The sequence below is a fragment of the Afipia sp. GW823-FHT06G09 genome, from assembly GCF_058794875.1.
On sequence record NZ_JBXAHF010000003.1, the window covers coordinates 407,501 to 633,220 of the forward strand.

At 60.0% G+C, this 225,720-nt stretch carries 230 protein-coding genes, 1 tRNA gene, 1 rRNA gene and 1 riboswitch (2 of these 233 only partly in view); of the genes, 100 read left to right on the top strand and 132 right to left on the bottom strand.

Annotated elements, in window-relative coordinates; genetic code table 11:
* Together AC1Q67_RS14365 and AC1Q67_RS14370 are read right to left on the bottom strand one after the other, a co-directional pair.
* A 16S ribosomal RNA gene (locus tag AC1Q67_RS14365) occupies positions 1–1,362 on the bottom strand (it extends 125 nt beyond the left edge of the window).
* A gap of 53 nt (positions 1,363–1,415) precedes the next feature.
* Positions 1,416–1,571, bottom strand: a complete 156-nt coding sequence (locus tag AC1Q67_RS14370) for a hypothetical protein (RefSeq protein ID WP_155848252.1) — start codon at positions 1,569–1,571, stop codon at positions 1,416–1,418.
* Positions 1,572–2,290: 719 nt separating this feature from the next.
* Between AC1Q67_RS14370 and AC1Q67_RS14375 the strand changes: the two genes are divergently transcribed.
* Both AC1Q67_RS14375 and AC1Q67_RS14380 read left to right on the top strand, forming a co-directional pair.
* On the top strand, positions 2,291–4,321 hold the full coding sequence (locus AC1Q67_RS14375) for a peptidoglycan DD-metalloendopeptidase family protein (RefSeq protein ID WP_492236072.1): 2,031 nt from the start codon (positions 2,291–2,293) through the stop codon (positions 4,319–4,321).
* Between the two features lie 103 nt (positions 4,322–4,424).
* On the top strand, positions 4,425–5,933 hold the full coding sequence (locus AC1Q67_RS14380) for a glycosyltransferase family 39 protein (RefSeq protein WP_492236073.1): 1,509 nt from the start codon (positions 4,425–4,427) through the stop codon (positions 5,931–5,933).
* A gap of 40 nt (positions 5,934–5,973) precedes the next feature.
* Here the strand turns inward: AC1Q67_RS14380 and clpB are convergent, their stop codons facing one another.
* Positions 5,974–8,607 (bottom strand): ATP-dependent chaperone ClpB, encoded by a 2,634-nt coding sequence (gene clpB, locus AC1Q67_RS14385; protein ID WP_492236074.1) that lies wholly within the window; start codon positions 8,605–8,607, stop codon positions 5,974–5,976.
* Positions 8,608–8,828: 221 nt separating this feature from the next.
* Here clpB and AC1Q67_RS14390 point away from each other — a divergent pair, with 221 nt between their 5' ends.
* Positions 8,829–9,608 carry an MOSC domain-containing protein gene (locus tag AC1Q67_RS14390; protein ID WP_492236075.1) on the top strand — a complete coding sequence of 260 codons (780 nt, stop codon included), beginning with the start codon at positions 8,829–8,831 and terminating at the stop codon, positions 9,606–9,608.
* Here the strand turns inward: AC1Q67_RS14390 and AC1Q67_RS14395 are convergent.
* The 3 genes from AC1Q67_RS14395 to metX all read right to left on the bottom strand — a co-directional run bounded on the left by AC1Q67_RS14395 (position 9,592) and on the right by metX (position 12,313).
* Positions 9,592–10,194 carry an NlpC/P60 family protein gene (locus tag AC1Q67_RS14395; RefSeq protein WP_492236076.1) on the bottom strand — a complete coding sequence of 201 codons (603 nt, stop codon included), beginning with the start codon at positions 10,192–10,194 and terminating at the stop codon, positions 9,592–9,594. The genes AC1Q67_RS14390 and AC1Q67_RS14395 overlap by 17 nt on opposite strands.
* A 258-nt stretch (positions 10,195–10,452) precedes the next feature.
* The gene (gene metW, locus AC1Q67_RS14400; RefSeq protein ID WP_024574767.1) at positions 10,453–11,112 is read right to left on the bottom strand and encodes a methionine biosynthesis protein MetW; all 660 of its coding nucleotides are present in this window, start codon (positions 11,110–11,112) and stop codon (positions 10,453–10,455) included.
* A 1-nt stretch (position 11,113) separates the two neighbouring features.
* Positions 11,114–12,313, bottom strand: coding sequence for a homoserine O-acetyltransferase MetX (gene metX / locus AC1Q67_RS14405; RefSeq protein WP_024574768.1), 1,200 nt, complete (start codon positions 12,311–12,313; stop codon positions 11,114–11,116).
* Positions 12,314–12,400: 87 nt separating this feature from the next.
* Positions 12,401–12,480, bottom strand: a riboswitch (SAM riboswitch).
* A 196-nt stretch (positions 12,481–12,676) separates the two neighbouring features.
* Between metX and AC1Q67_RS14410 the strand changes: the two genes are divergently transcribed.
* Genes AC1Q67_RS14410 through AC1Q67_RS14420 form a run of 3 tightly spaced genes read left to right on the top strand, consistent with a single transcriptional unit; the run spans position 12,677 to position 15,573 of the window.
* Positions 12,677–13,516, top strand: coding sequence for a chorismate mutase (locus tag AC1Q67_RS14410; protein ID WP_492236077.1), 840 nt, complete (start codon positions 12,677–12,679; stop codon positions 13,514–13,516).
* A 21-nt stretch (positions 13,517–13,537) separates the two neighbouring features.
* Positions 13,538–14,632 (top strand): histidinol-phosphate transaminase, encoded by a 1,095-nt coding sequence (gene hisC / locus AC1Q67_RS14415; RefSeq protein ID WP_492236078.1) that lies wholly within the window; start codon positions 13,538–13,540, stop codon positions 14,630–14,632.
* Positions 14,629–15,573 (top strand): prephenate/arogenate dehydrogenase family protein, encoded by a 945-nt coding sequence (locus AC1Q67_RS14420; protein ID WP_492236079.1) that lies wholly within the window; start codon positions 14,629–14,631, stop codon positions 15,571–15,573. The genes hisC and AC1Q67_RS14420 overlap by 4 nt, the downstream gene beginning before the upstream one ends.
* Before the next feature lie 97 nt (positions 15,574–15,670).
* Here AC1Q67_RS14420 and AC1Q67_RS14425 read toward each other — a convergent pair whose 3' ends face one another.
* Positions 15,671–16,798 (bottom strand): DUF2125 domain-containing protein, encoded by a 1,128-nt coding sequence (locus AC1Q67_RS14425; protein WP_492236080.1) that lies wholly within the window; start codon positions 16,796–16,798, stop codon positions 15,671–15,673.
* A 192-nt stretch (positions 16,799–16,990) separates the two neighbouring features.
* Between AC1Q67_RS14425 and AC1Q67_RS14430 the strand changes: the two genes are divergently transcribed.
* A complete protein-coding gene (locus tag AC1Q67_RS14430; RefSeq protein ID WP_492236081.1) occupies positions 16,991–17,575 on the top strand; it encodes a gamma-glutamylcyclotransferase in 585 nt (194 codons plus the stop codon).
* A 4-nt stretch (positions 17,576–17,579) separates the two neighbouring features.
* Here the strand turns inward: AC1Q67_RS14430 and AC1Q67_RS14435 are convergent, their stop codons facing one another.
* The 4 genes from AC1Q67_RS14435 to ftsE form a co-directional block, all read right to left on the bottom strand.
* Positions 17,580–18,356 (bottom strand): lysophospholipid acyltransferase family protein, encoded by a 777-nt coding sequence (locus tag AC1Q67_RS14435; protein WP_492236082.1) that lies wholly within the window; start codon positions 18,354–18,356, stop codon positions 17,580–17,582.
* A 40-nt stretch (positions 18,357–18,396) separates the two neighbouring features.
* Complete coding sequence (locus tag AC1Q67_RS14440; RefSeq protein WP_492236461.1) at positions 18,397–19,032, bottom strand: YdcF family protein; 636 nt, start codon at positions 19,030–19,032, stop codon at positions 18,397–18,399.
* A 214-nt stretch (positions 19,033–19,246) separates the two neighbouring features.
* Positions 19,247–20,209: a cell division protein FtsX gene (locus tag AC1Q67_RS14445; RefSeq protein ID WP_492236083.1), complete on the bottom strand. Its 963-nt coding sequence runs from the start codon at positions 20,207–20,209 to the stop codon at positions 19,247–19,249.
* Positions 20,202–20,861 carry a cell division ATP-binding protein FtsE gene (ftsE, locus tag AC1Q67_RS14450; RefSeq protein ID WP_024574777.1) on the bottom strand — a complete coding sequence of 220 codons (660 nt, stop codon included), beginning with the start codon at positions 20,859–20,861 and terminating at the stop codon, positions 20,202–20,204. Before ftsE ends, AC1Q67_RS14445 begins: the two co-directional genes overlap by 8 nt.
* Positions 20,862–21,035: 174 nt before the next feature.
* Here ftsE and AC1Q67_RS14455 point away from each other — a divergent pair, with 174 nt between their 5' ends.
* Both AC1Q67_RS14455 and AC1Q67_RS14460 read left to right on the top strand, forming a co-directional pair.
* Complete coding sequence (locus AC1Q67_RS14455; protein ID WP_492236084.1) at positions 21,036–21,914, top strand: MJ0042-type zinc finger domain-containing protein; 879 nt, start codon at positions 21,036–21,038, stop codon at positions 21,912–21,914.
* Positions 21,915–22,289: a response regulator gene (locus AC1Q67_RS14460; protein WP_492236085.1), complete on the top strand. Its 375-nt coding sequence runs from the start codon at positions 21,915–21,917 to the stop codon at positions 22,287–22,289.
* Positions 22,290–22,305: 16 nt separating this feature from the next.
* Here AC1Q67_RS14460 and AC1Q67_RS14465 read toward each other — a convergent pair whose 3' ends face one another.
* Positions 22,306–23,508, bottom strand: coding sequence for a multidrug effflux MFS transporter (locus tag AC1Q67_RS14465; RefSeq protein ID WP_492236086.1), 1,203 nt, complete (start codon positions 23,506–23,508; stop codon positions 22,306–22,308).
* A gap of 152 nt (positions 23,509–23,660) precedes the next feature.
* On the opposite strand from AC1Q67_RS14465, the gene AC1Q67_RS14470 reads away from it, so the two are divergent.
* Positions 23,661–24,449, top strand: coding sequence for an SDR family NAD(P)-dependent oxidoreductase (locus tag AC1Q67_RS14470; protein ID WP_492236087.1), 789 nt, complete (start codon positions 23,661–23,663; stop codon positions 24,447–24,449).
* Between the two features lie 19 nt (positions 24,450–24,468).
* Here the strand turns inward: AC1Q67_RS14470 and AC1Q67_RS14475 are convergent, their stop codons facing one another.
* Positions 24,469–24,849, bottom strand: a complete 381-nt coding sequence (locus AC1Q67_RS14475) for an antibiotic biosynthesis monooxygenase family protein (RefSeq protein WP_492236088.1) — start codon at positions 24,847–24,849, stop codon at positions 24,469–24,471.
* A gap of 104 nt (positions 24,850–24,953) precedes the next feature.
* Here AC1Q67_RS14475 and soxR point away from each other — a divergent pair, with 104 nt between their 5' ends.
* Complete coding sequence (soxR, locus tag AC1Q67_RS14480) at positions 24,954–25,412, top strand: redox-sensitive transcriptional activator SoxR (protein WP_492236089.1); 459 nt, start codon at positions 24,954–24,956, stop codon at positions 25,410–25,412.
* Positions 25,413–25,433: 21 nt separating this feature from the next.
* Here soxR and AC1Q67_RS14485 read toward each other — a convergent pair whose 3' ends face one another.
* The 6 genes from AC1Q67_RS14485 to AC1Q67_RS14510 form a co-directional block, all read right to left on the bottom strand.
* Positions 25,434–25,967 carry an SRPBCC family protein gene (locus AC1Q67_RS14485; protein WP_024574784.1) on the bottom strand — a complete coding sequence of 178 codons (534 nt, stop codon included), beginning with the start codon at positions 25,965–25,967 and terminating at the stop codon, positions 25,434–25,436.
* Between the two features lie 35 nt (positions 25,968–26,002).
* Positions 26,003–26,401 carry a DoxX family protein gene (locus tag AC1Q67_RS14490; RefSeq protein ID WP_024574785.1) on the bottom strand — a complete coding sequence of 133 codons (399 nt, stop codon included), beginning with the start codon at positions 26,399–26,401 and terminating at the stop codon, positions 26,003–26,005.
* A 17-nt stretch (positions 26,402–26,418) separates the two neighbouring features.
* A complete protein-coding gene (locus tag AC1Q67_RS14495) occupies positions 26,419–26,949 on the bottom strand; it encodes an SRPBCC family protein (protein WP_492236090.1) in 531 nt (176 codons plus the stop codon).
* A gap of 44 nt (positions 26,950–26,993) precedes the next feature.
* The gene (locus tag AC1Q67_RS14500) at positions 26,994–27,434 is read right to left on the bottom strand and encodes a VOC family protein (protein ID WP_024574787.1); all 441 of its coding nucleotides are present in this window, start codon (positions 27,432–27,434) and stop codon (positions 26,994–26,996) included.
* 56 nt (positions 27,435–27,490) lie between these two features.
* Positions 27,491–27,889 carry an ArsR/SmtB family transcription factor gene (locus tag AC1Q67_RS14505; RefSeq protein WP_024574788.1) on the bottom strand — a complete coding sequence of 133 codons (399 nt, stop codon included), beginning with the start codon at positions 27,887–27,889 and terminating at the stop codon, positions 27,491–27,493.
* Positions 27,890–28,018: 129 nt separating this feature from the next.
* Complete coding sequence (locus tag AC1Q67_RS14510) at positions 28,019–30,592, bottom strand: TIGR02302 family protein (RefSeq protein WP_492236091.1); 2,574 nt, start codon at positions 30,590–30,592, stop codon at positions 28,019–28,021.
* Positions 30,593–30,873: 281 nt separating this feature from the next.
* Here AC1Q67_RS14510 and AC1Q67_RS14515 point away from each other — a divergent pair, with 281 nt between their 5' ends.
* On the top strand, positions 30,874–31,551 hold the full coding sequence (locus tag AC1Q67_RS14515; protein ID WP_492236092.1) for a methyltransferase family protein: 678 nt from the start codon (positions 30,874–30,876) through the stop codon (positions 31,549–31,551).
* 53 nt (positions 31,552–31,604) lie between these two features.
* On the opposite strand, the gene AC1Q67_RS14520 is transcribed toward AC1Q67_RS14515, so the two are convergent.
* The 4 genes from AC1Q67_RS14520 to argH all read right to left on the bottom strand — a co-directional run bounded on the left by AC1Q67_RS14520 (position 31,605) and on the right by argH (position 35,912).
* Entirely contained in the window at positions 31,605–32,594 is a 990-nt protein-coding gene (locus AC1Q67_RS14520) for a Bug family tripartite tricarboxylate transporter substrate binding protein (protein WP_492236093.1), read from the bottom strand.
* Positions 32,595–32,885: 291 nt separating this feature from the next.
* Positions 32,886–34,145 carry a diaminopimelate decarboxylase gene (lysA, locus tag AC1Q67_RS14525; RefSeq protein ID WP_492236094.1) on the bottom strand — a complete coding sequence of 420 codons (1,260 nt, stop codon included), beginning with the start codon at positions 34,143–34,145 and terminating at the stop codon, positions 32,886–32,888.
* Positions 34,146–34,149: 4 nt separating this feature from the next.
* Positions 34,150–34,431 (bottom strand): hypothetical protein, encoded by a 282-nt coding sequence (locus AC1Q67_RS14530; protein WP_492236095.1) that lies wholly within the window; start codon positions 34,429–34,431, stop codon positions 34,150–34,152.
* Between the two features lie 83 nt (positions 34,432–34,514).
* The gene (gene argH, locus AC1Q67_RS14535) at positions 34,515–35,912 is read right to left on the bottom strand and encodes an argininosuccinate lyase (protein WP_492236096.1); all 1,398 of its coding nucleotides are present in this window, start codon (positions 35,910–35,912) and stop codon (positions 34,515–34,517) included.
* A gap of 68 nt (positions 35,913–35,980) precedes the next feature.
* Between argH and tlpA the strand changes: the two genes are divergently transcribed.
* The 8 genes from tlpA (at position 35,981) to AC1Q67_RS14575 (ending at position 40,036) form a co-directional block, all read left to right on the top strand.
* Positions 35,981–36,655, top strand: a complete 675-nt coding sequence (tlpA, locus tag AC1Q67_RS14540; protein ID WP_492236097.1) for a thiol:disulfide interchange protein TlpA — start codon at positions 35,981–35,983, stop codon at positions 36,653–36,655.
* Positions 36,656–36,742: 87 nt separating this feature from the next.
* A complete protein-coding gene (locus AC1Q67_RS14545; protein ID WP_492236098.1) occupies positions 36,743–37,168 on the top strand; it encodes an ArsR/SmtB family transcription factor in 426 nt (141 codons plus the stop codon).
* A complete protein-coding gene (locus AC1Q67_RS14550; protein ID WP_492236462.1) occupies positions 37,135–37,482 on the top strand; it encodes an SRPBCC family protein in 348 nt (115 codons plus the stop codon). The genes AC1Q67_RS14545 and AC1Q67_RS14550 overlap by 34 nt, the downstream gene beginning before the upstream one ends.
* A 35-nt stretch (positions 37,483–37,517) precedes the next feature.
* Positions 37,518–38,144 (top strand): glutathione S-transferase family protein, encoded by a 627-nt coding sequence (locus tag AC1Q67_RS14555; RefSeq protein ID WP_492236099.1) that lies wholly within the window; start codon positions 37,518–37,520, stop codon positions 38,142–38,144.
* 72 nt (positions 38,145–38,216) lie between these two features.
* The gene (locus tag AC1Q67_RS14560; RefSeq protein ID WP_024574799.1) at positions 38,217–38,576 is read left to right on the top strand and encodes a DUF1428 domain-containing protein; all 360 of its coding nucleotides are present in this window, start codon (positions 38,217–38,219) and stop codon (positions 38,574–38,576) included.
* A gap of 90 nt (positions 38,577–38,666) precedes the next feature.
* The gene (locus AC1Q67_RS14565; RefSeq protein WP_024574800.1) at positions 38,667–39,110 is read left to right on the top strand and encodes a VOC family protein; all 444 of its coding nucleotides are present in this window, start codon (positions 38,667–38,669) and stop codon (positions 39,108–39,110) included.
* 142 nt (positions 39,111–39,252) lie between these two features.
* Positions 39,253–39,642, top strand: a complete 390-nt coding sequence (locus tag AC1Q67_RS14570; protein ID WP_024574801.1) for a VOC family protein — start codon at positions 39,253–39,255, stop codon at positions 39,640–39,642.
* A gap of 13 nt (positions 39,643–39,655) precedes the next feature.
* Positions 39,656–40,036 carry a VOC family protein gene (locus tag AC1Q67_RS14575; RefSeq protein ID WP_492236100.1) on the top strand — a complete coding sequence of 127 codons (381 nt, stop codon included), beginning with the start codon at positions 39,656–39,658 and terminating at the stop codon, positions 40,034–40,036.
* On the opposite strand, the gene AC1Q67_RS14580 is transcribed toward AC1Q67_RS14575, so the two are convergent.
* The 6 genes from AC1Q67_RS14580 to AC1Q67_RS14605 form a co-directional block, all read right to left on the bottom strand.
* The gene (locus tag AC1Q67_RS14580) at positions 40,033–40,212 is read right to left on the bottom strand and encodes a YjfB family protein (RefSeq protein ID WP_006018796.1); all 180 of its coding nucleotides are present in this window, start codon (positions 40,210–40,212) and stop codon (positions 40,033–40,035) included. The genes AC1Q67_RS14575 and AC1Q67_RS14580 overlap by 4 nt on opposite strands.
* 80 nt (positions 40,213–40,292) lie before the next feature.
* Complete coding sequence (locus tag AC1Q67_RS14585) at positions 40,293–41,171, bottom strand: 3-hydroxybutyryl-CoA dehydrogenase (RefSeq protein ID WP_024574803.1); 879 nt, start codon at positions 41,169–41,171, stop codon at positions 40,293–40,295.
* Between the two features lie 157 nt (positions 41,172–41,328).
* A complete protein-coding gene (locus AC1Q67_RS14590) occupies positions 41,329–42,258 on the bottom strand; it encodes an electron transfer flavoprotein subunit alpha/FixB family protein (protein ID WP_492236101.1) in 930 nt (309 codons plus the stop codon).
* Entirely contained in the window at positions 42,258–43,004 is a 747-nt protein-coding gene (locus AC1Q67_RS14595) for an electron transfer flavoprotein subunit beta/FixA family protein (protein WP_024574805.1), read from the bottom strand. The genes AC1Q67_RS14590 and AC1Q67_RS14595 overlap by 1 nt, the downstream gene beginning before the upstream one ends.
* A gap of 132 nt (positions 43,005–43,136) precedes the next feature.
* Complete coding sequence (locus AC1Q67_RS14600) at positions 43,137–43,709, bottom strand: cob(I)yrinic acid a,c-diamide adenosyltransferase (protein ID WP_492236102.1); 573 nt, start codon at positions 43,707–43,709, stop codon at positions 43,137–43,139.
* Positions 43,710–43,752: 43 nt separating this feature from the next.
* Positions 43,753–43,950: a twin transmembrane helix small protein gene (locus AC1Q67_RS14605; RefSeq protein WP_024574807.1), complete on the bottom strand. Its 198-nt coding sequence runs from the start codon at positions 43,948–43,950 to the stop codon at positions 43,753–43,755.
* Positions 43,951–44,077: 127 nt separating this feature from the next.
* On the opposite strand from AC1Q67_RS14605, the gene AC1Q67_RS14610 reads away from it, so the two are divergent.
* Entirely contained in the window at positions 44,078–44,956 is an 879-nt protein-coding gene (locus tag AC1Q67_RS14610) for a YihY/virulence factor BrkB family protein (protein WP_492236103.1), read from the top strand.
* On the opposite strand, the gene AC1Q67_RS14615 is transcribed toward AC1Q67_RS14610, so the two are convergent.
* Both AC1Q67_RS14615 and gluQRS read right to left on the bottom strand, forming a co-directional pair.
* Complete coding sequence (locus AC1Q67_RS14615) at positions 44,898–46,193, bottom strand: ATP-binding protein (RefSeq protein ID WP_492236104.1); 1,296 nt, start codon at positions 46,191–46,193, stop codon at positions 44,898–44,900. The genes AC1Q67_RS14610 and AC1Q67_RS14615 overlap by 59 nt on opposite strands.
* Positions 46,194–46,258: 65 nt before the next feature.
* Positions 46,259–47,137, bottom strand: a complete 879-nt coding sequence (gluQRS, locus tag AC1Q67_RS14620; RefSeq protein ID WP_492236105.1) for a tRNA glutamyl-Q(34) synthetase GluQRS — start codon at positions 47,135–47,137, stop codon at positions 46,259–46,261.
* Positions 47,138–47,206: 69 nt separating this feature from the next.
* Here gluQRS and AC1Q67_RS14625 point away from each other — a divergent pair, with 69 nt between their 5' ends.
* The 3 genes from AC1Q67_RS14625 (at position 47,207) to AC1Q67_RS14635 (ending at position 49,788) form a co-directional block, all read left to right on the top strand.
* Positions 47,207–48,022 (top strand): DNA-3-methyladenine glycosylase family protein, encoded by an 816-nt coding sequence (locus AC1Q67_RS14625; protein ID WP_492236106.1) that lies wholly within the window; start codon positions 47,207–47,209, stop codon positions 48,020–48,022.
* Positions 48,019–49,113 carry a DUF2855 family protein gene (locus tag AC1Q67_RS14630; protein WP_492236107.1) on the top strand — a complete coding sequence of 365 codons (1,095 nt, stop codon included), beginning with the start codon at positions 48,019–48,021 and terminating at the stop codon, positions 49,111–49,113. Before AC1Q67_RS14625 ends, AC1Q67_RS14630 begins: the two co-directional genes overlap by 4 nt.
* Before the next feature lie 117 nt (positions 49,114–49,230).
* Positions 49,231–49,788, top strand: coding sequence for an HNH endonuclease (locus AC1Q67_RS14635; RefSeq protein WP_492236108.1), 558 nt, complete (start codon positions 49,231–49,233; stop codon positions 49,786–49,788).
* A 10-nt stretch (positions 49,789–49,798) separates the two neighbouring features.
* On the opposite strand, the gene AC1Q67_RS14640 is transcribed toward AC1Q67_RS14635, so the two are convergent.
* From AC1Q67_RS14640 to AC1Q67_RS14650, 3 genes are all read right to left on the bottom strand, one after another.
* Positions 49,799–50,914, bottom strand: coding sequence for an alkene reductase (locus AC1Q67_RS14640; RefSeq protein ID WP_492236109.1), 1,116 nt, complete (start codon positions 50,912–50,914; stop codon positions 49,799–49,801).
* A gap of 150 nt (positions 50,915–51,064) precedes the next feature.
* Positions 51,065–51,313: a hypothetical protein gene (locus AC1Q67_RS14645; protein WP_492236110.1), complete on the bottom strand. Its 249-nt coding sequence runs from the start codon at positions 51,311–51,313 to the stop codon at positions 51,065–51,067.
* Positions 51,314–51,357: 44 nt separating this feature from the next.
* Positions 51,358–52,299 carry a GlxA family transcriptional regulator gene (locus AC1Q67_RS14650; protein ID WP_492236111.1) on the bottom strand — a complete coding sequence of 314 codons (942 nt, stop codon included), beginning with the start codon at positions 52,297–52,299 and terminating at the stop codon, positions 51,358–51,360.
* 124 nt (positions 52,300–52,423) lie between these two features.
* Between AC1Q67_RS14650 and AC1Q67_RS14655 the strand changes: the two genes are divergently transcribed.
* Complete coding sequence (locus tag AC1Q67_RS14655; RefSeq protein ID WP_492236112.1) at positions 52,424–53,233, top strand: SDR family NAD(P)-dependent oxidoreductase; 810 nt, start codon at positions 52,424–52,426, stop codon at positions 53,231–53,233.
* A 47-nt stretch (positions 53,234–53,280) separates the two neighbouring features.
* Here AC1Q67_RS14655 and AC1Q67_RS14660 read toward each other — a convergent pair whose 3' ends face one another.
* The 4 genes from AC1Q67_RS14660 to AC1Q67_RS14675 form a co-directional block, all read right to left on the bottom strand.
* Positions 53,281–54,003: an LrgB family protein gene (locus tag AC1Q67_RS14660; protein ID WP_492236113.1), complete on the bottom strand. Its 723-nt coding sequence runs from the start codon at positions 54,001–54,003 to the stop codon at positions 53,281–53,283.
* Entirely contained in the window at positions 54,000–54,386 is a 387-nt protein-coding gene (locus AC1Q67_RS14665) for a CidA/LrgA family protein (protein ID WP_024574817.1), read from the bottom strand. The genes AC1Q67_RS14660 and AC1Q67_RS14665 overlap by 4 nt, the downstream gene beginning before the upstream one ends.
* Before the next feature lie 81 nt (positions 54,387–54,467).
* Positions 54,468–55,319 (bottom strand): LssY C-terminal domain-containing protein, encoded by an 852-nt coding sequence (locus tag AC1Q67_RS14670; RefSeq protein ID WP_492236114.1) that lies wholly within the window; start codon positions 55,317–55,319, stop codon positions 54,468–54,470.
* Positions 55,320–55,335: 16 nt separating this feature from the next.
* A complete protein-coding gene (locus tag AC1Q67_RS14675) occupies positions 55,336–55,854 on the bottom strand; it encodes a hypothetical protein (RefSeq protein ID WP_492236115.1) in 519 nt (172 codons plus the stop codon).
* Positions 55,855–56,042: 188 nt separating this feature from the next.
* On the opposite strand from AC1Q67_RS14675, the gene AC1Q67_RS14680 reads away from it, so the two are divergent.
* Positions 56,043–56,327, top strand: a complete 285-nt coding sequence (locus AC1Q67_RS14680) for a PsiF family protein (RefSeq protein WP_029659368.1) — start codon at positions 56,043–56,045, stop codon at positions 56,325–56,327.
* Positions 56,328–56,483: 156 nt separating this feature from the next.
* A complete protein-coding gene (locus AC1Q67_RS14685; RefSeq protein WP_492236116.1) occupies positions 56,484–57,575 on the top strand; it encodes an AbrB family transcriptional regulator in 1,092 nt (363 codons plus the stop codon).
* Positions 57,576–57,590: 15 nt separating this feature from the next.
* Here the strand turns inward: AC1Q67_RS14685 and AC1Q67_RS14690 are convergent, their stop codons facing one another.
* A complete protein-coding gene (locus AC1Q67_RS14690; protein ID WP_029659367.1) occupies positions 57,591–58,091 on the bottom strand; it encodes a disulfide bond formation protein B in 501 nt (166 codons plus the stop codon).
* 169 nt (positions 58,092–58,260) lie between these two features.
* Between AC1Q67_RS14690 and AC1Q67_RS14695 the strand changes: the two genes are divergently transcribed.
* From AC1Q67_RS14695 to AC1Q67_RS14740, 10 genes are all read left to right on the top strand, one after another.
* Positions 58,261–58,345, top strand: a tRNA-Leu gene (locus AC1Q67_RS14695).
* A 183-nt stretch (positions 58,346–58,528) separates the two neighbouring features.
* Complete coding sequence (locus AC1Q67_RS14700) at positions 58,529–59,737, top strand: tyrosine-type recombinase/integrase (RefSeq protein ID WP_492236117.1); 1,209 nt, start codon at positions 58,529–58,531, stop codon at positions 59,735–59,737.
* A 25-nt stretch (positions 59,738–59,762) separates the two neighbouring features.
* Positions 59,763–60,521 (top strand): hypothetical protein, encoded by a 759-nt coding sequence (locus AC1Q67_RS14705; protein WP_492236118.1) that lies wholly within the window; start codon positions 59,763–59,765, stop codon positions 60,519–60,521.
* A gap of 92 nt (positions 60,522–60,613) precedes the next feature.
* Positions 60,614–60,823 carry a helix-turn-helix domain-containing protein gene (locus AC1Q67_RS14710; RefSeq protein WP_492236119.1) on the top strand — a complete coding sequence of 70 codons (210 nt, stop codon included), beginning with the start codon at positions 60,614–60,616 and terminating at the stop codon, positions 60,821–60,823.
* Positions 60,824–60,907: 84 nt separating this feature from the next.
* Positions 60,908–61,633, top strand: a complete 726-nt coding sequence (locus tag AC1Q67_RS14715; protein ID WP_492236120.1) for an AAA family ATPase — start codon at positions 60,908–60,910, stop codon at positions 61,631–61,633.
* A gap of 331 nt (positions 61,634–61,964) precedes the next feature.
* Positions 61,965–62,681: a hypothetical protein gene (locus AC1Q67_RS14720; protein WP_492236121.1), complete on the top strand. Its 717-nt coding sequence runs from the start codon at positions 61,965–61,967 to the stop codon at positions 62,679–62,681.
* A gap of 164 nt (positions 62,682–62,845) precedes the next feature.
* On the top strand, positions 62,846–63,541 hold the full coding sequence (locus tag AC1Q67_RS14725) for a hypothetical protein (RefSeq protein ID WP_492236122.1): 696 nt from the start codon (positions 62,846–62,848) through the stop codon (positions 63,539–63,541).
* Positions 63,542–64,194: 653 nt separating this feature from the next.
* Positions 64,195–65,310 carry a hypothetical protein gene (locus AC1Q67_RS14730; RefSeq protein ID WP_492236123.1) on the top strand — a complete coding sequence of 372 codons (1,116 nt, stop codon included), beginning with the start codon at positions 64,195–64,197 and terminating at the stop codon, positions 65,308–65,310.
* 66 nt (positions 65,311–65,376) lie between these two features.
* Positions 65,377–65,955: a hypothetical protein gene (locus AC1Q67_RS14735; protein WP_492236124.1), complete on the top strand. Its 579-nt coding sequence runs from the start codon at positions 65,377–65,379 to the stop codon at positions 65,953–65,955.
* Complete coding sequence (locus tag AC1Q67_RS14740) at positions 65,952–66,539, top strand: hypothetical protein (RefSeq protein ID WP_492236125.1); 588 nt, start codon at positions 65,952–65,954, stop codon at positions 66,537–66,539. Before AC1Q67_RS14735 ends, AC1Q67_RS14740 begins: the two co-directional genes overlap by 4 nt.
* A gap of 97 nt (positions 66,540–66,636) precedes the next feature.
* Here AC1Q67_RS14740 and AC1Q67_RS14745 read toward each other — a convergent pair whose 3' ends face one another.
* Together AC1Q67_RS14745 and AC1Q67_RS14750 are read right to left on the bottom strand one after the other, a co-directional pair.
* Positions 66,637–67,455: a hypothetical protein gene (locus AC1Q67_RS14745; protein ID WP_492238158.1), complete on the bottom strand. Its 819-nt coding sequence runs from the start codon at positions 67,453–67,455 to the stop codon at positions 66,637–66,639.
* Between the two features lie 18 nt (positions 67,456–67,473).
* Positions 67,474–67,938: a PH domain-containing protein gene (locus AC1Q67_RS14750; protein ID WP_492236127.1), complete on the bottom strand. Its 465-nt coding sequence runs from the start codon at positions 67,936–67,938 to the stop codon at positions 67,474–67,476.
* Positions 67,939–68,053: 115 nt separating this feature from the next.
* Between AC1Q67_RS14750 and AC1Q67_RS14755 the strand changes: the two genes are divergently transcribed.
* Both AC1Q67_RS14755 and AC1Q67_RS14760 read left to right on the top strand, forming a co-directional pair.
* Entirely contained in the window at positions 68,054–68,284 is a 231-nt protein-coding gene (locus AC1Q67_RS14755) for a helix-turn-helix domain-containing protein (RefSeq protein ID WP_492236128.1), read from the top strand.
* 397 nt (positions 68,285–68,681) lie between these two features.
* Complete coding sequence (locus AC1Q67_RS14760) at positions 68,682–69,419, top strand: transporter (RefSeq protein WP_492236129.1); 738 nt, start codon at positions 68,682–68,684, stop codon at positions 69,417–69,419.
* A gap of 18 nt (positions 69,420–69,437) precedes the next feature.
* On the opposite strand, the gene AC1Q67_RS14765 is transcribed toward AC1Q67_RS14760, so the two are convergent.
* The 15 genes from AC1Q67_RS14765 to AC1Q67_RS14835 all read right to left on the bottom strand — a co-directional run bounded on the left by AC1Q67_RS14765 (position 69,438) and on the right by AC1Q67_RS14835 (position 84,852).
* On the bottom strand, positions 69,438–70,565 hold the full coding sequence (locus tag AC1Q67_RS14765; RefSeq protein WP_492236130.1) for an acyltransferase family protein: 1,128 nt from the start codon (positions 70,563–70,565) through the stop codon (positions 69,438–69,440).
* Between the two features lie 72 nt (positions 70,566–70,637).
* A complete protein-coding gene (gene flgF, locus AC1Q67_RS14770; protein ID WP_492236131.1) occupies positions 70,638–71,366 on the bottom strand; it encodes a flagellar basal-body rod protein FlgF in 729 nt (242 codons plus the stop codon).
* 516 nt (positions 71,367–71,882) lie between these two features.
* Entirely contained in the window at positions 71,883–72,782 is a 900-nt protein-coding gene (locus AC1Q67_RS14775) for a cation diffusion facilitator family transporter (protein WP_492236132.1), read from the bottom strand.
* A gap of 3 nt (positions 72,783–72,785) precedes the next feature.
* A complete protein-coding gene (locus AC1Q67_RS14780) occupies positions 72,786–73,643 on the bottom strand; it encodes a hypothetical protein (protein ID WP_492236133.1) in 858 nt (285 codons plus the stop codon).
* Positions 73,644–74,132, bottom strand: a complete 489-nt coding sequence (locus AC1Q67_RS14785; protein WP_492236134.1) for a hypothetical protein — start codon at positions 74,130–74,132, stop codon at positions 73,644–73,646.
* Positions 74,129–74,413, bottom strand: coding sequence for a PilZ domain-containing protein (locus AC1Q67_RS14790; protein WP_492236135.1), 285 nt, complete (start codon positions 74,411–74,413; stop codon positions 74,129–74,131). The genes AC1Q67_RS14785 and AC1Q67_RS14790 overlap by 4 nt, the downstream gene beginning before the upstream one ends.
* A 27-nt stretch (positions 74,414–74,440) precedes the next feature.
* Positions 74,441–76,576 (bottom strand): heavy metal translocating P-type ATPase, encoded by a 2,136-nt coding sequence (locus AC1Q67_RS14795; protein ID WP_492236463.1) that lies wholly within the window; start codon positions 76,574–76,576, stop codon positions 74,441–74,443.
* A gap of 106 nt (positions 76,577–76,682) precedes the next feature.
* Positions 76,683–77,141, bottom strand: coding sequence for a hypothetical protein (locus tag AC1Q67_RS14800; protein ID WP_492236136.1), 459 nt, complete (start codon positions 77,139–77,141; stop codon positions 76,683–76,685).
* Positions 77,142–77,157: 16 nt separating this feature from the next.
* Positions 77,158–77,532, bottom strand: coding sequence for a hypothetical protein (locus AC1Q67_RS14805; RefSeq protein ID WP_492236137.1), 375 nt, complete (start codon positions 77,530–77,532; stop codon positions 77,158–77,160).
* 12 nt (positions 77,533–77,544) lie between these two features.
* Positions 77,545–80,736 (bottom strand): efflux RND transporter permease subunit, encoded by a 3,192-nt coding sequence (locus tag AC1Q67_RS14810; protein ID WP_492236138.1) that lies wholly within the window; start codon positions 80,734–80,736, stop codon positions 77,545–77,547.
* 117 nt (positions 80,737–80,853) lie between these two features.
* Positions 80,854–81,804, bottom strand: coding sequence for a divalent metal ion exporter adaptor subunit IhpB (gene ihpB, locus AC1Q67_RS14815; RefSeq protein WP_492236139.1), 951 nt, complete (start codon positions 81,802–81,804; stop codon positions 80,854–80,856).
* Positions 81,801–83,075 (bottom strand): divalent metal ion exporter subunit IhpA, encoded by a 1,275-nt coding sequence (gene ihpA, locus AC1Q67_RS14820; protein WP_492236464.1) that lies wholly within the window; start codon positions 83,073–83,075, stop codon positions 81,801–81,803. The genes ihpB and ihpA overlap by 4 nt, the downstream gene beginning before the upstream one ends.
* A gap of 58 nt (positions 83,076–83,133) precedes the next feature.
* Complete coding sequence (locus tag AC1Q67_RS14825; protein WP_492236140.1) at positions 83,134–83,496, bottom strand: hypothetical protein; 363 nt, start codon at positions 83,494–83,496, stop codon at positions 83,134–83,136.
* Between the two features lie 168 nt (positions 83,497–83,664).
* Complete coding sequence (locus AC1Q67_RS14830) at positions 83,665–84,303, bottom strand: MarR family winged helix-turn-helix transcriptional regulator (RefSeq protein WP_492236141.1); 639 nt, start codon at positions 84,301–84,303, stop codon at positions 83,665–83,667.
* Positions 84,304–84,498: 195 nt separating this feature from the next.
* Positions 84,499–84,852 (bottom strand): hypothetical protein, encoded by a 354-nt coding sequence (locus tag AC1Q67_RS14835; protein WP_492236142.1) that lies wholly within the window; start codon positions 84,850–84,852, stop codon positions 84,499–84,501.
* A gap of 139 nt (positions 84,853–84,991) precedes the next feature.
* Between AC1Q67_RS14835 and greA the strand changes: the two genes are divergently transcribed.
* A complete protein-coding gene (gene greA / locus AC1Q67_RS14840) occupies positions 84,992–85,474 on the top strand; it encodes a transcription elongation factor GreA (protein ID WP_492236143.1) in 483 nt (160 codons plus the stop codon).
* Here the strand turns inward: greA and AC1Q67_RS14845 are convergent.
* From AC1Q67_RS14845 to AC1Q67_RS14865, 5 genes are all read right to left on the bottom strand, one after another.
* Positions 85,471–85,959 (bottom strand): cupredoxin domain-containing protein, encoded by a 489-nt coding sequence (locus AC1Q67_RS14845; RefSeq protein ID WP_492236144.1) that lies wholly within the window; start codon positions 85,957–85,959, stop codon positions 85,471–85,473. The genes greA and AC1Q67_RS14845 overlap by 4 nt on opposite strands.
* A gap of 57 nt (positions 85,960–86,016) precedes the next feature.
* On the bottom strand, positions 86,017–87,342 hold the full coding sequence (locus tag AC1Q67_RS14850) for an MFS transporter (RefSeq protein WP_492236145.1): 1,326 nt from the start codon (positions 87,340–87,342) through the stop codon (positions 86,017–86,019).
* A gap of 288 nt (positions 87,343–87,630) precedes the next feature.
* Positions 87,631–87,906: a hypothetical protein gene (locus AC1Q67_RS14855; protein WP_492236146.1), complete on the bottom strand. Its 276-nt coding sequence runs from the start codon at positions 87,904–87,906 to the stop codon at positions 87,631–87,633.
* Positions 87,903–88,490 (bottom strand): recombinase family protein, encoded by a 588-nt coding sequence (locus tag AC1Q67_RS14860; protein WP_492236147.1) that lies wholly within the window; start codon positions 88,488–88,490, stop codon positions 87,903–87,905. Before AC1Q67_RS14860 ends, AC1Q67_RS14855 begins: the two co-directional genes overlap by 4 nt.
* A 291-nt stretch (positions 88,491–88,781) precedes the next feature.
* Positions 88,782–89,141 (bottom strand): toll/interleukin-1 receptor domain-containing protein, encoded by a 360-nt coding sequence (locus AC1Q67_RS14865; RefSeq protein ID WP_492236148.1) that lies wholly within the window; start codon positions 89,139–89,141, stop codon positions 88,782–88,784.
* A 132-nt stretch (positions 89,142–89,273) separates the two neighbouring features.
* On the opposite strand from AC1Q67_RS14865, the gene AC1Q67_RS14870 reads away from it, so the two are divergent.
* Genes AC1Q67_RS14870 through AC1Q67_RS14885 form a run of 4 tightly spaced genes read left to right on the top strand, consistent with a single transcriptional unit; the run spans position 89,274 to position 92,930 of the window.
* Positions 89,274–89,765 (top strand): TIR domain-containing protein, encoded by a 492-nt coding sequence (locus tag AC1Q67_RS14870; protein WP_492236149.1) that lies wholly within the window; start codon positions 89,274–89,276, stop codon positions 89,763–89,765.
* Positions 89,766–89,779: 14 nt separating this feature from the next.
* Complete coding sequence (thcB4, locus tag AC1Q67_RS14875) at positions 89,780–90,940, top strand: Thoeris type III anti-phage system protein ThcB4 (protein ID WP_492236150.1); 1,161 nt, start codon at positions 89,780–89,782, stop codon at positions 90,938–90,940.
* 1 nt (position 90,941) lies between these two features.
* Positions 90,942–91,604 (top strand): Thoeris type III anti-phage system protein ThcA, encoded by a 663-nt coding sequence (gene thcA, locus AC1Q67_RS14880; RefSeq protein ID WP_492236151.1) that lies wholly within the window; start codon positions 90,942–90,944, stop codon positions 91,602–91,604.
* A gap of 9 nt (positions 91,605–91,613) precedes the next feature.
* Positions 91,614–92,930, top strand: coding sequence for a T6SS phospholipase effector Tle1-like catalytic domain-containing protein (locus AC1Q67_RS14885; protein WP_492236152.1), 1,317 nt, complete (start codon positions 91,614–91,616; stop codon positions 92,928–92,930).
* 22 nt (positions 92,931–92,952) lie between these two features.
* On the opposite strand, the gene AC1Q67_RS14890 is transcribed toward AC1Q67_RS14885, so the two are convergent.
* On the bottom strand, positions 92,953–93,432 hold the full coding sequence (locus AC1Q67_RS14890) for a toll/interleukin-1 receptor domain-containing protein (protein ID WP_492236153.1): 480 nt from the start codon (positions 93,430–93,432) through the stop codon (positions 92,953–92,955).
* 479 nt (positions 93,433–93,911) lie between these two features.
* On the opposite strand from AC1Q67_RS14890, the gene AC1Q67_RS14895 reads away from it, so the two are divergent.
* On the top strand, positions 93,912–94,334 hold the full coding sequence (locus tag AC1Q67_RS14895; RefSeq protein WP_492236154.1) for a DUF6641 family protein: 423 nt from the start codon (positions 93,912–93,914) through the stop codon (positions 94,332–94,334).
* Positions 94,335–94,860: 526 nt separating this feature from the next.
* Here AC1Q67_RS14895 and AC1Q67_RS14900 read toward each other — a convergent pair.
* The 5 genes from AC1Q67_RS14900 to AC1Q67_RS14920 form a co-directional block, all read right to left on the bottom strand.
* Entirely contained in the window at positions 94,861–95,598 is a 738-nt protein-coding gene (locus AC1Q67_RS14900) for a hypothetical protein (protein ID WP_492236155.1), read from the bottom strand.
* A gap of 185 nt (positions 95,599–95,783) precedes the next feature.
* The gene (locus tag AC1Q67_RS14905; RefSeq protein WP_492236156.1) at positions 95,784–96,680 is read right to left on the bottom strand and encodes an SIR2 family protein; all 897 of its coding nucleotides are present in this window, start codon (positions 96,678–96,680) and stop codon (positions 95,784–95,786) included.
* Between the two features lie 4 nt (positions 96,681–96,684).
* The gene (locus AC1Q67_RS14910) at positions 96,685–97,383 is read right to left on the bottom strand and encodes a hypothetical protein (RefSeq protein ID WP_492236157.1); all 699 of its coding nucleotides are present in this window, start codon (positions 97,381–97,383) and stop codon (positions 96,685–96,687) included.
* 20 nt (positions 97,384–97,403) lie between these two features.
* On the bottom strand, positions 97,404–99,347 hold the full coding sequence (locus AC1Q67_RS14915) for a hypothetical protein (RefSeq protein WP_492236158.1): 1,944 nt from the start codon (positions 99,345–99,347) through the stop codon (positions 97,404–97,406).
* Positions 99,348–100,027: 680 nt separating this feature from the next.
* On the bottom strand, positions 100,028–100,450 hold the full coding sequence (locus AC1Q67_RS14920) for a hypothetical protein (protein ID WP_492236159.1): 423 nt from the start codon (positions 100,448–100,450) through the stop codon (positions 100,028–100,030).
* Between the two features lie 636 nt (positions 100,451–101,086).
* Between AC1Q67_RS14920 and AC1Q67_RS14925 the strand changes: the two genes are divergently transcribed.
* Both AC1Q67_RS14925 and AC1Q67_RS14930 read left to right on the top strand, forming a co-directional pair.
* Positions 101,087–101,665: a hypothetical protein gene (locus AC1Q67_RS14925; protein WP_492236160.1), complete on the top strand. Its 579-nt coding sequence runs from the start codon at positions 101,087–101,089 to the stop codon at positions 101,663–101,665.
* Between the two features lie 395 nt (positions 101,666–102,060).
* On the top strand, positions 102,061–102,387 hold the full coding sequence (locus AC1Q67_RS14930) for a GrlR family regulatory protein (RefSeq protein ID WP_492236161.1): 327 nt from the start codon (positions 102,061–102,063) through the stop codon (positions 102,385–102,387).
* Between the two features lie 60 nt (positions 102,388–102,447).
* Here AC1Q67_RS14930 and AC1Q67_RS14935 read toward each other — a convergent pair whose 3' ends face one another.
* From AC1Q67_RS14935 to AC1Q67_RS14970, 8 genes are all read right to left on the bottom strand, one after another.
* Positions 102,448–102,654: a hypothetical protein gene (locus AC1Q67_RS14935; protein ID WP_492236162.1), complete on the bottom strand. Its 207-nt coding sequence runs from the start codon at positions 102,652–102,654 to the stop codon at positions 102,448–102,450.
* Positions 102,651–102,884: a hypothetical protein gene (locus tag AC1Q67_RS14940; protein WP_492236163.1), complete on the bottom strand. Its 234-nt coding sequence runs from the start codon at positions 102,882–102,884 to the stop codon at positions 102,651–102,653. Before AC1Q67_RS14940 ends, AC1Q67_RS14935 begins: the two co-directional genes overlap by 4 nt.
* A gap of 16 nt (positions 102,885–102,900) precedes the next feature.
* Positions 102,901–103,668: a thioesterase family protein gene (locus AC1Q67_RS14945; RefSeq protein WP_492236164.1), complete on the bottom strand. Its 768-nt coding sequence runs from the start codon at positions 103,666–103,668 to the stop codon at positions 102,901–102,903.
* A gap of 36 nt (positions 103,669–103,704) precedes the next feature.
* Positions 103,705–104,673 (bottom strand): NAD(P)H-dependent flavin oxidoreductase, encoded by a 969-nt coding sequence (locus AC1Q67_RS14950; protein WP_492236165.1) that lies wholly within the window; start codon positions 104,671–104,673, stop codon positions 103,705–103,707.
* Between the two features lie 103 nt (positions 104,674–104,776).
* Positions 104,777–105,292, bottom strand: a complete 516-nt coding sequence (locus AC1Q67_RS14955; RefSeq protein ID WP_492236465.1) for a hypothetical protein — start codon at positions 105,290–105,292, stop codon at positions 104,777–104,779.
* 122 nt (positions 105,293–105,414) lie between these two features.
* Positions 105,415–105,996 (bottom strand): YqaA family protein, encoded by a 582-nt coding sequence (locus AC1Q67_RS14960; protein ID WP_492236166.1) that lies wholly within the window; start codon positions 105,994–105,996, stop codon positions 105,415–105,417.
* Between the two features lie 64 nt (positions 105,997–106,060).
* Positions 106,061–106,522 carry a phosphoribosyl-ATP diphosphatase gene (gene hisE / locus AC1Q67_RS14965; protein ID WP_492236167.1) on the bottom strand — a complete coding sequence of 154 codons (462 nt, stop codon included), beginning with the start codon at positions 106,520–106,522 and terminating at the stop codon, positions 106,061–106,063.
* A 133-nt stretch (positions 106,523–106,655) separates the two neighbouring features.
* A complete protein-coding gene (locus AC1Q67_RS14970) occupies positions 106,656–107,081 on the bottom strand; it encodes a hypothetical protein (protein ID WP_024576886.1) in 426 nt (141 codons plus the stop codon).
* A 231-nt stretch (positions 107,082–107,312) separates the two neighbouring features.
* Between AC1Q67_RS14970 and AC1Q67_RS14975 the strand changes: the two genes are divergently transcribed.
* A complete protein-coding gene (locus AC1Q67_RS14975; RefSeq protein ID WP_492236168.1) occupies positions 107,313–108,353 on the top strand; it encodes an ABC transporter substrate-binding protein in 1,041 nt (346 codons plus the stop codon).
* A 19-nt stretch (positions 108,354–108,372) separates the two neighbouring features.
* Here the strand turns inward: AC1Q67_RS14975 and AC1Q67_RS14980 are convergent, their stop codons facing one another.
* Positions 108,373–108,669 carry a copper-binding protein gene (locus AC1Q67_RS14980; RefSeq protein ID WP_492236169.1) on the bottom strand — a complete coding sequence of 99 codons (297 nt, stop codon included), beginning with the start codon at positions 108,667–108,669 and terminating at the stop codon, positions 108,373–108,375.
* Positions 108,670–108,958: 289 nt separating this feature from the next.
* On the opposite strand from AC1Q67_RS14980, the gene AC1Q67_RS14985 reads away from it, so the two are divergent.
* The 3 genes from AC1Q67_RS14985 to ppk2 are packed head-to-tail and all read left to right on the top strand — an operon-like array spanning position 108,959 to position 112,067.
* Entirely contained in the window at positions 108,959–110,674 is a 1,716-nt protein-coding gene (locus AC1Q67_RS14985) for a SulP family inorganic anion transporter (protein ID WP_492236170.1), read from the top strand.
* 56 nt (positions 110,675–110,730) lie between these two features.
* Entirely contained in the window at positions 110,731–111,237 is a 507-nt protein-coding gene (locus AC1Q67_RS14990; protein WP_492236171.1) for a hypothetical protein, read from the top strand.
* 20 nt (positions 111,238–111,257) lie between these two features.
* Positions 111,258–112,067 carry a polyphosphate kinase 2 gene (gene ppk2 / locus AC1Q67_RS14995; RefSeq protein ID WP_492236172.1) on the top strand — a complete coding sequence of 270 codons (810 nt, stop codon included), beginning with the start codon at positions 111,258–111,260 and terminating at the stop codon, positions 112,065–112,067.
* A gap of 165 nt (positions 112,068–112,232) precedes the next feature.
* Here ppk2 and AC1Q67_RS15000 read toward each other — a convergent pair whose 3' ends face one another.
* The 3 genes from AC1Q67_RS15000 to AC1Q67_RS15010 all read right to left on the bottom strand — a co-directional run bounded on the left by AC1Q67_RS15000 (position 112,233) and on the right by AC1Q67_RS15010 (position 115,101).
* Complete coding sequence (locus AC1Q67_RS15000; RefSeq protein WP_492236173.1) at positions 112,233–113,861, bottom strand: fatty-acid--CoA ligase; 1,629 nt, start codon at positions 113,859–113,861, stop codon at positions 112,233–112,235.
* Between the two features lie 168 nt (positions 113,862–114,029).
* Positions 114,030–114,470 (bottom strand): nuclear transport factor 2 family protein, encoded by a 441-nt coding sequence (locus tag AC1Q67_RS15005; RefSeq protein WP_492236174.1) that lies wholly within the window; start codon positions 114,468–114,470, stop codon positions 114,030–114,032.
* A gap of 106 nt (positions 114,471–114,576) precedes the next feature.
* A complete protein-coding gene (locus tag AC1Q67_RS15010) occupies positions 114,577–115,101 on the bottom strand; it encodes a TetR family transcriptional regulator (protein WP_492236175.1) in 525 nt (174 codons plus the stop codon).
* Between the two features lie 321 nt (positions 115,102–115,422).
* On the opposite strand from AC1Q67_RS15010, the gene AC1Q67_RS15015 reads away from it, so the two are divergent.
* The 5 genes from AC1Q67_RS15015 (at position 115,423) to AC1Q67_RS15035 (ending at position 122,988) form a co-directional block, all read left to right on the top strand.
* Positions 115,423–117,225, top strand: a complete 1,803-nt coding sequence (locus AC1Q67_RS15015) for a glucan ABC transporter ATP-binding protein/ permease (RefSeq protein ID WP_492236176.1) — start codon at positions 115,423–115,425, stop codon at positions 117,223–117,225.
* Positions 117,226–117,513: 288 nt separating this feature from the next.
* Positions 117,514–118,968, top strand: a complete 1,455-nt coding sequence (locus AC1Q67_RS15020; RefSeq protein ID WP_492236466.1) for a D-alanyl-D-alanine carboxypeptidase family protein — start codon at positions 117,514–117,516, stop codon at positions 118,966–118,968.
* Positions 118,969–119,179: 211 nt separating this feature from the next.
* Positions 119,180–120,877, top strand: a complete 1,698-nt coding sequence (locus tag AC1Q67_RS15025; protein WP_492236177.1) for a long-chain fatty acid--CoA ligase — start codon at positions 119,180–119,182, stop codon at positions 120,875–120,877.
* Between the two features lie 100 nt (positions 120,878–120,977).
* Positions 120,978–121,517 (top strand): DUF924 family protein, encoded by a 540-nt coding sequence (locus AC1Q67_RS15030; protein WP_492236178.1) that lies wholly within the window; start codon positions 120,978–120,980, stop codon positions 121,515–121,517.
* A gap of 97 nt (positions 121,518–121,614) precedes the next feature.
* A complete protein-coding gene (locus tag AC1Q67_RS15035; RefSeq protein WP_492236467.1) occupies positions 121,615–122,988 on the top strand; it encodes an oligosaccharide flippase family protein in 1,374 nt (457 codons plus the stop codon).
* 122 nt (positions 122,989–123,110) lie between these two features.
* On the opposite strand, the gene AC1Q67_RS15040 is transcribed toward AC1Q67_RS15035, so the two are convergent.
* From AC1Q67_RS15040 to cysG, 12 genes are all read right to left on the bottom strand, one after another.
* Positions 123,111–123,899, bottom strand: a complete 789-nt coding sequence (locus AC1Q67_RS15040; protein ID WP_024576900.1) for a 3-hydroxybutyrate dehydrogenase — start codon at positions 123,897–123,899, stop codon at positions 123,111–123,113.
* A gap of 14 nt (positions 123,900–123,913) precedes the next feature.
* Positions 123,914–125,095, bottom strand: coding sequence for a DUF3734 domain-containing protein (locus AC1Q67_RS15045; protein ID WP_492236179.1), 1,182 nt, complete (start codon positions 125,093–125,095; stop codon positions 123,914–123,916).
* A 116-nt stretch (positions 125,096–125,211) separates the two neighbouring features.
* Positions 125,212–125,721, bottom strand: coding sequence for a CAP domain-containing protein (locus AC1Q67_RS15050; RefSeq protein WP_492236180.1), 510 nt, complete (start codon positions 125,719–125,721; stop codon positions 125,212–125,214).
* An 80-nt stretch (positions 125,722–125,801) separates the two neighbouring features.
* Positions 125,802–126,851 carry a sulfate/molybdate ABC transporter ATP-binding protein gene (locus tag AC1Q67_RS15055; protein ID WP_492236181.1) on the bottom strand — a complete coding sequence of 350 codons (1,050 nt, stop codon included), beginning with the start codon at positions 126,849–126,851 and terminating at the stop codon, positions 125,802–125,804.
* On the bottom strand, positions 126,841–127,707 hold the full coding sequence (gene cysW, locus AC1Q67_RS15060; RefSeq protein ID WP_492236182.1) for a sulfate ABC transporter permease subunit CysW: 867 nt from the start codon (positions 127,705–127,707) through the stop codon (positions 126,841–126,843). The genes AC1Q67_RS15055 and cysW overlap by 11 nt, the downstream gene beginning before the upstream one ends.
* Positions 127,708–127,715: 8 nt before the next feature.
* The gene (cysT, locus tag AC1Q67_RS15065) at positions 127,716–128,558 is read right to left on the bottom strand and encodes a sulfate ABC transporter permease subunit CysT (RefSeq protein ID WP_492236183.1); all 843 of its coding nucleotides are present in this window, start codon (positions 128,556–128,558) and stop codon (positions 127,716–127,718) included.
* Between the two features lie 26 nt (positions 128,559–128,584).
* A complete protein-coding gene (locus AC1Q67_RS15070) occupies positions 128,585–129,589 on the bottom strand; it encodes a sulfate ABC transporter substrate-binding protein (RefSeq protein WP_492236184.1) in 1,005 nt (334 codons plus the stop codon).
* Between the two features lie 154 nt (positions 129,590–129,743).
* Positions 129,744–130,493, bottom strand: a complete 750-nt coding sequence (locus AC1Q67_RS15075; protein WP_492236185.1) for a phosphoadenylyl-sulfate reductase — start codon at positions 130,491–130,493, stop codon at positions 129,744–129,746.
* Positions 130,490–131,002 (bottom strand): DUF934 domain-containing protein, encoded by a 513-nt coding sequence (locus AC1Q67_RS15080; protein ID WP_492236186.1) that lies wholly within the window; start codon positions 131,000–131,002, stop codon positions 130,490–130,492. Before AC1Q67_RS15080 ends, AC1Q67_RS15075 begins: the two co-directional genes overlap by 4 nt.
* Positions 130,989–132,644: a nitrite/sulfite reductase gene (locus AC1Q67_RS15085; RefSeq protein WP_492236187.1), complete on the bottom strand. Its 1,656-nt coding sequence runs from the start codon at positions 132,642–132,644 to the stop codon at positions 130,989–130,991. Before AC1Q67_RS15085 ends, AC1Q67_RS15080 begins: the two co-directional genes overlap by 14 nt.
* 25 nt (positions 132,645–132,669) lie before the next feature.
* Complete coding sequence (locus AC1Q67_RS15090; RefSeq protein ID WP_006022695.1) at positions 132,670–132,981, bottom strand: DUF2849 domain-containing protein; 312 nt, start codon at positions 132,979–132,981, stop codon at positions 132,670–132,672.
* Positions 132,978–134,402: a siroheme synthase CysG gene (gene cysG / locus AC1Q67_RS15095; protein ID WP_492236188.1), complete on the bottom strand. Its 1,425-nt coding sequence runs from the start codon at positions 134,400–134,402 to the stop codon at positions 132,978–132,980. The genes AC1Q67_RS15090 and cysG overlap by 4 nt, the downstream gene beginning before the upstream one ends.
* A gap of 255 nt (positions 134,403–134,657) precedes the next feature.
* On the opposite strand from cysG, the gene cysD reads away from it, so the two are divergent.
* From cysD to AC1Q67_RS15115, 4 genes are all read left to right on the top strand, one after another.
* A complete protein-coding gene (gene cysD / locus AC1Q67_RS15100) occupies positions 134,658–135,494 on the top strand; it encodes a sulfate adenylyltransferase subunit CysD (protein ID WP_492236189.1) in 837 nt (278 codons plus the stop codon).
* An 18-nt stretch (positions 135,495–135,512) separates the two neighbouring features.
* Complete coding sequence (gene cysC / locus AC1Q67_RS15105) at positions 135,513–137,432, top strand: adenylyl-sulfate kinase (protein ID WP_492236190.1); 1,920 nt, start codon at positions 135,513–135,515, stop codon at positions 137,430–137,432.
* 287 nt (positions 137,433–137,719) lie between these two features.
* Entirely contained in the window at positions 137,720–139,882 is a 2,163-nt protein-coding gene (locus AC1Q67_RS15110; protein ID WP_492236191.1) for a malate synthase G, read from the top strand.
* Positions 139,883–140,061: 179 nt separating this feature from the next.
* Positions 140,062–140,262 (top strand): CsbD family protein, encoded by a 201-nt coding sequence (locus AC1Q67_RS15115; protein ID WP_019199909.1) that lies wholly within the window; start codon positions 140,062–140,064, stop codon positions 140,260–140,262.
* Positions 140,263–140,400: 138 nt separating this feature from the next.
* Here AC1Q67_RS15115 and AC1Q67_RS15120 read toward each other — a convergent pair whose 3' ends face one another.
* The 3 genes from AC1Q67_RS15120 to AC1Q67_RS15130 all read right to left on the bottom strand — a co-directional run bounded on the left by AC1Q67_RS15120 (position 140,401) and on the right by AC1Q67_RS15130 (position 142,223).
* A complete protein-coding gene (locus AC1Q67_RS15120; RefSeq protein WP_152527659.1) occupies positions 140,401–140,562 on the bottom strand; it encodes a Thivi_2564 family membrane protein in 162 nt (53 codons plus the stop codon).
* Between the two features lie 114 nt (positions 140,563–140,676).
* Positions 140,677–141,342, bottom strand: a complete 666-nt coding sequence (locus AC1Q67_RS15125) for a DUF2865 domain-containing protein (protein ID WP_492236468.1) — start codon at positions 141,340–141,342, stop codon at positions 140,677–140,679.
* Positions 141,343–141,395: 53 nt separating this feature from the next.
* Entirely contained in the window at positions 141,396–142,223 is an 828-nt protein-coding gene (locus tag AC1Q67_RS15130) for a L,D-transpeptidase (protein ID WP_492236192.1), read from the bottom strand.
* 223 nt (positions 142,224–142,446) lie between these two features.
* Between AC1Q67_RS15130 and AC1Q67_RS15135 the strand changes: the two genes are divergently transcribed.
* From AC1Q67_RS15135 to AC1Q67_RS15150, 4 genes are all read left to right on the top strand, one after another.
* Positions 142,447–142,605 (top strand): DUF3309 family protein, encoded by a 159-nt coding sequence (locus tag AC1Q67_RS15135; protein ID WP_006022707.1) that lies wholly within the window; start codon positions 142,447–142,449, stop codon positions 142,603–142,605.
* A 2-nt stretch (positions 142,606–142,607) separates the two neighbouring features.
* A complete protein-coding gene (locus AC1Q67_RS15140; protein WP_492236193.1) occupies positions 142,608–143,729 on the top strand; it encodes an AI-2E family transporter in 1,122 nt (373 codons plus the stop codon).
* A 66-nt stretch (positions 143,730–143,795) separates the two neighbouring features.
* Positions 143,796–144,167: an ElaB/YgaM/YqjD family protein gene (locus tag AC1Q67_RS15145; protein WP_024576922.1), complete on the top strand. Its 372-nt coding sequence runs from the start codon at positions 143,796–143,798 to the stop codon at positions 144,165–144,167.
* A gap of 86 nt (positions 144,168–144,253) precedes the next feature.
* Positions 144,254–144,694 carry a hypothetical protein gene (locus AC1Q67_RS15150; RefSeq protein WP_492236194.1) on the top strand — a complete coding sequence of 147 codons (441 nt, stop codon included), beginning with the start codon at positions 144,254–144,256 and terminating at the stop codon, positions 144,692–144,694.
* 74 nt (positions 144,695–144,768) lie between these two features.
* Here the strand turns inward: AC1Q67_RS15150 and AC1Q67_RS15155 are convergent, their stop codons facing one another.
* Both AC1Q67_RS15155 and AC1Q67_RS15160 read right to left on the bottom strand, forming a co-directional pair.
* Entirely contained in the window at positions 144,769–145,200 is a 432-nt protein-coding gene (locus tag AC1Q67_RS15155; protein ID WP_492236195.1) for a hypothetical protein, read from the bottom strand.
* A 317-nt stretch (positions 145,201–145,517) separates the two neighbouring features.
* Complete coding sequence (locus AC1Q67_RS15160) at positions 145,518–146,318, bottom strand: response regulator (RefSeq protein ID WP_024576925.1); 801 nt, start codon at positions 146,316–146,318, stop codon at positions 145,518–145,520.
* Between the two features lie 229 nt (positions 146,319–146,547).
* Between AC1Q67_RS15160 and AC1Q67_RS15165 the strand changes: the two genes are divergently transcribed.
* Both AC1Q67_RS15165 and AC1Q67_RS15170 read left to right on the top strand, forming a co-directional pair.
* Positions 146,548–146,766: a NepR family anti-sigma factor gene (locus AC1Q67_RS15165; RefSeq protein ID WP_081710749.1), complete on the top strand. Its 219-nt coding sequence runs from the start codon at positions 146,548–146,550 to the stop codon at positions 146,764–146,766.
* A complete protein-coding gene (locus AC1Q67_RS15170; RefSeq protein ID WP_024576926.1) occupies positions 146,766–147,314 on the top strand; it encodes a sigma-70 family RNA polymerase sigma factor in 549 nt (182 codons plus the stop codon). Before AC1Q67_RS15165 ends, AC1Q67_RS15170 begins: the two co-directional genes overlap by 1 nt.
* A 210-nt stretch (positions 147,315–147,524) precedes the next feature.
* Here the strand turns inward: AC1Q67_RS15170 and AC1Q67_RS15175 are convergent, their stop codons facing one another.
* From AC1Q67_RS15175 to urtA, 15 genes are all read right to left on the bottom strand, one after another.
* A complete protein-coding gene (locus AC1Q67_RS15175) occupies positions 147,525–149,177 on the bottom strand; it encodes a CHASE domain-containing protein (RefSeq protein WP_492236196.1) in 1,653 nt (550 codons plus the stop codon).
* 473 nt (positions 149,178–149,650) lie between these two features.
* Positions 149,651–150,292 carry an urease accessory protein UreG gene (gene ureG, locus AC1Q67_RS15180; RefSeq protein WP_024576928.1) on the bottom strand — a complete coding sequence of 214 codons (642 nt, stop codon included), beginning with the start codon at positions 150,290–150,292 and terminating at the stop codon, positions 149,651–149,653.
* A gap of 13 nt (positions 150,293–150,305) precedes the next feature.
* The gene (locus tag AC1Q67_RS15185) at positions 150,306–151,067 is read right to left on the bottom strand and encodes an urease accessory protein UreF (protein ID WP_492236469.1); all 762 of its coding nucleotides are present in this window, start codon (positions 151,065–151,067) and stop codon (positions 150,306–150,308) included.
* Complete coding sequence (locus AC1Q67_RS15190; RefSeq protein ID WP_492236197.1) at positions 151,018–151,608, bottom strand: urease accessory protein UreE; 591 nt, start codon at positions 151,606–151,608, stop codon at positions 151,018–151,020. Before AC1Q67_RS15190 ends, AC1Q67_RS15185 begins: the two co-directional genes overlap by 50 nt.
* Positions 151,609–151,618: 10 nt before the next feature.
* The gene (locus AC1Q67_RS15195) at positions 151,619–151,918 is read right to left on the bottom strand and encodes a putative quinol monooxygenase (protein WP_492236198.1); all 300 of its coding nucleotides are present in this window, start codon (positions 151,916–151,918) and stop codon (positions 151,619–151,621) included.
* Positions 151,915–152,214, bottom strand: a complete 300-nt coding sequence (locus AC1Q67_RS15200) for a putative quinol monooxygenase (protein WP_006022719.1) — start codon at positions 152,212–152,214, stop codon at positions 151,915–151,917. Before AC1Q67_RS15200 ends, AC1Q67_RS15195 begins: the two co-directional genes overlap by 4 nt.
* A gap of 37 nt (positions 152,215–152,251) precedes the next feature.
* Entirely contained in the window at positions 152,252–153,967 is a 1,716-nt protein-coding gene (gene ureC / locus AC1Q67_RS15205) for an urease subunit alpha (RefSeq protein WP_492236199.1), read from the bottom strand.
* A 31-nt stretch (positions 153,968–153,998) separates the two neighbouring features.
* Positions 153,999–154,304 carry an urease subunit beta gene (locus AC1Q67_RS15210; RefSeq protein WP_024576933.1) on the bottom strand — a complete coding sequence of 102 codons (306 nt, stop codon included), beginning with the start codon at positions 154,302–154,304 and terminating at the stop codon, positions 153,999–154,001.
* A 10-nt stretch (positions 154,305–154,314) separates the two neighbouring features.
* A complete protein-coding gene (locus AC1Q67_RS15215) occupies positions 154,315–154,617 on the bottom strand; it encodes an urease subunit gamma (RefSeq protein ID WP_002714442.1) in 303 nt (100 codons plus the stop codon).
* Between the two features lie 27 nt (positions 154,618–154,644).
* Positions 154,645–155,481 carry an urease accessory protein UreD gene (locus AC1Q67_RS15220; protein WP_492236200.1) on the bottom strand — a complete coding sequence of 279 codons (837 nt, stop codon included), beginning with the start codon at positions 155,479–155,481 and terminating at the stop codon, positions 154,645–154,647.
* Positions 155,482–155,512: 31 nt separating this feature from the next.
* Entirely contained in the window at positions 155,513–156,208 is a 696-nt protein-coding gene (gene urtE, locus AC1Q67_RS15225) for an urea ABC transporter ATP-binding subunit UrtE (protein WP_024576936.1), read from the bottom strand.
* Positions 156,209–156,269: 61 nt separating this feature from the next.
* On the bottom strand, positions 156,270–157,031 hold the full coding sequence (gene urtD, locus AC1Q67_RS15230; protein ID WP_492236201.1) for an urea ABC transporter ATP-binding protein UrtD: 762 nt from the start codon (positions 157,029–157,031) through the stop codon (positions 156,270–156,272).
* 5 nt (positions 157,032–157,036) lie between these two features.
* Positions 157,037–158,218: an urea ABC transporter permease subunit UrtC gene (urtC, locus tag AC1Q67_RS15235; RefSeq protein WP_492236202.1), complete on the bottom strand. Its 1,182-nt coding sequence runs from the start codon at positions 158,216–158,218 to the stop codon at positions 157,037–157,039.
* On the bottom strand, positions 158,215–159,771 hold the full coding sequence (urtB, locus tag AC1Q67_RS15240; RefSeq protein ID WP_492236470.1) for an urea ABC transporter permease subunit UrtB: 1,557 nt from the start codon (positions 159,769–159,771) through the stop codon (positions 158,215–158,217). The genes urtC and urtB overlap by 4 nt, the downstream gene beginning before the upstream one ends.
* Before the next feature lie 162 nt (positions 159,772–159,933).
* Positions 159,934–161,253 (bottom strand): urea ABC transporter substrate-binding protein, encoded by a 1,320-nt coding sequence (urtA, locus tag AC1Q67_RS15245; protein WP_492236203.1) that lies wholly within the window; start codon positions 161,251–161,253, stop codon positions 159,934–159,936.
* A gap of 528 nt (positions 161,254–161,781) precedes the next feature.
* On the opposite strand from urtA, the gene AC1Q67_RS15250 reads away from it, so the two are divergent.
* From AC1Q67_RS15250 to AC1Q67_RS15260, 3 genes are all read left to right on the top strand, one after another.
* Complete coding sequence (locus AC1Q67_RS15250) at positions 161,782–163,227, top strand: DEAD/DEAH box helicase (protein WP_492236204.1); 1,446 nt, start codon at positions 161,782–161,784, stop codon at positions 163,225–163,227.
* A gap of 54 nt (positions 163,228–163,281) precedes the next feature.
* On the top strand, positions 163,282–163,569 hold the full coding sequence (gene infA / locus AC1Q67_RS15255) for a translation initiation factor IF-1 (RefSeq protein ID WP_006022729.1): 288 nt from the start codon (positions 163,282–163,284) through the stop codon (positions 163,567–163,569).
* A 276-nt stretch (positions 163,570–163,845) separates the two neighbouring features.
* Positions 163,846–164,058, top strand: a complete 213-nt coding sequence (locus AC1Q67_RS15260; RefSeq protein ID WP_002714433.1) for a cold-shock protein — start codon at positions 163,846–163,848, stop codon at positions 164,056–164,058.
* 114 nt (positions 164,059–164,172) lie between these two features.
* On the opposite strand, the gene AC1Q67_RS15265 is transcribed toward AC1Q67_RS15260, so the two are convergent.
* From AC1Q67_RS15265 to AC1Q67_RS15275, 3 genes are all read right to left on the bottom strand, one after another.
* Positions 164,173–164,775, bottom strand: a complete 603-nt coding sequence (locus tag AC1Q67_RS15265; RefSeq protein WP_492236205.1) for a TadE/TadG family type IV pilus assembly protein — start codon at positions 164,773–164,775, stop codon at positions 164,173–164,175.
* Between the two features lie 12 nt (positions 164,776–164,787).
* The gene (locus AC1Q67_RS15270; protein ID WP_492236206.1) at positions 164,788–165,345 is read right to left on the bottom strand and encodes a TadE/TadG family type IV pilus assembly protein; all 558 of its coding nucleotides are present in this window, start codon (positions 165,343–165,345) and stop codon (positions 164,788–164,790) included.
* Positions 165,346–165,475: 130 nt separating this feature from the next.
* Positions 165,476–165,970, bottom strand: coding sequence for a pilus assembly protein N-terminal domain-containing protein (locus tag AC1Q67_RS15275; RefSeq protein ID WP_492236207.1), 495 nt, complete (start codon positions 165,968–165,970; stop codon positions 165,476–165,478).
* 307 nt (positions 165,971–166,277) lie between these two features.
* On the opposite strand from AC1Q67_RS15275, the gene AC1Q67_RS15280 reads away from it, so the two are divergent.
* The 10 genes from AC1Q67_RS15280 to AC1Q67_RS15325 all read left to right on the top strand — a co-directional run bounded on the left by AC1Q67_RS15280 (position 166,278) and on the right by AC1Q67_RS15325 (position 175,709).
* On the top strand, positions 166,278–166,439 hold the full coding sequence (locus tag AC1Q67_RS15280) for a Flp family type IVb pilin (RefSeq protein ID WP_024576945.1): 162 nt from the start codon (positions 166,278–166,280) through the stop codon (positions 166,437–166,439).
* A gap of 282 nt (positions 166,440–166,721) precedes the next feature.
* Positions 166,722–166,886 carry a Flp family type IVb pilin gene (locus AC1Q67_RS15285; RefSeq protein ID WP_024576946.1) on the top strand — a complete coding sequence of 55 codons (165 nt, stop codon included), beginning with the start codon at positions 166,722–166,724 and terminating at the stop codon, positions 166,884–166,886.
* Between the two features lie 328 nt (positions 166,887–167,214).
* Positions 167,215–167,739 carry an A24 family peptidase gene (locus tag AC1Q67_RS15290; RefSeq protein WP_006022734.1) on the top strand — a complete coding sequence of 175 codons (525 nt, stop codon included), beginning with the start codon at positions 167,215–167,217 and terminating at the stop codon, positions 167,737–167,739.
* Positions 167,740–167,952: 213 nt separating this feature from the next.
* Entirely contained in the window at positions 167,953–168,738 is a 786-nt protein-coding gene (gene cpaB, locus AC1Q67_RS15295) for a Flp pilus assembly protein CpaB (RefSeq protein ID WP_024576947.1), read from the top strand.
* 14 nt (positions 168,739–168,752) lie between these two features.
* Complete coding sequence (locus tag AC1Q67_RS15300) at positions 168,753–170,249, top strand: type II and III secretion system protein family protein (protein WP_492236208.1); 1,497 nt, start codon at positions 168,753–168,755, stop codon at positions 170,247–170,249.
* 21 nt (positions 170,250–170,270) lie between these two features.
* Positions 170,271–171,008, top strand: a complete 738-nt coding sequence (locus AC1Q67_RS15305; protein WP_024576949.1) for a CpaD family pilus assembly protein — start codon at positions 170,271–170,273, stop codon at positions 171,006–171,008.
* Positions 171,005–172,267, top strand: a complete 1,263-nt coding sequence (locus AC1Q67_RS15310; RefSeq protein WP_492236209.1) for a CpaE/TadZ family protein — start codon at positions 171,005–171,007, stop codon at positions 172,265–172,267. The genes AC1Q67_RS15305 and AC1Q67_RS15310 overlap by 4 nt, the downstream gene beginning before the upstream one ends.
* 21 nt (positions 172,268–172,288) lie before the next feature.
* Positions 172,289–173,740 carry a TadA family conjugal transfer-associated ATPase gene (locus tag AC1Q67_RS15315; RefSeq protein WP_024576951.1) on the top strand — a complete coding sequence of 484 codons (1,452 nt, stop codon included), beginning with the start codon at positions 172,289–172,291 and terminating at the stop codon, positions 173,738–173,740.
* Between the two features lie 10 nt (positions 173,741–173,750).
* Positions 173,751–174,722 carry a type II secretion system F family protein gene (locus AC1Q67_RS15320; RefSeq protein ID WP_024576952.1) on the top strand — a complete coding sequence of 324 codons (972 nt, stop codon included), beginning with the start codon at positions 173,751–173,753 and terminating at the stop codon, positions 174,720–174,722.
* 9 nt (positions 174,723–174,731) lie between these two features.
* Positions 174,732–175,709: a type II secretion system F family protein gene (locus tag AC1Q67_RS15325; protein WP_492236210.1), complete on the top strand. Its 978-nt coding sequence runs from the start codon at positions 174,732–174,734 to the stop codon at positions 175,707–175,709.
* 66 nt (positions 175,710–175,775) lie between these two features.
* Here AC1Q67_RS15325 and AC1Q67_RS15330 read toward each other — a convergent pair whose 3' ends face one another.
* Positions 175,776–176,579, bottom strand: a complete 804-nt coding sequence (locus tag AC1Q67_RS15330) for a tetratricopeptide repeat protein (RefSeq protein ID WP_492236211.1) — start codon at positions 176,577–176,579, stop codon at positions 175,776–175,778.
* 213 nt (positions 176,580–176,792) lie between these two features.
* Between AC1Q67_RS15330 and AC1Q67_RS15335 the strand changes: the two genes are divergently transcribed.
* Together AC1Q67_RS15335 and AC1Q67_RS15340 are read left to right on the top strand one after the other, a co-directional pair.
* Positions 176,793–178,169: a leucyl aminopeptidase family protein gene (locus tag AC1Q67_RS15335; RefSeq protein ID WP_492236212.1), complete on the top strand. Its 1,377-nt coding sequence runs from the start codon at positions 176,793–176,795 to the stop codon at positions 178,167–178,169.
* On the top strand, positions 178,162–179,025 hold the full coding sequence (locus tag AC1Q67_RS15340; RefSeq protein WP_492236213.1) for a C40 family peptidase: 864 nt from the start codon (positions 178,162–178,164) through the stop codon (positions 179,023–179,025). The genes AC1Q67_RS15335 and AC1Q67_RS15340 overlap by 8 nt, the downstream gene beginning before the upstream one ends.
* Positions 179,026–179,029: 4 nt before the next feature.
* Here AC1Q67_RS15340 and AC1Q67_RS15345 read toward each other — a convergent pair whose 3' ends face one another.
* The 6 genes from AC1Q67_RS15345 to AC1Q67_RS15370 all read right to left on the bottom strand — a co-directional run bounded on the left by AC1Q67_RS15345 (position 179,030) and on the right by AC1Q67_RS15370 (position 187,489).
* A complete protein-coding gene (locus tag AC1Q67_RS15345) occupies positions 179,030–180,667 on the bottom strand; it encodes an ABC transporter ATP-binding protein (protein ID WP_492236471.1) in 1,638 nt (545 codons plus the stop codon).
* A gap of 7 nt (positions 180,668–180,674) precedes the next feature.
* Entirely contained in the window at positions 180,675–181,853 is a 1,179-nt protein-coding gene (locus AC1Q67_RS15350) for an ABC transporter permease (protein WP_024576958.1), read from the bottom strand.
* Entirely contained in the window at positions 181,850–182,959 is a 1,110-nt protein-coding gene (locus tag AC1Q67_RS15355) for a microcin C ABC transporter permease YejB (protein WP_024576959.1), read from the bottom strand. Before AC1Q67_RS15355 ends, AC1Q67_RS15350 begins: the two co-directional genes overlap by 4 nt.
* A 3-nt stretch (positions 182,960–182,962) precedes the next feature.
* Positions 182,963–184,858 (bottom strand): extracellular solute-binding protein, encoded by a 1,896-nt coding sequence (locus AC1Q67_RS15360; protein WP_492236214.1) that lies wholly within the window; start codon positions 184,856–184,858, stop codon positions 182,963–182,965.
* Positions 184,855–186,738 (bottom strand): extracellular solute-binding protein, encoded by a 1,884-nt coding sequence (locus AC1Q67_RS15365; protein ID WP_024576961.1) that lies wholly within the window; start codon positions 186,736–186,738, stop codon positions 184,855–184,857. Before AC1Q67_RS15365 ends, AC1Q67_RS15360 begins: the two co-directional genes overlap by 4 nt.
* 202 nt (positions 186,739–186,940) lie before the next feature.
* Positions 186,941–187,489 (bottom strand): c-type cytochrome, encoded by a 549-nt coding sequence (locus AC1Q67_RS15370; RefSeq protein WP_006022750.1) that lies wholly within the window; start codon positions 187,487–187,489, stop codon positions 186,941–186,943.
* Between the two features lie 211 nt (positions 187,490–187,700).
* Between AC1Q67_RS15370 and AC1Q67_RS15375 the strand changes: the two genes are divergently transcribed.
* The gene (locus AC1Q67_RS15375) at positions 187,701–188,447 is read left to right on the top strand and encodes a 3-deoxy-manno-octulosonate cytidylyltransferase (protein ID WP_492236215.1); all 747 of its coding nucleotides are present in this window, start codon (positions 187,701–187,703) and stop codon (positions 188,445–188,447) included.
* Positions 188,444–189,307, top strand: coding sequence for a prephenate dehydratase (locus tag AC1Q67_RS15380; RefSeq protein ID WP_024576963.1), 864 nt, complete (start codon positions 188,444–188,446; stop codon positions 189,305–189,307). Before AC1Q67_RS15375 ends, AC1Q67_RS15380 begins: the two co-directional genes overlap by 4 nt.
* A 6-nt stretch (positions 189,308–189,313) precedes the next feature.
* On the opposite strand, the gene AC1Q67_RS15385 is transcribed toward AC1Q67_RS15380, so the two are convergent.
* A complete protein-coding gene (locus tag AC1Q67_RS15385) occupies positions 189,314–190,333 on the bottom strand; it encodes an LLM class flavin-dependent oxidoreductase (RefSeq protein WP_492236216.1) in 1,020 nt (339 codons plus the stop codon).
* Between the two features lie 426 nt (positions 190,334–190,759).
* On the opposite strand from AC1Q67_RS15385, the gene metF reads away from it, so the two are divergent.
* From metF to AC1Q67_RS15400, 3 genes are all read left to right on the top strand, one after another.
* A complete protein-coding gene (metF, locus tag AC1Q67_RS15390; protein WP_492236217.1) occupies positions 190,760–191,671 on the top strand; it encodes a methylenetetrahydrofolate reductase [NAD(P)H] in 912 nt (303 codons plus the stop codon).
* A 4-nt stretch (positions 191,672–191,675) separates the two neighbouring features.
* Positions 191,676–195,530: a methionine synthase gene (metH, locus tag AC1Q67_RS15395; RefSeq protein ID WP_492236218.1), complete on the top strand. Its 3,855-nt coding sequence runs from the start codon at positions 191,676–191,678 to the stop codon at positions 195,528–195,530.
* A 185-nt stretch (positions 195,531–195,715) separates the two neighbouring features.
* The gene (locus AC1Q67_RS15400) at positions 195,716–196,264 is read left to right on the top strand and encodes a hypothetical protein (RefSeq protein WP_492236219.1); all 549 of its coding nucleotides are present in this window, start codon (positions 195,716–195,718) and stop codon (positions 196,262–196,264) included.
* Positions 196,265–196,335: 71 nt separating this feature from the next.
* On the opposite strand, the gene AC1Q67_RS15405 is transcribed toward AC1Q67_RS15400, so the two are convergent.
* The 8 genes from AC1Q67_RS15405 to AC1Q67_RS15440 form a co-directional block, all read right to left on the bottom strand.
* Positions 196,336–196,962 (bottom strand): glutathione S-transferase family protein, encoded by a 627-nt coding sequence (locus AC1Q67_RS15405; protein ID WP_492236220.1) that lies wholly within the window; start codon positions 196,960–196,962, stop codon positions 196,336–196,338.
* Between the two features lie 268 nt (positions 196,963–197,230).
* Positions 197,231–198,739, bottom strand: a complete 1,509-nt coding sequence (gene glpK, locus AC1Q67_RS15410) for a glycerol kinase GlpK (RefSeq protein WP_492236221.1) — start codon at positions 198,737–198,739, stop codon at positions 197,231–197,233.
* A 256-nt stretch (positions 198,740–198,995) separates the two neighbouring features.
* On the bottom strand, positions 198,996–199,769 hold the full coding sequence (locus AC1Q67_RS15415; protein WP_492236222.1) for an SDR family NAD(P)-dependent oxidoreductase: 774 nt from the start codon (positions 199,767–199,769) through the stop codon (positions 198,996–198,998).
* Between the two features lie 117 nt (positions 199,770–199,886).
* Positions 199,887–201,026, bottom strand: a complete 1,140-nt coding sequence (pimD, locus tag AC1Q67_RS15420; protein ID WP_492236223.1) for a pimeloyl-CoA dehydrogenase small subunit — start codon at positions 201,024–201,026, stop codon at positions 199,887–199,889.
* A gap of 170 nt (positions 201,027–201,196) precedes the next feature.
* A complete protein-coding gene (pimC, locus tag AC1Q67_RS15425; RefSeq protein WP_024576973.1) occupies positions 201,197–202,384 on the bottom strand; it encodes a pimeloyl-CoA dehydrogenase large subunit in 1,188 nt (395 codons plus the stop codon).
* 190 nt (positions 202,385–202,574) lie between these two features.
* The gene (locus AC1Q67_RS15430) at positions 202,575–203,759 is read right to left on the bottom strand and encodes an acetyl-CoA C-acyltransferase (protein WP_024576974.1); all 1,185 of its coding nucleotides are present in this window, start codon (positions 203,757–203,759) and stop codon (positions 202,575–202,577) included.
* The gene (gene pimA, locus AC1Q67_RS15435) at positions 203,756–205,438 is read right to left on the bottom strand and encodes a dicarboxylate--CoA ligase PimA (RefSeq protein WP_492236224.1); all 1,683 of its coding nucleotides are present in this window, start codon (positions 205,436–205,438) and stop codon (positions 203,756–203,758) included. Before pimA ends, AC1Q67_RS15430 begins: the two co-directional genes overlap by 4 nt.
* A 181-nt stretch (positions 205,439–205,619) precedes the next feature.
* Positions 205,620–207,710: a 3-hydroxyacyl-CoA dehydrogenase NAD-binding domain-containing protein gene (locus tag AC1Q67_RS15440; RefSeq protein WP_024576976.1), complete on the bottom strand. Its 2,091-nt coding sequence runs from the start codon at positions 207,708–207,710 to the stop codon at positions 205,620–205,622.
* 126 nt (positions 207,711–207,836) lie between these two features.
* Here AC1Q67_RS15440 and AC1Q67_RS15445 point away from each other — a divergent pair, with 126 nt between their 5' ends.
* The 9 genes from AC1Q67_RS15445 to AC1Q67_RS15485 all read left to right on the top strand — a co-directional run bounded on the left by AC1Q67_RS15445 (position 207,837) and on the right by AC1Q67_RS15485 (position 218,254).
* Positions 207,837–208,718 (top strand): IclR family transcriptional regulator, encoded by an 882-nt coding sequence (locus AC1Q67_RS15445; protein WP_492236225.1) that lies wholly within the window; start codon positions 207,837–207,839, stop codon positions 208,716–208,718.
* A 308-nt stretch (positions 208,719–209,026) separates the two neighbouring features.
* Positions 209,027–209,824 carry an ABC transporter ATP-binding protein gene (locus AC1Q67_RS15450; protein ID WP_492236226.1) on the top strand — a complete coding sequence of 266 codons (798 nt, stop codon included), beginning with the start codon at positions 209,027–209,029 and terminating at the stop codon, positions 209,822–209,824.
* Positions 209,821–210,534, top strand: coding sequence for an ABC transporter ATP-binding protein (locus AC1Q67_RS15455; protein WP_024576979.1), 714 nt, complete (start codon positions 209,821–209,823; stop codon positions 210,532–210,534). Before AC1Q67_RS15450 ends, AC1Q67_RS15455 begins: the two co-directional genes overlap by 4 nt.
* A 10-nt stretch (positions 210,535–210,544) precedes the next feature.
* The gene (locus tag AC1Q67_RS15460) at positions 210,545–211,423 is read left to right on the top strand and encodes a branched-chain amino acid ABC transporter permease (RefSeq protein WP_024576980.1); all 879 of its coding nucleotides are present in this window, start codon (positions 210,545–210,547) and stop codon (positions 211,421–211,423) included.
* Between the two features lie 2 nt (positions 211,424–211,425).
* Positions 211,426–212,442 (top strand): branched-chain amino acid ABC transporter permease, encoded by a 1,017-nt coding sequence (locus AC1Q67_RS15465; protein WP_492236227.1) that lies wholly within the window; start codon positions 211,426–211,428, stop codon positions 212,440–212,442.
* A gap of 328 nt (positions 212,443–212,770) precedes the next feature.
* Entirely contained in the window at positions 212,771–214,000 is a 1,230-nt protein-coding gene (locus tag AC1Q67_RS15470; RefSeq protein WP_024576982.1) for an ABC transporter substrate-binding protein, read from the top strand.
* Between the two features lie 168 nt (positions 214,001–214,168).
* On the top strand, positions 214,169–215,398 hold the full coding sequence (locus AC1Q67_RS15475) for an ABC transporter substrate-binding protein (RefSeq protein WP_024576983.1): 1,230 nt from the start codon (positions 214,169–214,171) through the stop codon (positions 215,396–215,398).
* A 173-nt stretch (positions 215,399–215,571) separates the two neighbouring features.
* The gene (locus tag AC1Q67_RS15480; protein WP_492236228.1) at positions 215,572–216,801 is read left to right on the top strand and encodes an ABC transporter substrate-binding protein; all 1,230 of its coding nucleotides are present in this window, start codon (positions 215,572–215,574) and stop codon (positions 216,799–216,801) included.
* Positions 216,802–216,970: 169 nt separating this feature from the next.
* Positions 216,971–218,254: a glycerate kinase type-2 family protein gene (locus AC1Q67_RS15485; RefSeq protein WP_492236229.1), complete on the top strand. Its 1,284-nt coding sequence runs from the start codon at positions 216,971–216,973 to the stop codon at positions 218,252–218,254.
* A 95-nt stretch (positions 218,255–218,349) separates the two neighbouring features.
* On the opposite strand, the gene AC1Q67_RS15490 is transcribed toward AC1Q67_RS15485, so the two are convergent.
* A complete protein-coding gene (locus AC1Q67_RS15490) occupies positions 218,350–218,871 on the bottom strand; it encodes a MarR family winged helix-turn-helix transcriptional regulator (RefSeq protein ID WP_492236230.1) in 522 nt (173 codons plus the stop codon).
* A 186-nt stretch (positions 218,872–219,057) separates the two neighbouring features.
* Here AC1Q67_RS15490 and AC1Q67_RS15495 point away from each other — a divergent pair, with 186 nt between their 5' ends.
* The 4 genes from AC1Q67_RS15495 to AC1Q67_RS15510 all read left to right on the top strand — a co-directional run bounded on the left by AC1Q67_RS15495 (position 219,058) and on the right by AC1Q67_RS15510 (position 223,885).
* Positions 219,058–220,098 (top strand): branched-chain amino acid ABC transporter permease, encoded by a 1,041-nt coding sequence (locus AC1Q67_RS15495; RefSeq protein WP_024576987.1) that lies wholly within the window; start codon positions 219,058–219,060, stop codon positions 220,096–220,098.
* A 3-nt stretch (positions 220,099–220,101) separates the two neighbouring features.
* Positions 220,102–221,874 carry a branched-chain amino acid ABC transporter ATP-binding protein/permease gene (locus tag AC1Q67_RS15500; protein WP_492236231.1) on the top strand — a complete coding sequence of 591 codons (1,773 nt, stop codon included), beginning with the start codon at positions 220,102–220,104 and terminating at the stop codon, positions 221,872–221,874.
* Positions 221,871–222,602: an ABC transporter ATP-binding protein gene (locus AC1Q67_RS15505; protein ID WP_024576989.1), complete on the top strand. Its 732-nt coding sequence runs from the start codon at positions 221,871–221,873 to the stop codon at positions 222,600–222,602. Before AC1Q67_RS15500 ends, AC1Q67_RS15505 begins: the two co-directional genes overlap by 4 nt.
* A gap of 275 nt (positions 222,603–222,877) precedes the next feature.
* The gene (locus AC1Q67_RS15510; protein WP_492236232.1) at positions 222,878–223,885 is read left to right on the top strand and encodes an adenylate/guanylate cyclase domain-containing protein; all 1,008 of its coding nucleotides are present in this window, start codon (positions 222,878–222,880) and stop codon (positions 223,883–223,885) included.
* 75 nt (positions 223,886–223,960) lie between these two features.
* Here AC1Q67_RS15510 and AC1Q67_RS15515 read toward each other — a convergent pair whose 3' ends face one another.
* Positions 223,961–225,106: an ABC transporter substrate-binding protein gene (locus AC1Q67_RS15515; protein ID WP_024576991.1), complete on the bottom strand. Its 1,146-nt coding sequence runs from the start codon at positions 225,104–225,106 to the stop codon at positions 223,961–223,963.
* A 257-nt stretch (positions 225,107–225,363) separates the two neighbouring features.
* Here AC1Q67_RS15515 and pobA point away from each other — a divergent pair, with 257 nt between their 5' ends.
* Positions 225,364–225,720 carry the 5' end (the start) of a 4-hydroxybenzoate 3-monooxygenase gene (gene pobA / locus AC1Q67_RS15520; protein ID WP_492236233.1) on the top strand. 813 nt of this gene lie beyond the right edge of the window, so only the first 357 of its 1,170 coding nucleotides appear in the window; it begins with the start codon at positions 225,364–225,366; its stop codon lies off the right edge, out of view.

Genomic DNA, 225,720 nt, shown 5'->3' on the forward strand with positions numbered 1-225,720 from the left:
CCCATGGTGTGACGGGCGGTGTGTACAAGGCCCGGGAACGTATTCACCGTGGCATGCTGATCCACGATTACTAGCGATTCCAACTTCATGGGCTCGAGTTGCAGAGCCCAATCCGAACTGAGACGGCTTTTTGAGATTTGCGAAGGGTTGCCCCTTAGCGTCCCATTGTCACCGCCATTGTAGCACGTGTGTAGCCCAGCCCGTAAGGGCCATGAGGACTTGACGTCATCCCCACCTTCCTCGCGGCTTATCACCGGCAGTCTCCTTAGAGTGCTCAACTAAATGGTAGCAACTAAGGACGGGGGTTGCGCTCGTTGCGGGACTTAACCCAACATCTCACGACACGAGCTGACGACAGCCATGCAGCACCTGTGCTCTATGCCCCGAAGGGAAGGTTCCATCTCTGGTACCGGTCATAGACATGTCAAGGGCTGGTAAGGTTCTGCGCGTTGCGTCGAATTAAACCACATGCTCCACCGCTTGTGCGGGCCCCCGTCAATTCCTTTGAGTTTTAATCTTGCGACCGTACTCCCCAGGCGGAATGCTTAAAGCGTTAGCTGCGCCACTGAAAAGTAAACTTTCCAACGGCTGGCATTCATCGTTTACGGCGTGGACTACCAGGGTATCTAATCCTGTTTGCTCCCCACGCTTTCGTGCCTCAGCGTCAGTATCGGGCCAGTGAGCCGCCTTCGCCACTGGTGTTCTTGCGAATATCTACGAATTTCACCTCTACACTCGCAGTTCCACTCACCTCTCCCGAACTCAAGATCTTCAGTATCAAAGGCAGTTCTGGAGTTGAGCTCCAGGATTTCACCCCTGACTTAAAGACCCGCCTACGCACCCTTTACGCCCAGTGATTCCGAGCAACGCTAGCCCCCTTCGTATTACCGCGGCTGCTGGCACGAAGTTAGCCGGGGCTTATTCTTGCGGTACCGTCATTATCTTCCCGCACAAAAGAGCTTTACAACCCTAGGGCCTTCATCACTCACGCGGCATGGCTGGATCAGGCTTGCGCCCATTGTCCAATATTCCCCACTGCTGCCTCCCGTAGGAGTTTGGGCCGTGTCTCAGTCCCAATGTGGCTGATCATCCTCTCAGACCAGCTACTGATCGTCGCCTTGGTGAGCCGTTACCTCACCAACTAGCTAATCAGACGCGGGCCGATCTTTCGGCGATAAATCTTTCCCCGTAAGGGCTTATCCGGTATTAGCACAAGTTTCCCTGTGTTGTTCCGAACCAAAAGGTACGTTCCCACGCGTTACTCACCCGTCTGCCGCTGACGTATTGCTACGCCCGCTCGACTTGCATGTGTTAAGCCTGCCGCCAGCGTTCGCTCTGAGCCAGGATCAAACTCTCAAGTTGGACTTGAAACTTTAAACCGGCTGATCACAACGTTTGACGAGGTCCCACCATTGTTAGCCGAAGCCAACATGCTGTCTGCGATTCACATCGCGAACAACGATGGTGTAACCTTTAAAACGTGTACCGCCGAAGTCTTTCGTCCGGTCCCAACCAACTGAAAAACCGAAGTCTTTCAATCCGCCGAGACCCGCAAGGACTCCGCCGTCCACGTTTCTCTTTCTTCATCTTTACTTGTCAAACAGCCCGAAACCCGAGGGTTTCACTCGCCCATGGCTGGGCGAAAATCTCTGGTGTCTCTACTTAAAGAGACCTCGCAACCTATCCGACGCCGAATGACAACCGACAACTATCGGCTGTTTGTTCACTCGTCTAGGAGAGGAGCTTGACAGGCGCGGAAGCTTGCCTGGGCTGTGGGCCCCGGCGCCGCCGCGCTCAGTGGTCGGGTTATAGGCCCTGCTCTCAGAGCTTGTCAACGCCAATGTCAAAAAATCGTCGCAACGCACCCAAGAAAATCAAATCGCCAAGAAGTCCTGATTTATCAGGGCTTCGCGCCGTACTTGAGCCACATTCCTGCGACGTCCTGCACATGAAATGTGCCTCGGCCGGGCAAATACACGTATAGTTCGGCCCGTCCGGTTCGAAGATTCGGCGATGACTTCGGCGATGACTTGGGATCGTCGTCTGACTTGGGATGAAAAAACATCAGCGAGTGGCGCGGCATTGACGTCAGGCCTGTTTCGCCAGCACCTTGGCGCGCGACAAAACGAGGGTGACGGCAACATAACCAGACGCTATTGGCTCGAAGCTTCTCTCTAGAGGGATACGAGCCTGAGAAGAGCGCACTGGCAGCTCGTTGAGTGACGGCTGAAGAAGACGAAGATTTTCGGCGAAGGCTTGCTACGAGAAGACTTGCGGGGGGAAGGCAGTTTTGAACCACGGGACGTCACGCGGGGGCAATTACGGGCGTGCCGGGATCATTGATCTCGGTCACGAGCCGCCGCTGTCAGTTGATGGTTCGGAAGCCGCCGTTATCGACCGCCGCCGCGTCTCCGTGCAGTGGTTTAGCGGCACGATTCTCACCGGTCTGTGCGGCGCGGCTTTGATCGGCGGCGCCGTTTTCGCGTCGCTCGACGGCGAAATGACCTTCGCCAAGGTTCCCGAGCGCGTCGAAGGCGCGCTGCGCGGAGCATTCGGCGCCAGTGACAAGGGCGCCGTCGCCCGCAAGAGCGATCGCCTTCCGCCACCCAGCGATTCGGCCGCCGCCCGTCAGGTGATTCGCGTCTCGACGGTTGCCCGCGCCGGCACCCGCGACGTGATGCGGGTCCGGCCCTTCGTCCGTATCGCCGGCAACCTGTCGCTGACCACCAGCGATCTGTCCGCCAAGGTTCCAGCCTTTAACGCCCAGCGCATGCTGACCGATGTCGGCTCGGCATCGCCCGCCGACGGCGACGATTCGCAAAATCCCAATGCCGCTGAGCCGGACGCCGAAGTCTCGTTCGTGACGCGCGACCTCGCCCAGGTGCTGCCCCGCGCCAAGATCGCGGCCAGCGTCGCGATCGACGAGGTGCTGCTGCGGGTGCGCGACGCCTCAAGCTGGCGCGGCAACAGCGCCGTCAAATACGCCTCAAGCATGCCGACCGACCTGAAGATGGCCTACGCCGCGGAAGGCACACCGGATCCTTATGCCGGCTTCGAGACCCGGGTGGTTCCGGAAAACGTGACGCTGCTGCCGAAGACCAAGGATCAGATCACCGGCGGCAATCCTTCCAGCGAAAAAATCCACATCGTCAAGAAAGGCGACACCGTCCAGTCGATTTTGCGCGACCTGGGCGCGAGCCCCGGCGAAGCCCTCGCCATCGCCAACAATCTCGGCGCGCGCGGCCGCGACGGCGGGCTGAGGGAAGGCCAGAAGCTGCGCATCATGATGGCGGGCACTGGTCCCGGACTTCAGCGTCAGCAGCCGGTTCGGGTGATCGTCGCCAACGAAACCGCGATCGAAGCCGTGGCCGCCCTTTCGGATCTCGGCAAATACGTCGCCGTCGATCCGCAGAGTTTCAATACCGTCACCGAAACGGCGAACGCCAACGACGATGACGACGAGGATGATGGCACCGGCGTGCGGCTCTATCAGAGCATCTACGAGACAGCGCTGCGCAACAAGGTTCCGGCGACCGTCATCGAGGACATGATCCGCATTTACTCCTACGACGTCGACTTCCAGCGCAAGGTTCAGGCCGGAGATTCGTTCGAGGTGTTCTTCGCGGGCGAGGACGAGACGCCGGTCAACAACGAAAAGACGGAAGTTCTCTACGCCTCCCTCACCGTCGGCGGCGAAACCAAGAAATACTACCGCTTCCAGGCGCCGGACGATTCCATCGTCGACTACTACGACGAGACCGGAAAGAGCGCGAAGAAGTTCCTGGTCCGCAAACCTGTCAGCAACGCGGTCATGCGCTCCGGCTTCGGCGGCCGCCGCCATCCGATCCTCGGCTATACCAAGATGCACACCGGCGTGGACTGGGCCGCGCCCTACGGCACGCCGATCTTCGCATCGGGCAACGGCGTAATCGAAAAGGCCGGATGGGAAGGCGGCTACGGCAAATATATCCGCATCAAGCATCCGAACGGATACGAAACCGCCTACGGCCACATGACCGCTTTTGCCAAGGGCATGGAGCCCGGCAAGCGCGTGCGTCAGGGCCAGGTGATCGGCTTTGTCGGCTCGACCGGCCTGTCCACAGGCGCGCACGTCCATTACGAAATTCTTGTCAACGGCCGCTTCGTCGACCCGATGCGCATCAAGCTGCCGCGCGGACGTTCGCTCGAGGGCCCAATGCTTGCCAGTTTCGAGGCGGAACGCGACCGGCTCGACGGTCTGATCAGCAACCGGCCCGGCGGCAATCGGCCGCAGCCTCAAGCTGCGAAGGGCCAGAAAACCGCGCAGGCCAGCGACCGCTGACCTTTTCCCGTCTTCCGATCCTCGAAACCGGCAGCGCGCCTGAAGTAGATGAGGCGCGAAACTTGTGTATGTTGCCGCTTTCAACAGTGGCACCGGCATCAAATTGCGACCATCAATCTCCGTCTATGTCTTCGGCCTCATTTTCCTGACGGCTTGCGTGGTTTACTCGATCGGTATCGGCGTCCCGGTCTACTGGCACCCTGACGAAATCAGCAAGGCGTCCCAGCTTCAGAGCGGCAACTACAATTTCTATCACCCGCAGCTGATGCTGCGGCTCGCGACGCTGTTCAAGTCGCTGTTCCAGGCAGGTGATTCGACACGCGAGCTCGTCCTTTCCGGCAGGGTTGCCTCGGTCTTTGCGACTGCTGTGGCGGCGACCGCCCTTGGCGTCCTGATGGCGCGGCGCTTCGGATTGATTTTCGGCATCGTGACCGCAGTCCTGGTCGGGCTGACGCCCACCGTGTTCATTCATGCGCGCCATTTCAAGGAAGATGCCACGCTGCTGATGGGCACCGCGCTGACGATGCTCGCGTTGCAGTCCGTCGATATGAACGCCAGCCGGCGAAACATCATTCTCCTCGGTCTCGCTGCGGGGCTCGCAGCATCGTCCAAGTATGTCGGAATCATCATGCTCGCTCCGGCTATCGCCATGCTGATCGCAAAACGCGCGCGCTGGATCGATGCCGGATATTGTTTTGCGGCGGCCGTTCTCGTCTTTGCCGCGATCAACAGCCCCGGCCTGTTCGGCAGATCCAGCCTCAGCACCGGTCTCATGATGGAAATCAATCATGTCATGACCGGCCACAGCGGCATTCCGGGATCCCGGATCACGATGGACAATGTCACGAATTTCTGGCGCAGCATGACGCCGGTGCTCGTCCTGCTCTGGATTGCCGGCATGGCGCTGCAACTGTGGCCGCTGAAGTCTCGCCCCGATCATGGGCGGCCGGCCGTACAGACCATCGACCGCATCATCCTTTTCACGCCATTGCTGCTGCTTGCCATGCTGCAACTCGCGACGTTCTCGGTGTTCCGCTACGTCCTGCCGGCTGTGGCGCTGGCTGTCGTGGCAGCCATCTGGACGGCCGCGTGGGTCATTCACACGACCGGAAATCGCGCCGCACGAATAACTGTTATTGCCCTGCTCGTGCTGGCGGGCGGCGCCACATTGTGGACATTCAGGACGGCGGTTCTCCTCGTCGCTCATGACCCTCGTGCAAGGCTGAGCGCCTGGATTTCCAGCAACCTGCCGCCCGACGCAAAGATCGCGACCGAGTTCTACACCGGCCTGCCCACGGCGGAACGCGTCCGGATCGACCCGACGATTCCAACGATGCCGCAGGAGGTGGCGGCGTCATACGGCCATCTCGGCACGCACGGACTGCACAAGCTTTATGAGATGGGCATCACCCATATCGCTATTTCGAGCACGAATTACGGCCGCTTCTTTGAACAATCGCTTCCGGACGCCCTGATTCCGCCAAAGCAGTTTTATGAAGACGTTTTTGCCCGGTTCAAACCGATCTACGAAAGCCGGATAACCAGCGATGTGCATCACATCGCGACGTCCGATCTCGCCGTCTACGACATCCGGACGCAATCTTCACGCTGAGGCGGAAAAAATAGCCGGGCACATGGCCCGGCTATTTGCATTAGTTCAGCTTGCTCTTCGGCACCGGCGGCATCTCGCTATCGATCTTTGCAAGCTGACCGTTGAAGGTCAGACCTGCATCCGTCGCCGAGACCGCGACGTTTTCACCGTCATGGATGCGGCCGGACAGGATCATTTCCGCCAGCGGGTCCTGCAACGCGCGCTGGATCGCACGCTTCAGGGGACGCGCTCCGTAAGCCGGATCCCATCCCTTTGCCGCGAGCCAATCGCGCGCCTTGTCATCCAGCGTCAGCGTGATCTTGCGATCCGCCAGCAACTTTAACAGCCGCCGCATCTGGATATCGACAATGCGGCCCATCTCGGTCCGCTGCAGCCGGTGGAACAGAATGATCTCATCCACACGGTTGAGGAATTCCGGACGGAAGCTCGCCCGCACCACGGCCATCACCTGATCGCGCACCGCTGACGTATCCTCGCCCTCCGCCTGGCTGACGAGGAATTCAGAGCCGAGGTTCGAGGTCATGATGATCAGCGTGTTGCGGAAATCGACGGTGCGCCCCTGACCATCGGTCAGGCGGCCGTCGTCGAGCACCTGCAGCAGCACGTTGAAGACGTCGGGATGCGCCTTCTCGATCTCGTCGAAAAGGACAACCTGATAGGGCCTGCGCCGCACCGCTTCGGTGAGCGCGCCCCCCTCGTCATAACCGACATAGCCCGGAGGCGCGCCGATCAGCCGGGCAACCGAGTGCTTTTCCATGTATTCGGACATGTCCATGCGCACCAGCGCCGTCTCGTCGTCGAACAGATATTCGGCGAGCGCCTTGGTCAGCTCGGTCTTGCCGACGCCGGTCGGGCCGAGGAACATGAACGAGCCGATCGGCCGGTTCGGGTCCTGCAATCCGGCGCGCGAACGCCGCACCGCAGTCGATACCGCGCTGACAGCTTCGGCCTGGCCGATCACGCGCTCCGCAAGCTGCAACTCCATCTTGAGCAGCTTCTCGCGTTCGCCTTCCAGCATCTTGTCGACCGGAATGCCGGTCCAGCGCGACACCACCTGCGCAACGTGGCTTGCTGTGACCGCTTCCTCGAGCACGAGATTGCCGGCCTTCTCGCTTTCTTCAAGCGCCTTCAGCCGCTTTTCGAGTTCGGGGATCCGGCCATAGGCCAGCTCGCCCGCCTTCTGGAACTCGCCGCGCCGCTGCGCGTCGGCGAGCTCCTGGCGCGCCTGCTCCAGTTCGCTCTTCACCTTCTGGGCATTGGACAGCTTGTCACGCTCCGACTGCCACTTCGCAGTCAGCGCAGCGCCCTTCTCCTCAAGGTCGGCCAACTCCTTCTCGAGCCGCTGAAGACGATCCTTCGATGCCGAGTCGGTTTCCTTCTTCAGCGCCTCCTGCTCGATCTTCAGCCGCACGATCTCGCGATCGATGTTGTCGAGCTCTTCCGGCTTGGAATCGATCTGCATCTTCAGCCGCGCCGCGGCCTCGTCGATCAGGTCGATCGCCTTGTCCGGCAGAAAACGGTCGGTGATGTAGCGGTTCGACAGCGTTGCCGCAGCCACAATCGCGGAATCCGTGATGCGGACGCCGTGATGCAGCTCATACTTCTCCTTCAGGCCGCGCAGGATCGATACCGCGTCCTCGACGGTCGGCTCGGAGACGAACACCGGCTGGAACCGGCGAGCGAGTGCTGCGTCTTTCTCGACATGCTTGCGGTATTCGTCGAGCGTGGTCGCGCCAATACAATGCAGTTCGCCGCGCGCCAGCGCGGGCTTCAACAGGTTGGACGCATCCATCGCGCCATCGGCCTTGCCGGCGCCGACCAGCGTGTGCATCTCGTCGATGAACAGGATGATCTGGCCGTCCGAGCTGGTGACTTCCGAGAGCACAGCCTTCAGCCGCTCCTCGAACTCGCCGCGGTACTTCGCACCGGCGATCAGCGCGCCCATGTCGAGCGATAGCACCTTCTTGTCCTTGAGACCTTCCGGAACGTCACCGTTGACGATGCGCAGCGCGAGGCCTTCGACGATGGCGGTCTTGCCGACGCCGGGCTCGCCGATCAGCACCGGATTGTTCTTGGTGCGGCGGGACAACACTTGAATCGTGCGGCGGATTTCCTCGTCACGGCCGATCACAGGATCGAGCTTGCCGTCATGCGCGGCCTGGGTCAGGTCGCGGGCATATTTCTTCAGCGCGTCATAGGCGTTTTCCGCCGACGCGCTGTCGGCCGTGCGGCCCTTGCGTAGGGCGTTGATCGCAGCATTGAGATTCTGCGGCGTGACGCCGCCCTTGGCGAGCAGCGCGCCCGCGTCACTGTCCTTGTCCGCCGCGAGCGCCTGAAGCAGCCGCTCCACGGTGACGAAACTGTCACCGGCCTTCTCGGCGGCCTGTTCGGCAGCGTCGAAAGCGCGTGCGGTCGCCAGGGCCAGATAGACCTGCCCCGCTCCCGCGCCGGAGACTTTCGGCATCTTGTTCAGCGCATCCTCGGTCGCTTTCAGGATCGCGCGGGAATTGCCGCCGGAACGGTCGATCAGACCACCCGCCAGACCTTCACTGTCGTCGAGAAGCACCTTGAGGATATGCAGGGGCGTGAATTGCTGATGGCCCTCACGCATGGCCAGCGTCTGTGCCGACTGGATGAATCCCTTCACACGGTCGGTATATTTTTCAATATTCATTTCGGGTTTTCCCTCAGCCTGCTGTGTCCGCCCCGAAGGCACGGATCTTAGCATCTTCAATGGGGTTCCGCCGCCGGCATTGACGTTCCTCAATCCGTGGCGGGGACCGGCGTTGCACCGGCCCAGGCGTCATGTGGGAACTGCGGCGCGCCCGCGAAAGAGGCAGGACTGAAAATTCGGCGAAAGTGGCGGGAAATGCCGAATCCGCTTAAGAACCGGGAATGACAAACACCGCCGCGACCCTCCAGACCATCTATCGCTACCCTGTCAAAGGCCTGTCACCGGAACTGCTTGCGAAAACAGCCTTGCAGCCTGGCGAAACCTTGCCCGCCGACCGCCGTTACGCGATCGAGAACGGCCCGATCGGCTTCGACCCTGCCGATCCGAAATACTATCCGAAAATCCGGTTCCTGATGCTGATGCGGAACGAGCGCCTTGCCGGCCTTCAGACCCGGTTCGACGATGCGACCAATGTTCTGACGATCAGGCACAACGATGCTGAGGCCGCGCGCGGCGATCTGGAAACACCCGAGGGCCGCGCCACCATCGAGGCGTTTTTCGTGGAGAACTTCGCGCCCGAGTTGAAGGGGCCGCCGAAGGTTCTCGCGGCACCCGGCCACAGCTTCTCCGACGTCGCCGCCAAGGTGGTGTCCATCATCAATCTGGCCAGCGTGGCCGCCATTGAGACCATCGTCGGGCAGCCAGTCAATCCGCTGCGCTTTCGCGGCAATCTCTATGTCAGCGGCTGGCCCGCATGGCACGAATTCGATTTGCTGGGGAAGGAACTGACAATCGGCGGCGCGCGGCTGAAAGTGAACAAGCGGATCGTGCGCTGTGCCGCCGTCAATGTCGATCCGGTGACTGCCGAGCGCGACCTGAATATTCCGCAGGCATTGATGCAGATGTTCGATCACGCCGATTGCGGCGTTTACGCCGAAGTGATCACCGGCGGCACGATTGCCGCCGGTGATACAATCACAGAACTCAGCTCGACGGCATGACGTAGGCGTAGACCCGCCCGCGCGAATAGGTGGCCTCGGCGACGCGGTGGCCATGGTTGCCCGAGATCACGATCGGATTGCCCTTAGGGTCGATGCCGCTGACGATCCCGACATGACCGCCGCGGCGGCCACGCGACATCACCGCGATGGCGCCGACCTGCGGGCCGGAGATGCGCTGGCCGTAGCCCGCGAACGAACGCGCCATATCGGAGCCGGTGCCTTTGTGGCCGGAACGCTCAAGAACCATGTTCATGAAGCGCGCGCACCAGAGGCTGGAGCGGCCCGTCGGATTTCCGCTGCCAATATAACGCCGCGCTTCCGCGACAATGTTCGAGCCGCCGAAACCACCGAAGCCCTGCGACGTCGATGCTTCCGCAGTGGCCGCTGCTGCGGCGTAGCGGCCACGCCGTGCGTGATGACGATAATGCTTCTTGGCGTGATGCTTGGAAAGGTGAGCGTGGTAGTGACGGCTTGCGCCGTGATGAGGCCTTGCCGAAGCCGGAGTTGCCAGTGCGACGATTGCCACCGAACACAGCGCCAGCGCGGCGCCTCGAAGTGGCAGGCGAAGTTTACGCGATAGAGTCATCCATTAGTCCTCGTGACACCCCCTGTGCCCATCGTTCGCACGCGAACGACATACCGCAGCGCAAAAACCGGCTAGGTGTGACGAGAGCAAGACAGGAAAAGGCGCTCGCGGATTCATTTCGCGGCGATAACGGGATCATTTCACGGCGAGAATGCGAACATACACGGCCACATTGGAGCCGCGAATGTTAACGCGTGCCGGTCTCCTGAATCCGAAGTTCGCTACACTTTGCGGCATTCCCCGGAGCGAACTTTGGATCTAGTCGCGGCGTTTGAGCAGAAACACGCCCTGCTCACCGAACATGTTCCAGAACCACCATGGCGCGTTGAGCCGCAGCGGACGGCCATAAAGATCGAGCGCCACCGCGCGCTCCATCTTGACGTTGATCTCGTCGCACAACTGCACGAAGTCCTTGATGGTGCAGAAATGGATGTTCGGCGTGTCGTACCAGGTCGCCGGAAGGTTGTCGGTGCGCGGCATCTGGCCCTTCACCAGCAACTGGAGCCGCATCTTCCAGTGGCCGAAATTCGGAAACGACACGATGGCGCTGCGCCCAATGCGCAGCAGATTCTCCAGCACCACGCGCGGCTGGCGCGTCGCCTGCAAGGTCTGCGACAGGATTACGTAATCGAACGAATCGTCCGGATAATTGATCAGGTCGGTGTCGGCGTCGCCCTGCACCACGGCGAGTCCCTTGGCGACGCAGCGGTTGACGCCCTCGCGCGACAGTTCGATGCCGCGTCCGTCAACACCACGCGTCTCCAGCAAGCGCAGCAGATCGCCCTCGCCGCAGCCGACGTCGAGCACTTTCGAGCCGGGTTCGACCATCTCCGCGACCAGCAAATGATCGGCGCGATAGCCGTTCTCGGTGACGGGAAGAACAGCGGTCGGACGGAATGTTTGATCCTGGATTGTCATGTTAGCGGCTCGCCGAGGTCAGACCGTGCGCCGACGCAGCCGATTCCAGGAACGCGCGGGAGATTTCGATGAACTCGGGCACGTCGAGCAGGAACGCATCGTGTCCCCTGTCGGTCTCGATCTCCGCGAACGACACCCGGGCGCTGCCGGCATTGAGAGCGTGAACGACGGCCCGCGCCTCCGAGGTCGGAAACAGCCAGTCGCTGGTGAACGAGACCACGCAGAACCGCGTGCGCGTGCCGCGCCAGGCTTCCGCCAACACACCGTCGTGATCGGCGGCGATGTCGAAATAGTCCATCGCGCGCGTCAGGTAGAGATAGCTGTTGGCGTCGAAGCGCTCCACGAACGACGAGCCCTGATGGCGCAGATAACTTTCGACCTCGAAATCCGCATCGAACGAGAACGTCGGCACTTCGCGGTCCTGCAGGCGCCGGCCGAACTTGCGATGCAGCGCCGCGTCGGACAGGTACGTGATATGCGCGGCCATGCGTGCAACGCCGAGCCCGCGGTGCGGATGGGTGCCATCCTCGAAATAGCGTCCGCCGCGCCAGTCCGGATCGGCCATCACGGCCTGACGGCCGAGTTCGTGGAATGCGATGTTCTGCGCCGAATGCCGCGTGCTGCATGCCACCGCCAGCGCGGAGAACACGCGCTCGGGATAAGCCGTGGTCCACTGCAGCACCTGCATGCCGCCCATTGATCCGCCGACAACGGCGAACAGTTTCTCGATGCCGAGATGATCGAGCAGCATCGCCTGCGCGCGCACCATGTCCGGAATAGTGATGACCGGAAAATCCAGTCCCCACAGTTTGCCGGTCGCGGGATTGGTCGATGATGGCCCGGTGGAGCCCATGCAGCCGCCGACCACATTGGCGCACACGACGTAATAGCGGTCGGTATCGATCGGCTTGCCCGGGCCCACCAGTGTCTGCCACCACCCTTGCTTGCCTGTGACCGGATGCACATTCGCGACATGCTGATCCCCGGTGAGCGCATGGCAGATCAGGATCGCATTGGAGCGATCCGCGTTGAGCTGGCCGTAAGCCTGATAGGCGATCTGGAACGGCGTGAGATCGATGCCGCAGTCCAGCCGCAGCGGCTTGTCCGCGCCGAACTGCGCGAGGAGCGACGACGGATGATCCGCCTCGTGCGCGCGCTCGGTGGACGGTGTGTCGCTCTTCAACGGTTTGACATTAACCATTTTGCTACTGGCCTCCTCAGCAGGTCGCGAGACCAACGTCGGAAATCAGGCACAAAAAACCCGGCCTGAAACGAGGTTCGGCCGGGATCACTTACATCCCCGGCCTGTTTAGCGAGTTGTTTAACGTGGCTGCAAGCCGGCCGGCTCAAATGACCACGGAATAGCTAAGTTACTAGTCACGAACAGCCTTTTCGTCAAGCTGCACCGCGAAAACGCAGCCCCTCCCTGCGATCGTGTGAGGCTGGAATTGCCAATGTTTTCTTTGCTTTCGGGCGCTCTCCTGCCTATCAATGCGCCCGACAATCCCGTTTTCGATGAATTCCAGAAGGCCGCCGCACACCGCGTCCGGCCCATGTTGAAGAGATGACCAAGCAACCGCCATCCCTCCAGGACCTGCGCCGCGAAATCGATTCCATCGATGAGCAGGTGCATGAGCTGCTGATGAAGCGAGGCGACATCATCGACCGTCTGATCTCCGTAAAAAAAACGCAGGAAGTCGGCTCGGCCTTCCGCCCCGCGCGCGAGGCCGACATGATGCGCCGCCTTGTGCAGCGTCATCGCGGCATTCTCCCGCTCGACACCGTGGAGAGCATCTGGCGCGTCATCATCTCGACCTTCACTTATGTGCAGGCGCCGTTCTCGGTGCATGCCGATCTGTCCGTCGGCGAATCCGCGATGCGGGATTCGGCGCGATTCCATTTCGGCTTCACCGTTCCGTTCATCCCGCATTTCAACGCCGAAGCTGCGGTCGAGGCGGTGGCAAAATCCAAGGGCGACCTTGCGCTGATTTCCGCCGTCAGCAGCCGCACGCCCTGGTGGCTCGCGCTGGAGCCGGCCAATGCGCCGAAGATCATCGCGCGCCTGCCGTTCGTCGAGCGCGCCGATCACCCCGCCGCGCTGCCGGTGTTCGTGGTGTCGCGCGTCGCCGCAGATGCGATGGTCACCGAGGTCGAGATGTGGAGCGTGCGCGTCTCCGGCTGGAGCGCGGATGTCGCGCGTGCGCTGTCGCCGTTCTCCGAGATTATCGCCGTCCCGGACACGGCTTCCGACGGCGCGGCCCTGCTGATCTCGGTTCCGGGACCGGACGGCCTTGCGAGAATCACCGCCGCGCTGGTCGCGGCCGGAGCATCGGTGCGTTCATCGGCTCTCGTCGGGAGCCATGCAACGCGCTATACGGTGCCGCCTGCCACTACGTCCAAATAGTCTTCTTTCGGAGTTGAGTTGATGTCCCGTCCTGTGCCGAAGCCAGGCATTCTCGATATTGCGCCTTACACGCCGGGCAAAAGCGGCGCCGGGCTGACCGGCCGCGTCTTCAAGCTGTCCGCGAACGAGACCCCGCTCGGGCCGTCGCCGAAAGCCATTGCCGCCTACAAGGCCGCCGCCGATCATCTGGAGGACTACCCGGAAGGCACCTCGCGCGCGCTGCGCGAAACCATCGGACGCACCTACGGCCTCGATCCCGACCGCATCATCTGCGGCGCGGGTTCGGACGAACTGCTGAACTATCTCGCGCACACCTATCTCGGCCCCGGCGACGAGGCGATTCACACCACGCACGGCTTTCTGGTTTACCCGATCGCGACCATGGGCAACGGCGCCATCAATGTGATCGCGGCGGAGAAGAACTACACCGCCGACGTCGACGCGATTCTCGGTGCGGTGACGCCGCGCACCAAGATGGTGTGGCTGGCCAATCCGAACAACCCGACCGGCACCTATGTGCCGTTCGACGAGGTCAAGCGGCTGCGCGCCGGACTGCCTTCGCATGTGCTCCTGGTGATCGACGCGGCCTATTCTGAATACGTCTCGAAGAACGACTATGAGGCCGGCATCGAGATGGTCGCCACCACCGACAACACGGTGATGACGCGCACCTTCTCGAAGATTCACGGCCTCGCATCGCTGCGCGTCGGCTGGATGTACGGCCCTGCCAACATCATCGATGCGGTGAACCGCATTCGCGGCCCGTTCAATGTCTCGACGCCCGCCTCCGAAGCAGCCATCGCATCGCTGGAAGACACCGAGCATCAGAACAGGTCCCGCGCGCATAACGACACCTGGCGCACCTGGCTGACCGATGAAATCGGCAAGCTCGGGCTTGAGGTAACGCCGAGCGTGGCGAACTTCGTCCTGATCCACTTCCCGCAAACGAAGGGCAAGACGGCGGAAGATGCCGACGCGTTCCTCACCAAGCGCGGGCTGATCCTGCGCGCGCTGAAGAACTACAAGTTGCCGCATGCGCTGCGCATGACCGTCGGCACCGAGGAAGCCAACCGCCTCGTGGTCGCGGCGCTTGCCGAATTCATGGGGCAGAAGTGAACACTGAGCCGCTATTCAAGCGTATCGCACTGATCGGCTTCGGCCTGATCGGCGGCTCGATCGCGCGCGCGGCGCGCGCCCAGGGACTTGCCGGAGAGATCGTGGCCACCGCGCGCTCGCCCGCAACCCGTGCGCGCGTGCAGGAACTCGGCATCGTCGATCGCGTGGTCGAGACAAACAAGGACGCCGTGAAGGACGCGGACCTTGTGATCCTGTCCATCCCGGTCGGCGCCTGCGGGCCGGTCGCGGAGGAAATTGCGCCGCATCTCAAGCCGGGCGCGATTGTTTCCGATGTCGGCTCCGTCAAGGGCATGGTGCTGCGGGATATGTCCGCGCACCTGCCAAAGACCGTCCATTTCGTTCCGGCGCACCCTGTTGCGGGCACCGAACATTCCGGCCCCGATTCAGGCTTCGCCGAACTGTTCATCAACCGCTGGTGCATCCTGACGCCGCCGCCGGACGCCGATCCGGCCGCCGTCGAGAAACTCGCGGCATTCTGGCGCGCGCTCGGCGCCAATGTCGAGACCATGGCCGCCGATCATCATGACCTCGTGCTCGCCGTCACCAGTCACCTGCCGCATCTGATCGCCTACACCATCGTCGGCACCGCCGATGAACTGGAAGACGTGACACAGGCGGAAGTGCTGAAATTCTCGGCGGGCGGCTTCCGCGACTTCACCCGCATTGCCGCATCCGACCCGACCATGTGGCGCGACGTGTTCCTCGCCAACAAGGATGCCGTGCTGGAAATGCTCGGGGCGTTTCAGGAAGATTTGTCGAAGCTCACCCGCGCGATCCGGCGCGGCGACGGCGAGGCGCTGTTCGATCACTTCACGCGCACCCGCGCGATCCGCCGCGGCATCGTCAATCTCGGTCAGGAAACCGCCGATCCCGACTTCGGCCGCAAGCACGCGAACCTGCCGAAACCGGAAGGGAAGTAGCTTTCTTCCGACGCGTCATTGCCAGCGCAGCGAAGCAATCCATTCTTGAAGCAAGCTGGATTGCTTTGTCGCTCAGCTCCCCGCAATGACGAAAAACTCAAAACAGCGGCGCTGTCTGCGCGATCCGCAGCGGACCGATGGAGATCACACCCTCGGTGAATTTCAGCGGAAACGCCCGTGCCGGCTTGCCTTCCAGCGTTGAGGCCTGGCCGAGCATGTTGATGCCCGCCACTACGCCGGCATTGGCGTTCTTGCGCGCGACATTGCCGAGTCCGGGAATCATACGGTCGAGCGCACCGATCACCTTGTTGACGTCCTGTGCGCTGATGCCGGGCGCGATGCGATCGACGGTCGATTGCGGCACGCCGTCCATCAGCAGCTTGTCGATGCCGAGCTGCGAGACCACCCGCTCAAGCCCGGCGACTGTCATCGTCAGTTCGCCGTCGAGATAACCGGCCGGCGTCAGAGCGAGCGAACCGGCGGCAACCGCGATGGTCTCGCCCTGCTGCACGCGCGACTGGGTGAAATCGAGTCGGCCGCCCGCGGCCTGAATTTCACGAAACCGTTCCGGCCAGGGTTTCGGCGCAAAATCCTTCAGGCCGCGCAGCAACGCGCGGATGTCCGCATCAAACGGCTCGGCGAGAATGGGATGCAGGCCCTGCAGGCTTCCGGCGTTCACCTGAAACGCGGTTTCCACCACCGGATTGTTCGACAACGAGCCTTCCAGCAGGCGTGTATGCAGCTCGAGATGCTTTGCGCGCAACAGGGGTGTCTGGGCGGAGCCGTTCATGCGATCGAGCGCCGGATCGTCGAACACCAGCGAGACGCGCTGCGGCGTCGGCAGGCCAGAGGCGCTGGCACGGCCCGTGGTCCAGCCCGCCACAAATGACGGTGCCTCGTTGCGGCTTGCGACGGTCGCCGGCCCGGTGAATTCGGCGATGATCTTGGTCGGATCATAAACCTGCGCGACCACCAGAATATCCTTCAGCCGCGCTGTGAGCTGGGTCTGATCTGCGGTTTGCGACGTCAGCGTCACCACCGGATCGGTGCAGCGGACTTCCATGCGGAACGGAAAGCCCGCGACCGAGCGACTGGCGCACTCATAGGCGCGGCCGGATTTCGCTTCGCGCGTGCGCCATTCGTCGAACTTCTCGTCGACATGCGATGCTGCATAGAACCAGAACCCGCTCCACGCCGCAGCTGCGACGAGAACCAGAACGGGCATTACAAAAACGGGCCAGAGACGGCGGCGAGGTGCGATGGGAGATGTCGGCATCGGGCAAGCTAGACCAGAGGAATCGGGCAATTGAAAGATGCACCTTTCGCGCAAATCGCCTTGAAGTCCATACGCTTGAGGCCCGTCAAGTTGCGCACGGGGCGGTGGACTGATAGGCGTGATCCATCAGGTGACGTCGCCATGGCCGCAAAAATCCTTTCAGAATCCGAATTTCCCGAAGGCGATCTGTGGGTGTTCGCCTACGGATCGCTGATCTGGAAACCCGGCTTCGCCTTCCTTGAGCAAAAACCTGCGCGGCTGATCGGCGAGCATCGTTCGCTTTGCATTTACTCGATGGTCCATCGGGGCACCCCGGAAAAGCCGGGCCTGGTGCTCGGCCTCGATCGCGGAGGCGCCTGTCAGGGCGTTGCGTTCCGGGTGGCGGCGGCTGAGCGAAAGGCCACGGTCGCCTACTTACGGGCGCGCGAGCAGGTGACCGGCGTCTACCGCGAAGTCATGCGCTCGGTCTGGCTTGAAGGCGATGCACGCCAGAGGGTCAGCGCGCTCGCCTATGTCGCCGACCGCAGCCACGACCAGTATGCCGGTCGGCTCACAATGGATGAGCAATTACGGTTGGTGCGTCAGGGTCACGGCGCCTATGGGCCGAATGACGAGTACGTCATCGCAACCGTGACCGCGCTGGAAGCGCAGGGCGTTCGCGACGCGCCGCTGCATCGTCTTGCCGCGATGCTCCATGGCGAAGGCGCCCTTCACCGTCATCCGTAGTCAATCAGGATCTGACGGAGGCTGCGATCGGCGCCGAAAAGCCGATCAGGCGCACCTGTTCCTCGCGCCCCGCCCTCTCCAGCCGGTCGCTCGCTTCTTCGATCGCGGCTTGCAGGCGCGCATTGAAGTCGTGACGTTTGAGACCCGGCGGAATTGGATCAAGAAACTCGATCACAATGGTCCCGGGGTAACGCAGGAACGTCCGCCGCGGCCAGAACAGCCCGGAGTTGAGTGCAACGGGAATGCAGGGCACTCCGGCCTCGCCGTAGATCAGGCTAACGCCGTTCTTGTAATCCGGCGGTGCGCCGACGGCGCGGCGTGTGCCTTCGGGAAAAATCAGAAGCTGACGGCCGCGCCTGATTTCCTCGGCGGCGCGCCTCGTGATGTCGATCAATGTGCGGCCGCCCGCGCTTCGGTTGACGCCGATCATCCCGGCCTTGAGCAGATACCAGCCGAACAGCGGCAGCCACGTCAGTTCGCGCTTCAGGATGTAAAGCGGCTGATCGAAAAACTGCAGCAGCGCGAAGGTTTCCCAGGCCGACTGATGTTTCGAGGCGACGATCAGCGGACCTTTCGGGATTTTATCGAGGCCGCGATATTCGACCCTGGTGTTGCAGATGATCCGCATCCACCAGATGCTCGTCTTGCCCCAGTTGGTTGCGATCCAGATGATGCCCGCGCGCGGCAAGGCATAGGTCGGGAGGCCGAGGATCACCCAGAAAACAAGGTTCAGATAGAAAACGAGGTTGTAGAGCAGCGAACGCAAAAATACCGAAACCATCGACGAACCTGCCTGGAATGCGAATGTCAGAACCTGACGACTAGTTGGCGGACGCGGTGGCCGGCTTCGGATGCGGGACGGTCTGTGTTCCGATTTCCGGCATGCCGCCCTGCCCCACGCCGCCGAAAGCGACCCGCGTCTGCGCAAAAAGATACTTGGCGTATTCCGATAGCAGGAGCCGCAAGGCAGCGCCACTCGTCCACCACGGCTCCTCACGCCATTTGTCGCCGACCACGGCAAACGGAACCAGTTCGATATCCGGCATGGCGTGGGACAATTCAACGATCGCGCGCGGCATGTGATAGTTCGAGGTCACCACAATCAGGGAGCGGAAACCCCGCTCGACCGCCCATCGCCGCGTCTCCGTCGCGTTGCTGCGGGTGTTGACCGCCGACCGGTCGAGATCGACGCAGCAGGTGAGCAGGCGCTGGCTCTCGGGCAGCGTGCGCTGGATGTCGCTGTAGCCGTTGGTCGGGTGCACGCCCGATATCAGCAGCCGGCGGCCGTATCCCACCGACAGCAATTCCAGCGCATCCGAGACACGCGACGAACCGCCGGTGAGGACCACAATGCCGTCGGCATTGCGCGACGGCTTTTCCTCCGCGGGCGGCACCCGCGACAGGAAATCGACGAAGCCCAGTCCGACAAAAAGAAGGATTCCGGCAATGGCAAGCATCACGACACGACGGCGCAGGCGCCCGTGCTTCGGCGTGGCATCGCGGCGGTGTATGGTCTCGGACAATCTCTACTCGCTCAGGCGCACGTGATGATGTTGCGCGGCTCCTACCTTATCTCAAAATCCGGCGTGGCTGTGGCCTCAAAACCCAACCAACACCATGTTTTGACAGGTTCTCTCTGCCAAAGCGGCACCGGCCCGCCTGAAAACACACTCAGTCGATCTCTTCAAGGGTCGCAAACAGCGTCCGCCGCGAGGCCCACGCCGTAACCGCGGCGATCATCAGGGTCTGGGCGGCCAGCGCCAGATAGCCCGAGGCCGGCAGCGCGAATGTCCCCAGCAGCGCTGCGAACTGATCGCCCACCGGCGTCCCCGAAAACCAGCTTGCGATGGATTCCGAGAAGCCGAAGGTCAGCATCGCCGCCAGTCCGCCGATCAGACCGCCCTCAAGGCCGAGCCGCAGAAAATGGCGCAAGAAACGGTTGGCGATATAGCGATCCTGCGCGCCGACGAAATGCAGCACCTCGACAATCGGCCGGTTGGCCGCCATCGCACCGCGCGTGGCAAACGACACTGAGATCACTGTCGCAACGATCACGAGAATAAGAATCCCGGTGCCCGCCAGAACGATCGCGCCGGTCATCGAACGCATCCGCTCGATCCACGCGCGATGGTCATCAATGGTGGCGGATGCCGCGGCCTGCGCGATACTTCGGCGCAGAGTCACCAGATCCGGCGTCGACCCCGGCGCGACACGCACGACGATCACGCGCGGAACGGGAAGATCGTCGAGCGACAATCCGGTGCCCAGCCACGGCTCCAGAAGCCGCGCCGACTCGGCCTTGCTGAACGGCCGCACTTCCAGAATTCCGGGCTGTGCCCGCACCGCCTCCGTGACGCTGCGAACGTCGCGCTCGATGTCGCGGCCGGGCGAAGGCCGCAACTGGATGGTGAGTTCGCTCGAAACGTCGGACTGCCATTCGGCAGCCGATGCGCGCACCAGCAGCACCGCGCCCGTCGTCATCGACGCCAGATAGGTCATGATGGCAACAACTGCGATCAGCGCGCGCCCGGAAATCGATCCGCGCGGAACGATCGGCGACAGGTTGCGCGCATGCGCGGCGACTTCCGACGTGCTGTCGCCCAGATCCATCACCGGTTTGCGATCATCAATCATAGATGTGCAGCCGCGATTCATGCAGCACCATGCGCCGCGCCTCGTACTGATCCATCAATGCGATGTCGTGAGTGGCGATGATGACGGCGGTGCCGGACTTGTTCAACTGGATGAAAAGGCTGAGCAGCCGCCGCGCCAGCGACGGATCGACGTTGCCGGTCGGCTCGTCCGCCAGCAGGAGCTGCGGCCGGGCGATCACCGCGCGGGCAATCGCGGCGCGCTGCTTTTCGCCCCCGGAGAGGATCGGCGGCAATGCGTCCATCCGCTTGCCGAGGCCGACCCAGTTCAGCAGATCGATGACTTCCTTGCGGTAGCTGGATTCGCTGCGGCCCATGACGCGGAACGGCAGCGCGACGTTCTCATACGTCGTCATGTGATCGAGCAGCCGGAAGTCCTGCAACACAATGCCGATGCGCGAACGCAATTCGGCGCGCCCGTCCTTGTCGAGCAGCGACACATCCTTGCCGAACAGGTTGACCAGACCCCGCGTCGGCCGCAGCGACAGGAACAGCATCCGCAGCAGCGACGTCTTGCCGGCGCCGGACGGCCCGGTGAGAAACTGGAACGAGCGGGCGGGAATCTGGAAGGTCAGGTCGCGCAGGACCTCCGGGCCAAGCCCGTAGCGCAAACCGACATTTTCGAACCGGACCAATCTCAGCTCCGTTCGACATGACCGATGGAGATACCGTCCCGGGTGGCCCCGTTCGGCCGGCAACCACAGGGGCGGATACCGTAAAACGCTTTTGCGGCCGTTATGGTTTCCGATTCGTTAACGGACACCAGATAGCCTCATCCCACCAAGCGCGTTCATTCCAGCGATTCGTCCATGCACATCGTTTGCCCCCATTGTACGACATCCTACGAGGTCGATCCGGCCAATTTCGGTGCAGCGGGGCGGAAAGTCCGCTGCGCCCGCTGCCAGGAAGTCTGGCTCGCCGTGCCGCAGGAACTGACCTCGGCGGATGCCATGTCCGGGTACGAGGTGGAAGAAACTCACCCGCAGGACGATTTCGGCGCACGGGAAGACGTATCGGCCGATTGGCACAACAACGGCATGCCGCATGTCGAAAGCCCGCCCATCTCGGGCGAATGGTCGGAGCCATCGGCTCGGCAGACCGGGGAGACCGGCCAGAACTGGACCGCTCTGGCCCAACAGGAGGCGATGACCGAAACCGGTCCGGCCAAATCCTCCCGGTTCAGGAAACTCAGTTCATCGGTCGCACCGTTCCTGAAATCGGCGAACTGGGCGAAGGCTCTTCCTGGCGTTCTGACTCTTCCGACGGCCTGCGTGGCGCTCGGCGCAGTCGTGTTCGCCCTGATCGCCTGGCGCACCGATGTGGTCCGCGCGATGCCGCAAACCGCCGCCTTCTACAAGATGATCGGCATGGGCGTGAACCTGCGCGGACTCGCCTTCGAGGATCTCAGGATCAGCACCGAGACGGTGAACGACAAAACCGTCCTGCTGATCGAAGGTGCCCTGGTCGATGTCGCACGCAGGTCCGTGGAAATCCCGCGGCTGCGGTTTATCGTGCGCGACGCCAACGGCGCGGATATCTATGCGTGGAATGCCGTGCTGGAGCAGCCCGTGCTCAACCCCGGCGAGAAAGCCTGGTTCAAGACACGGCTGGCGTCGCCGCCCGCCGAAGGCCGCGAAATTGCCGTGAGGTTCTTCCACAAGCGGGATATCGCGACTGGAGGAACCTGAATGTCCCGCGTTTTGATCGCCGACGACGAGGAGTCGATGCGCCTGCTGGTGGCGCGTGCGATCGCCATGGACGGCCACGAGATCGTCACCGCCGAGGACGGCGCGGAAGCGCTTGAGATCCTCAACCGCGATGAGGTCGCATTCGATCTTCTGCTCACCGACATTAAGATGCCCGTGATGGACGGTATCGCCCTGGCGCTGGCCGCCGCGCGCGACTTTCCCCGGCTGACGATTCTCCTGATGACCGGCTTTGCCGATCAGCGCGAACGCGCCTCTGGCCTCGAAGCCATCATCCACGACGTCATCACCAAGCCATTTGCGGTGGCGGATATCCGCACCGCGGTTGCAGACGCGCTGGCATCGCGCAACGACTAAATCCTAAGCAGATTTGCTATTCCGCAAGCTGCGGCGCGGTGTCTCCAGAGCGCAGCGTCAGCCGCGTCAGGATGAAAGCCGCCACCGCGCAGATCGCGATGGTGGTCACCATCGGCAGCGCCGTCCCGTTGAAGAATGCACTGGCGACCACGATCATCACCGCGCCTGTGATCATCTGCAACGTGCCGCCCAGCGCCGACGCCATGCCCGCGATCGGGCCGTGATCTTCCAGCGAAAGCACCATGGTGGAAGGAATCACCAGCCCAAGCCAGGCGTTGGCGATGAACAGCATCACAACCAGCACGGCGAGGCTGTCGACACCGGCGGCGGTCACCGCAAACAGAGCCAGCGTCGCCACCGTGAAGCAGGTCACCGCCACCGAGACCACCCGCGCGATACCAAAACGCGCAGCCAGATATCCGCTGAACTGCGAAGCGCCGATGAAGCCGATGGCATTCAGCGAAAAGGTCAGGCCGTACTGGGTCGGCGTCAACCCGAAATGGCCGATATAAATGAAGGATGAACTGGCGAGGAAGGCGAAGAAACTCGCCATGCCGAAACCGCCGATCAAAGTCAGCCCGAGGAAACGCCAGTCGCGGAACAACTCGCCAAAACCATCCAGCACGCTGCGGACGCTGACCTCCACCCGTTCCTCGGGCGGGCGCGTTTCAGGAAGCATGAAGGCGACCAGCAGAAAAGAGAGAACCGAGGCAACGGTAACCGCGACGAACACCGCGCGCCAGCCGAACGGCACGATCAGGCCGCTGCCGACAAGCGGTGCGAGGATCGGCGAGACGCTGAACACCAGCATGACAAGTGACATCAAACGTGTCGCATCGACGCCGGTGTGCAGGTCGCGGATCACCGCACGCGGAATCACCATCACCGCGGCTGCGCCAAGACCCTGCACGAAGCGGAAGAAAATCAGCCACGCGATGCTCGGCGCGAGACCGCAGCCGATGCTGCCGAGCGCAAACACCACGATCCCGAAATAAAGCGGCGGCTTGCGGCCCACCATGTCCGAAACCGGTCCATAGACGATCTGGCACACCCCGAACGCCACGAAGAACGCCATCAGCGTCATCTGGGTGGCCGCGGTGGATGCCCGAAGATCCGACGCGATCGCCGGCAGCGCGGGCAAATACATGTCGATGGCGAAAGGCCCGATCGCGGAGAGAAGCCCCAGCACGATCGCGTTTTTTGCAAAGCTTGAAGACATGGCGTGACGTATCCTGAACGTTCTTGTCGATTGTATGAGCGGGCGCGCGATCAGGCCGCGCGGCCGGCTGGCGAAGCTGTTGTGGCGGCCCGTGAAAAATGGTCAATGCCATGGAGAGCGCTGTTGGCGTCAATCAGGAAACGGGACGGGACATGACCAAGGAACAACGGAAGGTGGCGCTGGTGACCGGCGCGGCGCGCGGTATCGGACTTGCCGCAGCGAAGCGGTTTCTGGCCGAAGGCTGGCAGGTCGCGTTGCTCGATATCGAAAAGGACCTGCTTGCCCAGACTTTCAAGACCCTCGCAGCACCCGACACCACGCTGGCGATCCACTGCGACGTATCGGATGCCGACGCGGTCGCCGCCGCATTCAGGCAGGCGGTTCAGCACTTCGGACGACTCGACGCGCTGGTCAACAATGCCGGCATCGCGATCTTCAAGCCGCTGCTGGAAACAACGCAGGCCGACTGGGACCGCGTGCTGGCGGTGAACCTGACCGGGCCGTTCCTCTGCACACAGGCGGCAGCTCCCCTGATGCGCGAGACCGGCGGCGGCGCGATCGTGAACATCACCTCGATTTCCGCGCTCCGCGCCTCGACCCTGCGCACCGCTTACGGCACCAGCAAGGCCGGCCTCGCCCACCTCACCAAACAGTTCGCCGTCGAACTCGCCACGCTCGGCATTCGCGTCAATGCCGTTGCGCCCGGCCCGGTCGACACCGCGATGGCGAAAGCAGTTCACACGCCTGCGATCCGCGCGGACTATCACGATACCATTCCGCTCAACCGTTACGGCCTCGAGGAAGAACTCGCCGAGGCGATCTTCTTCCTGTGCAGCGATCGCGCCAGCTACATCACCGGGCAGATGCTGTGCGTTGACGGCGGCTTCGAGGCCACCGGCATCGGCTTGCCGACACTGCGGGGCGAAGGCCGCAACGGCTGATAGCGGGCTGCTGGAAACCTCAGCATGCGCATGTAGCGGACGCGGTTGCGCGCTCGCGCCGCACGCTGTTCGCCTCGATCCGGGATTGCCCCATGCCTTCGGTGAGGTCCGAAATCCGGGCGTGATACTCGGCAAACATCGCTGTCTCAACCCAGCTTCGGTAATGGTCCTCCGTCTCGAAGACGCTGATGAGCAGCGCGGAGCCACCATCGATATCGCGATAGATCCGGCCACCATGGAAGCCCGGCACACGATCCGCAAAGCGATCGCGCGACGCCTCCAGCACAAGCTCCAGTTCGTCGAGCTTGCCCGGCTTGGGCGTGAAACTGTTGATGAGCACGAACGGCCGCGACGGGCTGTCCTGCGCTTGGGTTCGATCCTGATAGTTCGCTTCTGGCATGATTCCATCTCTGATTTTCGGCCGGTCGCATGCACTGCGTTGCGATGCTTGCGGCGACGATGAGGGCAGCCTAGAACCTCAAGCATAGTTGAGGTCAAGCAACGATGAAGCAGAACAAACTCGCGGCAATTGCACGGGAGCTGAGCGTCGGCGAAGTCGCCGAACGCTGCGGCGTCGCCGTCTCCACGCTCCATTTCTACGAATCGAAGGGACTGATTTCGAGTTCGCGGAATCGCGGCAACCAGCGCCGCTATCCGCGAGCGGTGCTGCGCCGTGTCGCCGTCATCAAGGTGGCGCAGAGCACCGGATTGCCGCTCGCGGCAATCCGGAATGCGTTGGCCTCGCTGCCCGATGGACGAGTGCCTACGGTCAAGGACTGGGCCAGGCTGTCGGCGGCGTGGCGTGCCGATCTCGATGAGCGGATCGCCACATTGACCCGCCTGCGCGACCAGTTGAGCGGCTGTATCGGATGCGGCTGCCTGTCGCTGAAGACATGCCCTTTGCGCAATCCGGGTGACAGGGCAAGTGAGCGGGGTCCGGGTGCACGATTGTTTGATCGATAGCATGGACACCGCATTGCTCCGTTACTTTTCCGCAACCGCCTTCATGCTGGTCAGGCCCTGCTGAAACTGGCCGCCGACCATGCGATCCATCTTGAAGACCATGTGCATGATCTTCGCCATGTAGGGCGCCGGACCATGCATGGCCCAGGTGACCGTCGTCGTGCTGCCCAGCGGACGCATGGTGAATTCGGCGATGTTGTGGGCCTCGAACGGACTGAAGAAATCCAGCTTGATGACGACTTTGGACGCAGGCGTTGCCTCAAGAATCTCCATCCGGCCATGGCCGATGTTCTTGTTGCCGCTCCACTCGTACACGGAGCCCTTGCCGGTCGGTGCACCGCTGTAGGTCCGCTGCATGGCCGGATCGACATGTTCGTAAGGCGACCATGATCCCCAGTTCTTATAATCGGTGATCAGCGGAAAGATCTTGTCCGCAGGCGCGTTGATGTCGATGGACCGCTCGATACGGAACGTGTTCGGCCGCAGCGCGGCGAGGATCAGAACGATCGCGATCGCAATCGCAAGAATGATGGCAATGTACATCAGGGTGGTCATGTCACTCTCCGTTACAAATGCGATGGGTTCAGGCGTCAGCGACGCCAAGGAAAGATCAGGCGCAGCCGCTCGTCGCGGAGATAAAGCCCGCCCCAGAGCAGGATGCCGAGATAAACGCCGAACAGCGTGTGGCTGAACAGCGGGCTGCCGGCGCGAACGTGCACATAGATGGCGCCGCCGAGATATCCGGTCAGCAGGATTGCGCCGAGCACCGAGGTCCGCGGATAGGCATAGAGCAGCGTACCGAGCAGCGTCAGCACGCCAAGAGTGACCGCGAGGTTCGTCGGGATGCCGAGCTGCCGCGAGGTTTCGATGACAACATCGAGCGGAATCAGCTTGATGACGGCATCGAACAGCAGGAACAGGATCACCAGGCCGCTGAGGACGCGTCCGGTCCACAGCGCCGTTGTCGAAATCGGAACCAGTTCGTTCATGATGCTTGCTCCGGATTTCAGGCTTGCAGCGACGCGAGATACGCAGCGAGCTGGTCCCACGTTCCGCCATAGCCCTGCGTCATGCTGGCGAAGTTGCCTTCGAACGTCGCACGCTCTTCGTCGGACCCGTTGAGGGCGACCACGCGATTGACCAGCAGCGTCTTCCCACCCTGATCGATAAAGGTCGCCGTGCCCAGCATTTCGATCGGCCATGTCGGCGCCATCGGATGACGGCTCAGCCCGGCATTCTTGTCGGAGAACGAGCTGACAAAGACCAGCCGCTCGGGCTTGACGATCTCGCGGAACACCCATTTGCCCCACATCTCGCTGCTGTCCGGCGCCTGCATGCCGTAGTGAAAGATGCCGCCGGGCCTGAGGTCGAGATCTCCGACAATCATCCTGAAGCCCTTCGGACCCCACCATTTCATCAAATGATCCCGCTGGGTGAAAACCTTCCAGACCAGATCGCGCGGAGCATCGAACAGACGCTCGATGACGAATTCCTTGCTGTAGGTTTCCGCAAAGGCGGCGGGCTGAGCTGAGGCCATTTCTTTTCTCCGAGCGATATTTGCTTTTTGATGCGTGCTTGCGATCACGCCGCCTTGACCGGCAATGGATGGGCGAAACTCCAGCCGTGGCCGAACGGGTCGACCACCTGTCCATAGCGCGCGCCCCAGAACGCATCCCACGGCGCCATGATGACTTTCGCGCCGGCGTCGGCAGCACGCTTCACGGCTTCATCGCAGTTGGGGACCTCAAGATGAATGACGAAGGATGTGCCCCCCAGAACGTTCGGCGGACGGATGCTGCTTTCAGGGTTCGCTTCGCAGTATTCCGAGAAGTGGTCATTCAGGAAGACCACCGCGCCATTCACCAGAAGCTGCGCATGCATCAGACGCTTGCCGTCCTCCGCCGGAAGACGCGTCACTTCGGTTGCGCCAAGCGCCTTCTTGTAGAACTCGATCGCATCGCTGGCGCCGTTGACGACGAGATGCGGAATGAGCGGAGGCAGCGTGGGATACTGGTCGGCCATGGGATAATTCTCCGGTTGGGTCTGATGTGATGTTTGAGTCTTGCCGAGAAGTGCTCTTACTTTTTTGAAGGTGCTCGCCGCGAAGAAGATTTCCGCTTCACGGTCCTGCGCTGCTTTGGAGAAGCTTCGAGCTTCTCCTTCGCCTGCAACTCGCCGAGATATTCTTCGAGGCGATCCAGCCCCGCCTCCCAGAAGCGGCGATAGTTCTCGAGCCAGTCGTCGACTTCCTTGAGCGCCGCCGGTTCGATCTTGCATGGACGCCACTGCGCTTCGCGGCCGCGCGTCACGAGACCCGCATGCTCAAGCACTTTCAGATGCTTCGAGACCGCAGGCATGCTCATCGCAAACGGCTCCGCCAGTTCCGTCACCGACGTTTCGCCGAGCACCAGCCGCGCAAGGATGGCGCGGCGGGTGGGGTCGGCGAGGGCTGCGAATTTGATGCTGAGCGGGTCCATGTTCGCTTTCATATAACCATTAGGTTAAATAACCTGATGGTTAAGTACAAGCGTTGCCCAAAACTGTCAAGCGGCTCCGATTGAAATTGCTGGATGGTGACGCGCGACGCCGCGGCGTCGCGATAAGGCTCAGTAATCCTTAAGCAAACGCTCGATGTAATCGAGTTCGATCTGCGGCCGCTGCGGGTCCGCGAGACGGCGGCGCAGTTCTTCCAGAATCCGCCGCACGCGCTGCACGTCGATCTCGCCGGGAATTTTCACCGTGAGATCGTCACTCCACTCACGGCCGTTGAGCGGCCGCCCCAGCGGGTCGGTGGTGTTGCCGCTGTTCTGCTGGCGGCCCATGCGATTGCCCGGTCCGCCATCCTGTCCATCGCCCGGCTGCATCGACTGCGCAAGATTCTGCGCACCTTTGCGCAGCGCTTCGAGCGCCCGGCCCTGTGAATCGACCGCGCTGTCGGCGTTGCCCTGGCCAAGCTGGTTGCCCGCATCGCCCATCGCAGAATCGGCATCGCCGAGCGAGTCGCCGTCGTCCTGCTGGCCGTCCTGTCCCTGACCCGGCTGCTGACCCTGGCCCGGCTGACCTTTCTCGCCGCGCCGGCCCGGCATCATGCCGTTCTTCTTCATGTCGTCGAGCAGCTTGCCCAGCCGGTCGCGCAGCGCCTGCTGGTCCTGACGCAGTCCGTCCATCGTGTTCTGGTCGCCCTGCTCGCCGCGGCTGCGGTCCCGGCGCGAATCCTGGCCCTGCTTAAATGTCTTGTCGCGCAACTGCTGCTGTTTGCGGATCATGTCGCCGAGTTCGTTGAGCGCCTGCTCCATGTCGCCGTCGCCCTGCCCGGGCTGCGCCATCTGCAGGTTTTCCAGCATCTGCTGCAATTGCTCGAGCAGCGCCCGCGCGGCATCCTTGTCGCCGGAGCGCGACAGCCGCTCCATGCGATCGATCATGTTCTTGAGATCCTGCTGGCGCATCACCTTGGTATTGGGATCGAGCGGCCGCGCCAGTTGCTGCGGATTGTTGCGCAGCTGTTCGGCGAGCTGGCGCATGAAGTTGTCCAGCGCCGCACGCAGGTTGTCGGTCAGCTTCTTGATTTCCTCGTCGCTGGCGCCGCGCTCCAGCGCTTCCTTCAAGGCATCCTGCGCGGCGCGCAGCGCCTTCTCGACATCGGTGATGTTGCCGTCCTCGATCGCGACCGCAAGCGCCCAAAGGTTGTCGACGGTCTCGCGCATGGCCTCGCGCGAACTGGCGTGACCGAGCTGGGATGCGATGCTGCGCAGACCGAGATAATGTCCGAGCTCGGGCATGAACGCTTCGGGCGCGATCATCAGCGCATCGAGCGCGATCAGCACCAGCGGCTTCTGGTTGGCGTCGAGCGCGAGATTGCGGCGCTGCTCGATCAGCGCGCGCGCCAGCGGTTTGACAAACAGCCGCTCCGGCAGCCGCATGTCGAACGGCTCGCTGCGTCCCTCGTTGCCGGCTTCGTCCTTCGCGGTAAGGGTCAAGGTGACGTCGGCGCCGGCATACGGATTTTCGCTGAGATCCTTGACGGTCTGACCCACGCCATTGCGGGTGCGCACGTTCGGCAGTCCGAGCGTGATCGATGGCGGATCGAACAGCGGCTGCGGCCTGGCGCTGTCTTCGCCGGCGCTGCTGTCTTTCCCGGTCGCGCGCGGCGCGAACTGCGCGCGCGCTTCTGCCACGCCATAATCGTCTTCAAGCTTGTAGGACAACAGCAGCGCACCCTTGGCCTGCCGTTCAGGATCCTTGGCCAGCGAGATGCTCGGCGCGTGATCGGGCATGGCCTTGAAGGTCCATTGCGGCTGCCCCGAGGGCGAACGGACATGCGCCGTGCCATCGCCTGTAATGGTGAAGTGCCGCTCGCTGGTGCCTTGCGGTGCATTCGCGGTCACCGGAACTTCCGCCACGCCACCGGCAGCGGCGACATCGAGCCTGCCACCGCTGGAACGAACGATCAGCGTGCTCCCCGCCGGGACAGAGACAGGCCCCGTATCCGACGCAGGCGCATCCTTGTTCAGGGAGTTCGACAGAATGATCGGCGGACGGCTGGTGTAAGGCGGCGGTGTCACCCATGCATCGACGCGGACATTCGCCGCGGAAAAGGCGCCGTCCCAGTCAAACGCCGCAACAACCCGCGCAAGACGATCGTTGCCCGCAGCGACGAAGGTCGCAACCATCAGCACGACCACCAGCGCGCGCAGCGCCCACGGATCGTGAAGCGCCAAACGCGGCGACGGCAGACCGGCGCGGATACGCTTGATCGAGGCCAGCGTGCGCGCACGCTGCTCTTGCCACAGCGCCTGCGTGATCGGGTCCTGCGACTTCAGGGTGTCCGTCAGCGCCGTCGCAGGGCGGTGGGGAATTCCGGTTCCGCGATCGAGCCGGCGCAGCGCATCCTCGCGCGTCGGCCAGCGAAACCGGATCGCCGGAATCAGGGCCACGGCGGCGAGCAGGGCAAAGACCGTAAATGCAACGATGCGCACGGCAAAGGGGAAAGCGACCCAAAGACCTGCCCATGATGCCGCAAGGAACAGACCGACGACAGTCAACAGCCGCGCGAGATGCGGCCAGCCGCGCTCCCATACGACCGCAAGCCGCGCCCGCCGCAAAGCCTGCGCCAACTGAAGACGCCGGGCCTCCTCGGCAGCGAGCGGATGCTCGGATGGGTCTGGGGTCGATCCGTTCAACAGGCTCTCCAGAGTCAGTTCAATGCAACCTAGTGATCCGGTTCTGACATTCGTACCATGGAGTAAAGCGAACGTCGGATACGGGACGTTAGCACAGCGGCGGCAATGAGGCATGGCTTCAACGCCCTACCCACATGCAAAGCTGCGGCCAAAGAGGTAGGCTGCCGCCGAAAAGCGGGGCTTCCGTTTCACAAAAGCGTGACGCCAAGCCACAGTTCCCGGCCTTGGAAGCACGTTGCGGCGAGTTACCTCACGCGCACAATGCAGGCCGGAGATGCCCGATGAGCCCCAACGCCAGCAAGGCATTCGCCGGATTGCTGCGATCGCTGCTTGTCATCGCAGCGCTGTTTTTCATCCCGGCCTGGTCGCTGAGATTCTGGCAGGGCTGGGTCTATCTCGCGATCATGGGCGCCGCCTCCGCCGCCATCATCCTGTATCTCGCGAAATACGACGACGCGCTGATCGGACGGCGGCTCAAGGCTGGGCCGGTCGCCGAGAAAGAGAAGAGCCAGAAGATCATTCAGACTCTGACCGCGGTCTCCGGCGTCGTCGCGTTTCTGGTGCCCGGTTTCGATTTTCGCTGGCACTGGTCGGATGTCCCGGCAGCGCTGATCGTCCTGGGCGACATCGGCGTCGTGATCGGATACGTCATCATCTTTCTGGTTTTTCGCGAAAACTCTTACGCCTCCAGCATCGTCGAAGTTGCCGAAAGCCAGAAGGTCGTCTCGACGGGGCCATATGCCGTCGTCCGCCATCCGATGTATTGCGGCGCGATCCTGATGTTTCTCGCAACGCCGCTGGCGCTCGGTTCATGGTGGGCCTTCATTCCCGTAGCCATCCTGAGTGCGATGGTCGCCGTGCGCCTGATCGATGAAGAGCGATTTCTCGTCATCCACCTGCCGGGCTACGATGCTTACCGTTTGCGCGTGCGTTACCGGCTGATTCCGGGAGTGTGGTAGATCGCAACCAGGGCAGCTGCGATCAAAGCCACGGAGCCTGTCTGCGCCGACCGTTAGTTAATCTTGGTTCCCGCGGTATCTACGACCCTGCCCCAACGCTCATAATCGACGCGGATCAACTGCGTGAACGCCTCAGGCGTCGAGGTGGTGACGCTCAGGCCTTGCGCTTCAAGACGCTCGCGCACGTCCGGGAGTTTTCCGATGCGGATCACTTCGGCGTTCAGACGCTCCACGATCGGGGCCGGCGTCGCCGCGGGCACGACGAGGCCGAACCAGGAGTCCACCACGAAGTCAGCCACGCCGGCTTCCGCGGCGGTGGGCACATTGGGAAGCAAGGAAGAACGTTCGCGGCTTGTCACCGCCAACCCCTTGACCTTGCCATCCCTGATCTGGGGTGCGAGCACAGTCAGGGTATCGAACGCGAGATTCACCTGATTGCCGAGCAAGGCGTTGACGGCAGGCGCGCTGCCCTTGAACGGAACATGGAGCAAGTCCGTGCCGGTCAGGCTCTTGAACAGTTCACCGCTCAGATGGCAGAGCGTTCCCGGACCGCACGACGAATAGGTGAACTTGCCCGGCTCCTTCTTTGCCGCGGCGACGAGATCCTTCACGCTCGATACCGGCGCGTCAGGGCTCGCTGCAAGCACGTAAGGCACCGACGCCAACGGCGATACCGGCGCGAAACTCTTGAACGGATCGAACTTAATGGCCGTGTTCACGTGCGGCAGAATGGTGAGCTGTCCCGCGGGCGCCAGCGACAGCGTGTATCCGTCAGGATCGGCCGCGGCCACGGTTTCAGCCGCGATGGCCGTGCCGGCGCCCGCCTTGTTTTCAACCACGACAGGCTGCTTCAGCGCCTCGCTGAGCTTCTCGCTGTAGATCCGCGCGATGGTGTCCGCCGCACCACCAGCCGGGAACGGCACGATCAGCTTGATCGTGCGGCTCGGCCACGCGTCTGCGAAAGCGCCCGTGCTGATGCCGACAAGAAGAGCCGATGCAGCAGCCGCTGCGACAAGAAAACGATGAAATCCAAAAGAGCGCATGACGAATTCCCCTGCCATTTCGATCAGGACTCGTCGTGCATCACTCCTGTCGCCGCATGATCGCGGCGGAGGCGCGCTGATGACCTGATCGGCTGCGCGGCCGCTTCATCAGTGGAGCGGAGCGCATCGATGAGCTCTAAAGATCATCTCGCAACGGCCTTTCAGCAATGAAATGCTATTGCGAAATGATATGGCGCACTGGCGGATTCATCTCGCGCCGGAACAGCGATGAGAAGATAATTTTTCTGTCTGGGAAATGCCGCTCAGCGCGGCGCTTTTGGCGTTACGCCGCTACAGCCACGGCGCGACGCGGTCCATGGCAATCAGGGCTTCGGCATCGATGCGAGGACGCACCACGGCATACTGGCCGTCCTTGACCAGCACTTCAGGCACCAGCGCACGCGTGTTGTAGCTGCCGGACTGCACCGCGCCATAAGCGCCGGCCGTCATGATCGCCACCAGATCGCCCGGCTTCGGTTCGGCCATCTTGCGGTCGAGCGCGAGATAGTCACCGGTCTCGCAGACAGGGCCGACCACATCCGCGACGAAATTGCGCGTCGTATCCTCGCGAACCGGCAGGACATCGTGATGCGCCTCATACAGCGTCGGACGAATGAGGTCGTTCATCGCGGCATCGATGATGACAAAGTTCTTCGCATCGCCATGCTTCACATAGATCACGCGGGCGACGAGAATCCCGGCATTGCCGACGATCATGCGTCCCGGCTCGAACATCAATGTCGCGTCGATCCCCTTCGTCACGCGCTTGACCATGGCCGCGTAGGCCACCGGATCCGGCGGATTAGGCAGATCGTGTTCATAGGGAATGCCGAGACCGCCGCCGAAATCGACATGCGAGATGGTGTGACCATCGGCGCGCAGCGTGTCGACGAATTCCACCAGCAGCTTGAACGCGTCTTCCATCGGCCCGAGATCGGTGATCTGGCTGCCGATATGCATGTCCACACCGGTCACCTTGATGCCCGGGAGCTTCGCGGCGCGGGCGTAAACCTCGCGCGCGCGGGTCAGCGGAATCCCGAACTTGTTCTCGGACTTGCCGGTGGAGATTTTCGCATGGGTCCTGGCATCGACGTCGGGATTGATGCGCACGGAAATTCGCGCAGTTCGGCCCGTCTCGCTCGCGAGCTTCGACAGCAAGTCGAGTTCCGGCTCGGACTCCACATTGATGCAGAGAATATCTTCCGCCAGCGCCTGACGCAGTTCGGCTTCGGTCTTGCCGATTCCCGAGAACAGAATCTTTTGCGGCGGAATACCCGCGGCACGGGCGCGCTTCAATTCGCCGCCGGACACGACATCCGCGCCCGCGCCGAGCTTTGCCAGCGTACGCAGCACGGACTGATTGGAATTCGCCTTCATCGCATAACAAACGAGCGTGGGCACGCCCGCAAAGGCGTCCGCAAAAACGCGATAATGACGCTCCAGCGTCGCGGTGGAATAGCAATAGAACGGCGTCCCGACCTCACCAGCGAGGCGGGTCAAGCTCACGTCCTCGGCGTGCAGCACGCCGTTGCGATACTGGAAGTGATTCATGGGATCAGTCCAGAATCGCGTCGAGCGGGATCCGCTTTTTCTCGCCGCGCGGCGCAAGCGGCACGTTGGCGCTGCCGGGCGGCCGATACACTTCGTTCTGCAGGTTTGCCGCCGAATTCCGATCGGCCGTGGCGAAGTCCGAGTTCTGCGGGTTGGTCTGGTCCACGGAGGCACCGGGAGGCGCGTCGAGATAGGCCTTGCGGCCGCAACCGGCCAGCACGCATGGCAGCGCGATCAGCCCGATGGCCATCAGCTTCGAGAAAGAGCGGTTCGAACGAGAAGTCACGCGCGAGTGTCCCCAAATTGCGCGCCACCATACAAAGAAGGTGCCGCTCTGGCGAGGCCCGGATTGAACGAAAATATCCGTGGTCAGCCCGAATTTTGCTCTTTTTCAAGCCGCTTGAGCCATTCCTTGGCCTGCTTGCGCACGTTGTCCGGCGCGGTACCGCCGTAGCTGGTCCGGCTCTCAACAGAAGCCTGCACCGACAGCACGTCGAACACCGAAGCGGTGATCCGGGGTTCAACCGCCTGCATCTCCGCAAGCGGCACCTTGTGCAGCGCCAGCCCCTGCTCCGACGCCTTCGCCACGATGCGGCCGGTTACATGATGCGCGTCGCGGAACGGCATTTTCAGCGTGCGCACCAGCCAGTCGGCAAGATCGGTCGCCGTCGCATAGCCTTCGCCGGCCGCAACCTTCATGCGCGCTTCCTCCGGCACGAGATCGAGCGTCATGCCGGTCATGGCGCGGATCGCCAGCGAGAGCGCCGCGAACGCTTCCATCGCGCCCTGCTTGTCTTCCTGCATGTCCTTTTGATAGGCGAGCGGCAGTCCCTTCATCACGATCAGCAGCGCCGTCAGCGAGCCGATGACGCGGCCGGTCTTGGCGCGGACCAGCTCTGCCGCATCCGGATTCCTCTTCTGCGGCATGATGGACGAGCCGGTCGTGAACTTGTCCGACAGCGACACCAGCCCGACCAGCGGCGAGGTCCAGATCACGATCTCCTCGGCGAAGCGCGACAGATGGACCGCCGCAATCGCGGATGCTGACAACGTCTCCAGCACGAAATCCCGATCAGAGACCGCATCAAGCGAATTCGCCATCGGGCGATCGAAGCCCAGCGTGCTCGCGGTGGCGTGGCGGTCAATCGGAAACGATGTCCCGGCCAGCGCGGCGGCTCCGAGCGGGCTTTCGTTCAGCCGCTTGCGGGCATCGGCAAAACGGCCGCGGTCGCGCGCCGCCATCTCGGTATAGGCCAGCAGGTGATGACCGAATGTCACAGGCTGCGCGGTCTGCAAATGGGTGAAGCCCGGCATCACGGTATCGGCATGTTCGATGGCGCGATCCACCAGCGCGCGCTGAAAGGCCGCCAGCGCCCTGTCGATGTCGTCGATGACATCGCGGACATAGAGCCGGAAATCGGTCGCGACCTGGTCGTTGCGCGAGCGAGCAGTGTGCAAACGTCCCGCCGCCGGCCCGATCAGTTCGCCGAGACGGCTTTCAACATTCATGTGAATGTCTTCCAGCGCCCGCTTGAACGAGAACGATCCCTTGCCGATTTCTGACAAAATCGTGTCTAGACCGCCTGCGATGTTTTTTGCATCGTTGGCCGTAATGATGCCTTGAGCAGCGAGCATGGCTGCATGGGCCTTGGACGCAGCAATGTCCTGGGCGTAAAGGTGCTGATCGACGTCGATCGAGACGTTGATTTCCTCCATGATCGCGTCGGGACTTTCACCGAAGCGGCCGCCCCACATCTTGTTGCTCATATCCTGGTACTCACGCGTTCCTGCTCAGAAATCCAACCGCCAACCGACACTTCCGTCAGACGAGACCCATGCCCGACATCGATCCATCGACACCCAATTTGGCCCGCAGGAATGCTTCTCGCATCCGAATGACCGTCGTTTCCGTCATTATAGCGGCCGCAGCGGGAATGGGTGGGGTATACGGGATCGGTGGGTTAATGCGCAATGCGCAAGCGCAGGCTCAATGTGCGCCCGCGGTCGATCTGGCCAAGAAAATAGCGCCTTTGGCCAGGGGCGAGGTCGCCGCATTAACCATGGCCACCTCTCCGCTTCAGTTGCCCGATCTCGCTTTCGAGGATTCCGAGGGCAAGACCAGAAGGCTGTCGGAGTGGAGGGGCCGCACTGTCCTTATCAATCTGTGGGCGACCTGGTGCGTGCCATGCCGCAAGGAAATGCCGGCGCTCGACAAATTGCAGGAGATGCTCGGCAGCAAGGACTTCGAAGTGGTCGCGATCAACATCGATACCCGCGATCCCGAGAAGCCTAAGAACTTCCTCAAGGAAGGCGGCCTCACTCAGCTGGCCTATTTCCATGACCAGAAGGCAAAGGTGTTTCAGGACCTCAAGAGCGCCGGCCGTGCACTGGGCATGCCAACCTCGGTGCTGGTCGACGGCGCGGGATGTGAGATCGCCACCATTGCAGGCCCCGCCGAATGGGCCAGCGACGACGCTGTAAAGCTCATCAAGGCCGCCACCGCGAAATAACGCCGCAGTTCCCTTTGACGTCGACCTCTTGACGTCATCGCACGCACCCCTATACTTAACTACATGGTTTACTATTCAGCAGACCGCTTGAACCGCGTTTTTGCCGCCGTCGCCGATCCGACACGGCGCGCGCTGCTGGCGGAACTTGAAGGGCGCGAGAGCGTCACGATCAGCGAACTCGCGAAACCGTTCGCGATGTCGCTGCCCGCGGTCATGAAGCATCTCGATGTGCTGTCGGACGCCGGGCTAATCACCAGGAGCAAGACAGGCCGCACAGTCACGTGCCGCCTGACCGCGGCGCCGATGGAGCAGGCAATGGAATGGCTCAGCCGCTACCAGCGCTTCTGGACCGCGCAACTCGATCGTCTCGCCGCTTTTGTGGAGAAGGATTTATGCTCACCCAGCCCAGCCTCACCCTCGCCCGACGGCTCAAAGCCCCAGCCTCGAAAGTCTTCGAAGCGTGGACGGACCCCACGAAGATCGTCCAGTGGTTCGGACCCGGACACACCATAGGCGACAGCGTGAAGGCCGACATGGATGTGCGTGTCGGGGGGCACTTCAAGATCAACTTCAGCACCGACGACGGTCAGTCGCATCAAGTCGGCGGCAAGTATCTCGAAGTCACGCCCTATCAGCGGCTGGTCTTCAGCTGGGCGTGGCAATCGACACCGGAGCGCGTCTCGCAGGTCACCGTGGTGCTGCGCGAAGAAGGTGACGTGACGCTGCTCACACTGACCCACGACAAATTCTTCGACGAAGCCGCCCGCGATGGCCACAAGCGCGGCTGGACCGGAACGCTCGACAAGCTTGAGAAATTCTTCACCTGAACGCGCAGCCCCCGAAAGCGTAACAGGAGTGCGACATGAAGCTTTTCTATTCCGAGACGCTCAATCCGCGAAAGGCATGCGCGGTCGCCAAGTATCTCAATTCGCCGGTCGAGTTCGTGCATGTCGATCTGGCGAAGTCGGAAAACAGAACGCCGCGGTTTCTCGGCATCAATCCGAACGGCAAGGTCCCCGTGCTTGAGGACGGCGACACAACGCTGTGGGAGGCAAACGCGATCATGTGTCACCTCGCGCGGGCGGCGGGATCGGATCTGTGGCCCGATGATGAGCGGCAGATCGAAGTGATGCGCTGGCTGAGCTGGAGCGCGGACCACTTCACCCGTCATGCAGGCACACTGTACTTCCAGCATCTCATCAAGCCGTTCCTCGGCATGGGCGAGCCGGATCCGGCGATCGTGGCGGAATCCCAGAAATGGGTGAGGCAGTACGGCAATGTGCTGAACAGTCACCTGCGCGGACGGGACTATCTGGTGGGCGGCAAACTCACCGTGGCCGACTTCGCCGTCGCCATCACCCTGCCCTACGCAAAAGACGCGCGTATTCCGATCGATGAATTTCCCGAAATCGTCCGCTGGCATGCGCAACTGAACGAACTGCCGGCCTGGCGCGATCCATTCCCCGCCAACCGGGCCAGAGCCGCCTGATCCCGAAATCAAATTCCGTTCACCGCCGGACAATTTACCGGCTCAAGCCTGGAAACCACCAAGGAGTCTGAAATGCAGTATGTCGATGGATTCGTGTTGCCGGTCCCGAAGAAGAACCTGAAAGCCTACAAGGCGCTGGCGAAGCTGGCCTGCAAGGTCTGGCTCGATCATGGCGCGCTCGATTATCGCGAATGTGTCGCCGAAGACGTCAAGCCCGGCAAGCTGACGTCGTTTCCGCAGAGCGTGAAGCTGAAGGCCGGCGAGACTGTGGTCTTCTCATGGATCACCTACAGGTCGCGCAAGCATCGCGACGCCGTGATGGCCAAGGTGATGAAGGATCCGCGCCTCGCGAAAATGATGGATCCGAAGAAGATGCCGTTCGACGCCAAGCGCATGTTCTTCGGCGGGTTCGACACCATCGTCACGGCGTAGAGCCGCAATCACGGCTCTGGTCCGCCAGACGATCGAGAACCCGTCTCAACGACATCTTGTTCCCCTCTGTCAAACCAACAGGATATTCCGATGACTTCGATCACGCCGTTCCTCTGGTTCGATAACAACGTCCCCGAGGCTGTGGCTTTTTACAAATCGGTGTTTCCCAACGCCAAAGTCGAAACCGTCAATGATTTCATGGCGACCTTTGAACTCGAAGGCCAGAAGTTCAACGCTCTCAATGGCGGCCCGAGATTCAAGTTCAACGAGGCAATCTCCTTCTTCGTCAGCGTCGAGAGCCAGGAGGAGGTGGATTACTTCTGGAACAAATTGACCGCCGACGGCGGGGAAGAATCGAAATGCGGATGGCTCAAGGATAAATTCGGCCTGTCATGGCAGATCGTCCCCACCGCGCTTGGAGAGTTGATGAAAGGCGGCACGCCGGCGCAGTCACAGAAAGTGATGGAAGCCATGATGAAAATGGTCAAGCTCGACATCAAAACCTTGAAGCAAGCGTATGAGCAGGCTGCCTGACGCGGCCTGGAACCGCGAAACTCCGGGCCGGAATGGGGTCAAAGCCGTTCCGGCCCGTGGAGGCGCAACCAATCTCTACGCCCGCGCGTTTCACACCGCGTGGGCGCAAGCCGAAGCCATCGTGATGCAAAGGAGCACAGCCATGTTGAAAGCAAGTCATGCATTCAGCGGCTTCTCGGCCAACGATATCGGAAAGGCGAAGGAGTTCTATGGCCGCACACTGGGACTTGAGGTCTCCGAAGACCACGGAATCCTGAACCTGCATCTCGGCGGCGGCGCCCATGTGCTGATCTATCCGAAAGCCAACCACGCGCCTGCGACCTTCACCGTTCTCAACTTTCCGGTCGATGACGTCGACAAGGCGGTCGACGAACTCGGGAAACGCGGCGTGCGTTTCGAAATCTACAACGAACCGGAATTCAAGACCGACGCAAAGGGCATTTCCCGTGGCAACGGCGGCCCGACCATCGCATGGTTCAAGGACCCCGCAGGCAACATCCTGTCCGTGCTCGATGCCAATGGCATAATGTAACGAGGAAATCACCATGACGTCCCACGGCCATTTCCACTGGAACGAATTGATGACGCCGGACCCGGAACGCGCCAAGCAGTTTTATCAGAAAACCATCGGCTGGACCTTCGAGAGCATGCCGATGGAGGATGGCGCGACCTACTGGGTGGCGTATGCCGACGGCGAAATGGCCGCCGGAATTTTTCCGACCAACAGGCCCGCCTTCGAAGGCGTCCCCGAGGGCTGGATGTCCTACCTGGCAGTCGATGATGTCGATGCGCGGGTAAAGGCGGCGGTTGCTGCGGGTGCGCAACTGATGCGGCCGATTTTCGATGTCCCGAATGTGGGACGCATCGCGATCCTGACCGAGCCCGGCGGTGCCGGTATCGGATGGATCACGCCAGTGGCCGATTAGACCGAAATATCGAGATTGCCGCCGACACCCGGCGGGTTGTTCGCAGCAGGCTGGAGCAGTTGCAGCACCGACTTCTCCGAATCGATGTTCTGCTTCATGACGCTGGTTGCAATCTGCTGCTGGGTGTTTGCAGCTTGCATGGCCATCATGCTGCTGACGATGCTCATCACGTCCATGGAAAACGCACTCTCCGACTCAAGTTGAGCGACCGTAGCCGGAGACGGTTAACAATTTTATCTGAAGGACGCGCGGCGAATTACCGCGTCGGGACCGGCTTGTCGCCGCGGTAGTCGTAGAAACCGCGCTGCGACTTGCGGCCGAGCCAGCCGGCTTCGACATACTTCACCAGCAGCGGGCACGGACGATACTTCGAATCCGCCAGCCCCTCATGCAGCACCTGCATGATCGACAGACAAGTATCGAGGCCGATGAAGTCCGCAAGTTCCAGCGGGCCCATCGGATGATGCGCGCCGAGCTTCATCGCCGCGTCGATGGCCTCGACGTTCCCGACGCCCTCATAGAGCGTGTAGATCGCCTCGTTGATCATCGGCAGCAGGATGCGGTTGACAATGAACGCCGGGAAATCCTCTGAGACGGCAATCTGCTTGCCCATCGCGGTGACGAATTCGCGCGCTGTGTCGAACGTCGCATCATCGGTGGCGATGCCGCGGATCAACTCGGCCAGTTCCATCACCGGAACCGGATTCATGAAATGGATGCCGATGAATTTCTCGGGCCGGTCGGTCGAAGCCGCAAGCCGGGTGATCGAGATCGACGACGAATTCGATGCGATAATCGCCTCGGGCTTCAGCACAGCGCAGAGATCGTGAAAAATCTTGCGCTTGATCTCTTCCTTCTCGACCGCGGTCTCGATCACAAGATCGCATGCGGCCAGCCCGTCGAGACTGTCGGCCGAACTGATCCTGGTGAGAGCCTTCTTGTGCGCGTCTTCGGTGATGGTCTTCTTGGCAACCTGACGCGACAGGTTGCCGTTGATGGTGGCCATCGCGGACTTCAGGCGATCGGCGGACACATCGTAAAGCACGACATTGAAACCAGCGAGGGCGGCAACGTGCGCAATGCCGTTGCCCATCTGCCCCGATCCAATCACACCAACCGTCTTGATCGTTGCCATTCGCTTCCGGTCTCTATGGCTCGCTATCGCAGGATGCGGCAATCACCTTGCCGCACCCTCTTTAACATTACGTCAAACACCAGCCGGGGTTTCGAAAGACCCGCCGGAACGCTCAACATAGCAGGTTCCGGGCGCGTTGCGCGCCCGGAAGTTCGTCTCAAAGGGCGGCGGTCAGTTCAGGAACCGCCTGATAGAGATCGGCAACCAGACCGAAGTCCGCGACCTGGAAGATCGGGGCGTCTTCGTCCTTGTTGATCGCAACGATCACCTTGGAGTCCTTCATGCCGGCCAAATGCTGGATCGCGCCGGAAATACCGATGGCGATGTACAGTTCGGGCGCGACCACCTTGCCGGTCTGGCCGACCTGCCAGTCGTTCGGCGCGTAGCCCGCGTCCACCGCAGCGCGCGAAGCGCCGACGCCGGCGCCGAGCTTGTCCGCCAGCGGCTCGATGTACTTGGTGAAGTTCTCGCGGCTCTGCATGGCGCGGCCACCGGAAACGATGATCTTCGCCGAGGTCAGTTCGGGACGATCGCTCTTGGCGACTTCCTCACCGACGAAGCTCGACAGCGCCGGGTCGGCCGCAGCCGCCGCGTTGTCGACCGTTGCGCTGCCGCCGTCGCCGGTCGCACCGAAGGTCGAGGTGCGGACGGTGATGACCTTCTTGGCGTCCTTCGACTTCACGGTCTGGATCGCGTTGCCGGCGTAGATCGGCCGCTCGAACGTGTCGGGCGAAACCACCTTGATGATCTCGGAGATCTGCGCCACGTCGAGCAGAGCCGCAACACGCGGCAGCGTGTTCTTGTAGCGGGTGGTCGCCGGCGCAACGATGGCGTCATACGAACCTGCGAGCGAGACGATCAGCGCGGCCAGCGGCTCGGCCAGGTCGTGCGCGTAAGCAGCGCCATCGGCCAGCAGCACCTTGCGGACGCCCTTGAGCTTCGCGGCGGCTTCAGCCGCGCCCTTGGCGCCTTCGCCAGCCACAAGCACGTCGACCTCGCCGCCGAGCGCGGCAGCGGCGGTCAGCGCCTTGTTGGTAGCGTCCTTGATCGATGCGTTATCGTGTTCAGCAATCAGCAACGTGGCCATCAGAGCGCCCCCGCTTCCTTGAGTTTCGACACCAGCTCAGCGACGTCCTTGACCTTGACGCCGGCCTTGCGGCCCGGAGGTTCGGTTGTCTTGAGAACTTCGAGACGCGGCGAGAGATCGACACCGAAGCTGTCGGCAGCCTTCTCGTCGATCGGCTTCTTCTTCGCCTTCATGATGTTGGGAAGGCTCGCGTAGCGCGGCTCGTTGAGACGCAGGTCGGTGGTGACGATCGCCGGTCCCTTGACCTTGACAGTCTGGAGGCCGCCGTCGACTTCGCGCGTGACCTTGAAGTCCGATCCATCAACTTCAAGTTTCGATGCGAAGGTCGCCTGCGCCCAGCCGAGCAATGCCGCCAGCATCTGGCCGGTCTGGTTGCTGTCGTCGTCGATCGCCTGCTTGCCGAGAATGATGAGGCCCGGCTTTTCCTCTTCCGCGACGGCCTTGAGGATCTTGGCGACGCCGAGCGGCTCGACGGTCGCATCGGTCTTCACAAGGATGCCGCGGTCGGCGCCCATGGCGAGGCCGGTGCGGATCGTCTCCGAGGCCTGCGCGGGCCCGATCGACACCACCACGACCTCGGTCGCCTTGCCGGCCTCTTTCAGGCGCAGGGCTTCCTCGACAGCGATTTCGTCGAACGGATTCATCGACATCTTGACGTTGGCGAGCTCAACGCCCGTCCCGTCGCTCTTGACGCGAATTTTGACGTTGTAGTCAACGACGCGCTTAACCGGCACCAGAACCTTCATCGGTTCCCTTTCGTCCTGAAATGGTTGATCACATCCACTTTAAAGCGGTTGGCGGCGGAACCTAATGGTCCCGCCAATCCGGGTCAACGCGCGAAAACTGGAAAACGAGGAAGGTATACCTAATATCTCGGCTTACCGGTTTTGCCCCGGAACCCAGAGCACGTCGCGGGCGCCGTTATTATTGACCGCGCGGCTCGCCACAAACAGGAAATCCGACAACCGGTTCAGATACTGCACGGCTGCATCGCTCACCGGCTCGTTAGGCTGGGATGCCAGTTCCACCACCATCCGTTCCGCCCGGCGGCAGACGGTGCGGGCCAGGTGCAGATGAGCAGCGGCGGGAGTTCCGCCAGGCAAAATAAACGAATTCAGCGGCGCCAGATCGGCATTGAGCGCGTCGATGTCCTGCTCCAGACGCTCGACCTGTGTGGCCAGCACGCGCAGCCGCTCGGCCTTGCCCTCCCGCTGCGGAACAGCCAGATCCGCGCCGAGATCGAACAGATCGTTCTGCACCCGGCCGAGCATGGCATCGATTACCGGGACCTGCGCCAGATGCAGGCGGGCCACACCGATCACCGCGTTGGTTTCGTCGACGGTTCCATAGGCGCTGACACGAAGATCATACTTCGGGCGCCGCTCGCCGCTGCCGAGCGCTGTCGTCCCGTCGTCGCCGGTGCGCGTGTAAATCCGGTTGAGAATGACCATCGCGTCGATCCGTTGTCGCGGTTGAAATCGTCCGCCTCGTCAATCAGCTCTTGCCCAGCGCCCAGACGGCAAGCATCGCGATGACGATGGCGATAAACTGAAACAGCACACGCAGCCGCATCAACCGTTGCGAGGTGTCGGGCGAGCCGCCGCGCATCATGTTGAACAGGCCAAGCAGCAGCACGATCGTAACTGCAGCCAATGCGATGGGAAGAGCTATGCTCGAGAGGAAAGTTACCATGAGGGGTACATAACACCGCCGACGGCCCCACGTCATCACCTGCCGGAGAACCTTTTACCCTCTCAACCGTACATGACTTTAGGAGCCCGGCGCGCTACATCTTAAAGGCGGTGAATCAGGGTGACACGTGAGGCTGATCCGAGACGCTTTCAATGTCGCACTCGATGCGTTCTACACGTTCCTGGCCGATGACGGCTGGGCGATCGCAAGTCACATCGCTTTGTCGGCGCTGATGGCGCTGTTTCCCTTCCTGATCGTGATTACCTCCCTTGCCGGTGTTTTCGGATCGAAGGAGCTGGCCGATCGGGCCGCCGAAATGATGCTGGAGACGTGGCCCACGCAGGTCGCCGATGCGCTGTCCGGCGAAATCCATAATGTCCTGACCCAATCGCATAGCGGTGTTTTCACCATCGGCGTCGTGCTCGCGCTGTACTTCGCATCGAACGGTGTCGAAAGCCTGCGCGTCGGGCTGAACCGCGCTTATGGTGTAGTCGAACAGCGGCGCTGGTACTGGCTACGGCTGGAATCGATCGGCTACACCATGGTCGCGGCCGTGACCTCACTGGCGATGGCGTTCCTGATCGTGCTGGGTCCGCTGATCCTGGCCGCCGCGCGGCGCCACATTCCGCTTCGGATCGAACCGAACGAAGATCTCTTTACGATCCTGCGCTTTGGTCTGACCATTATCGCGCTGATCGTGACGCTTGTGATCCTGCACAAGTGGCTGCCGGCCGGAACGCGCCGCATGCGCGAGATTCTGCCGGGCATTGTCTTCACGATGATCGGATCGCTCGTCTCCGGCGTGGTGTTCGGCCAGTACCTCGCGCGTTTCGCCAGCAACTATGTCACGACCTACGCCGGCCTTGCGTCGGTGATGATCGCGCTGGTGTTTCTGTATTTCATCGCGGCGATTTTCGTGTACGGCGGCGAACTGAACGCCTCGATCGTCAAGTGGCAGAACGCCGCGTCGCCTCAAGAAGCGCCGTCGCCAGCGCGCGCGGGCTGACGGGTTTTGTCAGGAAGGCATCAGCACCCGCGGCGCGCGAAGCCTGTTCGTCATCTGCCCGTCCCGAGATACCGATGATGGCGATACGCCCGTGGCGTCCTTCAAGCGCCCGGACACGCCGGATCGCTTCAACGCCATTGATGCCCGGAAGCACCATGTCCATCAGTACCGCATCGAAATCGCCTTGCGCGATCCGTTCCGGCGCCGCCTCACCGCGCCCGATGAATTCGGTCAGATGGCCGAGCTCGGTCAGAATGGCATTGAGCACGACGCGGCCGAACGGATTGTCTTCGATGCTCAGGATGCGCAGGCCCTGCGCCGCGCGCAGCGGCGCATCCGCGCCCAATGTGGACGGCTGCATTTCCCTGGCCCGTTTCAGCGCAACGGTCAGCACGAATGTCATGCCGCCGCCGGACCGCTGGCTTGCCGTGACGTCGCCGCCCATGGCGCGGGCAAGCTGCCTGACCGACGACAATCCGAGGCCTGCGCCGCCGAAGCGGGAGGCAATGCTGACATTCGCCTGCGAGAACGGCTTGAACAGCCGCCTGATCTCCGCAAGCGAAAGCCCGATGCCGCTGTCGGACACAGAGAACGTCACCTCGAGCCTGTCGCCGCGACCGGCGCGGGCCGCGACGTCGAGGGTCACCGTGCCCTTCTGTGTGAACTTGACGGCGTTATCGATCAGGTTTTCCAGCGCCGCCCGCAGGCGCACCGGATCGCCGATGACAAAGACCGGCAGTTTCGCGGCGATCCCGACTTGCGATTGCAGTCCCTTCGCCGCGGCGCGCCCGGCCAGCGAATCCCCCATCGCCCGCGACAGCGCCTGGAGGTCGAAAAAGTCCTGGCGCACCGCCAGTCCGGCGCTGTCGTGCCGCGCCGCATCGACAAACAATGTAGCCAGTGCCGCAAGATGCTCGGCGCCCACCCTGATCGTATCGATCCAGCGCCGCTCGCGCTCGCCAACTTCTGACGTCGCCAGCAGCGAACTGATTGCGAGAATCCCCGTCAACGGCGTGCGGACCTCGTGAGCGAACGCAGCCAGCGCAGCCTCGACTACACGCGAGTCCGGCTCCGGCCGTTTCACCCGCCGTTTGGCCGCCGGCTTCGCAGCAGCCTTCATTGCAGCAGCCTTTTTCGATGCCGCTGTTTTCGCCGCGCGCATCTTCTGCGCGGGCGTCTTGGCGCCACGCTTGACGCGCGTCTTCAGGCTACGCTTGACGCGCGATTTCGCCGCCATGATTCCCCACCCATTCAGCCTCCAACATGGCATGTCGGAGGCTGCCGAGTCACGCCACCGCGGGTTTAAGCGGGGTTAATACCAACAAGACGCCGCACCTCTGCCGGCGTCATCCCGCCGGCCCGCAAATCCCTGAGTGCGGTGGACCTTGTCGATTTCGACAGTTTCTGCCCGGCGTCGTCCAGCACCAGGGCATGGTGGCGGTAGACCGGCTGCGGCAACCCGAGCAGTTCCTGCAGCAGGCGGTGGACGCCGGTCGCCCAGAACAGATCCTGCCCCCGCACCACGTCGGTTACGCCTTGCAAGGCGTCGTCGATCACAACCGACAGGTGGTAGCTCGTGGGCGTGTCCTTGCGGGCGAGGATCACATTACCCCACTGCTCGGCCCTCGCGGGCACCTGACCGGTCTCACCGCCTGGACCTGCGCCTTGCTCCACCCAGAACAACGCGCCGGTACGCGCCACGGCCGCTTCCATATCCAGCCGCAAGGCGTAAGGCGCACCCGAGGATGTTTTCCGGCCACGCTCCTCGCTCGTCAGTTGCCTGCCGATGCCGGGATAGACCGGAGCGCCATCGGGATCGCGCGGCCATGGCCCCGCCCGCTCCTTTGCATCAACCAAGCGTGCGATTTCGGCGCGGCTTTCGAATGCCGGATAAAGCAGGCCGTCGCGCATCAGGCGATCAACCGCCTCGCGATAGAGCGTAAGGTGCTCCGACTGCCGGCGCACCGGTTCTTCCCACGTCAGGCCGAGCCACGCGAGATCCTCACAGATGGCCTGTTCGTATTCAGGGCGGCAGCGGGTGGCGTCGATATCCTCGATACGCAGCAACAAACGTCCGCCGCTCTGCCGGGCGAGATCGAAATTCAGCAGCGCCGAGCGCGCGTGTCCGAGATGGAGAAATCCATTCGGACTTGGCGCAAAACGGAAAACGGGTGGCGGCATGGTTCGGCCTTTATCCCGATGCGAAGAGACATTTGCACCCGCGCCGGATTCGCTTCATGTTCTAACCAAATGACAGTCCATCTCAACACCCAAGCGGACCTCGAGGACGCTGTTCACGCGCTAGTCCGTTTCGATCCCCGGCTCAGCCCCGTGCTCGAGGTTGCCGGGATGCCGAACCTGCGGCGGCGCGAACCCGGCTTCGCCGGTCTCGCGGCCATTGTCTGCGGCCAGCAGTTGTCGACAAAAGCCGCCGCCGCCATCTGGAGCCGCGTCAGCACGACGTTCGATCCCTTTCATCATGACAAGCTCAAGAGCGCGCGTGCGGACCGGCTCGGACGTCTCGGCCTGTCTGCGGCGAAAATCAAATCGCTGAAATTCATTGCGCGCGAATTAAGCGAGGAGCGGCTCAACCTCGAAGTGCTCGCAGAAGAGGACGCGGACGCCGCCCATGCGACCCTGACGAAGCTGCACGGCATCGGGCCATGGACCGCGGACATCTATCTGCTGTTCTGTCTTGGTCACGGCGATGCATGGCCGGCCGGCGATCTTGCCATTCAGGAGGCGATGCGCATCGGCCTCGCGCTGAAGTCGCGGCCGACGGTCAAGGAGATGCATCCGCTGGCGGAGCCGTGGCGGCCGCTTCGCGGCGCAGCCGCGCATCTGTGGTGGTCGTACTATCACGCTATCAAGAAGCGCGAAGGCGTGATCGCAGGAACAGCGACAGCGTCGCCAAAAACGACCACCAAGAAAAAAACTGCAAAAGCGAAACCCGTTTCAAACACCAAGGACGTTTTAAACAAATCCCGCGTCGCAAAAACGTCAGCGAAGCCGGCGAAGAATGCGCTACGAAAGAAAGCGGCAAAGACAACGGGAGCGCGGAAATGACTTCGTCCACTCAATTCATCGTGGAGCGTAATGATCTGGCGAAATGCCGAGTGATCGAGACGCCGCTGCCTGGCGTGATGCAATTGCCCGAGGATGGATTGCTGGTAAAGGTCGAGCGTTTCGCTCTCACCGCGAACAACATCACCTACGCGATGCTCGGCGAACAGTTGAAGTACTGGCATCTGTTTCCCTCCCCCGAGGGCTTCGGCAACATTCCGGTCTGGGGATTCGGCCGCGTCATCGAATCGCGTCATCCGGACATCGCCGTCGGCGAAGTGCTGTTCGGCTATCTGCCGATGGCGACGCATCTCGTGATCGAAGCCGCCGACGTCAAGAAAACAGGCTTTCGCGACGCCGCCGCGCACCGGCAGAGCGTCTCGCCGGTTTACAATGCCTATGCCCGCGTCACCGGCGATCCGGCGTTCGAAGGCCGCGAAGGCGACTATCAGGCGCTGCTGCGGCCGCTGTTCATGCTCTCGTTCCTGGTGGACGACTTCCTCGCCGACAAGGATTTCTTCGGCGCGAAGGCCGTGATCCTGTCCAGCGCGTCCAGCAAAACGGCATTCGGGCTGGCGTGGCTGCTGCACAGTCATCGCAAACCCGTGCGCGTGATCGGACTCACGGCGGCGGGGAATATGGACTTCGTCACATCGCTCGGCTGTTACGACGAGGTCGTGACATACGACAACATCGAGACCATTCCAGCGGATCAGCCGGTCGCCTTCGTCGATATGGCGGGCAATCCCGATCTGCGCACCAGGCTGCACAGGCACTTCGGCGGCCAGTTGGTTTATAGCGGACGGGTCGGCCTGACCCATCAGGATGCAGCGCCCGACGACGACGCCCTGCCCGGCGCCAAGCCGACATGGTTCTTTGCGCCGGACCAGATCCGCAAGCGCGCCAAGGAATGGGGCCCCGGAGGAATCGACCAGCGATTCGGCGCGGTCTGGTCCGGCTTCACCGCCGCGATGGGCCCCAAGCTCGATGTGATCGAAAGCCGGGGTTCCGATGCGGTCCAGCAGGTCTATCTGGATACGCTGAAAGGCCGCGTAAAACCGGCACAAGCGCACATGCTGTCGATGGCCGATTGAGGCGAAGCGCTCACCGGCAGGTGAGCGGAAACGCTCTTCACAATCCCGTCACGCTGCCTGTAGTATGTCATCCCAAGCTGCTTCGCAGCCAATTGGGGTTGGGGCCAGGAGCGTTACTTGAACGCACATGTGTCACAAGGCGGTTGGCCGGTCCTCGTGCTGAATGCGGACTTCCGGCCGCTGAGCTACTATCCACTCTCGCTCTGGTCCTGGCAGGACGCTGTCAAGGCCGTGTTCCTCGACCGCGTCAATATCGTTGCCAATTACGACCACGCGGTTCACAGCCCCACCTTCGAAATGCGGCTGCCGAGCGTGGTTTCGCTCAAGTCGTTCGTGAAGCCGACGACACATCCCGCCTTCACCAGGTTCAACGTCTTCCTGCGCGACCGTTTCACCTGCCAGTACTGCACCTCGCAGGAGGACCTGACCTTCGACCACATCATCCCGCGCTCCCGCGGCGGCCAGACCACGTGGGAAAACGTCGTCGCGGCATGCTCGCCGTGCAATCTGCGCAAGGGCAACATGACGATGGCGCAGGCGAAAATGCATCCGCGCCAGATGCCGTTCGCGCCGACGGTGCACCAGCTTCACCGCAACGGCCGGCTGTTCCCGCCGAACTACCTGCACGAAAGCTGGCTCGACTATCTCTACTGGGACACCGAACTCGATCCGTAAACGTCCGCGCTCAGGCCTCCTGATGGAACGGATAATCCGTGTAGCCCGCTTCCGCGCCGCCATAAAACGTCGCGCGATTATAAGGCGTGAGCGGCGCCTTCTCCCTGATGCGAAGCGGCAGATCCGGATTCGAAATAAAGTGACGGCCGAATGCGATCGCATCCGCCTTACCTGATGCGATGGCATTTTCTGCGGTCTCACCGGTGAAGCCACCCGCTGTGATCAGGACGCCCGGCCAGAGCGGCCTGAACAACTCCATCGCCGACGGCACGTTCTGATGATTGACCTCGGCACGGCCCGCGCCGCTGCTGCGCGGCTCGATGAAATGCAGATAGGCAAGACCCCGTGTGCCCAGCGCTTTCACAACATGACCATACAGCGGCATCGGGTCGGCTTCGCCGGTGTCGTTGGCAACGCCGTAAGGCGACAGGCGTACGGCCACACGGTCAGCGCCCCAGACGCCGGTGGCCGCGTCGGTCACCTCCAGCAGCAGACGCGCGCGGTTCTCGATCGATCCGCCGTACTGGTCTGTTCGCTGATTGATGCGCGACTGAAGAAACTGCTCGAGCAGATAGCCGTTGGCGCCATGAATCTCGACGCCGTCGAACCCGGCTTCCTGCGCGTTCCGTGCACCCTCCCGGAAGCTGTCGACGATTCCCGCGATCTCGCCGGTTTCCAGCGCCCGCGGTGTCTCGTAAGGCACCTGCTTTCCGTCCACCGTCATGGCGGTGAAATTGCCGGAGATCGGAACCGCTGACGGCGCGACCGGCAACGCCCCGCCGGGCTGGAACGAGGAGTGCGAGACACGCCCGACGTGCCAGAGCTGCAGGAAGATGATGCCGCCCTTGGCATGAACCGCATCGGTGATTTCGCGCCATCCAGCAATCTGCTCGCGCGAATAGATGCCCGGCGTTCTGGGATTGCCTCGCCCGGTTTGAACGACCGGCGATGCTTCGGCGATAATCAAGCCGCCCTGCGTGGCGCGCTGCTGGTAGTATTCGAGGTTCAACGGATGCGGCGCGTTGTCCTGCTGCGCGGCCCGCATCCGCGTCAGCGGAGCCATGACGACGCGGTGGCTGAGCTGATACGGTCCAACCTTCAGGGGAGAAAAAAGCGAGGGCGACATCACGCAAGCTCCGGGTTCGGCATCAGGGATTTGACGCGTTATCACAGCTTGCGTTTTTTCTCTTCATTTCGAGCGCGCATGGCAGACCTACGCTCCGATGACGCGGCCGCCGTCCAGTTGCGCATTCGATCGCCGGAGGCAAATTTCCTATTATCGCGCCGATGCGTCGTCTTCCACGCCAGATTTCACGGCGGGATCGCCAGCATTCTGTTTCAAGGTCATCGCCGACCAAAAATGGACAAGGCAATACTCGTCATTACACGCGGCATGAGGAACAACATCTGTAATCTCCACATAAACTTGTGGAGCAACCTTTGAAGGGAAGCAGTTGTTCCTGAAGGCGGCACGCAAAAAATAATAAAGGTCAGGAACTTCCTTGAGCCGAACGCGCGCAGACATCATTGCGCACCTGTTGAACCGGAGCCTCACAGATCTCCGTGGGCCTAGGCAGCCGCCATCCGCGCCGCGCGCTTGATCGCCTGAGGCGGCTGGCCGAATGCCCGCAGGAACGCGCGGCGCATCCGCTCGGGATCGGAAAACCCGGTCTCGCGCGCGATGACATCAACGGGATGCTGTGCCTCCTCCATCAAAATCCGCGCCGCTTCGACCCGCAGGTTCTCGACTGCTTTTGCGGGTGACTGTCCGGTTTCCGAGCGGAACGCACGGCTGAACTGGCGCGGACTGAGCCGCGCCGCTTCCGCCAGCACTTCAACCGACAGATCGTTTTTCAGATTCTTCTTGGCGAAAGCGAGGGCATCCTGAATGCGATCGGATTTTGGCTGGAGTTCGAGCAGCGCTGAGAACTGCGACTGCCCGCCGGTCCGCCGGTGATAGACCACCATCTTGCGGGCCACGCCGCGCGCGACATCCACGCCGAGATCGCTCTCGACCATCGCCAGACAAAGATCGATGCATGATGTCATGCCCGCCGAGGTCCACACCGACCCATCGACAATGAAAATCTTGTCTTCGTGAACTTTGACCTTCGGAAACTGGGCCTGCATGTTCCGCGCAAACGCCCAGTGTGTGGTGGCGCGTCGTCCGTCGAGAATGCCCGCCTCTGCGAGCACGAAGGCGCCCGTGCAGATGCTGGCGACCCGCCGCGACTCCTTGCTGGCCGAGTTGATGAAAGCAAGAAGACCCGCAGAAGACGGGACGGGCGACATCCAGCCGGTCACCATGACGGTGTCGAACTTCGCCTTGCTGAAGGGTCTTGTCTCAATCGGAACGCCCGACGAACTCGCAACCGGCCCGCCGTGCTCAGACAAAAGCTCGATTTCGTAGGCCGGCGCCGGGCCCGCCATGTTCGCCAGCTCGAACACCGAAATCGCAACAAGATCAAGGATCTGAAAGCCCGGAAAAATGACAAGACCAACGCGCTTCATGGTGGCGACTCTTTGTCCTGAAACGAGGTATATATGGCATTTAAGACGTATGGGTAGCGCCCTAGATTGATCCCGTCAACACCGGCCAGGCCGGTCCCATCGGATCAACACAGGACACACGACAATGTCTCAGCAACAGACCAAAGGCACGGCCCTGGTGACAGGCTCTTCCTCCGGCATCGGAGCCCTTTACGCGGACCGGCTGGCCCGGCGCGGGTATGACCTCATTCTGGTCGCACGTGACAAGGCAAAGCTCGACACGCTTGCAGCCAAGCTCGCCAAGGACACCGGCCGCAAGGTCGAGGTTTTGCCTGCTGACCTCAATGCGAAGGCCGACTTGCGCCGCGTCGAGGAGCGCCTGAAAACCGACCAGAGCATTACTGCACTGATCAACAATGCCGGCATCGGGTCCGCCGGACCGCTGCTGACCTCGGATGTCGATCAGATGGACGCGATGATCCAGCTCAACGTCGTGGCGCTGACCCGGCTGGCGCTCGCCGCCGCCCCGGCTTTCGTCGCGCGTAAGAACGGGCTCATCATCAACATCGCGTCGATCGTGGCGCTCGATACCGATGTGCTCAACGGCACCTACAGCGGCACCAAGGCCTACGTCGTCAATTTCACCCAGGCGCTGCACAAGGAATTCAAGGACAGCGGCGTTCGGGTTCAGGCTGTGTTGCCGGGCGCGACCGCAACGAATTTCTGGGATATTGCGGGCGTACCGGTCGCCCACCTGCCGCAGGGCATCGTGATGCAGGCGGACGAAATGGTCGATGCTTCGCTGGTTGGCCTCGACATCGGCGAACTCATCACCATCCCGTCGCTGCCTGATGTGAAGGAATGGGAAAACTACGATGCGGCCAGAAAGGCGCTCACGCCGAAGCTGTCACGGGCGCAGGCTGCCGACCGCTACAAGAGAAAAAGCGCAGCATAAGTTCCGCTCGAACGAACAAGGCCCTCGCCCATCGGCGGGGGCCTTTCTCAGCGCAGCAACAGCGTGGCTGCGACCGGCACCAGCAGCGACGTCACCAGCGCGTTCAGTCCCATCGCAATGCCGGCGAATGTGCCCGCCACTTCGTCGACCTGAAACGCCCGCGCCGTCCCGATTCCGTGCGAGGCGAGCCCCGCCGCAAAACCCCGCGCGCGGAAATCGGTAATTCCAAGCCGGTTCATCGTCGGGGTCACCACGATCGCGCCCATAATGCCGGTGAGAACGGTTGCGACCGCCGTGATCGCTGGATTGGCGCCCAGCGTTTCGCTGATGCCCATGGCGACGCCCGCGGTCACCGATTTCGGCGCCAGTGACAGCACGATCTCCCGCGGCAAGCCGGCCGCTTCCGCGAACAGCACCACCGACACGATGGCGGTGATGCAGCCCACCACGAGCGCCATCAGCATCGGGATAATCGCCGACATCACGGTCTTGCGGTTCTCATAAAGGGGTACCGCGAGCGCGACGGTCGCGGGGCCGAGCAGGAAATGCACGAACTGCGCGCCGCTGAAATAGGTCGTGTAGCTGGTCCCGGTCAGGTGAAGGAACAAGCCGACGATCCAGATCGAGTGCAGGACAGGATTCATCAGCGGGTTGCGATGGGTCGCGAGCGAGGCCGCGTCGGCGATCGCGTAGACCACAAGCGTCACGGTCAGCCACAGCAGCGGCGTCTGCGACAGATACACCCAGAGCGAAAACGGATTGCCGCTCATGACGCATTGCGTCCCCGGCGCATCAGGCGGCTGGTGATCAGAAAGGTCCCGACGGTGACAACCAGTGTCACCAGCACCGAAGCCGCCAGGATCACGAAGATTGCAAGACCGTGGTGCGCGAGCAGATCGAGCTGCTGCACCACGCCCACGCCCGCGGGGACGAACAGCAGCGACAGATGCGCCAGCATGCCTTTCGCGGTTCCTTCCACCGCGTTGTCGCGCAGCGGCCCTCGCGCCAGGACCGGAAAACGATCGCGCGTGATGAGCACGGCGAACAGAAGCGCGAGGCCTACCACCGGCCCCGGCACCGGCACCCGCAATCCGCGGACGATGACCTCGCCGATCAACTGACAGATCAGGATGACACTCAGGCTGGCGATCATGGGCGGCTCCGGCGCGGATACGCTGCATAACACGCAAGACAGGTCGCCGCTGTCAATCGCAGCACGCGGATGGAGGCATTGTTATTGCTGCGAGCGCCGATAAAGCTCGGAGATGTTTTTCCAGATCGTATCCTTGAGTTCGTTCGCAACGGGCCCCGTCAGAACCACCGGCGGTCTGTGACGCTTGATGCAGCCTTCAACCAGCCGCAGCACCCATACCTCGCCGTCGGTGTAGTAAGGGTCGCCTTCGCCGTTGCGGCCGCGCAATGTGGGACCGACCCCGCCGACCGTGTAGCGCGCCTCGATCATCCCGGCGGCCTGCAGATCGGTTTCGATCAACCGCCGCTCCGCATCGACATCCGGCGCGATGTGATGTGTGACCGCGCCGGTGTAATGGCTGAATCCAACGCTGCGATCGAATGTCACCGCACCGAGCCAGACCGGCCGCTTCTCCGCGCCGTCCTTCAGGACCATCCACAACCGGATGTGATGCCGCTGGTCGGCGCTCTTGCCGACGGGCTTTTCGAAGGCGAGATCCTCGCGGCGGCCGTCATAAAACAGCGGGCTGACCGGTGCGTCGGGATAGGGCTTATCCAGCAACACGCTGCCCGATATTTCCAGAGAGGAGCGCAATGTAATCGGATCGGCCGGAAACCATCCCGCCTCGCGCATGGCGCAAAGAACGTCGTTCGACGATCCAACCAGTCCGACATTGATTGGATCGGCGGGAATGCCCTGCGCGGTGACTGTCACCATCGGCAGGCCATCGAGTTTCTTCTGATGTTCGTAATGCCGCCAGAACGACGGCAGCAGCAGATAGGCGATCGCGCCATACGCAACGAGAACAACCGCGAGCGCCATGAGCGCCCGCTTCATGCGGCGCGATGGCGGTCGCGGCGTTGGACCGGCGGGACTCACAGCCGACCGGTCCATAGCCGTTCAACCAGTCTCAGCCTTTCAGCCGCTTGGTGCATTCGCTGTAATAGCCGCCGCCTTTCTGAATCCACTTCAGGCCGCCGTTCGCATTGGTGGCCTTGTTGGCGTTGTATTGATCGACGCAGGTGTGCATGCGTGCCTTGCCCGCGGCCTCGCTGGAATACTTTGGTGCGATGGCTGTCGGATACACGGCGGCACCTGCGGCTGCGGGAGCCGCGGCAGGCTTCGGCGCTTCAGCAGCCTTTGGTGCTTCCTTCGGAGCAGCAGCGGCTTTCGGTGTTTCCTTGGGCGTGGCGGCCGCCTTCGGAGTTTCCTTGGGAGCCGCCGTCGTTGCCGCGGCCGGCGTCGCGTCGGCGCCGCATTGCGCCTTGCGGAAATCATTCCACTTCTGGTCACCGAGTGTGCCCGCCGCCTTTGCAGCCTGATATTTGGCGCTGCATTCCTGGGCGGTCAGGGCCTGCGCCGGCATCGCAGCGAAGGTTGCCGCACCAGCCAGCAGCGCCGCACAAAACAGATTGGCTCGGATTGTCATCGAACTCTCCTGAGTGAGGGATCTCGAAAGCAGCACATCCTAGCTCACGCCGATTTGCATTCAACGCGCTGCCGCACGCGCCGATCAAAAAATAATGAACTACAAAAGGCATTCCGCGCTGCGGCGTTCACCGGCGGTTCATCCTCGCGGGCCAAGGCTCGCGCCCATCTGCAACGCGAGACTTCCCCATGATCACTCTCCCTTCACGCATCCTTGTCACCGCTGCCGCCTCGTTGATGCTTGCCGGTGCCGCCTTCGCACAAACCGCGACGCCAGCCGCTCCGGCTGCGCCAGCGGCTAAGACTGAGCCGGCCAAAACTGCGCCTGCCAAGACGGTCACACCCAAAGAGAAAGCCGAACGCACCGCGGCCTCGCTCGAATGTTCGAAGCAGGCCGACGCCAAGGGACTGCACGGCAAGGAGCGCCGGAAATTCCGCTCCGAATGCAAGAAGACCGCCGGGAAGGCGAATTGAGCCTGTGAAACAAGGCGAGCCAGTCACCGGCTGGCTCGCCTTCGTTCTCTTTCGTCACGCTGCGCATGGAGAATGTGCGAGCCATGCTCGCGCTCCGTTTGCGGTGCATGGCAGGATTTGTGATAACGACGTTGCCGTTCCTCGAATCCCGCCGCAATGACGCCTGTCCTTCAGAAGCTGTCGCGAGCTTTTCGCAACGTCCAGCCGCGCGACATCCTCCATACGTTTGAAACGCTCCTGATCGGTCTGGCCGGAGGAGCCCTGTTTCGATGGCTGGAATTGCCCGGCGGATTGATCTCGGGCGCGATGATCGCGGTCGGGGCAGGCGCTATCGCGGGGCGCCCGATGGGCCTGCCGCCGCTGATGGCGCATATCATCCTGATGACGCTCGGTCTGTCGCTGGGGTCGATGGTGTCGCCGCAGATGCTGACCAACATGGCGAGCTATCCGGTCAGCATCGCGATCCTCGCCGCGTCTACTTTCTGCGCTACGCTCGGCAGCAGCTTCTATCTCCAGCACATCCACAAGTGGGACCGCACATCCGCCCTGCTCGCCGGCAGCCCCGGCGCGCTGTCGCAGATCATCATGCTCGCCAACGAACGGCGCGCCGATGTCGCCGGCATCGCGGTGGTGCAGACCATGCGCGTGATCATTCTGACGGCGGCATTGCCGTTGATCCTCGCGGCGTCCGGACTGGCCCAGCACGGCGGCTCCCCGATGCACGCGGCGCCAGCGACACCGCTTGCGCTCACGGTTCTCGCCGCCGTGTGCGTGGCGACATCGCTGCTGCTGCGTGTCATGAAGTTTCCGGCGAGCTGGATGTTCGGCGCCATGCTCGGCTCCAGCATCCTGCACGGCACCGGATCGATCGAAGGGGGCCTGCCGGACTGGGCCTACGCTGCCGCCCTGATCGGGATCGGGGCGCTGATCGGCACACGCTTTGCGAAAATCTCAGCGCGCACGCTGTTGAGCTTCATGGCCGCAGCCATCGGATCGTTCACCGTAGCCATCGTCATTTCAGCGATTTTCATCGCGCTCGCGGCGCTGGCCACGCCGGCGCGGTTCGGCGACATCGTGGTCTCCTTCGCACCGGGGGCGATGGACGCCATGCTGGCGCTCGCGCTGACGCTGCACATCGATCCGATTTTCGTCGGCGCGCATCATCTGTCGCGGTTTGTATTTGTCTCGGTAGCGACGCCGGGCATCGTTCATCTGTTCGGCCGTCAGCAGATCGACGCGGATGATTAGGTATAAACCCGCAGCTTATCGCGCAGTGCGTAGGCCCCAAGCAGCCAGCAGGGCCATGCCAAGCGAGATCAACGCGTTGTAACCAGCCAGCGACAGCCCGAGGAAACGCCACTGCACCTCATCGCAGCGGATCACCTTCACCTTGTTGAGATTGTCCAGCAGGTTTCCGGTGCTGCCGAAATCGACGATCGGCCCGCTGCAATCGGTCGGTCCCTGCCAAAACCCCCATTCGACTCCGGCGTGATAGGCGCCGAGACCGGCATTGGCGAGCAATGCGAGCCCGAGAATGACAAGACCCGCACCGAGAAGGCGCCGCGAAGCGCCCTGCGAGGCGCCGATTGCAATCAGCGCCGCCAGCGGAATGGCGAGGTAGTAGGCATAACGCTGCTCCAGGCAGAGCGGACAGGGCCGGATATCGAGCACCAGTTCGAAGAACCACGCTCCGGCGATGGTCGCGCCGGCGATGACCGCAATTCCCGCACTGGCAATGAATATTGCATCGCGCGTGTGGTTAATGCGTCCCGATGCCGTCGTGGTGCCGTTTGACACGCCAAATCTCCTGTCCGGCATGGGTCCTAGCTTGCCCGCTGCCCGCTGTCGACGTTTGGCGCGATCACAGGCGGTTGACCGCAACGGCGCGCGAGCTATATTCCGCCCGCTTTACGACCCTGCCTTCGGGCAGCGGGCCCCTGTGGCGGAATTGGTAGACGCGCTCGACTCAAAATCGAGTTCCGCAAGGAGTGCTGGTTCGATTCCGGCCAGGGGCACCATCACACAGTTTCCACAGATCCACCGACATCCACGAACGTCGCATTAATCCATTAAATACAATGGATTATGGGAAAGTATCGTTCTTGGAGGATTGCGACTGTGCACCCACATCCAGAAAATTCGATGGTATTTTTGTTGGTAGTTTCGGAGAGTGTTGGTAGTTCCTGAAAGATGGAAGATGCATGCCAGCACGAAAAGAGCTCGAATTCCGAAACTTAAAACCGCGTTCAAAACCGTTTAAATTGTCAGACGGCGGCGGCTTATTCCTTCTTGTTCAGCCGAGTGGATCCAAGTTGTGGCGGTTAGCGTACAGATTTGCCGGCCGCCAGAAATTGCTGGCTCTCGGAAACTATCCGCTCGTTTCATTAGCGGACGCGCGGACCGCCCGGGACACTGCAAAGAAACTAATCGCCGTAGGCACTGATCCATCAGAACTGCGAAAATCCGAGAAGCAGGCTCGAAAGATTTCGCATGCGAATACCTTCATGACGGTGGCGAGCGAGTGCCTAGAAAAATGGAAGGCTGAGGGTTCATCACCTCGCACCCTGAAGAAGAAGTCATGGTTGTTGGAATTTGCAGTCAGAGATTTTGGAGGACGACCGATTGCTGAGATTAGGCCTGCCGAGCTCCTCGAAAGCCTTCGCAAGGTTGAAAGCCGGGGTCGCTACGAAACAGCGCTCAGAATCAGAAGTGTTGTCGGCGAAGTCCTTCGTTATGCCGTAGCGACAGGCCGAGCTGAGCGCGACATAACAGTCGACTTAAGGAAAGCCCTGGTAACCCCGCGAGTCAAACACCATGCTGCTGTAACCGAACCAAGCCAGATCGGCGCATTGCTCAGAGCGATCGACGGATTTGATGGTCACTACAGTACATGCGCAGCGCTGCGCATGGCTCCGCTTGTCTTCGTTCGACCCGGAGAGCTTCGACTAGCCGAGTGGTCAGAAATTGATTTCAAGTCCAAGATATGGAGGATCCCCGGCAAGCGAATGAAGATGGGACTAGATCACATAGTGCCACTTTCTAAGCAGGCCATTGCGATTCTCACTGACCTCAAAGCAATCACCGGATCCTCAAGACTAATTTTTCCCTCGACCCGATCCTGGCAACGACCGATCTCGGAAAACACACTGAACGCGGCCCTCCGTCGTTTAGGCTATTCAAAAAATGAGATGACCACTCACGGATTTCGCTCAATGGCATCAACACGCCTGAACGAAAGCGGAAAGTTCAGTGCTGACGCGATTGAGAGGCAACTCGCGCACCAAGAACGTAGTGAGGTTCGGCGCGCATACAACGCTGCACAATATCTTCCCGAGCGAACCGAGATGATGCAAGAATGGGCCAATTACCTCGACGAATTTCGAATGTTGTCACCACCGAAGAAAGCCTGAATTACATTTAACGCATGGGGCTGTCATGAGCGAATCTACCGATGACTCGCGGCACGTCAAACTAGCAGTCGAACAAGCCGGTCCATTTCTGGTCGACCTAATCGCGAGCCTGGCGATGATTTCAAGACTTCTCCCTCCCGACGACGAGCGAGATATTAATGCGTTTCGGCGCAATGTTGCGGCTGCGTCGCTAGAATCTGTGTCTGTATTCTTTGAACGATCAGGATTGGCGCCTTCCTATATTCCCGGCTCTTTGATGAGCCTTGCAATTGCACTCCTTGACCTCAACAGAGGGATTGAAAACAAAGTCTTCAAGAAGCCTAGCAACACTCGGAAAGCCCCCGACCCGACCCAATTTTGGCTGCTAAGAGCTGAGGCTGCGGCCCTCCTGAAAGTACTCATCGAGCAAGGGCACGAGCCACAAGAACAAGCTGCGGAGCACATTTATAGATCGCTTGAAACCTATTTGAATAAGATCACTGCGCGCGCCCGAGATTCACGTCAGCGCAAAGACAAGGTGGCAAAGAAAGCCCGCCCAGGAGCACTGATCATCGGGTGGCTCGCCAAATTCGAGCCAGCCGTTAATCCTGAATCGGCCAAGGAATCGAAGAAGGATGATGCGAAGGAATTTGCTGACCTGAACTTCATGTCCGTAAACCGCTTTCAGAGTCATTATCGGGGCTTAACCGCAGAATGGCAGCAGCTACCCGAACGTGAGCGCGGCGCATGGGTTAAGACGCGGCTAGATAAGCTGAAAATGAAGCTCAAGACCTTCTCAGTTTAAGTTCATTCCGGTCCTAGCATCTGGAATAGCAGGATCGGACAGAAAACTGTTCATACGCCAGCAATTCAGTTGGCGGTGAACGGAGCTTCATCGTGCTTAGTATTAAAGATTTTTGCGCTCGCAACGGCATCTGCCGTTCCAAGGTCTACCAGGAGATCAAGGCAGGTCGGCTTAAGGCGGTCAAGGTTGGTCGTCGGACGCTGATCCTACCCGAGGCAGAGAAGGAATGGCGCGATAGCCTTCCACTCTCGATTCCATCCCCGCCTCTCCAACCGGCATTCGCCGGGCTGATGGCAGCCTAAACCTCAAACCCACAACAGCAAGGTTCGCCGAGCAATCGGTGCGCGGCGAAGCCTTGCCTCTACTTTGCAGAAAGGACTTTTAAAATGCCAAACGCAACCAAAGTCGCAGCAGCATCCATTGGATTCGATTTAGTCACCACAGCACAAGCGGCACCCCCGCACGCCGACTGGACCGACAAGTATCAGCCTCGCGTAGTAAACGGGTTGATTTTGCCAGCTTCGCTAAAGCAACTGTTCGCAAGCATCGCGCAATCCGCTAATTCCAGCTCAATCCCGAACATTCTACTCTGCGGCTCAACCGGTTCAGGAAAAACCGCAACGATCGACGCGATCATCGCCGAGTCTCGCCTTGATCGGCATTACATTAATGGCGCCCTGGATAACGGCATTGACATGGTGCGAAAGTTGATCCGCACCGTCTCCTTGCAATCGCTCTACGGTCATCGAGCGGTATTCATCGACGAACTCGATGGTCTTAGCGCACAAGCTTTTTCGGCGCTACGCGGCGACACCTTAACAACGGCACGCGTAACAAGCGTATTCTTTGCCACCGCCAATGACATGAGCAAGATTCCGGATACGATACGTAGTCGCTTCAATACCATCGACCTTGGCTCAGCAATCAAGGCAACTCGCAAACAACTGTTACCACTTCACATCGATCGCGCTGTCGAAATACTCGACAATGAGGGCATCAGCTATGATCGCAAGGTGATCGCCAACATCGTGGAAAGTCGCTTCCCCGACATGCGCTCGTGGATATCAGACCTTCAGTTTCGCTCGGCGACAGGCCAGATCGACACTATGTGAGACTCCGCAAGCAACCGGTATCGCGAGATCGGGATGACCTGGTCTCGCGACCTCACCGCCATTGCTCACCGGTGAGCGTCGGGATACGTGCGTTGAACGCCGATCAATGCGATCCATCGCGAATGTCAGTCAAAATTATTTTCGCGTCCACCAACATCCACTCATGTCTTCACTTATCTGTCCGTGTTCGCGTCATCAAAGGGCGATGGAATCGCAGCCTTGAAGTTCACCTCGCCCCTCTCATGTCTTCGCCATGCACGTAACTTTCGTGCCTAACCAGCGACCGGCAGCGCCGTCGCACAAGCTCGCATAGCGAGAGAAGGAGACAGTTATGAAGAAGGCTAAAACGCTCACCGGTGAGCAAAACGCAAAGCCGAATCAGGACGACAAGCCAGATCGGGAAGGCTTGCCGACAATCTCGCTCGACCAAGCAGTTGCCAAAGTAAATGCCGGATGGCGTAAACAGGCAACAGAGATGATGAAGCTTGCGCAACTCTGCAAAGCCACACGCGATGCGCTGTCGAAAGATCAGCGGAAGTTCCTTATGGAACGCGTCGATATGGGCCGCGCGGTATTTAACAAGATCTGCGCAATCGCTGATACGCCATTTCTTCAACTTCCTGAGGTACAGAACAAGATTCCCTCGGGCTATTCGTTGGTGTGGGAATGCACCAAGATGAAGGAAGAGAATTTCCAAGCCGCCATCGAATCGGGAGCGATCCATCCCAAGATCACACGCAAGGAAATTCAAGCGTTGCTACCACCAAAGTCCAGCAACATCACCAAGGGCGCTAAGATCCCTCTACTCAAGATCAATGTCGACTGGTCGATGCCGGAGTATCGCAAGCGCTCCTTTGAGGATTGGCTTCGCGAAGGTCATGATAAGTTCCCGGGTATCAAGATCAACTGGGACGACCTCGACAAGCTGAAGAATGCTGAACGAACATCCGCAGAGCAGGAGATACCCAATGAGAAAATCTCAGTGGTGCCTGAGTTCGACCCAGAGACTGTCCTGGACCATGCGGACCCAAAGGAGGAACAAGTTTAACACTCTCGGAGGCACGTTACTTTCTTAAGGAGGCGGTCATCGTTGGCCGCCTTTTTTCTTTCGACCGTTGTGCGGCTGATGGGCTTCAATTGAGCGCCTGGAGGGGTGAAAAATTCTTTTGCCTCATCGGCCGATGCCGGGCTCACGACCACATAAATACGAGCGTGACACAGAAACCACGCCCTTACAGAGACAGCCTCTTCGCGCAGTTGAATCGACAGGAGATCGATGAACCTGACCGGAGTTCATCAGGTGCATTCGGCCAACGGAAAACAATATTTCTTTCCCGTTTGGCTCAGAGGATCAAGCAAGCGACAACCGAGGCGGAGCTAACTAACACCTTACGTGGCCGCGCTCCTTGTCCGGCGGAGCAAGATCTCGCCGTTCGACAACTGCAGATCATTCGCGCGAGCAATGTCCGCGCCAACTGCTCGATTGTCCTGAAATTCGATTGGACACCGAATAGGCCTGAGTCAGCAGTCGCCGCATCACTGTGCATCCTTGAATGGCGGACGCGTCTCCTCAAAGACTTCGCAAAGACGTTCCGATTGTCAGAGGATGATCTGGCAGATGACTTCGTTGCTGTTCCCGAAATCTGGAGCAAGGACGGAGACCCTGTTCCATTGCACTATCACATCATAATGCAGATTCCTGAGGCCGCTCTAACTTGGTTTCAAGAAACCGCACACAAGCGCTGGATGCAAGTCCTCGACCACTTCGAGCTCGGCGGTCGCGTCCATATCGAACCGATTACATCACAGCGAAAGTTGTCAAATTACATTATGAAACAAGCCGACATCGATTGGGTGGCACAACATATCCTGTTGCCAATCGATGTGGAGAAGTACCGGAACGGCTAGCTGGCCTGCCGTCTCCTTGATGATGACCATCTCGATTCTCGTTCGCCTGCGAGAATCACTACATCCAAAGGAATGACAAAAATTCAGAAGTGTCCAACGAAGGTCACAATCAAAGAACTAATCAACAACAACGATATCAGGATCAACCCGATACATGTCTAAGTACAATCACTTCAAGAAGCCATCGAAACGAAACAAGCCAAAGCGAATTGATGATTATCCTTCAACGCTAAGAGGTCCATCTCAGAACAAGTACGGCGGTCAAAAGATGATCCGCATGCGTGGATACCCCGGCAACACATACGGACCCGCATCCGAGGTAAGACGCTTCACGAAAGAACAATGTGCAGAATATGAAATCAAAATGCGCGAAGAAGATCGCTTGAAATAAACCCAATCAGAGCGGCGATGATTGGTTTGATGTTCGGATTGGTGGATAGGGTCCGATTATGAAATTGACGTCACGATCGCCGCTTGCTCGCCATTCAAACGGTTGCCGCATGCTGGAAATAATTCCTAGATAATAATTCGAGCTGCTAGTCCTTTGGCGTCCTCCGCTTTTGTCACATGCAAGAGGATACCTCAGCCCCCTCACTCTGCATCTTGCTCTCTACCTCAGGTTGCGCTTGGATAGTGATCTTGGGGAGCGAGATATGGTCAGGATCTTTTCGATCGTTGCTTTTCTTCTGGTCGTTTGGGCTGGTGCCGCTAATGCGCGTGGTCCGTACGGATCTATCAAAGTCGGCGCTTGGAGTGGCGGAGCATTCACCGACAACCAAACAGGCGCCTTCTCAAACTGCATTGCCAGCGCAACATATAACAGCGGCATCAACTTTGGGGTGGTCGTTTCGAAGGACTACAAGTGGTTCTTGGCTTTCACTCACAATAGTTGGACCCTTTCACAAGGACAGAAATTTCCGATCGTCCTCAATTTCGATAATCAAGCAACGTTCAATGTTGTTGGCATTGGAGTGGCCGCCACTACGGTCTTCGTTCCAATGCCAGACGACTCATCGTTGATTAGAAAATTTCGGGCTTCTCGAACAATGTCCGCCTTCGCCCAAGGCAATCTGTTTCAATTCAATCTCAACGGGACTTCTGTTCTTATTCCTGCGCTGGTAAACTGTGCGAAGACAATCAATGATCGCGGTCTTTCGGCTGCAGGAGACTTTGCAGCTCCTTTCGCCAATGCCGCGAACAGTACTCCCAAGCTTACCGCTCCTGCTGGAAAGCCATTAACAAACACATCAAGCTTGCAACCTGGAACTCCTCAAGAAGGCTCTCCGGAACTGCAAATTGAAGCGATGCAAATTGCTTCAAACTTCATTCTTAAGGCCAACCTGAGTCGCCCTTCTCTTTTGACTAGGTCTGAAACGCCAACGGCCGTTGCCTCGACTGGAGCCGCCTGGAAGGCGGACGGATCGACCGGTTTCGTTCGCATTATTCCGCCTCAACAAGGCACGTCGGGTCTGGATGTTGCGGCTGCGATCGTTGGAAATGATGCAAAGGAATGTAAGGGCAAATTTGCGTCCGCTCGGAATAGCGAGCTCATCGACAGCGAAGTTGTATTCAGAGGAATGTCATCCTGCGAGGATTCTGAACGGTCGGCAATTGCCGAGTATTTCATTTTTCCCCGAAAGGCCGGTGGGTTCATCATGTTTTCGGTGCTGACCCCGAGCGGATCGCTCAACGCAACACCTCAAGCACAACAACGCGAAGAAGTGAACGCGGGTTATCGCAATGCGGCGTTTAAAGCGATCGGTCCATAAGCGGCGCATCGCCGAGATAACCTTTTACATTTAATTCGCATGCGGCTGCCTCCATTGGTCGGGCAAATGAAGAACGTTCTTATCGTCATACTTCTAACATCGGTTATTGCTCTCGCTTCAGTGCTTGGACTGGTACTTCAGGATACCGAACAGCCAAATTCGGATCTCGATCGCGATATGACCAGGGTGCGCGCGGAAATCGTAGAAGCTCGTCGCGAGAGCGAGAAATATTCGAGCGGCCTCGTCAAATCTTTCATCGACCTTAGACTTTCGGTTCTCCAAGCAACCGACGCTATGCTCGACCAAAAGCGCCGATCACTATTCTGGCGCATCTCGCTAAGATATCCGAATATGGCCTCCGCTGCTCGCGTGGCGCCTGACCAAGAGCTTACTGAAATACTGGATGAATTACGGCAAGCAGAGGATCGAGCTAATCAAGCTCGCACTGAAGCAGCACGCTATTCCGGCGGGCTTGTACAATCGATGTCGTTAGCGCGCGTTGCAATCGACGACGTCGCAATCTCCCAGCTTCGCCTTAAGTTCTATTCGGCCAAACACGGATTTCCAATTCTAACTATCAGCGCTCCCAAAGCGAATGATTCAGCAACTAAAGGAAAAATCGTACAAGATCGGGACGGCTTATGAAATTAATTTTGACGCTTATCATTGTGGCGCTCTCTTCTTCAGCACTCGCGCAGTCAGATCAAGCTCCGTTGGGGCTAAAATGGGGGGTGTCTCAAACCGAAATCACAGCCCTCGGGGCTGAATTCCGTGAGGAAAAAGAAGACAGTTACGGTAAGGGAGTCGTCTTTACTAAGCTTCCGCAGGTAATAGCCGACGCTGAGATCGTTCTTGGCTCGTTCGGATACAATGATCGCTTGTACCGCATCGTGATAATCAGCAAGTCTTTCGCAAACGATCCGTTCGGATCGTCGGTGTTGTCGCGATACAATTCGTTGTCTTCGCTGCTTAGCGAGAAGTACGGAAAGCCAAGCGTAAACCATCGGCTCGGCGATTCAATCTATGCCGAGCCAAGATACTTTCTTTCCGGCGTAAACAACGGGCGAACCTCTTGGTACACTAACTTCAAAACACCAGAAATTTTTGTTCAGCTTGGTCTCTTAGCAGAAGATAGCTCCAGCGGCAGATGGAAGATCATCTATGAGAACGCGGCGATCAAAAAGGATTTTGATAAAGTAAAGCAATCCCGGGAGAAGAATGCGCTCTAAATTGAGATGCTTGGTTTGATTTTGTGTCTGGTGGTTAGAGTCCGATTACAGAATCGCCGCCATGATCACCGCTCGCTCCCCTTTTAGCGGTAACCCGTCAAGGACACCGATTGTACGTCACCAGATAACGTCCGAGCCGAACGAGTTTACCGTCTCGGAGTTCGAGATTTTCCTTCACAATTTCCGTCTCGCCCTCCGAACTGCATTTCATCGTGAGTGCGAAGCGATTTCCTTGGGGCACAACCTTCTTTATCTCGCACGTCGATTCGTATCCTTCGAATTTTCTCTGCGAGTAAGCTACGAGCCCGTTATCCTGCTCGCCCGGCTTTGACCGGCAAGCATCTGGTTTTTCGGCATACCATTTTCCGACAAACGATCTATTAGCGCTCGCCTCCGTCGCAAGCCGCTCGTCCTTTGACCGTATTACAGACATCGACGAACCGTCCGATTCAAATCGAAGTAAATACTCGATGCCTTGGTCGTTCTTAGCTGTGCATGAAACCGTTCGAACTTGACGCTCAGTGAAGTCTCCAGTCTGAATGCATTTACCTGTTGCTTGCTGTATTAAAGGAACCGGCAGGTCATTCCGTCTTGGCCGATCCTTGGAATTAACAAGCATACGATCGATCGGCAGCTCGTAGGATTTATCAAGCGCAATAGTGCCATCCGATCTAGAGCCCGAGAATGATATAGCGCGGCCATCATCCTCAGGATCATCAAGCACCATTGTGAATAGAGCGCGACTACCGGTTATGATGTAGGATACCGGGCTGCAGATATAACTCTTATTAGCCACGGCTGCCTGACATCGGCCCTTCATTAACGCGCTAATTTCTATGTCAGCAGATTGAGCACCAAGATCGGCACCAGTGCAAAATAGAATGGGAATTGCCAGGATCGCTCGACTCGCAACCATCACGATTTCCCCTTGGTTTCAGCCGACGCGATCAAGATCGAGTTCGCGTACTCCTCTGCTGCGACGAGCCTGCTCTACCAGGTTTCGTAGATTCTCGCGTATCGCTCGCGCATCTGCGACGTACCGAAGCTGAAGAGAGCCGCCTTTGCTGGTAAAATCGCTGGAGTGAATGGTGATAGTGCCAATATTGAAGAGCTGATTTAAGAGAGAGTAATTCACGCGAACGTCTTTGATGCGGTACAGCTCAATTTCGTCGACTGTGCGAAAGATGATTCCCTTTGCGATTTTGACCCGCTGGTTCGTAATCGTGAACTTCGTGCAGAGGTGGGCAATCCAGATGAGTGCCAGAATCGGCAATCCGACCAGTACAAAGCAAAATAGTAAGACAGACCACCCCTCCAGCGAACCAAATATCCACCGAATGGTCGATGGCCTGATCGTCGCAATTTCGTTCTCACCACCAGTAATTGATTGCTGATCCATTTCATGCTCCCAAACCAAATCGGGAACTTATAGGACATTATGTGGTTTTAAAGCCACATTGTTTTTTCGGCTTTAAAGCCGTGGGGAAGAATCTTACGTTGCGGTTGTCTAACCTATGGACATCCGCCAACTATTTGCCGCCAACCTTCGCCGAATTCGGGACGAGAAAAAACTCTCCCAAGAGAAGTTGGCATACGAGGCTGAGGTGGATCGTGCTCATGTTAGCAAGATCGAGCGCCGCGTGACGTATGTGGGGCTTGAGATCGTTGAAAAGTTTTCAAAGGTTTTGCGCGTTGAACCGGCTGAATTCTTTCAGCCAATCCAACGCAAGCGTCCAAAAAAGTAGCTTTTTGACCCTTGGGACTATGCTCAACGTTAGCGAGAGCCACGATTACCAATCATTTTGGCTCAGCGAAGTCGCCATGAGCATTCGGTTAAACAACAAAGTCGGAACACCGATCACCTTCAATCCCCTTTAACTGCGTGTAGATCGTCCGCAATCCAGATGAGAATAGATCGCAACAGCTGTTGACGCAGAAAGCGTTTATCGTCATTATTTGCTAATGATTGTCATTTGCAATAATTCCATAACCCTCCCATTCGGTAGAACCCCAAAATGTAGGGACTGGATCCTATCGACGCCACTACTTCTAGTTGGCGTTCATGCGACCTTCGGTGAGGAAGGTAGTGGCAAACGTTCCTACTCTCTCTCCAATCCAACCCCGGATTCTTTCCTGCGAGAGATGACCACAGATCGACCCGACATCACCGAAGTGCCCTTTACGGTTGATGCGGGTCGCGTCCAAATCGAGACGACCGGTGTCGGCTTCTCGCGTTCGCGTCCGGCTGCGAACGGAGCGGTGACTCAAGGTTATGAGTTTATAGGGAGCAACATTCGCGTTGGATTAACTAAAGACCTTGAAGCAACCATCATGGTCTTACCGTACGCTCGACAGAGAACTCGGAGTTCAGAATCCGAAACGACAGAATCGGGGACAGGAGCTGTCGTCCTTCGCGCTAAGTATAATCTATGGGGAAACGACACTTTCGGGAAAAGTGACTCAACTGCCCTTGCAGTTCTGCCCTACATTTCACTTCCCACTGATCGTCAGAACGGAATAAGCCCCCAATTCGTGGATGGCGGCCTCCAAACGTTTTTTGCAGCCGATCTGGGACATCAATTCTCTCTCGGAATCAATGTGGGATTGCACGCGGTAAAAAATGCTGATCCGAACGCACGTCACATTGAAGCGACCGGTTCAATGACACTTGGCTACCAATGGTCTGAAAAATTCACAACCTACGTCGAAGCAGCCGTGAGAGGCGGCACCCAAGACCCTCTTGGAGATATTGTGCTTTTCGGCGGAGGTCTCGCCTATAAGGTCAATTCAAATCTTCAACTTGATGCCGGTGTAAATTTTGGTGCCACGCCAGCATCGCCGAGTATAAATCCATTTGTTGGGCTTTCAGCTCGGTTTTAATATCGCAGGTCATTAGCTCTATTTGACCCGCATTCCTCGCCTGTATTTCCCCATGGCAGCAACCCGCCTTTTCAGCGTCAATGCAGGATTTTCAACGAGCTTCCAGGAAGCAAATCCAAAGAGCGGAACAATAACTATCGACACAACGGCCAACGTTGTGATGTCGATACCTGGAAATGCTTGCACGATAGACTGTTGAACTGGCCATCCATAAATGTAGGTTCCGTACGAGATGTCGTTCGCTCGGCAAAGGCGAGTGGGCCACCCGAAATCGATCGCTCCGGCCACAAGAACCCAATGAGCGACTAGAAGAATATAGATTTGATCTCGAACTAAGGAAGAAGAAAGTAGAATCGTTGCTGCCGTGCTCACGGACAAAAGTGCCGGAGACAAATCGATACTGTGTCGAAATCGATATGATATTACGCCGATTAAAAAACAAACACTGTAACGGCCGACTTGATATAGCCACGTCGAGCCAGGCTGTGCGGACATAGCATTAGCGTGAAACATAAGCGCGATCGCAGCACATAGCGCAAAAAATAGAAATGGAGCCCAATTGAACACTCCAATACGCATTAATATCGCGAGCCCGAAGTAATTCAGTATCTCGTACTTCAAAGTCCAGAGTGGGTTATTGATCGCCCCCGAGAAAACAACGTTTGTGAATATCTCTTGTGGAGGTATCGCCCGTGAAAATTGAAACGTAACAGAGAATGGATAAATCCAGGTACGAGAATCTCGAAAATACTCGGTGAGCGGCAGCCCTGTAAGAAGCGGGCCGGCTATAAAAGCGAAGACAACGCCAAAAGCGAAAAGTCCAGGCAGCAGTCTCAACGCCCTCGCCAAAATATAATTACTCAAACTTGGGTTACGTTCGAGACTGTGGGAAAGCGTAAGCCCCGATACAACAAAGAAGGCATTTACCGCGTGCCCGCCCAACGTAAAGGGAGTTGTTCCCTGAAGTGGCTCTGGTGCATCTATGGCGCTGTTAATCGCGAAAGCATGTGATACCAGAACGGCTAGAGCGGCGACTAATCGAATAAGATTGAAAGAATTCCGCTCAACTTCGAGTATATCGACCAGTCTCGGACCCTTCCAAAGCATAGTCCGCCACGTCACTGTTTCTTTCTCAGCGAACGACATGGCTAATTTCTTTTCTGCTTAACGCTTGAAGTGATCGAGCGCGGAGACTCAGAAAAGTCGAGATCGGGATAATCACATGTCTTCTCCCGCTAATCTTTTGAGTTCGTTTTTATCGTTTTCCTTGAGAATCACTTGCGCAACTAAGTCATAGGCTCGATTCGCTGCCATTAATTTGGTCATTTCTCCCACAGCGTTGACATTCGACATCTCTAGGACGCCCGTCGCCAACCTAACGGCACTCGGTGGCACATCGATGGGGGAGCTTTCCGTCGAAAATAGTCCACCGTCCTCAGCTCGTAGCTTACGAGTGTCTTCAAATCTCACGATGCGAAGTTGTCCGAGGCTACCCTGCTTTGTGGACACTGAACCATTTGGGCCAATCATAAGCTGACTACTTCCGTTCGGGACCGAGACTCGCCCGCCAACTCCAAGCACAGCCTTTCCTTCGAGCGTAGTTAGGTCACCCTTGGCATCGAGCGTAAAAGACCCCACGCGAGTATATCTTGGCCCGTTCGCCGTCTGGACGACGAAGAAAGACGATTGGTCTACGATTGCGACGTCCAAAGGATTTCCTGTCGGTTTGAGTTCGCCCTTTGAAAAGTCGATAAACTGCGTCGCCGCAACGAGTGATCGCCTGGGTGAGGGCACCTCTTCTTTCGCCTGTGTTAGATACTCTTGAAAGCCAAGGTGGCTCGCTTTGAACCCGGGTGTGGTTTGATTTGCCACATTGCGGGCCACGTTATCGAGCTGCTGCCGCAGCACAATTAAGCGAGAGAGGCCTATAATCTCTTTGTCGCTCACATCAGTCTCCGTGATTTCGCACACGCGCGTCCGTCGCAATCGCCGCACAAATGGCGACGCCGCAACAGCGCCCTACCGCGAGCGGGGCCTTAACGACTGAAATTCAAGTAAGGTGAAAAGTGACTGGACTCGAGGTCGTCCGCCTCGTCCTAAGCCACGCTTAGCAAGCTATTCCTCGGTGGCGGCGGTTCGACGCCCACCAAATATCCAGCATGCGCATCAACCAACAACGGCCAAACAGGCATGATTCCGGTTGATCTATGCGTCGTGATTTGCGGTGGCACGGGTATCGACGTGGAAAAGCAGCTGTGGCAATGCCAACCTATTAACTCTGGTCGCTGCGAATGTTGATCGGTGTCATGTCTCAATGACAGCCAATCTGACTGCGTCGACTTGGGAGTGAATGATTCAACATGATCATGGGTTACAATCGAGCAAACCGAGGTTATGACGGCAAGCGTTCCGATAAGAAGCCTAATAAGATTTCGCGTACGAGAACCGCGATACTTTAGGCTCTCAGACATGGAGCACTACCTCCGCTGCCCTGACTGCTTCATCATCCAGCTGAATTGTAACATGATCGATGCCGAAGTCGTCCTTCATCAGACGCCGCGCCTGCACTAAGAGTTCTCGGCTGTTCGCAAAATCTGCAACAACTAGATGGCAGCTCATAGCGTCGAAGCCAGACGTAACGGTCCATACATGTAAATCATGAACCGCAATTACGTCGGGAAGCTCCAGCAGCTTCCTTTCAAGAAGCCCTACGTCGACGTTAGGAGGAGTTCCCTCCATTAAGATATGTGTGACTTGCTTAATCAGTATCCACGTCCGTGGCACGATGAACAGGCCAATACCGGCACCCATGATCGGATCAGCCAAGCGCCATCCGGTCCACATGATGATAAGCGCCGCTACAATTACGCCCACTGACCCGAGCATGTCGCCTAGGACTTCTAGATAAGCGCCCTTGACATTTAGGCTTTCGGACGAACCGCCCGCCAATAGCCGCATGCTGATCAGGTTTACAATGAGACCAATTGCGGCAACGATCAACATTGGGCCGCTTAGAATCTCCGGAGGAGCAAGGAACCGCTGATAGGCCTCATACAGAATGTACACGGTTAGCAAAAGAAGAACGACAGCATTAGTGAGCGCCGATAGTACCTCGGTCCGCAGGTATCCGTAAGTCAGTTGTGGGGTCGCCTCTCGCGCAGCAAATCGAATGGCGAGCAAAGCCAGCGCGAGACCTCCAAAATCCGTCAGCATATGAGCTGCGTCTGCGAGCAACGCCAGGCTACCCGTTACCAAGCCACCAACAACCTCCGCGATCATGAAGGTGCCGGTGAGCACCAGCGCCCAACGGAGTCGGTTTGCATGCTTTGCTGCTGCTGTTCCTGTAGTGCCTCCACCGTGCATCCTTCAGGCCTCCATCTTCTGCTTACCACCGACGGTGGCGTCGTCGCCTATAAGACCACGCAGTTTCTCTTCAAGTTCGTCAAACAAGAAAAAGCTGACATCGTCTAGAGAGCCGTGTCCCTTAGCAAAGGGCTGCTCCAACAAGCGTATAAGATACAGCGCATATATGAACATGTAAGATATGAAGCCAAACATCATCGCTGATGCGGGATCACCCTCGGTTTTGAGGAACAGCATCATAATGACGATCGAAAACACCAACGTCTGAACTAAGACGTGGACAGACGGAACAAATTCTACGCGCTGAATTTGATAGACGCGCAGCATAGATCGACGAAGGATGTCTTGCGTTGCACGAAGCCGAACCACGAAATTTGCGGCCATTCCCATTCCTTCGAGACGTCCAAAAATCGGTGTTAACTTTGCCAACTCGTTCAGAGCTGGAGGAATATCCTTGTGATCTCGAGTATGACCTAAACCGACTCTCAGCTTATCAAGCGTTCCTAGAAGAATGTACCGACATTCGTTCAGATCAAACTCCTTATTGATTTCGGCAAATGCCTCGAGATCGCCATCAATCGCTTCAATTGAAGTCCTGATATCTGCTGGAATTCGCTCTGCCTCTTTATAGTCAGTCAGAATGCTGGACAGGAGAAACCCTATAATAAAGATTGCGCCACCGATTCCGCTTGTTAAGAGCGCATTGAGCTCTAGAAATTCGAAACCAAAGTAATGGACACCGATTTTCGCGCATCCCAACACCAAAACGACCGCAACTACGGTAAAAAATAGTCGAAACTTTTTGCGATAGCTAAGACTTGCGCCTCCGAGATGGAGATGCTGAATAATCGATGATGGCATCTATTGTCCACTAGGTTGGGTTGTGCGCAGCGAGAAGCCGCGACCATTCCAGCGATATGTTGCTGTCGAATTTTTCGAAATAACTTTTAGTCCAGCTACTCCGTCTGCATTAGTCATCTTCAGATCAATAGCTTTCCCCGAAAAAACCATGCGGTAGCCACCTCTCGTTTTCAAATAAACTTCATGAAGGCACCCGCTGCTATCGCAAATCACTGCGCGATTATCGCAAGCGTACTCTTCAAAATGCAGCGATACGAAACGCGCGCCATTCGCTTCAATCGAAGGCGCGAAGTAATGGGCAGCAGCGGCCGCGTTACCGCACAAGCGCTCAAGAGTGTAAAGTCTCTTCCGCAACTCAGAAGGTAAGCTGTCGATGTGCTCAGAAGCCCACGGCCTCTCGATAATCATGCCGCTGCGTGCGAAGGATTGACCGCATAGCAGCAATGGGAGCAGAAGTAATGCTAAAGGAAAGGCTCTATCCGATCTCATGAGACAGCTCCCTTCGCTTTCAACGCTGGCCCGCCACCTACTTGATCGAAAACAATCCCGACTCGGTGTTCGGCTGTCCAAACACGGCGGCACGAACGCGAGAAATGATCTGTAGGAATTAGCAAAACAAAGCGGTAGGGAATCCCAAGAGGGCTTTCCACCTCGAGCAATGCTCCTGTGGTACTTATGTTGCGAACGATGCAACTGATCGCGCCTCCCTCGAATGAGATTGTGCCGGATTTGAGCACCCGAGTACGACGCTCCACTCGTTTCTCGTCCATGACTTCTCTCCAATACGAGATCAAGTGTCATACGGCTGGTTTCAGCAACCGAAGCGCATTTAAAGTCACGAGGATTGTCGCGCCGGTATCAGCAAGAATCGCTGGCCACAATCCTGTAACCCCAACGATTGTGGTGACGAGGAAGACGGCCTTTAAACCCAGCGCGACGACAATATTCTGCTTGATATTGGACATGGTTCGGCGGGATAGCTCGACCATCGCTGCCACGTCAGTGACGCGTGCGTGGAGTATCGCAGCATCTGCAGTTTCAAGTGCGACGTCGGTACCACCACCCATGGCAATACCAACGTCCGCTGCAGCAAGTGCAGGGGCATCGTTGATGCCGTCACCTATTTTGGCGACCCAAAAGCCCTCTGACTTTAGTTCTCTTACGATCTTTTGCTTATCTTCTGGCAATAGCTGCGCTCTTACTTCAATACCCAGCTGATTCCCGATTGCCGTTGCTGTGCGCTGGTTATCGCCAGTTAGCATCAACGCGCGGACATTAAGGCTAGCTAGGGCGCTAAGGCCTATTTTGGCATCGGCGCGTGGCTCGTCTCGCATTGCAATCGCCCCGGCTAGCACTTTGTCGATTTGGACCACCGAAACGGTCTTGCCTTCACTGTTTAAGGCCGAGATGCGGGCTTCCTGCTCACTGCTCAATTTCGAAATGTCATTAGCTGCCTGCGGAGACCCGATAAAAATTTCCTTACCGTCAACTGTTGCGCGAATTCCCCTTCCGCTAAGGGCACTGGCATTTAAAGCGCGGGGTAAAGAGAGATTTTCATCTGACGCCTTTGCCAGAATCGCCAGCGCTAGCGGGTGACTAGATCCGGCTTCAAGGGCAGCTGCATATCTCAACACATCTGTATCACTGGACCCGAATGACACGATATCCGTAATACGTGGCTTTCCTGCCGTCAGCGTGCCCGTTTTATCGAAGCAAGCTATTGTAATTTTTCCAACCTGCTCGAGAACTCCGCCGCCTTTCATCAGAAGACCACGTCGCGCTCCTGCGGCAAGGCTAGCGGCAATTGCTGCTGGCGTAGAAATGACGAGTGCACAGGGGCAGCCAATTAGCAGGATTGCGAGACCTTTGTAGATCCACTCCTTCCACAATCCACCTAGCGCAAGCGGTGGAAATACTGCGATCAACAGCGCGACCAGGACTACGGCCGGGGTATAATAGTGGGAGAAACGATCGATGAATCGCTCGGTTGGAGCCTTCGACTCTTGAGCTTCTTCAACCAGGCGCACAACCCTAGCAATCGTGTTATCGATCGCGGCAGCAGTAACTTTGACAATGAGGAGCCCTTCGCCATTGATTGTACCGGCGAAGATGGCTTCTCCAGGTCCTTTTTGAATAGGAACACTCTCGCCCGATACCGGAGCCTCATCTATCGAGCTGACTCCCGAGATAATTGTTCCGTCGGCGGGCACTCGGTCCCCCGGACGAACCTGAATGGTCGATCCCACCTCGAGTGTGCTCGCCTTGACTTCGCGGACCTGCCCATTTTCCTCAAGTCTCGCCGTAGCAGGTATCAATTCTGTGAGGCTCTGGATGCTCGCTCGCGCCCGGCTTGCCGCTACGCCTTCTAAAAGTTCTCCTATCAGGAATAGAAAGACTACTGCCGCTGCCTCCTCGGCCGCACCAATAAAGACAGCGCCAACCGCAGCCACTGTCATTAACATTTCAATCGAGAACGGCGTTCCTGCGCCTGCCGCTGCGACGGCCCGCCTAGTGATCGGTATTAACCCAACCAGCATCGCTGGCAAAAACACCCATCGTTCGGCTTCTGGAAATGTCTTTCCCAGCAAGAAGGCTAAAGCAAGTGCGCCGCCCGTAGCGATAGTAAGTAGCCCTTTGTTCGATCGCCACCAAAACCTGTCTATAGGTCCATCGCCGTGAGTGTGTTTGGTATGATCGCTATCGACCACTTTTGGAGGGGGGACGCCATCACCGGTCGTATGATCAACCTGCAGAACTTTATAGCCAAGACCGGTAACCCGCTTTGGTAGCGTCTCTGCATCAGCACAGTCATGTTTCACAGTAACGGTTCCCGTGGGCACGGAGACGTTGACCTCCGCAACCTGGGCAACACGCTTCAAGGCATTCTCGATCTTGATTGCACAAGACGCGCAATCCATACCCTCGATTCGCATACGGGTAGTGGTTAAAATCTCGTCGGTCACTGTCGACTCCATTCGCAAAACCAACGCCGCAGCATAGACTCGGAAGAACATTTAGAGATGAGAGACCTGCACTGCCTCACTTCTTCGTACTTCCACTCTCTTCTTCTCGTAACCGCTGATAGAGCGCGGCAACCGCGTTTGAATACAGTTGCTTGGCATTCCGTTCGCAATAGTCTTCAAGAAAATGCAATTGATTAACGAGATCGTATGTAACGGGACTGAGATTTAGCTGGTCATCGATACCCGCCGCTTGGCTTACGCGTATTCCGCTCAAGAAGCCCTGAGCCCAGGCCATGTAATCCCTGCGCAGGATGGCATTCGATTTTTTGTCATCAAGAAATCGCTGACATGTTACCGATCCCAAGCCGGTAATCTTGGCATCGCTCTCTGCTAGAGCCATTGAACCTGTCACTAACAGAAGAGTCGATGCTGCGAGGATTAGGTGAATCAGAACCCGAATCGAGCTGTAAGTTGCCCGCCATGCGTTGGCTGAGGTGGCGAGACCCGCAACCGCCGTCAACCTGATCGCGCGCAACAGCACTCTCACTGAATCACCTCACGAATTTTGCTTGACCCGACTTTCCATCCTTAGTCTTCAGAATCAGCGTTACTGGGGCATGAGCTGGCACAGATTTCTTCGCTTCGCCTTTCAAGGTGTTATCTGCCGCTGGCGAAAGCGTCACCGTCTCTTTGTCAGCGCCGCTTGCTACGAGAGCGGAGCCAGTGAAACCACTCGTCGAAACAGGTTTGGTGGCATCATCGAAAATATTGAAGGTTATCGTGTTTCCCGAAGTTACTAATTCAGCATGCACGCCCGCGACGTCCTCAATTAGTCCTCCATTCGGACCTTTCGCTCCGTGAGCATGCTGAGCCGCGACGGGCGAAGCAGTTAACAGAGCGGCAGCTATCAGCAGAACGATCTTCATTTTATTTTCCTTTCAGTGGTGGATTATCGCGCGCGCAGATTCCTGCGGTTCGCGCCTGAACAGAACGTAGAGAGCTGGAAGTACAAGTAGCGTCAAAAGAGTGGAGGAGATGATGCCGCCAATGACCACCGTAGCGAGCGGTCGTTGCACCTCTGCGCCAGCTCCCGTTGCGATTGCCATGGGCACGAAGCCCAACGAAGCAACGAGCGCCGTCATTAGGACCGGCCGCAATCGGGTTAGAGCGCCTTCCTCAACTGCCTCCAATATTGTTTTACCCTCGTGCCGCAAGCGCTCGATGAATGTAATAATCACCAAGCCATTAAGGACCGCGACGCCAGAGAGCGCGATAAAGCCGATGCCTGCGCTGATGGAAAGCGGAATGTCCCTTAGGATGAGCGCAAATATTCCTCCAGTCAGCGCAAGAGGAACGCCGCTGAAGACGAGTAACGCATCGGCCGCCGATCCGAGACTCACAAACAGGAGTATAAAGATGAGAAGAAGCGCGATCGGGACCACAATGGTTAAGCGCTGCGTAGCCGATACGAGTTGTTCGAATTGACCGCCCCATCCGATCCAGTAACCTTCTGGAAGTTTGACTTTCTCCCCTACTTGCCGCTGCGCGTCCGCAACAAACGAACCAAGATCGCGTCCGCGGACGTTTGCCGATACAACAATACGGCGCTTCCCGTCTTCTCTGCTAATTTGATTGGGACCCGGAGCAAGGTCGATCGAAGCAAGCTCCGACAGTGGTGCGTAGCGAATCTGAGCAAGTGGTGAGTTGCCCCAAAGCGCTGGAGTCGCCTTCGACTGGTTCTCAAGTGGAGGCAATGGAATCGGCAATGCTCTAATAGCCTCGACGTTAGACCGGAGATGTTCGGGTAACCGCACAACAAGATCGAAACGCCGGTCTCCCTCAAAAACTAGGCCAGCCGTTTTGCCACCGACTGCAATCTCAACAAGGTTCTGCACATCAGCAACGCTGATGCCGTAGCGAGCAAGAGCCTGACGATCGAGGCTGACGGTCAGCACCGGAAGACCCGAGACTTGTTCTGTCTTTACGTCTGCCGCGCCCTGGACTGTTTGAAGTACGTTCTGCACCTGTCCGGCGACTTGGGCTAATACCTCCAAATCATCGCCGAAAATTTTCACGCCTACGTCACTTCGAACTCCCGAGATCAGCTCATTGAAGCGGAGCTGGATCGGCTGAGATATTTCGTAACTACTTCCGGCTATCTCCTCTGCGGCTTCCTCAACTTCCTTGACGACTTCCGATTTTGGCTTCTTCGGATTTGGCCATTGATCGCGCGGCTTCAGCATGACGTAGCCGTCAGAAATAGATGGCGGCATTGGATCTGTAGCGACCTCAGCAGTGCCAGTGCGGGCAAACGTCTCCTTAACCTCGGGTATTTTTAGAAGCCGCTGCTCTAGAAGTTTCTGCATCTCCAGAGATTGCGTCAGGCTTGTACCCGGAACACGTAACGCCTGAATAGCAATGTCACCTTCATCTAGACTTGGGATGAATTCACCACCCATACGCGATGCTGCAAACCCGCTGACCACGATAAGAACGCCAGCGAGTGCAGCGACCGACTTACGATACTTTATTGATTTCTCAAGAAGTGGAACGTAGACGTGCCGCGCCCCACGCATGAACCAGTTTTCCTTCTCAGAGACACGCCCGGTCACAAGAAGCGCAACCGCTGCCGGCACGAAGGTCATAGACAAAATGCTAGCACCCAAGAGCGCTATCAAGACTGTTAGCGCCATCGGCGTAAACATCTTACCCTCAACCCCCGTCAGAGTGAGGACTGGAAGATATACGACGGCGATGATTAGAGTTCCGAAGAGACTCGGCTTAATGACCTCGCGTGACCCGGCGAGAATCGCGTCAAACCGTTCCTCTCGGCTGAGAATGCGCCCGCGCTTTTCTTGTTCGTGTGCAAGCAAGCGTAGACAGTTCTCGACAATAATGACCGCACCATCAATGATAATGCCGAAATCGATTGCGCCGAGACTCATCAAGTTGGCGCTGACTTTGTTCTGAAACATGCCGGTAATCGTGAACAGCATCGACAATGGAATTACCAAAGCCGTTGCGATCGCTGCTTTGAAGTTTCCTAGGATCAGAAAAAGAATTACGATAACCAGCAGCGCGCCTTCTACCAGATTTTTTTCCACAGTTGCGATCGTTGCATCTACGAGATGTGTCCGGTCGTAGATTGCACGCGCGATAACACCATCCGGAAGAGAGCGCCCGATTTGATCGAGCTTGGCACCTACGCGCTGAGCAACTGATCGGCTGTTCTCTCCGATGAGCAACATCGCAGTCCCAAGCACCATCTCGTTTCCATTGAGAGTGGCCGCTCCGGTACGGAGATCCTTTCCTTCCTTTACTTCTGCAACATCGGAAATCCGAACAGGCACCCCGTTGCGAGTTCCGATGACAATCTGTTTGATCTGATCGGTATTGGCGACCTGTCCCGGCGTTCGCACAAGATACTGTTCGCCGTTGCGCTCGATATAGCCAGCGCCAACGTTCGCGTTGTTGGCCGCCAGAGCCGCCATTACTTCGCGGAAACTGAGCTTGTAAGCCATCAATTGCGCTGGATTGGGAAGCACGTGAAATTGCTTTTCGAAGCCACCGATCGTGTTGACTTCTATGACACCTGGCACGTTCCGCAACTGAGGCTTAATAATCCAATCTTGAATGGTTCGGAGATCGGTTGGACTGAAAGCCTCACCGTTAGCCTTCTTTGCTCCCGACTTCGCCTCGACCGTGAATAGATAAATCTCTCCGAGGCCGGTCGAGACGGGCCCCATCGCGGTCTCGATTCCGTTTGGAAGAATATCTTTTACCCGTTGAATCCGCTCGTTAACGAGCTGCCGAGCGAAATAGATATCCGTGCCGTCTTTGAAGACGACTGTTACTTGACTGAGACCATAGCGCGATAGCGACCGCGTATTTACGAGATTGGGAAGTCCACCCATAGCCGTCTCAATCGGAAACGTGATCCGTTGTTCGACTTCCAGTGGAGAGTACCCGGGTGCATTAGTGTTGATTTGAACTTGGACATTGGTGATGTCCGGCACAGCGTCTATCGGCAGACGCGTGAAATTCCACACGCCGAGTCCCGCCATGAGCAGAACGCCGATCATTACCAGCCAGCGCTGGCGAATGGAAAAGGAGAGAATGGCGTCGATCATTAGTGGGCTCCGACAAGCGAGCCAAAGGACCCGGCATAGAATGGTGAAGGCAAAGTCTGCCGCATGAGAGCATCAACGGAGATCGCAAGATCGACTAATGCGTTATTGGCACTGCAATTAGTGGTCATGGGATGCCGACCCCTTCGCCAACTCGGCCTTAACAACAAAACTATTTTTGGTGGCGTACTTGTCGCCCTCCATGAGACCAAACACGATCTCTACCTGCTCTGGATCTCGCGCTCCGATCTCCACATCGCGTACTTCAAACTTGGTTCCGTTACGCACAAATACCACGGTACGATTCTCTACCGTCTGAAGCGCCTCGGACTTCACGGCCACAGGAACCTCCTTTGCCGTAAGGATAAGTCGAGCAGACACGAACAAGCCCGTTTTCAGCCTAAGATCGTCGTTCGGAATAACCGTCCTAGCGAGCGCACTTTGGGTGTCGCTGCTTCCTATGGGCGAGATGTAGGAAAGTTTCGCTTCAATGGGTTTTCCGCCATCACCGACATCAATGAGGACAGTCTCGCCTAGCTTAACTCGCGGCAAATCGCGTCGATTGACGGAAAAGTCGACCCAGACAGTTGATATGTCTGCAACAGTGAAGGCTGGCTTCTGTTCCGATGCATATTCACCCAATGAGATCTGACGGTCGATAACAGTGCCAGAGATAGGTGCCAGCATTTCGTAAACACTCAGACTTTGGTTACTTTCGACTTTGGCGAGAAGATCACCTTTTTCTACGCGGTCGCCGATTCGCTTTCGTATCTCGCGCACAACACCGGGAAAGCGGGGTGTGACCTGAACCAACGTTTCTTGATTCGGCTGCAAAATGCCGTTCAATTGAATTGAATCGCGCAACGTACCCTTCGATGCAGCTGCGATCTCTATACCCGCAGCAGCCACCTTCACATCGCTCATCTCGACGCCTTCTGAGCCGTGACCTTTTTCGGCTACTGACCCCTTCGCGGTAGGCGGCACAGCCTTAGAGGAAGAAAACGCATAGACTCCGACGGCTGCTGCGATGATCACGCCAGCGGCCATCGCTACTTTAGAAACTCTGCTCATCTTGCGCTCTCCCGAGCCAATGCAAACGGGTTACCGACCAGCCCTTCGATAGTGGCGACGGCAATATGAAAATTCTGCTGGGCTTCTTGCTCGCGCAACCGCGCCTGAGCTACCGACGACTGCGCATCGAGAACTTCGAGAAGCGAAAAGCGACCCTGCCCATAGCCTTCAAGTATAGCGTCAGCGGCCTGCTTCGACTTTGGAATGGCGATCTCGCGAAGGGCTGCCAATTCCCGCAACGCCCCCTGTAGAGAGTCATAGGCACGCCCAGCAATTATTATCAGTGCGTTTCGGTTGGCCTCACGCTCCGCACGAGTTTTCGCAAGGGCCTCTTGAGCTGATACGATATTACCTTGGTTCTGATCGAATACCGGTATCGCTGCGGATATACTCAGTCTAACAGCATTGTCTGCTGTTTCATTGTAATGCCGCCATCCCGCACCGACGCGCAAATCGGGATACGGTCGAAGGCGTGCTTGCAAGAGTTCGGCATTCCGCTGCGCATATACGGCGGTCCATCGTATTAACTGAGGATTGGCATCGATAGCCGAGACCACGGAATTGAAAGATGGTGGACGACCGTGGACATCGAGTCGGCCAGCAACCGACGAGAATTTTGGAGTAATATCTCCCATAAGCACAGCAAGTTCACGCCTTGCGCTCGCAAGAAGCGATCGCACCCGCTCCCGGTCGGCCTTCACAAACGAAGATGCGACTTCTGCCCTGCCCGTTTCCGCGAGCGATGATGCACCAGCCTCGACCCGACGCTGCAACAGCGGAGTAATCTTGTCTATTTGCGCGACTTGCTCGTCGAGAATTTGGATTCTGCGTTGCGCGCCCAGGACGGAGAGGAAAGCAACAGCCGTTTCTGAAAGGACTTCAAGACGAACGGCCTTGCGTTGAATTTCGGCAGTCTCGACTCCCGCCTGGCCCACAGCAATCCGCGCTGCCCGTTTACCGAACAACTCGAACAACTGACTGATCTGCAGGGTGCTTTCCGCTGACCGAGTGCCACGATAAGCGCCTGAGCCCAACGAATTGTCTAACTCAAAGGACACCTCGGGATTAATCAAAGCGCCTGCTTGTATGCGTTGCCCTGAGGCAATGCCGACGTCGCGCTCAGCAGCCGTCAATCGTGGATTTGCAGCCAAGGCACGCTGCAACGCGGTCTGGAGTGACAACGTTTGGGAGTGCGACACGCCAGCGAGCCAAGGGCTCACCAACAATGCCGATGCGCACGCAACTCGCGTGGCAACGCTTCTTACGGACATAATATTTGAAACCTGAAGAACAGCCAAATTCAGGCGCAGAAGCGCCTGGTGAATATGTTCAGGTCAGGAATTTTGGTGGAGGTGTATCCAGCTCCGGCACGCTATCCGGAAACCCCAGCTGCGGAGGGGCAATAGTAGCCGCCCCCTGCTTAATCGCCGCAGCTACCAGCGGAGGTGCTGCGATAGTTACGGAAAAGCAGCCATGACAGTGATTCTCGGCTAAACCACCCTTATCGGAGTGGCCATCGCTCGTGTCAGAAGCCGATAGCATGACGGTCTGAGCAGGTGAAACGAAAAAACCTACGTCTGTAAGGCTGTGAACCAGCCCGCCAAATGCGTACACGAGCATCAAGAACACAACCGCTAACCCGCGAACGGTGCGCAGGTTTTGAGCTGAATTGATGGTCAGTTTACGTGACAAATGACGAATCCGGTTGCTTAAGTCGTTTACATAGCATGCGTGACGACCAGATGTCGATCCGCAACATTATTACATTCTTACCGCCCGCCCTAAACATGGCTCATTGAGACTGGTTCCCCAAAGTTCCACCAGCGGCGCCAACTTTATTTGGGCCGCAAGGACCGGACCCTACTCTCCAACTGCAATCTTCAACATTTCGCAGCGTACTCGATCTCGCAAGCCTGATAGCGCACTTGATAGTTCCGAGAAGGCTTCGTGATCGAAGTCGGCGCAAATGCATTCACGCATACGAGCCCGAGTACGAGACAGCCGCAGAAGATGGGTACTCGCGCTCTCCGTAAGAAAAAGCCGCGTAACACGTCGATCGTCCAGAAGCCTCCGCCGTCGGATTAAATTTCGGCTTTCAAGCATTTTCGACTGAGCCGAGACAAATGACGCATCGACATGAAGTAGTGCAGCAACGGCCTTAACCGACAGCCCTCGACTGTCGCTCAGCTCTTCGATCGTTGTTAAGATCATCCACTGAGGCCCGCTGATACCAATGCGTTGGCCTAAATGCTCAGCTACCCGCATCATGTAAATGCTGATGGCCGAGATATCTCGGCATATCTGATTAAGCAGTTTATCGTCGGCCTTTCGTAGCTCAGGTATCCGCGCCGACGAACTGACGGAGTGACGCGCGGGTTTGAAGGAATGCGGTCCTTGATCCCGCCTCGTGGATTTCTTTGCACTTGGTCGCCTATCAATCGCCATACGAATCTCCAGTTTAATGAGGCAGCGCGCCACAACCTGTGATCTCGCCGCCATTCAATTCCCTCGCGCGCTCCTCTCACGCAAAGCCGCAAGCCTCTGCATCCAACCCACGGTCAATTGCCTTCGCGCCGTGAGCCGACGCTAAGATTCGAGGCTGCGGATGAGAAGTGATACCGGCTGCGACTTTGCGGAGAGGATCAATCCGAAGAACGCACCTTAAATTTGTGCGACCTCAGATCTGACCAATTTTCACGCGAACGCTAAACCGAATTCTTTCGGAGGGGGTGTATTCAAGATTGGCGAGAAATCTCGAAACGAGATTGCGATCCATACGTGGATGGTCACGGGTATTTTCTTTGCAGACGCAATATTTAGAGGGCTAAGAGCTATCGGAAAGCAATCGTGGCAATGGTCACGATTCAGTTCGAGATCGCCCTCATTGGGCGAATCCATCTGAACAGTAACAGCCGATGCCGCACCCCGAAATTCATACGCCCGGTGCTGCTGCAATCCACTGACGAAATACGCGATAAGAAGAACGACCACGCCGATGGCGCGGGCAAGTGTAGCTCTTGTGCCAATTGTAAACCGGAAGTTCTGCACTGCTACGATTCTCCTGACCGCGAGTATTAGCCGAATCAGCTTTTCACCGTCCCGCGACAAATCGCCTTTCTCAACTTAGCGTTACGCAATATGCTGCCTAGTACTCGGCAGAGGTAAACAAACCCGTGGGGAATTGGATTTGAGCGTTGCGTTCACCAAGGAAGAAAGCGCTGAGACCGCGTCAGAAACTCAGCTGCCTGATCGAGCCATTTCCGAACATCCTAATCTTGTTACCAGTAATGGATTGAACAGGTTGGAACACGATCTACGCGAAGCGAAAGCTGCGTATGAATCCGCACAGCAGGTTGAGGATGTGAACGAGCGCAGACGCCTTGGAGCAGTTCCTTTGCGAGATGTTCGATACTTCACTGAGCGAATTCGCACCGCACAGGTCATGCCGAACCAAACGACAACGGATGTTGTTGCGTTCGGAAGCACTGTTAGATTTAGCCGAAGTGACGGGCGCGTAGAAGAATATCGAATAGTTGGCGAAGATGAAGCCGATCCAAAGGCGGGATCCATTTCATTTGCGTCACCTATTGCAAGGTCCCTAATGGGAAAATCTATGAGGGATGTTGTCGGCGCGGGAGACAGAGAGATCGAGATTCTTCAAATCTCCTAATCCACCACGATCGTACCGTGCTTTATTTCGCTGACTTGTTGATGATCAGGAATCAGGCAAGCAAACTCAAATTTTCCCACCTTTGAAAATACCCAGACAAATGACGCGGTTGATCTTGGTGCGATAACCCGGCCACTTTGATAATGATGGTCTAAATCTTTGATCAACTTCATAGTTTGAGCGTGTGCGAGATTTTCAAGATGACTACCGAGAACGAACTCATGCGTTTCGTCTGTATCGTTGTCGATAATGAATTTCACGCTTTCTCGACGCACAAAGCGAAGTTCTCTAGGTAAGAAACTAAATTCGCTTCCATGTCCTGAAAGCTTAACGGTAACTGCCACCGTTTTAGCCGTTAGCCTCCCAGGCTCTCCAGCATCGATACTAAGAAATATATCTTGGACCTTCTTACGGGGCCCGCCAATAGCAACGTCTGTCGCCAACAACGTTGCAATGCAGACCAGCCACTTAACCATTTTGACCATATTCTAACCTGCTCACGCTATCTTTGACTAGCAACGGACTTACCGATCATACATCTGTCAGATTGCCCTACCCGGCCATTCGGAATGATAGTCATCGATCACAAATTCATGGACATGACGAAATCCGCCATCAACCGACATTGCGCCGGCCAGATGCTGATGACCTTCCGGTAGCTCCTGGTGGATATGTTCCAGTTCGGCAATATCCTGCGATGGCCACAAACTTAATGCCGCCGCGATCGCGATCGCGGCAATCGCCGCGAGCAGCACAAATGTCATCGATAACCCAAGCTTTGCTCCGACCCATCCGGCAACGGGATAGGCGAGAAGCCAGCATACGTGGGATAGCGCAAACTGAGCGGCAAACAGCGCGGGACGGTCCTCGGCCTGGGAAGATCGCCTCAGCAGCCGCCCAGAGGGCGTTATCACGAGTGAATAGCCGAGTCCGATAAAGAACCACAACGCGAGCAGCGCGAAATAATTCGTAATTATTGCGCTGCAGAGCAAGCCGAAGACGAGCGCTGTCGCACCACCCAACATCGCACCTCGATCAGGAAGGCGATCCAGCAATTTGGGCAAAGCAAAGGCGGCCAGCATTGATCCGCATCCAAATGCCGCCAGAGCCATAGCCGTGGAACGCTGCCCCAAAGCAAATCCCGATTGTACCAAGACCACTGTGTTGACGATAACCATCGCACCAGCCGCAGCAGCAGCTATGTTCAGACAGAGAAGGCCTCGCAGGCGAGGCGTCGCAAGAAAAATACGAATCCCTCGTGTCGTGCGATCATAGATTCCGCGCGGCTTGGACGGTTTTGGGCTTGGAATGATGACTGAGACAACAAGCAAGGCGGACGCCAGAAATCCCAACATTGTTCCGGTGAACAACTCGTGAAAATTCAGAACCGCCAGAAGCATCGCAGCGAGCATAGGGCTGGCCACACTTTCAAGGTCGTAAGCCAATCGCGACAATGAAAGTGCCTGAGTGTAATCCCGCTCATCGGGCAGCACATCCGGTATCGTTGCCTGAAATAGCGGGGTGAACGCTGCGGAAGAGGACTGGAGAACAAAGATCAGTACGTAAATTTGCCAGATTTGAGTCGCGAACGGGAGGAAGATCGCTACTGCGGCCCGTACCAGATCGAGCGTGACCAGCATTTTCCGTCGATTGAAGCGATCAGCAAAAGCAGCGGCTATCGGGGCAACCAGAACGTATGCGACCATTTTGATTGCGAACGCTGTACCCAAGACGGCACCGGCATTCACTCCAGCCAAGTCGTAGGCCAGCAATCCCAGTGCGACTGTCGCCAACCCTGTTCCGAGCAGAGCAACAAACTGCGCGACGAATAGATGACGGTACGTGCGATTAGCGAGAACGCTCAGCATGGCGCTTCCTTATACGCTTTTGGCTCAGGGATTGGGCTGATCATCCACGAAGATCTTCGGCTTTACGCTCGCCTCGATGAATTGACGAACAGGGTGTGCGCAGCCACATCTATATTCGTAACACTGTTCGAATTTCCTACTCGTCCCGATGTCGTCGCTCTACAATCAAGATTTTAGCAGCGCTTGCTACGCGCTTCGCCATCCTATTGATGGAACCTCAACAGAATCAGCTCGCGCCATTTCCACTTCCCTGACAATTAGAAGCCTTGAGTCCGGTTGTCTGGAGCCTCAGCTTATGATTTTGCCCCACAAATGACCCACAGCCTGAATCGATAGAGCAGCACACTGCAGGAGGGCTGCTCCGGCGGCCCACGCAGCTGCAATTGCGTTCTGCGAAGCCTGCCTCTTTAATGCTTCTGAAAATGGTCCATTTCCATCCCAAGAGTCATGTGTATGAGGCGGAATTTTGCTACGCGAAGCCTCAAACCACTTCAATGCGGCAAGCATCGCGCAAATCACCGAGCAAAGATTAATGATAAGCTGAATTAGTTCGATGGCCTTCATGACGGCTTGCACTCCAATTCAGAGGTAGAGCGAGGATTGGGTATATATTTGTATAGAGTTGCATCCGAGACACCCATTCGATCTGCAACTTGTTTTATCGTGAGATTGCCATCGCGAATGAGCGCCTTGGCAGCGACAATGTCTTGCTCCGACATCGCCTTAGGCCGCCCACCTACCCGCCCCCTTATCTTCGCCGCATCAAGTCCCGCAACCGTCCTTTCCCGGATAATGTTTCGCTCGAACTCAGTCAGCGCGCTGAAGATGTGAAATACCAAGCGGCCTGTTGGGGTGGTTGTGTCAATTGCTTCGGTCAGCGACCGAAATCCGCACCCGCTTCTATCGAGCAACTCGACAGTTGCAATCAACTGGGTGATTGACCTTGCAAGCCGATCAAGTTTCCAGACAACAAGTGCGTCCCCTGGACGAACGTAATCCAACGCAGCTTTAAGCTCCGGGCGATCGGCCTTTGCCCCCGATGCAGTTTCGACAAAAATTCTCGTAGCCCCTGCCGAGCGCAGCGCATCGAGTTGCAGATCAGGAGCCTGGTCAATCGTCGACACCCGCGCATATCCGATGAGGCCCATGACCAACTCCGAAAAACGTTCCTATCATAACATTTGATAGGACTATTTTCCAGATAGTGTTTTAAGAGCAATTTCACCGGTGAAATTCCGGCAGCTAGTGCAGCGTCCGGTGTCTCCGAAAAACGAACGAATTATAGACAACCAATTAAAGTCGAGCAGCGCCACGAAGAATGGTCGAGGCTCCGTTAGGCGCGATAGCAGCAACACTTTCGTTGACTATATCAATGCGTCGATACAGCTCGAGATATTCTGAGCCAAAGGTTCTCCCGGATTGGCTGCTCGTCGGGACGATCAAAATGTTCTTATTGTCCTTTTTCCGTCCGCGTAACCTAATTCCCAAGGGCACCATCGGCTAGTCATTGAATTTTCAGTGGCTAGAAAAAGAAAATAGTTCATCTCGACAATCTTGCCTCGAATTCGTGCGGCGGTCTCCCGGTTAGGAGGATCCGGCATCGCCGTATCGCGCCAATCGATATAAATGTCCCAACCCTTCGAATGCAGATGGTTCGAAAGACCTAACGCAAGTTTCGCGTCCTTATGACTATGCGACAGGAAGGCGGTCGGAATTCCGTGCCCTTTGGCCTCCGTCAGTGATGCGCGCGTTTCTCTGTTCGCAGATGCGAAAAGAAGCGTTGTTTGAGAAATCGTCATGCGCTGCCCTCCAGGCCCCTGAATAAAATGCTTGGCGCTGTTGCCAGCAAACCAGAATCGGTAAACTCTTGAGATTTGGCGCTGCCAGATTGCAGTGCATTTTTTTGTAGCAACAAAATATAGGGATCCTCGATGGCAAGGAATGTTTTTTTCAGCTTTCATTTCGACAACGATTTTTGGCGAACTCAGCAAGTGCGGAATATCGGCGCGCTCGAAGGACAGGCTGTATGCGCTGCCAATAAGTGGGAAGAAATAAAGGCCAAGGGTGACGCAGCTGTTGAAAAATGGATCGAAGAGAATATGCACGGAAAGAGCTGCGTCGTTGTACTGGTGGGCTCTGAGACTGCGCAGCGTCCCTGGGTTCGCCATGAAATCGTCAAGGGATGGAATGACGGCAAGGGCGTTGTAGCGATTCGCATAGACAAACTGCTTGATCGAAACAGCAAGCCAGGTACGGCGGGGGTAAACCCGTTCACCAAACTTACCTACAAGCAAGGCACACTTGCTGATATCGCTCAGCTAAAAACGCCCAGCGGGGCTGACAGCAAGGCTGCGTACGCTTCGATCGCCAATAACATCGAGCAATGGATAGAAGAGGCGATTAAGATTCGTAACAACGCTTGAAAGCCGAATTTCACATGAGCCTCTACGAAATCGTTATCCTCGGAGATGATCGCCACAGCGAGCGAGCTCGCTTGAAAACGACTCTCGTCGAAATGCTACAGGACCTCGACCTTCAGCTTGGCAGAGAAGTGACTTTCAGAGAGCATGCTGACGTTCAAAATCGCGACAACAAGGCGGCGACGGGTTGCGTTTATTTTGGCGGCGCTCCCGGAAACGATATCGCTATCGTCGAACGGTTAATCTACGACGGACATCCGGTCATTCCAGTTATCTGTGACGGGCAGACGTTCGATGCGGATATTCCCGAAAGTCTTCGGCCCCTGAATGGCGTGAAAGTTCACTCCAAGGACCCACAGCTGGTGGAGCTTTCAACCGCTCTTCTCGAGTGTGTAGGCCTCCTAAGACGACAGCGCCGTGTGTTCATAAGCTATCGCCGAACTGAGGCGCGAAGAGCAGCACAACAGCTGCATGACGAACTCGCGGCTAAAGGTTTCGATGTCTTTCTTGATACTCATGACATTAGGCCGGCGGAGCCGTTCCAAGATGTTCTGTTTCATAGGCTATGTGACTCAGACGTCATGGTTATGCTCGATACTCCCTCTTATGCCGCCAGCAGGTGGACCCAGCTGGAACTGGGACGAGCGTTAGCTAAGGAAATCCACATACTTCGCGTCGTTTGGCCAGACCACACTCCAAGCCCGTTAACCAGTATGTCTCAAACACTGTTCCTTGCAGGCGGCGACATTAGTAGCGCCACGGGTGAAATTAACTCGGGCGCCCTCGACCAAATTCTGCTTGCGGTCGAGCGCATCCGTAGTCGCAGCATCGCGGTCCGCTACAGATCGATTGCAGGGAAACTTCGAGCAGATATGGCTCGCATCAATGCGAAAGTTGAAGGTCGAGGTGCTCACGGGGCAATAGCGATCGAGATGATGAATCAAAAGAAGGTTTGGGCATATCCAGTCGTTGGCATTCCGACCGCTGAAACTCTGCATGATGTCGCAGAAAAAGCCTCCATGTCCGAACAGTCTGGGCTTCCTATACTTGTCTATGATCACGTCGGAATCCACGACGCTTGGGCGACCCATCTCAAGTGGCTTGATGCCCAGATTCAGTGCGTCCGGGCCGTTAAAGTGTCTGATGCAGCCTATGATTTTGTGAATCTTGGATGCTGATATGACAGAAACAATCTTCCTGTCCGCCAGCGTTCCTGATCCATCAAGAAGCCCAAAATACGCGGAGACAGCCGACCCAGTAGCAATTCAGGCGGCTGTCTCCGCACTCGTGTATGTGACACTTGGCAGACGAAAACTCGTGTGGGGAGGACATCCGGCTATTACACCGATGGTTTGGGTTGTCGCGTCTGATGTGGGCGTTCAGTACGGGGACTGGGTTAAGCTTTACCAATCCGAGCACTTTAGAGACTTCTTCCCGGTCGAGAACGCGAAGTTCCGTAACGTCATTTTCACAGAGCGGGCACCCGATCAGGGTGCGAGCCTTCGCATTATGCGGGAGCGAATGTTTCGAGAGAACAAGTTTTCGGCTGCAGTTTTCATTGGTGGGATGGACGGCATTATCGAAGAGAGGGATTTACTTGCTAAACTTCAGCCCGGGGTTCCTATTTTGCCAATTATTTCTACGGGCGGCGCGACTTCGGAGCTGCAATTTGACGAAGAGAAAATTGGTAAAGGCGTCTTGAGCGATCTTGATTACGTCAGACTTTTTCACCGAGTACTGAGAATTTCACCGCTTGAGAATCGATTTGCTGCATTCGCTGACCAGCCGGAGAAGTATGAAGAACGGCTTTGGAAACCACCCATCGCACCGACTAGAGGATAATACCCGAAGATGGCGAAGCGCATTATTCTTTTGCTAGACGGCACCTGGAATGATGCCGATTTTGGTCAAACGGATACGAACATCGTTAGACTTCGCGAAGTGATCGCTCGCACATTATGGGCGGCCGACGAAACCACTCCTACTCAATCTCAGGACGGTTCCGTTGTATCAAAGTCGTATGCGAATGTCCGAAACATCGTCTTTTATGAGCGAGGTGTGGGAACGGGTGCATTTCTCAATAGATTCTTTGGTGGAGCTCTCGGACAAGGGCTGAGTCAGAATATTCGACGCGCCTATAAATTTCTCTCGTTCCACTATGAGCCTGGCGACCAAGTTTTTGTATTTGGGTTTTCGCGCGGCGCCTTCACAGCGAGATCCCTCGTTGGTTACGTGCATGCGGCAGGGCTACTTAAGCGCGACAATTGCACCCAAGAACTCGAGCAAAGAGCGTGGGAATTCTACCGTACGTCTCCGAATGATCGCTCGCCTGGCGCGTGGGCAGCTTTGACACCATTTGTACATGAGCGCGAGAAGCTTAGAATATCGTGCCTAGGTGTTTTTGACACTGTCGGCGCTCTCGGTGTGCCCTTCAAACAGTTCAAAGTCTTCAACAGGGACAACAACGAGTTTCATGATGTTGAGCTATGTGCGGCTGTCGATGTAAATCTGCACGCTCTTGCTATCGATGAGCAGCGAAAGCCCTTCGAGGCAGCACCTTGGCGCAAAAGCAAGTTTAAGACATTCAACACGGTAGTTGAGCAGGTATGGTTTCCCGGAGCTCACGCAGATATTGGCGGTGGATACATTCCCGAAGAACTTAGAGTCAGGAAGGAAATTGCAGGACTTGATGACCTTACGCTCGACTGGATGTTGAAACGTGTAAAGAAGTATTTTCCCGATTTCCCAGTCTCCGATGCGGGCTGGCCACCTCTTTCCCTGAATATGCTGAAAGATCGCAGCCTCGCGAAGCAACATCAGTCCCGAACAGGTCCTTACTTTATTTGGCCGAGGGCGCTTCGTTCGATCAACAACGTTTACATAAAATGCAAACGGCTACCGTTCTTACGTCCGTTTTCCGAGGTCAATGTGGGACGCGACCGTCATGCCGAACCGACCAACGAAATGCTCCATATCTCGGCGGTGGAGCGAATAAACCGCGAGATAGAGATCACAGGAAAGAAATCGACTTACTTACCGAAGAACCTCCAGAGCCTTTCTTGTCCAACACAAGATCCTCCGACGTATCAGTTGCCGATTGTCGGGTGGGACGGCGAAATACTCAGTCATGCGCGGCGTCAGACCCGCGATACCTCAGCGGCAATCTGAGACTTCGCAACGTTTCAGCAAGCTAGAGCGCCACCAGGTCGGCGAGTTTTGCGGCGACGTCAGACAGTGACTCTTCAGCCGTACTCAAGCCAGTCCGTGAAGCGAGCAGAGGGCTGACTTCGCGAAGAGCTTCAAATGTCGTCTGGTGTACGACGGGAACGAGTCGCTCGCCAGCCAGCAACGCTGAAAGTTCTTTGTCAGCGATTCCCTCTTTTGGGAGTCCGCTAATAAGTGCGGGGGTGACCAACACGATACCAATCCGCGAATTCGCCAAGCCTTTGTCAATCGCACGTAGGAGAGGCACGCCAAGGCCGACGTCTTTCTCACTGAACCAAACCTTTACGCCACGAGATTCGAGATAATCGTGAAGCTCTTTGGCGGCGCCATGCCGATCATCCCACGCATGGCAGAGAAAAACATCACGAAGGTCTAGTGCCGCTCGCTTTTCGACATTCTCACGAACTGGCGTGAGTGCCCGCACCTCGGCTGGAGTGTACAACATCAACGAACCAGGTCGTGACCAGCGCGGCTTGATGCTCCTGCCAGAGCCGCCACCGCCGCGACCACCGCCGCTACTTCCCGATGAGTAAGATGAGGACGAATAAGACGGGTACGAGCTATAGCTGCTCCCGTAGCTGCTATAGCGACCACTCCAGCGGCCACGCCCGCGGCACGCAGGACAGTTTGCTTCGGCGTTTGCCGAGCGATGACCTTCGACTGGGGCTGTGCATCTAGTCATAGTTCGTTCAAATGTTCCGAAACGGACGCGACTAAGATAGATACCGATTCGCAGGATTCGCGAGTCATCAATTTTTATAGCCCCTATTGCTTCGACACGAAGTCGCCCGAATCGTGAGTCTGCCCGATTAGCCATTCTACGTGTGCTGTTCATTGCGGTAACGAGCAACATTTATCGGTATGTGATCACACCAATCGGCATTATACTTGGTCGTCCTCAACATCTCTTTGATGGAGGACATGATGACTTCTCTGAAATCGCTGAGTTTTACTGCGCTGCCGAAGACCGAGACCGATCCCAAACTGGAGCGTCGGACGCGAACGATCACGCGCTTGGAAGAGCAGAAAGTGCTGCTCAGCAATCCGAGCTACGTCCGCAAAGTACGATCCTTTGCAACTGTCGATGGCGTCCGAAAATCTGTCGAAGGCGATCAGCGTGTCTCGCCTTGGTGGCGTAAGAACATCGACGGTTCGTACCTGTTTGCAATCCGGTCGGGTTCAAAGGCAATCGAATTCGAGAAGGGCAAGGCAGCCATTGCTGTGCCTTCGCTCGATAAGCTGCCCGCCGTCATCGATACGCTGATTGCGGCAACGCGATCTGGTGAACTCGATACGCAGTTGGCCCAGGCTTCCCGAACGCCGCCGGCCCGCAAGAAGGCAAGCTAACTGATCAAACTTCGGGGGCGAGGAAACTTGTCCCCGAAATTACCGTCACGGTCGGCAAGATGCTCTTTCGCAATTTCTATGAATGTCCGTGCGGCACGAGGTGGACCGATGAATGGTCCGCGACCTGTGACGATCGATGTCCGAACTGCGATACCAGTTGCTCACCGGTGAGCAGCGAGGATGAATCGGCCGATCAGACCGTGGATGATTATCCTCGACGGATCAGCCCCGCGCTCGACGATTGAAGCTGTCAACCGCATTATTGTATTCGTCCAGCTCTGACTTAGATTTCTGTCGTAGGTCATCGATCTTTCGTTGCGAGCACGAGAGAAAACTTTCGACTTCACTCTGATATGACTGCATCTGACGCTTGCATCTGTCGAAGTCATCTTGATCGTCGAACGCTCCGTACCGCGTTGCACAGTAAGGAGCCGATGGTGCCGAACAATAAGCCCACGAGCTAGACGAAAATGCTAGAGCCGAAATTCCGGCTAGCAGCGAGAACGCAATTTGGCTCCGCATTTGCTCAGGCTCCGGCAGGTGCTTGAGCAACCTCAATGACGTGGCGATCGCCACCAACATTGATAATGATCGAGTAATTTTTGCTGCTCCCAGACGGAGGATTGGTTGGAGGTGACAGATGCAATTGCCCACCAACCCACTCTCCCGGCATAAGAGTGTTGTCCTTCAGAACGGTCTGCTCAAGCGCCGCCATGTTTGCTTGCCCGCGCTCGATCGTTCCAACAATCATGGCCTCGTTCTGGGCGGCGGCGGTGTTATGCGCGATTGCTGCGGCTGTCGGGCTGTAGAAAGTGCCGCTTCGCCCGCTCGGCGTTGTGTAACTGCCATAACCAGCGCGCGATGCGCTATAAGCATTTGCCCCAGCTGCGAGGCCCGTCAAAATGGCGGCGGCGACCTGGCGATTCTTTTCTTCCTGCGCCAGCATCTCATAGGTCACGACCGTCATCTGGAATTCCTGACCGGCGACAACCTGGTTTGCCTCGACTTGTGCGACGCGGAATTCAAGTGGTGCCCTGCCGAGATTGTTGATGCCGACCACAAATACAGGGCGACCACCGGCTTGAAGTTGGCGTGCTGCTGGTCGAACCAAGACAACTGACGATTTTTGACGTGAGACGATGGCAGGTTGCCCGTCGCGCACCATCGCTTGTTGTTGTGGATTTGAAGCTTTGAATTGAACCGTTTCGGTAGTGACGCAACCGCCCACCATCGTGCAAAGCACGACTAAACTCACAATACGCATTTTGGAGCCTCCCCAGACCCGGCACTATCCAAGCGCAACCGGGAGGCGAGAGCAAGTAGACTTTAGCGGAGGGGGTGCATGGAAGAAATAAAGTTTAGCAGCGCGCGGCAGATGGCTAGACAATTCTCTTCCGCTTCTCACCCCGATTTTGCTCACCGATGAGCAAGGTGTTGGCTCAATTTCACCTATATGGTCAAAGCGCGTGCCTTTCTGGCTGCTTGACTGATCGCAAATAGCAGTTTTGGCAACTCCGAATAGTCTTTAATCCCGTGCGTAAAAACCCCTAACGGCTCTAACGTAGCACCTATATCGTCTCTCTGTCCGGAACGCGAGAAACGAACGGTGTGATAGCAAATTCGTTCGTTTGTTATTGCATGCACTTGACTTATGCCGTGCACCAAACTTTGTAGATGAACGTCTGAGCCGGATAGGCCTATGTACAAGAACGTGTGCGTTCTTAAAAAGCTTTCAAGTAAAGGTCGCCACTTTGACGTCATCACGTCGTGGTATTGTTGAGTACCTAAGACAATATCTTCGCTATCGCTGCGGTCTGGCGCAAGCGGCAAAAATCCGTGCGGATGATAGACCGTCACATCAGACGTATTAGCCCAGTGCGCCAGTTTCCAAACTGGGGTCGTAACAAAACCGTGGAACTCTAAGTAATTCTCCAAAAGATCATCATAGTTCAGAGATATAACTTTCGCCGCGCTACCACGTTTCGAAGACATCACGAGTGAGCCAATTGCGGCGAGCGTGTCATTTTTCCTAATCTGCTCGAAATCCAAACTCAAATTATCATAAAGCTGCCTTTTCACCGCGCTCAGAAAACCGGGCACATCGTTCCTGAAGTGGGTTGCTCGGAGTGCGCCAACGCGAACTATCGGGTCATCACTCGGATCCAGCTTTGAATCGCCGCAAGCTATTGAAATACGATCCACCAGTTCTCGCCACTCAGGCAAACCATAGAAAGAAGAAACACCCGCCCCTAGAAATATCCCAAGTCGCCCTTGAACAAGCTGGTCCGCAAGATGCTGAATAAGGTTATCTCGACTTTTCCAATTTTCTGGAAGATTCATGGTCATCTAATCAATCCGACATTTCTGCAATTGGAACCCATGAATCCACGCATCGGTTGCGCAACACAAAATTTATGGCGACCATGAATTCTGTAGCTCGTCGCCTATCAGTCAAATTCATTGTTAGAAATCCGTCGTTTGCCAATCGCGAGATTTCACCTTCTTCATTGGGTCGAAGCCGAGGAAGGCCTTCGAACAATCGCCGCCCTAGGCCGCACGCGAAAAAATTGAACAATTTTCCATGCTGTTTGAACACAGGAGAATCCGTCACATCATCCCCGTACAGCGACATTATTCTGAGCGAGGGACCCGCAGCAGAAAAACGCCCGTGAAGTGAGGTGATTAGAAATTCAGCATCAGGCGTCTCGCAACGTTGGATCAATTTCTGAATATTGATTGGGGCGCGGCGAAAATTTGGAAATATTTTCCGATCAAGAATCTGTTGAATGACGTAGTCGGCGACTTTCCTTCGCTGAGCTAAAATTACGAACTTACCCAGGCCTCTAACAATAAAGATCTGATATTCGAACGGAGCTACTGTTGCTTCAGATTCATCGGCAAGTCGTATGGGACTGCTTAGAACAAACTCATCCCAACGAGAGGTAGCGTACGCAGTGCTCACGAACTTTAGTGTTGGACCTCCGCGTGCAAGTGGAGCGGATAACTCAAGCAGATCGCGCGGGACGTCCGTCGCCTCCGCTCGAGCCATGAGATACCCGCTAAACTGTGTCATCCATCGGCCATTAAGTCGAATGCCAAACTATGCAACACCCAGAGCGATTCACCCTCCCCTGGATCATCCTTCAAGTGTGCCCGGAAGAAGGTAAGTGGATTTCCAACCGGTATCAAATCGTATGAAAGTGTTGGCTTTCTCTCATATCCGCTACCTCCGCCTTCATATGCATCGGCATACAACTGAGCCGATAGTTGCTCAGACGTCATAAAAATCACGACCATACGAACTAACAGTAGCCGCGCGCTGTATTGCTGTTCAAACACTCGACGATATTCAGCATCGCATTCGAGCTGCTGGATGTAATCAAGAGCTACCGCTATGTAATCACGCGTGGCCCCCCCTTCCGCCCGAAGAGCCCCCAGAATCCGCTTGATGTCTCGAAGAGCGGCCGGGAAGCGATTTTCTGGAGTTTCTCGGAGTAATGTTACGGATACAGCACAGAGTGTCCGCATCAGATACTCAGGAACTCTATCTTGAATTTCTGGGATCGTGCACCACGAATGCCAGATACTTTTCACATAAAAGTCAGGATCGCTTCGATAAAAGTACCAAAAATCAAGCGTATGAACAATTATCTCTTGGGCTTCGCGACGGCAGTCTCTCAGGATTTCTGGCAGACGTTCCTTGAGCTCGCTCTGCCTAACTTCAACACCCGTTTCGGCTTGGCTCATTCCAATTACGCCCTCAAGCAGCAGCTGCTTAGCGGCTTCTAGCCAATTGCGGGATTTGAAACGACTGCGCGCTATTTCAGCGGCCATCTCTAGTTGCTGTGAGTCGTTGAAGTCGGGATAAAGATCCGTCATCAATACAGCGACAAGAATATGTGCGATTTCGTGTGTAACCGTAAGAAGATTCGATCTATACGAATTGCATTCAGCGATCGCAGTAAGTGGAGCACTTAATGTTTGAAGATGGCTACTGAAACCATCTCTACCGCTGAAATATGTTATCAGCGGTACAGGCGGGCTGTCGGATTTAGTGATTTTCTCGGAAAGGGGATCCCGCTCTAGATAATTTGGATTCTCGGTCAGTTCCGCTAGAGTGGGAACGTTCTCAGTTTGCCTCTCCAAGTTTGAGATTCTTTCAGGAAGATCCGCTTCTCCGAGAATTTTCTGAACCCAACCAACCAGTCGAGCTAAAGCAATATTCGCGCTTCCCGTCCCAAGTAGCGAATGAATCCAGAAATGGCACTCCGTACTAAGTATTGGCGGGATCCCGGAAAAGGCTTGTGAAGAGAAGCGCGAGATTGCCGCGTTAGCGCTAACAAGACGAGATTGAAGACTGAGCGTGTGAAGCTCGCTGCGTTCCGCAGCCTGAACCAACGCCTTTGTAACAGTCAACGTGCTTCTAAAATCACTATACGCCAAAGGATATATTGCAGCAGACCGCGCAAGCACTGTGGCCGTTACAGCCAAGTGCTCTTGAAGGGTTACCCGAAGAGCTGCGTCGACCGTAAGTTTTCCAATCGTTGCTAGCTCACTCATAGTAGCTTGCAGATCGGAATTACTGAAGACTGTGTGAGCGACAGCAGCTATCTTTGTCCCTTTAAGATGCCAAATCTCGAAGGGTACCTTTTCCGTCTCAGCCCATGTCTTTATTTCAGCGGTAATTTTACTGTTTGGACTTCTTACAACCACATTGAAGCAACCCATCGTGACCCAGATGCTAATTTTATCTGGATCAGCGAGCGCTCGAACCTCCGAAGACAGCCTAGCGACCCGGACAGGCCCCAAGAAAATTAAATCCGAAGCCCCTGTAAACTTTGAAACGGGCGGCGCGGATTTATTATCTCCACGAAGTCTCCAAATTGGAGACAAACGAGTCCCGACCCCCCATCCGAGCAAAGCGGTGGAGAGATCCGGCAAAATCTCGACAGATCTTTTTGCCTCGGAAAGGTTGTGCAGAACGAGGTATTGAGCTCGCGCTTCGGCCTGCATGCGAATTAGTCAGGATAGACAAACATCTTACGTTTATCGTCCCACTTCCGGGCCGGAGACTGATCTTCGGAGGGCTGACGAAGTTTCTGCCTTTTTGCTGACTGCCGATGTCCCGCAACTCTTGAAGGAAGGTGGTCAAGCGCACCTGTCCCCGTTTCACCGTACGAAGCCATTTGCTTTGAAGCTCTCAAAAAATACTTGAGTGACAGCATCAACTCTCTCGCAGGCGCAATCTAATTCGAATAATCCTTAGCGAAGCCCATCCGTCTATAGGATTATATTCAGGTAATCGGCATCTATTGGCGAAATGAAGCGGAACTTAGTCAAGGAATGCCATGCTGGGCCCACAACCACAAGCTTAAAAGCCAATTAACCTGAACTATAAGGCGTTTTTAAGCGAGGCGCCCTCCTGCTGCGCTGCCGATCGCCTTACCTTGATACTAAAGGCTTGCAACCTGCGACCGTTATTTATCGCAGCTACCTGTCTTGAGTGCTTGAGCGTACTGCGGAAGCTAAAATCACCTCGTAGGGTGCTCGCTAGAATATTGAGAGGAACGCGCCCTCAAATTCAGGGAGATCAAGAAACCTATCCTTAATGTCGATTAGCATTACGTCTTCGAGTAAGAATAGGCTTCGAATTATGGCTATGCTGAGCACTATATCGATAGATTAAAGAATGCTCACCGGTAAGCATTGGCGATGGCGCCTTCTACCTCTTCAAGCAGAACATCAAGCGGCAGCCAGTCGCGAGACGTAGGCAGTTCTGCCGACCGATAAATCTGTCGTCGCAACCGCAGTCGATCTCGCATCTCCTGAATTCGCAGTCGGTAATTTTCAAAAGCAACTTCTCTTCCTACGCTGGCGGTTTCCTGATTGATCAGTTCGCGCAAGTCGCCAAGCGATGGCCTAACCAACCATTGGCCTTCGTCGATCTGAATCCAAAGTCTCACCTCGGGCCATCCTACAATCGGCCCGGACACGACACCGAACTCATCCCGATACTTCGGTCCAGGTCGACACCAAGTCGGCAGCTTCGCATAGGCCGCAGCCCAATCCCGATCTAATTTCGCAATTGCGGATTGAAGATGTTTGCGACGTTCCATCAATCGAAGTCTTTCGTGATCGACCTCCGCAAACGCATCAATTGTCGACACTGATGCTTAGGCAACTAGCGAAGCTGCGATAAAACTTCGTCTCGTGGGATTTGATGGCACGTGCGTCTCCTGATCGGACGCAAATCTCTATCCGTATTTTCTCGGCGGAATGTCAACGTAAGATTCCGGGGCTTCTATCGAGCCAGTTTACCGACAAGATCGAGCCGCCCTTCCAGAGCCTACCGGCTAAATAATGGGCTTTTTAACGGGCCAGTTTCACCGGGTGAAATCGCCGCCCAAAATTCCAGTATGTGATCACCAAAAATCATCATACGTAACGTGCGAGCGCGTGCGTCACATAAGTAATTTTGTGTGATGCGACCCGAATGAAAGCGGCGCTCTTATATATAGAAGTGGACCACCGTCACATCGACGCTTCTAACTCATCATGTTTCGCACTCTGGACGATGATTGTGCTCGCCAGATGCGCTGAGAAGCGTCACCAACCTACACAACGCCAGCGATGCTGACGTTTGATGGCTGATGACTGCTTACACGATGTAACGGTTCAAAGCGTTCGCACGAAACTATCGTGATGCGCTTCTTATCATGACCCATAACAACCAATAATAAGAGGTCATAACCTTGAGCAACTTCATCAATCCAGATGCTATCGCCTACGTAATCAAGTCGATCTATCGAGATCATGTCGGTTCAAACGAAGCAGAGTTGAACCAAGCTATCGTCGACAACGTGTTCGCCGTCACGATGAAATTTGAGTCAGCTTACTTCGACCGGAACGAATCAAAGAAAGATCCTGCGAACTACCTGACGAAGTATCGTGATTGGTTCACTCGGCTGGTCATTGAAGCATGCGGCAACAACATGGGCCGAAAGCGTTATCAGCAGCCATTGAGTGTTTCGTATGTCGACTTTCCAGGCTCAAAGGGAACAATGTCGGCTCGTGAAGCTGGCGAATTCTTGAAGTTCGGTTTGCTTCACGTTCACGCGGTCGTCGCATTACGTCCAGAGGGCCAGGCTTTCCGCAGACCCCTGCTCGTCGCTGGTTCAGCACATCAGCTTCGTCATTTCGGTGAAGTCAAAGTGGAGTCTTATGATCCAGGCAAAGGCTCGCTGGAGACCATGATTCAGTACTGCAGCAAGGGTGCGGAGCTCATCGGCTCACGGCACCGCAACGACTGTTATGAACTGTTGCCCCGGTAAACTTTTGTTCGATTGGAAGATCGGCACAGACCCGCTAAAAGGCCGTCCATTGGTGTCTCCCCACATCCAGAAAGAATGTGGGTATGACCGTTGGTATCATAGTTTTTTCATGTTAAAAATCCTCATGAAATCAACACGATACGAGGCGGATGCGATGACGGCCAGGGGCACCAAGACTTCTGTACTAGGCTTTTGTCTAAAGTCCGAACCATCGGCGAGACATCTCCGGTGATGCTATATTCTTTTCTGACTGCGCGAACACAGACTACCGACGATACAGGCGTCACGCTTGAAGACCAGCTTCAGCGGCAATACCGGAATGACAGCGCATGCAACACCAGACCAGCCCGCAACAGACGGCAACCTCTGATAAATCCCCGATCCCCGAAACGGCCATGCTCCGCGGCCTGTACAAGGTCGAGTTTGAAACCCCGCGCGGAAAGGCGTTGGGCGTCATTCACGCCGAGAATGGAAAACTTCGGGGCGGAAGCTCGGCGTTCGCGTATATGGGGTCCTATACCCAGGAGGGCCAATCGTTCACAGGCAATGTGTCCAGCCTTCGTCACACGCCGGATTCCAGCCATCCCTCGGTGTTCGGTTTCGACGAGGTCAGGATCAATTTCAACGGAACGGTCAAGGGCAACTTTGCGATCTGCGAAGGAACTGCGACCGAATTTCCGAGCCTCGCGTTCAAAGCCGTGCTGACGCGGGTGGCCGATTAACCGCACCTCGAAGCACCAGCGCCTGCCGGCCGATCAGGCTCGAGCAGGCGAGCCCGCGCCTCAGCCGCATTTCATCTTGCCCTTGAAGTGCTTCTCGCTGCCGGACTGAGGCAGCGACAGGACATATTGCCCGGAATAGCTGTCATCGTCGGCCTTGTACGTGCCGATCAGGATCAGGCTGGCGACAGGTTCATCCTTGGCGTCGGGAATTCCGAAGCGGACCCGCAGTTCCTTGCCATAGATCCACTGCTGCTCGATATTCTTCAACTCAAGGGTGCGCCTGGACCAGAGAGCCTTGTCGTCACGACCTTGATCTCGATGGACGCCTGGTTGATCTGGACGATGCCGCCTGCACCGCCGGTGAGGGCGAACAATTCAAAACTCAACTGCTTGTCATTGATCGCACAGTCGAGGTTGCCGGTGGCGAAGGCGCTTTGCGCCGCAAGCGGCAGACAGACCAAGGCAATCTTCAATCCTGAAACGATGCACGATCTCATCTGCCGGCTCCGCCGCCTAGCGTGGCTCGACCACAAGGCACTGAATCGCCGCGCCGAAGTAACCCCGGGCATCGCCGAGGCGGGAGACCGCAAGCCCCGCGCCATCCGCGCCCAACATCATTTCCGAGTTCAGCAAAATCCAGTCGCCCACCGGCTGACGCGCGAGAGTCACCGTGAGGTCGGCGTTGATGAATATCCATTTCTTGAAATCGAGCACCGATCCCACGCCGTTGCTGCAGTCGGCGGCAAGGGCCGTGCGCATCGCCTGCGATATCGGCGATCCTTCGACGATCGGACGATTAGGACGAAACCAGATCGCACCAGGCCCTAGTCTGAGAAACCCGCCCTTCACCGCGCGCATGGAAACACCGGCCAGGAACTTGTTCAGAGCCTGCGGCTCATCCCGGCCCGCTTCCGGGCCGGGCACGTCGAGCGGCGAGTGCGCCACCGTGTCAGGCAGGTCGACCGGCTGCACCCTGACCTTGAGGACCGTGGCCCGCACGACCTCGACGCCCTCGGCGAAAAGACGAACCTCGCAGAGCTGAATCTTGCGGCCCTCGCGAACCACCTTCGTCTCGATCGTCAGCGGCGCCACCGGCACCGGACGCATCAAGTCTATGGTCAGCCGTGCGACCTGCATCGGCTGCGGCGACGGAATGCGCTCCGCTGCCCAAACAACGAGAGAGGACGGTGCGCCGCCATGCTGCATGCTGGGGTCCCAAGGTCCCCCGGCATGCTCGCTCGTGAACACGCGATCGCCGTCGACACGAAAGACCGCTTCCATCGGTGGGGCTGATCCGGACAACGCGGCGCCTGCCGTCTAGAGCGGCGCGTCGACGGCCGCCTCGTATTCCTTCTTGAGACGGGCCACCAGTTCGGCCACCGGCTGCACCTTGTCGACGCTTCCGATGCCTTGTCCGCTGCCCCAGATTTCCTTCCAGGCCTTCGGCTTGTTGCGTTCGCCGCTGGCATCGGTTCCGAAGTTCATCTTCGACGGATCGGACACCGGCAGATTATCCGGGTCCATGCCGGCCGCCACGATCGACGGCTTGAGGTAATTGCCGTGCACGCCCGTGAACAGGTTGGAATAGACGATGTCGTCGGCGGACGATGACGCGATCATCTCCTTGTAGTTTTCCGGAGCATTGGCTTCCTGCGTCGCGATGAATGCCGAGCCGATATAGGCAAAGTCGGCACCGAGCACGCGGGCCGCGCGGATGGCGCGGCCGGTGCCCATCGCGCCCGAAAGCGCGATCGGGCCGTCGAACCACTGCCGCGTCTCGGCCACGAAGGCGAACGGCGAAATCGCACCGGCATGACCGCCGGCACCCGCGGCAACAAGAACGAGGCCGTCGGCACCCTTCTCGATCGCCTTGCGCGCGAACTTCTGGTTGATGACATCGTGAAAGGTGATGCCGCCCCAGGCATGCACCGCCTGATTGAGTTCTTCACGCGCGCCGAGCGACGTGATGACCATCGGTACCTTGTGCTTCTCGCAGACCGCCATGTCCTGATCGAGACGGTTGTTGGATTTGTGCACGATCTGGTTGACCGCGAACGGCGCGGACGGACGGTCCGGATGCGCCTTGTCGTGCGCGGCAAGTTCTTCCTTGATCCGGTGGAGCCATTCGTCCAGCAGCGCGGCGGGTCGCGCATTCAACGCGGGGAACGATCCGACGATTCCCGCCTTGCACTGGGCGATGACGAGATCGGGGCCCGACACGATGAACAGCGGCGATCCGATCACCGGAATTGAAAGGCGACCCTTGAACAAGGCAGGCATCGACATCAAAAAAATCCTCTTCCGCAGAATGAAACGCGCGCGAACATCGGTGCCGCGGCAATTGTCACGGTCTTAGGGGCTATAGCCATTTCTTGAAAGAGGCTTGCGTTTACTGGCAGACGGCCCGGGTGACGAAATTTTCTGTCCGGCACGCACCCTGGCCCGAAAAGTATGATTTTGCCGAGCATTTCTGGGTGGATTCGATATCCACACTCCGACCCTCGGCGTAGCCTTTCTCCTTGCAGAGCAGGTCTGCCCCGCGCTTGCAGTCCGGCGCGCCGTTGGCCGCGGGCGGGCAAAGGGTCCGCCCACTGGCCATGGTTTGGCCGGATGGAGGCGCGAGCCGCTTGAGGCTGTCGGTCGCATCCTTGGCGCTGGAATTCAGCCCCTCGAGCGCGCGACCAGGACTGGGCAACGTGGATGTCAGACCCGACGCCGAATCCTTCAGCAATTTGCCGATCTCCTCGACCAGTCCCGGATTGCTCGGCGGAGTTGCGGGAGGCGTTGGCGGCGCGGCCTGCTGCGACGGCGCGACCTGAAGCTGCGGCTGCGCCTGCTGCGACCAGGCCGCCGTCGTTCCAAACACGGTCGTCAGCACAGCGATCAGGACAATGCGTCCCCGCATGTCCACAAAAAAATCGCTGGAGTGATTGAACATGACTTGAGCGTAGCCCGCCGTTGCCGCGGGGAAAAGGCTTTATGTTCGGTATGTTTTCGTCACGCGAACGAGTGTCCGCAAACAAATTTCTAGAACAGCCGGAACGCGACAATGAAACCGAGCACCAGACCGCCGGCCAATATCGCAACCCAAAGCCCGAGGCGCTTCTCGATGACTTCGCGAATCCAGGCGCCATAACGATTCAGCACGATTGCGACGATGAAGAACCGGCCGCCACGTGCGATGATCGAAAAAACAATAAACAGCAGCAAATTGTAGTTGGCGAAACCGGATGTGATGGTGACCAGCTTGTAGGGGATCGGCGTCAGGCCCTTCAGCAGGATGATCCAGGCGCCGTATTCGGCGTAGGACGCGCGGAACGCCTCCACCTTGTCGCCGTAGCCATAGAGATTGATCAGCCACTGTCCGACGGAATCATAGAGCAATGCGCCGATGGCGTAGCCGACAACGCCGCCTGCGACCGACGTCACCGTACAGACCAGCGCGTAGAGCCACGCCTTCTGCGGCCGCGCCAGCGACATCGGGATCAGCATGACATCCGGTGGAATCGGAAAGAACGAGCTTTCCGCGAAGGACACTGCCCCCATCAGCCAGAGGGCATAAGGTTTGTCTGCGGCGGCTATGCACCAGTCATACATTCGTTTCAGCATGGCGCGATGAACCACCGTCCAGCCGATTTGTCCATGTACGGAAATGTGGAATGTCAGCGGCTAATTAGCGCCGTTTCTTGAGCCGGCCGCCCTGGAGCGCGACAATTGGTCGCCGAGCCACCTTTTCCGGGGCTGCCGGGGCAATTTTTGGCGCTGCCTTGGCCGCAGGGCGAGGCTTGTCGGCAACAACCTTTTGCACCGGCTTGTCCGCATAGATCTTGGGCAGCTTCTCGGCGATGCCCTGGACCCGCTCACGGCGATCCATTTCGGCCCACACGTCTTCCGGGCGAACACCTGCCGCCACCCAGAGAACTGACAGGTTGTAGAGCAAATCGGCGCTTTCCCGGACCACGGCGTCGGAGTCGCCATTCACCGCATCGATCACGACTTCGATGGCTTCTTCGGCAAGTTTCTTGGCCATTTTAGCCGGGCCGCGCTGAAACAGCCGCGCGGTGCGCGACGTTGCCGGATCGAGATCCTTGGCCGCAATAATTGCGTGATAAAGCCGTTCTAGCGAATCACTCATCCCTCAAACCTAGATCAAAACCCTCGCCAGCGTGTTAACGCCTGCCCCAACCGGCTGAAAATGCTCCAAAAAAGCAAATCGCCGGGATGATCCCGGCGATCGGCAGATGTCAGCGACGTGACCGGTCAGCCGCTCAGTAGCGCGGGACGGCATAATAGCCGCCGCCGATATACGGATTGCCGCCGTAATAGGCCGGCCCGCCGTAGTAGTGGCCGCCGTAATACGGGCCACCGCCGTAATAGTAGTTGTCGCGATAGTAGTCGCGGCGGCGCTGCTCAGCGACGATCGCGCCCACGGTGCCCAGCGCCAGACCCATGAAAGCGAGGCCTGCGGCGTTGTTGTTGTAGCCGCGGCGCGCGTAGCGACGACGAGCCCGGGAGCTGAAATCGGTGGCCTCACTGGCGTTCGCCGGCTCGGCAGACGAGGTTTTGGCCGCCGATGAGGCCAGCGGATATGCCTGCGCGGCAGGTGCAACAGCCAATGTCGAGACCAGCGCGGCAGCCGTCGCCAGAACCACAGCTCGGCTGAAGGGTGAAGGCAAAGTCTTCCGAACAAGCATTTCAACGTCCTCACAGGCCATCCCTGGCCTGAATGACCAGTCGAGGATAACCCTTTCTAATACATTGGGTTCCCTGACCTGAATGCAAGCTGAAGGGCAAAAGGCGAAACTGCGGCAAACCGAAGCGGAAAAGGCAAAAAGGTGACGGACGCCGCACAGTGTGGTTGTCATCATACCAACACAGCCGATACCCAAAAGCCGCCTCAGGCCTCCTACGTCCAAGTACCGCGCATGCCCAAAAGTCCCGACCGCATTCTCCGCAAAACACTCCTGCCGCTGATCGCGCTGCTGTGTGCCGCCTGCCTGGGTTCGGCGCCCGGCGCGGCGGCATCGGCCCTGCACTTCTCATACGATCGGCCGATCGACGGCGTGGCGGCGCCGTTCGTGCTGGCGTCCGGCAGGGGTCTGTTTCGTGCCGAGGGCCTCACCGTCACCACCGATTCCGCGACCAGCTCGCTGGATGCCATCGCCCGCGTCGCATCGGGCAGCAGCGACATGGCGCTGGCGGACATCAATGCGTTGATCCGCTACCGCGACAAGGAAGGCAGCCTTCCGATCAAGGCGGTGTTCGTCCTCTACAACAAGGCGCCTTATGCGATCATCGCGCGCAAGAGCCGCGGTATCGCAACCCTGCCGGACATCGAAGGCAAGACCATCGGCGTTGTCGAGGGCGACCTCGCAGCGTTGCTGTGGCCGACCATCGCACGCAAGAACCATATCAAGCTTGGCAAAATCAAAACGGAGAGGATCAGCGCTGCGGTGCGCGAACCGATGCTCTCGGCTGGTCAGGTCGATGCGGTCACCGGCTTTTCCTTTCTGTCCGCGATCAATCTGCGTGACCGCGGCGTGCCGGCGAACGATCTCGCAGTGCTGCGCTTCTCCGAATTCGGCAGCGAGGTTTACGGACACGCGCTGATCGTCAACCCGAAATTCGCGGCTGCCAGTCCCGATGCGGTGAAGGCATTCGTGCGCGCCACGATTGCGGGCATCCGTCTTGCGCTCAAGGACCCCGCGCGCGCAGCCGACGAGGTCGTGACGCAAATGAGCAGCGGTTCGCGCGAACTCGAACTCGAGCGCCTGCGCGCTGTCCTTCAGGACAACATCGTCACCGACGAGGTGAAGCGGAACGGTCTCGGCGGCATTGAGGACAGCCGTTTCGACGCCGGTGTCGGCCAGATCGCCGACACTTTTGAATTCCGTAAGCGCCCCTCAGCGGGCGACATTTTCGACAGTTCGTTTCTGCCGCCGGTGAGCGCGCGGAAGCTCAATTGAGCCAGCACGGTTCGCGGATCTATTGTTTCTGAAGCCTGGTGATTGTCTTCATTCCACCTTTTTCGGTGATGGAGTAATTCACCTTGTCGCCGGCGTGCACGGCATCCAGCCATGATCGGTCCTGCGCCCTGAATTCTTCCGCAGCACCGCCGGTGCTCGATCCAACGGTGCCGCTTTCGTCCCGTTGAATCGCAACCGTGCCCCTGGTCCGGTCAATCTTTGTGATCATTCCTGTGTAGGTTTGTTGGGCCAAGGCTGCCGGGCTGATGACGGTGAGGAGCACCGTACCAGCGAAAACGATGTTTGCGATTTTCATGGCAGTCTCCGGTTTTCAGGATATGCCGGACAAGCCATGGTGGCCCGATTGGTTCCTCAAGGCATGCGAGACAAATGGTCCCGCTGCGAGCCATTTGTGCACCTGCGACCGTGGAGATTTTCCACGACGCGTGACTGCCGTCCTTGAACGCACGCAAAATCAATCAAGCCGCAGAACCGGAGTGACTGCGGAGCCCTGCCGGCGTTGACCGGGCTGCTCGGCCCTGCCATCATAAATGGCTTGAGCGAGCGCCACCTCCTGCAAAGGACGACCGATTGGCGAGGACGCTATGGGCGACAAACCGTTTCTGGGAATGGTTCTGCCGTTCATCCCGGCGGTCGGCTGGATTCGCGCCTACAAGGCAAAGGGATTTCCAAGAGACCTCATCGCCGGCCTGTCGCTTGCAGCGTTTGTCATTCCGGAATCGCTCGCATACGCATCGCTTGCGCAACTGCCGCCTGTCACCGGCCTTTACTGCTATCTCGTTGCAGGGATCGCCTACGCGGTGTTCGGGACCAGCCGCCAGCTTGCAGTCGGCCCTACATCGGCGCTGGCGATAACCGTCGCGACGAGTGTCGTCGTGATGGCCGGAGGCGATCCGTCACGGGCCCTCGCGCTCGCATCAGCCCTGGCTGTGATTGTCGGCGCGATCTGCATCGCCGGCCGGTTTATCGGTCTCGCCAACATCGCGTACTTCATCTCGGATGCGATCCTGATCGGGTTCAAAACGGGGGCCGCGCTCTACATCGCCTCGACGCAACTCCCCAAGCTGTTCGGTATCGAGGGCATCACCGGCAACGTGTTCGAGCGCTTCGGCCATGTCGCGATGTCGCTGCACGAGACACACAGCATTTCGCTTGCTGTCGGCCTTGCCGCAATCGCCCTGTTCGTGACGCTGGAGCGGATTTTTCCCGGCCGACCGACGACATTGTTTGTCGTCGTCCTGGCCATTGCCATGATGAGCATGTTCGGGCTGGCCGATACCGGCATCAAGATCGTCGGCGACATCCCTGCCGGTCTGCCCGCAATCAGCGTGCCGACTATCCATCTATCCGATATTTCGGCGCTCGTGCCGATCGCACTGGCCTGCGTGCTGCTTGCCTATGGGGAGACGATTTCGGTCGCGCGCAGTTTTGCGCAAAAGCATGGCTACGACATCAGCCCCGAGCAGGAGCTTACGGCTCTCGGCGCTGCAAACCTCGCAACGGGATTCGCTCACGGGTTTCCTGTCGCAGGCGGGATGTCGCAGACCGCCGTCAACGATATGGGAGGAGCCTCGTCTCCGTTTTCCCTGCTGGTGACCTCGGGCGCCATCGCTCTCACGCTGATGTTTTTTGCGAAATTCTTTCACAACCTGCCCGAGCCCGTGCTGGCCGCCGTCGTACTGATGGCGGCATCGCACATGGTGCGATTTGACGACCTCCGCCAGTTGCGTTTTTCATCTCGCAGGGAGTTTCGCATTTCGCTGGTCGCACTGTTCGGCGTACTGCTCTTCGGATTGCTCGACGGCCTGCTGCTGGCCGCGGCCGGGTCGCTGATCATGGTCATCGCGTACGCATCGCGCCCACCCGTCGTGGTCCTCGGGCGCGATCCGGTCGCGGGGCATTTCGTGAGCCGGGCCAGATATCCGGAAGCCGCCGAAACACCGGGGGCGCTCGTGATACGCAGCGCGGGCGCGTGGTTCTACTTCAATGCGGACCATATCCGCCGCCAGACCCTCGAGCTGCTGAATCACGCAACCTCAGGGATCAAGAAAGTTGTCATTGATTTTTCACTCGTGCCTGCCGTCGACGTCACCGCGGGGGGAGTATTGCGCGGACTGGCGCGGTCACTCAGGGAGCGCGGCATCGCGATCGAGCTTGCCGGACTGCGCGACGACGTTCGGGAAAACCTGACGGCAGTTGGGGCCGAACAGGATCTGGGCCCAATTTTCGCGCACCGCACGATTGAAGATTGCCTAACCCATCGGACTGAGTCGCCAACACTGATGAAGGGCCTAGGATAGAGAAACGTACTGCATGCAGGACACCGTCCTGCTCCTCAAACCAAAGGGAGCCAGTCATGTCACAGCCAAATATCCAGCAGCGCAGCTCGGATTCCGCACAAAAGCTCGGAGACGAGACCTTCATGTCGGCGAGTGAGCTGCGCAACTACATGGTGGAAACCGTGATGGCCAAGGCCTCGAAAGACTCCGGCTCGAATGCCGAGAAGGCGCGACAGGACCTGATCCGATCGTTGTCGCAGCCCGTTGCGGTCACGCCCGAAAAGATTGCCGAGGTAAAGCGTCGGGTGCTCGGCCAACTGCGAACCGCTGCGGCAAAGGGCGACAAGGAAGCTCTGGTCATGCGCTTCCCGAACGCGTTGTGCACGGACAAAGGGCGCGCGCTCAACAACATGGAAAAGGATTGGCCGGAAACACTGATTGGGAGACCCCTTCAGGCCTTCGAGTTCTGGCGCGACCACCTGCAGCCCCAGGGCTACGGCCTGAAGGCGATGATCCTGGATTGGCCGGAGGGCTTTCCGGGAGACGTCGGGCTTTTCGTGACCTGGGGCGACACCACGCACTGACAGCCAGCGGGGACTGGAAGATGAAGCAGGCCGCCAGGAAGAAACGCAACACCGACGTCCCGGCACTCAAGCGCAAGGACTACGAACAGAAGCTCCGCAAACTGCACATCGAACTCGTCAAGCTTCAGGAATGGGTGAAGCGCGAGGGCAAAAAGATATGTGTGGTGTTCGAGGGGCGAGACGGCGCTGGCAAGGGGGGTGTCATCAAGGCCATCACCGAAAGAGTCAGCCCGCGCGTTTTCCGCGTCGTTGCCCTCGCCGCCCCGACGGAACGCGAGAAGTCGCAGATGTATGTTCAGCGATACATGCAGCACTTTCCCGCAGGGGGAGAGATCGTGATCTTCGACCGCAGCTGGTACAATCGCGCCGGGGTCGAACGAGTCATGGGCTTTTGTACGCCGGATCAGGTCAAGCGTTTCCTGAAAGTGGTCCCTCTGGTCGAAAAGGCCATGGTCGAATCCGGAATTGTACTTCTCAAGTACTGGCTCGAGGTCAGCCCGGAGGAACAGACCAACCGGCTCACCGCGCGGATCGACGACAGGCGAAAGATCTGGAAGCTGACCCAGATGGACCTGGATTCCTACAAGCGATGGGACGACTACACGCGGGCGCGTGATGAGATGTTCAAGGCGAGCAGTTCCGCGTGGGCGCCATGGTTCATCGCCCGATCCGACAACAAAAGGCAGGCGCGGCTCAATATCATAGCGCACCTGCTCTCGCGTATTCCCTACAAGAAAGTGCCGCGAGGGAACGTCAGATTGCCGAAACGCAAGATCGCGCGCGGCAGGCCGCTGAGCGCCTCGCTGAAATTCGTTCCGGAAGCACGATGAAGGCAGGCGCTCCGTCGCGTCGGCGATACAGGTTTTCGCCGAGGCCGTTTCCAGCCTCGGCGATTGTGCCGCCATTTGGTGCGCCGCTTACTCCGCTGCATCAAGCCGGTAAGACAACCACCCCACATCCCGGCAGGCAGCGCGCCCGCCGGGACATGCGAACGTTCACGATGCTGCGCTCGGGAAACGATAATCCTTGAACCGGTCGCGCAGCGTCATCTTGTGGATCTTGCCGGTTGCCGTATGCGGAATGTCATCCACGAAGGCGACGTCCTCCGGCATCCACCACTTGGCGATCCTGCCGTCCATGAAACCAAGGATGTCGTCGCGGGTCGCCGCGTTGTCCTGCTTGAGACGCACGATCAGGAGCGGACGCTCGTTCCACTTCGGATGATAAACGCCGATGACGGCAGCCTCCGCGACGGCGGGATGCCCTGCGGCGAGATTCTCCAGATCGATCGATGAGATCCATTCGCCGCCGGACTTGATCACATCCTTCGAGCGGTCGGTGATCCGCATGTAGCCGTGCCGGTCGATGGTGGCGACGTCGCCGGTGTCGAAATATCCCTCCTCGTCGAGGATATCCGTATCGACGCGGTAATAGGCCTTCGACACCGCCGGCCCGCTGACCTTGAGCCGTCCGAATGTCTTGCCGTCCCACGGCAACGCTTGTCCGTCATCGTCGGTGATTTTCATCTGGACGCCGAACGGCGGAAAGCCCTGGGTCTGCAGGATATCGAGCCGCTCTTCGCCCGTGAGGCCTGTGAACGGCGGCTTCAGCGCAGCCACCGTGCCGAGCGGCGACATTTCCGTCATGCCCCATCCATGGCGCACCCGGATGCCCATATCGACAAACGACTTGATCATGGAGCGCGGCATCGCGGAGCCGCCGCACGCCACCGTTTTCAGATCGGGAAGCTTCAATCCCTCGGCAGCGATATAATTGAGAAGCATCTGCCACACCGTCGGAACGCCCACGGTGAATGTGACTTTCTCGCTCGAGAGCAGTTCGTAGACCGAGGCGCCGTCGAGCTTGGCGCCAGGCATCACCAGTTTGGCGCCCATCGATGGCGCAGAGAAAGCGGCGCCCCAGCTGTTGGCGTGAAACATCGGCACCACCGGCATCACGGTGTCGGCGGCGCCGGTGCCGAGCGAGTCGCCCGCATTGGCGATCAGCGCGTGCAAGACGTTGGAGCGGTGCGAATAGAGCACACCCTTCGGATTGCCTGTGGTACCGGAGGTGTAGCACATCGCCGCCGCGGTGTTCTCGTCGAATGTCTTCCATGCAAAGTCGCCGTCGACCGTGCCGATCCATTCTTCATAACAAATCGCATTCTTCAGTTTGGTCTCCGGCATGTGCGCCCGGTCGGTATAGATGATGTAGCGCTCGATATTCGGCAGCATCGGAGCGATGGCTTCGAGCAACGGCACGAAGGTGAGATCGATCATCACCACCCGGTCGCCGGCGTGATTCATGATCCATGCAATCTGCTCCGGAAACAGGCGAGGATTCACCGTGTGGCAGATGGCGCCGATGCCCATGATGCCGTACCAGGATTCCAGATGCCGCCAGGTGTTCCAGCCGAGTGTGGCGACGCGGTCACCGATCCTGATCCCGTCCCTGTCCAATCGCTGCGCGACCTTCAGCGCGCGGGCGCGTATCTGGCGATAGTTGGTGCGGTGGATCGGTCCCTCGACTGAACGCGTCACGACTTCACTGTCGCCGTGGATGGCGGCGGCGTGATCGATGATCCGATTGCACAGCAGCGGCCAGTCCTGCATCAAACCAAGCATAAGAAACTCCCCGATGTTCTTTCGCGCACGAGCTCACGCCATGCGCCTCGGGGACGAGACCGTCCCAAGGCGCATTCGCCGCGTGATCCGCGTTCTGCGATGATGGTGTTCTAAATGAGCGCCAACGAACCCGCGCTGGCGAAGCTGATGACGGTCAGCCCAGCAGTCTTAATTTCGGCTGGCACTCAGGCCTGCACGATTGAGGGCATCGACCCGTTGCGTGCCGTTCACGTAGACGTCCTTGCGGGTGACTTCGCCGGCGGGATTCACAGTGACCACATCGAGCATTTCGACCTTGGCCGTGAAGGGCTTACCGGCCTTGTCGATCAGGTCCATGACCATGGACCATTCCATGACCCAATAATCGGCACCGAAGAACATTCGCCCTTCTTCGAAACCGAACGGAGCCCTGGCGAATAATTCAGCAGAATACTGCCGGAGCGGTTCGCGTCCATTGATCGGCCCCGCCCCGTCATGCACCCAGAAGATGGTGTCCTCGGAATGAAGCGACGCGATCAGATCCGGATTCCGGGTCTTCCATCCCACATGGTAACGCTCGAACAACGCCTCTGTATCAAGGCTCTTTTCAGCAAGCTGCGCTCTCGACATTCAGTCCTCCCATTGTGCTCTTGTTATGGGGGATCATTTACCGACTTTAAGTCGGTAAGTCAAGAGAGCTGCAGAAATGCGGCATCGTGACGCCGTTTGCTTTCGCCTATGTGGTTTTCTGAAGACCGTACAGCATGCTCCTCAGAGTCGCGCAGTAAACGCGCGCGACCTTGACCGGATTGTCGGACGCACCCGTCGCCAGCGCGGCTTCGATAATCGCGCCTGTGACAAGCCGCGCCGCGGAATCGATCTGCTTGCGGGATGCTTTCGGCCCCATGATCTCCACGATCCCGCTGTGAATCGATTCAAAGAAGTGCCGATCGTCCATCTCGCGCCATCGCTGCAAACCCATGACGACCGGCCCGTCGATCAGGATCAGCCGGCGCAGTCCCGGTTCGCTCGCAGCCTTCAGATAAGCGTAGGTGTTCATCGCGACGGTTTCGGGCGTGCGCGGACCCTTGTTGGCTGCAAGCCGCGAATTGAGCTGAGCGGCCAGTTCGGCCTGCGCGCGATCGAGCACCACCTCGAAGATCGACTGCTTGGACGAGAAGTGATGATAAACGCCGCCCTTCGCGATGCCGGCGGCGGCGGCGATGTCATCGATGCTCACGGCCTCGAACCCGCGGCTCATGAAGAGCTTTCGGGCCGCGCTCAGGATTCCATCGATTGTCGCTGCTGATCGTTCTGACTGCCGGGCCATCGTTGTCACGTCCAAACATCTTGAGCCGACAGGGAACTTTCGGCATCGCGAAGTCTTACTTCGTCCGGCGCGAAAACTCACCCTCGTCCTGAAACCATCAACGGCCCGAGAGGTCTGCCACCGCCAAATGCCCGCAATATCAATTGAGTGCATAACGGGTCTGCCCCTGTCTCTCCCGCCCTGTATTCGGCGGCGATCCCCGGCTAGGATGACCGCCCTTTCCGTTGACGTCAGACTTGCAGGACTGTCCCTTTGATCCGTCTTTATGTTCGCGTTCTTGAACTGCTCGGCAAGGAAGCCCGGCTCGGCTGGTTTCTCGCCGTCGCCAATCTGCTGCTTGCCGTGGCGCAGTTCGCCGAGCCGGTGCTGTTCGGCCGCATCATCGACGTGCTGTCCGGCAAGCCAAGTCCCGACACGCTGTTCGGCGTCATCACATCGCCCTGGCCGCTGCTCGGCGCATGGGTGGCGTTCGGACTGTTCACGATCATCTGCAGCGCGTTCGTCGCCCTGCAGGCGGACCGCCTCGCGCATCGCCAGCGTCAGGCGGTTCTCACCGGTTATTTCGAACATATCATGCAGCTGCCGCTGACCTTTCACACCGGCACCCATTCCGGCCGCCTGATGAAGGTGATGCTGCAGGGCACCGATGCCTTGTGGCGGCTGTGGCTGAGTTTCTTCCGCGAGCATTTCGCGGCGATCGTCTCGCTGGTCGTGCTGCTGCCGCTGTCGCTCTACATCAACTGGCGGCTCGCGATCCTGCTGTTCGTCCTGTGCGTCGTTTTCACCATCCTGACCACGCTCGTGGTGCGCAAGACCTACGGCCTGCAGATGGAGGTCGAGGAGCATTACGGCGATCTCGCCGCCCGCGCGTCGGACGCGCTCGGCAACGTGGCGCTGGTGCAAAGCTTCGTGCGTGTCGAGGCCGAGGTGCAGGGCCTGCGCGGCGTCGCCGACAAACTGCTGTCGGCGCAATTGCCGGTGCTGTCATGGTGGGCGCTGGTGGCGGTCATGACCCGCGCCTCCACCACCATCACGATTCTGGCGATCTTCGTGGTCGGCATCATTCTGAACAGTCAGGGTCAGGCCAGCGTCGGCGAGATCGTCATGTTCGTCTCCTTCGCCACCATGCTGATCCAGAAACTCGAACAGGTGGTCAGCTTCATCAACAACGTCTTCATGGAAGCGCCGCGCTTACGCGAATTCTTCGACGTGCTCGACGCGGTGCCTGCCGTGCGCGACCGGCCCGACGCCATCGATCCCGGCCGCCTCACCGGCCTCGTGGAATTCAACGATGTCTCGTTTTCCTATGACGGCAAGCGGCCCGCGATCGAGGACCTGTCGTTCACCGCGCTGCCGGGGCAGACCTTCGCGCTGGTCGGCGAAACCGGCGCCGGAAAATCCACTGCGATTGCGCTCCTGCACCGCGCGTTCGATCCGCAATCGGGCTTCATCAAGATCGACGGCATGGACATCCGCGGCATGACGCTCGCGGCGCTGCGCCGGAACATCGGCGTCGTGTTCCAGGAAGCGCTGCTGTTCAATCGAACCATCGCCGAAAACCTGCGCGTCGGCAAACCCGACGCCACCGACGAGGAATTGCGTGCGGCCGCCGCGGGCGCGCAGGCGCTCGACTTCATCGAGCGCAGCGATCTGAAATTCGAGACCAATGCGGGCGAGCGCGGCCGCATGCTGTCCGGCGGTGAACGCCAGCGCCTGTCGATTGCGCGTGCGTTGCTGAAGAATCCGCCAATCCTGATCCTGGATGAAGCCACCAGCGCGCTCGATGCGGTCACCGAGGCCAAGGTCAACGAAGCTCTCGATACCGTGATGAAAGGCCGCACCACATTCGTGATCGCCCACCGGCTCTCGACCATCCGCAATGCGACGCGGATTCTGGTGTTCGACAAGGGCAAGGTGATCGAAAGCGGAACGTTCGATGAACTGGTGGCCAATGGCGGCTATTTCGCCAGGCTCGCAAGGGCACAGTTCATGGTCCAGGAAGATACCCGTGCCCATTCGCCCGCACTCACCGCAGCCACGACGTCACGGACATAACCCGGGAAGGAACCGGAGCCCTCAAGAAGTGTGGGCATCGCCGAATTTTGGCCCATTTCATGCTTGATTGAGCCTCAAAACCCCTGTTCCGACGGGCGCGCTCCGGTATAAGTAGTGGGCGCATCTGATTTGGCGATTTCGATTGCTCTGAACCCGCATGCAACACGCCGAGGAGACCATGGTTTCATTCGCCGCAGGCGTGCTCTCGAACATCGGAATCCGGTAGTGGCGTTGTTCTCTGCCCTGTTCCGGCTGCCGCCATTGCGATCGTCTGCGCTCATCGCAACGATGCTGCTCGCGGTGATCGCGCCGCGCGTCGCGCAGGCGGAAGCGTTGCTGCTCATCGAGGCCGACACCGGCAAGGTGCTTCAGGCAGAGAACGCGACCTATCCGTGGTATCCCGCATCCGTCACCAAGATCATGACGGCCTATGTCGCGCTCAAGGCGGTCAAGGACGGCCGCATGACGCTCGACACGCTGCTGACCGTGTCACCGACGGCGGCTGCGCAAGCGCCCTCGAAAATGGGCTTCCGGCCCGGCACGCAGGTGACGCTCGATAATGCGCTCAAGATGATGATGGTGAAGTCGGCCAACGACATTGCCGTTGTCATCGCCGAAGGCGTCGGCGGATCGATCGACGGCTTCTCCGCCGAAATGAACAAGACCGCGCAGCGGCTCGGCATGACGCAGACCAGCTACGTCAATCCGAACGGCCTTCCGGCGGAAGGACAGATCACTTCGGCCCGCGACCTCGGCATTCTGGCCCGCGCGATCATCCGCGATCTGCCCGAGTACGAATATTTCATGCACATTCCGGCCATCAAGTTCGGTCGCCGCGTGACCGCGAACTTCAACAAGCTGATCGGCCGTTATCCCGGCGCCGACGGCATGAAGACCGGTTTCATCTGCGCCTCGGGCTTCAACCTTGTCGCGACCGCGACACGCAACAACAAGCGGCTGATCGCCGTGGTGCTGGGCGCGCAGTCGTCCGCGCAGCGTGCGGCGAAAGCGGCGCAACTGCTCGAACGCGGCTTCGGCGGCAACAAGCTGTCCTGGCTGAAGCCGTCGCTCGGCACCGTCGACGCGCTGGCCCCGATCGACGCTTCGCCGCCGAACCTGCGCGACGAGATGTGCGGACCGAAGCGCAAGCGTCCGGCCGCCGAGAACGAGGAAGACGATCCGGATATTGTGGCGGACAACAACGGCGGCAATGACTCCGGCGTATCGATGTTCACCGCCGGCCTTCAGGGGCCCACCATGAAGGTGTCCGACCTGCTCGCGATGCCCGCGGCCGCGGCAACGCCCGTGATCGTCTATACCGGCCCGGCCCGCACCGGCGCCGCCATTCTGGAGGCCGACGCCGCCGAAGCCGCCAATCAGGCGGCCTCCGTGGCAAAGCGGAAGAAGGGCGCCAAGGCGGCCAAGCTGGCTGCCAAGCCGGAGGCCGAGGCCGCCAAGCCGGACAAAAAGGACGCCAAACCCGCCGCGAAGCCGGCGGCTGCGGCCGCAAAGCCGAAGGCCGCTGCGGTGGCTCCTGCCGCCAAACCGGCCGGCGCGCCGAAAGCCGACAAGAAGCCGGACACGGCAGCCAAACCGGCGGCAGCAAAACCTGCAGCGGCCAAGCCCGCGGCAGCAAAGCCGGCTGCGGCCAGTTCAGCAGCCAAACCTGCGGCCGCTCCCGCTGCCAAACCGGCGGCCAAGCCTGCCGCCCAGCAAAAGCCAGACGCCGCGCCGCGCGGTTAACGCACTCACCCGGCTGTGATTTGTGCCTTGCGAAATCGCATACGTGAGCGGGCGCACGCCCGCGTTTAGAGCCCCTAAAGTGCGTCGTTACCACGCACAGGCTTGCTATGGCCTGCGGCTTCGCTCAATACTTATTTCAATACTTGAAACATAGTCCGCGCACCCCGCCACAAGACGGGGGCCGTCAGGAAACAAGCCGAGGGGAGAAATCATGGAACGTATCTGGCTCAAGCAATATCCGGCCGGCGTGCCCGCCGATATCGACGTTAACCAGTATCCGTCGCTGGTGGAATTGCTCGAAGAGAGTTTCAAGAAGTTCGCCGATCGCAAGTCCTTCATCTGCATGGACAAGTCGATCACCTACCGCGACCTCGACGAGATGTCGGCGGCGCTCGGCGCCTACCTGCAGAGCAAGGGCCTGAAGAAGGGCGCACGCGTCGCCATCATGATGCCGAACGTGCTGCAGAATCCCGTCAGCACGGCGGCGGTCCTGCGCGCCGGCTACACCGTGGTGAACGTCAACCCGCTCTACACGCCGCGCGAACTCGAGCACCAGCTCAAGGACTCCGGCGCCGAAGCCATCCTGCTGCTGGAAAACTTCGCGACCACACTGGAGAAGGTGTTGCCGAACACCAGCGTCAAAACCGTCATCATCGGCTCGATGGGCGACCTGCTCGGCTTCAAGGGCGTCATCGTCAACTTCGTCGTGCGCAACGTGAAGAAGATGGTTCCGGCCTACTCGATCCCGAGCGCGGTGTCGTTCAACGATGCGCTGGCGCAAGGCCGCAAGCTGAAGCTGAACAAGCCGACACTGACCGGCGATGACGTTGCGTTCCTGCAATACACCGGCGGCACCACCGGCGTGTCCAAGGGCGCGACACTGCTCCACCGCAACATTCTCGCCAACGTGTTGCAGAACGATGCGTGGCTGCAACCCGCGCTCAAGAAGCCGCCGATTGTCGATCAGCTCTTCATCGTCTGCGCGCTGCCGCTCTATCACATCTTCGCGCTGACCGCGTGTTACCTGCTGGCGGTGCGTGCCGGCGGCGTGAACCTTTTGATCCCGAACCCGCGCGACATGGCGGGCTTCGTCAAGGAGCTGTCGAAGTATCAGGTCAACAGCTTCCCGGCGGTGAACACGCTCTACAACGGCCTGCTCAACACGCCCGGCTTCGACAAGCTCGACTTCTCCAAGCTGAAGAGCTGCTTCGGCGGCGGCATGGCGGTGCAGAAGCCGGTGGCCGACAAGTGGACGCAGGTGACCGGCGTCGCGCTGTCGGAAGGTTACGGCCTGTCCGAGACCTCGCCGACGCTGACCTGCAACCCGGCTGACACCGACAAGTTCTCGGGCTCGATCGGCATTCCGGTGCCCTCGACCTGGCTGTCGATCCGCGACGACGACGGCAACGAAGTGCCGCTCGGCGAGCCCGGCGAGATCTGCGCCAAGGGTCCGCAGGTGATGGCGGGCTACTGGAACCGGCCGGAAGAAACCGCGAAGGTGATGACCGCCGACGGCTATTTCCGCACCGGCGATATCGGCATCATGTCGCCGGACGGCTACACCAAGATCGTGGACCGCAAGAAGGACATGATCCTGGTCTCGGGCTTCAACGTCTATCCGAACGAGGTCGAGGAAGTGATCGCGAGCCATCCGGGCGTGCTCGAATGCGCGGTGATCGGCGTTCCGGATGCGAAGTCGACCGAGGCCGTGAAGGCCTTCGTGGTCAAGAAGGATCCAAACCTCACCGCCCAGGACATCATCAAGTTCGCGTCAACCGAGCTCACCGGCTACAAGGTGCCCAAGCACGTGGAGTTCCGGACGGAATTGCCGAAGACCAATGTCGGCAAGATCCTGCGCCGCGAGCTGCGCGACGAGAAGCCGAAGGCGGCGGCGGCCGCGGCAAGCTGAGATCGACTGCCGTCATTGCGAGGAGCGATAGCGACGAAGCAATCCATGTTTGTTAAAGCGTGGATTGCTTCGCTTCGCTCGCAATGACGAAAGATACTTCATGATCTCCTCCCCCTCTGACATCGTCTCCTTCTGGCGCGATGCCGGATACGAGCGCTGGTACGGCAAGGACGATGCGTTCGATCAGGAACTGCGCGACCGCTTCATGGGCACATGGGAAGCGGCGCGCGACGGCAAGCTCAGCGCGTGGCAGGATAGCGATGACGGCACGCTGGCGCTGCTGATCGTGCTCGACCAGTTTCCGCGCAACATGTTCCGCAACGATCCGCGCGCCTTCTCGACAGATGCTCTCGCCCGCACCATTGCGTCGCGCGCCATCGCGGAGGGGCGCGACCAGCGCATCGAGACGGGCTTGCGGGCCTTCATCTATCTGCCGTTCGAGCATTCCGAGGACATGGCCGATCAGGAGCGCAGCATCGAACTGTTCGCGCCGCTCGGCGCAGACAGCCTGAAGTGGGCGGTGCTGCACGCCGACATCATCCGCAAGTTCGGCCGCTTCCCTCATCGCAATACGGTGCTGGGACGGACCACGACGCCGGAAGAAGCGGCGTTTCTGAAGGACGGCGGCTTTTCAGGCTGACCATCCGGTTACCCGATCCAACCAAATCTTAACGAATCCTTGCTAAGGCGCATCCTGCCGCCCAGTTGGCGGCTCAGGATCGAATGCCGTGGCCATCATGGAAGCTGAGCGCGCGTCTGGAGCGAAACCCGCGGGTGTCATCGCAAGGCTGCGCGACGTGCTCACCGGTACCTCGGAAGCTTCGCTGACCAAGCGCCTCGCCGGCACTGTCTTCCTCATTCGCGTGCTGAGCGCCGGCCTCGCCTATTTCTCGCAGGTGCTGCTCGCCCGCTGGATGGGCGGCTCGGACTACGGCATCTATGTCTATGTCTGGACCTGGGTTCTGCTGCTCGGCAGCGTGCTGGACTTTGGCATCGCGGTGTCCGCGCAGAAGATCATTCCCGAATATCGCGCCAGCGGACAGCTCGCATTGCTGCGCGGATTCCTGTCAGGCAGCCGCTGGATGACGCTGGCGGCCTCCACCACCGTCGCGCTGTTGCTTGGGGGACTGGTGAAAATCCTGTCGCCCTGGATCGATGCGCATACCCAGATCCCGCTCTACATCGGCTGTCTTATCCTGCCCGCCTTCGTCGTCGCCAACACACAGGACGGTCTCGCGCGCTCCTACGACTGGATGCGCCTCGGCCTGATGCCGCAGTTCATCATACGGCAGACGCTGATTATCGGATTCACCGCAGGCGCGGTCGCGCTCGGCATGAAACTCAACGCGACCGATGCGATGATCGCCAGCGCCGCAGCGGTGTGGATCGCGATGATCGGCCAGTTGATCGTTCTCAACCGACGCCTGACTGCCAGCGTCGAGGCCGGACCGAAGGCCTATGAGGTCCGGAGCTGGCTGAAGGTGTCGCTGCCGATCATGATGGTCGAAGGCTTCTACCTGCTGCTGTCCTATACCGACGTGCTGGTGCTGCAGCAGTTCCGCTCATCGGAGGAAGTCGGCGTCTACTTCGCAGTGGTGAAGACTCTCGCGCTGGTGTCGTTCATTCACTACGCAATGTCCGCGACCACGGCCCACCGTTTCAGCGAGTATCACGCATCCGGCGACAAGGAACGCCTGTCGGCCTATATCGCCCATGCGATCAAGTGGACCTTCTGGCCGTCGCTCGCGGCGACCGCAGTTCTGCTGGCGCTCGGCAAGCCGCTGCTCTGGCTGTTCGGGCCGCAGTTCACCGCCGGCTACGGCATCATGTTCGTCGCCGCCATCGGCCTGATCGTACGTTCCGCCATCGGTCCGGTGGAACGGCTGCTCAACATGCTGGGGCACCAGAACATGTGCGCGCTGGCCTACGCGCTGGCGTTCCTGGTCAATCTCGTGCTGTGCGTCTTGCTGGTGCCGCGCTTCGGCGGTTACGGCGCTGCCGCCGCAACCTCCATCGCACTGGTGTTCGAGACGATCCTGCTGTTCTGGATCACCAGAAACCGCCTTGGCTTTCACGTTCTCGCGTTCGGGAAGAAGGCGCTCTCAACATAACCGTCATTCCGCGACGCACTCTTCGCGCGGGCCCGGAATCTCGATCAGTCTGACATCAGAACTTATAGCATCTGGATTCCGGGCTCGCTCGCTATGCTCGCGCCCCGGAACGACGGCGATAATTACTCCGCCGTCCAGCCGCCATCGATCGACAGGTTCGCGCCGGTGATCTGCGCCGCAGCGTCGCTGGTGAGAAACAGCGCCAGCGCCGCAACCTGATCGACGGTGACGAACTCCTTGGTCGGCTGGGCGTCGAGCAGAACGTCATTGATGACCTGCTCCTTGGTCAATCCGCGCGCCTTCATGGTGTCGGGAATCTGCTTTTCCACCAGCGGCGTCCAGACATAGCCCGGCGAAATACAGTTGGCCGTGATCTTGTGGGTCGCCACTTCGAGTGCCACGGTCTTGGTCAGGCCGACGATGCCGTGCTTGGCGGAGACATAGGCCGACTTGAACGGCGAAGCGACCAGCGAGTGCGCCGACGCGGTGTTGATGATGCGGCCCCAGCCGCGCTTCTTCATGCCGGGCACTGCGGCGCGAATGGCGTGGAACGCCGACGACAGGTTGATCGCGATGATCATGTCCCATTTCTCGATGGGAAAATCCTCGATCGGCGAGACGAACTGGACGCCCGCGTTATTGACCAGAATGTCCACCGAGCCGAACGTCTTTTCGCCAAGCGCAATCATTTCGGCGATTTCCGCGGGCTTGGTCATGTCGGCGGGCGAATGAACCGCCTTGACGCCGAACTCCTTCTCGATGGCCGAGCGCTCTTTCTCGATGTCGGCCGGCACACCGAAGCCGTTGATCACGATATTCGCGCCCGCGCTGGCAAAGGCGCGCGCATATGCGAGGCCGATGCCGCTGGTCGAACCCGTCACCACTGCCGTCTTGCCGGAAAGAGTACCCATTTATTCGCTCCTGTTTACCGCTTGATGTATTGCAAACCGTTTTCGCAAAGATCGTAAGTCACCATGGTCTCGCCGGATTGCGGCCGGTTCAGCCATTCCGGATGAGACATGGAGGTATAGACGTCGCGCTCGCCCGCCGCCCAGTGCTCGACCATTCCGATCCGCGAGAAATCGTAATCCTTCGACGAGGCTTCATGCGTCTTGCTGCGATAGATCAGGTGAACCACCGTCACGGTGTTCTCCTTCGCCGCCTCGTTGAGCGTGGCAACCAGCGGGTCGTCCTTGAAACTCTCCGGCAGCTTGGCGATCAGTTCGCGCACGGCCTTCTTGGCATCGTGAATCTGCTTGGCTTTGTCGGTATTCATGCGCGTTCGGCTGGAATACCGGATATCCTTTTCACGCTCGGCCGCCTCGACCAGCGACTGCGGCAACGGCCCGCGCGCGCTGAACAGATCGACCTGAAAAATCAGGAGATCGGTCTTGGTCTCGGCATCCAGCACATAGTCCAGCGGCGTGTTGGAAGCGATGCCGCCATCCCAGTAATGCTCGCCCTCGATTTCGATGGGCGGGAAACCCGGCGGCAACGCGCCGGAGGCCATGATGTGCTCCGGCCCGATTTTCTTGCCGCGTTTCTTGAACTCGTGATTGTCGAAGTATTCGAAATTCCCCGTCCTGATATTGACCGCACCGACACTCAGGCGCACGCCGTCATTGTTGATGCGATCGAAATCCACCAGCCGCTCCAGCGTTCCGCGCAGCGGCGTGGTGTCGTAATAGCTCTGCGACTGCGGGCTGCCCGGCGGCCAGACCGGCGCCGGCGGAAAACGCGGCGTGAAAAAGCCCGGCACGCCGAAGGTCGCGATCAGCGCGGCGCTGGTCTCGTTGAACACCGAGCGCACATGATCGCTCTGCACGAGCGGAGCCCAGGGCATCGGCGAACCCGACGACACCAGTTCCCAGAACTCCTTGAGCTTTCCGACCCGTTTTTCTCTCGGATTGCCGGCAATGATCGCAGCGTTGATCGCACCGATCGAAATACCCGCAATCCATTTCGGCTCGAAATCGTGATGACAGAGCGCCTGATAGGCCCCGGCCTGATAGGAGCCGAGCGCGCCCCCGCCTTGCAGGACCAGCACGCGCTGCGCCTCTGCGGGGATCGATACGGCTGTCTCTCTGTGGGGGGAAAGCTGATCCATAGGCCATCACTCGACGACACCGGCAGGGAACCGATGTTGCAGCACGGTGGCCTCAGTTCGCAGCCGCGTCAATTGGCGAAAATGCGAGGAACGTCACAGAAGTTTTATCTGGCTGCCTATCTGGAATCCGGCGCGGCCAGGATCAATGTCCAGAACACCTTGTATTTGGTGTTCGGGACATAAGTCGCCGCAATGCCCATTTTTGTGACACCGCTGGCTAGCATGTTGGCCTTGTGCGGCGGCGAGTCGCGCCATCCCGAGAAGGCTTCCGCGAGGGTGTGATAACCGGCCGAGACGTTTTCGACCGCCTTGGTGGCATCGAAACCCGAGGCCTTGATGCGCTTGTCGAGCGGTCCCGCCACGTTGTGATCGAGTTTGTTGCGGGCGCCCATGGCGTTCGACTGCGCCTCGGCGGCCTTCATCAGCAGGGGATCGACCTGAACCGCGCCGAGGCCGTTGTTCTGCCGGTAGCCGGAGATCATCGAGGCCGCGACGTTGGGATCGAGCTTCGCACCGGCATTGGCCATGCTGAGATAGAACGCCGGCTGCTCGGTGGACGGCCCGTTATCGGACGAACATCCCCCCAGAATCGCCAGCGCCAGAATGGCCCCCGCCACGCGTATCATCTGAAGCCCCCAACCCATTGGTCGGCGTTTGTTGCACACCAACCGTGGCTGAAAGGTGAACGCGGGGTGAGTTTCCAGGCTCAGGAGGCGGCCGGGAACAGCCGGTAGCGGCGCGGCTGCAGGCTGACCACATCGCCGGGCTTGAGGTCGCGGTCGCGCGGCGCATCGATCTCGATCAGGGTCTCGTTGGCGCCGTTATGCAGCACCACATCCGCGCGCTGGGTCGGGCCGAACGCACGCACATACTTGACGTCACCCTCAAGGATGCCGCTGCCGTTCGGCACGATCGACACGTCATGACGGCGGATAAAGAGGTTCGACGGGCCGGACGCGGCGTCTCGCGGCTCGAGGTTCAGCACCTTATCGCCGAGGCGGACCTTGCCGTCCGCCACCTGCACCGGCAGCACGATGGATTCACCGATGAAGCCGTGCACGAAGGCGGTGGCCGGATTGTCGTAAACGTCACCGGGCGTGCCGATCTGCTCGATCTTGCCCTTGTCCATCACCACCACGCGGTTGGCGACTTCCAGCGCCTCTTCCTGATCGTGGGTGACGAAAATCGACGTGACGTGAATCTCGTCATGGAGCTGGCGCAGCCAGCGGCGCAGTTCCTTGCGCACCTTGGCATCGAGCGCGCCGAATGGTTCGTCGAGCAGCAGGATGCGCGGCTCGATGGCGAGCGCACGCGCCAGCGCGATGCGCTGTCGCTGACCGCCGGACAACTGGCTCGGATAGCGGTCCGCCAGCCAGTCGAGCTGCACCAGATCGAGCAACTCCTTTACGCGCTTCTTGATGTGCGCCTCGTCCTTGCGGACCGATCGCGGCTGCACGCGAAGACCGAACGCGACGTTCTCGAACACGCTCATGTGGCGGAACAGCGCGTAATGCTGGAACACGAACCCGACGTGGCGCTCGCCCGCGCCGCGCGACAGCGCATCCTCGCCGTCGAAGATCACCGAGCCCTCATCCGGCCAGTCGAGACCCGCGATGATACGCAGCAACGAGGTCTTGCCCGATCCCGACGGCCCGAGCAGCGCCACCAGCTCGCCGGTGGCAACCTTGAGATCGACATGATCGAGTGCGGCAAAGGTGCCGAACTTCTTCACGATGTTGCGGACTTCAATCGTCACTTGCGGTCTGTCCTTCTTCGAGATGGCTTTCGAGGACCGTTTTCACGATCAGCGTGACGAGCGCCAGGAATGCGAGCAGCGAGGCGATCGCGAACGAAGCCACAAACTGGTACTCATTGTACAGGATTTCGACGAGCAGCGGCATGGTGTTGGTCTCGCCGCGGATATGGCCCGAGACCACCGAAACCGCGCCGAATTCGCCCATGGCGCGGGCATTGCAGAGCAAAACGCCGTAAAGGATGCCCCATTTGATGTTGGGGATGGTGACCCGCAGGAAGGTGCGCAGGCCGGACGCGCCGAGCGAAATCGCCGCCTCCTCCTCCTGGGTGCCCTGCTCCTGCATCAGCGGGATCAGTTCGCGCGCCACGAACGGAAACGTCACGAAGGTCGTCGCCAGCGCGATGCCAGGCACCGCGAACAGGATCTGGACGCCATGCGCCATCAGCCAGGTGCCGAAGTAGCCCTGCGCGCCGAACAGCAATACGAACACCAGACCCGAGATCACCGGACTGACCGAGAACGGCAGATCGATCAGGGTGATCAGGAAGACCTTGCCGCGGAATTCGAACTTCGCGATGGCCCAGGCCGCGATCACGCCGAACACGAGATTGAGCCCCACCGAGATGGCGGCGACGGTCAGCGTCAGCCGGATTGCCGACAATGCTTCAGGATCGGACAGCGCTGCGAGATAGGCGCCGATGCCTTTCGAGAACGCTTCGGTGAACACCACGACCAGCGGCAGCACCACAAAGATCGTCAGGAAGCCGACGGCAATGGTGATGAGAAACCAGCGCACCCAAGCGGGCTCGGTTCCAACCTGACGCGCGGGCGCAGACGTGCGGTGTTTGCTGACCATGACGCCGCTCAGACCGAAACCGCAACGCCGCGGGTTTGCGCCCAGCGTTGAATGCGGTTGATGGTGAAGATGATCAGGAACGAGACGATCAGCATGATCACGGCGATCGCCGTCGCATCCGCATAACGAAATTCCGACAGCCGGATCACGATCAAGAGCGGCGCGATCTCCGAGACGTTCGGCAGATTGCCGGCGATGAAGATCACGGAGCCGTATTCTCCAACGGCGCGAGCGAACGCGAGCGCGAAGCCGGTCAGGATCGCCGGCGTCAGGCTTGGCAGGATGACGCGGCGGATGATGTCCCAGCGCGACGCGCCGAGACTTGCGGCGGCTTCCTCGACCTCAACCTCGAGATCGAGCAGCACCGGCTGCACCGTGCGGACCACGAACGGAAACCCGATGAAGATCATCGCGACGAAAATGCCGATCGGCGTGAAGGCGACCTTGATGCCCCACTCCGCCAGTGGCGCACCGAGCCAGCCCTTCTGCGCGAACAGCGCCGTCAGCGCGACACCGGCCACCGCGGTCGGCAGCGCGAAGGGAATATCGACGATGGCATCGAAGATGCGGCGGCCGGGAAACCTGTAACGCACCAGCACCCAGACGATGACCATGCCCATCACGAGATTGACGAGCGCGGCAAGGAACGCGAGGCCGAACGAAATCTTCAGCGCGTTGAGCGTGCGGCGGGCCGTGAGAATGTCCCAGAACTGGAACAGGCTCAGTTCGGAGGTCTTGAGGAAAAGGCCCGCGAGCGGAATCAGCACAATGATCGACAGCCACGTCAGCGTCAGCCCCATGGTAAGGCCAAAACCCGGCAATGTCCGTCGTCGTCCTGCTCCTCCGCTCACGATGCCCCCATCACTCCGCGATCAGATCAGTTCTTGTAGATCTGATCGAAAACACCGCCTTCACCGAAGTGCTCCTTTTGCGCCTTGGTCCAGCCGCCGAACACGTCGTCGATGGTAAAAAGGTCAACCTTTGCAAAGGCGTCCGCATATTTCTCGCCGACCGCTGCGTCGCGCGGGCGATAGAAATTCCGCGCCGCAATTTCCTGGCCTTCCTTGGTGTACCAGTATTTCAGGTAGGCTTCAGCAGCGGCGCGGGTGCCCTTCTTGTCAGCAACAGTGTCCACCACCGCGATCGGCGGCTCGGCCAGGATCGACAGCGGCGGCGCCACGATCTCGAACTTGTCCTTGCCGAATTCCTTCACCGCGAGGAACGCTTCGTTTTCCCAGGCCAGCAGCACGTCACCGACGCCGCGCTCGACGAACGTCACGGTCGAGCCGCGAGCACCGGTATCGAGCACCGGCACGTTCTTGAAGATATCGCCGACGAATTTCTTTGCCTTGTCCTCGGAGCCGTACTTCTTCAGTGCGTAGCCCCACGCCGCGAGATAATTCCAGCGCGCGCCACCGGAGGTCTTCGGGTTCGGCGTGATGACCTGCACGCCGCTCTTGATCAGATCGTCCCAGTCCTTGATGCCCTTCGGATTACCCTTGCGCACCAGGAACACGATGGTCGAGGTGTACGGCGACGAATTCTGCGGCAGGCTCTTCTGCCAGTCCTTCTTCAGCAGCCCCTTGCCCGCGATCGCATCGATGTCATAGGCGAGCGCCAGCGTCACCACATCGGCCTGCAAACCGTCGATCACCGAACGGGCCTGCGAGCCCGAGCCGCCATGCGACTGCTTGATCTCGATGCTCTTGCCGGTGTCCTTCTGATACGCGGCAGCGAACGCCTTGTTGAAATCACCATAGAGCTCGCGCGTCGGATCGTACGACACATTGAGCAGCGACACATCCGCGGCAAGCGCCGAGCCTGCCCAGACCAGACTTCCGATCACCAGAAGACGGCTAATCACTGAATTGGGGCGAACCATTTCAAACTCCATTCGAACTGACGACATCATCGCCATCAGGGAAGGCGTGAAACTCTGGAACTCGCGTGGTTATGTCAACGAAACCGGATTTCATTCTTAGCAAGGATGCTGGACAAACGTTCCAAGAAATCGCGATTTTCAAGAAGGCAAAATTTTACGAAGTTTTGGTGACGTGAATCCCGCACTCCGTCTTGCCTCGGTCGCGCCAGCGGCCCGCGCGCGGATCCTCGCCGGGAAGCGTTCGGCTGGTGCAAGGCATACACCCGATCGAGGTGAAGCCGGATGCGACCAAAGGATGCGGCGGCAGATTCATTGTTGCATACAGCGCTTTCAGTTCATCCAGCGTCGCATTCGCAAGCGGATTGAACTTCAACCGCGCGCCGTCGGCCTCGACCACCGGAATTGTGGCGCGGTCGCCGCCCTGGAACCGCTTGCGGCCGTTGATCCATCCGTCGAACGACGACAGCGCACGCGCCAGCGGTTCAACCTTGCGGATGAAGCAGCACTGATCGGGGTTTGAGAACCACAGGTCGCGATCCTTGTCCTCCCGATCGAGCGTCTCCGTCAGCGGATGAATCGTGCGCACATCGGTCAGCCCAAGCAGCTTCGTGAGCGTCTCGCGATAGGCCAGCGTTTCCTCGAACAGCCAGCCGGTGTCGAGAAATACTACCGGGATCGCCGGATCGACATCCGCTGCGATCTTCAGCAGCGCCGCCGACTCGGTGCCGAATGACGACACCACCGCCAGCTTATCGCGGCCGACAGCCTTGATGGCAGCCGCGATGATCTCTCCCGGCGATGCCTTGGCGAGCGCGCGGTCGAGTTCGGCCGCCTCCGCAACAATCAGCGATGACGACGGCGTCGCGGATGACGGCGACAGGAAGGACGGTGCGGCAACGGTCATGAGCGTACTCCTTCCGGCAGATGCATCAGCCGGCGATGAAACGCCGTGACGCGGCCGTCGCCAGTCGGCTGATAGAACACCGAGTAACGCTTCGCGACGATGGCGAAAGCTTCGGCGTCGCTCTGCTTCTTCACTTCGAACGCATCGAACCCGGCGCGCAGCATGAACACGAACTGATCGCGCAGCACCTGACCGGTGGCGCGCAGCTCGCCGCGAAACTTGTAACGCTCCCGCAGCAGGCGCGCCTGCGTGTAGGCGCGGCCGTCCCGGAACACCGGAAACACCAGCGCCACCGCCGCCAGTCTGCCGAGATATGGCAAGAGATCGTCGACGTCGCGGTTGTTCGGCCAGATCACGCCAGTCTTGCCGCTGCGCGACAGCGCGGCTTCCGGATCTTTCAGGAAGCGCTCGGCGGGAACCAGCACCGCGCCGTCCGCGGGAATCTCCGCGTCGTCGGCAAGATGCACGAATTCGTCGGTGACGATGGCGTTGCCCTTAACGAGTGGCATAGACCCGCTCCTTGAAAGGCTCGACGCCCAGACGCTTCACCGCATCGACGAACAGCTCTTGAGGACGCTGGCGCAGCGCCAGATAGGCTTCGACAATGTCCTCGATCACATCGGCCACCTGATCGAACGGCACCGCAGGCCCCACGAGGTTGCCGAGCACGGCATTCTCGTCGGCGCGGCCGCCGATGGTGATCTGGTAGAATTCCTCGCCGTTCTTTTCGACGCCGAGAATGCCGATATGGCCGACGTGGTGATGACCGCAGGCATTGATGCAGCCGGAGATATTGATGTGCAGCCGGCCGATCAGGTTCGCCGTGTCGTGGTTGGCGAACCGACGGGTGATCTCCTGTGCGATCGGAATCGAACGCGCGTTGGCGAGCGAGCAGTAATCGAGACCGGGGCAGGCAATGATATCGGTGACGAGATTCACGTTCGGCGTCGCGACGCCGATCCTGTCGAGCGCACGCCACAGCGCCGGCAGATCGCGCTTGGCGACATGCGGCAGCGCCAGATTCTGCTCGTGACCGACGCGGATTTCGCCGAACGAATATTTGTCGGCGAGATCGGCGATCTCATCGAGCTGCTCGGCGGTCGCATCGCCCGGAGGACCGCCGACCGGCTTCAATGACAGCGTGACAATGCCGTAACCGGGCTGCTTGTGCTCAGCGACGGAGTTCTTGTACCAGGCCTCGAAATTCGGATTTTGCAGCGCCTTCTTCAACTCGTCCGGCGTGTCTGAGAGCTTTTCGTACTTCGGATAGAAGAAGCGCGAGCGGATATCCTCGATTTCGGCCTCGTCGAGCGCCAGCGCGCCGTCGCGCATCTGCACCCACTCCTCCTCGACCTCCCGCTTGAATTTCTCGATTCCAAGCTCGTGGACCAGGATTTTGATGCGCGCCTTGTAGATATTGTCGCGGCGGCCATACTGGTTGTAGACGCGCAGGATCGCCTCGACATAGCTCAGGATGTCGCGGTGGCTGACGAATTCGTTGATGGTCTTGCCGATGAACGGCGTGCGGCCAAGACCGCCGCCGACCAGCACCTCGAAGCCGGTTTCGCCCGCGGCATTCCTGTGAATGCGCAGGCCGATGTCGTGAACCTTGATCGCGGCGCGATCGTGTTCGCTTGCGGTGATGGCGAACTTGAACTTGCGCGGCAGGAACGAGAACTCCGGATGCAGCGTCGAATACTGCCGCAGGATTTCCGCCCAGATGCGCGGGTCCTCGACTTCGCCCGGCGCCACGCCCGCCCACTGGTCGGAGGTCACGTTGCGGATGCAGTTGCCCGAGGTCTGCATGCCGTGAATGCCGACCTCGGCGAGATCCGCCAGCGCGTCGGGGAGTTCAGCGAGCTTGATCCAGTTGTACTGGATATTCTGCCGGGTGGTGAAATGGCCGTAGCCGCGGTCATACTTGCGCGCGACATGCGCCAGCGCGCGCATCTGCTTCGACGACAGGGTCCCGTACGGGATCGCGATCCGCAGCATGTAGGCGTGCAGTTGCAGATAGACGCCGTTCATCAGGCGCAACGACTTGAATTCGTCTTCCGTCAGTTCGCCGGACAGACGGCGCGCCACCTGGTCACGGAATTCCAGGACGCGTTCGTTGACGATGGTCCGGTCGAGTTCGTCGTAAGCGTACATAACGATTGCCTTGAAGGGTCGCGGCTCAGGCCGAAACGAGAAGATCGATGGTGACGCCTTGCTGGCGGATTTTCTCGCGCAGATTGCCCGGCTGGATGCCATCCTCGCCGATTTCCACCGGCGCAATGTAGGCGCCTACGGCGCCGACATCGTCGGCGACCGATTCAGCGAGCAGGGCGCGCGCATCATCTGCGTTCCGGACGATGGCGGCGTCGGACAGCCTGACCGACCAGCCATGAGAAACGGTGCGATAGATCACGGCTCCATCGCCGGTGCGGTTGGCGGTGACGATGGACGGGCCGGTGATTTTGATTTTCTGTTGCAGAGGTGAGGTCATTCGGCAGCCATTAATAGGTCAGAGATGAGGTCATCCGGGTTCGCATTGCGCCACGGGGCGGATCGAGCGACGACGTCGCCGATAATCAGGATTGCAGGACCGCGCTCGACCTGTTCGGCGAGCGCAGGCAGATCGCGAAGCTTGCCAACCACGGCCTTGGCGTCCGGCCGCGTCGCGCGCGCGAACACACCCACCGGCGTTTCGGGCGAGCGTCCAGCAGCCAGCAGGCCTTCGCGAATGGTCGGTGCGGCCGTCATGCCCATGTAGACCACGACGGTCATCTTGGTGTCGGTCAGCGCGGACCAGTCGACGTTGCCGGCGTCCTCCGCCTTGTGGGCGGTAAGGAACGTGATGCGCAGCGCTTCCTGGCGATAGGTGAGCGGCACTTCGGACTGGGCTGCGGCGCCCAGACCGGCTGTGATGCCGGGAATAACAGAGTAAGCCACACCTGCCGCACGCAGCGCCGCGATCTCTTCGCCGCCGCGCCCGAAGATGAAGGGATCGCCGCCCTTGAGACGCACAGCGCGCTTGCCGGACTGCGCCGCTTCGATGAGCAGGCGATGGATCTTGTCCTGTCCGATGCCGGGCTTGCCGACACGGCGGCCCACCGGCACCCGCGCGGCGTCGCGGCGCACACGATCGAGAATCTCGGGAGTCACCAGATCGTCGTAGAACACCACGTCGGCATCCTGCAGCGCGCGCAGCGCCTTGACCGTCAGCAAATCCGGATCGCCCGGTCCTGCGCCGACCAGCGTGACAAAACCTTCGCCGCCGCTCGCCGCGAATGCCACCGGATCATGAATCGAGATCAGCTTGCGCTCGGCGTCCTGCGTGCGTCCTGCAAGAACGTCCGCCCCGATCGGTCCGTCGATCACGCGCTCCCAGAACAGCCGGCGCATGGCGAGATCGGGGAGCCGCGACTTGATCGAGTCACGCCAGCGTCCGGCAAACGACGCGAGATCGCCGATGCGCGCAGGCAGCAGCGCCTCGATGCGCTCGCGCACGCGGCGCGCGACCACAGGCGATGCGCCGCCGGTGCCGACAGCGACGACGACATCGCCGCGATCGACGATGGCAGGGACAATAAAGGTGGAATGCGCGGCTTCATCCATCACATTGACGGGAATGCCGAGCGAGCGCGCACGCACCGCCATGGCATGGCCAGTGTCGCCCGCGCCTGCGCAGAGAATTGCAATGACATTGGAGAGATCGGCGGCGAGCGGATCGCCGGCGGCGCGCTCAATGCGCTCAGCCGACGCGGCATCGAGCCGCGAGACATCATGATGGCCGTCGGTCGCGTACCAGCGCACGCGTGCATCCGCCGCCAGCAACAGGCGTAATTTTGCCTGTGCAGGCTCGCCTTCCCCCACCAGAACGATGGGACCGGCTTGCAGATCAAGGAATACCGGCAGAAACCGCATGCGAAACTCCGCTTCCCCATTTACAGGGTTGACTGAAATTATTTTCTATTTATGTATCTTGCAAGCGGCATAAAGAGAAAATTATTTCTTCTACGCTGCGCCGCAAAATTAGAATTTGGTACCACAAACAGCGCGCAAAAGAGATGCATCTTCTCATGACACATCTGGATGGCGATCCGTCGCGTCTGAGGGCCGCTGTATCCCGCGAAACCGATGGCCTATGGACGCCGTTCGCGTCCGGGATGGAGTAACGTCATGGCGACTTCTTCCACACCTTCGAAATTGTCCGTGCCTTCCATGGACCATCTCGATGAGCTCGAAGCACAGAGCATCTACATTTTCCGGGAAGCCTTCGCGCGGCTGAAGAAGCTCGCGCTGCTCTGGTCGCTCGGCAAAGACTCCAATGTGATGATCTGGCTGGCGCGCAAGGCGTTCTTCGGCAAGGTGCCGTTCCCGGCGCTGCACGTCGACACGCAAAAGAAATTTCCCGAGATGTACGCCTTTCGCGATCAGTACGCGAAGGAATGGGGCCTCGATCTCAAGGTGGATTACTGCCCGCCGATCGAAGAGATCGATCCGACACTGCCGCCAGCCGCCCGCTCCGCCGCGCGCAAGACCGAAGGCCTGAAGCTGGCCCTCGCCAAATATGGCTTCGACGGACTGATCGCCGGCATCCGCCGCGACGAAGAAGCGACGCGCGCCAAGGAGCGCGTGTTCTCGCCGCGCGGGCTTGAGGGCGGCTGGGACGTGCGCGATCAGCCCCCGGAATTCTGGGACCATTTCAATGCCTCGCCGCCGCAGGGCGCGCATCTGCGCATCCATCCGATCCTGCACTGGACCGAGGAAGACATCTGGGCCTACACCCAGCGCGAAAACATTCCGATCATCCCGCTCTATCTGTCGAATAACGGCAAGCGCTACCGCTCGCTCGGCGATCAGGACATCACCAATCCAGTTGTATCGAACGCCTCGAACATCGACGAAATCCTGGCCGAACTGAAAGCCACGAAAGTGCCGGAGCGCGCCGGACGCGCGCTCGACCACGAAACCGAAGATGCCTTCGAGCGGCTTCGTGTCGCCGGTTATCTCTGACGTTAGATGAGCGCCCCGATGAACATCGCTGTATCCAAGGCTTCAATTGCCCCCGCGCCGCATAGTGCGACCCGTCCTCAGGTCCGCATCGTCATCGTCGGACATGTCGATCACGGCAAGTCAACGCTGGTCGGACGCCTGCTGCATGAAACAGGCAGCCTGCCCGACGGCAAGCTCGAGATGCTGAAAGCCGTCAGCGCGCGGCGCGGCATGCCGTTCGAATGGTCGTTCCTGCTTGACGCATTGCAGACCGAGCGCGACCAGGGCATCACCATCGACACCACACAGATCCGTTTCCGCACGCCCTCGCGCGATGTCGTGCTGATCGACGCGCCGGGCCACGCCGAATTCCTGCGCAACATGATCACCGGTGCCTCGCAGGCCGATGCAGCAGTGCTCATCATCGACGCGCTCGAAGGCGTGCGCGACCAGACCCGCCGTCACGGCTATCTGCTGCATCTGCTCGGCGTCAAACAGGTTGCCATCGTCGTCAACAAGATGGACCGGGTCGATTACAGCGCGGCGCGCTTCAAGGAGATCAGCGACGAGATTTCCGCGCATCTCACCGGCCTCGGCGTCACACCGACCGCCATTGTGCCGATTTCGGCACGCGACGGTGACGGCGTTGCCGAACGAACGCCCAACATCAAGTGGTACAGCGGACCCACGGTGGTCGAAGCGCTCGATGCGCTGACCCCGGCGCGCCCGCTCGACGAACTGACGCTGCGGTTTCCGGTGCAGGCGATCTACAAGTTCGACGACCGCCGCATCGTCGCCGGCCGCGTCGAATCCGGCAACATCGGCACCGGTGATGAAATCGTCATCATGCCCGCAGGCAAGGTGGCCAAGGTCAAGTCGGTCGAGAGCTGGCCGCAGACCCCGCTGCTCGCACGGCAAGGTGCAGGCCGCTCGGTCGGCATCACGCTGGACCGCGAACTGTTTCTCGAGCGCGGCGATATCATCGCGCATTCGCATGCCACGCCCCGCGACACCCGTCGGCTTCACGCACGCATTTTCTGGCTGCACGACACGCCGCTGAAAGCGGGCATGTCGGTGCTGGTCCGCCTCGGCACCATGGAGACCCGCGCCACCATCGTCGAGATCAACAAGGCTGTCGATCCCGGCGAACTCGCCAGCGTCGAGACCTCTGCGATTGCGCGCAATCATGTCGGCGAGATCGACATCGCGCTGGCGAAGCCCGTTGCGGCCGACCCCTACACGGACAATCCGCGCACCGGACGCCTTGTGATTGAGGTGAACGGCCGGATCGCCGGTGGCGGCCTGGTGCTCAGCGTCGATTCCGGACAGCGCGCCGAGCCGGTCGATATCGTGCCGGTCGAATCCGCGCTGCGGCCGGATGAGCGCTCCGCACGCTTCGGCCATGGCGGCGCCGTGGTCTGGCTGACCGGATTGCCGGGTTCGGGAAAATCAACGCTGGCGCGCGCGCTCGAACGCAAGCTGTTCACGCGCGGCGGCTCGCCGGTCCTGCTCGACGGCGACACCGTGCGCGCAGGCCTCAACCGCGACCTCGGATTCTCGCACGCCGACCGCACGGAAAACATCCGCCGCCTTGCCGAGGTGGCGACGCATCTGGCGCGCAACGGCCATATCGCCATTGTCGCCGCCGTTTCTCCCTCCAGCGACGACCGGGCACAGGCGCGGCACATCGCCGACGACCTGTTCCGGGAGGTCTATGTCGCGACACCGGCCGAGGTTTGCGAAAGCCGCGATCCGAAGGGCCACTACGCAAAGGCACGCGCCGGCAACCTGCCGAGCTTCACCGGCATCGCCAACGATTATCAGCCGCCTGCCAACGCCGAACTGACCATCGACACGTCGGCACGTTCGGTGGCGGACGCGGCCGACGAAATCGAACGGCTGCTGGCGAATACCGGCGTCCTGTTCGGCGAACTCGTCGATCTCGCCGCCAATATCTGACGTCCGAGGCACAACCGCCAAGGCCGCGGCCGTCACCACGGCCGCTTTGCCTCGCCTGTCTCGCAGAGCGAAATTACCGCCAACCCAGGCTGTATCCCGCAGCAAGACCCGTCGCGGCTGCCTAAACCGGCGGTCACGGCGTGCGCCGTTCGGGCCGGGGAAGGGACTTCTCTTTTGCTTGGATTTGGCGTTAAAAGTGGCCAGTCTTTCCGCCTTAAGCGGTATCCCATCACCTCATCCTGAAGCCCAGGACGGCACCGTTTTCGCCGTGTTCCGCGAGATTTATCATGAAACGTATCGACGCCAGCGGTCTGAAGATCGCTCCTGTTCTGTTCGACTTCATTGCCAAGGAAGCAACCACCGGTACCGGCGTATCGGCCGACGCCTTCTGGGCGGGCCTTGCCGGAATCGTCAAGGATCTGGCCCCCCGGACCCGCGAGCTGCTCGCCACCCGCGATGCGCTGCAGGCCAAGATCGACGGCTGGCACAAGGCGAACAAGGGCAAGGCGTTCGACATGAATGCCTACACCGCCTTCCTCAAGGAGATCGGCTACCTGCTGCCGGAGCCCGCCGCCAAGGAAGTGCAGACCGCGAATGTCGATGAAGAACTCGCCTCGATGTTCGGGCCGCAGCTTGTGGTGCCGCTCACCAATGCGCGCTATTCGCTGAATGCGGCGAACGCCCGCTGGGGCAGCCTCTATGATGCGCTCTACGGCACCGATGCGATCCCGCACGATCCAAGCGAAGGCGGCAAGGGCTACAACAAGGCACGCGGCGACAAGGTCATCGCCAAAGCCAAGGCGTTTCTCGATTCCGCCGTGCCGCTCGCAACCGGCAACCACAGCGACGTCACCGGCTATCACATCGAGCACGGCCAGCTCGCCGCCAAGCTCAAGAGCGGCAACGCCACCGCGCTCAAGAACAAGGCCCAGCTCGTCGGCTATCAGGGCGATGCCGCCTCGCCGACCTCGATCCTGCTGGTCAACAACGGCATGCACATCGATGTGCAGATCAACCGCAACAACACCATCGGCAAGGACGATCCGGCCGGCGTCGCCGACATGATTCTGGAATCGGCCGTCTCGACCATTCTCGACATGGAAGACTCGGTTGCCGCCGTCGATGCCGAGGACAAGGTTCTGGTCTATCGCAACGTGCTCGGCCTGATGGACGGCACGCTGTCAGCCGATTTCGAGAAGGGCGGCAAGACCCTGACCCGCGCGCTCAATGCCGACCGTGTCTACACCGCGGCAGACGGCAAGGGCGAAGTGAAGCTGCACGGCCGCAGCATGATGCTGATCCGCAACGTCGGCCATCACATGTTCACCGATGCCGTGCTCGATAGTTCGGGTGAGGAAATTCCGGAAGGCATTCTCGATGCCGCCGTCACCGGTCTGCTCGCGCTTCACGACCTGAAGGGCAAGACCAAGCTGAAGAACAGCCGCAAGGGCTCGGTCTATATCGTCAAGCCGAAGATGCATGGTCCGGACGAAGTCGCGCTGACCGTCGATCTGTTCGGCCGCGTCGAGAAGATGCTCGGCCTTCCGGCCAACACCATGAAGGTCGGCATCATGGACGAGGAGCGCCGCACCACGGTGAACCTCCAGGCGTGTATCCAGAATGCCGCGCAGCGCATCTGCTTCATCAACACAGGATTCCTCGATCGCACCGGCGACGAAATCCATACGTCGATGGAAGCGGGCCCGATGATCCGCAAGAACGACATGAAGGCGCAGCCCTGGATCAAGGCCTACGAGGACTGGAACGTGGACACCGGTCTGGCCAACGGCCTGCCGGGTCACGCCCAGGTCGGCAAGGGCATGTGGGCGGCACCGGACAAGATGGCCGACATGCTGGCGCAGAAGATCGCGCATCCGCAGGCCGGTGCTTCCACCGCGTGGGTGCCCTCGCCGACCGCCGCGACGCTGCACGCCCTGCACTATCATCAGGTCGACGTCGGCGCGCGCCAGAAGGAACTGAAGAGCCGTCCGAAGGCGAAGCTGTCGGACATCCTGACCATTCCGGTCTCGCAGTCGAACTGGGCGCCGGACGACGTCAAGCAGGAGATCGACAACAACTGCCAGGGCATCCTCGGTTATGTGGTGCGCTGGATCGATCAGGGCGTCGGCTGCTCCAAGGTGCCGGACATTCACGATGTCGGCCTGATGGAAGACCGCGCCACGCTGCGCATCTCCGCACAGCATCTCGCCAACTGGCTGCATCAGGGCGTCGTTACCAAGGATCAGGTGATGGAATCCCTGAAGCGGATGGCCGCGATCGTGGACAAGCAGAACGCAGGCGATGCGCTCTACAAGCCGATGGCGCCGAAGTTCGACGGCGTGGCATTCCAGGCCGCCTGCGACCTGATCTTCAAGGGCCGCGAGCAGCCGAACGGCTACACCGAGTTCATCCTGCATGCGCGCCGCAAGGAAGCGAAAGCGGCAGGCTGACCCACGGACCATTGATATGAAGACGAGAACCCCGGCGCTCGCGCCGGGGTTTTTGATTCAGGCCGACTCAAATGCGTATCGTTCTTCTCGCGGCGGAATGACGCCACTTCGCCGCAGTTCCCGCAGGAACGTTCGCGCCATCGCATCGTTATCCGTCTTTCCAACACTGGAGGATAACGATGGATTGGAACCGCGTTGAAGGTAACTGGAAGCAGTTCAAGGGCGCCGCCAAGGAAAAATGGGGCAAGCTCACCGACGACGATCTCGACGTCATCGAGGGCCGCCGCGAGCAGCTCGAAGGCAAGCTCCAGCAGCGTTACGGCTTCGCCAAGGACCAGATTCACAAGGACGTGGACGACTGGTTCAAGACGCTGAAGTAAGCAAGGTTAGCCTCCTAAAGGAAAAGCCCCGGCGCGATGCCGGGGTTTTTGTTTGCCTCGAGATTTGCGTCATTGCGAGCAGAGCGAAGCAATCCAGAGCAACAAGTCGCTGCGCTCGTTGCAAGGACGAACCGCGCTCTAGAACACCGCGAGATATTTCAGGATCGAGATAATGCCGATGATAATGACAATGGCACGCACGATCTGCTTGGCGCGGCCGTCGATCGGCAGGAGATTGACGAGATAAAGAACGAGAATAACGACAAGAAACGTGATCAGGATACTGATAAGCAGAGACATGGTAACCCCTCATGATCGGTTCGGCTGGGTGCGAGAGCCATGTCCCGTATCCCGGCACGTCAACAATTCCGCTGAGGTTTGGTTCCCTTTAGGGAACAACGATCATGGTCATGCTTACTGCGCAGCGACGACAGGCAGCCGTTCGAATTTCGCGCGAACGGATTTCGGTGCCGGCGTAAAATTCAGCGCAGCGCTGCGGCGGCTATAGCCCGCAACCATCAGGCCATCCGCGCCGGCGACGATGTCGCCACTGCGCAGGGTCGGATCGTCTTCGATCTTCACCGGTGCCAGTCCGACGGAATCCTTGCCGTTACAGGTACAGCCGGCGACAAGCTCCTTGCGATAGCGGAACGCGTTCGGCAGATCCGAATAGGATCGGCCGGTATCGCTCGACGCGTTGTCGATCGAGCCGCCGTGATAGATTTTCGTCTCGGTCGCAGGACAGAAGCTCTTGCAGGCCTCCGCTTTGCTCTGCCCGTCGGATGCGGTGACGGGGAAGTAACGGCCATCGCAAGTCCGCACGCAGTACGTCGTCGATCCGCCGCTGTAGCTGCCGCCATAGATGTTGACGCGCCGGTTTGGCTGCTGGCCGTCACCGAACGGAGAAGCGAACGGCATCGACTCCGGCGGCGGGCTTGGATGCGCGTTATCATTGAAGGCGCCGCCGAAGAAGGACGAGAAAAAATCGCGGGCATGCGCTGAGGGTGCACCGGCTAACGCGACAAGCCCAATCGCGACGGCAGCCGCCATCGATCGGTAATACAACTTTCCCTGACGCATCATGCCCCCTTCAGCCTCGGTCCATCCGCTACACTGCATGCTCAAATTTTCGCTCAATACAATCCGGACAATTTGACGTTATGTGACGTGTGCGGCACCGTGTCGCTGACGCGAAGCGGCTTCGGCGCGCCTGCCCTCGGCACCACTCGTTCCTTGCTCACACCCGCTTCGAGACGGCTGCTCTTCGGCAGCACGATCACCTTGGTGCCGACGGTGACGCGGCTGGCCAGATCCTGCACGTCCTCATTGGTCAGGCGGATGCAGCCGCTGGAGACAAACTTTCCGATGGTCGAGGGATCGTTGGTGCCATGAATGCGATAGGAGCTGGTGCCGAGATACATCGCAGCAGCGCCCAGCGGATTTCCCGGACCGCCCGCAACGAACCGCGGCAGATACGGCTGGCGTGCGATCATCTCCGCCGGCGGATGCCAGTCGGGCCACGCCGCCTTGCGCGAGACGGTCTGCACGCCCGACCACGTGAAGCCCTCTCGGCCGACGCCCACGCCATAGCGAATGGCGCGGCCCTGGCCCAGCACGTAGTAGAGCGTGGTGTTGCCGGTATCGATCACGATCGTGCCCGGCGCTTCGCGGCTTTCGAACGAGACGATCTTGCGCTGAAGCCGTTCGGGAAGAACCGTAGCGCCATCGTCTTCGGTCACGCCCGGCGAGGGCAGCGACTGCTGGTCCGACCAGAAGGTCCTTTCCGGCGCTCCCTGGTAAACACCTGCATATCCAAGCGTTTGCGACATCGCCGGGGTCGCCGCAAAGATCGGGAAAGCCAGCGCCGCGACGGTGAGGCCGCGGGCGGATCGAAGGGACGTGGTGAAGATCCGGGAAATGGAATTTCGAGACACTGAATTCGCCTGTGCCGAATGTGTCATGACCTGCCCTCGGGTTCTGCGATGGCATCGTGTGATGCGGATACAGAGCGAACGCGGGCCTGCTGCTTTTGGTTCCGAACGCGCCTCGCCCGAAATGATTTGTGAGAATCCGCAGCCGGCAGGTTCAAGCCGCGGCGGCGGAACATTGGGACTGCCTGCCGGTTAGCGGTCCCTGAAGCCGGTGCATGACAGTGGGCCCCGGCGCAAATCGAGGACTTTAGTCATGTCTCTTGGCACCATTCTCGTCATTATTTTGATCCTGATCCTGCTCGGCGTCATTCCAAGCTGGGGCCATAGCGCGAACTGGGGTTACGGCCCGTCAGGTATCGTCGGCACCATCCTGGTGATCGTGGTCATCCTTCTGCTGCTAGGCAGAATCTGACGATGCCCAGCGTGCGCCGGGAGGTGCGCGAGTCAAAAAGTCCGGCGGTAACAGAACCGCCGGACGAGCGGAAAGAACAGCGGCCTCTGACCATGAGCCGTGCGGACATCATTTCGTTTTCGCTGGTCGCATTGCTGATCATCAGCGTCATCGCCGTTCTCTATGTCGCGCGGGCATTCTTCCTGCCCACGGTCACCGCACTGGTGATCGGAACGATGCTCTCGCCGGCTGCAAAATTTCTCGAGAAATACGGAATTCCCCGATCGGCGTCGGCGGTGCTCATTGTTTCCGCCACCTTCGCCGCGCTCGTTTTCATGATCGCGCTCATCTCCGCGCCGGTAATGGAATGGTCGACGCGGCTTCCGGAGCTCGGTCCGTCGCTGAAGGACAAGTTTCATGTCTTCGATCGGCCTCTCGCATTCTGGCATCAGTTGCAGGCGCTGTTTGGGGCAACCCCTGCACCCGGCGAGCCGGCCTTTTCACTGCCGAAGATCGAATGGGTCCAGCCCACGCTGGAATTCCTGTCTCCCACGTTTACCGAGATCCTGCTGTTCTTCGCGGTCCTCGTGCTTTTCATTGCAAGCTGGCCGGACCTGCGCCGGGCGCTGGTCCTGAACTTTACCGATCGTGACGAGCGGCTGCGCGTCCTACGCATTCTGAACGAGATCGAAAGCAGCCTGGGCGGCTATCTTCTCACCGTGACACTGATCAACATGGGCCTCGGCATCGCGACCGGACTGATCTGCGCCGTCACCGGGATGCCGAATCCCGCAGGCCTCGGCGCGCTCGCCGCGACACTGAATTACATTCCGATCATCGGTCCGATTGTGACATTCGTCGTGCTCGCCGCCGTGGGCGTCATTACGTCAAGCACGCTCGCCGGCGGGGTGGCCGCCGCGGGCGGCTTTGCCATTGTCGCCTTCGTCGAGGGGCATTTCGTGACCCCATCGATTATCGGCCGGCGGCTGGCACTGAATGCGCTCGCGGTCTTTATCGCACTCGCTTTCTGGACATGGCTGTGGGGACCGATGGGTGCGTTTCTGTCGTCGCCCATCCTGATCGTCGGACTGGTCCTCAAGGAGCACTTGATGCCGGTCAAAGACACCCAGTTACCAGACCCGTAAAGCGATGGAACCTTCACGAGAACCGCGCGTTTTCGCACCGCGCCCCGTGGCTATCAGGAGTTTTAGATGTCGAGCACCGATGGTGAAGACGCGATGAAGACCATGACGGACAAAGCAACATCCGAACGCCTTCAGAAGGATTTAGACGCCGTGAAAAACGATATTTCCGCACTCGCAGAGCAGCTCTCGGACGTGATCGAAGCATTCAAGGGCGACGCCCGCAAGCAGGCCAGGCGGGCCTACAAACAGGCCCGTTCCGACGTGGATTCCGTGATGTCGGACATGAGCAAGCGCGGCAGCGAAGCGCTCGACGCGGCGCAGGATTATGCCGGCACGCTCGAGGAGTCCCTTGAAGACGCCATCACGCAGCGCCCGCTGGCTGCGGTCGGCCTCGCCATCGGGCTTGGCTTTCTGATCGGTGTGACATGGCGCCGTTAATAGCCGGATTTTTTCCCGGCCACCGCCGGCATCCGCGCCAGCGGTAACGCCCTGCCATTTTTCGACGAATACTGATCGGGTTTTCAATGTTTCAGAAGTTCATCGATGACTTCCGGGAGAGCACCGGCAGCGCATTGCGGCTCACCTCGCTGGCGATTGCGGTTGCGGTCTGCCTCTTTATCACGACCTCGTTTCTGTGCGCAGCCGCCTTCGTGTTCGTCCTCCAGAAATACGGATTGCTGCAGGCCTGCTTCGCGGGAGCAGGCGTATTCTTCGTGGCAACCGTGCTGGCGGCGATCTGTTACGCCGTCCGCAAACGGCAGGTCAAAAAGAAGCCCGTTGAAGCGGCGAAATCCACCATGCAGGCCGCGCTGAGCGATCCCATGGTGCTCGCGGCCGGACTGCAGATCGTCCGTACGATCGGGCTCAAGCGCATCATTCCACTGGTCGCGGTCGGCGGCATTGCACTGGGCCTGTTGGCCAGCCGCCGTCCGGCGGCCGGCGACCAACCCGACGAAGAAGAATAAGTTTTCGCAACAGCAACAAAACGAAAAAGAGCGCCGCCTGGCGCTCTTTTTTGTTGTTCGCTGGAAGCCGCAGATCAGGTGATGCAACGGCCGGGGGCAAGCTGCCTGGCGACGTCCGTGAGAACACTCACAACCGGTTCGCACGCCACGGGGCGTGTTCCTGCCGATGATCCCTTGCCGGAGCCCACGGTCGATGCCGGGGCCTTGCGCAGGGCATCTGCGCCCTCACCCGCAGGCATCCGGACCATCACCGACGCATCGGCCACGCCCGGCACCTTGAAGGAAATCGTCACGCCGCCAGCGGCAGCCACCACCGGGGCACGATCACCCTTGGCCGAACGATCGACGTTGATTGTGATGGCTTCGCGAGCCGAAGCAGCCGGCATCGCTGTGCTGGCATCGCCACGCTGGACCGGACCGAGCAGATCATTTCCTGCCGACACTTCGAGATGCACGGCACCCAGTGCCAGCACCGCGGCCACCACTCCAAGACTTCCAGAAGCCATGTACGACATCTGACGCCCCTACGCTGCCATGCCGCATGATTGCGGCTTTCGGATTCAACGTGGGCCGCCCGGCTTTCGTTCCGGGCTCACGGGCAAGCGGCTGGAGAAAAAAAGCGCCGCTGGCTGGGAACACTTTCGTGAGACCGGCGTCTTTTCCAGAGCCGGTCAATCCCCCTGCCCCTAATCGACCGGCGTACGGGGGTGTGGTCGTGGTGATGCCGACCGCACCCCTTTTCTTTGTTTGCTTTGGACTGCGAATAGAAAAAGCCGGAACACGGCAAACCCGCGTTCCGGCTTTTTGTGCAATGCCTGATGCCTCAGGAAGCCGCCGCCTTGGGACGGCTACGGGAGTTGCGCTGAAAGAAAAGGGCCTGGCTCGCCACGGCGGACACCATGGCCGGCTGGAACGGCTTCGAGATCAGGAAGGCCGGTTCAGGCCGTTCGCCGGTCAAAAACCGCTCGGGATATGCGGTGATGAAGACCACCGGCACCTCGAACGTCTTCAGCAGTTCATTCACTGCATCGAGCCCCGAACTGCCATCGGCCAGCTGAATATCCGCCAGGATCAGACCGGGCTTCTTAGACTTCGCCAGCGTAATGGCGTCGGTATGGGTCCGGGCGACGCCAATGACATTGTGTCCGAGATTCTTGACCAGACTCTCGAGATCCATCGCGATGAATGTTTCGTCTTCGATGATCAGCACATCAGTCGCGATTTCGGCGGCCAGTTCGCGGCCGGCGGAATCCGCCAGTTCACGAACATGTGTGATTTCGGTGTTGAGGATGTGGGCGACTTCCTCTTCCGAGAAACCTTCGAGCGACAACAGCAGGAAGGCCTGACGCGGAAGCGCCGTCAGATTCGACAGCCGCTGCTCGGACGCCTGCGCAGGACCCTTGTCGGTGTTCTCATTCAGGGACACCGAATTCCAGATCTGCGTGAATAATCTGAACAGCCCGACGCGCGGCCCGAATTTTTCTTCCAGCAGCGAGGGGTCTTGCAGCAGGGCTTCAAGCATGGCTGCGACATAGGCATCTCCCGATGCCTGGCTTCCGGTCAAAGCGCGGGCATACCGCCGCAACAGTGGCAAATGTTCAGCTACGAGCTGAGAACGAGACATACCCCCTCCAATCGGTCATCAATTCAGGTTCGGCCCGACAGCGCGATTGACCGCCGGTTCCCCCGCTTCGGACTATCTACGCATAAATCGGAGAAAAGTTCCTCCCGGTCGGAACTTTCCGCTCACCCTCCCGTTTATGACTGGATCAGGCGGGCTAACCCTTCGCCGGGGGGACAAAAACTCCCGTGTTTTTAGCGAGTTAGCTCATGGGGAAAAACGGATAAAGCCAATGAAAGATCAAAAGCCGCCGTCAAGCAGGCCACCGGGCAAGCCGGGAGGGCTGAATTCCGAAATTCAATCCAGGATCGGACATCAGTTGCGCGCCATGTACGACGATGTCGTGCGTCAAGGAGTACCGGATCGGTTTGCCGATCTGATTCGTCAGCTTGATTCACAAGAGGCGGCTTCACAGATATCCGGAGAACCGACAAAAGATGGGAGGGACTAATGCCTCTCACTGATTCACTTCGCGATGATATCCTCGCCACTGTTCCTAGTCTGCGTGCGTTCGCTATTTCGCTGAGCGGCAATGCTGACCGCGCCGACGACCTCGTGCAGGAAACGCTGCTGCGTGCGCTTGCGCATATCGACTCGTTCCAGCCGGGATCAAATCTTCCAGCGTGGCTGTTCACAATCCTGCGCAATCTGTTTCGCTCGGACTATCGCAAGCGGCGGCGTGAGGTCGAGGATGCCGATGGCAGCTATGCCAAGACGCTCAAGTCACAGCCAGCCCAGGGCTCGCACCTCGAGTTCGAGGAATTCCGGACCGCACTCGACAAGCTTCCGCAGGATCAACGCGAGGCGCTCATTCTCGTGGGCGCATCCGGATTCTCCTATGAGGATGCCGCGGCGATCTGCGGATGCGCAGTCGGCACCATCAAGAGCCGCGTCAATCGCGCGCGGTCGAAGCTGAGCGCCTTGCTCTATGTCGAGGGTGCGGAAGACTTCGGACCGGATAACACCATTCGCGCCGTGATCGGCGGAGGCGGCGGCTAGCCTGCCACCTCACTGCAAATGAAAAAGCGGCCACCCGCAGGTGGCCGCTTTTGCGATCAGTTGAGGCCGCCAAAGGCCCAGATCAGGATCAGAACGGGAATAGGAATTCCGAGAAACCACAACAGCAGGTATCGTCCCATGGAACTTTCCTTCGCGTGACACCTGCTGCCTAATTCTTCGCGCGAAAGTTTGTTCCTGCGCCGGCCTGGATCAACGCTTCTTCACCGGCTTGCCGATGCGCTCGGTGCGATCCATTTCAGCCTCGTCCACCACGGTCTCCATCGGAGCGGTGAGTTCATAAACGTAGCTGACATCCGTGAAGTAACGCTTCGACGCACCGCCCAGCGCCTCGGGCGCAACGCGGTCCAGAAGCACGAGACCGAATTCGCTGTCCGCACGGCGGGTGGCTGCGCTGGTGTTGAATTCCTCCCAGCGGAAATGGAAAACCGCATCAGGTCCATCGGACACCGTCCAGCCGGCGACGATATGCGGATGCTTGCCGACCAGCGATAAACCTTCATCCGCATGCGATGCCAGTTCGAAGAACAGCAGCGACAGGCTTTGCGCCGCGCGCGCACTGACAGTGATGTCCGGCCCGGTGAGCGCAATGCGATCCGCGTGCGGAATCGCACGCGACTCGAACAGTCCTTTGAGCTTGACGCCCTGCCACTGGCTTTCGCTGAGCAACGACACGACATGCGACATCGCGTGAATCCGGCCGATCAGGAGATCGCGCGCAATATCGACGTCGGCGCCATGACGCATCGTGCGGGTCACGATCGACTGGATCACCGCAAGAATGTTCTTTACGCGATGATTGAGTTCATCGATCACGGCGGTCAGCCGCCGCTCGAAGTCGATGCGGGTCTGGATCTCCCGGCTGAGCCGGACGTTGTTGTAGGACACGTATCCGAACAGGCCGCAGAAAATGAGGGTCAGCGCCGCGCCGATCAGCGACACGATCGCTGCCAGTTCCTGCGCCCGCGTCGCCACATTGGTTTTTGCGTAGTAGATCAGGGTCCAGTCCCGCGCGCCGAAGGACACGACACGCAGCAGCGGCGGATTGTCGGCATCCAGTTGCAGCGGAACGGATGTGACGTTGCCGTCGGCGTCGGAGGTCAGATTGTCCGAAGCATTGCGCGGATCGCGCAGCGCCACCGAGAACAACGACAACTCGTCATTGGTGAGCATCAGCGGCGCCAGCCGATAGGATATGGTCAGAAAGCCTGCAACGGTGGGGCCCGTATCCGCCCGTACCGGCGAGGCCAGCACGATGCCCATGGGACCACCGGTACGCAGCAGCACGAAGGGATCGGAAGATACCGGCCTGTCCTCCTCCACCGCACGATTGAACATCTCCGCGATCACCGGATGATTATTCAGCATGCGACCGACAAAGGTCTTGGTTTCATCGTTCTGCGGCTCGACATCCATCACGACGGTCGCCGGATCGGGTACCGCCACCGGATTCAACGGCGTGTCGTTGAAGTTCCGGATTGTCGGGTTCGGAAAACCGGCAGCCTTCAGGTCGTTCTGCGCCCGGCCGAAATCGGCACGCGGAATACGGGCCACCCAGCTTGCGACAAGAAAATCGGTCTTGAAGGCATAAATCGACGACCGCAACGGCTGCAGTGCATTGGCCATGTTGACCGCCGGCGAGCGGAACAATCCGACCGCGACACGGGCGAGCAGTTCCCGCTCACTCAGCCGCTCCTGAACCAGACTTGCGTGGGTATCGACCGCGCGCGCCAGCGTGGTCTGTCCGATGGACAGTTCCTGGTCGTAAACCTTCATGGCAGCGAGACCGGAAAGGACCAGTCCGATGATCGCCATCAGTCCGATGATGAAACCGAGACGGAGCACGCAATTACTCGAAAAGGAGAAGGGATGAAAAATGACACCGGCCGGCGAGGCCGGCCTGGCAAAAATCGACGTTGTATGCAGATACCGAACTGCAGGTCATGAGTGCTCTGAACTGACGGATCGTTCGGGCAAACGAACCGGCACGGCTTGAATGGGTCGCGAATGGATTAATGTAAGCGCTGACAGATGGTTCCAGCGACGGGAAAATATACCTCTCAGCGCTCATGGTAAATCCGGCGCAGCGCCCCCGGAGCCGCACGAACGGCAGGCTAGGCGACAACCAGGGCCAGCCCGACGACGACGGCGACAATTCCAAGCAGAACCGCGCCAAGAAAGACGCCGCTATAGTCTCTGCCGGATGCTGCTGCGAAAACAGAATGCTTCATGCATGACTAACACTCCGGCCACCCAGGCGTTCCAGAAAATACCGATGCGGAAGGACGCACCCCCTGGGCAGAAAGGCAGGCGTTGCCTCAGTTAACCTTCTCCGGAACCGAAACCTGAAGGCCGCCCTTTGCCTCGATGAAGCGGATGATGCGATCCAGCCCTTCGCTCTTTTTCAGGTTGGTCATGACGAAGGGGCGCTCGCCCCGCATCCGCTTCGCATCGGTGTCCATCTTCTCGAGCGAGGCGCCGACATGGGGGGCGAGATCGATCTTGTTGATCACCAGCAGATCGGAGCGGGTGATGCCGGGGCCGCCCTTGGACGGAATCTTGTCGCCCGCCGCGACGTCGATCACATAGATGGTCAGGTCGGCCAGTTCCGGCGAAAAGGTCGCCGCCAGATTGTCGCCGCCGGATTCGATCAGCACAAGATCGAGATCGGGAAACTTGACCCGCATGTCGGCCACTGCCGCGAGATTCATCGAGGCATCTTCGCGGATCGCCGTATGCGGACAGCCACCGGTCTCCACGCCCGCAATGCGATCCGGCGTCAGCGAACCTGAGCGAACCAGAAACTCCGCGTCCCACTTTGTATAGATATCGTTGGTGATGGCCGCGATCTCGTAACGCTCGCGCATCGACTTGCAGAGCAGGTCCATCAGGGCGGTCTTCCCCGATCCGACAGGTCCGCCGATGCCGACGCGCAACGGTCCATTCATGCTGGTGCTCATAGGGACATCTTTCTCAAGATCGAAACAGCCTCGTGTACTGCGTTTCATGGCGCATGCTGGCGAGATCGGCGCGGAACGTCGCGCTGCCGAGATCGTCCAGCGAACCCTGCAAGGATTTCTCCGCCGTCGCGGCGATCGCGCTCTCAAGTGCGGCGAGCACATGCTGGCTGTCGGTTTGCCCGAGCGGGATGAGACGCACGCCAGCCGATATCCAGTTCGACGTCGTGGCGTGGAGAAACGCATGCAGCGTCGAGCTGAGCGAAATGCGGTGTCCCGCCGCGAGGACGCCCACGGCAACCGGATAGGTGATGGGGCCGGTCACATGCGCGGATAGCAAATCCAGCGCCTCGCAATTCCAGGCCGAGCGGGCAATCTCGACAAAGGCGCGCCCCTGCGCCGTGGTTTCCAGATGCCGTTCGCGCGACGGTGTGAAAGCCGCGGCAAGTTCGGCAATCGCGCCCAGCGTCCCACCGTCACCCGCCTCGGCGGCGCGCCATGCGTGGCACAGAAACAGGCCGTCGCAGAAACCGGCGCCCTCCAGCAGCATCGCGGCAAGCCAGCCCTGCAATGTCGCCCTGTCCTTGATGTCGCCAGCTTCGACCGCCCACTCGATGCCGCTGGAATAGGAGAACGATCCCACCGGAAACGACGGCGACAGCCATGTCATCAGGCGAAAGAGCGCAGCCGACTCCTCCGCCCCGGATTCGACGCCATCCTGATCGCGCTCATTTATGGTCATGAGCATGGGAATGACCGTGGTGATGATCATGGTCATGCCCGCCGTGACCATGATCGTGCGCGTGATTATGGTCATGGCGCGCATGATCGTGGTGGCCGTGATCATGATGGCCGTGACCGTGATGATCATGACCATGCGATCCATGACCGCCACCGGAATACGCTCCACCCTCGGGATCGAACGGCGCTTCAATGATGATCACACGCGCGCCGAGGCCGCGCACCATGTCCTCGATCACATGATCGCGGCGGATGCGAAGGCCCTTGCCGATGATCTGTGTCGGCAAGTGACGATTCCCAAGATGCCAGGCGACCCGCACCAGATGATGCGGATCGGTGCCGCGGATCTCCACCAGCGGTTCGGGCGCGGCGACCACCTCGATAAGTCGCCCGTCTTCCAGCACCAGGGCATCGCCGCCGCGCAGGGCGACGGCTTCCTTCAGGTCCAGCAGGAATTCCAGCCCTCGCGTACCGGTCATGGCCATGCGTCGCCGGTGCCGGTCGTCGAAACCGAGGACCACCGTGTCGGCGGCCCCGGTCCAACTGCCGGGCGGGCGAACCTGCGTCGCGCGGATCATGACGGCGTGCTCATAGTTTCTGGACTTCGCCTCCGCTGATGATCTCGATCTCGGTCGGCGAGGCTTTCAACGGCGCGGACAGTTCGCGCCACGCCTTCAGATGCGGCGCGCGGCTGTGCGCGGTGAGATCATCGCGCGTTTCCCAGCGCTCGACGAAGACCAGGGTGTTCGGATCATTCACGCTGGAGTGGAGCTCATAGGAGATGCAGCCCTTCTCCTTGTGGGTTTCGGCGATGCAGGTTTTCGCACCGGCGATGAAGGCCTCGCGGCCTTCCGGTTTTACCTTGGTGGTGGCGACGACGTAGATCATCGAACCTCCACGTTCGCCGGCGTAATGACTTCGATCTTCGGCGGCGCTGCGAGGCAATTCACGACCACGCGTCCGAACGTCTTCATGTGCTCGGCCTTGCGATGCGGCACCAGCGCCTCGGCATTTTCCCACTGCTCGACGAAGACCAGCTTGGTGGGATCGGTCACGCTCTCATGCAGATCGTAGGCGATGTTCCCGGCTTCCTTGCGGGTCTCGGCGATGCAGGCTTTCGCGGCGGCAATCATGTCCGCACGTGTCTCAGGCTTGATGGTCAAAGTCGCAACAACGTAGATCACGGTAATCCTCCCGGCTTTTACTGTTAAGGCCGGGACCCTAGTACATGAAATAGCGCTGCGCCATGGGAAGGACCTCCGCGGGCGCGCAGGTCAGCAATTCGCCGTCGGCGCGCACCTCGTAGGTCTCGGGATCGACCTCGATATTCGGGGTCGCACCGTTGTGAATCATGCTTTTCTTCGATATCCGGCCACGCGTGTTTGAAACACCGTAGAGCTTCTTGTCGATGCCGAGTTTCTTGGCGAGCCCGCCTGCAATCGCCGCTTTCGACGTGAAAACCACCGACGACGCGGTGAGGGACTTGCCGTAGGCGGCGAACATCGGCTGATAATGCACCGGCTGCGGCGTCGGGATCGACGCATTCGGATCGCCCATCGGAGCTGCGACAATGGAGCCGCCCTTGACGATCAGATCGGGCTTGACGCCAAAGAACGCCGGCGACCACAGCACAAGATCGGCCATCTTGCCCTTCTCGACGGAGCCGATCAGCTTGGACACACCGTGGGCTATTGCCGGATTGATGGTGTATTTGGCGATGTAGCGCTTCACGCGGAAATTGTCGTTGTCGTTGCCCTTGTCCTCCGGCAGCGAGCCGCGCTGCTTCTTCATCTTGTCGGCGGTCTGCCAGGTGCGGATGATGACTTCGCCGAGACGGCCCATCGCCTGACTGTCCGACGACAGCATCGACAGCGCGCCGAGATCGTGAAGGATGTCCTCTGCCGCGATGGTCTCCTTGCGGATGCGGCTTTCGGCAAAGGCCAGATCTTCCGCAATCGACGGATCGAGATGGTGACAGACCATCAGCATGTCGAGATGCTCGTCGATGGTGTTGCGCGTGAACGGCCGGGTCGGGTTGGTCGACGACGGCAAGACGTTCTTCAGACCTGCGACCTTGATGATATCCGGCGCGTGGCCGCCGCCCGCGCCTTCGGTGTGGAAGGCATGGATGGTGCGGCCCTTGAAAGCCTTGACGGTGTCTTCGACAAAGCCGGATTCGTTCAACGTGTCCGAATGCAGCATGACCTGAATGTCGTAGTCGTCGGCGATTGAAAGGCAGTTGTCGATGGCGGCTGGTGTGGTGCCCCAGTCCTCGTGCAGTTTCAGCGCGCAGGCGCCCGCCTTGATCATCTCGACCAGCGCGGCGGGTCGTGAAGCGTTACCCTTTCCTGAAATGCCGAGATTGACCGGAAACGCGTCGAACGACTGGATCATCCGCGCCATGTGCCACGGTCCCGGCGTGCAGGTGGTCGCGAAGGTGCCGTGCGATGGACCTGTGCCTCCGCCAAGCATCGACGTGACGCCACTCATCAGCGCATGTTCGATCTGCTGCGGACAGATGAAATGGATGTGCGAATCGAAGCCGCCGGCGGTGAGGATCTTGCCTTCACCCGCGATGATGTCGGTGCCGGGACCGATGATGATGGTGACGCCGGGCTGAATGTCAGGGTTACCCGCCTTGCCGATGGCCGAGATGTAGCCGTCCTTGATGGCGACATCGGCCTTGACGATGCCCCAGTGGTCCACGATCAGTGCGTTGGTGATGACGGTATCGGCCGCGCCCTGCTTGTTGGTGATCTGCGACTGGCCCATGCCATCGCGAATCACCTTGCCGCCGCCGAACTTCACTTCTTCGCCGTAGACGGTGAAATCCTTCTCGACCTCGATGATCAAATCCGTATCGGCCAGCCGGACCTTGTCCCCTGTCGTGGGACCGAACATGTCCGCATAGACGGAGCGAGAAATTCTGGTGGCCATTAGTATGCCCCTGTCCTGAAATTGATGCCGCTCACAACTTGCCGCTCACATCGCCGCGGAAACCGTAGATCGTACGTTTACCAGCCACCGCGACGAGATTGACCTCGCGCGTCTGGCCCGGCTCGAAGCGAACGGCTGTCCCCGCCGCGATGTCGAGCCGCATGCCGCGCGCTTTCTTGCGGTCGAACTTCAGCGCCGGATTGGTCTCGAAGAAATGATAGTGCGAACCAACCTGAATGGGCCGGTCGCCGGTGTTGGCCACCGTCAGCGTCACCGTCTTGCGGCCGGCATTGAGTTCGATATCGCCGTCCTTGATGAAGAGTTCACCGGGGATCATCCTGAAGTCCTCAACGAATGGGTTCGTGAACGGTGACCAGCTTCGTCCCGTCGGGGAACGTCGCTTCGACCTGAATGTCGTGAATCATCTCGGCGATGCCATCCATGCACTGCTCGCGGGTGATGACCTCCGCGCCAGCCTTCATCAGGTCGGCGACGGTGCGGCCGTCACGCGCGCCTTCAATGATGAAATCCGAGATGATCGCAATCGCTTCAGGATGATTGAGCTTCACGCCCCGTTCGAGGCGCCGCCGCGCGACGATGGCGGCCATGGAAACCAGGAGCTTGTCTTTTTCGCGAGGAGACAAATTCATGCGGGCAGTATCCGGTTTATCTGAATTCTAGTTAAGCCAAAGTCGCGGCAAGCCCGAAGGGCTCACACGTTCCAGCACTTTCATCATATCGGCGCGAAGCCGCGCCGCATCCTGGGCGCAGAAACGCGCCATTGCAAATCCGTTCCACGCCGAGACCCCGGCCTCGGCGCCGAATGCATCGGAGACTTCACGGATGCGCTCGACGATGGATTCATCGCCCGGCACGATCAACGCCGTACCGACGGCGACGCCGCCGTTCGCGACAGCGCGGCGGGCCAGCTTGGCCGCAATGTCGCCTTCGAGCCGGATGGTTTCGGCAAAGGCAAGCTTGCCGCCGATCCGCATCCGCCAGCGATCGGTGAAACTGCCGTGCGCCATGATCTCGCCCATGGCGGCGCGCCCGAACACAACGATTTCGCACAGCAGAAGCGACGCGCTCTGCGCCAGGTCGATGTCGATCCGGCGCAGGACCCGGGCCTGATCGAACACAATGGTTTCCTGAGGCAGCCAGCACAGCCGCGCATCGGCCGCGGCGCGCAGCGCAATGTTCACCTGGGCTTCGGGCCCGTGAGAACGGTAGACCTTTTCCGCAGCGGCCGTGGTCACGGTGAGATGGGCGCCATCCCCGGCGGCGATGTCGATATCGAAGCGGTCGCCGCCTGCGACCCCGCCGGCCGTGTTCACAAACACTGCGGAAAGCCCCTGCTGTTCGGGCGAGGGAAACCGCACCCGCAGCGAGCCTTCTTCATGCAACTGGCGGCGGCGCGTCGCGCCGTCTTTCAGATGCACATCGAACTTCACCGCGCCGACCGCACGGTTAGCCGCGAATGTCTCGGACACCGTTGGTGTGATATCGCCCCGCATCCGCCCGCCAGTCCCTGCAAAATCCCGCGCGTTACAGCGCCATCTGGCGGCTGATCTCGGCGGGATCCAGATTGCTGCGGTCGCAGGTGAACTTCACCGCACCGCGATCCATGACCGCGAAATTGTCGCCGAGCTCGCAGGCAAAGTCGAGATACTGTTCGACCAGAACAATGGCCATGGTGCCAAGGCTGCGCAGATAGGAAATGGCACGGCCGATGTCCTTGATGATCGACGGTTGGATGCCTTCGGTCGGCTCATCCAGCAGCAGGAGCTTGGGCCGCATCACCAGCGCACGGCCGATGGCGAGCTGCTGCTGCTGCCCACCCGAGAGATCGCCGCCGCGCCGCCCCAGCATGGTTTGCAGAACTGGAAACAGCGAAAACACGTCGTCGGGAATGGTGCGGTCGTTGCGCTTCAGCGGCGCAAATCCGGTCTTGAGGTTTTCTTCCACTGTCAGCAACGGAAAGATTTCCCGGCCCTGTGGAACGAACGACATCCCCTTGCGCGCACGCTCATACGGCCTGAGGCCGGCAATATCGGCTCCATCGAAGGTGATCGAGCCGTCCTTGATCGGATACTGCCCGACCATGGCGCGCAGCAAACTGGTCTTGCCGACCCCGTTGCGACCGAGCACACAGGTCACCTTGCCGGGCTCTGCCGTCAGCGACACGCCGCGCAAGGCCTGCGCTGCGCCGTAGTAGAGGGTGATGTTCTTTACATCGAGCATGGCTTTACTTTCTGCGCATGATCTTGCCCGAAAACCGGTACCCACTTTTCGGGATCATGCGCTAACGCCCCAGATACACTTCAATGACGCGTTCGTTGTTCGAAACCTGATCGAGCGTGCCTTCCGCGAGAACCGAACCTTCGTGCAGACAGGTGACGCGGACGCCGAGTTCGCGCACGAATGTCATGTCGTGCTCGACGACAACGACGGTCTTTTCCTTGTTGATCTCTTTCAGCAGTTCGGCGGTCTGATGCGTCTCCACATCCGTCATGCCCGCCACCGGCTCGTCGACCAGCAACAGTTTCGGGTCCTGCGCCAGCAGCATGCCGATCTCGAGCCATTGCTTTTGCCCGTGCGACAGCGCACCCGCGAGGCGATCGCGTGAATCCTTCAGGCGGATGGTCTCAAGCACGCGCTCGATCCGCTCGCTTTCATCCGGCGTTTCGCGCCAGAAAAGCGTGCCACGCACCTTGTGATCGACATTCAACGCCAGCAGCAGATTGTCCTCGATAGTCTGGCTCTCGAACACTGTCGGCTTCTGGAATTTACGGCCGATGCCAAGCTCGGCGATCTGCGTCTCGTCGAGTCGCGTCAGATCGGTCTTACCGTCGAACAGCACGTCGCCTTCGTCCGGCTTGGTCTTGCCGGTGATGATGTCCATCATCGTGGTCTTGCCGGCGCCGTTGGGGCCGATGATGGCCCGCATCTCACCCGGCGCAATGACCAGCGACAGGTTGTTGATGGCGTGAAAGCCATCGAACGAGACGTGCACGCCGTCGAGGTAGAGCATGGCCGACGTCGCGCGGGTGTCCATGACGTTCATGCGCCTTACTCCGCCAGACTTGGTTTGGTGAGACCCGGTTTGGTGACGCCGTCTTCCGCTGCTGCGCTGATTTCGTCCGCGGCGAGTTGCTCCCGCCGGCCCGCCCACCAGTCCTTGACGGTGCCGACGATACCTTTCGGCAGCAGCAGCGTCACCAGAATGAACAGTGCGCCCAGCATGAACAGCCAGTACGGCGCGAGCACGCCGGACGTGAACACCGTCTTCGCATAGTTCACGACGATAGCGCCGAGCGCAGCGCCAGTCAGCGTGCCACGGCCGCCGACCGCCACCCAGATGACGGCCTCGATCGAGTTGCCGGGGGCGAATTCGCCGGGATTGATGATGCCGACCTGCGGCACATACAGCGCCCCCGCGACGCCCGCCATGCAGGCGGAAAGGGTGAACACGAACAGTTTGTAATTCTCGACGCGGTAACCGAGAAAGCGGGTGCGGGATTCCGCATCGCGGATCGCGATCAGCACCTTGCCCAGCTTGGATGTGACGACGGCGCGGCAGATCAGGAACGCAAGCGCCAGCGCGATACACGACAGGATGAACAGCACGGCGCGGGTCCCCTGCGCCTGGACGTTGAAGCCGAGAATGTCCTTGAAATCGGTCAGGCCGTTATTGCCGCCAAAGCCGAAGTCGTTGCGGAAGAACGCCAGCAGCAGCGCATAGGTCATCGCCTGGGTAATGATCGACAGATACACACCGGTGACGCGGGAACGGAACGCCAGCCAGCCGAAGCAGAAGGCGAGCAGTCCCGGCACCAGCAGCACCATCAGCGCCGCGAACCAGAACATGTCGAAGCCGTACCAGTACCACGGCAGCGCCTTGTAATTCAGGAACACCATGAAGTCCGGCAGCACCGGGTTGCCATAGACGCCGCGCGAACCGATTTGCCGCATCAGGTACATGCCCATCGCATAGCCGCCGAGCGCGAAGAACGCGCCGTGGCCGAGCGAGAGAATGCCGCAATAGCCCCAGATCAGGTCGATCGAGAGCGCGAGGATGGCGTAGCAAAGATACTTTCCGAACAGCGCCATCAGATAGGTCGGCACCTGAAGCGGCGAGGACACCGGCAACAGCAGGTTCGACAGCGGCACGAGAATGCCGACAGCGGCGACGATCAGCAGAAAGACCGTCGCGCTCTTGTTGAGCGAGCGTGTGAGCAGGTACGGCATCATGCTTCCACCGATCGGCCCTTGAGCGCGAACAGGCCGCGCGGCCGCTTCTGGATGAACAGAATGATGAGCACCAGAATGGCAATCTTGCCGAGCACCGCCCCCGCCACCGGCTCGAGGAACTTGTTGGCCATGCCGAGCGTCAGGGCGCCGACCAGGGTGCCCCAGAGATTTCCGACGCCGCCGAACACCACCACCATGAACGAGTCGATGATGTAGCTCTGGCCGAGATTGGGGCTGACGTTGTCGATCTGCGACAGCGCCACGCCCGCGATACCTGCGATGCCGGAACCGAGACCGAAGGTGAGCGCATCGACGCGCGAGGTGGCGATGCCCATCGACGCCGCCATCCGGCGGTTCTGCGTGACCGCGCGCATTTCAAGCCCGAGGCTGGTGAAGCGCAGCATGCCGAGCAGCAGGAAGAACACGACCATGGTGAACACAACAATCCAGAGCCGGTTGTAAGTAATCGTCATCTGGCCGATCTCGAACGCGCCGCTCATCCACGACGGGTTGCCGACTTCGCGGTTGGTCGGACCGAACATGGTGCGGACCGCCTGCTGCAGCACCAGCGACAATCCCCAGGTCGCGAGCAGGGTCTCCAGCGGGCGTCCATAGAGAAAGCGGATGATGGTCCGCTCGATGATCACGCCAATGAGTCCCGCTACAAGGAAGGCGAGCGGCACGGCGATCAGCAGCGAGTAATCGAACAGGGCGGGATTGGTGGTGCGGATCAGTTCCTGGACCACGAAGGTGACGTAAGCGCCGATCATCACCATCTCGCCGTGCGCCATGTTGATGACACCCATCACGCCGAAGGTGATGGCGAGACCGATGGCGGCGAGCAGCAGCACCGAGCCGAGCGACAGGCCATACCATGCGTTCTGCGCGGTGGCCCAGATCGCGAGGTTGCTCTGGATCGAACTGATCGCGGACGCCGAGACGCGTCCAAGCGCGGACGCCGGATCGAACGACAGGCCCGTCAACAGCGCCAGCGCTTCCTGATCACCGCGATCCCGGATCACCGAGATCGCATCGAGCTTGTCGGCTTCGGAGGCCTTCGCATCGAACAGCACGATCGCGGCCTTGGCCTCGGCAAAGGCCCGCTTCGCGCCGCTGTTGGTTTCCTTCTGCAGCGCGCCTTCGATGACCGGCAGGAATGCGGCGTCATGTGTCTTGAAAACGGATTGCGCCGCCTGAATACGCCTGGCGGGATCGGGAGACAGCAGCGTCAATCCGCCGAGCGCAGCCTCAACGGTGCGGCGCAGGCGATTGTTGAGTCGTACCGCTACAGCGCCCGATGGCGCGGTCGCAGCCTCTCCGGTCGCGGCGTCGGTAACCTTGCCGCTCTTGTCCTTGACGAAAACCTTCCTGCTCTGCGGATCGGCCAGCAGGCGACCGTCCTGAAGTGCGTCGATGATCGGAAATGCGCGCGGATTGCCGCTGGTCGCGAGCGCGCCGACGGCGGCTTCGGTATCGGAAAAGGAATCGTTGGCGAATTGCGCGACGGCATCTTCAAAGGGACCAGCCAGCACCGGTACGCCCGAGACGATCATCAATATCAGCGCAATGGCTGCCGCACGGCAGCGATGAAGACATGAGAAAAACACGTGACAACCCCGGCAGAGGTGAGAGGAAGGCGGCGACTGCCGCCGCCTTCCGGTCGTTTCAGGTCAGAGCGCGATGCGCCTTGGATGCATCACGCTGCGTGACGTTGCTCAGGAACCCTGACCACCGCACTTGTTGGTCTTGGTGTTGAAGTTGCCGCACTTCTTGCCGACCCAGTCGCCGATCAGGTCCTTGGAGCCGTCGAGCTCCTTCGACCAGGCGTCGCCGGCGACGAGGCCAGGGGTCTTCCACACCACGTCGAACTGGCCATCGGCTTTGATTTCGCCGATGAACACAGGCTTGGTGATGTGATGGTTCGGCAGCATTTCCGACACGCCACCGGTGAGATTCTTGGCCTTGGTGCCAGGAAGAGCGTCGATCACCTTGTCGGCGTCAACCGAACCGGCCTTCTCGACTGCCTTCACCCACATGTCGAAACCGATCACATGCGCTTCCATCGGATCGTTGGTCACACGCTTCGGATTCTTGGTGTAGGCCTGCCACGACTTGATGAAAGCCTCGTTCTCCGGCGTCTTGATCGACTGGAAGTAGTTCCAGGCGGCGAGATGGCCGAGCAGCGGCTTGGTGTCGATGCCGGCGAGTTCTTCCTCACCGACCGAGAACGCAACGACCGGAATGTCGGTCGCCTTGATGCCCTGGTTGCCGAGCTCCTTGTAGAACGGAACGTTGGCGTCGCCGTTGATGGTCGAAACCACCGCCGTCTTCTTGCCGGTCGAGCCGAACTTCTTGATGTCGGCCACAATGGTCTGCCAGTCACTATGACCAAACGGCGTGTAGTTGATCATGATGTCTTCGGCCTTGACGCCCTTCGACTTCAGATAGGCCTCGAGGATCTTGTTGGTGGTGCGCGGATAGACGTAATCGGTACCGGCCAGAACCCAGCGCTGCACCTTCTCTTCCTTGGCGAGATAGTCGACCGCAGGGATCGCCTGCTGGTTCGGCGCCGCACCGGTGTAGAACACGTTGCGCTCGCTCTCTTCACCCTCGTACTGCACCGGGTAGAACAGGATCGAGTTCAGTTCCTTGAACACCGGCAGCACAGACTTGCGCGACACCGAGGTCCAGCAGCCGAACACCACGGACACCTTGTCCTTGGTGATCAGTTCGCGGGCCTTTTCCGCGAACAGCGGCCAGTTCGACGCCGGATCGACCACGACGGCCTCGAGCTTCTTGCCGAGAACGCCGCCCTTCTTGTTCTGCTCATCGATAAGGAAAAGCACCGTATCCTTCAGCGTGGTTTCGCTGATGGCCATTGTTCCGGAAAGCGAATGAAGGACGCCGACCTTGATGGTCTCCTGCGCCTTGGCCCCGCCGATCGTGGCAAGACCCAAAAAAAGACCCGCAGTTGCGGCCAGCCATTTACGGCGGCTGAACGGTGCAACTGCAGCGCTGCTGAAATGCGTAGTCATGCGATGTCATCTCCCTGACGCAGACGTGAAACGCTGTGCGACGGCCCTCGGCCGGCGGCGTTAAGGGAATCGCAAGAACTATGCCATGGGACAGATTTGCCTAATTATTTGATTTCTAATGGATAAATCGAATTTCAGTTTGACGTGTATTTTGCCTGCTCATTTTTCACCCAGCTGAACTGACCTTGCTTTTGGCAATTGCATAAAAATTCATCATATAATCCTCATTGTCTACAATTCGAGCACGAAACGTTGCCGCATGTTCAGCTTTGTTGAGCTTCCCGGCTCCGGTTACCGCCATGCGGTCGATTTCACCTTGAAAGCGCCGTGTTCCTGTTCCATATGAGCGCCACGACCTTGAGAATCATCGGGTCCTTGCGAGCCGCGTGTACTGATCCCGTTCAACGGTTTCTGGCTTGCCCCTTCAGCTAACCGAAACCGACGCCCCAGACACGCGGGTGTCTCCGACACCCGCCCGCACCTGGCACTCCGCCGGGCGCGCGTTGCGACTCATAGAAAGATACCCTTTTGACCTCCTTCCAGGATTTCGGCCTCGCCGATCCCATCTCGCGTGCTCTTAAAGAAGAAAATTACGTCACGCCCACCCCCATTCAGGCCCAGACCATTCCAATCGCGATCACCGGACGCGACGTTATCGGCATCGCGCAGACCGGCACCGGCAAGACCGCGTCCTTCGCGCTTCCGATCCTGCACCGCCTGCTGGAAAACCGTATCAAGCCGCAGCCCAAGACCTGCCGCGTGCTGGTGCTCAGCCCCACCCGCGAACTCTCCGGTCAGATCCTCGACAGCTTCAACGCTTACGGGCGACATATGCGCCTGACCTCGGCGCTGGCGATCGGCGGCGTTCCGATGGGCCGCCAGGTCCGCTCCGTGATGCCCGGCATTGAGGTCATGGTGGCAACACCGGGCCGGCTGCTCGACATGGTCCAGGGCAATGCCCTCAAGCTCAATCAGGTCGAATTCCTTGTGCTCGACGAAGCCGACCGCATGCTCGACATGGGCTTCATCAACGACATCCGCAAAATCGTCGCCAAGCTGCCGACCCGGCGCCAGACGCTGTTCTTCTCGGCGACCATGCCGAAGGACATCGCCGATCTCGCCGACCAGATGCTGAACAATCCAGCGCGCGTCGCTGTGACCCCGGTGTCTTCCACCGTCGAGCGCATCACGCAGAAGGTCCTCCAGGTCGATCATTCCGCGAAGCCCGCCGTTCTGGCGCAGATCCTCAAGACCGAGCAGGTCAACCGCGCCCTGGTGTTCACCCGCACAAAGCACGGCGCCGACAAGGTCGTGAAAGGCCTTGTAAAAGCGGGGATTCCTGCTGAAGCCATCCACGGCAACAAGTCGCAGAACCATCGCGAGCGCGTGCTGGCGGCATTCCGCACCGGCGACATCCGCACGCTGGTCGCAACCGATATCGCGGCCCGCGGCATCGACGTCGACGGTATCAGCCATGTCATCAACTTCGACCTGACCAACGTGCCGGAAACCTACGTTCACCGCATCGGCCGCACCGCGCGCGCCGGCGCTGACGGCACCGCGATTTCGCTGGTGGCCGGCGGCGAGGAGCTTGGCTATCTGCGCGACATCGAAAGGCTGATCAAGGTCACCCTGCCGAAGGAAGACCGCCGGACGCCGGGACATCAACAGCGTCCCGCCGCAGCCGCGCCCGCGCAGCATCACCGTCCGGCACGGTCAGGTGGTCACGGCCACAACGGACACAGCCCACGTGCGAATGACGGCGCCCCCGGATCGAAGGGTCCGCGCCGCCGCCGTCGTCCGGGTGGAGGCGCTCCCGCGCAAGCGAACCGCTTCGAGGGCAATCGCCATGAGCAATCCCGGCCGTCACAGGGTGGCAAGAGCGAGGGTATTCAGGGCGTCGCCTTCTTGCATCGTGAAAGCCGTCCGGCGCAAAATCAGCCCAATCGGAATCAGCGCCCGCAGCGGTCCTGAACCGGACCCGCGGACAGAATTAGCGAACTTGATTAGAAGGACTTGGAGACCCCTATGGCCAAAGAAGAGTTGATCCAGTTCGAAGGACTGGTGACCGAAATTCTTCCCGACGCACGCTATCGCGTCCAGCTCGACGCCGGACATGAGATCGTGGCCTACACCGCCGGGAAGATGAAGAAGAACCGCATCAAGACGCTGGCAGGCGACCGGGTGACCATCGAAATGTCACCCTACGATCTCGAGAAAGGCCGCCTGATTTTCCGGCACAAGGACGAGCGCCCCGGTGGGGCCGGCGGACCTCCCCGCGGCACCCCGCCGCGCGGCCAGTTTCGCCGCAGATAAGCGGGTTTCTCCGCATCATACGGATCGCGCATGGCACGCGTCATGCGCGATCTCCTGCTTCCGGAGCACGCTGGACGGGCATCAAAAATCCGCACCCGTCAGGATTGTTTCGGGGGCCATTTTCACGTAATATTGAGATATCGATCTTCGGCCGGACGACATAGCTATCCACCGGTACAGCCGGTTTAGACGCTGACGACCTCATCCAAATTTCGATCTCACCAGCCCATTTAGACGTGGGCTTTGACGATATCTATCTTGAGAAGGACTACCTGCGTGAGCATGGGAACAGTGAAGTGGTTCAACGCGACTAAGGGTTACGGTTTCATTCAGCCTGACGATGGCGGAAACGACGTGTTCGTTCATATCAGCGCCGTCGAGCGCGCTGGTCTGGGCACGCTGCGTGAAGGCCAGAAGATCAGCTACGAAATCGTTGCCGATCGCCGTTCGGGCAAGTCGTCGGCCGATAATCTTCGCGCCGCCGGCTAACTGAAATTCTTGCGGCTCACGCCGCAGGACATTCGGAACCGAGAACCAGATATTGAAAAGGCCGTGCGGATCGCACGGCCTTTTTGTTTTGGCGCCTGAAAAGCTGCCTTGCGATCAGCTTGTATAAGTCACCGTGTCGGACTGGCGAGGCCGGGTGTAGCAGTCCTCAGACAGCGGCACGTTGGTCTTGATGATGTATCCGGTGATCGGCGTGAAGGTGTAAGTCACCTCGCTCCAGATCAACTGCGTGTTCGCGACAAGAAGATCGGCCGGGATCGTTGTGATGACTGTATCCTTGGCATAGCCGGTCGTGACCGTGACAGAGCTGGCGCCGTTGACCGCGCCGGAATAGCTCCAGACCACCTTCGCCTTCTTCGATGCATCGATGCTGACCGCGGATATCTTCTGCGTCATCGTCGCCGGCGTGACGGAGTACGGTGTCATGATGGCGCTGCCCATCTTGAAGAAGTTCGAGATGTCCGTGGACGATACCTTCGTGCCCTGCGATACAAGATCGGACAGCGTGCGCGCGGTCAGCGTCACCTTGCGGTCGATGGCGACCCCGCTCGAAACGTCGATCATTCCGAGCATGAGCGTCAGCATCAACGGCAAGATGAACGCGAACTCAACGGCGGCCACGCCGCGCCTGTCGTTACCGAACCGGACTGCGAGCCGGAGGCCGCGGAGAACATGCCTGAAAAGCGAAACCAGTTTCATGATTGTTCGTCCTCAAGGCTCGACGCGGAACGCAGCGGTCGCCGCGAGGAGGCGCTTGCTGTTCGACGTGTTGCGTCCGATGTTTGCGATGTTGTAGCCAAGGCCGGTGACGAACATCGGCCACTGATAAAAAGCGCGGACGACCACGGTGGCGGCGCTACCGGCGGGCGTCGTCTGGTAGCTGAAGTTGTTGACGAAGTTTCCAGATCCATCGATCGGGTCGGTGATGTTGACCGTCGCTCCCTCGGCGAATGACTTCACATCGACATAGATGCCGTCGCAGCTGAACATCACGCTGATGCGGTCGCAGAGATCCTGCTTGAACTGGGCCTGCGTCATGCCGGCATCCTGCGCCTGGTGCGTCAGCATCAGGCGCGCTGAATTCTGTGTACCGGTCTCAAGGATCTGCGCGGCGAAAAATACCATCGCCGTTTCCATGACGGCGAAAAGCAGCACGAAGAAGATCGGAGCGACAAACGCGAATTCGGTGGCGGCCGAAGCGCGCCTATCGCGGCGAAACCGGCGCAGCGCCTTGTTGATCGCGGTCATGGATGTCGCGGGGTGACGCATCGGGCTATCCTCAGCATGCAGCGGAAATAACTACCGCCGAGAATAGCCGACAGAGATTGTTGAATGCTTGCGCCGGATACGAACAACATCCGGCGCGGAATTAACCGGTTGTTAAGGAATCAAGCCGGTCTCAGGGCCGCGCGCCAGCGGCACTGGCCTGGCTGTTCAGCACGTTGGTCTGGCCGAGGGCGGTTTCGAAGTAGGTCCGCCCGTCACCGAGAGTCACACGCCGCTGGCAATCGGGTGTGCAGCTATAGGATTCGCGCTCCAGGCCGCGATACACGGTGACCATCTTGTCCGCCGGACCTTCAACCTGAATGGAGCGGCTGGCCAGAACCTCGCCGGCGCGATCCATGGCGATCATGTTGGTCGAGCCGTAGCCCTTGCCGGTGACAACCACCATCCCGCCGGGCTGAAGGTTAACGTCTGCGATTAGGGGGTTTCCGACCACGATGGTCGCGACTTTCTCGGGCAGTTTGACCACCTTTGCCTGATCCACAAAAACCGCAACGGATTCATCGCCGGTACCGGCGAATGTCGCGATCGGGACCATCAGGAAGCCAGCAACAAGAAAGCGCAGCGCTACGGCTTTATGCACGTAACGGCGCGAGACATTGATCGACATACTCTACTCCGGGGCGTGTACAAGCCGGCAAAAGCGATACGCAGCGGTGCCGGCGCCCGACATGGCAAATCTGCCGTTAATTGATGAACGAACTGCAAACGGCTTGCAGACATCGGCCGGAACGGATCGCTGAGTACTTGCAATTACAGGTTGTCTGTTAAGCGGGAACTCACCCCTCTTTCACCTTTTTGCAATCATGTTAAGGAACTGGAACTTTTACCGGCTCTAGGTTCCTCGCCGGGAACTCAATCGGTTCTCTTTTCAGAATGCTCGTTTCGACATTCAACGCATAGATGGAGAATTGGATATGACGCTCGTTGTCCGCTTCCTCAAGAATGAGTCCGGCGCGACTGCAATCGAGTATGGCCTGATCGCAGCCGGCATTGCGCTCGCGATCATTGCCGCAGTGAACGGTCTCGGCACCACCCTCAACACCAAGTTCACCAATATCAACGCTTCGATCAACTAACGGGGAGCACGTGGGTTCATAAAGGCCTCGGGAAACCGGGGCCTTTGTTTCATCCGGCTGTTCGAGCCGGCTCCTGGACTGTGCCAGCGAAACCCGTCCTATTCGTACAATGCCGTTAAACCAGCATTTACCGTCCGCAAGAAGAAGCGGATACCTCAGTCTTTCGGCAATCGAATTAACTGCGCTGCAATTCCTGCTGCGTAGGTTGACCCTATGGTCACGGTGGTTTCCGCCCCCGCAACGGCCAGAGTTCTACAGCCACGTGTACAAATGGAGTTATAGATGACCAAGCTCGTTGCTCGCTTCGTCAAGGACGAATCCGGCGCCACCGCGATTGAGTACGGCCTGATTGCCGCGGGCATTGCGCTCGCGATCATCGCTGCCGTGAACGGCCTCGGCACCACGCTGAACAGCAAGTTCACCAACATCAACGCTTCGATCAAGTAATCGGTCGGGTTTCGATGAAGAAAAGGGCTTCGGGAAACCGGAGCCCTTTTCTGTGTCCGCGCCACTCCGACGGAACTGTGTAAAGCGTATGAAGCCGTCTTCTGCCGAGAAACGTCCGAATTTCGGGCACTTGTTTGTATCGCTTTCCCGCGAAGAGCCGATCCGGCTGGTCTGCGCGGGTCTTGTCCTCGCCTGCCTCGCGGCCTTGTTCCGGATCGTCAGCATCTGGCCCGGCGCGTTTTAGTATTGTTCATTTCTGCCGGGTAGCCTGCCGTTCGCTCAACCGGACCGAGTTCCTGCGGCTCAATCTGTCAGACCCGGCAACCCCATGATCCTCGATCTCGCGCGCGTCTTCCTGTTTCCCGCCTTGATGGCCTTCGCCGCCGCGAGCGATCTCTTCACGATGACGATTCCCAACCGGATCTCGCTGCTGCTGGTGGCGGGTTTCTTCGTGCTGGCCGGGTTCAGCGGCATGCCCCTGTCCGAGATCGGGATGCATGTGGCGGCCGGTCTGACGGTGCTGGTCATCGCGTTTGCCTGCTTCGCCTTCGGATGGATGGGCGGCGGCGATGCCAAGGTGGCGGCCGCTGCCGGGCTCTGGTTCGGGTTTCCGCCTCTCGCCAGCTACCTTGTCTATGCGTCCCTGTTCGGCGGTGCGCTGACACTTTTGATGCTTCAGTTCCGGCAGTGGCCGCTGCCGTACTCACTAATTTCGCAGGAATGGCTGCAACGGCTGCACCGCAAGGACAGCGGCATTCCGTACGGTATCGCCCTCGCTCTCGGTGCGCTGATGATCTATCCCGAGACCGAATGGATGAAGGCCGTCGATCTCACCCGCTTCATCGGCCACTGAACCCGTCGCCGCTCTGAACTAGAAACCTGCTTCAGTCACAGTGCTCACTGGCAACATGCTGGAGAAGCTCGCGGACTTGCGGGCCGCCGCACGATGGCAACATCTCATTAACGCGATTTAGATACGCCTCATTAACCATGCTTTGACGTTTAGCTGGTCAAATCCGACCACAGCGACAGGTCCGTCGCGGCGTGATGTGGAAAGTGAAAGCGTATGAATACCGCGCGGATTGTCGTCCTGGCCATTGCCGTCTGCGCCGGCGGCGCGGCTGCCTATCTTGCAAGCGGCTCCGATCCGAAGCCGGTTGCGGCGCCAACGACAATGGACACCACCGACGTACTAGTTGCCCGCACCGACATCCCGCTCGGCCAGACCGTTACGCCCGATGATATTGCGTGGCAGAACTGGCCGTCGTCGACCGCAAGCTCCAACTTCATCCGCCGCAACGATCAGCCCGAAGCCATGACCCAGATCGTTGGGTCGATCGCGCGTTCGCCGTTTCTCGCGGGCGAACCGATCCGCGAGACAAAGCTCGTCAAGGGCAACGGTTCCGGCTTTATGGCCGCTATCCTGCCGACCGGCATGCGCGCGATCTCGACGGAAATCTCGCCGGAAACCGGCGCCGGTGGTTTCATCCTGCCCAACGACAAGGTCGACGTCATTCTCACCAAGCGCGAGAGAGTCGCCAGCCGCACCGGCACGAATGACGTCATCAACTCCGAAATCATCCTGACCAACATCCGCGTTCTCGCCATCGACCAGACAGTCGGAGAAAAGGACGGGCAGAAGGTCGTGGTCGGCAAGACTGCGACACTCGAATTGAAGCCTGAGCAGGCGGAATCGCTCGCGCGTGCGCGGCAGTCAGGCACCTTGTCGCTCGCATTGCGCAGTCTGGTCGACGCCAACCGCAACGACATCAATATCGACGACGGCAGCAAGAGCGACAGCGTCAATGTCGTTCGCTACGGCGTTTCCACGCAAATGACGACACGGAAGTGATCGAGAGGACCGGCATGACGAGGCGAGAGGGACATCAGGCACCTGTGCGGACCTTCATGGTGCGTGCCCTGTCGTTTGCCGCGGTTTCCGCGCTGACGCTGAACCCGGTCATGTCGCCGGTGATCGCGAGCGATTACCGCGCCCCCGCGGCTGCGGCCGTCGCATCGAATGCTGGCCAGTTGAATGCACGCTTCCTGCCGCTCGGCATCGGCAAGTCCGTTGTCATCGACCTGCCGCGCGACATCAAGGACGTTCTGGTTGCGGACCCCAAGATCGCCAATGCCGTGGTGCGCTCCGCGCAGCGCGCCTACATTATCGGCGCCGCAGTCGGCCAGACCAACATCGTTTTCTTCGACACATCGGGCCAGCAGATCGCCGCTTACGATATCGCAGTGACGCGCGACCTTAACGGCGTGCGCGCCGCGCTGAAGCAGTCGTTCCCGCTGTCCGACATCCGGATTGAAGGTGTCGGCGACGGCGTCGTGCTGTCGGGCTTTGCCGCCAGCCCTATCGAGGCGCAGCAGGCCCAGGAAATGGCCGCGCGTCTGGCCGGCGGCCCCGAAAAGGTCGTGAACAGCATCGCGGTCCGTGGCCGCGATCAGGTGATGCTGAAAGTCACCGTGGCGGAAGTTCAGCGCGACATCATCAAGCAATTGGGCGTCGATCTCAGCGCCACGATGAACTACGGCACCGCAGTGGTGAACTTCAACAACACGAATCCGTTCACTGCATATGGCCGCCCGCTTGTCGCCGGCAATAGCCTGGTCGGTGCGGCGGGTCAGGCAACAAACCTGCTCGGTCAGCGCGTCCCCGCGGTCACTGCAACGCTACGCGCAATGGAAACCGCCGGGGTCGTCCGCACGCTCGCCGAACCGAACCTCACGGCGATTTCAGGCGAATCCGCAACCTTTGTCGCAGGCGGCGAATTCCCGCTGCCCAAGGGATACACCTGCGACCCCGTCTCGCGTGCGTGTACCACCCAGATCGATTTCAAGAAGTTCGGCATCACCCTGAACTTCACGCCCATCGTCCTGACCGAAGGACGGATCAGCCTGCGCGTGCTGACCGAAGTCTCCGAACTTTCGCCCGACAACTCGATCACACTCGATCAGTCGGGAAACACCCTTACGATTCCTTCGATCAAGACCCGTCGCGCCGAAACCACCCTCGAAATTCCCTCGGGCGGTTCTATGGCGATGGCCGGACTGATTCAGGAGCAAACCAAGCAGGCCATCAACGGTCTGCCCGGACTCTCGCAGGTGCCGGTGCTCGGAACGCTGTTCCGCAGCCGCGACTACGTCAATCGCAACACCGAGCTCATGGTGCTGGTGACCCCATTCGTGGTCCGCGCGGTCGCGCAGAAGGACCTGTCGCGTCCTGACGACGGCTTCGCCGACGCTGCCGATCCGCAATCGGATCTGCTCGGCAACATCAACCGCATCTATGGCGTTCCCGGACGCGTTGAGCCCGGCCGCAAGTACCGCGGCACCTACGGCTTCATCACCGACTGAGATGGGACAAGGACAGTAGCAATGACGACGAGAGTACCCAATCTCAAGCGCAGCCTGCGGATCGCAGTCGCCCTTCTCGGGGCGTCTGCCGCGTTAGGGGCCTGCACGCATACCGATCAGGACACGCCCACCAGTAGCATCCCGCTCGACTACCGCCAGCGTCATCCCATCGTGGTTCAGGAAGCGAACCGCACCACCGAGGTCTTTGTCGGCACCGGCCGGGGCGGTCTCACTGCCGCGCAGCGTTCGGATATCACCGGTCTCGCCGAGACCTGGCTGCGCGAAGGCACCGGCGGCATCATCATCGACATGCCGACCAATACGCCGAACGCGCGCGTGGCAAACGACTCGCTGCGTGAGATTCAAGCTATCCTGGCTGCCGCCGGCGTGCCGTCGCGCGGCATCACCGTCAGGAATTATCGCCCCACGGATCCCCGGCTGTTTGCAACCATCCGCGTCAACTATCCGCGCATCGTGGCGGATGCCGGTCCATGCGGTGTTTGGCCGGAAGACCTCGGCCCTTCAATCAAGAACAAGGGCTATTACGATAACCGGCCGTATTACAACCTCGGCTGTGCGAGCCAGCGCAATCTGGCCGCGATGGTCGACAATCCGTCCGATCTCGTCCAGCCGCGCGCCGAAACCCCGGCCTACACGCCTCGCCGCAGCGTAGCCTTCGACAAGTATCGCAAGGGCACGACCACGACGACTGCATATCCGGAAGCCGACAAGGCCAAACTGAGCGAAGTGGGCAAATGATCAGTTACGCGCGTCAGGATCAGGAGGACGGGACGGCCTCGACCGCCGCCGAGGAGCATATTGCACCGGCGCCGCGCGTTTCCGTCCAGGCGTTCTGCGAAACCGTCGAAACCGCAGCAGCCGTGCAGGCCGCCGGCGAGGACCGCCGGCTGGACAAGGCGCATCTCAAGATTCAGATGGGCGGCATGACGGCCGCCATCGAGGCATACCGGACAGCGCCGACCCCGAACGTCATCCTGCTCGAAACCGAGGGCCGCAACGACATCCTTTCGGGTCTTGATCAACTGGCAACGGTTTGCGACGCGGGCACGCGCGTGATCGTGATCGGCCGTGTCAACGATGTCGTGCTGTACCGCGAACTCGTACGCCGCGGCATCAGCGACTACGTGATCGCTCCGGTTGCGCCGCTCGACGTTGTCCGCTCCATCTGTGGCCTGTTTTCGGTTCCCGAAGCCAAGGCCGTCGGCCGGATCATTGCCGTCGTTGGCGCAAAAGGCGGTGTCGGCGCGTCCACCGTCGCGCATAACGTCGCCTGGGCGATCGCGCGCGATCTCGCGCTGGATTCGGTGGTCGCCGATCTCGATCTCGCGTTCGGAACCGCCGGTCTCGATTACAACCAGGACCCGCCGCAGGGCATTGCGGACGCGGTGTTCTCTCCCGATCGTATCGACACGGCTTTCGTGGACCGCTTGCTCTCCAAGTGCACCGATCATCTCAGCCTGCTCGCCGCGCCCGCAACGCTCGACCGCGTCTACGATTTCGGTGCGGAGGCGTTCGATTCGATCTTCGATACGCTACGAACGACGATGCCCTGCATCGTCCTTGACGTTCCGCATCAATGGTCCGGATGGACCAAGCGCGCGCTGGTCGGCGCCGACGATATCCTGATCGTCGCAACGCCTGACCTCGCCAATCTGCGTAACACCAAGAACATGTTCGACACACTGAAGGCTGCCCGGCCCAACGACAGGGCGCCACTTTACTGCATCAACCAGGCTGGCGTGCCGAAGCGGCCCGAGATCAGCACCAGCGAGTTTGCCAAGGCCATCGAAAGCCCGCCGATCGTGACAATCCCGTTCGAGCCGCAGATCTTCGGGGCGGCGGCGAACAACGGGCAGATGATCGCGGAAATCGCAGCCAATCACCGCACCTCCGAGATGTTCCTGCAGATCGCGCAGCGCCTGACTGGCCGTGGCGAGGCCAAGAAGCCGCGCAATTCGTTTCTGGCGCCTTTGCTCGGAAAGCTCCGGGCCAAATAGACTTTCGCGTGGAGTACCGTCGTGTTTGGTAAGCGTAGCGGATCAGAGGCCGACGTCCGGGGCATTCAGCCCGCGGATCGCGGCCACGTGACAGCGCCCGCCGCTGCAAGGCCGGCCGTGAGCGTCGCATCGCCGCCGCTCGCGCCCGCACGCCCTCCTGCGCCCGCACCCGTTGTCGAAGCCCGGCGCTCCGATACCTACTATCAGGTCAAGGCGACGATCTTCGGCGCGCTGATCGAGGCGATCGACCTCGCCCAGCTTGCGAAGCTTGACGTCGAGTCCGCGCGCGAGGAAATTCGCGACATCGTCAACGAGATCATCGCGATCAAGAACATCGTGATGTCGATCGCCGAGCAGGAAGAGCTGCTCGACGACATTTGCAACGACGTGCTCGGTTACGGACCGCTTGAACCGCTGCTTGCCCGCGACGACATCGCCGACATCATGGTGAATGGCGCCGGCACGGTGTTCATCGAAGTCGGCGGCAAGATCCAGAAGACCGGCATTCGCTTCCGCGACAACCAGCAGCTTCTCAATATCTGCCAGCGCATTGTCAGCCAGGTCGGCCGGCGTGTCGATGAATCCTCGCCGATCTGCGACGCCCGCCTCGCCGACGGTTCGCGCGTCAACGCGATCGTTCCTCCGCTGGCCATTGACGGCCCGGCGCTCACCATCCGCAAGTTCAAGAAGGACAAGCTGACGCTGGATCAGCTTGTCAAATTCGGCGCGATCACGCCCGAGGGCGCCCAGATCCTGCAAATCATCGGCCGTTGCCGCGCCAACGTCCTGATTTCCGGCGGCACGGGCTCCGGCAAGACCACCCTGCTGAACTGCCTGACCAACTACATCGACGAAGACGAACGCATCATCACCTGCGAAGACGCCGCGGAATTGCAATTGCAGCAGCCGCATGTCGTGCGCCTCGAAACACGCCCGCCGAACATCGAGGGCGAGGGCCAGGTGACCATGCGCGATCTGGTCAAGAACTGCCTGCGTATGCGGCCGGAACGGATCATCGTCGGCGAAGTCCGCGGACCCGAGGCATTCGATCTGTTGCAGGCGATGAACACCGGCCACGACGGATCGATGGGAACGCTGCATGCCAACAATCCCCGCGAAGCGCTGTCGCGTTGCGAATCCATGATCACCATGGGCGGCTATTCGCTGCCGTCGCGCACCATTCGCGAAATGATCTGCGCTTCGATCGATGTCATCGTGCAGGCCGCCCGCCTGCGCGACGGCTCGCGCCGCATCACCCACATCACCGAAGTGATGGGGATGGAAGGCGACACCATCATCACCCAGGACATCTTCCTCTACGACCTGATGGGCGAAGATCTGAACGGCAACATTATCGGTCGGCATCGCTCGACCGGCATCGGACGTCCGAAGTTCTGGGAACGCGCACGGTACTACGGCGAGGAGAAGCGGCTCGCCGCGGCGCTCGACGCTGCCGAAGTGGCCGAGGTATAGGGAGCGCCCCATGAACATGCAGGCGCTGGCACTGGCTTTCCTCTCCGCCGTCACGGTGGGCGGACTCGCCTGGGTTTTCATCTATCCGCTACTCTCCGGCGAGAAGCAGACCGAGAAGCGCGTTCAGTCCTTTGCGCGTACCGAACCTGCATTGCGTATCGACGACCGCTCGCGGACGCGCCGCGTCCAAGTCGAAGACACGCTGAAAGAGCTTGAACAGAAGCTGGCCGAGTCCAAGAAGGTTTCGATCGAGACCCGCATCGCCCAGGCGGGCATGAACTGGACCAAGCAGCAATTCATGATCGGCTCCGGAATTCTCGGCGCGATCGCGCTGATCGGCTCCTATATGGCCGGCGCGCCTCTCCTGGCCACGCTTGGCTTTGCCATCGGCGCAGGCTTCGGATTGCCGCGCTGGGTGCTGGGCTTTCTCAAGACGCGCCGCGAAACCAAGTTTCTCGACGCCTTGCCGGATGCCGTCGACGTCATCGTCCGTGGCATCAAGGCGGGCCTTCCTTTGTTCGACTCGCTCAAGGTCGTTGCCGCCGATGCGCCGGAGCCGCTGCGCAGCGAGTTCAACGCGATCATCGAAACCCAGACCATCGGCATGCCGCTCGGCGACGCCTGTCAGCGTCTTTACGACAGGATGCCGCTGCCGGAAGCCAACTTCTTCGGCATCGTGATTGCGATCCAGACCAAATCCGGCGGTAACCTGTCGGAGGCTCTCGGCAATCTCTCGAAGGTGCTTCGCGACCGCAAGAAGATGAAGGCCAAGATTCAGGCGATGTCGATGGAAGCCAAGGCCTCGGCCGGCATCATCGGCGCGCTGCCGCCGCTCGTGATGCTCATGGTCTATATCATGACACCCGAATACATCTCCCTGCTCTGGACCCACCCGACCGGGCGGCTGATGCTGGCGGGCTGCGTGCTCTGGATGTCGACCGGCATCCTTGTCATGAAGAAAATGATCAACTTCGATTTCTGACGAGGAACCATGGTCGATCTTCTCATCGAAAAGTTCCACGACGTCAGGTTCATGACGATGCTGATGGCGGCAATCGCCGCCGCGGCAGCCGCCTACGCGGTGGTGTCTCCGATGTTCGCCGGCGACGGGCTGGCCAAACGCATGAGAGCTGTTGCCAGCGAGCGCGAGCGGCTGCGCCAGCGCGAACGCGACCGCCTGAACCGTTCCGAGAAGGTTTCGTTGCGCCAGACACCCAAACAACTGGTGCAGAAAGTCGTCGACGATTTCAACCTCGGCAAGTGGGTGGCGCAGGAAGAAGCCCGCGAAAAGCTGGTCATGGCCGGCTATCGCGGCCAGGCGCCCTACGTGACCTTCCTATTCTTCCGCCTGGTCATGCCGATTGTGTTCCTGATCGCTGCCATTCTCTACGTGTTCGTGATCTCGAACATGCAGCAGCCGACTGCGATGAAAATCGGCATGTGCCTCGGAGCTACATGGCTCGGCATGCAGGCGCCGATGCTGTTCCTGAAGAACGCAATTACCAAGCGTCAATTGCAGATTCGGCGCGCGTTTCCGGACGCACTCGACCTGCTGTTGATCTGCATCGAGTCCGGCATGTCGATCGAGGCGGCGTTTCGCAAGGTAAGCCAGGAGATCGGCAGCCAGTCGATCGCGCTTGCGGAAGAATTCTCGCTGACGACCGCGGAACTTTCCTATCTGCAGGACCGCAAGATGGCTTACGAAAATCTGGCCAAGCGCACCGGAACCGAGGGCGTGAAGTCCGTCTGTCTGGCCCTGCAACAGTCGGAGCGCTATGGCACGCCGCTGGGGCAGACCCTGCGCGTGATGGCTCAGGAAAACCGCGACATGCGCATGAACGAGGCCGAGAAGAAAGCCGCCGCTCTGCCCCCGAAACTCACCGTGCCGATGATTGTTTTCTTCCTGCCGGTGCTGTTCGTGGTCATTCTCGGCCCCACCGGCATCAAAGTCGCTGAGTATATGAAGTAATGCAGGCGGCGCCGGTCAGGCGCCGCTGCGTTATTCAACCTCAAGACATGGAAAATGAAGCGCGGCCTATGAGCGGCTGGGCTCTGCCACGGCCGTCGTGCGCGGACCACGGCCACCATCGCGGCTGAGCATCTGCTTCAGATAGGCGACGTTGGCTTCCGCCTCTTCGGCCGGCAGGTCCGCCTTCACGATGGTTTCGGCCTCCGCGAAGCGCCCCTGAAGCCCGACCACGAGGCCGAGATTCTGGCGAACGCGAGCGTCTGCCGAACCACGATTATAGGCCCTGCGCAGCACCGACTCGGCCTTGGGCAGATCCTTGGACAGAACATAGGACATGCCGAGGTTCGACAGCACGGACGGCTCTTCCGGCGCAATCTTCAGGGCGCTCGCATAATAGCGGCGTGCCTCGTCGTGATTGCCGAGCTGGTCGAGTGTCGTGCCCTGCACCGACAGAATGCGCCAGTCGGGATTTGCCGGCGTATGGGCGCGGGCCAGGATATCGAAGGCCTGCTGAAAGTTTCCGTTGTCCGCCAGCGCGCGGCCATAGGCCGCCAGCAGCGCCTTGTTGCCGGGATTGGCGATCGTCGCCTGCTCCAGCACGGCGACGGCCTGCTGGCGCTGCCCGTTCAAACGCAGGGACTGGCCGTATTGAAGCGCGGCCGCGGCGTCGCGTGGATTGGCACGGTAGCGTTCGCCATAGGCTTCGATCTCATCGCGCGACGCAACGGGCGGTCCTGCTTCGGCACGGCTATTGAGCGATCCGGTGATGTCGGGCGAACGCGCGGTCTGGCAGCCGCCAAGGCTGGTTGCGATGAGCGCCGCGACCGCGACGGACCCAAAGAACCTGGCGAAACGGGATGGATTACGCATGACGCTTGGACTCGCTATCGAGGTTGGCGAAGCCGGATGACGCCAGCAATAGAGTGTTAACCCTAATGTCTGGTTAATTCGTTGAGGGGCGGCGGCGCCCGACCGCGTGCCTTCCGGTTGGAAAGACCCGTAAAAACACGATCTTGAGCCTGCTGCGCGGCGCGCCCGCACTGCTATAGTGAGGGCCTGTCACACACCCTGTCCGGGAACTCCATGCATCCAGCCTTCCAGAACGCCTCATCCGCCGTCCCCATTACCTTTGCCACCAAATCGACCTGGGACGCCGTCAGCGCTACCCTTCCCGCCGCGGCCCGGCGGTTCGCATCGGCCAATGCCTTCACCGCAAAGCCCGGCCAGTATCTCGCGCTGCCGGCGGAGGATGGATCACTCGCCCATGTCCTGTTCGGCATCGAGGATGCCTCCAGCGAGTGGCGCGATCTTTTCCGGCCGGGACAATTGCCCGGCCTGCTGCCGGCGGGCACCTACAGTTTTACGAATCAGCCGCACGACACCCGGCTTGCAGCGCTTGCCTTTGCGCTCGGCAGTTACCGGTTTAATCGCTACCGTAAGAACGACGCGCCCAGCGCACGGCTCGTCCCGCCCGACGGCCTCGACATGGTTGAGCTGACGCGCATGGCGGACGCCGCGGCACTGGCGCGCGATCTCATCAACACACCCGCCAACGACATGGGGCCGGACGAACTCGCGCAGGCCGCACAGGCGCTCGCCGAAAAGTTCGGCGCGGCCTATAGCTGCATTATCGGCGACGACCTGCTGAAACAAAATTTCCCGCTGATCCATGCGGTCGGCATGGCATCGACCCGCACGCCGCGGCTGATCGACATCACGTGGGGCGACGCATCGCATCCGAAAGTGACGCTGGTCGGCAAAGGCGTCTGCTTCGACACCGGCGGGCTGGATCTCAAGCCGTCGAGCGGCATGCTGATCATGAAGAAGGACATGGGCGGCGCGGCCAACGTGCTTGCGCTCGCGCAGATGATCATGGATGCAAAGCTCAGAGTTCGCCTGCGCGTTCTGATTCCCGCCGTCGAAAATTCAGTGGCAGGAAATGCGTTCCGGCCACTCGATATTTTTCCGTCACGCAAGGGCGTCAATGTGGAGATCGGCAACACCGATGCGGAAGGACGTCTCGTGCTGGCGGACGCGCTGGCGCTCGCCGATGAGGAAAAACCAGATCTCCTGATCGACCTCGGTACCCTGACGGGTGCGGCGCGCGTCGCGCTGGGGCCTGATCTGCCGCCGTTCTACACCAATGACGAAACACTGGCAGCAGACGTCGCGCGCCATGCCCGCACAGAGAACGATCCGCTGTGGCGCATGCCGCTGTGGATGCCCTACGATTCCTGGCTGGATTCCAAGACCGCAAATCTCAACAACGCTCCGGGCGGTCCGTTCGCAGGGTCGATCACCTGCGCGCTGTTCCTGAAGCGCTTTGTCGAAAGCGCGAAAAGCTGGCTTCATGTGGACATCTACGGCTGGACGCCATCGGCAAAGCCTGCGCGTCCCGAAGGCGGGGAATGCCAGGCCGCGCGCGCGATCTACAAGCTGCTGAGCGAGCGGTATGGCTGATTCAAAATCCGCCTTCGATCCGAGGATCACGCCCGCGCGGCCAGATCTCGCGGCGAAACACCTTGAAGGCAGGGTGAACGCCGCGCGATTTATCGAAGGAACAGAATTCGAGGTGTTTGATCCCATTGCGCCGGTCCGGCGCGAACCCTCGCACGATGCCGCGCTGGATACCGAGGCGCTGAAGGGCGAACGCGTGACGATATACGACCGTGACGCGGAAGGATGGGCATGGGGTCAGCTCAAGGCTGACGGATATGTCGGATGGTTCCCCGATGTCGCGCTGGTCCAGCCACGCTCCACGCCGACGCATAAAGTGACGGCATTGCGAACCTTCGCGTTTCCGGGACCATCCATCAAACTGCCGCCGGTGGAAGTCCTGCCGCTCGGCGCGCGTGTCGAAATCGTAAAGTTCGAGGGCGACTTCGCCATCACCGGCCAGCGGCATTATCTGCCCGCGCAGCATGTGGCTTTGCTCGAGACGAATGAGACCGATTTTGTCGGCGTTGCAGAACGCTTTGTCGGTACGCCATACCTCTGGGGCGGCCGGACAAGCCTCGGCATCGACTGCTCCGGGCTGGTTCAAACCTCGCTTGCAGCCGCGGGCATCATCGCTCCACGCGACAGCGACATGCAGGAAACCACGCTGGGGACGGCGCTGCCGTCCTCGCAGTGGCATGATCTCAAACGCGGAGATCTGATCTTCTGGAAGGGCCATGTCGCGATCGTGCGCGACGGCAGCACCATTGTTCACGCCAATGCGCACCACATGGCAACCGCCATCGAGCCGACGCAGGCGGCGATCGCGCGCATCAAGGCCGCAGGAAACGACGTCACCAGCATCAAGCGGCTAGGCTGAAAGGTTACATCTCCGGAACAATATTCGGAGCGGCCTCGATGTTGAAGGCGGCGGCGAACAGCGCGCGGGTGTAGTCGGTCTTCGGATTCTTGAAGATATCCGCCGCTGCGCCCTCCTCCACCACCTTGCCGTGACGCATCACAATCAGATTGCTTGCGAGGGAGGCCACAACGCGCAAGTCGTGCGAGATGAACATGTAAGTCAGGTCCCGCTTGCGCTGCAGATCGCGGAGCAAATCGACCATCTGGGCCTGGAACAACATGTCGAGCGCGCTGGTGGGCTCGTCCAGCACGACGAAATTCGGCTCCAGCACCACGGCCCGCGCAATGCTGATGCGCTGACGCTGGCCGCCGGAGAACTCGTGCGGATAACGGAAGCGTGTCGCCGGATCGAGCCCGACATCCTTCAGCGCCTTGATCACCCGCGCTTCGCGTTCGGTCTCCCTCAGCGACGGCTGATGCACGCCGAGGCCTTCCGCAACAATGTCGCCGACCGACATGCGCGGGCTGAGCGCCCCGAACGGGTCCTGAAACACGATCTGCATGTCACGCCGGACCGGGCGCATCTCCTTGAACTTCAGGCCCTGGATATTCTTGCCGAGGAACACGATCGGTCCGTTCGACGAAATCAGGCGCAGCAGCGCCAGCCCGAGCGTGGTCTTTCCTGAACCGGATTCGCCGACAACGCCGAGCGTTTCCCCCTTGCGCACGGACACGCTCACGCCATCGACCGCCTTGATGTGCCCGACCGTCTTGCGCAGCAGCCCGCGCTTGATGGGAAACCAGACCTTCAGGTCGTCGGACGACATCACAACCGGCGATTCCGGCCGCGGCGGCGCGGGATCCGGCTTCGGCTCCGCCGCCAGCAGCGCCTTGGTGTAAGGATGCTGGGCCGCAGTGAACACCTGCTCCACCGGTCCTTGCTCGACGATCTTGCCGTTGTTCATCACGCAGACCACGTCGGCGATGCGCCGCACGATGCCGAGGTCGTGGGTGATGAACAGCATGCTCATGCCGAGACGTTCGCGAATGTCGGCCAGCAGCTTGAGGATTTGCGCCTGCACCGTAACGTCGAGCGCCGTGGTCGGCTCGTCCGCAATCAAAAGGTCAGGCTCGTTTGCAAGCGCCATGGCGATCATCACGCGCTGGCGCTGTCCGCCGGACAACTGATGCGGATAGCTGGCGAGGCGCGTTTCCGGTTCAGGGATGCCGACCTGCGTTAGAAGCTCAAGTGTCCGCGCCCGTGCCGCCGCGCCGCGCACGCCGCTGTGGAGATAGATCACCTCGCCGATCTGCGCCTCGATGGTGTGCAGCGGATTGAGCGAGGTCATCGGCTCCTGAAAAATGATCGAGATGTCGTTGCCGCGAATGCCGCGAATCTCGTTCTCGCTCATGTCGAGCAGATCCTGCCCCTTGAAGCGGATGCTGCCGGTCGGATGATGCGCCGTTGGATATGGCAGAAGCTTCAGGACGGACAGCGCACTGACCGACTTGCCCGAACCGGATTCGCCGACCAGCGCCACGCATTGTCCGCGCTCGATCGAGAACGAGATCTTGTCGACCGCGACACTCTCGGTTCCGCCCTGACGGAACGCCACCGACAGATCGCGGACATCGAGCAAAGGCTGGTTGATGGAATCCAGCATGATCTCACCTGAACGTCTTGCGCGGATCGAAGGCGTCGCGCACGCCCTCGCCGATGAAAATCAGAAGCGACAGCATGATGGCAACCGAGAAAAAGCCGGTGAATCCAAGCCACGGCGCCTGCACGTTGGCCTTGCCCTGCGACAGCAACTCGCCGAGGGATGGCGAGCCCGGCGGCAGGCCGAAGCCGAGGAAGTCAAGCGCTGTCAGCGTCATCACTGATGACGACACAATAAACGGCAGGAACGTCATGGTCGCGACCATGGCGTTGGGCAGCAGGTGGCGGAACATAATGGTGCCGTTCGATACGCCCAGCGCCCGCGCCGCCTGAATGTACTCGAAGTTACGACCGCGCAGGAATTCCGCGCGAACCAGGCCAACCAGCGACACCCATGAGAACAACAAAAGGATTCCAAGCAGCACAAAGAATCCGGGCACCAGCACCGAAGACAGGATCAGCAGAAGATAGAGCGACGGAATCGCGGTCCACACTTCGATGAACCGCTGGAAGCCAAGATCGACCCATCCGCCGAAATAACCCTGCACACCGCCGGCCGCGATGCCGATCACCGACGAGATGATCGTCAGCGTGAGACCGAACAGCACCGATATCCGGAAGCCGTAGATCAGGCGTGCAACCACATCGCGGCCCTGATCGTCGGTGCCGAGCCAGTTGTATTCGAGATCGCGGCAGCCGCGCACGCCCTTCTTCTCGACCACCGCCTTGCATTGCGCCTCGGTGAGCATCCATGTCGGCTTCGACGGCGCCGGCGTCGGCAGATCGAGATTATGCGTGCTGTAGGAATAGCGGATCAACGGCCAGATCACCGTGCCGTTCTTTTCCTTGATCAGTTTCTGCAGATACGGATCGCGGTAGTCGGCAGCCGTCTCAAAGTCCCCGCCAAAGGCAGTTTCGGGATAGGTCACGAAGGCCGGGAAATACAGTTTGCCGTCGAACTTGATCAGGAACGGGCGATCGTTGGCGATCAATTCCGCGAACAGCGAGACAAAAAACAGCAGCGCGAAAATCCAGAACGACCAGTAGCCGCGCCGGTTGGACTTGAAGTTCCGCCAGCGCCGCTGATTGAGCGGCGATATGCCGAGCGGGTGACGCGAAGGCGGCACGGCTTCGCCCATCGGGGACGGGGCGGCGGTTTCGACCGGCGGTGCAGGAGCGATGGTCATACCTCGCGCGCCTCGAAATCGATCCGCGGATCGATCCACATATAGGCAAGATCCGAGATCAGATTCACCACAAGACCGACCAGAGAGAAAATGAACAGCGTGCCGAACACCACTGGATAATCGCGGTTCAGCACGCTCTCGAAACCAAGCAACCCGAGGCCATCGAGCGAGAAGATCGTCTCGATCAGCAGCGAGCCGGAGAAGAACGCGTGAATGAATGCGCTCGGGAAGCCGGCAATCACGATCAGCATGGCGTTACGAAAAATATGTCCGTAGAGCACCTGCCGCTCGCTGCATCCCTTGGCGCGCGCGGTCATCACATACTGCTTGCGGATTTCATCGAGAAACGAGTTTTTGGTCAGCAGCGTCATGGTCGCGAAGGCGCCGAGCGCCATCGAAACCAGCGGCAACGTGATGTGCCAGAAATAATCGGTGATCTTCTGGTACCACGGGAATTGCGCCCAGCCGTCCGAGGTCAGCCCGCGTAGCGGGAAGATGTCGAAGAATGATCCTCCCGCGAACAGAATGATCAGCAGAATTGCGAACAGGAAGCCCGGGATCGCGAAACCGATGATAATGATGCCCGACGTCCAGGTGTCGAATTTCGAGCCGTCCCGGATGGCCTTGCGGATCCCGAGCGGGATCGAGATCAGATAGGTCAGCAGCGTCATCCAGATGCCGAGCGACATCGACACCGGCAGCTTCTCCTTGATGAGCTGGATCACGCTGACGTCTCGAAAGTAGCTCTTGCCGAAATCGAAGCGCGCGAAATTCCACAGCATCAGCGCGAAACGCTCGGGCGCGGGCTTGTCGAATCCGAACTGCTTTTCAAGGCTCTTGACGAAATCCGGATCGAGCCCCTGCGCGCCGCGATACTTCGAGCTGACAGCGTCAGCCGATGCGCCCGCCTGCGGCCGTGAGGCGAAATCGCCGCCGGACGATCCGGAAATGCGCGAACTTGCGCCGGTGTCGGAGCCGGACAATTGCGCAATCACCCGTTCGACCGGGCCGCCGGGCGCGAACTGCACCACAACAAAGGACACGAACAGGATGCCCAGCAGCGTGGGAACCATCAGCAGGATGCGGCGGGCGATATACGCGGTCATGGACTACTTCGCCTGCACGGGCTTGGTCTGCTCGGGCTTTCTGGCCTTTGCTTCATCGTACCACCACAGGTCGGGCGTGCCGACGCCATTGGAATAACGCGGAATGTTCGGAGGATGAGCGAACACATCCCAATACGCAATGCGATGGCTGGCCGAATACCATTGCGGCACCCAGTAACGTCCCGCGCGGAACACACGGTCGAACGCCCGGCAGGCGGTCCGCAGTTCATCGCGGTTGTCGGCCGCGATAATGCGTTCGATCAGCGCATCGATGGCGGGGTTCTTGATTCCAGACAGATTCTGCGATCCCTTGATGTCGGCAACCTGCGACGAAAAGAACGTGCGCATCGCGTCGCCCGGGGTCGAGGACATGCTGAAGCGCTGAATCGCGACATCGAAATCGAAATCGTCGACCCGCGCGCGGAATTGCACCGGATCGACCAGCCGCACGCTGGCGTCGATACCAAGCACACCGAGATTCTTGATGTAGGGCGCATGGTGCGCCTGAAATGCGGGCTCTTCGAGCAGGAACTCGACCCGGAATGCATCCCCATTCGGCAGCCGGCGCTTGCCGTCCTTGATGACGCATCCGGCATCCTGCAACAATTGCGACGCCTTGCGGAGCAAGGTGCGATCCTGTCCCGATCCATCGGTGACCGGCGGCAGGAACGGCGCACCAAAGACCTCGTCGGGCACCTGGCCGCGGAACGGCTCCAGTAGTTTGAGTTCTTCCGGCGGCGGCGGGCCTTCGGCCATCAGATCGGAGTTCTGGAACGGCGAGACCGTGCGCGCATAGGCGCCGTACATGATGGTCTTGTTGGTCCACTCGAAATCGAACGCCTGGATCATCGCCTCGCGGACGCGCGGGTCCTTGAACTGCGCGCGGCGTGTATTCAGGAACCAGCCTTGCGCCCCCGACGGCGTATCGTCCGGCAGCAATTCCTGTTTGACGCGCCCATCCTTGATGGCGGGGAAATCGTAGCGCGTGTTCCAGATGCGCGCGGTGAATTCCTCGCGATAGAGATAATTGCGGCCGGTGAAGCCTTCGAACGCAACATCGCGGTCGCGATAAAACTCATAGCGCACGGTGTCGAAGTTGAAGGCGCCGCGCGACACCGGCAGATCCTTTGCCCACCAGTCCTTGACGCGATCGAACTCGATATACCGTCCGGCCTCGAAACGGCCGACCTTGTAGGGGCCAGAGCCGAGCGGAATGTCGAGCGTGGATTCGTCGAACGGTTTCTTGTCGTAATAAGCCTTCGAGAAGATCGGCAGCCCGGCCACATATAGCGGCACATCGCGGCCGCGCTTGGCCGCGAACGTCACCGTCAGCGTGGCGTCGTCATTGGCTTCCGCCTTGATCATGTCGCGCAGCTGCTGCTGGATGATCGGATGCCCCTTCTCCTTGAGAACGGTCAGCGAGAACGCTGCATCCTTAGCCGTGATCCTGCTGCCGTCGTGGAAACGCGCTTCGGGCCGCAGCGTGAACCGGTATGTCAGCTTGTCAGGCGAAATCCGCACCGAGCGGGCAATCAGACCGTACATCGCATCCGGCTCATCGTCCGCGCGAGCCATCAAGGATGAAAAGGTCAGCTCCATTCCCTTCGCGCCGTCACCTTTCAGAATAAAGCTGTTCAGCGAATTGAACGTAAAGAACGACTGGTTGTAGGCGCGCGTCGACGGAACGGTCGAGAACACGCCGCCTTTCGGTGCGCCGACATTGACGTAATCGAAATTCTTGAAGTCCGCCGGATATTTCAGATCGCCGAAGGCCGACATGCCATGGCTATCGGGAGCGGCCTCGATGCCGGATTGAGCCATGGCCGACAGCGGCGACCATGCCGCAGCCATCGCGCTGCCGCCAAGGACAAGAACCCGCCGCCGCGAAAGGCCGGTCAAGAACGCTTGCCGATCTTGTCGGCCTTCTCTTTGTCGAACCACCAAAGCGCCGGCAGACCGGAGCGGCCGTATTTCGGAAGCGGCGCGTGGCTGAAGCGATCCCAGCGCGCGTAGCGCGAGAATCCGTAGGTGAATTGCGGCACGACGTAATAGTGCCAGAGCAGCACACGATCGAGCGCCTTGGTTGCGGCCACCAGCGTCTCGCGATCCTTTGCGAAAATGATCTTGTCGATCAGCTTGTCGACGACGGGATTCTTGATACCGATGGTGTTGCGCGAGCCGGGAATGTCGGCCGCCTGCGAGCCCCAGAAATCGCGCTGCTCGTTGCCCGGCGAGAGCGATTGCCCCCAGATGTCCGAGATGATGTCGTAATCGAAATTCCGCACGCGGTTCTGATACTGCGCGTCATCGACTGTACGCACATTCACGGTGATGCCGAGCCGTTCCAGCGACGGCTTGTAGAACAGCACGATGCGCTCGAACGATGGATTATCCAGCAGAAATTCGACCGCAACCGGCGTACCGTCTTTTTTGACCAGCTTGCCCTCGCGGACTTCATAGCCGGCTTCGCGCAGAAGCCTTGTAGCGTTGCGAAGATTATCGCGCACCTTCTCCGGATCGCCGCCAACCGGATTTTCGTAAGGCTTGGCGATCACTTCCGGCGGAATGTCGCCGTAAACCTCCTTGAGAATTTCGAATTCTCTCTGAACCGGAACGCCCGAGCTGGCGAGTTCAGTGCCTTCGAAGTAGCTGTTGATGCGTTTGTACTGGCCGTAGAACAATTGCTTGTTCATTTCCTCGAAGTCGAACGCATAATTGAAGGCGCGGCGCACGCGCTTGTCCGCAAACAGTTCACGGCGGATGTTGAACGCAAAGCCCTGCATCCGTCCGGAGTCATTGATCGGAAATTCTTCAAGGACGACGCGCTTCTCGGTCACGGCGGGAAAATTATAGGCCGTTGCCCAGCTCTTGGCGGAGGACTCGATGATCCAGTCCGCCTGGTCGGCCTTGAACGCTTCCAGCGATACCGTCGTGTCGCGGAAGAACTCAAACCGCATCTCGTCGAAATTGTTCTGGCCAACGCGCGTCGGCGCCTTCTCGCCCCAGTAATTCTTCACCCGCTCCAAGGTGACGGCGCGGCCCGCGACAAAATCCTTGATGGCATAGGGCCCGGAGCCGAGCGGCTTCTCTAGCGTCGTCGCGCCGATGTCACGTTTGCGGCCCTCGCTGTCCTTGCCTTCCCACCAGTGCTTCGGAAGCACTGTCAGTTCACCGACGATGGTCGGAAGCTCGCGATTGCCGGGCGCATCGAACGTGAACTTGATGTCGTGCGAGCCGACCTTCTCCGCCTTCACCACATGCTTGTAGTAGGACGAATACATCGGACTGTATTTCTTCAGCGACTCCAGCGAGAACAGCACGTCTTCCGGAGTCACCGGCTTGCCGTCATGCCACTTCGCGTCCTTGCGAAGACGATAGATCACCCACGAATGATCGTCGGGATGCGATACCGACTCCGCCAGCAGACCATATTGCGTGGTCGCCTCATCCAGGGACCGCGCCATCAGCGTCTCGTAGATCAGGCCGACTGCGGGCGCGATCGTTCCTTTCACGCCTGCGACAGCGAGATTGAAGTTGTCGAACGTGCCGATCGAAATCTGCCGGGCGAGGCCGCCCTTCGGCGCATCCGGATTGACGTAGTCGAAACGCTTGAAGTCGGCGGGATATTTGATGTCGCCGAACAGCGACAAAGCATGTTTCCATTCCGGAGCGGTCTGGGCTTGCGCGGAAGCGATCACGTCCAGCCCCGCCGCTTTCAGCATCGGAACCGTGGCAACAAACGCACCGCTCTGAAGAAGATCGCGTCGGGAAATGCTCAAATTGAATGTTCCTGTTGCTGATCGAAAAACAGATGCCGAGGCAACGTCTTGGCCGATTATGTCGGTTTTTGGATATGACGCCAGCCCGTTGCGGCGCGTTCTTTGCGGCGAAATGTCCGGCGCGAAAACAGCAGCAATTGCAACGCAAAACGGCCAGGCGAACCTGGCCGTTTTAGGATTAAATTTCTGTCACGCGCCGAGCTTATTTGCTGGCGGTCGGCAGCGGCACCGGGGTGTCGGCCAGCGTGCGCAGGTAGGCGATCAGATCCGCGCGCTCGCTGTCCTTGCTGATGCCGGCGAAGCCCATCGCGGTGCCGGGGATAAAGCCCTTCGGGCTGGCGATGAACTTGTTGATGGCATCGTAGGTCCACTTGCCGCCCTTGCCCTTCATGGCAGCGGAGAAGTTGAAGCCGTTACGGCCATGGCCGATCTCGTCGTCGATCACGCCATAGAGATTCGGACCGACCTTGTTCGGGCCGTTCTTCTCGAAGGTGTGGCAGGCCGCGCACTTCTTGGCCGCGGCAGAACCCTTCTCGACAGAGGCGGTCTGGAGCAGCTTCTCGATCGGCTCGCTCGGCGCTGCCGCGGCAGCGGGACCCGCGCCTTCAGCTTCCTTGATCGCGATTTCAAAGCCGGGCTTTTCGGGCTTCTTCGGCGAAAAAATCGCGTTGGCAGCCATATTCATGGAGAGCAGAACGAGGCAGGTGGCGAGCACCGCACCCATGATCTTGTTGAGTTCGAAGGAGTCCATTTTCGATCAGGCCCCGAGCCGGAAAGTCGATACATTTAGCCGCGCAGAGCGACCTTGGATTGCTACCGGGAACAGGCGTGCAGCGCAATACAGGCAGCGGGATCGAGATAACGGTTTGCCTGCCTTCTGGCAACCCGTATAAACGCGCCGACCCCTTGAAAACACCGTCATTTTCCTCGCCAACCCGGCGGTCCCGAGCCCAGCGTCCCCCATGAAAGAAACCCGCGCCCTGGTGCTGATTCCCGCCCGCATGGCTGCGACCAGGCTGCCGGGAAAGCCCTTGCTGGACATTTCCGGTCTGCCCATGATCGTCCATGTCGTGCGCCGTGCGGACGCCGCGCGAATCGGCCGCGTGGTTGTGGCGACCGACGCACCGGACATCGCCGAAATTGTCACGGCGCATGGCGGCGAGGCCGTCATGACCCGCGCAGATCATCCGTCCGGGTCCGACCGGATTTTCGAGGCGCTTCAGACCCTCGATGGCGCAGGGCAGATCGACACCATCATCAATGTGCAGGGCGATCTGCCCACCATAGCGCCGGAGGACATTCGCGCCGTGCTGGCGCCGCTTGCCGATCCCGAAGTCGATATCGCCACGCTGGCCGCCGTGATCGCCAAGGATGAGGAACACACCAATCCGAACGTGGTGAAGGTCATCGGATCGCCGCTGAGCGCGACCCGGCTGCGCGCGCTTTATTTCACGCGGGCGACGGCTCCCTATGGAGACGGCCCGCGCTATCACCACATTGGGCTTTACGCCTATCGCCGGGGCGCGCTGGCGCGGTTCGTCGCCCTGCCGCCCTCGCCGCTGGAGACCCGGGAAAAGCTCGAACAGCTTCGCGCCCTCGAGGCCGGCATGCGGATCGACGTGACGGTGGTTGACACCGTGCCGCTAGGCGTCGATACGCCTCACGATCTCGAGACCGCGCGGCAGATGCTGGCAGGCAAAGCACAATGACCAAATCGATGAAAATCGCCTTCCAGGGCGAGCCCGGAGCCAACTCGCACATCGCGATCCAGGAAGCCTTTCCGGACGCGACGCCGCTGCCATGCGCGACCTTCGAGGATGCGCTGGCTGCGATCTCGTCAGGCGAAGCCAGCCTCGGCATGATTCCGATCGAGAATACGCTGGCCGGCCGTGTCGCCGACATTCACCACCTGTTGCCGCAGTCCGGGCTTTTCATCGTCGGCGAATGGTTTCTGCCGATCCGCCATCAACTGATGGGGCCGCGCGGGGCGAAGCTGAGCGACATCAAGACGGTCGAAAGCCATGTCCACGCCATCGGGCAGTGCCGCAACATCATCCGCAAGCTCGGCATCAAGCCGATCGTCGCAAGCGACACGGCGGGCGCAGCGCGCCTGATCGCGGAGCGCGGCGATAAAAGCTGCGCGGCAATTGCGTCCCGTCTCGCTGCGGATATCTATGGTCTCGACATTCTGGCCGAGGACATCGAGGACGAAGCCCACAACACCACGCGCTTCGTGATCCTCGCGCGCGAGCAGCTTTGGGCCGCGCAGGGCTCCGGCCCGCTGGTGACGACTTTTGTTTTCCGGGTGCGCAACCTTCCGGCGGCGCTCTACAAGGCGATGGGCGGCTTTGCCACCAACGGCGTCAACATGACCAAGCTCGAGAGCTACATGGTGGAAGGCAACTTTTTCGCCACGCAGTTTTACGCCGATGTCGATGGCCATCCTGACGACCGCAACCTCGCCTATGCGCTGGAAGAACTGAAGTTCTTCTCAAAGGAATTGCGGATCGTCGGCGTCTATCCGGCGCATCCGTTCCGCGTCGCGTTCACGGAAAAGGCGGCCGAATAAGGCTAACTAGGCCGCCGCCTGCTTGCCGATGCCGAACGCGTCAGCCAGCAGGCTGTACGAACGTTTGCGTGCCTCGTGATCGTAGGTCGCAGTGATAACCATCACCTCGTCGGCCTTGCAGGTCTCGATCAGCGGCGTGATTTTCTCCATCACTGTCTGCGGTGAGCCGACGAACAGCCGCGAGCGGTTGCGCGCAATGCTTGCGCGCTCGGCGTCTGAGTAGGGATAGGCCTGCGCCTCCTCGATGCTCGGCAGCGGGCGATACTGCCCGCGATCGCGCAGCAGACGATTGAGATCGGCCGACGATGCCAGCCGGTCCGCCTCTTCATCGGTCTCGGCCATGATCACCGCAATCGCCAGAATGGCATACGGCGTTTCGCGCCAGTGCGACGGCTTGAAATGGGCGCGATAATGAATCATCGCATCAGCCGCATCGTGCGAGGCGAAGTGATGCGCGAACGCGAAGCCCATGCCGACCTGTGCTGCGAGCTGCGCGCTGTAATCGCTCGACCCCAGCAGCCAGATCGGCGGCAGCGGCGCATCCTCGGGCATCGCAATCACGTTGTGATAGGGATGGCCTTCGGGGAAGTTGCGCGTCTCCCATAACGTCAATTCGATCAGGCGTTCGATGAAGTCGTCGCCGCCGCGTGGATCGAACCGCTGGCGTAGCGCATGCATCGTGGTTTGATCGGTGCCGGGCGCACGGCCAAGGCCGAGATCGATGCGGCCTGGAAACAGCGCTTCCAGCATCTTGAACCGTTCGGCGACCATCAGCGGCGCGTGGTTCGGCAGCATCACGCCGCCGGAGCCGACACGGATGCGCTGCGTCGCTGCTGCGATCTGTCCGATCATGATTTCGGGTGCGGGAGATGCCACAGAGGCGAGGCTGTGATGCTCGGCCAGCCAGTAGCGCGTGTAGCCGAGGCGGTCGGCATGCTTCGCCAGATCGATGCTGTTGCGCAGCGACTGGGAAGGCTTGGTGCCGGTGGTGACGACCGAAAGGTCGAGAACGGAAAGCGGGGTCATGGGGCCAAATTAGTCACTCGCCGGCGCCTGACAAAGCATTCCACCCAGCCGGGTTGCTAAATGTTTGTGGGCAGCTATATGACAGCTAGATTTTATGGGTCAGGAACTGCCCACTTCTCAATGATCGAATTCGTCGGATATATTCTGAAATATCCGATTTTATTGGCAAAAACGCACCAATTCGGCCTCAGCAATTCCTATCCGGCACGCCTTCCATTTCGAAAAACGGGGCACATTGGGCAATTTCCCACAGCGAAAGCCTGGCGAATGGGCTGTCGGAAACACCCGGTTTCGCTTATTTTGGTCGGTAAAGGCGAAACGGTGACGAAGTCCGGCCCAAAGGGCGGAATCAAGGCGCACCGAGACCGCGGAGGCCGCTGCCCAATCCGGCCCGCGCACCGCCATCGAGATGTGGAGTTGAGAAGCGTGACGAGCGAAGCAACCGCCCCGGCTGGATCGCAGGGGCAAAAACGTCCGGCGATTTCCTTCGAGTTCTTCCCGCCCAAGACGGAAGAGATGGAGCGCAATCTCTGGGAAGTCATCAACCGGCTTGCACCGCTGACGCCGAACTTCGTGTCGGTGACCTACGGCGCCGGCGGCTCGACCCGCGAACGCACCCATTCAACCATCGCGCGCATCCTCTCCGAGACCAAACTCACGCCGGCCGCGCATCTGACCTGTGTCGACGCCACCAAGGCGGACATCGATGATGTTGTCGCGCGCTATCATGACGTCGGCGTGCGTCACATCGTGGCGCTGCGCGGCGATCCGGTGAGCGGTATCGGCAATGCCTACACCGCGCATCCCGAGGGCTATCAAAGCTCCGCCGACCTCGTCGCCAGCATCAAGCGCAATCATCCCGATATGGAAGTCAGCGTCTCGGCGTATCCCGAGAAGCATCCCGAAAGCCCCACGCTCGATGCCGACATCGACGCGCTGAAAGCCAAGGTCGACGCCGGCGCGACCCGCGCCATCACCCAGTTCTTTTTCGATAACGATCTCTACTTCCGTTATCTCGACCGCGTCCGCGCCGCCGGCATCACGATTCCGATCGTTCCCGGAATCCTGCCGGTGCAGAACTTCAAGATGGCGTCCAATTTCGCCAAGCGCGCCGGCGCAACAATGCCGGAATGGCTGTCGGCAAAATTCGAAGGACTCGACGACGATGCCGACACGCGCCGTCTGGTCGCGGCGACTGTCGCCGCCGGTCAAGTGCAGAAGCTCGCCAAGCATGGCGTCGAGAATTTTCACTTTTATACGATGAACCGTGCGGATCTTGTGTTCGCCATCAGCCACCTTCTGGGAATTCGTCCCAACGGTGCGCAGAAAGCCGCGTGATCCCATGACGGAAAAAACATCTCCGGTCGCCGAACAATTCCGCGCGCTTGCCCGCGAGAAAATCCTCGTGCTCGACGGCGCGATGGGCACCATGATCCAGGGGCTTCAGTTCGACGAAGCGGCCTTCCGCGGCGAGCGCTTCAAGGACTTCCATCGCGACGTCAAAGGCAACAACGATCTTCTCATCCTCACCCAGCCGCGGGCGATCGAAGATATCCATTTCGCCTACCTCGACGCCGGCGCGGACATCGTCGCGACCAACACCTTCTCGTCGACCTCCATCGCGCAGGCCGACTACGACATGGTCGACCTCGCCTATGAACTGAATCGCGACGGAGCCAGGCTGGCGCGCAACGCCGCCAATCGCGCCACCGCGAAGGACGGCAAGCCGCGCTTCGTCGCGGGCGCCCTTGGCCCGACCAACCGCACCGCGTCGATTTCGCCCGACGTCGCCAATCCCGGCTACCGCGCCGTGACCTTCGACGACCTGCGCATCGCCTACAGCGAACAGATCAATGGATTGCTCGACGGCGGCGCAGATATTCTGCTGGTCGAAACCATTTTCGACACGCTGAATGCCAAGGCCGCGCTGTACGCCATCGCAGAGATCACCGAAGCGCGCGGCATCCATGTGCCGGTGATGGTCTCCGGCACCATCACCGATAAATCAGGCCGCCTGCTCTCAGGCCAGTTGCCGGAAGCATTCTGGTATTCGGTCCAGCACGCCAATCCGATCACCATCGGTTTCAACTGCGCGCTCGGCGCCGAAGACCTGCGCGCGCATATCGCCGATATCGGCCGCGTCGCGGACACGCTTGTTTGTGCTTATCCCAACGCGGGCCTGCCGAACGAATTCGGCCAGTATGACGAAAGCCCGGACTACATGGCGCGGCTGGTCGGCGAATTCGCCCAGGCCGGTCTGGTCAACGTCGTCGGCGGCTGCTGCGGCACCACGCCCGCACACATCAAGGCGATTGCGGAGGCCTGCGCGCCGCACAAGCCGCGCATCGTTCCCGAAATTCCGCCGCTGCTGCGATTGTCGGGACTGGAGCCATTCAACCTCACCTCCGACATTCCGTTCGTCAACGTCGGCGAACGCACCAACGTCACCGGCTCGGCCCGCTTCCGCAAGCTGATCAAGAACGGCGACTACACCGCCGCGCTTCAGGTGGCGCGCGATCAGGTCGAGAACGGCGCTCAGGTTATCGACATCAACATGGATGAAGGCCTGCTGGACTCCAAGCAGGCGATGATCGAGTTCCTCAATCTGGTCGCTTCGGAGCCGGATATCGCCCGCGTGCCGGTGATGATCGACTCGTCGAAGTTCGACGTGATCGAGGCGGGCCTGAAATGCGTTCAGGGCAAGCCCATCGTCAACTCGATCTCCATGAAGGAAGGCGAGGAAAAGTTCCTGCATGAAGCGGGGATCGCACGCCGCCACGGCGCGGCGGTGGTCGTGATGGCGTTCGACGAAGTCGGACAGGCGGATACGTTCGAGCGCAAGACCGAGATTTGCGCACGCGCCTACAAGCTGCTGGTGGAGAAACTCGACTTCCCGCCGCAGGACATCATCTTCGATCCGAATATCTTCGCCATCGCCACCGGCCTCGAAGAACACAACAACTACGGCGTCGATTTCATCGAAGCCACCCGCTGGATCAGGCAGAATCTGCCGCATGCGCATATTTCCGGCGGCGTCTCGAACCTGTCGTTCTCGTTCCGCGGCAACGAGCCGGTGCGCGAGGCGATGCATTCGGTGTTCCTGTATCACGCCATCAAGGCGGGCATGGACATGGGCATCGTCAATGCCGGGCAGATGGTGATCTATGACGACATCGATCCCGAACTGCGTCAGGTCTGCGAAGACACCATTCTCAACCGCGATCCCGGCGCATCGGAGCGGCTGCTTGAACTCGCCGAGAAATTCCGCGGCCAGGAAAAGCAGGTCAAGGAACAGGATCTCGCCTGGCGCGAATGGCCGGTGGAGAAGCGCCTGAGCCACGCGCTGGTCAACGGCATCACCGAATATATCGACGCCGACACCGAAGCCGCGCGCCTCACGGTCGAGCGGCCGCTGAATGTGATCGAAGGGCCGCTGATGGACGGCATGAACATCGTCGGCGACCTGTTCGGCGCCGGCAAGATGTTCCTGCCGCAGGTGGTGAAGTCCGCACGCGTGATGAAGCAGGCGGTCGCCTATCTGATGCCGTTCATGGAAGAAGAGAAGGCGCGCAATCAGGCCGCCGGCATCGAAGGCAGCGGACGCAGCTCCGCCGGCAAGATCGTGCTCGCCACCGTGAAGGGCGACGTCCACGACATCGGCAAGAACATCGTCGGCATCGTGCTTCAGTGCAACAACTTCGAGGTGGTCGATCTCGGCGTCATGGTGCCCGCTGCCAAGATCATCGAAACGGCGAAGGCCGAGAACGCCGACATCATCGGCCTCTCCGGCCTGATCACCCCGTCGCTGGACGAGATGGTATTCCTCGCGTCCGAACTGGAACGTCAGGGCCTCGACCTTCCGTTGCTGATCGGCGGCGCGACCACCAGCCGCGTGCATACCGCCGTGAAGATCGATCCCGCCTACAGGCGCGGGCCGGTGGTGCATGTCAACGACGCCAGCCGCGCGGTCGGCGTCGCCTCCTCGCTGCTGTCGCCGGAGAAGAAGGCGGACTACGCCCGCGAGGTCCGCGCCGACTACGCGAAGATTTCCAATGCGCACTTCAAGGCGCAGCAGGACAAGAAGCGTCTCTCGCTGGAAGCGGCGCGTGCCAACGCCCACAAGATCGACTGGAGCAAGACCCAGCCGAAGAAGCCGGCCTTCATCGGCCTCAAGAGCTTCAGCGATTATTCACTCAAGGAGCTGGCGGAGTACATCGACTGGACGCCGTTCTTCCAGACCTGGGAACTGACCGGGCGCTTCCCAGCCATTCTCGACGATCCGAAGGTCGGCGAGGCCGCGCGCGCGCTCTATGACGACGCCCGCAAGATGCTCGACCGCATCGTCTCGGAAAACTGGTTCAAGGCCAGCGCCACCATCGGTTTCTGGCCGGCGAATGCGGAAGGCGACGACATCGTTCTCTACAGCGATGAAGCCCGCACCAAACCGCTGACCACGCTGCACACCCTGCGGCAGCAACTCGAAAAACGCGAGGGCCGGTACAACGCCGCCCTGTCGGACTTCATTGCGCCGATCTCAACCGGCGTGCCGGACTACATCGGCATGTTCGTGGTCACCGCGGGCATCGGCGAGGATGTGATCGCGGACCGCTTCAAGAACGCCAACGACGACTACTCGTCGATTCTGGTGAAGGCACTGGCGGATCGCCTCGCGGAAGCCTTTGCCGAGCGGATGCATCAGCGCGTGCGCAAGGAGTTCTGGGGCTATGCGCCGGATGAAAATCTGTCGTCGGATCAGATGATCCTCGAAGAGTATCAGGGCATTCGCCCGGCGCCGGGTTATCCAGCACAGCCCGATCACACCGAGAAGGCGACGCTGTTCCGCCTGCTCGATGCGGAGCGCACCGCGGGCGTGACGCTGACCGAAAGCTTTGCGATGTGGCCCGGCTCGTCGGTGTCCGGCCTCTATTTCAGCCATCCGGAGAGCTATTACTTTGGCGTCGGCAAGATCGAGCGCGATCAGGTTGAGGACTATGCCGAACGCAAGGGAATGAAGCCCGAGGAGATCGAACGCTGGCTTGCGCCGATCCTCAACTACATTCCCTCGCGCGACGCGCGGCCCGACACCGATGAGCCGGATGTCGCGACGCTGCCGCTGGCGAAGCATCCGCCGGGGTGCGGCTGCGCGATGCATCTGCGCATGAACGGCAAGCCAGTGGCGGATGCCGACGCGCGCTGAAGTTGATTCAATTTCACTGAATCTACAGATTGATGCCGCGCGATCTTTGATCGCGTTATATTGATGTGTTCCCGGCACGCGCGTGAACTCACGCGCGTGTGACATCAACTGTTGTGGAACCTGGAACCCCCTCCCGCATAAGGCGTTGGTGCGTCGCAAGCTTCAACCTCACAAAAGGAGAGATCATGAGCAAGGTGAGCTTTTTCGCCGCCGCTGCGGCTGTAACCGCTTTGGTCGCCACTCCGGCACTCGCGCAGGACACGGCAAAGCCGCGCGCCGCGATGCAGGGCAAGAGTGACAAAGCCAAACAGATCAAGCCTATGAAGCACAGTGCAAAGCACACCAAGCATATGAAGCACAGCGCCCGTATGCACAGCCGTCACGAGGCCTACATGCGCTCCGCCGCCGTGGACAATCGGAGTGATTGGGATCGCGGCTGGGATAACCGCGGCTTCTGGCCGGGGAATGTTGTGGCCGGCGCAGTGGGAACCGCGGGCGCTGTCGCAGCCGGTGCCGTAAATACTGCAGGCGCCATCGCAACCGCGCCGTTCGGCGGGCCTTATCGCGAGGGCTACGCCTATCGTGACACTTACGCCTATGGTCCGGGCTATGTGGACACCACCTACACTTACAACGGCGTAGCGATTCCGCAGTCGGCGAATTATGCGGCGCGAAATGGCTTCATGTGTCAGCCGGGCACCTTTATCAAGGGCACGCGGAACATCTGCCAGTAACGTTTTGATTGCGATTTAAATTGAACAAACAAGCGGTGGGCGGAATCAATCCGGCCACCGCATTGGCGATGTCAGCTCGGCGGCACCAGAGGCTGCACGATATCCTGAAATGGCTGCAACGCTTCGCAGGTCTCCGCATGGCGGTCGAGTGCGGGATAGCGCGCCGCGTCGAACAATCCGGCATGAGCTTCCCGCGTGAAACGGATCACGCAGGCCACCGCAATGTCGGCATGGGTGATGTTGTCGCCGAACCAGTATCGCGTCTTGTGCCGCGCACGATCTTCTTCAAGAACAGCCAACACGCCCGCGATCTGCGAGCGGCAACGCTCGACCCAGCGCTTCGATTCTTCTCCGCGCAGCACGCGCTCATACAGCAGGCTCACCGCCTTGTCGGCGAGGCCGGTGGCCAGCGCGCAGATATGCAGCACCTCGCGCCGGACGTGACCGCAATCGGGGATCAATGCCCGCGACGGCCCGGAAATCTCGTCGAGATAATCCAGGATGGCCGTGCTCTCGATCAGCACCTCGCCGTCGTCCAGCACCAGGGTCGGCACCCGCATCAGCGGATTGTACAGCGCGATCTTCTCCGCGTCGCCGAAGGTCGACCACGGTGTGTGCTCGAACGGCAGTCCATAGAACCGCAGCGCGAGTGCGACCCGCCGCACAAAGGGAGAATCGTATTGGCCGATCAGGTTCATCAGGTGATCTCCGCCGCGAGATTGCGGCCGCGATTACACCCGGCAACGCACCCGGCTGGCAAGCATGTTCGCAACCTTACTCGCATGTCGCCACAAAGCCGATATGCTCCCTCTCCCCAGCGGGGAGAGGGTTGGGGTGAGGGGGTTTCAATCTATCGAGATTCTACGCCCTCACCCGCCGCGCTCCGCGCGTCGACCTCTCCCCACGGGAGAGGTGAAGAGCCAAGTTCTGCTTTTAAAAACAAGCTCAGCTTTCAAAAATCTGAACTCAGTCTTCACCCGTATCGGATGCCAGCACGCCCTTCACCGCCTGTGACCAGCCCTTGAGTTTGCGCGTGCGAGTCGCTTCCGACATGTTCGGCTTGAATCGCCGCTCCAGCCGCCAGGAATCCGCAAACCGCGCGGGCTCCGGATAAACGCCGGCGCCAAGGCCGGCGAGATACGCCGCGCCGAGCGCCGTGGTTTCCTGAATCATCGGCCGGTCCACCGGCGCGTTGAGCAGGTCGGCGAGGCGCTGCATGGTCCAGTCCGATGCGGTCATGCCACCATCGACGCGCAGCACGGTGTTGGTCTCCTTCGCCTCCGGCCAGTCGGCACGCATCGCCGCCCACAGGTCGTAGGTCTGGTAGCAGACGCTTTCCAGCACGGCATGCGCCAGTTCGGCGGGGCCGGTGTTGCGGGTCAGGCCGAACAGCGCGCCGCGCACCCGCGGATTCCAGTACGGCGCGCCGAGGCCGACGAACGCCGGTACCAGATAAACCGACTGCATGGTATCGTTTTCATCCGCCAGCGATCCGGTTTCGCTCGCCTGCTTGATCAGGCCGAGCCCGTCGCGCAGCCACTGCACCGCGGAGCCTGCGACAAAGATCGATCCTTCCAGCGCATAGGTGCGCTGGCCGTTGAGCTGATAGGCGATGGTCGTGAGCAGCTTGTTCTTCGAGGCCACCGCCGTGGTGCCGGTGTTGAGCAGCGCGAAGCAGCCGGTGCCGTAAGTGGATTTCATCATGCCCGGTGTGAAGCACGCCTGCCCGATGGTCGCGGCCTGCTGATCACCGGCGATGCCGCGCACCGCGATGGAGCCGCCGAGCAGCTCGGGCACGGTGGTGCCATAGCTCGCGGAGGAATCGCGCACATCCGGCAGCATCGAGCGCGGCACGCGCAACAGCTTCAGGAGATCGTCGTCCCACTCGCCCTTGTGAATGTTGAACAGCAGCGTGCGCGAGGCATTGGTGGCGTCGGTGGCGTGGACCTTGCCTCCGGTCAGCCGCCACAGCAGATACGAATCCACCGTGCCGAACATCAGTTCGCCGCGCTCGGCGCGTTCACGCGCACCCGGAACGTGATCCAGAATCCACGCCACCTTGGTACCGGAGAAATACGGATCGATGATGAGACCGGTCCGCGCGGTGACGAGCGGTTCATGGCCGTCGGCTTTCAGCCTGGCGCAGATCTCCGCGGTGCGCCTATCCTGCCAGACGATGGCGCGATGCACGGCCTGCCCGGTGGCGCGGTCCCAGACCACCGTGGTCTCGCGCTGGTTGGTGATGCCGATGGCGGCAATGTCGGACGCCTGCACGTTCGCCTTGCTCATGGCCTCGCGGCAGGTCGCAAGCGTCGAGGTCCAGATATCCTCCGGCTCGTGCTCGACCCAGCCGGAGGCCGGGAAATGCTGCTGGAATTCCTGCTGGGCCTGGGCGGCGATGGAAATGTCCGAGCGGAAGACGATGGCGCGCGATGATGTCGTGCCTTGATCGATCGCGAGAATATGGGACGCCATGCCGTTTCCTCGAATGCTTTTCGTTTTGGTTTCGAAACGCAAACAAAGCGATTACGGGTGCGCGCGTCAAGGCGAGCGCCGTCGTGAAGATCAACAGGGATGTTTGCGATTTCCCTCCCCCTTGTGGGGAGGGTCGGCCGAGCGAAGCGGAGGCCGGGGTGGGGGAAACGCAACGCAGTAATATCCCCCACCCCGGCGCGTCATTCGCTCCGCTCACACGCGCCACCCTCCCCACAAGGGGGAGGGATAAAGCAAATTACACCGCCGCCGTGGTGACACCGCCGTCGATGACGATGGTCTGGCCGGTCATGAAGGTCGAGGCATCGGACGCGAGATAGACCACTGCGCCGGCGATCTCGTGCGGTTCGCCGATCCGGCGCAGCGGCGTGGTCGCGGTGCGGCGCTTCAGGTTCTCCTGATCCTCCCACAGCGCACGGGCGAAATCGGTTTTAACCAGACCCGGCGCGATACAGTTGACCCGCACGTTCTTCGGGCCCCACTCGCCGGCCAGGCTGCGCGCCAGCGAGAAATCCGCCGCTTTCGAGATGCCGTAGGCGCCGATCACGGTCGAGCCGCGCAGGCCGCCGATGCTTGAGATGATGACCACCGAGCCGCCGCCGCGCTCGGCCATGTGCGGCATCGCCTGCTTGCAGAGCCAGATATTGCTCTTGATGTTGGCGCCCATGATCTTGTCAAAGGCCTCGTCGGTGATGTCGAGCAGCGGGCCGTAATAGGGATTCACAGCGGCGTTGCAGACGAGGATATCGATCTTTCCATAATGCCTGATGGTGCCGGCGATCAGCGCGTCGACGTCTTCACGCCGCGAGATGTTGCAGGGAATGACATGGGCATCCCCGCCCGCCTTGCGGATGCCGTCCGCAACAGTTTCGCAGGCGTCGGCCTTGCGGCTGGAAACGACAACCTTCGCCCCCATCTGCGCCAGCATTTCCGCCGAGGCGCGGCCGATGCCGCGGCTCGACCCGGTGACGACAGCGACTTTTCCGGTGAGATCGAAGGGTGAAGTTGGCATGACGTCCACTTTTTTCGTTGGACAGTTGTTTCGTCATTGCGAGCGAAGCGAAGCAATCCACCCTTTTAACAGATGGATCGCTTCGTCGCTACGCTCCTCGCGATGACGGTGAAATAATCACACCAGCGGGCCTGCCGCCGCAACGCGGCGCAGGTGATAGTCGGTGTCGCCGTACGAGGTCTCGATCATCGACAGCCGCTTGAAGTAGTGGCCGATCGCCGCTTCCATGGTCATGCCGATGCCGCCATGGAGCTGGATCGCCTGCTGGCCGACGAACTTCGCCGACTTGCCGACCTGCACCTTGGCAGCAGCAACCGCCGATGAGCGTTCGTCTTCCGGAAGATCGGTCGCCACCACCGCAAACAGCGCCATGCTACGCGCCTGCTCGAGGTTCACGAACATATCCGACGCGCGGTGCTGCAGCGCCTGGAAGGTGCCGATAGCGACGCCGAACTGCTTGCGGGTCTTGAGATACTCGACCGTCATCTTGAGCGACACTTCCATCGCGCCGATGGCCTCGGAGCACATGGCGATGCGCGCTTCGTCCACCACGCGTTCGACCAGCGCGAGACCCTTGGCCGGATCGCCAAGCACGGCGTCCTTGCCGACCTCGACGCCCTCGAACCGGATGTCGGCCGCGCGCATGTTGTCCTGCGTTGCGTAGCCCTTGATGTGGACGCCCTTGGCGTTGGCCGGCACGAGGAACACGCCGATGCCGTTACGGTCGCGCTGGCCTCCGGAGGTGCGGGCCGTCACGATCAGCGTATTGGCGCTGTCCCCGTGCAGCACAACGAACTTCTCGCCTTCAATCACCCAGCCATCGCCCTTCTTCTTGGCGGTGGTGGAGACATCAGCGAGGTCGTAACGCGAATTCTTCTCAAGCTGGGCAAACGCCAGCGTCTTGCTGCCGTCGATGACCGACGGAATATGCGCCGCCTTCTGCTCGGCGGAGGCACCGTGACGGAGGAAACCGCCGCCGATCACCACCGTGGTCAGATATGGCTCGAGCACCAGCGACCGGCCAAGCGATTCCATCACGATCGCGGTTTCCACCGCGCCGCCGCCGAAGCCGCCGTCTTCTTCCGAAAACGGCAGGCCCAGCAGGCCCTGCTCGGCAAGCTTGCCCCAGACCTGACGGCTCCAGCCATCCTTTTCGGCAGCGTATTTCTTGCGCTGCTCGAAGTCATACGAGTCAGCCAGCAGCCCGTCGACGCTGTCTTTCAGGAGACGCTGCTCCTCGGAGAGATCGAAATCCATAATGTGTTCCTCGGCTAAACCAAATTACATCGTCATTGCGAGGAGCGAAGCGACGAAGCAATCCAGTTGAAAGATCCAAAGCTGGATTGCTTCGCTACGCTCGCAATGACGGAACGTGAGAACGTGCAAACAAGTCCCCTCCCCGCAAGCGCAGGGAGATGGAGGCGTCATTAAAGTCCCAGCACCGCCTTCGCGATGATGCCGCGCTGGATCTCGTTGGACCCGCCGTAGATCGAGACCTTGCGGTAGTTGAAGTAGTGCGGAGCGGCGTGCGACTCCCAGCCTGCTTCCTCGTTGCCGATGCCCTCTTCCGGAATGTACGGCGTGGCGAAGGGACCGGCGACCTCGACCAGCAGTTCGGAAATGGTCTGCTGGATGTCGGAGCCCTTGATCTTCAGGATCGAGGATGCCGGGTCCGGCTTGCCCTTGCCGTTCTTGGTCTCGTTGGCGATGACGCGCATCACCGACAGTTCCAGCGCCTTGAGCTCGATCTCGGTGGCTGCAAGCTTCTCGCGGAAACGATCGTCCTCGATCAGCGGCTTGCCGTTGGCCTCGACCTTCGACGCCAGTTCACGGACGCGGCGGATGCGTTCCTTGGACATGCCGACACGGGCGATGTTGGTGCGCTCGTTGCCGAGCAGGAACTTGGCGTAATCCCAGCCCTTGTTTTCCTGGCCGACGAGATTGGCGACCGGCACTTCGACGTCGTCGAAGAACACTTCGTTGACTTCGTGACCGCCGTCGATGGTCTGGATCGGCCGCACGGTGATGCCGCGCGACTTCATGTCGATCAGGATGAACGAGATGCCTTCCTGCTTCTTCGCTTCCGGATTGGTGCGGCAGAGGCAGAAGATCCAGTCGGCGTGCTGGCCGAGCGTGGTCCAGGTCTTCTGGCCGTTGACGACGTAGACGTCGCCCTTGCGCTTCGCCGTGGTCTTGAGCGAGGCGAGGTCGGACCCGGAGCCGGGCTCCGAGAAACCCTGACACCACCAGTCGTCCAGATTGGCGATGCGCGGCAGGTAATACTTCTTCTGCTCGTCGTTGCCGAAGGTGTAGATCACCGGCCCAACCATGTTGACACCGAACGGCAGCGGCGACGGCGCCGGAGTTGCCTGCAGCTCTTCAAGGAAGATGTGCTGTTTGGCCGGCGACCAGCCGGTGCCGCCGAATTCCTTCGGCCAATGCGGAACGCCCCAACCCTTCTTGTTCAGGATCCGCGTCCACGTGATGATGTCTTCCTTGCTCGGATGACCGCCGTCGATCAGCTTCTTGTGCATCGCGGGCGGAATATTTTCGCGGAAGAACTTCCTCACTTCGTCGCGAAATGCGTTTTCTTCCTGGGTGAAATTGAGATCCACGGGGGTCCTCCTTGAAGTCTGACTGGAAATAACAGTCCGGGATTTTCGGCCTCTTGTTCTGTCCGGCGATTGTAGACCGGCGCAGGCGGGAGGCAATTCGGCAATCAAAAGATTTGAGTGCTCTTACGTCCGGACGCTCTCCGGCCCGCTCCTCCCCATGCGGAGAGAGAACGGGCCGGTCGCGCGATACTTACTGCAGGATTTCGAACAGGCCGGCAGCGCCCTGACCGCCACCGATGCACATGGTGACCACACCGTACTTGGCCTTGCGGCGACGGCCTTCGATCAGGACATGGCCAGCGAGACGCGCGCCGGTCATGCCATAAGGATGACCGACGGCAACCGAACCGCCGCTGACATTGAGCTTCTCCGGATCGATGCCGAGCTTGTCGCGGCAATAGATCACCTGCACGGCAAAGGCTTCGTTCAGTTCCCACATGTCGATGTCATCAATCTTGAGGCCATGACGCTGGAGCAGACGCGGAATCGCGAACACCGGACCGATGCCCATTTCGTCGGGCTCGCAACCGGCGGCGACGAAGCCACGGAAAATGCCGAGCGGCTTGAGACCACGCTTGGCGGCTTCCTTGTCGCTCATGATGACGGTGGCGCTGGCGCCGTCCGACAACTGGCTGGCATTGCCGGCGGTGATGGAGCCGCCTTCGCGCACCGGCTTCAGGCTTGCCAGACCTTCCGCGGTGGTCTCGGGACGCGGACCTTCATCCTGCGACAGGGTGATGTCCTTGTAGGAGACTTCCTTGGTGTTCTTGTCGACAACAGCCATCTTGGTGGTGATCGGCGCGATTTCGTCCTTGAAACGGCCGCCCTGCTGCGCGGCAGCGGTGCGGCGCTGGCTCTCCAGCGAGTATTCGTCCTGCTTCTCGCGCGAAATGCCGTAGCGCTTGGAGACGACTTCGGCGGTGTCGAGCATCGCCATGTAGACGTCGCCCTTGATCGCCTTCAGCGCGGGATCGACCGCATGGAACATGTTCATATGCTCGTTCTGCACGAGGCTGATCGACTCGCCGCCGCCGCCGACCGCGACCTGAACGCCGTCAAAGATCACCGAGCGCGCAGCGAGCGCGATGGCCTGAAGGCCCGAGGCGCACTGGCGGTCGATGGTGGTGCCGCCGACCGTCACCGGGAGACCAGCGCGCAGCGCGGCCTTGCGGGCAATGTTGCCAGCGGTGGCGCCCTGCTGCATGGCGGCGCCCATCACCACATCCTCGATCTCCGCAGGATCGACACCGGCGCGCTTGACCGCCTGTTCGATGGCATGGCCGAGCAGCGTCGCGCCTTCGGTGTTGTTGAGCGCGCCGCGATAGGCCTTGCCGATCGGGGTGCGGGCGGTGGAAACGATAACGGCTTCGGTCATGAACGACCTCCTGTTGCAAGTTTTGGTTGTTGAGATTGGTTGCGTTGCTGGTTGCGTAATTCGTGGCGAGAGAGTTTTCCGACGCTGGTGCGCGGCAGTTCCTTCATGAACTCGACCGCGACCGGCAATTCGTGCTTGCCGAGCTTGCCGGCGAGGAACGCGCGCAGTTCCTCGATGGTGAACGGCTCGGCGCCCGCGCGCAGCGTCACGAACGCCTTGGACGCTTCGCCGCGATAATCGTCGGGAATGCCGATCACAATGACTTCCTGAACCGACGGGTGGGTGTAGATCGCCTGCTCGATCATCTGCGGATAGACGTTGAAGCCGCCGGAGATGATCATGTCCTTCTTGCGGTCGACCAGATAGAAATATCCGTCGCTATCCATATAGCCAATATCGCCGGTCAGGAAGCGGTCGCCGACAAAGGCCTCGGCGGTTTCCGCCTCGCGATTCCAATAGCCCCTGGTGACATTCGGGCCGCGAATGCGGATTTCGCCGGTCTCGCCGACCGGCATCACCTGCTTCGGATCGTCCAGCGAGACCACATCCATCTCGATGCCCGGCAGCATCAGGCCGATCGAGCCGGGCTTCTCCGGGCCGTCGGGCGGATGGCCGGTGCCGGGTGAGCAGGTCTCTGTCATGCCCCATCCGCTCTTCAATGCGAGCTTGGTCTTGCGCTCGAACACCTTCGCCACTTCCACCGGAAGCGGCGCGCCGCCGGAGCCGGCAAACGCCAGCGACGACAGGTCGCGCTTGTCGAGATCGGGCAGGCTGGCGATGGCGATCCACATGGTCGGCACGCCGGGGAAAGCCGTTGCGCGTTTCACTTCGATGTCGCGCATCACCGCCTCGAGATCGAACCGCTGGTGCAGCGAGATCAGGTCGCCGTTCTTCAGGGTGCGCAGCAGGACGACGGTGAGCGCATAGATATGAAACAGCGGCAGCACGAGGATGACGCGCTCGGTGGTGTTGCGCTCGGCCTTCTGGTTCGAGCCCCACACGTCATAGATAGAGACCGCCGACGTCAGGTTGCCGTGGGTCAGCATCGCGCCCTTGGGCAAGCCGGTGGTGCCGCCGGTATATTGCAGCAGCGCGATGTCGTCGGCGCTGACCTGCGGCCAGCTTGCCGGCGGCCGCGCGTCCCTGACGAAGTCCTTGAATGTCACGACCGCCGGGCTGGACGGGATCGCGGCCTGCGGGTTGCCGACGTCGCCCCAGGTCTGGTCCTCGCAAACGATGAGCTTGTCGAGCAGGCCCTTCTCGAGGAATTTCAGCGCCGTCGGCAGCAGGGTCGCCAGACTGCTGGTGACCAGAATGCGCGCGCCGGAGTCTTTCAGCTTGTGAGTCAGCGCGATTTCGCCGTCGAGCGGTGACAGATGAACCACACGTGCGCCGGCCTTGAGCGCACCGAAGAAATTCACCGGATGATCCGGCGAATTTCCCAGGAACAGCGCAATCGACGATCCCTTGCCATAGCCGGCGCGAAGAAACGCCGACGCGGCGACATCCACCATTCCTTGCAGCTCAGTGAAGGAAATGGGCCGGTCGCGGAATTCGATCGCCGTCCGCGAACCGAAATCCGCGGCCGCCTTTGACAATAAATCCGGCAGCGTGCCGCGCGGGATCGGAGAATCCCAGCGGACACCCTGCGGATAGAACTGTTCGCCCGGATGGGTCATGGATTGAGCCGCCACGTAGCCACGAGACAGAAGCGCTCCCTCTCCCGTGGGGAGAGGGTTGGGGTGAGGGCGTAGAATCCATCGTGAGAGCGTACCCCCTCACCCGGCGCTACGCGCCGACCTCTCCCCATGGGAGAGGTGGGATTCTGCAACGGAGCATGCACCGTTGTCATCACAAGACTTATCCGCCCTTGGCGAGGGACGCGAATGTCTTGCCTTCGTCTGCCAGGCGCTTGAGCAGCGGGGTCGGCTCGAGCGACGGATCGTTGGTCTGCTTGGCGTAGAACGACAAGCGCTCCGCGATCTTCTTGAGGCCGACGCTGTCGGCGTAGAACATCGGGCCGCCGCGGTAGATCGGCCAGCCGTAACCGTACAGCCAGACCACATCGATGTCGCTCGGACGCGCCGCGATCTTCTCTTCAAGGATGCGCGCACCCTCGTTGATCATCGGATACATCAGGCGCTCGAGGATTTCCTGATCGTCGATCTGGCGGCGCTTGATGCCGAGCTTGGCGGTGGTTTCCTCGATCAGCTTTTCGATTTCCGGATCCGGCAGCGGCGCGCGCGAACCGGCTTCGTACTTGTAATAGCCTTTGCCGGTTTTCTGGCCGAAGCGGCCCGCCTCGCAGATCGCGTCGGCGATTTCCGACTTGATGCCGCGGTCCTGACGCGAACGCCAGCCGATATCGAGACCAGCGAGATCGCCCATCGCGAACGGCCCCATCGGCATGCCGAACTTGGTCAGCACGGCGTCGACCTGCTGCGGCAGCGCGCCTTCGAACAGGAACTTCTCGGCCTGCTTGCCGCGGGCGGCGAGCATGCGGTTGCCGACGAAGCCGTCGCAGACGCCGACAACGACCGGCACCTTGGCGATGCGCTTGGCGACAGCCACTGCGGTCATCAGCGCGTCAGGCGCGGTCTTTTCGCCGCGGACGATTTCGCACAGCTTCATGACGTTGGCCGGCGAGAAGAAGTGCATGCCCAGCACGTCCTGCGGACGCTTGGTCATGGCGGCGATCTGGTTGATATCGAGATACGAGGTGTTGGTGGCCAGAACCGCGCCAGGCTTGGCAAACTGGTCGAGCTTGCCGAACACGTCCTTCTTGATGGCCATGGTCTCGAACACGGCCTCAATGATGAGGTCAGCATCCTTGACGTTTTCGATGCCGACCACACCCTTGATCAGGCCCATGCGCTTGGCCGGGGCGTCGGCGGGAATGCCGCCGCGAGCAGCGGTGGCTTCATAGTTCTTCTGCATGATGCCGAGGCCGCGCTTGAGCTGCTCGTCACCGGTCTCGATCAGCGTAACCGGAATGCCGGCATTGGCGAACGACATCGCGATGCCGCCGCCCATGGTGCCGGCGCCGATGATCGCAACCTGCTTCACGTCACGCGCCTTGGTGCCGTCCGGCACGCCGGCAACCTTGGCCGCCTCGCGCTCCGCGAAGAACGCATAGCGCTGCGCCTTCGACTGTTCGCCATTCATCAGCTTCAGGAACAGGTCGCGCTCGGACTTCAGCGCCTGATCGAACGGCTGGTCGAGCGAGTGACTGACAGCCTCGGCGGCGGCGAGCGGAGCTTCCAGACCCCGGTTGCGCTTATTTGCCGCAGCAGCCGCGTTTGTGAAGATCGACTTGTCCGCCTTGGCGGCAGCGAGCTTGGAATCGTCGTCGCGCAGCTTGCGCAGCGGACGCTTCTCGGCGAGCACCTTGCGCGCGAAAGCTTCACCGCCGACGGCGGGTTCGCCATCGACGACCTCGTCGATCAGGCCGTTCTTGAGCGCGTCGGCGGCACCGATCGGATCGCCGCCGACAATCATCTTCACGGCAAGCTCAGGACCGACTGCACGCGGCAGGCGCTGCGTGCCGCCTGCGCCCGGCAGCAGGCCGAGCTTCACTTCGGGAAGACCGAGCTTTGCATCCTTGGTGGCGACGCGGAAATGCGCTCCGAGCGCGAGTTCAAGGCCGCCGCCGAGCGCGGTGCCGTGAATTGCGGCGACCACCGGCTTGGAGGAATTCTCGATGACCTCGATCACTTCATGAAGGCTGGGCGACTGTGGCGGCTTGCCGAATTCGGTGATGTCGGCGCCTGCGATAAATGTGCGGCCGGCGCATGCAATGACAATCGCTTTGACCGATGCATCAGCTTCGGCGCTCTTCACGCCGTCGGCGATACCCTTGCGCACCGCAGCACTGAGCGCATTCACGGGAGGGCTGTTGACAATGACGATTGCAACCGCGTCGCGACGTTCCACCTTGACCACTTCGCTCACACAACTCTCCTTGTAGCGCTGTTTTTTGAATATTTCGCAGTGCGGAATTAAATTCCACATCTTGACACGGAGGGATATTTTGAAGCACGTCCTTTGTCAACGAAGACCACATATGCGGTTTGATGAATGAAACGCCCGCCGAAGAAATCTGCGACGGATCGCAGCTTTGTCATCGCGTTATCGCGCGGGCTCGATGTGTTGCGCGCATTTCGTCCGAGCGATGGCCTTCTCGGAAATCAGGAAATCGCCGCGCGCACGAATTTGCCGAAGCCGACAATTTCGCGCCTTACCTACACGCTGACAAAGCTCGGTTATCTCACGCCCGTTCCGCGTTTCGAGAAATACCAGCTCGCGCCCGCTGCGATGGCGCTCGGATATTCCGCACTCGCCAACATGGGCGTGCGTCATGTGTCAGATCCCTATCGCGATCAGCTGATGCGCGAGACCGGAGGCGCCGTCGCCATCGGCGCGCGCGACCGTCTCAGCATGATCTACTTCGGCCAGAGCCGCAGCGAACTGACTGTCGGCGTGCTGCTCGATGTCGGCTCCAAGGTTCCGATCGCCACCACCGCCATGGGCCGCGCCTATCTGTGGGCACTGCCGGAGGATGAGCGCGCCAACCTGATGCGCGAGATCAAGGAACACACCGGCGCCAACTGGCCGAAGGTCCGCGACGGCATCGAGCGCGCCGGCGAATGCGTGGCGAAGCACGGCTTCGCCATGTCCGCCGGTGAATGGCACAGCGATATCCATGCGGTCGGCGTTGCGCTGAAGCTGAACGATGGAACCGGCCCCTATGCCTTCAACTGCGGCGCGCCGGCCTTCAAATTCAGCGAAGTTCTATTAAAGAACGATATTGGTCCGCGCCTGGTCGCGATGGTAAGAAATATCGAGATCGCGATGACCGGCAGTGTCGGACGCGGTCCGCAAACCAAAGAAAATACAAGCATCAAAAAAATGAAAACCGCAGGGGGAAAAGTAACACGTGTTGCCGAGGGAATCCGCTAGCCGCCACCGTCGCGGTGGCATGCCAGATGACCCGGGCCTGGCGACACCGTCCCGGCCCTGAAACTGGAATCCTTTCAAGTTCAAAAAAAGAACTTTGTTGGATTCTGTCCGGCGACAGTGCTAAGGGAAAACTCGAGATCGCGCCCGCCCACGGCGTTGCGCGCGGATCGCAAAACAAAGAAACTGCCGACACCAAGAAAATGAAACCGCCAGGAGGAAAAGTTGCACGTATTGAGGGGATCGGATAGCCGCGCGCGTTGCGGTTACATGCAGGCGGGAACTTCCCGGCCTCGCGTGGACATCAACACATGATGCAGGCACAGGTTGCGCAGGGGCATGCCCCCTTGCTCGCGGTCCGCGACGTTTCCGTCGTGTTCGGCGGCATCATTGCGTTGAACGGTGTTTCGTTCGACATGAAGAAGGGCCAGATTCTCGGCCTGATCGGTCCGAACGGCGCCGGTAAAACGACGCTCTTCAATTGTCTCAGCAGGCTTTATCAGCCGAGCAAGGGCGAGATCCTGATGGAAGGCCAGAGCATTCTGGTCCATCAGCCGCAAAAGATCGCCGAGGTCGGCATCGGCCGCACGTTCCAGAACGTCGCGCTGTTCCCGCGCCTGACGGTGCGCGACAACATCCGCATCGGCGGACATTGCCGCACCAAGAGCGATTTCGTCAGCGACTCGATCAAGCTGCCATGGGTTCGCGAGGAAGAGCGCAAGCTCAACGCGAAGGTCCATGAAATCCTCGATTATCTCGACCTGCACGACGTCGCCGACCGCGAAGTCTCGGGTCTTCCGTTCGGCACGCAGAAGCGGGTCGAACTTGGCCGCGCGCTCGCCGCCGAACCGAAGATCCTGCTGCTGGATGAGCCCGCAGGCGGCCTCAATCACGAGGAGGTCTACGTTCTCGGCGACCTGATCTGCCGCATCCGCGACCAGCGCAACATCACGGTTCTGCTCGTCGAACATCACATGGGATTGGTGATGAAGATCGCCGATCACGTCGTCGCACTGAATTTCGGCAAGAAGCTCGCTGAAGGCACCCCGTCTCAGGTGCAGTCCGACCCCGACGTCATCAAGGCCTATCTGGGGAGCAAGGACCAATGAGCACAATGCTGACGATCAGGGACCTGCGCGCCTATTACGGCCAGGTGCAGGCGCTGCACGGACTGGAATTCTCCCTCAACGAGGGCAGCGTCACCACCCTGCTCGGCGCCAACGGCGCCGGCAAGACCACGACGCTGCGGGCGATCTGCAACATGATCCGCTCCACCGGCAACATCGAGTTCGACGGCAAGTCGCTCGCCGGCGTATCGACCGAGAACGTGGTGCGGCTGGGCATTGCCCATGTGCCGCAGGGCCGCGGCACCTTCACCAACATGACGGTCGAGGAAAACCTTCAGCTCGGCGCCATCTCGCGCGGCGACAAGAAGGCGATCGAAAGCGACATCGAGCAGATGTACGGGTTCTTCCCCGTGCTCAAGCAGCGTCATACCCAGCAGGCGGGAACGCTTTCGGGCGGTGAACAGCAGATGCTCGCGGTCGCCCGCGCGCTGATGCTGCGTCCCCGGCTGATGCTGCTGGACGAGCCCTCGTTCGGTCTCGCGCCGCTCGTCGTCCGCGACCTGTTCGGAATCCTCGGCCGCATCAACCGCGAGCACAAAGTGACGATCCTGGTGGTCGAGCAGAACGCCCAGCTCGCGCTCGAGCTGGCGGAGCAGGCCTACGTGATCGAAACCGGGCGTATCGTGATGTCGGGAAGCGCGAAGGAAATCGCGAACAACGAAGACATCCGCAAATCCTATCTCGGATACTGAGGACGCAGCCATGGAACTGTTCACCAACCAAGTCCTGGCTGGCATTGCCACAGGCGCGATCTACGCCTGCATGGCGCTGGCCGTGGTCATGATCTATCAGGCCATCGACCACCTGAACTTCGCCCAGGGCGAAATGGCGATGTTCTCGACCTTCATCGCCTGGCAGCTGATGCAGTGGGGCCTGTCGTTCTGGCCGGCCTTCCTGCTGACGCTGGTCATCTCGTTCATCGGCGGCATCGTCATCGAACGCGCGCTGTTCAAGCCGCTGACCAATGCGCCGGTGCTGGTGCATGTCGCCGGCTTCATCGCACTGTTCGCGATCCTCAACAGCGTCGCGGGCCTGACCTGGGACTTCACGATCAAGCAGTTCCCCTCGCCGTTCGGTTCGTCCGGCTTCCTGGGCAGCCAGCTGATCTCGACCCACCAGGCCGGCATGATCGGCGTTACGCTGGTCCTGCTTCTGCTGCTCTACATCTTCTTCCGCTTCACGCGGGTTGGCCTCGCGATGCGGGCAGCGGCGTCGCTGCCTGAATCGGCACGTCTGGTCGGCATCAACACGAGCTGGATGATCGCGCTCGGCTGGGGCATGGCCTCCGCCATCGGCGCCATCGCCGGTCTCCTGATCGCTCCGGTCGTGTTCCTCGAGCCCAACATGATGGGCGGCATCCTGCTGTACGGCTTCGCGGCGGCGGTGCTCGGCGGCCTCACTTCGCCGTTCGGCGCGGTGGTCGGCGGCTTCCTGGTCGGTGTCTTCGAGAACCTCGTCGGCACCTACATTCCGGGCGTCGGCAACGAACTGAAACTTCCGATCGCGCTGGCACTGATTATCGTCGTGCTTGTCATCAAACCGTCCGGTCTGTTCGGCCGCGCCATCGTACAGCGAGTTTAATCATGAGCACCGTTCAGGACTCCGTTTCGCAAGCCCCAGCGGTCACCGCCCCGTCGAAAAAATCGATGACGGTCGGCACCACCGCGACCCTCGTGATGCTCGCACTGCTGGTCATCACGCCGCTGTTCGTGAAGAACTTCATCATCTTCCAGATGACGATGGTGCTGATTTACGCCATCGCCATCCTGGCCCTCAACCTGCTCACCGGCGGCAGCGGGCAGTTCTCGCTCGGCCAAAGCGCCTTCTATGCGGTCGGCGCCTATACCGCCGGCATTCTGATGGAGCATCTGGGCGTTAATTACGCCCTGACGATTCCCGCCGCGGGCCTCATCTGCTTCATCTTCGGGTTCTTGTTCGGGTTCCCGGCGCTGCGGCTCTCGGGCGTGTATCTGGCGCTCGCGACCTTCGCACTGGCGGTCGCGATGCCACAGATTCTCAAGCTGAACCTGTTCGAGCACTGGACCGGCGGCGTGCAGGGCCTCGTCATCACCAAGCCGGACGCGCCGTTCGGCCTGAAGATGTCACAGGACATGTGGCTGTACTACTTCACGCTGTTTGTCTCGGGCGTCATCTACGTCCTCTCCGTCAACCTGCTGCGAAGCCGGTCCGGACGGGCGCTGATGGCGATCCGTGACAATCCGATTGCCGCCTCGGCGATGGGCGTCGACCTGCCGCTGTACAAGACCCTGGCATTCGGCGTCTCGGCCGCCTTCACCGGCATCGCCGGAGCGCTCGGCGCCATCGTGGTGCAGTTCGTGGCTCCCGACAGCTTCACCATTCAGCTTGCGATCGCGATCTTCGTAGGCATGGTGGTCGGCGGCGTCGGCTGGCTGCCCGGGTCGCTGGTCGGTTCGGCGTTCATCGTGTTCGTGCCCAACGTGGCGGAACACATCTCGAAGGGACTGTCCGGCGCGGTGTTCGGCGTGTTCCTGTTCGCCGTCATCTTCCTGCTGCCGCACGGCGCCCGGCAGGTCGCCTACGCCATCGAGGCCTTGTTCCGAAAAAAGAGCAAATCCTAAGGGTAAGTCGTAAGTCTGATTCCGGGACGTCAAATGAGACTTGTCGGCATCTGATTGTTTGCGCATGGTGTTTCCGGAAAATCGGTTTCCGGACCAAGTGACAGGGGGCCTGATTCAGTTTTGCTGAATCGGGCCCCTCATTTTAGCCCTCGGGGTATAATCTCTTTCCGGATCCGTTTCCGCCAATGTCCTGAATCCGAATTCCGCTTCTTTTTGCAGCGCGCTCAGGAGCGAACTTCGGATTCAAAAGGACACTGGAAACCATAATTCTGGTGTGGTTTTGGTTCTCCACACCAGGCGGAAAACCGCATCTCAGGGAGAGACTACAATGCTATCCAAACTCAAGCTCAACGTAGCAGCAGTGTCGGCCGTCGCCGCGCTCGCGATGACGAGCGGCCATGCGCTCGCGCAAAAAAAATACGACACCGGCGCGACCGATACCGAAATCAAGATCGGCAACATCATGCCCTACAGCGGACCCGCCTCCGCGTACGGCGTCATCGGGAAGATGGAAGAAGCCTACTTCAAGATGATCAACGATCAGGGCGGCATCAACGGCCGCAAGATCAACTTCATCACCTATGACGACGGCTACTCCCCGCCGAAGGCCGTTGAACAGGCCCGCAAGCTGGTCGAGAGCGACGAAGTGCTGCTGGTGTTCGGGCCGCTCGGCACGCCGTCGAATTCCGCGATCCAGAAGTATCTGAACGCGAAGAAGGTGCCGCAGCTGTTCGTGGCGACCGGCGCCACCAAGTTCGGCGAGCCGAAGGAATTCCCCTGGACCATGGGCTGGCAACCGGCCTACCAGAGCGAAAGCCGCGTTTACGCCAAGCATCTGCTTGCAACCAAGCCGGACGCCAAGATCGCGATCCTCTACCAGAACGACGACTTCGGTAAGGACATGCTGAAGGGCCTGAAGGACGGCCTCGGCGCGAAGGCGTCGCAGATCGTCGCGGAGGACAGCTATGAAGTGTCCGAGCCGACCATCGACTCGCACATCATCAAGCTGAAGGCCTCCGGCGCCGACGTGTTCGTCAGCTTCACCACGCCGAAGTTCGCCGCCCAGGCCATCAAGAAGGTGGCGGAACTTGGCTGGAAGCCGACCTACATCCAGAGCAATGTCGGCGCGTCCGTCGGCAGCGTGCTGAAACCGGCGGGCTTCGAGAACGCGCAAGGCATTCTCTCGGCGGCCTACGCCAAGGACGGCGCTGATCCGCAGTGGGACAACGACGAAGGCATGAAGAAATTCTACGCCTTCCTCGCCAAGTACGCCCCGGACATGAACAAGACCGACGGCTCTGTCGTTTACGGCTACGGCCAGGCGCAGACGCTGGTCCAGGTCCTGAAGCAGGCCGGCGACAACCTGACCCGCGAGAACATCATGAAGCAGGCGGCGAACCTGAAGGACTTCACCCCCGACACCCTGCTACCGGGCGTGAAGATCAACACCAGCCCCACCGACTTCTACCCGATCGACCAGCTGCAGATCATGCAGTTCAAGGGTGACAAGTACGAGCTGCAGGGACCGATCATCACCGGCGGCATGGGCGGAAGTTAACCTTTCGCCCTGCGAAACGGGCTGCCGCAAAAACGAGCCCTCCGCGACCCCGTCGCGGAGGGCTTTTCATTGAACCCGGCCTGCAAAGGGTATTGAATATCGTCGAGCCGCAAAGAGCTCGAAATCAAGAACAGTACGAGGACACAAACACGACCCAGGGAGAGACATATGGTTATTGCAGCATCTCGACTCGCGACAGTCTCGGCTGCGTTCACGATACTCGCCGCAACAAGCACCGGCGCACTGGCCCAGAAGAAGTACGATACCGGCGCATCCGATACCGAGATCAAAATCGGAAACATCATGCCCTACAGCGGACCGGCCTCCGCCTACGGCGTCATCGGAAAATCCGAACAGGCCTACTTCAACAAAATCAATGCGGAAGGCGGCATCAACGGCCGCAAGATCACCTTCGTCACCTACGATGACGGCTACTCGCCGCCGAAGGCCGTCGAGCAGGCGCGCAAGCTGGTCGAAAGCGACGAGGTTCTGATCGTCTATGGTGCGCTCGGCACGCCATCCAACTCGGCAATCCAGAAATACCTGAACGCCAAGAAAGTGCCGCAACTGTTCGTCGCCACCGGCGCGACCAAGTGGAACGATCCGAAGGAATTCCCCTGGACGATGGGCTGGCAGCCCAACTACCAGAGCGAGGGCCGCATCTACGCGAGCTACCTCATGAAGGAGAAGCCGAACGGCAAGATCGGCATCCTTTATCAGAACGACGACTACGGCAAAGACTACCTCAAGGGCATCAAGGACGGCCTCGGCAAGAAGGCCGCGACCATGATCGTCGCGGAAGAGCCGTATGAAACCAGTGTGCCCACCATCGACTCGCAGGTCGTCGCCCTGAAGTCGAAGGGCGTGGACGTTTTCATCAGCATCACCACGCCGAAGTTCGCGGCCCAGTCGATCAAGAAGGTCGCGGAGCTGCAGTGGAAGCCGCTGTTCATCCTGAACAACGTCTCGGCCTCGGTCGGCTCCGTGATCAAGCCCGCCGGATTCGAGAATTCGCAGGACATCATCTCGGCAGCCTATGCCAAGGACCCGACCGATCCGCAGTGGAAGGACGACAAGGGAATGAAGGACTTCGACGCCTTCCTCCTCAAGTATTTCCCCGATGCGAACCGGAGCGACGGTTCGGTGATCTATGGCTACAACTCGGCCCAGACCCTGGTCCATGTGCTCAAAGCCTGCGGCGACAATCTCACCCGCGAGAACGTCATGAAGCAGGCAGCAAGCATCAAGAATCTTGAACTCGGCGGCCTGCTGCCGGGCGTCAAGATCAACACCAGCGCCACCGACTTCGCCCCGATCAGCCAGATGCAGCTGATGCGTTTCAAGGGCGAAACGTGGGTCCGGTTCGGAGAAATCCTGAATGGTGATGTCGGCGGTTAGTTCGCCCTCGCACAACAATTGCCCCCTGCGACATTTCGCAGGGGACTTTCGATTTCAATACGGTTTGTTGAAACAAAAGAGCGAACGGTATTGAATACACGAGAAGCCAAAAAGGCTTCCAAGGCAGAACGCCTAAACAAACAGCAAAAAACTAGGTTAGGGAAACAACAGAAATGGCTTTCAAAAAACTGAATCGCATGCTGCTGCTCGCGACCGCCGCGGCTTTCGCCGCGTCGACGGGCAGTGCGCTCGCGCAAAAGAAATACGATTCCGGCGCAACCGACACCGAGATCAAGATCGGCAACATCATGCCCTACAGCGGACCGGCTTCCGCCTACGGCATCATCGGCAAGACCCAGGCCGCCTACTTCAACAAGATCAACGCCGAAGGCGGCATCAATGGCCGCAAGATCAATTTCATCTCCTATGACGACGGCTATAGCCCGCCCAAGGCGGTGGAGCAGGCCCGCAAGCTGGTCGAGAGCGATGAAGTCCTGCTGATCTTCAACTCGCTCGGCACGCCATCGAATTCGGCGATCCAGAAGTATATGAACACCAAGAAGGTGCCGCAGCTGTTCGTCGCCACCGGCGCGACCAAATGGAACGACCCGAAGAACTTCCCCTGGACCATGGGCTGGCAGCCCAACTACCAGAGCGAAGGCGTGATCTATGCGAAGTACCTGATGAAGGAAAAGCCGGACGGCAAGATCGGCATCCTCTACCAGAACGACGACTTCGGCAAAGACGTGTTGAAAGGCCTGAAGGATGGCCTCGGCTCCAAGGGCGCTTCGATGATCGTGGCCGAAGAGCCTTACGAGACATCGGTGCCCACGGTGGACTCGCAGATCGTCGCGCTGAAATCGAAGGGTGCCGATGTGTTCGTCAGCATCACCACGCCGAAATTCGGCGCGCAGTCGATCAAGAAGGTTGCCGAACTCGGATGGAAGCCGCTGTTCATCCTGAACAACGTCGCCTCCTCCACCGGATCGGTGATCAAGCCTGCCGGTTTTGAAAATGCGCAGGGCGTGATCTCGGCCACCTACGGCAAGGATCCGACCGACCCGCAGTGGAAGGACGATCCGGGCGTGAAGAACTTCGATGCGTTCCTTGCGAAGTACTTCCCCGAAGCCAACCGCGCCGACTCGTCGGTCGCGTTCGGTTACAGCTCCGCGCAGACCATGGTGCATGTATTGAAGATGTGCGGCGACAATCTCACGCGCGAGAACGTGATGAAACAGGCCGCCAGCATCAAGGACCTTCAGCTTGAAATGGGCCTGCCCGGAATCAAGCTGAACACCAGTCCCACCGACTTCGCGCCGATCAGCCAGTTGCAGCTGATGAAGTTCACCGGCGAACGCTGGCAGCTGTTCGGCCCGATCATCAGCGGCGAGATCGGCGGCTGACAATCAGCCGGAAGGATCCGGATTTCCAGCCCGGAAATCCGACTTTCCCGCTCCAGACAGGCACTTCTGAAAACATTTCCGCCCTCCGCAATAACCTTGCGGAGGGCCTTTTATCGCACGACCGATCATGTCATGTCTTTGAATCCGTATAGCGCCAAGCGATGACCTGATGACCGACAAACGCCCTTTGCTGCGTGCCATCTTCGATGCCGCTGTCGCCGCAGCCCATCCAGACCGCATTCTGGCCGAGCATCTGCCGCCGCCGCCGCGCGGCCGCATTCTTTGCCTGGCCGCGGGCAAGGCTGCCGGTGCAATGGCGCATGCGGCGGAACGGCACTACCTCGACGGTGGACGCATCGATCCGGCGCAGTTGTCGGGGCTGGCCACCACACGGCATGGATACGGCAAGCCGACACGGCGCATCGAGATCGTGGAAGCCGGACATCCCGTGCCGGACGAAGCAGGCATGAAGGCTGCGGCGCGGACGCTTGAACTGGCTGAAGCCGCCGGAGCCGACGATCTCGTTCTGGTGCTGCTGTCTGGCGGCGGTTCGGCGAACTGGGTCGCGCCGGCGGATGGAATTTCATTCGCGCAGAAGCAGGCGATGAACAAGAGCCTGCTGCGATCGGGTGCGCCGATCGGCGAAATGAACACCGTCCGCAAGCATCTGTCGCGCATCAAGGGCGGGCGGCTTGCGCGCGCCGCTGCACCTGCACAGGTTCTGACACTGGCGATTTCGGATGTGCCGTTCGACGATCCGGCCACCATCGCATCGGGGCCGACGGTGCCGGACACCACGACGCTGGCCGACGCACGCGAGATCGTTGCGCGCTACGCAATCAAGACGGATGACGCCGTGACCGCGGCGCTGAACGATCCGCGCAACGAGAGCTGCAAACCCGGCGACGCCGCTTTCGCGCGCTCCACATTCAAGATCATCGCACGGCCGCAGGAATCGCTCGACGCTGCCGTGACTGTTGCGCGCAACGCGGGCTACGAAGTCGTTGCGCTTGGAGCGGATCTCGAAGGCGAAGCCCGCGACGTCGCGGCGGCCCATGCGCAGCTCGCACTGAAGGCGCACGCCGAGGGAAAGAAGCTTGCGGTCCTGTCCGGCGGCGAACTCACCGTCACGGTGCGCGGCAATGGACGCGGGGGGCCCAACCAGGAATACGTGCTCGCACTCGCAAGCCTGTTCGCTGAGACGGCGGGCATTTCCGTGCTCGCGGGTGACACCGACGGCGCGGACGGCGGCGCCGGTCATCCGACCGACCCGGCCGGCGCGATCCTCGATCAGCGCACGTTCGCGAAGATGCGCGAACTCAAGCTCGATCCGACAGCCTATCTCGCCAACAACGATGCCACCGCGTTCTTTGAGGCCACCGGCGATCTTCTCATGACCGGGCCGACGCTGACCAACGTCAACGACATCCGCATCATTCTGGTGGACCCGTAAGCTCGCATCGGCATCACGCCATCGCTTCACGTCCGATGTCGTCCCCGCGAAAGCGGGGACGACGCGGGGAAAGATCGCGCTGGACGCAATGCCCGCTAAAACTCCTGCGCGATTTTGCCGAGCATCGCCAGCAGCAGGATGCGGTTATCCTCTCCCAGCAGTTCCTTAAGCCGCGCTTCGTGCCGGGTTTCGATCAGCTTCCTGGCGCGGGCCAGGGCCGCACGGCCCTTGTCCGTCAGCTTCAGGATATGGGAGCGGCGGTCGCTGCTGGAGCGAACCCGGACACAGAGATCCCGGCTTTCCAGTTCATCCAGCATGGCGACGAAATTCGGCCGCAGAATGCCGAGCGTCGAGGCGATCTCGGTCTGGTTCCGTCCGGGATTGGCGTCCACCAGCATCAGGACCGAGAACTGCGCCGGTGTCAGTTGCAGCGCCGCGACGCAACCGATGAAGTCGTCGAAAATCCGCAGTTGCGCGCGCTTGAGCGAATAGCCGAGGAAGTCCGCAAGATCCCCTATCCGGATCGGGGCGGCAGGAGATACCATCCGCGCGCGCGCCGCAGGTGTCCGCTTCTTGGCTTTGGCGGCAGCGGTGCTCGCGGTCCTGGAAACAGCCATCGTGCGCTTCCTGTCGTCGGTCTGCTCTTGCTATAAGGGCGCCTCGACTTCCCAAGGCGGCCAAGACTTGTGATTATACTCCATAATCGTTATAAATCATATCAAATAGCGATGGCGGAATTCAACCGCCGCGCTGGGTGCAGCGGACCCTTCACTCCGTATGCGCGCGACGCTTGAGGGGACGCCTTGGATAGCACGATCCTTCTGTTCCTGTTGCAGGACGGAATAACCAGCGGCGCGATCTATGCGCTGCTCGGGCTCGCGCTCGTTCTGGTGTTCGCGGTGACCCGCGTCATCCTGATCCCGCAGGGCGAATTCGTCACCTTCGGCGCGCTGACCTATGCCATGCTGGCCACCGGCAAGGTGCCGGGCACTACCCTGCTCGCCTTGGGCATGGGCGTGGTTGCTTTCGCCTTCGACATGATCGCCGGACGCAACACGATGAGCGCCGGCAAGTTCGTTCGCTCGCTGGCGCTCAACATTGTGCTGCCGCTGGCAATCTGGGCCCTCGCGACCGCGCTGGCGGGACGGCAGAACAATGTCGCCGTCAACTTCCTGCTGTCGATCGTCATCGTCGCTCCGATCGGCCTCTATCTCTACCGCATCGCCTACCAGCCCATCGCCCATGCGTCGGTGCTGGTGCTGCTGATCGCATCGGTCGGCATGCATCTGGCGCTGCAGGGACTGGGCCTCGCCTTCTTCGGCGCGGAAGGCCTGCGCGCGCCGGCGATCTCCACCGCCGCCTTCACCATCGGGCCGTTGCGCTTCACCGGCCAGAGCATCGCGATCTACGCCATCACCATTCTGCTGATCGTCGGGCTGTGGCTGCTGTTCGGCTACACGCTGTACGGCAAGGCGCTGCGCGCCACCGCGGTCAACCGCCTTGGCGCGCGCATTGTCGGCATCCGCACCACGCTGTCGGGACAGGTCGCGTTTCTGCTCGCCGCCGTGATCGGAACCATCTCGGGAATCCTGATCGTCCCGATCACCACGATCTACTACGACACCGGATTCCTGATCGGCCTGAAAGGCTTCGTCGCCGCGATCATCGGCGGCCTCGTCAGCTATCCCCTCACCGCCACCGCCGCGCTCGTGGTCGGCATCGTCGAAGCGTTCTCGTCGTTCTACGCCAGCAACTTCAAGGAGGTCATCGTCTTCACGCTGCTGCTGCCGGTCCTGATCCTGCGCTCGCTGGCTTCGCCAGAAGTCGAAGAGGAAGAGGATTAAGCGATGGCACAACGCTGGGGCATGATGATTTTCGCGCTGGTGATGGCGGTGATTCCGTTCGTTCCCGGCATGCCGCCGTTCTGGATCGTGCTGCTCGACAATATCGGGCTGGCCGCGCTGGTGGCGATGGGCCTTGTGCTGCTGACCGGTGTCGGCGGCCTCACATCATTCGGTCAGGCTGCGTTCTGCGGTTTCGGCGCTTACACCACAGCGGTCCTGACAACGTCCTATGGCCTGTCACCGTGGCTGACATTGCCGCTGTCGCTGATTGTCAGCGGCGTGGCGGCGGTGATCCTCGGTCTGATCACGGTGCGCCTGTCCGGTCATTATCTTCCGCTCGGCACCATCGCCTGGGGAATCAGTCTCTTTTATCTGTTCAGCAAGCTGGAGCTGGTCGGGCGCAACGACGGCATCTCGGGCATTCCGCCGCTGGCGATCGGCGGCCTGCAACTGACCGACCCCGGCAGGATTTATTTCGCGATCTGGTTCGCGGTGATCGTCTGCGCGCTGCTGACGGTGAACCTGCTCGACTCGCGGACCGGCCGCGCGATCCGCGCACTGCGCCGCGGCCATATCGCGGCGGAAGCTTTCGGCGTACAGACCGCGCGGGCGAAGCTGCTGGTCTTCATCTACGCCGCGGTGCTCGCCGGGCTGTCCGGCTGGCTGTACGCACATTTCCAGCGCGCGGTGAATCCGACGCCGTTCGGCCTCAATGCCGGCATCGAATATCTGTTCATCGCGGTGGTCGGCGGCGCGGGCTACGTCTGGGGCGCCGTGCTCGGCGCCGGCATTGTGGTCGTGCTCAAGGAAATCCTGCAGAGTTATCTGCCTTTGGTTTTTCACGGCTCGGCACAGCTCGAAACCGTGATCTTCGGCATCCTGCTGGTAGCACTGCTGCAGGTCGCGCCTGGCGGCATGTGGCCACGCCTCGCCGCCCTGCTCAAACTGGACACCGGAAAACTGCCTCTGCCGAAGAATGCACAGGCACTGCCGCCGCGGAGCAAGGCGGTTCCGGCGTCCGAAACGCTGCTGGACGTTCAGGCCGCGCGCAAACAGTTCGGCGGCGTGATCGCGGTCAATGATGTGTCCTTTAACGTGAAGGCCGGCGAGATCGTCGCGCTGATCGGCCCCAATGGCGCGGGCAAGAGCACCACATTCAACCTCATCACCGGCGTGCTGCGCTCGTCGGGCGGCACGATTTCCGTTCTCGGCCGCAACGTCGACAACGCGCCACCGCAGGAGATTGCAAAGCTCGGCGTCGCCCGCACCTTCCAGCATGTCAAACTCGTTCCCGACATGAGCGTACTGGAGAACGTCGCGATCGGCACGCATCTGCGCGGCCATGCCGGCGCCATCGCCAGCATGCTGCGCCTCGACCGCAAGGACGAGGCCGCGCTGCTCGCCGAAGCCGCACGACGGATCGAGCGCGTTGGCCTCGCCAGCCAAATCCACCAGCTTGCGGGCAGCCTGTCGCTCGGCCAGCAGCGTATCGTTGAAATCGCCCGCGCGCTCTGCGTCGATCCGATCCTGCTGCTGCTCGACGAGCCCGCCGCAGGCCTGCGCCATATGGAGAAGCAGAAGCTGGCGTCGCTGCTGCGCCAGTTGCGCGCCGAAGGCATGTCGGTGCTTCTGGTCGAACATGACATGGGCTTTGTGATGGACATCGCGGACCGCATCGTCGTGCTGGAATTCGGCACCAAGATCGCCGAGGGCACGCCAATGGCCATTCGCGCCAATCCCGATGTGATCAAGGCCTATCTGGGGACGGCATCATGACCAGGCTGCTGTCCGTCGAGAATGCGCACATCGCCTACGGCAAGGTCGAAGCCGTGCGCGGCGTCTCGCTCGATGTCAACGCCGACGAGATCGTGACCATTGTCGGCGCCAACGGCGCGGGCAAGACCACCCTGCTCAACGCCATCATGGGAATTCTGCCGCTCTCCGGTAGCGTGGTTTTCTCCGGCCAGCAGATCTCGCGTCTCGATATCGAGGACCGGGTCGCGGCTGGCCTCTGCATCGTGCCTGAGCATCGCGAGCTGTTCGGCACCATGACCGTGGAGGAAAACCTGCAACTCGGCGGCTTCCGTGTGCCGCGCGCAAAGGCCGCCAGCGAACAGGAGCGTGTCTTTGCGCTATTCCCGCGCCTGAAGGAGCGCCGCACCCAGCTTGCGGGCACGCTCTCCGGCGGCGAGCAGCAGATGCTGGCCATGGGCCGCGCGCTGATGAGCCAGCCGCGACTGCTGATGCTGGACGAGCCGTCGCTCGGCCTCGCGCCGCTGATTGTGGCGGACATTTTCCGCACCATCGGCGAACTGCGGCAGGCCGGCGTGTCCGTGCTGCTGGTGGAACAGAACGCCCGCGCCGCACTTGAGATCGCCGACCGCGCCTATGTCATGGAGCTTGGAGAGTTCATCATGAGCGGCTCAGCGAAGGAAATCAGCGGCGACCAGCGCGTGGTGGCAAGCTATCTCGGATTCCAACACGACGAACAGAGCAGGCTGTAAGAACACCAAGGCCGCTTTATCAACGTGGGTCGTCCCCGCGAAAGCGGGGACCCATAACCTCTAAGTGAGCTTTTAGAGCCGCTGTGTTGGCCCCTTGCACAAATAACACCGACAGGGAGTATGGGTCCCCGCCTACGCGGGGACGACATCGTGTTTGTTTCAGCTCCAACGATCCTCAGGGTCACCCAGCGTTGTCTGCCAAAACCATCTAACAATCTGCTCCGTTCTGCCCGATACTGGCCCCGGCAACATCCTGGTGCGGGGGCACTTCGGTCATGGACGCGCGGTCACAGCGAAAGCTGCGTTTCTTAACGGCAATTCTCGGAACCGGGGCGCTTGGCGGAATCATCTTTGTTGTCGCCCGCGTCGGCTTTTCGCCGTCGCAACTTGCCATCGGCATCATTTACGGTGTTCTGATCAGCGGCGCGATCGGCACATTCGAGCTTCTCGCCTCGTCGGGGCCGCTGCGAGACTGGCTGGGAAGCCTTCCGCTCACTGCAAGCCTGGCCGTCCGCAGCGCGTTCTATGCGGCTGTGATCATTCCCGTGCAGTATTTCGATCTCGGCGTTCTGATCGCCGGCCTGACGCCGGATCCCAATCAGAATGTCTGGACGCCCATTATCTTCTCGGCCGTGTTTGCAATCGCGCTGAACCTGCTGTTCGCCATCACCAACATCATCGGACCGCGCGCCTTCCTCCATCTGGTCACCGGACGATACCACACACCGGTCGAGGAAAGCCGGTTTGTCCTGTTCGTCGACATTGCAGGTTCGACGGCTCTCGCCGAACGCCTCGGCGGCCTTGGAATCCATAGTTTTCTGGACAAGACATTCCGGAGCCTGACCGGACCGATCATCGATTGCCGGGGCGAGGTGCTGAACTATGTCGGCGACGAGATCATCGTGACCTGGTCAGAAGCCTCGGGCGCGATCGATTGCCGGCCGCTGCGCTGCTTTCTGGCCATGCGCGACACCTTGCAAAAACTTCAAAGCCGTTTTGAGAAAGAATTCGGCGTTGCGCCGCGCATTCGCGGCAGCCTGCATTTCGGACCGGTCATTGTCGGCGAAATCGGCGATATCAAGCGCGCCATCGTCTTCAACGGCGACGTGATGAACACCGCAGCGCGGCTTGAGGAACTCAGCCGCAATGTCGAAGGCGGGTTTGTCGCCTCGCGCGCAGCGATCAATCAGTTCAAATCCGCTCTGCCGGCCCCACTGCGAGATCTCGGGGTCCGCGACATTCGCGGCAAGTCCGACGGACTCGCCGTCATGGGCCTCGCATAACACGGTGCCCGCACCGCTCAACAAAATGCCCGGCGCGAGGCCGGGCATTTCATCGAGCAATCGCTCTTAGAGACGTTACTTCACGAGTTCATACTTGCCGTTCTTGACGGTCAGGATGATGCGCGAGCGGTCGTCGGTGCCGAAACGGTTCGTCTCGGTGAAATTGTAGACGCCATGGCTGGCGGCAATTTCCTTCTCGCTCAGCAACGCCTTGCGGATCGCCTCGCGGAATTCCGGGGTGCCCGGCTTGGCGGTCTTCAACGCCACCGGCACGACGCGTTTCAGCACTTCAAAGGCGTCGTACATATGGCCCGCGAACTGGCTGCGGGTATTGGGGCCGTACTTCTTTTCATACACTTCGTTCAGGGCGAGACCCGGCTTCTTGGTCAGCGCGCTGTCGGCCTGGCCTTCCGGAGCCATCACCGGACCTGCGGCCATGATGACGCCTTCCGCCGACGGACCCGCGATGCGGATGAAGTCCATCGAAGCCGCGCCGTGGGTCTGATAGATCAGGCCCTTATAGCCGCGCTCGCGAAGCGCCGACTGCGGCAGCGCCGCGCCGGTGCCCGATGCGCCGATCAGGATCGCGTCGGGATTTGCCGCGACGAGTTTCAGCACCTGACCCGCCACCGAGGTATCGGGGCGCGCGTAACGCTCTTCGGCAACAACAGTGATGCCGCCCATGGCGCCGGTCTGGGTCTTGAGATCGTTGAGCCACAGATCGCCGTAGGAATCCGAGAAGCCGATGTAGCCGACGGTCTTGATGTTGTTCTTCTTCATGTGCTCGTAGAGCACCTTGCCCATGGTCGGCACCGGCTGCGGCAGCACGGCGGTCCACTTTTCGCGGGCCGGGGTGATCGGAAGCGGCGCAAGGCTGAGCTGCGGCACGCCGACTTCATTGGCGACCGTCGAGATCGCGATCGACGGCGGCGTGGTCGACGATCCGATCATGATATCGGCGTTGGATTCGGTGACGAACCGGCGCGCATTGGTGGTCGCCGCGGTCGGATCGCCGGCGTCGTCCAGCAGGATGGTCTTGATCTTGGCGCCGCCGATTTCAGTCGGCACGAATTCGAGCGCGTTCTTCTCGGGAATACCGAGCGCAGCCGCCGGGCCGGTGGTGCTGATGCTGATGCCGATAGTGATGTCCTGCGCGAGCGCAGCGCCCGGCAAAGCCATCGCGGCGGCAAGGACCACTGCGGTCCAGGTGAAAGTCTTCATGTCATCCTCCCTTGAAGGTCTCTTTTGACGTTTCTGACAGTCGTTAACGATTGGCGAGACAAGGCTATTTGCGGTGCACCATCCGGTCTCGATTGCCGCCATTCAGATACAAGTTAGCGGCCATTTGCAATGCTTTCCGCATGTACATTGGTATGATGCGCGAGGTCTCGAACGGCCTTTCCGGATATTGTTATCTGGTATAATCAATTTAAACGGCGCGCAAAACCCTATTCGCAGGACGCCGGGAGTGACAGACGTTGCGGACACAGGTTGCCATCATCGGCGGAGGCCCGGCAGGTTTGCTGCTCGGGCAGTTGCTGCACCGCTACGGCATCGACAATGTCATCTTCGAGCGCAAGGATCGCGACTACATCCTGGCGCGAATCCGGGCGGGCGTGCTCGAACAGGGCACCGTCGGCCTGCTGGAAGAGGTCGGTGTCGCAGAGCGGCTGCACCATGACGGCCTGATCCATCATGGCATCGAACTGGCCTTCGGCGGCTCACGCCACCGCATCGATATGACGCAGGCGACCGGCAAGACGGTAACCGTCTACGGGCAGACCGAAGTCACCCGCGACCTGATGGATGCGCGCCTCAAGGCCGGGCTCGCCACC

Excerpts from the sequence above, each read along its gene's own strand:
- clpB (WP_492236074.1), bottom strand. The coding sequence starts at position 8,607 with ATGAATATTGAAAAATATACCGACCGTGTGAAGGGATTCATCCAGTCG.
- AC1Q67_RS14390 (WP_492236075.1), top strand. The coding sequence starts at position 8,829 with ATGACAAACACCGCCGCGACCCTCCAGACCATCTATCGCTACCCTGTC.
- AC1Q67_RS14395 (WP_492236076.1), bottom strand. The coding sequence starts at position 10,194 with ATGACTCTATCGCGTAAACTTCGCCTGCCACTTCGAGGCGCCGCGCTG.
- metW (WP_024574767.1), bottom strand. The coding sequence starts at position 11,112 with ATGACAATCCAGGATCAAACATTCCGTCCGACCGCTGTTCTTCCCGTC.
- metX (WP_024574768.1), bottom strand. The coding sequence starts at position 12,313 with ATGGTTAATGTCAAACCGTTGAAGAGCGACACACCGTCCACCGAGCGC.
- AC1Q67_RS14410 (WP_492236077.1), top strand. The coding sequence starts at position 12,677 with ATGACCAAGCAACCGCCATCCCTCCAGGACCTGCGCCGCGAAATCGAT.
- hisC (WP_492236078.1), top strand. The coding sequence starts at position 13,538 with ATGTCCCGTCCTGTGCCGAAGCCAGGCATTCTCGATATTGCGCCTTAC.
- AC1Q67_RS14425 (WP_492236080.1), bottom strand. The coding sequence starts at position 16,798 with ATGCCCGTTCTGGTTCTCGTCGCAGCTGCGGCGTGGAGCGGGTTCTGG.
- AC1Q67_RS14430 (WP_492236081.1), top strand. The coding sequence starts at position 16,991 with ATGGCCGCAAAAATCCTTTCAGAATCCGAATTTCCCGAAGGCGATCTG.
- AC1Q67_RS14435 (WP_492236082.1), bottom strand. The coding sequence starts at position 18,356 with ATGGTTTCGGTATTTTTGCGTTCGCTGCTCTACAACCTCGTTTTCTAT.
- AC1Q67_RS14440 (WP_492236461.1), bottom strand. The coding sequence starts at position 19,032 with ATGCTTGCCATTGCCGGAATCCTTCTTTTTGTCGGACTGGGCTTCGTC.
- AC1Q67_RS14445 (WP_492236083.1), bottom strand. The coding sequence starts at position 20,209 with ATGATTGATGATCGCAAACCGGTGATGGATCTGGGCGACAGCACGTCG.
- AC1Q67_RS14455 (WP_492236084.1), top strand. The coding sequence starts at position 21,036 with ATGCACATCGTTTGCCCCCATTGTACGACATCCTACGAGGTCGATCCG.
- AC1Q67_RS14460 (WP_492236085.1), top strand. The coding sequence starts at position 21,915 with ATGTCCCGCGTTTTGATCGCCGACGACGAGGAGTCGATGCGCCTGCTG.
- AC1Q67_RS14465 (WP_492236086.1), bottom strand. The coding sequence starts at position 23,508 with ATGTCTTCAAGCTTTGCAAAAAACGCGATCGTGCTGGGGCTTCTCTCC.
- AC1Q67_RS14470 (WP_492236087.1), top strand. The coding sequence starts at position 23,661 with ATGACCAAGGAACAACGGAAGGTGGCGCTGGTGACCGGCGCGGCGCGC.
- AC1Q67_RS14475 (WP_492236088.1), bottom strand. The coding sequence starts at position 24,849 with ATGCCAGAAGCGAACTATCAGGATCGAACCCAAGCGCAGGACAGCCCG.
- soxR (WP_492236089.1), top strand. The coding sequence starts at position 24,954 with ATGAAGCAGAACAAACTCGCGGCAATTGCACGGGAGCTGAGCGTCGGC.
- AC1Q67_RS14485 (WP_024574784.1), bottom strand. The coding sequence starts at position 25,967 with ATGACCACCCTGATGTACATTGCCATCATTCTTGCGATTGCGATCGCG.
- AC1Q67_RS14490 (WP_024574785.1), bottom strand. The coding sequence starts at position 26,401 with ATGAACGAACTGGTTCCGATTTCGACAACGGCGCTGTGGACCGGACGC.
- AC1Q67_RS14495 (WP_492236090.1), bottom strand. The coding sequence starts at position 26,949 with ATGGCCTCAGCTCAGCCCGCCGCCTTTGCGGAAACCTACAGCAAGGAA.
- AC1Q67_RS14500 (WP_024574787.1), bottom strand. The coding sequence starts at position 27,434 with ATGGCCGACCAGTATCCCACGCTGCCTCCGCTCATTCCGCATCTCGTC.
- AC1Q67_RS14505 (WP_024574788.1), bottom strand. The coding sequence starts at position 27,889 with ATGGACCCGCTCAGCATCAAATTCGCAGCCCTCGCCGACCCCACCCGC.
- AC1Q67_RS14515 (WP_492236092.1), top strand. The coding sequence starts at position 30,874 with ATGAGCCCCAACGCCAGCAAGGCATTCGCCGGATTGCTGCGATCGCTG.
- AC1Q67_RS14520 (WP_492236093.1), bottom strand. The coding sequence starts at position 32,594 with ATGCGCTCTTTTGGATTTCATCGTTTTCTTGTCGCAGCGGCTGCTGCA.
- lysA (WP_492236094.1), bottom strand. The coding sequence starts at position 34,145 with ATGAATCACTTCCAGTATCGCAACGGCGTGCTGCACGCCGAGGACGTG.
- argH (WP_492236096.1), bottom strand. The coding sequence starts at position 35,912 with ATGAGCAACAAGATGTGGGGCGGCCGCTTCGGTGAAAGTCCCGACGCG.
- tlpA (WP_492236097.1), top strand. The coding sequence starts at position 35,981 with ATGCCCGACATCGATCCATCGACACCCAATTTGGCCCGCAGGAATGCT.
- AC1Q67_RS14555 (WP_492236099.1), top strand. The coding sequence starts at position 37,518 with ATGAAGCTTTTCTATTCCGAGACGCTCAATCCGCGAAAGGCATGCGCG.
- AC1Q67_RS14560 (WP_024574799.1), top strand. The coding sequence starts at position 38,217 with ATGCAGTATGTCGATGGATTCGTGTTGCCGGTCCCGAAGAAGAACCTG.
- AC1Q67_RS14565 (WP_024574800.1), top strand. The coding sequence starts at position 38,667 with ATGACTTCGATCACGCCGTTCCTCTGGTTCGATAACAACGTCCCCGAG.
- AC1Q67_RS14570 (WP_024574801.1), top strand. The coding sequence starts at position 39,253 with ATGTTGAAAGCAAGTCATGCATTCAGCGGCTTCTCGGCCAACGATATC.
- AC1Q67_RS14575 (WP_492236100.1), top strand. The coding sequence starts at position 39,656 with ATGACGTCCCACGGCCATTTCCACTGGAACGAATTGATGACGCCGGAC.
- AC1Q67_RS14580 (WP_006018796.1), bottom strand. The coding sequence starts at position 40,212 with ATGGACGTGATGAGCATCGTCAGCAGCATGATGGCCATGCAAGCTGCA.
- AC1Q67_RS14585 (WP_024574803.1), bottom strand. The coding sequence starts at position 41,171 with ATGGCAACGATCAAGACGGTTGGTGTGATTGGATCGGGGCAGATGGGC.
- AC1Q67_RS14590 (WP_492236101.1), bottom strand. The coding sequence starts at position 42,258 with ATGGCCACGTTGCTGATTGCTGAACACGATAACGCATCGATCAAGGAC.
- AC1Q67_RS14595 (WP_024574805.1), bottom strand. The coding sequence starts at position 43,004 with ATGAAGGTTCTGGTGCCGGTTAAGCGCGTCGTTGACTACAACGTCAAA.
- AC1Q67_RS14600 (WP_492236102.1), bottom strand. The coding sequence starts at position 43,709 with ATGGTCATTCTCAACCGGATTTACACGCGCACCGGCGACGACGGGACG.
- AC1Q67_RS14605 (WP_024574807.1), bottom strand. The coding sequence starts at position 43,950 with ATGGTAACTTTCCTCTCGAGCATAGCTCTTCCCATCGCATTGGCTGCA.
- AC1Q67_RS14615 (WP_492236104.1), bottom strand. The coding sequence starts at position 46,193 with ATGGCGGCGAAATCGCGCGTCAAGCGTAGCCTGAAGACGCGCGTCAAG.
- gluQRS (WP_492236105.1), bottom strand. The coding sequence starts at position 47,137 with ATGCCGCCACCCGTTTTCCGTTTTGCGCCAAGTCCGAATGGATTTCTC.
- AC1Q67_RS14625 (WP_492236106.1), top strand. The coding sequence starts at position 47,207 with ATGACAGTCCATCTCAACACCCAAGCGGACCTCGAGGACGCTGTTCAC.
- AC1Q67_RS14630 (WP_492236107.1), top strand. The coding sequence starts at position 48,019 with ATGACTTCGTCCACTCAATTCATCGTGGAGCGTAATGATCTGGCGAAA.
- AC1Q67_RS14640 (WP_492236109.1), bottom strand. The coding sequence starts at position 50,914 with ATGTCGCCCTCGCTTTTTTCTCCCCTGAAGGTTGGACCGTATCAGCTC.
- AC1Q67_RS14645 (WP_492236110.1), bottom strand. The coding sequence starts at position 51,313 with ATGTCTGCGCGCGTTCGGCTCAAGGAAGTTCCTGACCTTTATTATTTT.
- AC1Q67_RS14650 (WP_492236111.1), bottom strand. The coding sequence starts at position 52,299 with ATGAAGCGCGTTGGTCTTGTCATTTTTCCGGGCTTTCAGATCCTTGAT.
- AC1Q67_RS14655 (WP_492236112.1), top strand. The coding sequence starts at position 52,424 with ATGTCTCAGCAACAGACCAAAGGCACGGCCCTGGTGACAGGCTCTTCC.
- AC1Q67_RS14660 (WP_492236113.1), bottom strand. The coding sequence starts at position 54,003 with ATGAGCGGCAATCCGTTTTCGCTCTGGGTGTATCTGTCGCAGACGCCG.
- AC1Q67_RS14665 (WP_024574817.1), bottom strand. The coding sequence starts at position 54,386 with ATGATCGCCAGCCTGAGTGTCATCCTGATCTGTCAGTTGATCGGCGAG.
- AC1Q67_RS14670 (WP_492236114.1), bottom strand. The coding sequence starts at position 55,319 with ATGGACCGGTCGGCTGTGAGTCCCGCCGGTCCAACGCCGCGACCGCCA.
- AC1Q67_RS14675 (WP_492236115.1), bottom strand. The coding sequence starts at position 55,854 with ATGACAATCCGAGCCAATCTGTTTTGTGCGGCGCTGCTGGCTGGTGCG.
- AC1Q67_RS14680 (WP_029659368.1), top strand. The coding sequence starts at position 56,043 with ATGATCACTCTCCCTTCACGCATCCTTGTCACCGCTGCCGCCTCGTTG.
- AC1Q67_RS14685 (WP_492236116.1), top strand. The coding sequence starts at position 56,484 with ATGACGCCTGTCCTTCAGAAGCTGTCGCGAGCTTTTCGCAACGTCCAG.
- AC1Q67_RS14700 (WP_492236117.1), top strand. The coding sequence starts at position 58,529 with ATGCCAGCACGAAAAGAGCTCGAATTCCGAAACTTAAAACCGCGTTCA.
- AC1Q67_RS14705 (WP_492236118.1), top strand. The coding sequence starts at position 59,763 with ATGAGCGAATCTACCGATGACTCGCGGCACGTCAAACTAGCAGTCGAA.
- AC1Q67_RS14715 (WP_492236120.1), top strand. The coding sequence starts at position 60,908 with ATGCCAAACGCAACCAAAGTCGCAGCAGCATCCATTGGATTCGATTTA.
- AC1Q67_RS14720 (WP_492236121.1), top strand. The coding sequence starts at position 61,965 with ATGAAGAAGGCTAAAACGCTCACCGGTGAGCAAAACGCAAAGCCGAAT.
- AC1Q67_RS14730 (WP_492236123.1), top strand. The coding sequence starts at position 64,195 with ATGGTCAGGATCTTTTCGATCGTTGCTTTTCTTCTGGTCGTTTGGGCT.
- AC1Q67_RS14735 (WP_492236124.1), top strand. The coding sequence starts at position 65,377 with ATGAAGAACGTTCTTATCGTCATACTTCTAACATCGGTTATTGCTCTC.
- AC1Q67_RS14740 (WP_492236125.1), top strand. The coding sequence starts at position 65,952 with ATGAAATTAATTTTGACGCTTATCATTGTGGCGCTCTCTTCTTCAGCA.
- AC1Q67_RS14745 (WP_492238158.1), bottom strand. The coding sequence starts at position 67,455 with ATGGTTGCGAGTCGAGCGATCCTGGCAATTCCCATTCTATTTTGCACT.
- AC1Q67_RS14750 (WP_492236127.1), bottom strand. The coding sequence starts at position 67,938 with ATGGATCAGCAATCAATTACTGGTGGTGAGAACGAAATTGCGACGATC.
- AC1Q67_RS14755 (WP_492236128.1), top strand. The coding sequence starts at position 68,054 with ATGGACATCCGCCAACTATTTGCCGCCAACCTTCGCCGAATTCGGGAC.
- AC1Q67_RS14760 (WP_492236129.1), top strand. The coding sequence starts at position 68,682 with ATGACCACAGATCGACCCGACATCACCGAAGTGCCCTTTACGGTTGAT.
- AC1Q67_RS14765 (WP_492236130.1), bottom strand. The coding sequence starts at position 70,565 with ATGTCGTTCGCTGAGAAAGAAACAGTGACGTGGCGGACTATGCTTTGG.
- AC1Q67_RS14775 (WP_492236132.1), bottom strand. The coding sequence starts at position 72,782 with ATGCACGGTGGAGGCACTACAGGAACAGCAGCAGCAAAGCATGCAAAC.
- AC1Q67_RS14780 (WP_492236133.1), bottom strand. The coding sequence starts at position 73,643 with ATGCCATCATCGATTATTCAGCATCTCCATCTCGGAGGCGCAAGTCTT.
- AC1Q67_RS14785 (WP_492236134.1), bottom strand. The coding sequence starts at position 74,132 with ATGAGATCGGATAGAGCCTTTCCTTTAGCATTACTTCTGCTCCCATTG.
- AC1Q67_RS14790 (WP_492236135.1), bottom strand. The coding sequence starts at position 74,413 with ATGGACGAGAAACGAGTGGAGCGTCGTACTCGGGTGCTCAAATCCGGC.
- AC1Q67_RS14795 (WP_492236463.1), bottom strand. The coding sequence starts at position 76,576 with ATGCGAATCGAGGGTATGGATTGCGCGTCTTGTGCAATCAAGATCGAG.
- AC1Q67_RS14805 (WP_492236137.1), bottom strand. The coding sequence starts at position 77,532 with ATGAAGATCGTTCTGCTGATAGCTGCCGCTCTGTTAACTGCTTCGCCC.
- AC1Q67_RS14810 (WP_492236138.1), bottom strand. The coding sequence starts at position 80,736 with ATGATCGACGCCATTCTCTCCTTTTCCATTCGCCAGCGCTGGCTGGTA.
- ihpB (WP_492236139.1), bottom strand. The coding sequence starts at position 81,804 with ATGAGCAGAGTTTCTAAAGTAGCGATGGCCGCTGGCGTGATCATCGCA.
- ihpA (WP_492236464.1), bottom strand. The coding sequence starts at position 83,075 with ATGTCCGTAAGAAGCGTTGCCACGCGAGTTGCGTGCGCATCGGCATTG.
- AC1Q67_RS14830 (WP_492236141.1), bottom strand. The coding sequence starts at position 84,303 with ATGGCGGCGAGATCACAGGTTGTGGCGCGCTGCCTCATTAAACTGGAG.
- AC1Q67_RS14845 (WP_492236144.1), bottom strand. The coding sequence starts at position 85,959 with ATGGTCAAAATGGTTAAGTGGCTGGTCTGCATTGCAACGTTGTTGGCG.
- AC1Q67_RS14850 (WP_492236145.1), bottom strand. The coding sequence starts at position 87,342 with ATGCTGAGCGTTCTCGCTAATCGCACGTACCGTCATCTATTCGTCGCG.
- AC1Q67_RS14855 (WP_492236146.1), bottom strand. The coding sequence starts at position 87,906 with ATGAAGGCCATCGAACTAATTCAGCTTATCATTAATCTTTGCTCGGTG.
- AC1Q67_RS14860 (WP_492236147.1), bottom strand. The coding sequence starts at position 88,490 with ATGGGCCTCATCGGATATGCGCGGGTGTCGACGATTGACCAGGCTCCT.
- AC1Q67_RS14865 (WP_492236148.1), bottom strand. The coding sequence starts at position 89,141 with ATGACGATTTCTCAAACAACGCTTCTTTTCGCATCTGCGAACAGAGAA.
- AC1Q67_RS14870 (WP_492236149.1), top strand. The coding sequence starts at position 89,274 with ATGGCAAGGAATGTTTTTTTCAGCTTTCATTTCGACAACGATTTTTGG.
- thcB4 (WP_492236150.1), top strand. The coding sequence starts at position 89,780 with ATGAGCCTCTACGAAATCGTTATCCTCGGAGATGATCGCCACAGCGAG.
- thcA (WP_492236151.1), top strand. The coding sequence starts at position 90,942 with ATGACAGAAACAATCTTCCTGTCCGCCAGCGTTCCTGATCCATCAAGA.
- AC1Q67_RS14885 (WP_492236152.1), top strand. The coding sequence starts at position 91,614 with ATGGCGAAGCGCATTATTCTTTTGCTAGACGGCACCTGGAATGATGCC.
- AC1Q67_RS14890 (WP_492236153.1), bottom strand. The coding sequence starts at position 93,432 with ATGTTGTACACTCCAGCCGAGGTGCGGGCACTCACGCCAGTTCGTGAG.
- AC1Q67_RS14895 (WP_492236154.1), top strand. The coding sequence starts at position 93,912 with ATGACTTCTCTGAAATCGCTGAGTTTTACTGCGCTGCCGAAGACCGAG.
- AC1Q67_RS14900 (WP_492236155.1), bottom strand. The coding sequence starts at position 95,598 with ATGCGTATTGTGAGTTTAGTCGTGCTTTGCACGATGGTGGGCGGTTGC.
- AC1Q67_RS14905 (WP_492236156.1), bottom strand. The coding sequence starts at position 96,680 with ATGACCATGAATCTTCCAGAAAATTGGAAAAGTCGAGATAACCTTATT.
- AC1Q67_RS14910 (WP_492236157.1), bottom strand. The coding sequence starts at position 97,383 with ATGGCTCGAGCGGAGGCGACGGACGTCCCGCGCGATCTGCTTGAGTTA.
- AC1Q67_RS14915 (WP_492236158.1), bottom strand. The coding sequence starts at position 99,347 with ATGCAGGCCGAAGCGCGAGCTCAATACCTCGTTCTGCACAACCTTTCC.
- AC1Q67_RS14920 (WP_492236159.1), bottom strand. The coding sequence starts at position 100,450 with ATGGAACGTCGCAAACATCTTCAATCCGCAATTGCGAAATTAGATCGG.
- AC1Q67_RS14930 (WP_492236161.1), top strand. The coding sequence starts at position 102,061 with ATGCTCCGCGGCCTGTACAAGGTCGAGTTTGAAACCCCGCGCGGAAAG.
- AC1Q67_RS14940 (WP_492236163.1), bottom strand. The coding sequence starts at position 102,884 with ATGAGATCGTGCATCGTTTCAGGATTGAAGATTGCCTTGGTCTGTCTG.
- AC1Q67_RS14945 (WP_492236164.1), bottom strand. The coding sequence starts at position 103,668 with ATGGAAGCGGTCTTTCGTGTCGACGGCGATCGCGTGTTCACGAGCGAG.
- AC1Q67_RS14950 (WP_492236165.1), bottom strand. The coding sequence starts at position 104,673 with ATGTCGATGCCTGCCTTGTTCAAGGGTCGCCTTTCAATTCCGGTGATC.
- AC1Q67_RS14955 (WP_492236465.1), bottom strand. The coding sequence starts at position 105,292 with ATGCGGGGACGCATTGTCCTGATCGCTGTGCTGACGACCGTGTTTGGA.
- AC1Q67_RS14960 (WP_492236166.1), bottom strand. The coding sequence starts at position 105,996 with ATGCTGAAACGAATGTATGACTGGTGCATAGCCGCCGCAGACAAACCT.
- hisE (WP_492236167.1), bottom strand. The coding sequence starts at position 106,522 with ATGAGTGATTCGCTAGAACGGCTTTATCACGCAATTATTGCGGCCAAG.
- AC1Q67_RS14970 (WP_024576886.1), bottom strand. The coding sequence starts at position 107,081 with ATGCTTGTTCGGAAGACTTTGCCTTCACCCTTCAGCCGAGCTGTGGTT.
- AC1Q67_RS14975 (WP_492236168.1), top strand. The coding sequence starts at position 107,313 with ATGCCCAAAAGTCCCGACCGCATTCTCCGCAAAACACTCCTGCCGCTG.
- AC1Q67_RS14980 (WP_492236169.1), bottom strand. The coding sequence starts at position 108,669 with ATGAAAATCGCAAACATCGTTTTCGCTGGTACGGTGCTCCTCACCGTC.
- AC1Q67_RS14985 (WP_492236170.1), top strand. The coding sequence starts at position 108,959 with ATGGGCGACAAACCGTTTCTGGGAATGGTTCTGCCGTTCATCCCGGCG.
- AC1Q67_RS14990 (WP_492236171.1), top strand. The coding sequence starts at position 110,731 with ATGTCACAGCCAAATATCCAGCAGCGCAGCTCGGATTCCGCACAAAAG.
- ppk2 (WP_492236172.1), top strand. The coding sequence starts at position 111,258 with ATGAAGCAGGCCGCCAGGAAGAAACGCAACACCGACGTCCCGGCACTC.
- AC1Q67_RS15000 (WP_492236173.1), bottom strand. The coding sequence starts at position 113,861 with ATGCTTGGTTTGATGCAGGACTGGCCGCTGCTGTGCAATCGGATCATC.
- AC1Q67_RS15005 (WP_492236174.1), bottom strand. The coding sequence starts at position 114,470 with ATGTCGAGAGCGCAGCTTGCTGAAAAGAGCCTTGATACAGAGGCGTTG.
- AC1Q67_RS15010 (WP_492236175.1), bottom strand. The coding sequence starts at position 115,101 with ATGAGCCGCGGGTTCGAGGCCGTGAGCATCGATGACATCGCCGCCGCC.
- AC1Q67_RS15020 (WP_492236466.1), top strand. The coding sequence starts at position 117,514 with ATGCTGCTCGCGGTGATCGCGCCGCGCGTCGCGCAGGCGGAAGCGTTG.
- AC1Q67_RS15025 (WP_492236177.1), top strand. The coding sequence starts at position 119,180 with ATGGAACGTATCTGGCTCAAGCAATATCCGGCCGGCGTGCCCGCCGAT.
- AC1Q67_RS15030 (WP_492236178.1), top strand. The coding sequence starts at position 120,978 with ATGATCTCCTCCCCCTCTGACATCGTCTCCTTCTGGCGCGATGCCGGA.
- AC1Q67_RS15035 (WP_492236467.1), top strand. The coding sequence starts at position 121,615 with ATGGAAGCTGAGCGCGCGTCTGGAGCGAAACCCGCGGGTGTCATCGCA.
- AC1Q67_RS15040 (WP_024576900.1), bottom strand. The coding sequence starts at position 123,899 with ATGGGTACTCTTTCCGGCAAGACGGCAGTGGTGACGGGTTCGACCAGC.
- AC1Q67_RS15045 (WP_492236179.1), bottom strand. The coding sequence starts at position 125,095 with ATGGATCAGCTTTCCCCCCACAGAGAGACAGCCGTATCGATCCCCGCA.
- AC1Q67_RS15050 (WP_492236180.1), bottom strand. The coding sequence starts at position 125,721 with ATGATACGCGTGGCGGGGGCCATTCTGGCGCTGGCGATTCTGGGGGGA.
- cysW (WP_492236182.1), bottom strand. The coding sequence starts at position 127,707 with ATGGTCAGCAAACACCGCACGTCTGCGCCCGCGCGTCAGGTTGGAACC.
- AC1Q67_RS15070 (WP_492236184.1), bottom strand. The coding sequence starts at position 129,589 with ATGGTTCGCCCCAATTCAGTGATTAGCCGTCTTCTGGTGATCGGAAGT.
- AC1Q67_RS15075 (WP_492236185.1), bottom strand. The coding sequence starts at position 130,493 with ATGACCGTTGCCGCACCGTCCTTCCTGTCGCCGTCATCCGCGACGCCG.
- AC1Q67_RS15080 (WP_492236186.1), bottom strand. The coding sequence starts at position 131,002 with ATGCCACTCGTTAAGGGCAACGCCATCGTCACCGACGAATTCGTGCAT.
- AC1Q67_RS15085 (WP_492236187.1), bottom strand. The coding sequence starts at position 132,644 with ATGTACGCTTACGACGAACTCGACCGGACCATCGTCAACGAACGCGTC.
- AC1Q67_RS15090 (WP_006022695.1), bottom strand. The coding sequence starts at position 132,981 with ATGACCTCACCTCTGCAACAGAAAATCAAAATCACCGGCCCGTCCATC.
- cysG (WP_492236188.1), bottom strand. The coding sequence starts at position 134,402 with ATGCGGTTTCTGCCGGTATTCCTTGATCTGCAAGCCGGTCCCATCGTT.
- cysD (WP_492236189.1), top strand. The coding sequence starts at position 134,658 with ATGGCGACTTCTTCCACACCTTCGAAATTGTCCGTGCCTTCCATGGAC.
- cysC (WP_492236190.1), top strand. The coding sequence starts at position 135,513 with ATGAACATCGCTGTATCCAAGGCTTCAATTGCCCCCGCGCCGCATAGT.
- AC1Q67_RS15110 (WP_492236191.1), top strand. The coding sequence starts at position 137,720 with ATGAAACGTATCGACGCCAGCGGTCTGAAGATCGCTCCTGTTCTGTTC.
- AC1Q67_RS15115 (WP_019199909.1), top strand. The coding sequence starts at position 140,062 with ATGGATTGGAACCGCGTTGAAGGTAACTGGAAGCAGTTCAAGGGCGCC.
- AC1Q67_RS15120 (WP_152527659.1), bottom strand. The coding sequence starts at position 140,562 with ATGTCTCTGCTTATCAGTATCCTGATCACGTTTCTTGTCGTTATTCTC.
- AC1Q67_RS15125 (WP_492236468.1), bottom strand. The coding sequence starts at position 141,342 with ATGCGTCAGGGAAAGTTGTATTACCGATCGATGGCGGCTGCCGTCGCG.
- AC1Q67_RS15130 (WP_492236192.1), bottom strand. The coding sequence starts at position 142,223 with ATGACACATTCGGCACAGGCGAATTCAGTGTCTCGAAATTCCATTTCC.
- AC1Q67_RS15135 (WP_006022707.1), top strand. The coding sequence starts at position 142,447 with ATGTCTCTTGGCACCATTCTCGTCATTATTTTGATCCTGATCCTGCTC.
- AC1Q67_RS15140 (WP_492236193.1), top strand. The coding sequence starts at position 142,608 with ATGCCCAGCGTGCGCCGGGAGGTGCGCGAGTCAAAAAGTCCGGCGGTA.
- AC1Q67_RS15145 (WP_024576922.1), top strand. The coding sequence starts at position 143,796 with ATGTCGAGCACCGATGGTGAAGACGCGATGAAGACCATGACGGACAAA.
- AC1Q67_RS15150 (WP_492236194.1), top strand. The coding sequence starts at position 144,254 with ATGTTTCAGAAGTTCATCGATGACTTCCGGGAGAGCACCGGCAGCGCA.
- AC1Q67_RS15155 (WP_492236195.1), bottom strand. The coding sequence starts at position 145,200 with ATGGCTTCTGGAAGTCTTGGAGTGGTGGCCGCGGTGCTGGCACTGGGT.
- AC1Q67_RS15160 (WP_024576925.1), bottom strand. The coding sequence starts at position 146,318 with ATGTCTCGTTCTCAGCTCGTAGCTGAACATTTGCCACTGTTGCGGCGG.
- AC1Q67_RS15165 (WP_081710749.1), top strand. The coding sequence starts at position 146,548 with ATGAAAGATCAAAAGCCGCCGTCAAGCAGGCCACCGGGCAAGCCGGGA.
- AC1Q67_RS15170 (WP_024576926.1), top strand. The coding sequence starts at position 146,766 with ATGCCTCTCACTGATTCACTTCGCGATGATATCCTCGCCACTGTTCCT.
- ureG (WP_024576928.1), bottom strand. The coding sequence starts at position 150,292 with ATGAGCACCAGCATGAATGGACCGTTGCGCGTCGGCATCGGCGGACCT.
- AC1Q67_RS15185 (WP_492236469.1), bottom strand. The coding sequence starts at position 151,067 with ATGACCATGATCATCACCACGGTCATTCCCATGCTCATGACCATAAAT.
- AC1Q67_RS15190 (WP_492236197.1), bottom strand. The coding sequence starts at position 151,608 with ATGATCCGCGCGACGCAGGTTCGCCCGCCCGGCAGTTGGACCGGGGCC.
- AC1Q67_RS15195 (WP_492236198.1), bottom strand. The coding sequence starts at position 151,918 with ATGATCTACGTCGTCGCCACCACCAAGGTAAAACCGGAAGGCCGCGAG.
- ureC (WP_492236199.1), bottom strand. The coding sequence starts at position 153,967 with ATGGCCACCAGAATTTCTCGCTCCGTCTATGCGGACATGTTCGGTCCC.
- AC1Q67_RS15210 (WP_024576933.1), bottom strand. The coding sequence starts at position 154,304 with ATGATCCCCGGTGAACTCTTCATCAAGGACGGCGATATCGAACTCAAT.
- AC1Q67_RS15215 (WP_002714442.1), bottom strand. The coding sequence starts at position 154,617 with ATGAATTTGTCTCCTCGCGAAAAAGACAAGCTCCTGGTTTCCATGGCC.
- AC1Q67_RS15220 (WP_492236200.1), bottom strand. The coding sequence starts at position 155,481 with ATGCGGGGCGATATCACACCAACGGTGTCCGAGACATTCGCGGCTAAC.
- urtE (WP_024576936.1), bottom strand. The coding sequence starts at position 156,208 with ATGCTCGATGTAAAGAACATCACCCTCTACTACGGCGCAGCGCAGGCC.
- urtD (WP_492236201.1), bottom strand. The coding sequence starts at position 157,031 with ATGAACGTCATGGACACCCGCGCGACGTCGGCCATGCTCTACCTCGAC.
- urtC (WP_492236202.1), bottom strand. The coding sequence starts at position 158,218 with ATGATGCCGTACCTGCTCACACGCTCGCTCAACAAGAGCGCGACGGTC.
- urtB (WP_492236470.1), bottom strand. The coding sequence starts at position 159,771 with ATGATCGTCTCGGGCGTACCGGTGCTGGCTGGTCCCTTTGAAGATGCC.
- urtA (WP_492236203.1), bottom strand. The coding sequence starts at position 161,253 with ATGACTACGCATTTCAGCAGCGCTGCAGTTGCACCGTTCAGCCGCCGT.
- infA (WP_006022729.1), top strand. The coding sequence starts at position 163,282 with ATGGCCAAAGAAGAGTTGATCCAGTTCGAAGGACTGGTGACCGAAATT.
- AC1Q67_RS15265 (WP_492236205.1), bottom strand. The coding sequence starts at position 164,775 with ATGAAACTGGTTTCGCTTTTCAGGCATGTTCTCCGCGGCCTCCGGCTC.
- AC1Q67_RS15270 (WP_492236206.1), bottom strand. The coding sequence starts at position 165,345 with ATGCGTCACCCCGCGACATCCATGACCGCGATCAACAAGGCGCTGCGC.
- AC1Q67_RS15275 (WP_492236207.1), bottom strand. The coding sequence starts at position 165,970 with ATGTCGATCAATGTCTCGCGCCGTTACGTGCATAAAGCCGTAGCGCTG.
- AC1Q67_RS15280 (WP_024576945.1), top strand. The coding sequence starts at position 166,278 with ATGACGCTCGTTGTCCGCTTCCTCAAGAATGAGTCCGGCGCGACTGCA.
- AC1Q67_RS15285 (WP_024576946.1), top strand. The coding sequence starts at position 166,722 with ATGACCAAGCTCGTTGCTCGCTTCGTCAAGGACGAATCCGGCGCCACC.
- AC1Q67_RS15290 (WP_006022734.1), top strand. The coding sequence starts at position 167,215 with ATGATCCTCGATCTCGCGCGCGTCTTCCTGTTTCCCGCCTTGATGGCC.
- cpaB (WP_024576947.1), top strand. The coding sequence starts at position 167,953 with ATGAATACCGCGCGGATTGTCGTCCTGGCCATTGCCGTCTGCGCCGGC.
- AC1Q67_RS15300 (WP_492236208.1), top strand. The coding sequence starts at position 168,753 with ATGACGAGGCGAGAGGGACATCAGGCACCTGTGCGGACCTTCATGGTG.
- AC1Q67_RS15305 (WP_024576949.1), top strand. The coding sequence starts at position 170,271 with ATGACGACGAGAGTACCCAATCTCAAGCGCAGCCTGCGGATCGCAGTC.
- AC1Q67_RS15310 (WP_492236209.1), top strand. The coding sequence starts at position 171,005 with ATGATCAGTTACGCGCGTCAGGATCAGGAGGACGGGACGGCCTCGACC.
- AC1Q67_RS15320 (WP_024576952.1), top strand. The coding sequence starts at position 173,751 with ATGAACATGCAGGCGCTGGCACTGGCTTTCCTCTCCGCCGTCACGGTG.
- AC1Q67_RS15325 (WP_492236210.1), top strand. The coding sequence starts at position 174,732 with ATGGTCGATCTTCTCATCGAAAAGTTCCACGACGTCAGGTTCATGACG.
- AC1Q67_RS15330 (WP_492236211.1), bottom strand. The coding sequence starts at position 176,579 with ATGCGTAATCCATCCCGTTTCGCCAGGTTCTTTGGGTCCGTCGCGGTC.
- AC1Q67_RS15335 (WP_492236212.1), top strand. The coding sequence starts at position 176,793 with ATGCATCCAGCCTTCCAGAACGCCTCATCCGCCGTCCCCATTACCTTT.
- AC1Q67_RS15340 (WP_492236213.1), top strand. The coding sequence starts at position 178,162 with ATGGCTGATTCAAAATCCGCCTTCGATCCGAGGATCACGCCCGCGCGG.
- AC1Q67_RS15350 (WP_024576958.1), bottom strand. The coding sequence starts at position 181,853 with ATGACCATCGCTCCTGCACCGCCGGTCGAAACCGCCGCCCCGTCCCCG.
- AC1Q67_RS15355 (WP_024576959.1), bottom strand. The coding sequence starts at position 182,959 with ATGACCGCGTATATCGCCCGCCGCATCCTGCTGATGGTTCCCACGCTG.
- AC1Q67_RS15370 (WP_006022750.1), bottom strand. The coding sequence starts at position 187,489 with ATGGACTCCTTCGAACTCAACAAGATCATGGGTGCGGTGCTCGCCACC.
- AC1Q67_RS15375 (WP_492236215.1), top strand. The coding sequence starts at position 187,701 with ATGAAAGAAACCCGCGCCCTGGTGCTGATTCCCGCCCGCATGGCTGCG.
- AC1Q67_RS15380 (WP_024576963.1), top strand. The coding sequence starts at position 188,444 with ATGACCAAATCGATGAAAATCGCCTTCCAGGGCGAGCCCGGAGCCAAC.
- AC1Q67_RS15385 (WP_492236216.1), bottom strand. The coding sequence starts at position 190,333 with ATGACCCCGCTTTCCGTTCTCGACCTTTCGGTCGTCACCACCGGCACC.
- metH (WP_492236218.1), top strand. The coding sequence starts at position 191,676 with ATGACGGAAAAAACATCTCCGGTCGCCGAACAATTCCGCGCGCTTGCC.
- AC1Q67_RS15400 (WP_492236219.1), top strand. The coding sequence starts at position 195,716 with ATGAGCAAGGTGAGCTTTTTCGCCGCCGCTGCGGCTGTAACCGCTTTG.
- AC1Q67_RS15405 (WP_492236220.1), bottom strand. The coding sequence starts at position 196,962 with ATGAACCTGATCGGCCAATACGATTCTCCCTTTGTGCGGCGGGTCGCA.
- glpK (WP_492236221.1), bottom strand. The coding sequence starts at position 198,739 with ATGGCGTCCCATATTCTCGCGATCGATCAAGGCACGACATCATCGCGC.
- AC1Q67_RS15415 (WP_492236222.1), bottom strand. The coding sequence starts at position 199,769 with ATGCCAACTTCACCCTTCGATCTCACCGGAAAAGTCGCTGTCGTCACC.
- pimD (WP_492236223.1), bottom strand. The coding sequence starts at position 201,026 with ATGGATTTCGATCTCTCCGAGGAGCAGCGTCTCCTGAAAGACAGCGTC.
- AC1Q67_RS15430 (WP_024576974.1), bottom strand. The coding sequence starts at position 203,759 with ATGACCGAAGCCGTTATCGTTTCCACCGCCCGCACCCCGATCGGCAAG.
- pimA (WP_492236224.1), bottom strand. The coding sequence starts at position 205,438 with ATGACCCATCCGGGCGAACAGTTCTATCCGCAGGGTGTCCGCTGGGAT.
- AC1Q67_RS15445 (WP_492236225.1), top strand. The coding sequence starts at position 207,837 with ATGAAACGCCCGCCGAAGAAATCTGCGACGGATCGCAGCTTTGTCATC.
- AC1Q67_RS15450 (WP_492236226.1), top strand. The coding sequence starts at position 209,027 with ATGATGCAGGCACAGGTTGCGCAGGGGCATGCCCCCTTGCTCGCGGTC.
- AC1Q67_RS15455 (WP_024576979.1), top strand. The coding sequence starts at position 209,821 with ATGAGCACAATGCTGACGATCAGGGACCTGCGCGCCTATTACGGCCAG.
- AC1Q67_RS15460 (WP_024576980.1), top strand. The coding sequence starts at position 210,545 with ATGGAACTGTTCACCAACCAAGTCCTGGCTGGCATTGCCACAGGCGCG.
- AC1Q67_RS15465 (WP_492236227.1), top strand. The coding sequence starts at position 211,426 with ATGAGCACCGTTCAGGACTCCGTTTCGCAAGCCCCAGCGGTCACCGCC.
- AC1Q67_RS15470 (WP_024576982.1), top strand. The coding sequence starts at position 212,771 with ATGCTATCCAAACTCAAGCTCAACGTAGCAGCAGTGTCGGCCGTCGCC.
- AC1Q67_RS15475 (WP_024576983.1), top strand. The coding sequence starts at position 214,169 with ATGGTTATTGCAGCATCTCGACTCGCGACAGTCTCGGCTGCGTTCACG.
- AC1Q67_RS15480 (WP_492236228.1), top strand. The coding sequence starts at position 215,572 with ATGGCTTTCAAAAAACTGAATCGCATGCTGCTGCTCGCGACCGCCGCG.
- AC1Q67_RS15485 (WP_492236229.1), top strand. The coding sequence starts at position 216,971 with ATGACCGACAAACGCCCTTTGCTGCGTGCCATCTTCGATGCCGCTGTC.
- AC1Q67_RS15490 (WP_492236230.1), bottom strand. The coding sequence starts at position 218,871 with ATGGCTGTTTCCAGGACCGCGAGCACCGCTGCCGCCAAAGCCAAGAAG.
- AC1Q67_RS15500 (WP_492236231.1), top strand. The coding sequence starts at position 220,102 with ATGGCACAACGCTGGGGCATGATGATTTTCGCGCTGGTGATGGCGGTG.
- AC1Q67_RS15505 (WP_024576989.1), top strand. The coding sequence starts at position 221,871 with ATGACCAGGCTGCTGTCCGTCGAGAATGCGCACATCGCCTACGGCAAG.
- AC1Q67_RS15510 (WP_492236232.1), top strand. The coding sequence starts at position 222,878 with ATGGACGCGCGGTCACAGCGAAAGCTGCGTTTCTTAACGGCAATTCTC.
- AC1Q67_RS15515 (WP_024576991.1), bottom strand. The coding sequence starts at position 225,106 with ATGAAGACTTTCACCTGGACCGCAGTGGTCCTTGCCGCCGCGATGGCT.